The 223,798-nt window shown below is 67.7% G+C and carries 201 protein-coding genes and 2 pseudogenes (2 of these 203 running past the window's edge); 114 read left to right on the top strand and 89 right to left on the bottom strand.

Annotation, left to right across the window (positions count from 1 at the left end; all coding sequences use genetic code 11):
* The 5 genes from AC1RB9_RS15730 to pnuC all read right to left on the bottom strand — a co-directional run.
* A protein-coding gene (locus AC1RB9_RS15730) for a hypothetical protein (RefSeq protein WP_003113480.1) crosses the window boundary here: on the bottom strand, window positions 1-986 show its 5' portion. The gene continues 37 nt to the left of window position 1, outside the view; only the first 986 of its 1,023 coding nucleotides appear in the window; the start codon lies at window positions 984-986; the stop codon falls past the left edge of the window.
* A gap of 56 nt (window positions 987-1,042) precedes the next feature.
* Window positions 1,043-1,612: a hypothetical protein gene (locus AC1RB9_RS15725; RefSeq protein ID WP_003113479.1), complete on the bottom strand. Its 570-nt coding sequence runs from the start codon at window positions 1,610-1,612 to the stop codon at window positions 1,043-1,045.
* On the bottom strand, window positions 1,609-2,097 hold the full coding sequence (locus tag AC1RB9_RS15720; protein ID WP_003113478.1) for a hypothetical protein: 489 nt from the start codon (window positions 2,095-2,097) through the stop codon (window positions 1,609-1,611). Before AC1RB9_RS15720 ends, AC1RB9_RS15725 begins: the two co-directional genes overlap by 4 nt.
* 302 nt (window positions 2,098-2,399) lie before the next feature.
* Entirely contained in the window at window positions 2,400-2,927 is a 528-nt protein-coding gene (locus tag AC1RB9_RS15715) for an AAA family ATPase (protein WP_003450281.1), read from the bottom strand.
* Window positions 2,924-3,499: a nicotinamide riboside transporter PnuC gene (gene pnuC / locus AC1RB9_RS15710; protein WP_003088324.1), complete on the bottom strand. Its 576-nt coding sequence runs from the start codon at window positions 3,497-3,499 to the stop codon at window positions 2,924-2,926. The genes AC1RB9_RS15715 and pnuC overlap by 4 nt, the downstream gene beginning before the upstream one ends.
* A gap of 283 nt (window positions 3,500-3,782) precedes the next feature.
* Between pnuC and AC1RB9_RS15705 the strand changes: the two genes are divergently transcribed.
* Together AC1RB9_RS15705 and AC1RB9_RS15700 are read left to right on the top strand one after the other, a co-directional pair.
* A complete protein-coding gene (locus AC1RB9_RS15705; RefSeq protein ID WP_003113476.1) occupies window positions 3,783-4,616 on the top strand; it encodes an undecaprenyl-diphosphate phosphatase in 834 nt (277 codons plus the stop codon).
* 70 nt (window positions 4,617-4,686) lie between these two features.
* On the top strand, window positions 4,687-5,409 hold the full coding sequence (locus AC1RB9_RS15700) for a DUF1294 domain-containing protein (protein ID WP_023082774.1): 723 nt from the start codon (window positions 4,687-4,689) through the stop codon (window positions 5,407-5,409).
* A gap of 10 nt (window positions 5,410-5,419) precedes the next feature.
* Here the strand turns inward: AC1RB9_RS15700 and AC1RB9_RS15695 are convergent, their stop codons facing one another.
* Window positions 5,420-6,355, bottom strand: a complete 936-nt coding sequence (locus tag AC1RB9_RS15695) for a LysR substrate-binding domain-containing protein (protein WP_003119152.1) — start codon at window positions 6,353-6,355, stop codon at window positions 5,420-5,422.
* Between the two features lie 148 nt (window positions 6,356-6,503).
* Here AC1RB9_RS15695 and azoR2 point away from each other — a divergent pair, with 148 nt between their 5' ends.
* Window positions 6,504-7,112: an FMN-dependent NADH-azoreductase AzoR2 gene (azoR2, locus tag AC1RB9_RS15690; RefSeq protein ID WP_003088332.1), complete on the top strand. Its 609-nt coding sequence runs from the start codon at window positions 6,504-6,506 to the stop codon at window positions 7,110-7,112.
* A 106-nt stretch (window positions 7,113-7,218) separates the two neighbouring features.
* On the top strand, window positions 7,219-7,485 hold the full coding sequence (locus tag AC1RB9_RS15685) for a hypothetical protein (RefSeq protein ID WP_003450285.1): 267 nt from the start codon (window positions 7,219-7,221) through the stop codon (window positions 7,483-7,485).
* 85 nt (window positions 7,486-7,570) lie between these two features.
* On the opposite strand, the gene AC1RB9_RS15680 is transcribed toward AC1RB9_RS15685, so the two are convergent.
* Window positions 7,571-9,160, bottom strand: a complete 1,590-nt coding sequence (locus tag AC1RB9_RS15680) for an ABC-F family ATPase (RefSeq protein ID WP_003111315.1) — start codon at window positions 9,158-9,160, stop codon at window positions 7,571-7,573.
* A 303-nt stretch (window positions 9,161-9,463) separates the two neighbouring features.
* Between AC1RB9_RS15680 and AC1RB9_RS15675 the strand changes: the two genes are divergently transcribed.
* Both AC1RB9_RS15675 and AC1RB9_RS15670 read left to right on the top strand, forming a co-directional pair.
* Window positions 9,464-9,799 carry a hypothetical protein gene (locus AC1RB9_RS15675; RefSeq protein ID WP_003119150.1) on the top strand — a complete coding sequence of 112 codons (336 nt, stop codon included), beginning with the start codon at window positions 9,464-9,466 and terminating at the stop codon, window positions 9,797-9,799.
* 129 nt (window positions 9,800-9,928) lie between these two features.
* Window positions 9,929-10,300 (top strand): 5-carboxymethyl-2-hydroxymuconate Delta-isomerase, encoded by a 372-nt coding sequence (locus AC1RB9_RS15670; protein ID WP_003139776.1) that lies wholly within the window; start codon window positions 9,929-9,931, stop codon window positions 10,298-10,300.
* Between the two features lie 20 nt (window positions 10,301-10,320).
* Here AC1RB9_RS15670 and AC1RB9_RS15665 read toward each other — a convergent pair whose 3' ends face one another.
* Window positions 10,321-10,821, bottom strand: coding sequence for a hypothetical protein (locus tag AC1RB9_RS15665; protein ID WP_003139775.1), 501 nt, complete (start codon window positions 10,819-10,821; stop codon window positions 10,321-10,323).
* A 184-nt stretch (window positions 10,822-11,005) separates the two neighbouring features.
* Between AC1RB9_RS15665 and AC1RB9_RS15660 the strand changes: the two genes are divergently transcribed.
* Window positions 11,006-11,239: a hypothetical protein gene (locus AC1RB9_RS15660; protein WP_003450286.1), complete on the top strand. Its 234-nt coding sequence runs from the start codon at window positions 11,006-11,008 to the stop codon at window positions 11,237-11,239.
* 91 nt (window positions 11,240-11,330) lie between these two features.
* Complete coding sequence (locus tag AC1RB9_RS15655) at window positions 11,331-11,678, top strand: I78 family peptidase inhibitor (RefSeq protein WP_003088494.1); 348 nt, start codon at window positions 11,331-11,333, stop codon at window positions 11,676-11,678.
* Between the two features lie 66 nt (window positions 11,679-11,744).
* On the opposite strand, the gene AC1RB9_RS15650 is transcribed toward AC1RB9_RS15655, so the two are convergent.
* Both AC1RB9_RS15650 and brnQ read right to left on the bottom strand, forming a co-directional pair.
* Window positions 11,745-11,984, bottom strand: a complete 240-nt coding sequence (locus AC1RB9_RS15650; protein WP_003088496.1) for a hypothetical protein — start codon at window positions 11,982-11,984, stop codon at window positions 11,745-11,747.
* Window positions 11,985-12,219: 235 nt separating this feature from the next.
* Entirely contained in the window at window positions 12,220-13,533 is a 1,314-nt protein-coding gene (brnQ, locus tag AC1RB9_RS15645) for a branched-chain amino acid transport system II carrier protein (RefSeq protein WP_003113469.1), read from the bottom strand.
* Between the two features lie 526 nt (window positions 13,534-14,059).
* On the opposite strand from brnQ, the gene AC1RB9_RS15640 reads away from it, so the two are divergent.
* The 5 genes from AC1RB9_RS15640 (at window position 14,060) to nahK (ending at window position 23,474) form a co-directional block, all read left to right on the top strand.
* Window positions 14,060-15,763, top strand: a complete 1,704-nt coding sequence (locus AC1RB9_RS15640; RefSeq protein ID WP_003450289.1) for a phosphoethanolamine transferase — start codon at window positions 14,060-14,062, stop codon at window positions 15,761-15,763.
* Window positions 15,764-15,839: 76 nt separating this feature from the next.
* Entirely contained in the window at window positions 15,840-18,167 is a 2,328-nt protein-coding gene (gene pqqF / locus AC1RB9_RS15635; RefSeq protein ID WP_003450291.1) for a pyrroloquinoline quinone biosynthesis protein PqqF, read from the top strand.
* Window positions 18,168-18,433: 266 nt separating this feature from the next.
* Window positions 18,434-19,633, top strand: a complete 1,200-nt coding sequence (locus tag AC1RB9_RS15630) for a porin (protein WP_003117407.1) — start codon at window positions 18,434-18,436, stop codon at window positions 19,631-19,633.
* Between the two features lie 102 nt (window positions 19,634-19,735).
* Entirely contained in the window at window positions 19,736-20,899 is a 1,164-nt protein-coding gene (gene nosP / locus AC1RB9_RS15625) for a nitric oxide-sensing protein NosP (RefSeq protein ID WP_003106998.1), read from the top strand.
* On the top strand, window positions 20,829-23,474 hold the full coding sequence (nahK, locus tag AC1RB9_RS15620) for a hybrid sensor histidine kinase/response regulator NahK/ErcS' (RefSeq protein ID WP_003119141.1): 2,646 nt from the start codon (window positions 20,829-20,831) through the stop codon (window positions 23,472-23,474). Before nosP ends, nahK begins: the two co-directional genes overlap by 71 nt.
* Before the next feature lies 1 nt (window position 23,475).
* Here nahK and AC1RB9_RS15615 read toward each other — a convergent pair whose 3' ends face one another.
* Together AC1RB9_RS15615 and agmR are read right to left on the bottom strand one after the other, a co-directional pair.
* The gene (locus tag AC1RB9_RS15615; RefSeq protein WP_003113465.1) at window positions 23,476-24,339 is read right to left on the bottom strand and encodes a DMT family transporter; all 864 of its coding nucleotides are present in this window, start codon (window positions 24,337-24,339) and stop codon (window positions 23,476-23,478) included.
* A gap of 9 nt (window positions 24,340-24,348) precedes the next feature.
* The gene (agmR, locus tag AC1RB9_RS15610) at window positions 24,349-25,014 is read right to left on the bottom strand and encodes a response regulator AgmR (RefSeq protein WP_003117409.1); all 666 of its coding nucleotides are present in this window, start codon (window positions 25,012-25,014) and stop codon (window positions 24,349-24,351) included.
* 515 nt (window positions 25,015-25,529) lie between these two features.
* On the opposite strand from agmR, the gene AC1RB9_RS15605 reads away from it, so the two are divergent.
* The 3 genes from AC1RB9_RS15605 to AC1RB9_RS15595 are packed head-to-tail and all read left to right on the top strand — an operon-like array spanning window position 25,530 to window position 27,019.
* A complete protein-coding gene (locus AC1RB9_RS15605; protein ID WP_003088510.1) occupies window positions 25,530-25,670 on the top strand; it encodes a hypothetical protein in 141 nt (46 codons plus the stop codon).
* Window positions 25,671-25,678: 8 nt separating this feature from the next.
* Complete coding sequence (locus tag AC1RB9_RS15600) at window positions 25,679-26,329, top strand: sensor histidine kinase (protein ID WP_003450294.1); 651 nt, start codon at window positions 25,679-25,681, stop codon at window positions 26,327-26,329.
* 12 nt (window positions 26,330-26,341) lie between these two features.
* Entirely contained in the window at window positions 26,342-27,019 is a 678-nt protein-coding gene (locus tag AC1RB9_RS15595) for a response regulator transcription factor (RefSeq protein ID WP_003160135.1), read from the top strand.
* A gap of 26 nt (window positions 27,020-27,045) precedes the next feature.
* On the opposite strand, the gene AC1RB9_RS15590 is transcribed toward AC1RB9_RS15595, so the two are convergent.
* Complete coding sequence (locus AC1RB9_RS15590) at window positions 27,046-27,693, bottom strand: pentapeptide repeat-containing protein (protein WP_003088520.1); 648 nt, start codon at window positions 27,691-27,693, stop codon at window positions 27,046-27,048.
* Window positions 27,694-27,746: 53 nt separating this feature from the next.
* A complete protein-coding gene (exaA, locus tag AC1RB9_RS15585; RefSeq protein ID WP_003088524.1) occupies window positions 27,747-29,618 on the bottom strand; it encodes a quinoprotein ethanol dehydrogenase in 1,872 nt (623 codons plus the stop codon).
* Between the two features lie 312 nt (window positions 29,619-29,930).
* On the opposite strand from exaA, the gene pedF reads away from it, so the two are divergent.
* From pedF to AC1RB9_RS15535, 10 genes are all read left to right on the top strand, one after another.
* Complete coding sequence (gene pedF, locus AC1RB9_RS15580) at window positions 29,931-30,368, top strand: cytochrome c-550 PedF (protein ID WP_003107652.1); 438 nt, start codon at window positions 29,931-29,933, stop codon at window positions 30,366-30,368.
* Window positions 30,369-30,454: 86 nt separating this feature from the next.
* Window positions 30,455-31,975, top strand: a complete 1,521-nt coding sequence (gene exaC, locus AC1RB9_RS15575; RefSeq protein ID WP_003117412.1) for an acetaldehyde dehydrogenase ExaC — start codon at window positions 30,455-30,457, stop codon at window positions 31,973-31,975.
* A gap of 356 nt (window positions 31,976-32,331) precedes the next feature.
* The gene (gene pqqA, locus AC1RB9_RS15570) at window positions 32,332-32,403 is read left to right on the top strand and encodes a pyrroloquinoline quinone precursor peptide PqqA (protein ID WP_003106462.1); all 72 of its coding nucleotides are present in this window, start codon (window positions 32,332-32,334) and stop codon (window positions 32,401-32,403) included.
* A 52-nt stretch (window positions 32,404-32,455) separates the two neighbouring features.
* Entirely contained in the window at window positions 32,456-33,370 is a 915-nt protein-coding gene (pqqB, locus tag AC1RB9_RS15565) for a pyrroloquinoline quinone biosynthesis protein PqqB (RefSeq protein WP_003113495.1), read from the top strand.
* Window positions 33,371-33,379: 9 nt separating this feature from the next.
* Complete coding sequence (gene pqqC / locus AC1RB9_RS15560) at window positions 33,380-34,132, top strand: pyrroloquinoline-quinone synthase PqqC (RefSeq protein WP_003111679.1); 753 nt, start codon at window positions 33,380-33,382, stop codon at window positions 34,130-34,132.
* Window positions 34,129-34,407 (top strand): pyrroloquinoline quinone biosynthesis peptide chaperone PqqD, encoded by a 279-nt coding sequence (pqqD, locus tag AC1RB9_RS15555; RefSeq protein ID WP_003088542.1) that lies wholly within the window; start codon window positions 34,129-34,131, stop codon window positions 34,405-34,407. Before pqqC ends, pqqD begins: the two co-directional genes overlap by 4 nt.
* Window positions 34,379-35,524: a pyrroloquinoline quinone biosynthesis protein PqqE gene (gene pqqE / locus AC1RB9_RS15550; RefSeq protein WP_003119136.1), complete on the top strand. Its 1,146-nt coding sequence runs from the start codon at window positions 34,379-34,381 to the stop codon at window positions 35,522-35,524. The genes pqqD and pqqE overlap by 29 nt, the downstream gene beginning before the upstream one ends.
* Window positions 35,525-35,528: 4 nt before the next feature.
* Complete coding sequence (locus AC1RB9_RS15545; RefSeq protein WP_003121719.1) at window positions 35,529-37,355, top strand: alpha/beta hydrolase family protein; 1,827 nt, start codon at window positions 35,529-35,531, stop codon at window positions 37,353-37,355.
* Window positions 37,356-37,440: 85 nt separating this feature from the next.
* Window positions 37,441-38,604, top strand: coding sequence for an alcohol dehydrogenase-like regulatory protein ErcA (ercA, locus tag AC1RB9_RS15540; RefSeq protein WP_003088548.1), 1,164 nt, complete (start codon window positions 37,441-37,443; stop codon window positions 38,602-38,604).
* Complete coding sequence (locus tag AC1RB9_RS15535; protein ID WP_003106469.1) at window positions 38,588-40,282, top strand: hybrid sensor histidine kinase/response regulator; 1,695 nt, start codon at window positions 38,588-38,590, stop codon at window positions 40,280-40,282. Before ercA ends, AC1RB9_RS15535 begins: the two co-directional genes overlap by 17 nt.
* 32 nt (window positions 40,283-40,314) lie before the next feature.
* Here the strand turns inward: AC1RB9_RS15535 and AC1RB9_RS15530 are convergent, their stop codons facing one another.
* The 6 genes from AC1RB9_RS15530 to AC1RB9_RS15505 form a co-directional block, all read right to left on the bottom strand.
* Window positions 40,315-41,523 (bottom strand): MFS transporter, encoded by a 1,209-nt coding sequence (locus AC1RB9_RS15530; RefSeq protein WP_003450410.1) that lies wholly within the window; start codon window positions 41,521-41,523, stop codon window positions 40,315-40,317.
* A 124-nt stretch (window positions 41,524-41,647) separates the two neighbouring features.
* On the bottom strand, window positions 41,648-42,211 hold the full coding sequence (locus AC1RB9_RS15525; protein ID WP_003088555.1) for a putative glycolipid-binding domain-containing protein: 564 nt from the start codon (window positions 42,209-42,211) through the stop codon (window positions 41,648-41,650).
* Window positions 42,208-42,564, bottom strand: coding sequence for an MmcQ/YjbR family DNA-binding protein (locus AC1RB9_RS15520; RefSeq protein WP_003450413.1), 357 nt, complete (start codon window positions 42,562-42,564; stop codon window positions 42,208-42,210). The genes AC1RB9_RS15525 and AC1RB9_RS15520 overlap by 4 nt, the downstream gene beginning before the upstream one ends.
* A gap of 18 nt (window positions 42,565-42,582) precedes the next feature.
* Window positions 42,583-42,861, bottom strand: coding sequence for a peptidylprolyl isomerase (locus tag AC1RB9_RS15515; protein ID WP_003088559.1), 279 nt, complete (start codon window positions 42,859-42,861; stop codon window positions 42,583-42,585).
* Window positions 42,862-42,918: 57 nt separating this feature from the next.
* Entirely contained in the window at window positions 42,919-44,874 is a 1,956-nt protein-coding gene (locus AC1RB9_RS15510) for an acetoacetate--CoA ligase (protein WP_003450416.1), read from the bottom strand.
* A gap of 67 nt (window positions 44,875-44,941) precedes the next feature.
* Window positions 44,942-45,862, bottom strand: a complete 921-nt coding sequence (locus AC1RB9_RS15505; RefSeq protein ID WP_003450419.1) for a LysR family transcriptional regulator — start codon at window positions 45,860-45,862, stop codon at window positions 44,942-44,944.
* Between the two features lie 131 nt (window positions 45,863-45,993).
* Between AC1RB9_RS15505 and AC1RB9_RS15500 the strand changes: the two genes are divergently transcribed.
* From AC1RB9_RS15500 to AC1RB9_RS15485, 4 genes are all read left to right on the top strand, one after another.
* Entirely contained in the window at window positions 45,994-46,692 is a 699-nt protein-coding gene (locus AC1RB9_RS15500; RefSeq protein ID WP_003088566.1) for a CoA transferase subunit A, read from the top strand.
* Between the two features lie 34 nt (window positions 46,693-46,726).
* Window positions 46,727-47,383 carry a CoA transferase subunit B gene (locus tag AC1RB9_RS15495; protein ID WP_003088567.1) on the top strand — a complete coding sequence of 219 codons (657 nt, stop codon included), beginning with the start codon at window positions 46,727-46,729 and terminating at the stop codon, window positions 47,381-47,383.
* Between the two features lie 149 nt (window positions 47,384-47,532).
* Window positions 47,533-48,714, top strand: a complete 1,182-nt coding sequence (locus tag AC1RB9_RS15490) for an acetyl-CoA C-acetyltransferase (RefSeq protein WP_003121716.1) — start codon at window positions 47,533-47,535, stop codon at window positions 48,712-48,714.
* 212 nt (window positions 48,715-48,926) lie between these two features.
* Window positions 48,927-50,351: a short-chain fatty acid transporter gene (locus AC1RB9_RS15485; RefSeq protein ID WP_003088572.1), complete on the top strand. Its 1,425-nt coding sequence runs from the start codon at window positions 48,927-48,929 to the stop codon at window positions 50,349-50,351.
* Between the two features lie 190 nt (window positions 50,352-50,541).
* On the opposite strand, the gene bdhA is transcribed toward AC1RB9_RS15485, so the two are convergent.
* From bdhA to hmgA, 7 genes are all read right to left on the bottom strand, one after another.
* Complete coding sequence (gene bdhA / locus AC1RB9_RS15480) at window positions 50,542-51,312, bottom strand: 3-hydroxybutyrate dehydrogenase (RefSeq protein ID WP_003100413.1); 771 nt, start codon at window positions 51,310-51,312, stop codon at window positions 50,542-50,544.
* A 33-nt stretch (window positions 51,313-51,345) separates the two neighbouring features.
* On the bottom strand, window positions 51,346-52,737 hold the full coding sequence (locus AC1RB9_RS15475; protein WP_003088575.1) for a GntP family permease: 1,392 nt from the start codon (window positions 52,735-52,737) through the stop codon (window positions 51,346-51,348).
* Between the two features lie 261 nt (window positions 52,738-52,998).
* Complete coding sequence (gene hbcR / locus AC1RB9_RS15470) at window positions 52,999-54,444, bottom strand: sigma-54-dependent transcriptional regulator HbcR (protein WP_003100411.1); 1,446 nt, start codon at window positions 54,442-54,444, stop codon at window positions 52,999-53,001.
* 68 nt (window positions 54,445-54,512) lie between these two features.
* On the bottom strand, window positions 54,513-55,865 hold the full coding sequence (locus AC1RB9_RS15465; protein ID WP_003088580.1) for an MFS transporter: 1,353 nt from the start codon (window positions 55,863-55,865) through the stop codon (window positions 54,513-54,515).
* Between the two features lie 84 nt (window positions 55,866-55,949).
* Window positions 55,950-56,588: a maleylacetoacetate isomerase gene (gene maiA, locus AC1RB9_RS15460; protein WP_003100402.1), complete on the bottom strand. Its 639-nt coding sequence runs from the start codon at window positions 56,586-56,588 to the stop codon at window positions 55,950-55,952.
* On the bottom strand, window positions 56,585-57,883 hold the full coding sequence (fahA, locus tag AC1RB9_RS15455) for a fumarylacetoacetase (RefSeq protein WP_003100400.1): 1,299 nt from the start codon (window positions 57,881-57,883) through the stop codon (window positions 56,585-56,587). The genes maiA and fahA overlap by 4 nt, the downstream gene beginning before the upstream one ends.
* A 4-nt stretch (window positions 57,884-57,887) precedes the next feature.
* Window positions 57,888-59,186: a homogentisate 1,2-dioxygenase gene (hmgA, locus tag AC1RB9_RS15450; protein WP_003100397.1), complete on the bottom strand. Its 1,299-nt coding sequence runs from the start codon at window positions 59,184-59,186 to the stop codon at window positions 57,888-57,890.
* 160 nt (window positions 59,187-59,346) lie between these two features.
* On the opposite strand from hmgA, the gene AC1RB9_RS15445 reads away from it, so the two are divergent.
* Complete coding sequence (locus AC1RB9_RS15445; RefSeq protein ID WP_003111362.1) at window positions 59,347-60,150, top strand: IclR family transcriptional regulator; 804 nt, start codon at window positions 59,347-59,349, stop codon at window positions 60,148-60,150.
* A 67-nt stretch (window positions 60,151-60,217) separates the two neighbouring features.
* Here the strand turns inward: AC1RB9_RS15445 and liuE are convergent, their stop codons facing one another.
* From liuE to liuR, 6 genes are all read right to left on the bottom strand, one after another.
* On the bottom strand, window positions 60,218-61,120 hold the full coding sequence (liuE, locus tag AC1RB9_RS15440) for a bifunctional 3-hydroxy-3-isohexenylglutaryl-CoA lyase/hydroxymethylglutaryl-CoA lyase (protein WP_003100393.1): 903 nt from the start codon (window positions 61,118-61,120) through the stop codon (window positions 60,218-60,220).
* Between the two features lie 20 nt (window positions 61,121-61,140).
* Window positions 61,141-63,108 (bottom strand): methylcrotonyl-CoA carboxylase subunit alpha, encoded by a 1,968-nt coding sequence (gene liuD / locus AC1RB9_RS15435; protein WP_003450447.1) that lies wholly within the window; start codon window positions 63,106-63,108, stop codon window positions 61,141-61,143.
* Complete coding sequence (locus tag AC1RB9_RS15430; protein ID WP_003450449.1) at window positions 63,105-63,902, bottom strand: gamma-carboxygeranoyl-CoA hydratase; 798 nt, start codon at window positions 63,900-63,902, stop codon at window positions 63,105-63,107. Before AC1RB9_RS15430 ends, liuD begins: the two co-directional genes overlap by 4 nt.
* A 13-nt stretch (window positions 63,903-63,915) precedes the next feature.
* On the bottom strand, window positions 63,916-65,523 hold the full coding sequence (gene liuB / locus AC1RB9_RS15425) for a methylcrotonyl-CoA carboxylase subunit beta (RefSeq protein WP_003100387.1): 1,608 nt from the start codon (window positions 65,521-65,523) through the stop codon (window positions 63,916-63,918).
* A gap of 122 nt (window positions 65,524-65,645) precedes the next feature.
* Complete coding sequence (gene liuA / locus AC1RB9_RS15420; RefSeq protein WP_003088600.1) at window positions 65,646-66,809, bottom strand: isovaleryl-CoA dehydrogenase; 1,164 nt, start codon at window positions 66,807-66,809, stop codon at window positions 65,646-65,648.
* Window positions 66,810-66,857: 48 nt separating this feature from the next.
* Window positions 66,858-67,262 (bottom strand): liu genes transcriptional regulator LiuR, encoded by a 405-nt coding sequence (gene liuR, locus AC1RB9_RS15415; RefSeq protein WP_003088601.1) that lies wholly within the window; start codon window positions 67,260-67,262, stop codon window positions 66,858-66,860.
* Between the two features lie 192 nt (window positions 67,263-67,454).
* Between liuR and AC1RB9_RS15410 the strand changes: the two genes are divergently transcribed.
* On the top strand, window positions 67,455-68,384 hold the full coding sequence (locus AC1RB9_RS15410) for an SdiA-regulated domain-containing protein (protein ID WP_003088602.1): 930 nt from the start codon (window positions 67,455-67,457) through the stop codon (window positions 68,382-68,384).
* Between the two features lie 22 nt (window positions 68,385-68,406).
* Here the strand turns inward: AC1RB9_RS15410 and AC1RB9_RS15405 are convergent, their stop codons facing one another.
* From AC1RB9_RS15405 to mexX, 3 genes are read right to left on the bottom strand one after another with little or no spacing between them, the layout of a single operon-like run.
* On the bottom strand, window positions 68,407-68,625 hold the full coding sequence (locus AC1RB9_RS15405) for a hypothetical protein (protein ID WP_003100379.1): 219 nt from the start codon (window positions 68,623-68,625) through the stop codon (window positions 68,407-68,409).
* A complete protein-coding gene (mexY, locus tag AC1RB9_RS15400; RefSeq protein ID WP_003450452.1) occupies window positions 68,625-71,762 on the bottom strand; it encodes a multidrug efflux RND transporter permease subunit MexY in 3,138 nt (1,045 codons plus the stop codon). Before mexY ends, AC1RB9_RS15405 begins: the two co-directional genes overlap by 1 nt.
* 15 nt (window positions 71,763-71,777) lie before the next feature.
* The gene (mexX, locus tag AC1RB9_RS15395; protein ID WP_003450454.1) at window positions 71,778-72,968 is read right to left on the bottom strand and encodes a multidrug efflux RND transporter periplasmic adaptor subunit MexX; all 1,191 of its coding nucleotides are present in this window, start codon (window positions 72,966-72,968) and stop codon (window positions 71,778-71,780) included.
* A gap of 164 nt (window positions 72,969-73,132) precedes the next feature.
* Between mexX and mexZ the strand changes: the two genes are divergently transcribed.
* On the top strand, window positions 73,133-73,765 hold the full coding sequence (gene mexZ / locus AC1RB9_RS15390; protein ID WP_003088626.1) for an efflux pump transcriptional repressor MexZ: 633 nt from the start codon (window positions 73,133-73,135) through the stop codon (window positions 73,763-73,765).
* A gap of 5 nt (window positions 73,766-73,770) precedes the next feature.
* Here mexZ and AC1RB9_RS15385 read toward each other — a convergent pair whose 3' ends face one another.
* Window positions 73,771-73,995 (bottom strand): DUF3203 family protein, encoded by a 225-nt coding sequence (locus AC1RB9_RS15385; protein WP_003100372.1) that lies wholly within the window; start codon window positions 73,993-73,995, stop codon window positions 73,771-73,773.
* A 153-nt stretch (window positions 73,996-74,148) separates the two neighbouring features.
* Here AC1RB9_RS15385 and AC1RB9_RS15380 point away from each other — a divergent pair, with 153 nt between their 5' ends.
* The gene (locus tag AC1RB9_RS15380; protein ID WP_003118550.1) at window positions 74,149-75,510 is read left to right on the top strand and encodes a UDP-glucose 6-dehydrogenase; all 1,362 of its coding nucleotides are present in this window, start codon (window positions 74,149-74,151) and stop codon (window positions 75,508-75,510) included.
* Between the two features lie 47 nt (window positions 75,511-75,557).
* Window positions 75,558-76,397, top strand: coding sequence for a UTP--glucose-1-phosphate uridylyltransferase GalU (galU, locus tag AC1RB9_RS15375; protein WP_003088639.1), 840 nt, complete (start codon window positions 75,558-75,560; stop codon window positions 76,395-76,397).
* Between the two features lie 180 nt (window positions 76,398-76,577).
* On the opposite strand, the gene AC1RB9_RS15370 is transcribed toward galU, so the two are convergent.
* Window positions 76,578-77,000, bottom strand: a complete 423-nt coding sequence (locus tag AC1RB9_RS15370) for a VOC family protein (protein ID WP_003100368.1) — start codon at window positions 76,998-77,000, stop codon at window positions 76,578-76,580.
* Between the two features lie 144 nt (window positions 77,001-77,144).
* On the opposite strand from AC1RB9_RS15370, the gene gorA reads away from it, so the two are divergent.
* Window positions 77,145-78,500, top strand: a complete 1,356-nt coding sequence (gorA, locus tag AC1RB9_RS15365; RefSeq protein WP_003100366.1) for a glutathione-disulfide reductase — start codon at window positions 77,145-77,147, stop codon at window positions 78,498-78,500.
* A 54-nt stretch (window positions 78,501-78,554) separates the two neighbouring features.
* Here gorA and AC1RB9_RS15360 read toward each other — a convergent pair whose 3' ends face one another.
* Entirely contained in the window at window positions 78,555-79,556 is a 1,002-nt protein-coding gene (locus AC1RB9_RS15360; protein WP_003100363.1) for a bile acid:sodium symporter family protein, read from the bottom strand.
* 153 nt (window positions 79,557-79,709) lie between these two features.
* Window positions 79,710-80,102: a hypothetical protein gene (locus AC1RB9_RS15355; protein WP_003088646.1), complete on the bottom strand. Its 393-nt coding sequence runs from the start codon at window positions 80,100-80,102 to the stop codon at window positions 79,710-79,712.
* 132 nt (window positions 80,103-80,234) lie between these two features.
* Here AC1RB9_RS15355 and AC1RB9_RS15350 point away from each other — a divergent pair, with 132 nt between their 5' ends.
* The 3 genes from AC1RB9_RS15350 to AC1RB9_RS15340 all read left to right on the top strand — a co-directional run bounded on the left by AC1RB9_RS15350 (window position 80,235) and on the right by AC1RB9_RS15340 (window position 81,790).
* Window positions 80,235-80,708, top strand: coding sequence for an Lrp/AsnC family transcriptional regulator (locus tag AC1RB9_RS15350; RefSeq protein ID WP_003100361.1), 474 nt, complete (start codon window positions 80,235-80,237; stop codon window positions 80,706-80,708).
* Between the two features lie 23 nt (window positions 80,709-80,731).
* Window positions 80,732-81,049, top strand: coding sequence for a winged helix-turn-helix domain-containing protein (locus AC1RB9_RS15345; protein ID WP_003450460.1), 318 nt, complete (start codon window positions 80,732-80,734; stop codon window positions 81,047-81,049).
* Window positions 81,050-81,118: 69 nt separating this feature from the next.
* Window positions 81,119-81,790: a hypothetical protein gene (locus tag AC1RB9_RS15340; RefSeq protein ID WP_003450462.1), complete on the top strand. Its 672-nt coding sequence runs from the start codon at window positions 81,119-81,121 to the stop codon at window positions 81,788-81,790.
* Window positions 81,791-81,866: 76 nt separating this feature from the next.
* Here the strand turns inward: AC1RB9_RS15340 and AC1RB9_RS15335 are convergent, their stop codons facing one another.
* Together AC1RB9_RS15335 and AC1RB9_RS15330 are read right to left on the bottom strand one after the other, a co-directional pair.
* Entirely contained in the window at window positions 81,867-82,124 is a 258-nt protein-coding gene (locus AC1RB9_RS15335; RefSeq protein WP_003100357.1) for a hypothetical protein, read from the bottom strand.
* Window positions 82,121-82,375, bottom strand: a complete 255-nt coding sequence (locus tag AC1RB9_RS15330) for a DUF1127 domain-containing protein (protein ID WP_003100355.1) — start codon at window positions 82,373-82,375, stop codon at window positions 82,121-82,123. Before AC1RB9_RS15330 ends, AC1RB9_RS15335 begins: the two co-directional genes overlap by 4 nt.
* A gap of 179 nt (window positions 82,376-82,554) precedes the next feature.
* On the opposite strand from AC1RB9_RS15330, the gene AC1RB9_RS15325 reads away from it, so the two are divergent.
* The 3 genes from AC1RB9_RS15325 to AC1RB9_RS15315 all read left to right on the top strand — a co-directional run bounded on the left by AC1RB9_RS15325 (window position 82,555) and on the right by AC1RB9_RS15315 (window position 85,696).
* Window positions 82,555-83,979, top strand: coding sequence for an aminotransferase-like domain-containing protein (locus tag AC1RB9_RS15325; protein ID WP_003100354.1), 1,425 nt, complete (start codon window positions 82,555-82,557; stop codon window positions 83,977-83,979).
* A gap of 134 nt (window positions 83,980-84,113) precedes the next feature.
* Window positions 84,114-85,022: a siderophore-interacting protein gene (locus AC1RB9_RS15320; RefSeq protein WP_003100352.1), complete on the top strand. Its 909-nt coding sequence runs from the start codon at window positions 84,114-84,116 to the stop codon at window positions 85,020-85,022.
* Window positions 85,022-85,696 carry a class I SAM-dependent methyltransferase gene (locus AC1RB9_RS15315; protein WP_003100350.1) on the top strand — a complete coding sequence of 225 codons (675 nt, stop codon included), beginning with the start codon at window positions 85,022-85,024 and terminating at the stop codon, window positions 85,694-85,696. Before AC1RB9_RS15320 ends, AC1RB9_RS15315 begins: the two co-directional genes overlap by 1 nt.
* Before the next feature lie 7 nt (window positions 85,697-85,703).
* Here the strand turns inward: AC1RB9_RS15315 and AC1RB9_RS15310 are convergent, their stop codons facing one another.
* Window positions 85,704-87,362: a thiamine pyrophosphate-binding protein gene (locus AC1RB9_RS15310; RefSeq protein ID WP_003120199.1), complete on the bottom strand. Its 1,659-nt coding sequence runs from the start codon at window positions 87,360-87,362 to the stop codon at window positions 85,704-85,706.
* A 735-nt stretch (window positions 87,363-88,097) separates the two neighbouring features.
* Here AC1RB9_RS15310 and AC1RB9_RS15305 point away from each other — a divergent pair.
* Window positions 88,098-88,619, top strand: a complete 522-nt coding sequence (locus AC1RB9_RS15305) for a class I SAM-dependent methyltransferase (protein ID WP_003120198.1) — start codon at window positions 88,098-88,100, stop codon at window positions 88,617-88,619.
* Window positions 88,620-88,759: 140 nt separating this feature from the next.
* A complete protein-coding gene (locus AC1RB9_RS15300) occupies window positions 88,760-90,220 on the top strand; it encodes a hypothetical protein (protein ID WP_481864872.1) in 1,461 nt (486 codons plus the stop codon).
* A gap of 124 nt (window positions 90,221-90,344) precedes the next feature.
* Here AC1RB9_RS15300 and AC1RB9_RS15295 read toward each other — a convergent pair whose 3' ends face one another.
* Together AC1RB9_RS15295 and AC1RB9_RS15290 are read right to left on the bottom strand one after the other, a co-directional pair.
* Window positions 90,345-90,659, bottom strand: a complete 315-nt coding sequence (locus tag AC1RB9_RS15295; protein ID WP_003088669.1) for an AzlD domain-containing protein — start codon at window positions 90,657-90,659, stop codon at window positions 90,345-90,347.
* Window positions 90,644-91,354 (bottom strand): AzlC family ABC transporter permease, encoded by a 711-nt coding sequence (locus AC1RB9_RS15290; RefSeq protein WP_003162262.1) that lies wholly within the window; start codon window positions 91,352-91,354, stop codon window positions 90,644-90,646. Before AC1RB9_RS15290 ends, AC1RB9_RS15295 begins: the two co-directional genes overlap by 16 nt.
* Window positions 91,355-91,907: 553 nt before the next feature.
* Here AC1RB9_RS15290 and AC1RB9_RS15285 point away from each other — a divergent pair.
* From AC1RB9_RS15285 to AC1RB9_RS15270, 4 genes are all read left to right on the top strand, one after another.
* Window positions 91,908-93,284 (top strand): glutamine synthetase family protein, encoded by a 1,377-nt coding sequence (locus AC1RB9_RS15285; protein ID WP_003118546.1) that lies wholly within the window; start codon window positions 91,908-91,910, stop codon window positions 93,282-93,284.
* 156 nt (window positions 93,285-93,440) lie between these two features.
* Window positions 93,441-94,811, top strand: coding sequence for an APC family permease (locus AC1RB9_RS15280; protein WP_003106497.1), 1,371 nt, complete (start codon window positions 93,441-93,443; stop codon window positions 94,809-94,811).
* 487 nt (window positions 94,812-95,298) lie between these two features.
* A complete protein-coding gene (gene sstT, locus AC1RB9_RS15275; protein WP_003106499.1) occupies window positions 95,299-96,528 on the top strand; it encodes a serine/threonine transporter SstT in 1,230 nt (409 codons plus the stop codon).
* 120 nt (window positions 96,529-96,648) lie between these two features.
* Window positions 96,649-97,551 (top strand): RluA family pseudouridine synthase, encoded by a 903-nt coding sequence (locus AC1RB9_RS15270; protein WP_003162261.1) that lies wholly within the window; start codon window positions 96,649-96,651, stop codon window positions 97,549-97,551.
* Between the two features lie 158 nt (window positions 97,552-97,709).
* Here AC1RB9_RS15270 and AC1RB9_RS15265 read toward each other — a convergent pair whose 3' ends face one another.
* The 4 genes from AC1RB9_RS15265 to cmrA form a co-directional block, all read right to left on the bottom strand.
* Window positions 97,710-99,584, bottom strand: a complete 1,875-nt coding sequence (locus AC1RB9_RS15265) for a DUF3857 domain-containing transglutaminase family protein (protein ID WP_003088690.1) — start codon at window positions 99,582-99,584, stop codon at window positions 97,710-97,712.
* A gap of 174 nt (window positions 99,585-99,758) precedes the next feature.
* Window positions 99,759-100,019 (bottom strand): membrane protein insertion efficiency factor YidD, encoded by a 261-nt coding sequence (gene yidD, locus AC1RB9_RS15260; protein WP_003088692.1) that lies wholly within the window; start codon window positions 100,017-100,019, stop codon window positions 99,759-99,761.
* 58 nt (window positions 100,020-100,077) lie between these two features.
* A complete protein-coding gene (locus tag AC1RB9_RS15255; protein WP_003162260.1) occupies window positions 100,078-101,430 on the bottom strand; it encodes a hypothetical protein in 1,353 nt (450 codons plus the stop codon).
* Window positions 101,431-101,517: 87 nt separating this feature from the next.
* Window positions 101,518-102,450 (bottom strand): AraC family transcriptional regulator CmrA, encoded by a 933-nt coding sequence (gene cmrA, locus AC1RB9_RS15250; RefSeq protein WP_003106506.1) that lies wholly within the window; start codon window positions 102,448-102,450, stop codon window positions 101,518-101,520.
* 587 nt (window positions 102,451-103,037) lie between these two features.
* Here cmrA and AC1RB9_RS15245 point away from each other — a divergent pair.
* Window positions 103,038-103,334, top strand: coding sequence for an antibiotic biosynthesis monooxygenase family protein (locus AC1RB9_RS15245; RefSeq protein WP_003118540.1), 297 nt, complete (start codon window positions 103,038-103,040; stop codon window positions 103,332-103,334).
* 57 nt (window positions 103,335-103,391) lie between these two features.
* Here the strand turns inward: AC1RB9_RS15245 and AC1RB9_RS15240 are convergent, their stop codons facing one another.
* Window positions 103,392-105,386 (bottom strand): alkaline phosphatase D family protein, encoded by a 1,995-nt coding sequence (locus AC1RB9_RS15240; RefSeq protein WP_003162258.1) that lies wholly within the window; start codon window positions 105,384-105,386, stop codon window positions 103,392-103,394.
* 327 nt (window positions 105,387-105,713) lie between these two features.
* Between AC1RB9_RS15240 and AC1RB9_RS15235 the strand changes: the two genes are divergently transcribed.
* The gene (locus AC1RB9_RS15235; RefSeq protein WP_003088700.1) at window positions 105,714-106,220 is read left to right on the top strand and encodes a sigma-70 family RNA polymerase sigma factor; all 507 of its coding nucleotides are present in this window, start codon (window positions 105,714-105,716) and stop codon (window positions 106,218-106,220) included.
* Window positions 106,217-107,170 carry a FecR family protein gene (locus AC1RB9_RS15230; RefSeq protein ID WP_003107078.1) on the top strand — a complete coding sequence of 318 codons (954 nt, stop codon included), beginning with the start codon at window positions 106,217-106,219 and terminating at the stop codon, window positions 107,168-107,170. The genes AC1RB9_RS15235 and AC1RB9_RS15230 overlap by 4 nt, the downstream gene beginning before the upstream one ends.
* 37 nt (window positions 107,171-107,207) lie before the next feature.
* On the opposite strand, the gene cynS is transcribed toward AC1RB9_RS15230, so the two are convergent.
* Complete coding sequence (gene cynS, locus AC1RB9_RS15225; RefSeq protein WP_003088707.1) at window positions 107,208-107,678, bottom strand: cyanase; 471 nt, start codon at window positions 107,676-107,678, stop codon at window positions 107,208-107,210.
* 39 nt (window positions 107,679-107,717) lie between these two features.
* A complete protein-coding gene (gene cynT / locus AC1RB9_RS15220; protein WP_003107081.1) occupies window positions 107,718-108,380 on the bottom strand; it encodes a carbonic anhydrase CynT in 663 nt (220 codons plus the stop codon).
* Between the two features lie 114 nt (window positions 108,381-108,494).
* Here cynT and cynR point away from each other — a divergent pair, with 114 nt between their 5' ends.
* Complete coding sequence (gene cynR, locus AC1RB9_RS15215) at window positions 108,495-109,382, top strand: transcriptional regulator CynR (protein ID WP_003114874.1); 888 nt, start codon at window positions 108,495-108,497, stop codon at window positions 109,380-109,382.
* 6 nt (window positions 109,383-109,388) lie between these two features.
* Here cynR and AC1RB9_RS15210 read toward each other — a convergent pair whose 3' ends face one another.
* On the bottom strand, window positions 109,389-110,774 hold the full coding sequence (locus AC1RB9_RS15210; protein ID WP_050585144.1) for an MFS transporter: 1,386 nt from the start codon (window positions 110,772-110,774) through the stop codon (window positions 109,389-109,391).
* A 140-nt stretch (window positions 110,775-110,914) separates the two neighbouring features.
* On the opposite strand from AC1RB9_RS15210, the gene AC1RB9_RS15205 reads away from it, so the two are divergent.
* The 8 genes from AC1RB9_RS15205 (at window position 110,915) to AC1RB9_RS15170 (ending at window position 123,431) form a co-directional block, all read left to right on the top strand.
* Complete coding sequence (locus tag AC1RB9_RS15205) at window positions 110,915-111,817, top strand: LysR family transcriptional regulator (protein WP_003450478.1); 903 nt, start codon at window positions 110,915-110,917, stop codon at window positions 111,815-111,817.
* A 386-nt stretch (window positions 111,818-112,203) separates the two neighbouring features.
* Window positions 112,204-115,161, top strand: coding sequence for a TonB-dependent receptor (locus AC1RB9_RS15200; protein WP_003450480.1), 2,958 nt, complete (start codon window positions 112,204-112,206; stop codon window positions 115,159-115,161).
* A gap of 3 nt (window positions 115,162-115,164) precedes the next feature.
* Window positions 115,165-116,973 (top strand): extracellular solute-binding protein, encoded by a 1,809-nt coding sequence (locus AC1RB9_RS15195; protein WP_003118735.1) that lies wholly within the window; start codon window positions 115,165-115,167, stop codon window positions 116,971-116,973.
* 1 nt (window position 116,974) lies between these two features.
* Entirely contained in the window at window positions 116,975-118,048 is a 1,074-nt protein-coding gene (locus tag AC1RB9_RS15190) for a microcin C ABC transporter permease YejB (protein ID WP_003160166.1), read from the top strand.
* A 1-nt stretch (window position 118,049) separates the two neighbouring features.
* Window positions 118,050-119,066 (top strand): ABC transporter permease, encoded by a 1,017-nt coding sequence (locus tag AC1RB9_RS15185; RefSeq protein WP_003162651.1) that lies wholly within the window; start codon window positions 118,050-118,052, stop codon window positions 119,064-119,066.
* Window position 119,067: 1 nt separating this feature from the next.
* Window positions 119,068-120,678, top strand: a complete 1,611-nt coding sequence (locus AC1RB9_RS15180) for an ABC transporter ATP-binding protein (protein WP_003162652.1) — start codon at window positions 119,068-119,070, stop codon at window positions 120,676-120,678.
* 145 nt (window positions 120,679-120,823) lie between these two features.
* Window positions 120,824-122,005 (top strand): aminotransferase class V-fold PLP-dependent enzyme, encoded by a 1,182-nt coding sequence (locus AC1RB9_RS15175; RefSeq protein ID WP_003120247.1) that lies wholly within the window; start codon window positions 120,824-120,826, stop codon window positions 122,003-122,005.
* A 202-nt stretch (window positions 122,006-122,207) separates the two neighbouring features.
* Window positions 122,208-123,431, top strand: a complete 1,224-nt coding sequence (locus AC1RB9_RS15170; protein WP_003088736.1) for a DUF2235 domain-containing protein — start codon at window positions 122,208-122,210, stop codon at window positions 123,429-123,431.
* Window positions 123,432-123,450: 19 nt separating this feature from the next.
* On the opposite strand, the gene AC1RB9_RS15165 is transcribed toward AC1RB9_RS15170, so the two are convergent.
* The 7 genes from AC1RB9_RS15165 to AC1RB9_RS15135 form a co-directional block, all read right to left on the bottom strand.
* Window positions 123,451-124,506 (bottom strand): copper resistance protein B, encoded by a 1,056-nt coding sequence (locus tag AC1RB9_RS15165; RefSeq protein ID WP_003088738.1) that lies wholly within the window; start codon window positions 124,504-124,506, stop codon window positions 123,451-123,453.
* Window positions 124,503-126,347: a copper resistance system multicopper oxidase gene (locus AC1RB9_RS15160; RefSeq protein WP_003103645.1), complete on the bottom strand. Its 1,845-nt coding sequence runs from the start codon at window positions 126,345-126,347 to the stop codon at window positions 124,503-124,505. Before AC1RB9_RS15160 ends, AC1RB9_RS15165 begins: the two co-directional genes overlap by 4 nt.
* Window positions 126,348-126,495: 148 nt before the next feature.
* A complete protein-coding gene (locus AC1RB9_RS15155) occupies window positions 126,496-127,134 on the bottom strand; it encodes a YdcF family protein (RefSeq protein ID WP_003088740.1) in 639 nt (212 codons plus the stop codon).
* Window positions 127,131-127,799 carry an HAD family hydrolase gene (locus AC1RB9_RS15150; RefSeq protein WP_003103648.1) on the bottom strand — a complete coding sequence of 223 codons (669 nt, stop codon included), beginning with the start codon at window positions 127,797-127,799 and terminating at the stop codon, window positions 127,131-127,133. Before AC1RB9_RS15150 ends, AC1RB9_RS15155 begins: the two co-directional genes overlap by 4 nt.
* 1 nt (window position 127,800) lies before the next feature.
* A complete protein-coding gene (locus AC1RB9_RS15145) occupies window positions 127,801-128,964 on the bottom strand; it encodes an MFS transporter (protein WP_003109654.1) in 1,164 nt (387 codons plus the stop codon).
* A 43-nt stretch (window positions 128,965-129,007) separates the two neighbouring features.
* Window positions 129,008-130,732, bottom strand: a complete 1,725-nt coding sequence (locus AC1RB9_RS15140; protein WP_003162654.1) for a carbamoyltransferase family protein — start codon at window positions 130,730-130,732, stop codon at window positions 129,008-129,010.
* A 179-nt stretch (window positions 130,733-130,911) separates the two neighbouring features.
* Window positions 130,912-133,554 carry a TonB-dependent receptor gene (locus AC1RB9_RS15135; protein ID WP_003450484.1) on the bottom strand — a complete coding sequence of 881 codons (2,643 nt, stop codon included), beginning with the start codon at window positions 133,552-133,554 and terminating at the stop codon, window positions 130,912-130,914.
* 275 nt (window positions 133,555-133,829) lie between these two features.
* Here AC1RB9_RS15135 and fusA point away from each other — a divergent pair, with 275 nt between their 5' ends.
* The 3 genes and pseudogenes from fusA to AC1RB9_RS15120 all read left to right on the top strand — a co-directional run.
* On the top strand, window positions 133,830-135,938 hold the full coding sequence (gene fusA, locus AC1RB9_RS15130) for an elongation factor G (RefSeq protein WP_003118529.1): 2,109 nt from the start codon (window positions 133,830-133,832) through the stop codon (window positions 135,936-135,938).
* A 171-nt stretch (window positions 135,939-136,109) separates the two neighbouring features.
* Entirely contained in the window at window positions 136,110-138,704 is a 2,595-nt protein-coding gene (locus AC1RB9_RS15125; protein ID WP_003162656.1) for a bifunctional diguanylate cyclase/phosphodiesterase, read from the top strand.
* Window positions 138,705-138,863: 159 nt separating this feature from the next.
* Window positions 138,864-139,067, top strand: a pseudogene (locus AC1RB9_RS15120) (nitrilase-related carbon-nitrogen hydrolase); the annotation flags it as partial.
* 28 nt (window positions 139,068-139,095) lie between these two features.
* Here the strand turns inward: AC1RB9_RS15120 and AC1RB9_RS15115 are convergent.
* Both AC1RB9_RS15115 and AC1RB9_RS15110 read right to left on the bottom strand, forming a co-directional pair.
* Complete coding sequence (locus tag AC1RB9_RS15115) at window positions 139,096-140,757, bottom strand: hypothetical protein (protein WP_003162657.1); 1,662 nt, start codon at window positions 140,755-140,757, stop codon at window positions 139,096-139,098.
* A 176-nt stretch (window positions 140,758-140,933) separates the two neighbouring features.
* On the bottom strand, window positions 140,934-141,143 hold the full coding sequence (locus AC1RB9_RS15110; RefSeq protein ID WP_003088759.1) for a hypothetical protein: 210 nt from the start codon (window positions 141,141-141,143) through the stop codon (window positions 140,934-140,936).
* Window positions 141,144-141,656: 513 nt separating this feature from the next.
* Between AC1RB9_RS15110 and AC1RB9_RS15105 the strand changes: the two genes are divergently transcribed.
* Window positions 141,657-142,559, top strand: coding sequence for a LysR family transcriptional regulator (locus AC1RB9_RS15105; RefSeq protein WP_003128663.1), 903 nt, complete (start codon window positions 141,657-141,659; stop codon window positions 142,557-142,559).
* Window positions 142,560-142,595: 36 nt separating this feature from the next.
* Here the strand turns inward: AC1RB9_RS15105 and AC1RB9_RS15100 are convergent, their stop codons facing one another.
* The 5 genes from AC1RB9_RS15100 to kynB all read right to left on the bottom strand — a co-directional run bounded on the left by AC1RB9_RS15100 (window position 142,596) and on the right by kynB (window position 150,156).
* Window positions 142,596-144,500: a 10S-dioxygenase gene (locus AC1RB9_RS15100; protein WP_003162659.1), complete on the bottom strand. Its 1,905-nt coding sequence runs from the start codon at window positions 144,498-144,500 to the stop codon at window positions 142,596-142,598.
* A gap of 39 nt (window positions 144,501-144,539) precedes the next feature.
* Complete coding sequence (locus AC1RB9_RS15095) at window positions 144,540-146,414, bottom strand: (7S,10S)-hydroperoxide diol synthase (protein ID WP_003162660.1); 1,875 nt, start codon at window positions 146,412-146,414, stop codon at window positions 144,540-144,542.
* A gap of 284 nt (window positions 146,415-146,698) precedes the next feature.
* A complete protein-coding gene (locus tag AC1RB9_RS15090) occupies window positions 146,699-148,105 on the bottom strand; it encodes an amino acid permease (RefSeq protein WP_003088769.1) in 1,407 nt (468 codons plus the stop codon).
* A 155-nt stretch (window positions 148,106-148,260) separates the two neighbouring features.
* Entirely contained in the window at window positions 148,261-149,511 is a 1,251-nt protein-coding gene (kynU, locus tag AC1RB9_RS15085) for a kynureninase (protein WP_003160184.1), read from the bottom strand.
* Between the two features lie 3 nt (window positions 149,512-149,514).
* A complete protein-coding gene (gene kynB / locus AC1RB9_RS15080) occupies window positions 149,515-150,156 on the bottom strand; it encodes a kynurenine formamidase KynB (protein WP_003162661.1) in 642 nt (213 codons plus the stop codon).
* A gap of 132 nt (window positions 150,157-150,288) precedes the next feature.
* Between kynB and kynR the strand changes: the two genes are divergently transcribed.
* The 13 genes from kynR to AC1RB9_RS15015 all read left to right on the top strand — a co-directional run bounded on the left by kynR (window position 150,289) and on the right by AC1RB9_RS15015 (window position 164,965).
* Complete coding sequence (gene kynR / locus AC1RB9_RS15075; RefSeq protein ID WP_003088777.1) at window positions 150,289-150,765, top strand: kynurenine pathway transcriptional regulator KynR; 477 nt, start codon at window positions 150,289-150,291, stop codon at window positions 150,763-150,765.
* Between the two features lie 201 nt (window positions 150,766-150,966).
* Entirely contained in the window at window positions 150,967-152,241 is a 1,275-nt protein-coding gene (locus AC1RB9_RS15070) for an aromatic ring-hydroxylating oxygenase subunit alpha (RefSeq protein WP_003118521.1), read from the top strand.
* 87 nt (window positions 152,242-152,328) lie between these two features.
* Complete coding sequence (gene asnB / locus AC1RB9_RS15065; protein WP_003105325.1) at window positions 152,329-154,161, top strand: asparagine synthase (glutamine-hydrolyzing); 1,833 nt, start codon at window positions 152,329-152,331, stop codon at window positions 154,159-154,161.
* 27 nt (window positions 154,162-154,188) lie between these two features.
* Window positions 154,189-154,698 (top strand): aromatic-ring-hydroxylating dioxygenase subunit beta, encoded by a 510-nt coding sequence (locus AC1RB9_RS15060; RefSeq protein WP_003105327.1) that lies wholly within the window; start codon window positions 154,189-154,191, stop codon window positions 154,696-154,698.
* 10 nt (window positions 154,699-154,708) lie between these two features.
* Window positions 154,709-155,611 carry an alpha/beta fold hydrolase gene (locus AC1RB9_RS15055; RefSeq protein ID WP_003105331.1) on the top strand — a complete coding sequence of 301 codons (903 nt, stop codon included), beginning with the start codon at window positions 154,709-154,711 and terminating at the stop codon, window positions 155,609-155,611.
* Window positions 155,608-156,264, top strand: coding sequence for a hypothetical protein (locus tag AC1RB9_RS15050; protein WP_003118518.1), 657 nt, complete (start codon window positions 155,608-155,610; stop codon window positions 156,262-156,264). Before AC1RB9_RS15055 ends, AC1RB9_RS15050 begins: the two co-directional genes overlap by 4 nt.
* Window positions 156,248-157,096, top strand: a complete 849-nt coding sequence (locus tag AC1RB9_RS15045; protein WP_003105335.1) for a class I SAM-dependent methyltransferase — start codon at window positions 156,248-156,250, stop codon at window positions 157,094-157,096. The genes AC1RB9_RS15050 and AC1RB9_RS15045 overlap by 17 nt, the downstream gene beginning before the upstream one ends.
* A 91-nt stretch (window positions 157,097-157,187) precedes the next feature.
* On the top strand, window positions 157,188-159,839 hold the full coding sequence (locus AC1RB9_RS15040; protein ID WP_003450492.1) for a TonB-dependent receptor: 2,652 nt from the start codon (window positions 157,188-157,190) through the stop codon (window positions 159,837-159,839).
* Between the two features lie 12 nt (window positions 159,840-159,851).
* Window positions 159,852-160,931 carry an LLM class flavin-dependent oxidoreductase gene (locus AC1RB9_RS15035; protein ID WP_003450494.1) on the top strand — a complete coding sequence of 360 codons (1,080 nt, stop codon included), beginning with the start codon at window positions 159,852-159,854 and terminating at the stop codon, window positions 160,929-160,931.
* Window positions 160,928-162,220, top strand: coding sequence for an MFS transporter (locus AC1RB9_RS15030; protein ID WP_003450496.1), 1,293 nt, complete (start codon window positions 160,928-160,930; stop codon window positions 162,218-162,220). Before AC1RB9_RS15035 ends, AC1RB9_RS15030 begins: the two co-directional genes overlap by 4 nt.
* The gene (locus tag AC1RB9_RS15025; protein WP_003158692.1) at window positions 162,207-163,400 is read left to right on the top strand and encodes an MFS transporter; all 1,194 of its coding nucleotides are present in this window, start codon (window positions 162,207-162,209) and stop codon (window positions 163,398-163,400) included. Before AC1RB9_RS15030 ends, AC1RB9_RS15025 begins: the two co-directional genes overlap by 14 nt.
* A gap of 102 nt (window positions 163,401-163,502) precedes the next feature.
* Window positions 163,503-164,012, top strand: a complete 510-nt coding sequence (locus AC1RB9_RS15020; protein ID WP_003107976.1) for a sigma-70 family RNA polymerase sigma factor — start codon at window positions 163,503-163,505, stop codon at window positions 164,010-164,012.
* A complete protein-coding gene (locus AC1RB9_RS15015) occupies window positions 164,009-164,965 on the top strand; it encodes a FecR family protein (protein WP_003118512.1) in 957 nt (318 codons plus the stop codon). Before AC1RB9_RS15020 ends, AC1RB9_RS15015 begins: the two co-directional genes overlap by 4 nt.
* A gap of 1 nt (window position 164,966) precedes the next feature.
* Here AC1RB9_RS15015 and AC1RB9_RS15010 read toward each other — a convergent pair whose 3' ends face one another.
* Together AC1RB9_RS15010 and AC1RB9_RS15005 are read right to left on the bottom strand one after the other, a co-directional pair.
* Complete coding sequence (locus AC1RB9_RS15010; RefSeq protein ID WP_003450499.1) at window positions 164,967-165,812, bottom strand: CmcJ/NvfI family oxidoreductase; 846 nt, start codon at window positions 165,810-165,812, stop codon at window positions 164,967-164,969.
* Window positions 165,813-165,960: 148 nt separating this feature from the next.
* Entirely contained in the window at window positions 165,961-166,995 is a 1,035-nt protein-coding gene (locus tag AC1RB9_RS15005) for an AraC family transcriptional regulator (RefSeq protein ID WP_003118509.1), read from the bottom strand.
* A gap of 146 nt (window positions 166,996-167,141) precedes the next feature.
* Here AC1RB9_RS15005 and AC1RB9_RS15000 point away from each other — a divergent pair, with 146 nt between their 5' ends.
* Genes AC1RB9_RS15000 through AC1RB9_RS14990 form a run of 3 tightly spaced genes read left to right on the top strand, consistent with a single transcriptional unit; the run spans window position 167,142 to window position 170,297 of the window.
* Window positions 167,142-168,617: a flavin-containing monooxygenase gene (locus AC1RB9_RS15000; RefSeq protein ID WP_003161548.1), complete on the top strand. Its 1,476-nt coding sequence runs from the start codon at window positions 167,142-167,144 to the stop codon at window positions 168,615-168,617.
* 10 nt (window positions 168,618-168,627) lie between these two features.
* Window positions 168,628-169,557 carry an alpha/beta hydrolase gene (locus AC1RB9_RS14995; protein WP_003142502.1) on the top strand — a complete coding sequence of 310 codons (930 nt, stop codon included), beginning with the start codon at window positions 168,628-168,630 and terminating at the stop codon, window positions 169,555-169,557.
* On the top strand, window positions 169,542-170,297 hold the full coding sequence (locus tag AC1RB9_RS14990; RefSeq protein WP_003162942.1) for an SDR family oxidoreductase: 756 nt from the start codon (window positions 169,542-169,544) through the stop codon (window positions 170,295-170,297). Before AC1RB9_RS14995 ends, AC1RB9_RS14990 begins: the two co-directional genes overlap by 16 nt.
* 220 nt (window positions 170,298-170,517) lie before the next feature.
* Here AC1RB9_RS14990 and mdrR2 read toward each other — a convergent pair whose 3' ends face one another.
* Entirely contained in the window at window positions 170,518-171,951 is a 1,434-nt protein-coding gene (gene mdrR2 / locus AC1RB9_RS14985; RefSeq protein ID WP_003162943.1) for an efflux pump transcriptional regulator MdrR2, read from the bottom strand.
* Window positions 171,952-172,083: 132 nt separating this feature from the next.
* Here mdrR2 and AC1RB9_RS14980 point away from each other — a divergent pair, with 132 nt between their 5' ends.
* The 6 genes from AC1RB9_RS14980 to AC1RB9_RS14955 all read left to right on the top strand — a co-directional run bounded on the left by AC1RB9_RS14980 (window position 172,084) and on the right by AC1RB9_RS14955 (window position 177,319).
* Window positions 172,084-172,974, top strand: coding sequence for a DMT family transporter (locus tag AC1RB9_RS14980; RefSeq protein ID WP_003120268.1), 891 nt, complete (start codon window positions 172,084-172,086; stop codon window positions 172,972-172,974).
* A 1-nt stretch (window position 172,975) separates the two neighbouring features.
* Window positions 172,976-173,434, top strand: a complete 459-nt coding sequence (locus AC1RB9_RS14975) for a M67 family metallopeptidase (RefSeq protein ID WP_003106151.1) — start codon at window positions 172,976-172,978, stop codon at window positions 173,432-173,434.
* 22 nt (window positions 173,435-173,456) lie between these two features.
* Window positions 173,457-174,875: a molybdopterin-synthase adenylyltransferase MoeB gene (moeB, locus tag AC1RB9_RS14970; RefSeq protein WP_003106152.1), complete on the top strand. Its 1,419-nt coding sequence runs from the start codon at window positions 173,457-173,459 to the stop codon at window positions 174,873-174,875.
* Between the two features lie 18 nt (window positions 174,876-174,893).
* On the top strand, window positions 174,894-175,811 hold the full coding sequence (locus AC1RB9_RS14965) for a PLP-dependent cysteine synthase family protein (protein WP_003162945.1): 918 nt from the start codon (window positions 174,894-174,896) through the stop codon (window positions 175,809-175,811).
* Between the two features lie 81 nt (window positions 175,812-175,892).
* Complete coding sequence (locus tag AC1RB9_RS14960; protein WP_003120270.1) at window positions 175,893-176,588, top strand: serine O-acetyltransferase; 696 nt, start codon at window positions 175,893-175,895, stop codon at window positions 176,586-176,588.
* Window positions 176,585-177,319, top strand: a complete 735-nt coding sequence (locus AC1RB9_RS14955) for an alanyl-tRNA editing protein (protein ID WP_003450502.1) — start codon at window positions 176,585-176,587, stop codon at window positions 177,317-177,319. The genes AC1RB9_RS14960 and AC1RB9_RS14955 overlap by 4 nt, the downstream gene beginning before the upstream one ends.
* 91 nt (window positions 177,320-177,410) lie before the next feature.
* Here the strand turns inward: AC1RB9_RS14955 and AC1RB9_RS14950 are convergent, their stop codons facing one another.
* Entirely contained in the window at window positions 177,411-177,809 is a 399-nt protein-coding gene (locus AC1RB9_RS14950; RefSeq protein ID WP_003106156.1) for a four-helix bundle copper-binding protein, read from the bottom strand.
* 170 nt (window positions 177,810-177,979) lie between these two features.
* Here AC1RB9_RS14950 and AC1RB9_RS14945 point away from each other — a divergent pair, with 170 nt between their 5' ends.
* Complete coding sequence (locus tag AC1RB9_RS14945; protein WP_003088823.1) at window positions 177,980-179,752, top strand: thiamine pyrophosphate-requiring protein; 1,773 nt, start codon at window positions 177,980-177,982, stop codon at window positions 179,750-179,752.
* Window positions 179,753-179,770: 18 nt separating this feature from the next.
* Here AC1RB9_RS14945 and AC1RB9_RS14940 read toward each other — a convergent pair whose 3' ends face one another.
* The 6 genes from AC1RB9_RS14940 to AC1RB9_RS14915 form a co-directional block, all read right to left on the bottom strand.
* Complete coding sequence (locus AC1RB9_RS14940; RefSeq protein ID WP_003106158.1) at window positions 179,771-180,247, bottom strand: DUF4142 domain-containing protein; 477 nt, start codon at window positions 180,245-180,247, stop codon at window positions 179,771-179,773.
* 67 nt (window positions 180,248-180,314) lie between these two features.
* Window positions 180,315-181,256 (bottom strand): 5-oxoprolinase subunit C family protein, encoded by a 942-nt coding sequence (locus tag AC1RB9_RS14935; RefSeq protein ID WP_003118506.1) that lies wholly within the window; start codon window positions 181,254-181,256, stop codon window positions 180,315-180,317.
* Window positions 181,253-181,966 (bottom strand): 5-oxoprolinase subunit B family protein, encoded by a 714-nt coding sequence (locus AC1RB9_RS14930; protein ID WP_003113622.1) that lies wholly within the window; start codon window positions 181,964-181,966, stop codon window positions 181,253-181,255. Before AC1RB9_RS14930 ends, AC1RB9_RS14935 begins: the two co-directional genes overlap by 4 nt.
* On the bottom strand, window positions 181,963-182,706 hold the full coding sequence (locus AC1RB9_RS14925; RefSeq protein ID WP_003450555.1) for a 5-oxoprolinase subunit PxpA: 744 nt from the start codon (window positions 182,704-182,706) through the stop codon (window positions 181,963-181,965). Before AC1RB9_RS14925 ends, AC1RB9_RS14930 begins: the two co-directional genes overlap by 4 nt.
* 32 nt (window positions 182,707-182,738) lie before the next feature.
* On the bottom strand, window positions 182,739-183,968 hold the full coding sequence (locus AC1RB9_RS14920) for an OprD family porin (RefSeq protein ID WP_003139590.1): 1,230 nt from the start codon (window positions 183,966-183,968) through the stop codon (window positions 182,739-182,741).
* Between the two features lie 24 nt (window positions 183,969-183,992).
* Window positions 183,993-185,264, bottom strand: a complete 1,272-nt coding sequence (locus AC1RB9_RS14915) for an MFS transporter (RefSeq protein WP_003161851.1) — start codon at window positions 185,262-185,264, stop codon at window positions 183,993-183,995.
* 254 nt (window positions 185,265-185,518) lie between these two features.
* On the opposite strand from AC1RB9_RS14915, the gene AC1RB9_RS14910 reads away from it, so the two are divergent.
* Both AC1RB9_RS14910 and AC1RB9_RS14905 read left to right on the top strand, forming a co-directional pair.
* Window positions 185,519-186,472, top strand: coding sequence for a LysR family transcriptional regulator (locus tag AC1RB9_RS14910; RefSeq protein ID WP_003102114.1), 954 nt, complete (start codon window positions 185,519-185,521; stop codon window positions 186,470-186,472).
* Window positions 186,473-186,578: 106 nt separating this feature from the next.
* Window positions 186,579-187,376: a putative hydro-lyase gene (locus AC1RB9_RS14905; RefSeq protein ID WP_003450556.1), complete on the top strand. Its 798-nt coding sequence runs from the start codon at window positions 186,579-186,581 to the stop codon at window positions 187,374-187,376.
* On the opposite strand, the gene AC1RB9_RS14900 is transcribed toward AC1RB9_RS14905, so the two are convergent.
* Window positions 187,361-188,341, bottom strand: a complete 981-nt coding sequence (locus AC1RB9_RS14900; RefSeq protein ID WP_003450557.1) for a hypothetical protein — start codon at window positions 188,339-188,341, stop codon at window positions 187,361-187,363. The two genes, AC1RB9_RS14905 and AC1RB9_RS14900, sit on opposite strands and share 16 nt — an antisense overlap.
* Before the next feature lie 191 nt (window positions 188,342-188,532).
* On the opposite strand from AC1RB9_RS14900, the gene ada reads away from it, so the two are divergent.
* A complete protein-coding gene (ada, locus tag AC1RB9_RS14895; RefSeq protein ID WP_003161846.1) occupies window positions 188,533-189,609 on the top strand; it encodes a bifunctional DNA-binding transcriptional regulator/O6-methylguanine-DNA methyltransferase Ada in 1,077 nt (358 codons plus the stop codon).
* Window positions 189,610-189,776: 167 nt separating this feature from the next.
* On the opposite strand, the gene AC1RB9_RS14890 is transcribed toward ada, so the two are convergent.
* The 4 genes from AC1RB9_RS14890 to bsrA all read right to left on the bottom strand — a co-directional run bounded on the left by AC1RB9_RS14890 (window position 189,777) and on the right by bsrA (window position 193,054).
* Window positions 189,777-190,016 (bottom strand): DUF2790 domain-containing protein, encoded by a 240-nt coding sequence (locus AC1RB9_RS14890; protein WP_003102137.1) that lies wholly within the window; start codon window positions 190,014-190,016, stop codon window positions 189,777-189,779.
* Window positions 190,017-190,141: 125 nt separating this feature from the next.
* Entirely contained in the window at window positions 190,142-191,242 is a 1,101-nt protein-coding gene (locus AC1RB9_RS14885) for an NAD(P)-dependent alcohol dehydrogenase (RefSeq protein ID WP_003113628.1), read from the bottom strand.
* A gap of 330 nt (window positions 191,243-191,572) precedes the next feature.
* Window positions 191,573-192,001, bottom strand: a complete 429-nt coding sequence (locus AC1RB9_RS14880) for a nuclear transport factor 2 family protein (RefSeq protein WP_003102139.1) — start codon at window positions 191,999-192,001, stop codon at window positions 191,573-191,575.
* A 147-nt stretch (window positions 192,002-192,148) separates the two neighbouring features.
* Window positions 192,149-193,054, bottom strand: a complete 906-nt coding sequence (gene bsrA / locus AC1RB9_RS14875) for a LysR family transcriptional regulator BsrA (protein WP_003142490.1) — start codon at window positions 193,052-193,054, stop codon at window positions 192,149-192,151.
* 125 nt (window positions 193,055-193,179) lie between these two features.
* On the opposite strand from bsrA, the gene AC1RB9_RS14870 reads away from it, so the two are divergent.
* The 4 genes from AC1RB9_RS14870 (at window position 193,180) to AC1RB9_RS14855 (ending at window position 198,497) form a co-directional block, all read left to right on the top strand.
* Window positions 193,180-194,316: an SRPBCC family protein gene (locus tag AC1RB9_RS14870; RefSeq protein ID WP_079275383.1), complete on the top strand. Its 1,137-nt coding sequence runs from the start codon at window positions 193,180-193,182 to the stop codon at window positions 194,314-194,316.
* Window positions 194,317-194,352: 36 nt separating this feature from the next.
* Window positions 194,353-195,285, top strand: coding sequence for a LysR family transcriptional regulator (locus tag AC1RB9_RS14865; RefSeq protein ID WP_003102145.1), 933 nt, complete (start codon window positions 194,353-194,355; stop codon window positions 195,283-195,285).
* A 104-nt stretch (window positions 195,286-195,389) separates the two neighbouring features.
* On the top strand, window positions 195,390-197,027 hold the full coding sequence (locus tag AC1RB9_RS14860; RefSeq protein WP_003450559.1) for a GMC family oxidoreductase: 1,638 nt from the start codon (window positions 195,390-195,392) through the stop codon (window positions 197,025-197,027).
* A 21-nt stretch (window positions 197,028-197,048) separates the two neighbouring features.
* Window positions 197,049-198,497, top strand: coding sequence for an aldehyde dehydrogenase family protein (locus AC1RB9_RS14855; RefSeq protein ID WP_003450560.1), 1,449 nt, complete (start codon window positions 197,049-197,051; stop codon window positions 198,495-198,497).
* A gap of 35 nt (window positions 198,498-198,532) precedes the next feature.
* Here the strand turns inward: AC1RB9_RS14855 and AC1RB9_RS14850 are convergent, their stop codons facing one another.
* The 3 genes from AC1RB9_RS14850 to AC1RB9_RS14840 are packed head-to-tail and all read right to left on the bottom strand — an operon-like array spanning window position 198,533 to window position 200,821.
* Window positions 198,533-199,168 (bottom strand): IbrB-like domain-containing protein, encoded by a 636-nt coding sequence (locus tag AC1RB9_RS14850; RefSeq protein ID WP_020750770.1) that lies wholly within the window; start codon window positions 199,166-199,168, stop codon window positions 198,533-198,535.
* Window positions 199,086-199,598 (bottom strand): GNAT family N-acetyltransferase, encoded by a 513-nt coding sequence (locus AC1RB9_RS14845; protein ID WP_003088854.1) that lies wholly within the window; start codon window positions 199,596-199,598, stop codon window positions 199,086-199,088. Before AC1RB9_RS14845 ends, AC1RB9_RS14850 begins: the two co-directional genes overlap by 83 nt.
* Window positions 199,595-200,821, bottom strand: a complete 1,227-nt coding sequence (locus AC1RB9_RS14840) for a phosphoadenosine phosphosulfate reductase (protein ID WP_003450561.1) — start codon at window positions 200,819-200,821, stop codon at window positions 199,595-199,597. The genes AC1RB9_RS14845 and AC1RB9_RS14840 overlap by 4 nt, the downstream gene beginning before the upstream one ends.
* 853 nt (window positions 200,822-201,674) lie before the next feature.
* On the opposite strand from AC1RB9_RS14840, the gene AC1RB9_RS14835 reads away from it, so the two are divergent.
* The 8 genes from AC1RB9_RS14835 (at window position 201,675) to AC1RB9_RS14800 (ending at window position 210,635) form a co-directional block, all read left to right on the top strand.
* Window positions 201,675-202,226, top strand: a complete 552-nt coding sequence (locus AC1RB9_RS14835; protein WP_003120281.1) for a fimbrial protein — start codon at window positions 201,675-201,677, stop codon at window positions 202,224-202,226.
* An 87-nt stretch (window positions 202,227-202,313) separates the two neighbouring features.
* A complete protein-coding gene (locus AC1RB9_RS14830; RefSeq protein ID WP_003088863.1) occupies window positions 202,314-203,060 on the top strand; it encodes a fimbrial biogenesis chaperone in 747 nt (248 codons plus the stop codon).
* The gene (locus AC1RB9_RS14825; protein ID WP_003450563.1) at window positions 203,044-205,662 is read left to right on the top strand and encodes a fimbria/pilus outer membrane usher protein; all 2,619 of its coding nucleotides are present in this window, start codon (window positions 203,044-203,046) and stop codon (window positions 205,660-205,662) included. Before AC1RB9_RS14830 ends, AC1RB9_RS14825 begins: the two co-directional genes overlap by 17 nt.
* Window positions 205,659-207,020 carry a fimbrial protein gene (locus AC1RB9_RS14820; RefSeq protein ID WP_003113634.1) on the top strand — a complete coding sequence of 454 codons (1,362 nt, stop codon included), beginning with the start codon at window positions 205,659-205,661 and terminating at the stop codon, window positions 207,018-207,020. The genes AC1RB9_RS14825 and AC1RB9_RS14820 overlap by 4 nt, the downstream gene beginning before the upstream one ends.
* On the top strand, window positions 207,010-207,723 hold the full coding sequence (locus tag AC1RB9_RS14815) for a fimbrial biogenesis chaperone (RefSeq protein WP_003450565.1): 714 nt from the start codon (window positions 207,010-207,012) through the stop codon (window positions 207,721-207,723). Before AC1RB9_RS14820 ends, AC1RB9_RS14815 begins: the two co-directional genes overlap by 11 nt.
* A complete protein-coding gene (locus tag AC1RB9_RS14810) occupies window positions 207,720-208,577 on the top strand; it encodes an EAL domain-containing protein (protein ID WP_003109869.1) in 858 nt (285 codons plus the stop codon). The genes AC1RB9_RS14815 and AC1RB9_RS14810 overlap by 4 nt, the downstream gene beginning before the upstream one ends.
* Window positions 208,578-208,717: 140 nt before the next feature.
* The gene (locus tag AC1RB9_RS14805; RefSeq protein WP_003088871.1) at window positions 208,718-209,242 is read left to right on the top strand and encodes a DUF4142 domain-containing protein; all 525 of its coding nucleotides are present in this window, start codon (window positions 208,718-208,720) and stop codon (window positions 209,240-209,242) included.
* A gap of 28 nt (window positions 209,243-209,270) precedes the next feature.
* Window positions 209,271-210,635 carry a cation:proton antiporter gene (locus AC1RB9_RS14800; protein WP_003450571.1) on the top strand — a complete coding sequence of 455 codons (1,365 nt, stop codon included), beginning with the start codon at window positions 209,271-209,273 and terminating at the stop codon, window positions 210,633-210,635.
* Here the strand turns inward: AC1RB9_RS14800 and AC1RB9_RS14795 are convergent.
* Together AC1RB9_RS14795 and AC1RB9_RS14790 are read right to left on the bottom strand one after the other, a co-directional pair.
* Window positions 210,613-211,062, bottom strand: coding sequence for a DUF421 domain-containing protein (locus AC1RB9_RS14795; protein ID WP_003450577.1), 450 nt, complete (start codon window positions 211,060-211,062; stop codon window positions 210,613-210,615). The genes AC1RB9_RS14800 and AC1RB9_RS14795 overlap by 23 nt on opposite strands.
* A gap of 25 nt (window positions 211,063-211,087) precedes the next feature.
* On the bottom strand, window positions 211,088-211,612 hold the full coding sequence (locus AC1RB9_RS14790; RefSeq protein ID WP_003088874.1) for a hypothetical protein: 525 nt from the start codon (window positions 211,610-211,612) through the stop codon (window positions 211,088-211,090).
* 248 nt (window positions 211,613-211,860) lie between these two features.
* Here AC1RB9_RS14790 and AC1RB9_RS14785 point away from each other — a divergent pair, with 248 nt between their 5' ends.
* The 6 genes and pseudogenes from AC1RB9_RS14785 (at window position 211,861) to AC1RB9_RS14760 (ending at window position 216,755) form a co-directional block, all read left to right on the top strand.
* Window positions 211,861-212,250 carry a response regulator gene (locus tag AC1RB9_RS14785; protein WP_003161880.1) on the top strand — a complete coding sequence of 130 codons (390 nt, stop codon included), beginning with the start codon at window positions 211,861-211,863 and terminating at the stop codon, window positions 212,248-212,250.
* A gap of 17 nt (window positions 212,251-212,267) precedes the next feature.
* The gene (gene ligD, locus AC1RB9_RS14780; RefSeq protein WP_023110068.1) at window positions 212,268-214,790 is read left to right on the top strand and encodes a DNA ligase D; all 2,523 of its coding nucleotides are present in this window, start codon (window positions 212,268-212,270) and stop codon (window positions 214,788-214,790) included.
* A 75-nt stretch (window positions 214,791-214,865) separates the two neighbouring features.
* On the top strand, window positions 214,866-215,081 hold the full coding sequence (locus AC1RB9_RS14775; protein WP_003088893.1) for a PLDc N-terminal domain-containing protein: 216 nt from the start codon (window positions 214,866-214,868) through the stop codon (window positions 215,079-215,081).
* Window positions 215,082-215,100: 19 nt separating this feature from the next.
* Window positions 215,101-215,340: a metallothionein gene (locus AC1RB9_RS14770; RefSeq protein WP_003100805.1), complete on the top strand. Its 240-nt coding sequence runs from the start codon at window positions 215,101-215,103 to the stop codon at window positions 215,338-215,340.
* Window positions 215,341-215,350: 10 nt separating this feature from the next.
* Window positions 215,351-215,898: pseudogene (locus tag AC1RB9_RS14765) on the top strand (CinA family protein).
* The gene (locus tag AC1RB9_RS14760; RefSeq protein WP_003450621.1) at window positions 215,895-216,755 is read left to right on the top strand and encodes an SDR family oxidoreductase; all 861 of its coding nucleotides are present in this window, start codon (window positions 215,895-215,897) and stop codon (window positions 216,753-216,755) included. Before AC1RB9_RS14765 ends, AC1RB9_RS14760 begins: the two are co-directional and overlap by 4 nt.
* A gap of 19 nt (window positions 216,756-216,774) precedes the next feature.
* Here AC1RB9_RS14760 and AC1RB9_RS14755 read toward each other — a convergent pair whose 3' ends face one another.
* Entirely contained in the window at window positions 216,775-216,951 is a 177-nt protein-coding gene (locus tag AC1RB9_RS14755; RefSeq protein ID WP_169057975.1) for a hypothetical protein, read from the bottom strand.
* A gap of 254 nt (window positions 216,952-217,205) precedes the next feature.
* Between AC1RB9_RS14755 and AC1RB9_RS14750 the strand changes: the two genes are divergently transcribed.
* Together AC1RB9_RS14750 and AC1RB9_RS14745 are read left to right on the top strand one after the other, a co-directional pair.
* Window positions 217,206-217,493: a DUF2513 domain-containing protein gene (locus tag AC1RB9_RS14750; RefSeq protein WP_003100808.1), complete on the top strand. Its 288-nt coding sequence runs from the start codon at window positions 217,206-217,208 to the stop codon at window positions 217,491-217,493.
* Window positions 217,494-217,545: 52 nt separating this feature from the next.
* Window positions 217,546-219,984 carry a glycogen/starch/alpha-glucan phosphorylase gene (locus AC1RB9_RS14745; RefSeq protein ID WP_003088906.1) on the top strand — a complete coding sequence of 813 codons (2,439 nt, stop codon included), beginning with the start codon at window positions 217,546-217,548 and terminating at the stop codon, window positions 219,982-219,984.
* Window positions 219,985-219,990: 6 nt separating this feature from the next.
* Here the strand turns inward: AC1RB9_RS14745 and AC1RB9_RS14740 are convergent, their stop codons facing one another.
* Window positions 219,991-220,389, bottom strand: a complete 399-nt coding sequence (locus AC1RB9_RS14740; protein WP_003162297.1) for a hypothetical protein — start codon at window positions 220,387-220,389, stop codon at window positions 219,991-219,993.
* A gap of 498 nt (window positions 220,390-220,887) precedes the next feature.
* On the opposite strand from AC1RB9_RS14740, the gene AC1RB9_RS14735 reads away from it, so the two are divergent.
* The 4 genes from AC1RB9_RS14735 to AC1RB9_RS14720 form a co-directional block, all read left to right on the top strand.
* Complete coding sequence (locus AC1RB9_RS14735) at window positions 220,888-221,055, top strand: con-10 family general stress protein (protein ID WP_003088912.1); 168 nt, start codon at window positions 220,888-220,890, stop codon at window positions 221,053-221,055.
* Window positions 221,056-221,135: 80 nt separating this feature from the next.
* Entirely contained in the window at window positions 221,136-223,265 is a 2,130-nt protein-coding gene (gene katE / locus AC1RB9_RS14730) for a catalase HPII (RefSeq protein WP_003450622.1), read from the top strand.
* A 96-nt stretch (window positions 223,266-223,361) separates the two neighbouring features.
* Window positions 223,362-223,496, top strand: a complete 135-nt coding sequence (locus AC1RB9_RS14725) for a PSPA7_2676 family Cys-rich small protein (RefSeq protein WP_003088917.1) — start codon at window positions 223,362-223,364, stop codon at window positions 223,494-223,496.
* Window positions 223,493-223,798, top strand: partial view of an MgtC/SapB family protein gene (locus AC1RB9_RS14720; protein WP_003088919.1) — the 5' portion only. The gene runs 186 nt beyond the window's last position; the window shows 306 of its 492 coding nt (coding positions 1-306); it begins with the start codon at window positions 223,493-223,495; its stop codon lies off the right edge, out of view. The genes AC1RB9_RS14725 and AC1RB9_RS14720 overlap by 4 nt, the downstream gene beginning before the upstream one ends.

The raw sequence follows: 223,798 nt of genomic DNA, 5'->3' as shown, positions 1-223,798 counted from the left end.
CTGCAACCGGCGGCGATGGACAGGGAGTTGCTCTGCTGGTTGCCGCCACCGGCGGCGATGTTCACCCCGACGTTGCCCGAGACGTTCTGCAACGAGTTGCTCAGGCTGGCGTTGTTGGTGACCGGGGTCTTGAAGCCGACGATCGCCGGGATGAAGCCGGACACCGTGCCTTTCAGGTCGACGTCGCCCTTTTCCTTGAAGGCGAACGCGCCGCCGTCGTGGTTCAGGTCCTTGGCGCCCTGGGCCTGGCTGTCCACGTCGATGTGGCCGGTATTGCTGCCGCCCGGATGGGTCTGGCCTTCCCAGGTGTCGAGGTAGACGTCGCCGATCTGGTCGGAGGTGCCCTTGTAGCTGCCGTCGGCGTTCAGCTTCAGCGACACGTAGGTGCCGCCATAGGCGTAGTTGGCGCTGTTGACGGTGGTGTTGCCGGTGGAGGTCTGCGACGCGGCGCTACCGGCAGTGCTGTACTGGCCGTTGGAGACGGCGGCGGCCAGGTCGTTCTTCTGCTGGTTGAAGTTGCCGGCGGCGACGTTCACGCCCAGGTTGCCCGAGACGTTGTTGGCCGAGTTGCTCAGCGATGCGGTGTTGGGGTTGGAGTAGTTGTTCAGCGTATTGCCGTAGCCGCTCTGCAGCACGCTGGTGCTGGCGGTCGCGGTGCCGAACACGAAGCTGGCGTCGGCGCTGGCCAGCGCGGCGGCGTTGGCCTGCTGGTTGTTGTCGCCGGCGGCGACGTTGACCCCGACGTTGCCCGAGGCATCCTTGATCGAGCCGCTCACCGAGGCATTGTTCAGCGTGCCGAAGTTGCTGACCTTGTTGTTGTAGTTCTGCTGCGTATCCACCACCAGGGCCGTGGCTCCGCCCTTGTTGTTCGACTGCGGGTTGGGTTTCGGCGGGTGCCAGCCACCTTCGTTTCCGGCGTAGGCCGATACCGACAGCACTGCAGCCATTGCCAGGGCCAGCGGGGTCAGGACCATAGTCGCTTTCATGGCGTTTCTCCTTGCATTTCTGTGCTTAGTGTTGGGCTTGTGTTGGCTTGGCAGAGTCATTCCATGACCCTGACGCTGAGGGTGTTCATCGACTGATTGCCCACCCCAGCGCTCTGGTTCACCTGCACCACGCCGCTGCTCCCGGCGAAGGCGCGATCGTCCGTCGAGACGCTGCGTCCCCCCGGGACCGGAGTGGCCGAACCGGAGACTTTGGTCAGCGCCACGCTTTGCGCGAGAACGCTGTCATCCAGGCTTTCCGGGCCGTTGCTGAGACTCAGCCGGAAGGCGTTGATCTGTTGGTTGCCGAGGCCGGCGCCCTGGTTGACGCCGAGGATGCCGCTGCCGCGCAGCGCCGCCCCCGAGATGCTGGCGCTGGCTGCGATCGGCTGGCTGGCGTCGAGTTGCAGATGCTGGCGCTGGTCGCTGCCGACGAGGGCCGCGGAGCCTACCGCGACGACACGAACGTTGCTCTGTTGCTGGGCGTCGCCGGCGGCCTGGTTGAGGGCGAAGTTGCCGCGGTAGGTGCCGCTGTCATCGATGCTGGCGCGATTGCGTGAGGCCAGCGGGTCGGCCTGGAGCGACGCGATACAGGCGAAGGCGAGGAGGAGGGCGGACAGGCGCTTCATTGACCACCCCCGAGCATCTGCAGCGGTGCCAGGCCCTGCTTGAGGCTGCCGTTGATCTGCCCGGCGAGGCCTGCGCCGGCGCCGCCTCCCGCGCCGTGGGTGGTGCCGAGGTTGCCGACGGCCTGGACCGTCGCCGGGTTCGCCGGCTGGCTGGCGAAACCCGGCAGGGCGCTTCCGGTGAGAATCATGCTGCGAATCCCGGAACCGCTGGTCACGATGGCGAAGTCGGCATCGCCCAGTTCGCGGCTCACGGTATTGCCGCTGGCCGCCCCGTTGGCGAGGGCGTTGACCTCGGCGGAGACGTTGGTGTCGACGACGGTGGGATGTGGGTCGGGCACCATGCTCGGACGGTAGGCGACCCGTGGCTGGACCTGGCGCTGGACGACGATCGTACCATCCGCCGCATGCGCGGGGAGGCTCACCGGCACGGAGCCGACGATGACCAGCAGCGCTGGAACGACGATGCGTAGCGAACTCCCCGACATGATGGCGCTTCCTTCGTTGGCGCTGAGCCCTAATCAGCGTTGGCAGGGAGCGAGCATGGGGCGTGCCGGTTTTGCGTTTTCCTTGTCCATCAAGGGCTTGGAGGTGAGCGCCGGGGGACCCTGGCGGACAGTGTTGCATCCGTGCAACAGCAGGCCCGCCGACCATGGGGTCAAGCCTGCCGGGGAAGCGCCCGGAGCTGTTTCAGCGCCGAGACAGCTTTCCGCGGCGCCGTCGCGAAACGCTCTGCGCCAAGGGCCGGACTGTGCTGGCGGTGTATCGCTGGCGTGACAGGGCCGGCCCTTCAGCCGTCCTGGAGCAGTCCTTGCACTGCGGCGAAAGCCTGGCGCCGGCGCTCGGCCCAGTCGCCGGCGATGGCGCGGTAGGGCTGCCGATGCCGCTCCAGCCAGGCTTGGCATTCGCGGTGGAAGGCCTGGCGCTGCGCCAGTTCCGGCTGGCAGCGCTGGCCGTCGGCGCTCCAGGCCACGCCTTCCGGCGAGAGCAGCAGGTGCAGGTCGTAGCGCCGCCGCAGCAGGGCGGGTTCGAGCCAGTCCGGACAGTCGCCGAAGAGAATCCGGCTCCAGAGGATGTTGCTCAGCAGGTGGGTATCGAGGATCAGCAGCGCCGGCCGTTCCGCGCGAGCGGCCTCCTCCCAGGCCAGTTGCCCGCGGGCGATGGCGGGGATGTCGGCGTAGCAGGTGTCGCGGCGCTGTTCGTCGATGAAGTGGCGGACGTACTCGCCGACCACCCGGCCGCCGAAGCGGGCCTGGAGCTGCTCCGCAAGCCAGCTCTTGCCGCTGGATTCGGGCCCGGTGAGTACCAGCACCTTCATGCGGCGACGCCCTCGCGCAATGCCGGGTCGCGGCGCCAGGTCCGCCAGCCGTGGATCGCCAGCAGGGTGAAGAGGGCGTAGAGGGCGGCGGTCAGGTACAGCGCCTTGCTGGCGAAGAGCGCCACGAACAGCACGTCTACGGCGATCCACAGGGCCCAGCATTCCAGGCGCTTCTGCGCCATCCAGCATTGCGCCACCAGGCTGAAGGCGGTCAATCCGGCGTCCCACCAGGGACTGGCGGCATCGGTGTGGTTGGCCATCAGGTAACCGAGCGCGACGCTGCCGACCAGGCCCGCACCGAGCCCGTAGAGGCGCTGCGCGGCGTTCAGGCGGCTCACCGAGCGGCCGTCGTGGTCCTGCCCGCCGCGGGTCCACTGCCACCAGCCATAGAGCTGTAGCGCCGCGTAGACCATTTGCAGGAGCATGTCCGAATAAAGCTTCACCTCGAAGAATATCCAGGCGTAGAGCGCCACCATCACCAGGCCGATAGGCCAGCACCAGGGATTCTGGCGGACGGTCAGGTAGACGGCGATGGCGCCGAGCGAAGCGGCGAAGAGTTCAAGGGGTGACACGGAAGGCCCTCATGCGACGAGGACGCATTGTAGCGAATGTATCCGGCGCTTCGCGAAGACCAGGGCGGAGGGGACGGGCGCGGACAGATTTGTTCAGACGCCGGCTGGCAAGAATTCCAAGATTCCTGGCCGGCCGCTCTGGTAGCATGCCCGCCGGTTTCGACTTCGGCAGTGGGGGAACTGGTCGGGTTCTTCGGAGTCGTAAGGCCTTCATAAAAGACGGCGAGTGTATCGCCGAGAACAACGAAAGCTCGTTCGGGACAGTAGTAGAAGGGGGAGAAACATGGAGTGGTGGACTGCTTTCCAGGCGTTCATCCTGGGCGTCGTGGAGGGGCTGACCGAGTTCCTGCCGATTTCCAGCACCGGGCACCAGATCATCGTCGCCGACCTCATCGGCTTCGGCGGCGAACGCGCCAAGGCGTTCAACATCATCATCCAGCTGGCGGCGATCCTCGCTGTCGTCTGGGAATTTCGGGGAAAGATCTTTCAAGTCGTCCGTGACCTGCCGAGCCAGCGCCAGGCCCAGCGTTTCACCGCCAACCTGCTGATCGCGTTCTTCCCGGCGGTAGTCCTCGGCGTCCTGTTCGCCGACCTGATCCACGAGTGGCTGTTCAATCCGATCACCGTCGCCCTGGCGCTGGTGGTGGGCGGGGTGGTCATGCTCTGGGCCGAGCGCCGGAAGCATGTGATCCGCGCCGAACACGTCGACGACATGACCTGGAAGGACGCCCTGAAGATCGGCTGTGCCCAGTGCCTGGCGATGATCCCCGGCACCTCGCGGTCCGGCGCGACCATCATCGGCGGCCTGCTGTTCGGCCTTTCGCGCAAGGCGGCCACCGAGTTCTCGTTCTTCCTGGCGATGCCGACCATGGTCGGCGCGGCGGTCTATTCCGGATACGTGTACCGCGACCTGTTCCGCCCCGAGGACCTGCCGGTGTTCGCCGTCGGCTTCGTCACCTCGTTCGTCTTCGCCATGCTGGCGGTGCGCGCCTTGCTGAAGTTCATCGGCAACCACAGCTACGCGGCTTTCGCCTGGTATCGGATCGCCTTCGGCCTGCTGATCCTGGCGACCTGGCAATTCCACCTGATCGACTGGAGCACCGCCGGCGAGGTGTGAGGCCCGGGAACAGGCAAGAGGCGCGGCGCGAGCCGCGCCTTTTTTCGTCTGGCCGCCGCGGGTGGCTAGAATGCAGCGCGAAACGGGTAGCGAGCGAGTGGATGTGGATATGGAAAAGCCGGGCATGATCAGCCGCTGGTATGACGACAAGGGCTTCGGCTTCATCCTGCCGAAGACCGGCGGGGAAGAAGTCTTCCTGCATATCTCCGCGTTCCGCGGCGACCGCCGTCCCCGCCAGGGCGACCAGGTGTGGTTTCTCGCCAGCCAGGATGCCCAGGGCCGCCTGCGCGCCGAGAGGGCGCGGCTGGACGCGCTGACCATCGATCCGCCAACTGTCCGCCGTGGCGCCCAGGCGCCGGTGACGCGGGCCCAGGCGCGGCCGGCGCCGACTCCGCCGAGCGCGTTGCAGCGCCCGTTGGCGAAGCTGCTGGTCCTGCTGATCCTCTGCGTGCTGCCGGCCGCTGGTGCCTGGCGGATGTACCTGGACGGACAGGCCCTCTGGCCGCTGCTGGCCTATCCGCTGGCCAGCCTGCTCGCATTCGCCCTCTACTGGCAGGACAAGCGCAGCGCCGCACGCGGCGACTGGCGTACCCCGGAGGTCCGCCTGCACCTGTTCGAGCTGCTCGGCGGCTGGCCTGGCGCGCTGGTCGCGCAGCAGGTATTCCGCCACAAGACCCGCAAGCTCTCGTTCCAACTGGTGTTCTGGGGCATCGTCCTGCTGCACCAGTCGTTCTGGCTCGACAGCCTGCTCGGCGGGCGCCTGTCCGCCGCGCTGTTGCAGCGGATCGGCTGAACGGCGCGGCTCACTCGCGGGCGCGGCGGTAGGCTGGGCCGGTCTCGCCCGAGGGGCGTTGCAGGGCTTCCACGAGAAAGTCGATCAAAGCACGGATAGCCGGAATCTGGCTGCTGCGCGGCAGGTAGGCGGCCTGCATGGTGCTTTTCGGCAAGGTCCACTGCGGCAGGATGCGCACCAGGCTGCCATCGGCCAGTTCCCTGTCGCAGTAGCCTTCGGGCAGCAGGGTGACGCCGAGGCCGGCCACGGCGGCTTTCTTGCGCAGGACGAAGTCGTCGACGCCCAGGCGCGGTTCGCGTTCCAACTGGTAGCGGCTGCCATCCGGCCCGATCAGGGTCGCGTGGACCTTGCGGTCGTTATGAATAGCGCCGAGGAAGGGCAGGTCTTCGAGGTCTTCCGGATGTTCCAGGCGACGCCCGGCGATCAGCGACGGGGCGGCGAGGATCTGCGTGGTCGCCGGAGCCAGGCGCCGGCAGACCAGCGCAGGGTCCTCGTCGCCGAGTTCGCGCACGCGCAGTGCCACGTCCACCCCCTCGTTGAGCAGGTCGACCCGGCGGTTGGTCAGGAGGATTTCCAGCTGGACCTGCGGGTGTCGTTCGAGAAACCGCGGCAACAGGTCGGCCAGGTTGCTCGAAGCCATGGCCACCGGTGCGGAAAGGCGCAGCCGGCCACGCGGCTCGACGCTCAGCTCGGCGATCACCTGTTCGGCCATCTCCGCTTCCAGCAGCAGGTTGCGGCAGTGCTGCAGGTAGCGTTCGCCGACCTCCGTGAGCGCCAGCTTGCGTGTCGTGCGGTGCAGCAGGCGCACCTGAAGGCGCTCCTCCAGCTCGGCGATGCGCCGCGACAGGCGCGACTTGGGAATCCCCGTCTCGCGTCCGGCCGCGGCGAAGCCGCCGCATTCCACCACCTTGGCGAAGTAGTAGAGGTCGTTGAGGTCGTGGGGCATGCAGGCGCTCCGCTGGGGGGAAAAACAGATTGTCCTATGTGTGGGACGAATAGTCATGTTTCTACCGACTAATCGTCGATTGGCCTTGCCGGTAGGATGCAAACCACTCGATCGCCACACTGCGATCCCCCACTTTCAGGAGCGAGACATGAAACTTTTGCATATCGATTCCAGCATCCTCGGCGACGCCTCCGCTTCCCGCCAACTGAGCGCCGAGCTGGTCCAGGCCTGGCGGCAGAACGAAGACGGGCTTGACGTCACTTACCGCGACCTGGCCGCCGACGCGGTGGCGCATTTCTCCGCCCTGACCCTGGCCGCCGGCAGCACCCCGGCGGAGCTGCGCGATGCCGCGCTGAAGCATGAAGTCGCGGTGGGTGAAGAAGTGCTGGAAGAGTTCCTCGCCGCCGACGTCGTGGTAATCGGCGCGCCGATGTACAACTTCACCATCTCCAGCCAGCTCAAGGCCTGGATCGATCGCATCGCGGTCGCCGGCAAGACCTTCCGCTACACCGAGAACGGCCCGGTTGGCCTGGCCGGCGACAAGAAAGTGGTGATCGTCTCCACCGCCGGTGGCGTGCATGCCGGCCAGCCGACCGGCGCGGCCCACGAAGGCTACCTGCGCACCGTGCTGGGTTTCTTCGGCATCACCGATATCGAAGTGGTTCGCGCCGAAGGCCTGGCCTATGGCGAGGAGCCCCGCGCCCAGGCCATCGCCGCCGCCCGCCGGCAGATCGCCGGGCAGTTCGCCGCGGCCTGATCCCCGCGTCATCGGAAAACCCCGCTTCGGCGGGGTTTTCGCGTTGTGCGCAGCGGCGCGCTGCGTGTAGATTGGCCGGACAATTACAAGCACAAGGAACCGGCCTGTGAGCGCGTGTTACTGCCGCAACTGCGGCGCCCGAGCGACCCGTCTCGTCGAGAGCGGCATCTGCGAAGCCTGCAAGCGGCGCTCGGACATCAATCCGAAGAACGTCCTGATCGCCGCCGCCCTGATCGTCTACATCGGGGTGAACGTGGCTGCCTACATCAAGGACCACCCGCCCCGCGAGCTGACCGCCGAACAGCGCGAGAAGATCGCCGAGGGCCAGCGCCTGGCGACCCGCGCGGCGATGATGGCCGGCTACGTCGACTGAGTCGCGCTCCCCATAGGCCCTGCGCGTTCATGCCGGAATGAAAAAGCCCCGCGGATGCGGGGCTTTCGCGTTGCGCGACGGGGACTCAGACGATCACGCCCTGGCTGCGCAGGTAGTCGTCATAGCTGCCGCTGAAGTCGGTCACGCCGTTCTCGCCCAGCTCGATGATGCGGGTAGCCAGCGAGGAAACGAATTCGCGGTCGTGGCTGACGAAGATCAGCGTGCCCGGATAGTTGTCCAGCGCCAGGTTCAGCGCCTCGATGGACTCCATGTCCAGGTGGTTGGTCGGCTCGTCCATCACCAGCACGTTGGGGCGCTTGAGGATCAGCCGGCCGAACAGCATGCGGCCCTGCTCGCCGCCGGAGATCACTTTCACCGACTTCTTGATCTCGTCGTTGGAGAACAGCATGCGGCCGAGGGTGCCGCGCACCAGTTGTTCGCCGCCCTGGGTCCACTGGGCCATCCAGTCGAACAGGCTCATGTCGTCGGCAAAGTCGTCGGCATGGTCCTGGGCGAAATAGCCGACGTCGGCGCTGTCGGTCCATTTCACCTCGCCGCCGTCCACCGGCAGGTCGCCGACCAGGCAGCGCAACAGGGTGGTCTTGCCGATGCCGTTGGGGCCGATGATGGCGACGCGCTCGCCGGCCTCGACCTGCAGGCTCAGGCCCTTGAACAGCGGCTTGCCGTCATAGCCCTTGCTGATGTTTTCCACGGTCACCGCCTGGCGGTGCAGCTTCTTGTATTGCTCGAAGCGGATGAACGGGCTGACCCGGCTGGACGGCTTGACCTCTTCCAACTGGATCTTGTCGATCTGCCGGGCGCGGCTGGTGGCCTGCTTGGCCTTGGAGGCGTTGGCCGAGAAGCGGCTGACGAAGGATTGCAGCTCGGCGATCTGCGCCTTCTTCTTGGCGTTGTCCGACAGCAGGCGCTCGCGGGCCTGTTCGGCGGCGGTCATGTACTCGTCGTAGTTGCCCGGGAACAGGCGCAGCTCGCCGTAGTCCAGGTCGGCCATGTGGGTGCAGACGCTGTTCAGGAAGTGGCGATCGTGGGAAATGATGATCATGGTGCTGTTGCGCGCGGTGAGCACGCCTTCCAGCCAGCGGATGGTGTTGATGTCCAGGTGGTTGGTCGGTTCGTCGAGCAGCAGCACGTCCGGGTCCGAGAACAGCGCCTGGGCCAGCAGTACGCGCAGCTTCCAGCCGGGAGCGACGGCGCTCATCGGGCCGAAGTGCTGCTCCAGCGGGATGCCCAGGCCGAGCAGCAGCTCGCCGGCGCGGGACTCGGCGGTGTAGCCGTCGAACTCGGCGAACTGGACTTCCAGCTCGGCCACCGCCATGCCATCTGCCTCGCTCATTTCCGGCAGGGAGTAGATGCGGTCGCGTTCGGCCTTCACCGCCCAGAGTTCCTCGTGGCCCATGATCACCGTATCGATGACGCTGAAGTCCTCGTAGGCGAACTGGTCCTGGCGCAGCTTGCCCAGGCGCACGTTGGGTTCCAGCATGACCTGGCCGGCGCTCGGCTCCAGGTCGTTGCCGAGGATCTTCATGAAGGTCGACTTGCCGCAACCGTTGGCGCCGATCAGGCCGTAGCGGTTGCCGTTGCCGAACTTGACGGAAACGTTCTCGAACAGCGGCTTGGCGCCGAACTGCATGGTGATATTCGCGGTGGAGATCAACTTCTTTACCTATAGAGGACTTACGCACGCCTGGACCATGGCGATACCGGTCTGCTGCCGGTCTCGGCTTTCCGCTGCGCTCCATCTGGAGCATGGGGCGATCCTGCGGGCATTCGTGGAGTGCCGCAGCCAGCGTCATGACGTGGCTGTAGCGCGATGAAGGCGGGGTGTGATGCCTGGCATTCGGCGAATTGTCTCACAGGTGCGCCTGCCGTTGCATGACAGCGTACGCCGAAGCGGTTTTTCCCGCTGCCCGGCAGGTGGTAGAGTCCCGTCTTCCGCTCATCCGCAAAGGACTCCCCGATGAAGCCCGCTGTTCTCCCCGCGTTGTTGGTTCTGTCGCTGCTGGGTGGTTGCGGGGATTCATCGTCGGACGGAAAGGCCGCTTCCGGGCCGCTGGCGTTGCACTGCGGAGACTTCGGCAAACTCGAGGTGATCGACGGTTTCGCCAGTCTCAAGCTGCCCGACGGCAGCAGCGTCCAGTCGCTGGGCGGCGATGTCCGCAGCCTCGCCGATGGCCAGGCGCTGAGCGCGATTTCCTATAGCGACGGTTCGGTCCTGTACCGCCAGGCGGGCGACACGCCCGGCTACCTGTACACGCCGGCCAAGGGCCAGCGGCAGGCCTGCGAGACGCGCTGATCCGCGCCATCTACGCGCGGGTTTTCGCGGCCGCCGGGTTGATCTGAGCCACGCAGGCGCAGGCCGGCTGTCGCATCGCTCGTCGAGCCGCTAGAATCCCGCTCCCCATTCCCCGCAAGGCCCGCCAGCATGCCGCATCTCGTCATCGAAGCCACTGCCAACCTCCGCCTCGAAACGTCCCCCGGCGAACTGCTGGAGCAGGCCAATGCCGCGCTGTTCGCTTCCGGGCAATTCGGCGAGGCGGACATCAAGTCGCGCTTCGTCACCCTGGAGGCCTACCGGCAGGGAACCGCAGCGGTCGAGCGCGCCTACCTGCATGCCTGCCTGTCGATCCTCGACGGGCGCGACGCGGCGACCCGCCAGGCGCTGGGCGAGGTGCTCGGCGAGGTGCTCGCCGGAGCGGTGGCGGGCGGCGGCGAGGAGGGCGTGCAGGTCAGCGTCGAAGTGCGCGAGATGGAGCGCGCCAGCTACGCCAAGCGCGTCGTCGCCCGGCAGCGCTGAGAGACTGGCGCGCGCCTGGCTCAGATCCAGGCGTTCAGCGTCGCGCCGGCCTGCGTCGGGTCCTCTTGCCGTCCCGGCGCCTGGCCGTTCTGCATGGCGATCATCTCGCGCATGCGTTCGCCGATGCCTTTCTCCACCTGTTCGCGTTTCTCCGGCGGCATCGCGTCCAGTTCCTCCTCGGTCAGGCCGAGGCTCTTCAGGACCTGCTCGCGCATCCGCTCGGCGGGCGATTTCTGCATGTACTCCTTGAACTCGTCATAGGCCGACTTGCCTTCGCTGGCGCCGGCAGTGGCATTCGCCTGGTTCTGCTTCAGCGTCAGGTTCAGCTTCGCGAAACCCTCGTCCAGGGCCTGGCGGGCGGACTCCGTGGCGGGATCGGCGGCCTCGTTGCGCAATGGCGTGCCGAGGGCGGGGCGCGGTTTCAGCAGATCGCCGTTGCCGATCTCGGTGCTGGCTTGCCGCTGGTTGTTCGGGTAACGCGCAGACCAGCCGGAAAGGCTGGCGGGACCGATGCTGTTCATGACCTGCCTCCATGGAAATGAATGACCGCCGCTCCGTCGCAAGGGCCGTGCCAGGTCGCCGAACCCCGCGCCAGAGGGCTCGGTGCATGGCGCAGGGCGGGGCGGAGGCAAGCGCTTGCCGCGAACGGCAACGGCGTTCCTCGGTTAGAATGTCCGACTTGTGCAGCAGGTTGCGAAGAGAGCCATGACCGACACTTCCGACGATCGAACCGGAGATGCCTCCGGCCTGTCGAAGCGCCAGGCATTCCATCGGCAGCACCGGCAACGGGCGGAGGAAGAGGCGCGGCGCCTGCTCGACGCCCGCGCCGAACAGGGCGGCCGCTGGCTGGACTGGGTCGCGGGCCAGCTCTACCTCCTGCGTCCGCCGGAATACGCGGCCATGGTGCGTCGCGAACTGCAGCGCCTGAGCGGCGACTGAAGCTGGCGAATTTGTCAGCGCGGATTGCAGTTTCGCCAGGAAACCCATGCCACTGGTAAGGTGGCGATCCCAGAAGATCAGAGGAGGCGGTATGCCTTTGAAGCAGTTTTCCAGTGCACTCGTTCTCGCGGCCCTGCTCGCCGGTTGCAGCAGCAACGGCGACAGCCCGTCCACCGAAGGCGCCAGCGTAGCCACCGGCAGCGCCAGCGCGCCCGCGGCCACCCCGGCAGCGGACGGCCGTTGCGATGCCAATGCGGTGCAGGCCTATGTCGGCAAGCAGGCTTCCGCGGCCATCGTCGAGGAGGCCCGCCGCGCCGCCGGAGCGGAAGTCGCCCGGGCGCTGCGCCCGCACGATGCGGTGACCATGGACTACAACCCGCGCCGGCTGAACATCGATGTCGACGACACGCTGGTGATCAAGCGCCTGTCCTGCGGCTGACCGCCCAGCCCCGAATACGAAGAAGCCCCGCATCGCGGGGCTTTCTCTTGGCCGTTCGAAAAGGCCTCAGATGGCGGTACTGCGTAGGGCGGCGTTGGACTGGCTGACGGCGGTTTGCGGTTTTTCCTCGAGAATTGCCTGACGCTTGGCCTGGTATTCCTCGAACGACAGGCTGCGCCGGGCCAGGTCTTCCAGCGCCAGTTGCCTGACCTCGTCGCTGCTGTACGGGCGAGAGGGGTTGTAGTCGCTGGCGCAGCCGGCGAGGGCGAGGGAGAACAACAGTACGCTGATGAGTGCCTTGGCCATGACCGGCTCCTGGATTCGCTTTCCTGGGGGAATGGTCGAAAGGCTAACAACCGCGCCGCTGCGCTAGAAATCATCCCGCTCGATAGTGCTTATTCGTTCGGCTGAACGCGGGAAGAAGCGCTGCCGGCGGCGGCAGGCGCCAGCCGGGCCGTGGGGCGGACGCCGCGATTGGCGCCGCCCGCCGGCATGTCCCGCGCTCGGCCGGGAGAACAAGCGGCAGGCCGCTGGGGCCTGCTCAGGCGGCGACTTGCGCAGGCTTGCCCAGCAGGCGGTCGACCAGGCTGCAGGCGGCGAGAGTGGCGACCGAGGGGATCAACCAGGCCAGGCCCTGTTCGGCCAGCGGCAGGTGCAGCAGCCATTGCGGGAAGTCCTGGCCCAGGCCCGCCGCCTTCAGGGCATCGAGCACGCCGAACGCCAGGGAAACCAGCATCACCGGGGCGAGGATGCGCGTCGCCGAATGCCAGAGACCGATGCAGAAGCTCAGCGCCACCAGCACGATGCACGGCGGATAGATCGCGGTGAGCACCGGGATCGAGACCTGGATCAGCTTGGTCAGGCCGAGGTTGGAAACGATGAAGGAGAACCCTGCCAGGATGATCACCAGGCTGCGGTAGGACAGCGGCAGGCGCTGGCAGAAGTACTCGGCGCAGGCGCAGGTCAGGCCGACCGCGGTGACCAGGCAGGCCAGCGCGATAAGTCCCGCCAGGAACGAGCTGCCGAGGCTGCCGAAGGTATGTTGCACGTAGGCATGCAGGACCGCCGCGCCGTTGCTGGCGTCGGCGGCGATGGCATGGCTGCCGGCGCCGAGCCGGAACAGGCTGACGTAGACCAGCACCAGGCCGACACCGGCGATCAGCCCGGCGACGATGGCATAGCGGGTGATCAGACGCGGCGACTGCACGCCGCGGGAACGGATGGCGTTGACGATGACGATGCCGAAGACCAGCGCGGCGAGGGTGTCCATGGTCAGGTAGCCGTTGACGAAACCCTGGGAGAACGCGGCCTGGGTGTACTCCGGCTGGGCCGTGCCGATCGGGCCGGCGGGCCAGAGGAAGGCGGCGACGCCGAGAATCGCCAGGGCGAGGATCTTCAGCGGGGCGAGGAAGCGTCCGACGGTGTCCAGCAGGCGACCGGGGTAGAGGGAGATGGCCAGGGCCAGAAGGAAGTACGCCAGGCTGTAGACGAACAGCGCCGTGCCGCTCTCGCCGAGCAGCGGCACCACGCCGACCTCGAAGGACACCGTGGCGGTGCGCGGAATGGCGAACAGCGGGCCGACCGCCAGGTAGCAGACCGCCGCCAGCAGGCCGCCGGCATACCTGCCGATCGGATGGCTGAGGGCGTCGACCGAACCGCCGACCTTGGCCAGGGCGATCACGGTGATCACCGGCAGCCCCACCGCGGTGATCAGGAAGCCCAGCGCCGCCAGCCACACATGGGGGCCGGACTGCAAGCCGACGATGGGCGGGAAGATGATGTTGCCGGCCCCGACGAACAGGGCAAAGGTCATAAAACCAAGCGCCAGGATGTCCCGGCCTTTCAAAGCGTTCATGCTGGAGAGGTACCGCGCTGCTCGAGGAAATTCACAGAAGGGTTTCCCGGGGGGTAGGGGAAACGGCACTCATCTGGATGGGACGAGCAGGGGAGGCGGCCGCCGTCCTTGTGGGACCCGGGCCGTAAGCTTGGCATGCTAACGAAAATGCCGGGGTCGCGGGATAGACATTGGTCTGGCTGTCCTTTTGTTGAAAAACGACGTCGCAATCAGAACAGTCCGTAGGCACCGGCGCCGGAGCGCTCCGCATTCCTTGCCGCTTGCTGTCTTCCGCCTGCGTCGGCGGCGCCATACGGGGGGTATGACGGCGAACCCGGAAAACGCCCGGAAAGCTTCCCGCGAACTTTTTGAAATCCGGCTGAAAGCCCCGGAATACAAGGGCTGCGGCGCTTCCGAAGGGTTACGTTTTCTGTAGGTATTCTTCACGAAAGATTGACGGATCGCCGAGCAGACTGCCGCCGTCGTCGAGTGCTGCCAGGGGCAACGCTGCGCACGGCAACCCGTAAGTCAGTGAAGATCCGTGCCCATGTCGAAAGCCCGCGCCGTCCGTCCCGAACTGCTGACCCTGCTGGTCAGCCTCGCCTTCCTGCTGTTCTACAACCTGCCGCTGTGGCAACGCCTGCTGGCGATCACCCCGGGGGGCTGGCAGGGCCTCGGCATGATGCTGGCGGTCGGCCTGATGATCGCCGCGATCTTCAACCTGGCGCTGACCCTGCTGGCGTTCCGCTGGCTGCTCAAGCCGGCGCTGACCCTGCTGATCCTGGCGGCCGCCGGTACCACCTACTTCATGACCCAGTACGGCGTGCTGATGGACGTCGGCATGCTGCGCAACGTCATGCAGACCAACCCGGCCGAGGTCGCCGACCTGCTTTCGCCGAAGCTCGCCGTCTACCTGGCGTTGCTTGGCGCGCTGCCGGTCTGGCTGCTGTGGCGCACGCCGGTGCGCTACCGGCCGTGGCCACGCGAGCTGCTGAGCAAGCTGCTGGTGGCGCTCGCCTGCCTGGCCCTGCTTGCCGGGGTGGCGCTGGCCAATTACCAGGGGCTGTCCTCGCTGTTCCGCAACAACAAGGAACTGCGCCTGCAGGTCACCCCGAGCAACCTGGTCGGCGCCGCCATCGGCTACGCCAAGGGCCAGGCCCAGGCCGCCAGCCAGCCGCTGCGGCCGATCGCCGTCGATGCCCGGCGCGCCGACCTGTGGCAGGGCCATGCGCGCAAGTCGCTGACCGTGCTGGTGGTGGGTGAGAGCGCGCGGGCACAGAACTTCGGCCTCAACGGCTACGCTCGCGAGACCAACCCGCGGCTGAAGGCCGAGGAGGGCCTGATCAACTTCTCCAACGTGCACTCCTGCGGTACCGAGACCGCGGTGTCGGTGCCCTGCATGTTCTCCAACCTGGGCCGCGCGGACTACAGCGACGCTCGCGCGCGCACCCAGGAAGGCCTTCTCGATGTGTTGCAGCGCGCAGGCCTGCGGGTCCTGTGGCGGGACAACCAGTCCGGCTGCAAGGGCACCTGCGACCGCGTCGCCTTCCAGGACCTGAGCGAGAGCAAGGATCCGGCCCTGTGCGCCGGCGGCGAGTGCCATGACGAGATCCTCCTGCGCGACTTGCAGGCCTTCATCGACGGGCTGCAACAGGACACCGTGCTGGTCCTGCACCAGATGGGCAGCCACGGCCCGGCCTACTTCAAGCGCTATCCCAGGGAGTACGAGAAGTTCACCCCGGTCTGCGCCAGCAACGACTTCAGCGCCTGCTCGCGGGACAGCATCATCAACGGCTACGACAACACCCTGCTGTACACCGACCACGTGCTGGCCAGCCTGATCGACCTGCTGCGCAAGAACGAAGAGCGCATCGATACCGGCATGCTCTACCTCTCCGACCATGGCGAGTCGCTCGGCGAGTACAACCTCTACCTGCATGGCACGCCTTACCTGCTGGCGCCGGACCAGCAGAAGCACGTCGGCATGCTGGCCTGGTTCTCGCCCGGCTACCAGAGCGCCTTCGGCCTCGACAGTAGCTGCCTGCGCCAGCGCAGCAACGAGGAGCTGTCCCAGGACAACCTGTTCCACTCGATGCTCGGCCTGCTGGAAGTGCGCACCGGCGCCTACGATCCCGGCCTCGACCTGTTCGCCCCGTGCCGTGCGCCGGAGGTCCTGCAGGCGCTCAAGGCCGACGGCGGACGGGCGCTGTACTCCGAGGAAGCGTCTGGCCAGGAGCCGCCGGCTTCCTGATACGACCCGGCGAAAGGACTATTTCCTTCGCCTCGCGGAAGGGTAAGGTTCAGCCTCGGAACCCGCGAGGACGCCCATGGATCGCCACGCCCAACACCACCCCTGGAGCCGCGCCTGCGTGCTGCCCAACGGCCTGCGCCTGCACCTGGCGCATGATCCGGCGGCATCGCGCGCCGCTGCCTGGCTGCGGGTGGCGGCGGGCAGCCACGACGAGCCGAGCGCGCATCCCGGCCTGGCCCACTTCCTCGAGCACCTGTCGTTTCTCGGTGGCGCGGCGTTTCCCGGCGACGAGCGCCTGATGCCGTGGTTGCAGGTGCGCGGCGGCCAGGTCAACGCCAGCACCCGGGGCAGGACCACCGACTATTTCTTCGAGGTGACGGCGGAGCACCTTGGCGCCGGTCTGGCACGGCTGATCGACATGCTCGCCCGCCCCTTGCTGGACATCGATGCGCAACGGCGCGAGCGCGAAGTACTCGAGGCCGAATACCTGGCGCGCTCGGCCGACGAGCAGACCCTGATCGACGCAGCGCTGGCCCTCGGCCTGCCCGCCGGACACCCCCTGCGGCGTTTCGCTGCCGGGCGCCGCGACAGCCTGGCCCTGGAGAACGATGCGTTCCAGCGGGCCCTGCGCGAATTCCATGCCGCCCACTATCACGCCGGCAATTGCCAGCTATGGCTGCAAGGGCCGCAGGCACTGGACGAGCTGGAGAGGCTGGCGCAGCGTGCCTGCGCCGACCTGCCGGGGCGCGCGCCAGGCGCGAGTCCGCCGCCGCCGCCGTTGCTGCCCTTCGCCGGCGAAGCGCTGGCGCTGCGCCTGCCGGGACCGCCGCGGCTGGTGCTGGGCTTTGCCCTCGACGCTTTGCGGGAGGCCGACGAACAGACCCTGCAGGCGTTCGCCGAATTGCTCGGCGATCGCTCGCCGGGCGGGTTGCTGGCGGCACTCGGCGAACAGGGCCTGGGCGAATCGGCGGCGCTGCGGGTGGTTCACCGGGATGCGCGGCAGGCGCTCCTGGCGTTGACCTTCGAACTGTTCGACGGCAGCGCGGCGGCGGCGCTGGAGGCGGCCTTTTTCGACTGGCTGGGCGCCCTGCGCGACGATGCCGCCAGCCTGCTGGCGGCGCGCCGGCCGTTGCTGGCGGAGCCCACTGCACCGCTGGAGCGACTACGCCAGCGCGTTCTTGGCCTGCCAGCGGAGATTCGCCCGGCCTGCCTGGACGCGCTGCGCGCCGACCGTTGCCTGCGGCTGCACCTGGACAGCGAACTCGACGGCGCCGAAGCGCGCTGGTCGGCGGGCTTCCGCCTGAGTGTGGCGCCGGTTGCCGCAGCGCCGCCGCTGACCGCGCAGCGGCATGCCTGGCGCTTCGAACTGCCGTTGCCGCCCAGTGCCGCCACCGAGGGCGCGCTGTTCCTGCGCTGGCGCTTTCCCGGCGTGCCCGTACGGTCACGCTTTCTGGCGCTGCGCCAGGCGTTGCGTCCGCTGTGCGGCCAGGCACGCCTGGGGGGTGTGGAGATGGGCCTGGAGGCGCTCGGCGAGGACTGGTCGCTGAGCCTGCTCGGTCCGCGCGATCGCCTCGAGGCCGCCGTGCGCCCGGCCCTGGCCCGGCTCCTCGCGGCGCCGCCCGACTGGCGCGCGAGCGGCGAGCGTCTGTCCTCCGCCGAGCGGCGCCGCAGCGCCACTGCCCTGCCGATCCGGCAATTGCTGGACGCCTTGCCCGGCGTATTCGGCGAGCCGCTGGCGGAGGTCGACGACTGGCGGCGGACGCGCTGGGACGCCTTGGTCATGCAGGCCGCGATGCCAGATCCCCGATGGATGCCCGGCCAGGCTGCCGGCGAGCGCCTGGAGCCTCTGCCGCCGAGGCCCGGACGGCATCGCCGCGAACTGGCCATGGACGGCGAGTCGGCGTTGCTGCTGTTCTGTCCGCTGCCCACGCAGGAGGTGCCGATGGAGGCGGCCTGGCGCTTGCTGGCGCGCCTGCACGAACCGGCCTTCCAGCGGCGCCTGCGCGACGAGCTGCAACTGGGCTACGCGTTGTTCTGCGGCTTCCGCGAGGTCGGCGCCCGGCGCGGCCTGCTGTTCGCCGCGCAATCTCCGCGTGCCTGCCCGGAACGCTTGCTGGAGCATATGGAGACCTTCCTCCAGCGCTCCGTCGAGGCGCTCGCGCAACTGCCGGCGCGACGCCTGGCCGGCCTGCGCGAAGCCCTCGCCGACGACCTGCGCCGAGCGCCGGGTAGCTTCGCCGAGCGAGCACGGCGCGCCTGGGCGGAGCACCTTGGCGGTGGCGCCGGTCGCTCCCGGCTGCTCGCCGAGGCCGCCCTCGGCCTGAGCGGCGACGACCTGCTCGCGGCCCAGGCCCGGTTGCTGGAGGCGCGCGGCGGCTGGTGGGTGCTTTCCAGCCGGCGCTGAAGCGAGCCACGCGGTAACTCGACGACAGCCTTGCCGGCGTCACTGCGGCGTTAGGTCGAAAGCCGCGCTGCTTCGGTGGCGCTCCCGCCGCGACCAAGGTTGCGCTACCGCCGGAGGAGCGCTGCCCGCGCCTTGCGCAGCGGCACCCACGCCCACCATGAAGAAGCGTCGAAGCAGGCCCAAGGAAGCGTATGGCAGGGCTTTCCCGGTTTCGATAATCGGCTCCGCCACGACCGGCCCGGTCGTTTCACCTCGCGGAGTGCGCCATGAACAAGAACAACACCGCCGTTCGCCGAATCCTGCCGCTGACCCTGGCCTCGCTGGGTGCCCTGGGCGGCCTGCAACCGGCCGCCGCCGATATCCTGCTGTACGACAAGGACGAGACCACATTTTCCACCGACGGCTACTTCAATGCCTTCTACGTCAACAGCGACGTCGACCGCCAGGGCGAGACCTACGATCGCCGCCAGTCGCGGGTGAAGATGGGATTCCTGCCGAACTACATCGGCTTCAACTTCGGCAGGAAGGTCGACGAGCTGAGCCTCGGTGGTCGCGCTTCCTTCTGGGTGACCATCAACGACAGCGAGACCGACGGCACCGATACCGCCATCGACGTCCGTCAGTTCTATGGCACGGTCGCCGGCGACTGGGGCGAGGTGCTGATCGGCAAGGACTTCGGCCTGTTCTCGCGCTCGAACATCTTCCTCGACGAACTGCTGGCCGGTTTCGGCAACCCCAGCGACACCCTCGGCCTGGTGGACGGCAAGGGCGTCTCCTTCGGCAACATCGGCACCGGCTATCCGTATCCGTTCCCCACCTCGCAGATCACCTACCGCAACAACAACCTGCTGCCCGGCCTGCGCATCGCCGTGGGCATCCTCGACCCGATCGACTCCAACCAGATCGACAAAGATGCCAGCGACGGCCTCGACGACAAGGCCTACCAGGACAACCCGCGCTACGAGAGCGAGGTCAGCTACCAGTTCGACCTGGCCGGGGCGCAGGTCTACAGCTGGATCAACGGCGGCTACCAGACTTCGAAGAACACCAGCGACAGCGTCGACAGCGTGACTTCCAAGGGGGTCGGCTATGGCTTGCAGGTGAAGATGGGCGGCTTCTCCGTGACCGGTTCGGGGTTCACCGCCAAGGGCATCAATCCCTTCTTCACCAACAACGCCGGCGAAGCCGCGCTGCGCGAGGTGGACAGCCGCGGCGCATTGCTGCAGGGCTCGTATTCATGGGGCAAGAACCGCCTGGCGCTGTCCTACGGCAAGACCGTCGACGACGGCAACGGCCTGGGTTCCGCGGCCGACTACGAGAGTCGCGGCATCGCCTATTTCCGCACGATCAACGACAACCTCAAGCTGGTCGCCGAGCTGAACCGCTACCGGATCGACGGGCGCGACGGTACCGCGCTCGACGAGGACACCGACACCGTGGCCCTCGGCGCCGTACTGAACTGGTGATACCGCTACTTTCGAAGGACCCCGCCGCGACCCAAGTAGGATAGGGGCCGCGGCGGCGCCCTTCGTAGAATGCTGGCGAGGCGGAACGACGGGGGAGCGGGCATGTACGAAGGGCAGGGGGAAGGGGTCTGCAGGGGCATGTCCAGCGCGCGCGACGTCGAAGTGGTGGCCCAGGACCTGGCGCGCCAGCTTATCCATCCGCACCTGGGCTTCGTGCTGTTCTTCTGTTCCGCGGAATACGACCTGCCGGCCCTTGCCGAGATGCTCGAACGCTACTTCGGCGGCATCGACCTGGTCGGCTGCACCACAGCCGGCGAGATCACTCCGGCGGGCTACGGGCGCGGCTGCGTCAGCGCGGTGGGCTTCGACGTGCGCAGCTTCGCCATCAGCAGCGCGCTGATCGACGAAATGGAGCGCTTCAGCCTGCTGGACGCGCAGCAGATGGTCGAGACCCTGGTGGCCGGCTGTCGCCGCGGCGGCCTGGCGCCGATCAAGGACCACAGCTTCGCCCTGACCTTGCTCGACGGCCTGTCCAGCCGCGAAGAGGTGGTGCTCGCCGCGCTTGGCGCGGCGCTCGGCGCGATCCCGCATTTCGGTGGCTCGGCCGGCGACGACCGGCACCTGACCCACACCCATGTCTACCACCAGGGCCAGTTCCATACCGGGGCGGCAGTGGTGGTGCTGGTCAACACCTGGCTGGACTTCGAGGTCTTCACCACCCATCACGTGGTGCCGCGCGCCGAAAAGTTGGTGGTGACCCGCGCCGACAGCGGCAGCCGGCGGGTCCACGAACTCAACGCCGAGCCGGCGGCGCTGGAATACGCCCGGCTGGTCGGGGTGGCACCGCAGGCGCTGGATTTCGCCCTGTTCTCTGCGCATCCGCTGGCGGTGCGGGTCGACGAACGCTATTACGTGCGCTCGATCCAGCAGGCCAACGAGGACCTGAGCCTGACGTTCTACTGTGCGGTGGAGAACGGCATCGTTCTCACCGCGATGAGCACCGGCCCGCTGTTGCCCAACCTGGAGGCGCAGTTCCGCCGCCTCCACGAGCGCCTCGGACCGCCGTTGCTGACCATCGGTTGCGACTGCTTCCTGCGGCGCCTGGAGCTGGAGGTCGGCGGTGACACGCAAGCTACCGCCGCGTTTCTCCGCAGCCAGCAGGTGATCGGCTTCAACACCTACGGAGAGCAATTCAATGGCATGCATATCAACCAGACCTTCACCGGGGTCGCCATTGGCCGACCCCGCGGAGGTGTCCGTCGCTGAGCTGCAGGCGCGGGTCGTCGCCCTCGAAGAAGAGCGGCACAAGTTGCAGCGGATCAACCAGGCGCTGATCGGACGCATCGAGTCGAGCGCCGCGCAGAGCGACGAGGCCTACGGCGCCTTCCAGTATTCCGTGGTGCTGGCCGAGCAGGTCCGCGAGCGCACCGACGCGCTGAGCCAGACGATGCTCGAACTGAAGGCCAGCAACCAGTTGCTCAGCGACGCTCGCCTGCGTGCCGAGACCGCCCACCAGCATCTGCTCGACGCCATCGAAAGCATCTCCGACGCCTTCGTCCTGTTCGATCCGCAGCAACGCATCGTGTTGTTCAACGAGCGCTTCCGCGCGCTGTGGATCGACAGCCGGGCGCGGATCGGTCCTGGCATGCGTCGCGCCGAACTGCACCGGCTGGCGCGTAGCGGCGGGCTGATCGTCGAGGAGCAGCGTGGCGGCGACCAGCAGACCCTGTACCGCCTGCGCGACGAGCGCTGGCTGCGGATGAGCGAGCGACCGACCCGCGACGGCGGGCTGGCGGTGCTCTACAGCGACGTCACCGAGATCAAGCTCAGCGAGACCGCGCGCCGCGAGCAGGCGCTGGCGCAGAAGTCGCACCTGTTGCAGCGGGCGGTGGACAATCTCTCCCAGGGCGTGGCGATGGTCGGTGCCGACGGCGTGCTGGAGTTGTGGAACCGGCGCTTCCTGGAGCTCTGCGGGCTGGCCCCGATCGCCGGGCACCGGGCCTTCGCCGAAGTCATGGCGGAGAGCGAATTGCCGTTGCTCACGCCGCGCAGCCAGGACTCCCAGGGGAGTCCGCTGAGCGCCCGCGAGCAGCGCCTGTTCGATGGCCGGGTGCTGGAGATCCGTACCCATGCGCTGCCCACCGGCGGCTTCGTCAACACCTTCACCGACATCACCGAACGCTATCGCCACGCCGAGGCGTTGCGCGCCAGCGAGCGCTGGATCCGCCTGATCACCGACCAGGTGCCGGCGCTGATCGCCTATCTCAGCGACGAACTGGTCTACGAATTCACCAACAAGGTCTACGAGGAGTGGTACCGCTGGCCCAGCGGCTCGATGCTCGGCCGCTGCCTGCGCGACGTGCATGGCGCCGAGCACTGCCGGCGCCTGGAGCCGTACTTCGAGCGGGCCCTGGCCGGCGAAAGCGTGACCTTCGAGATCGCCGAGACCGCGTTGTCCGGCGAGGAGCGCTACATGCAGCGCTCCTACGTGCCGAACCGCCAGGCCGACGGCCGGGTCGCCGGGCTGTTCGTGCTGATTCGGGATATCACCGAGCGCCGGCGGACCGCCGAGGCGCTGCACCAGGCCTACCAGAACCTCGAACAGCGGGTGCGCGAGCGGACCGCCGAGCTGACCACCCTCAACGACCAGTTCAAGCGCGAGATCCACGAGCGCAGCCAGGTCGAGGCGCGCCTGCGCGAGGCCAAGCGCGAGGCGGAACAGGCCAACCTGTCGAAGACCAAGTTCCTCGCGGCGGTCAGCCACGACCTGCTGCAACCGCTGAACGCCGCGCGGCTGTTCACCAGCGCCTTGCAGGAGCGCGGCAGCGCGGCGCGGGACAACGAGGCGCTGGTGAACAACATCAGCCATTCGCTGGAGGACGTGGAGAACCTGCTCGGCACCCTGGTGGACATTTCCAAGCTGGACGCCGGCGTGATCACCCCGGACATCGCCCCGTTCGAGCTTGGCGAACTGCTCGGCAACCTGGCCGCGGAGTACCGCCAGGTAGCCGCCAGCGAAGGGCTACGCCTGGACTTCGTGGCCTGCGGGGCGCTGGTCCGCAGCGACCAGCAACTGCTCGCGCGAATCCTCCGCAACCTGCTTTCCAACGCCATCCGCTACACCCCGCGAGGGCGCGTGCTGCTGGGTTGCCGCCGGCATCGGCAGCGCCTGTCGATCGAGGTCTGGGACACCGGGGTGGGCATCGCCGCCGACAAGCTCGGCGAGATTTTCCAGGAATTCAAGCGCGGCGAGTCACAGCGCTGTCACCAGGACCGCGGTCTCGGCCTGGGATTGGCGATCGTCGACAAGATCGCCCGCATGCTCGGCCACCGGGTCCGGGTCGGCTCGCTGCCGGGCAAGGGCTCATGCTTCGCCATCGAGGTACCGCTGGCCCGCCATGCCCCGCGCAGTCGCGCCGAGCCGCTGGCCAGCGCGGACGACCTGCGCGAGCGCCTGCGTGGTTCGCGGGTGTGGGTGCTGGACAACGATGCGGCGATCTGCGCCGGCATGCGCACGTTGCTCGAAGCCTGGGGCTGCCGGGTAGTGACGGCGCTGTCGGAGGAAGACCTGGCGCGACAGGTCGACAACTACCATGCCGAGGCCGACCTGCTGATCGTCGACTATCACCTCGACGACCAGCGCAACGGCGTCGACGCGGTCGCCGCGATCAACGCCCGGCGCGGCTCGCCGCTGCCGGCGCTGATGATCACCGCCAACTACAGCAACGAGCTCAAGCAGCAGGTCCGCGAGCTTGGCCATACCCTGATGCACAAGCCGGTGCGGCCGATGAAGCTGAAGACCGCGCTCTGCCACTTGCTGGAGCGCGAAGCCTCGGTCTGATTCAGGCGCCTTCGCGCGCCGCGCGGCCCAGGCGCGGGGCGAGGATCAGGGCGATCCCGCCGAGCACCGCCAGGGTCGCCGGCGGCAATCGCGGGGCGAGCGGCTCGCCGAGCAGCAGGGCGCCGCAGAGGGCGGCGAGCACCGGCACGCTGAGCTGCACCGAGGCGCCCTGGATCGCCGTCAGCCCCGGCAGTGCGCTGTACCAGACGGCGTAGCCGAGGCCGGAGGCGAGGGCGCCGGAAAGCAGGGCATAGGCCAGCCCGGCGCCGTCCAGCCGCAACTGCCCGTGGAATGCCAGGAGCAGCAGGGCGGCGAAGGCAAGGGCACGCAGGAAGTTGCCCGCGCTGACCGCCAGCGGATCGCCGCCGCCGCGGCCGAGCAGGGTATAGAGGCCCCAGGCGAGGCCGGACAGGAGCATCAGCAGGGCACCGCCCAGCGGCGGCGCGCTGGCTCCGGGGAGCAACAGGAACAGCAGGCCGCCCAGGGCCAGCAGGAAACCGAGCAGCGCCTGTCCGCCCAGCCGTTCGCCGCGCAGCAGGCCGGCCAGCAGCAGGGTGACCTGCACCGCGCCGAACAGCAGCAGCGCGCCGGTGCCGGCGTCCAGCTGCACGTAGGCGTAGGAGAACGCGGCCGCGTAGACGAACAGCGCCGCCGCCCCGCGCCAGCCGCCGCGCGCGGGCGTGGCCGGGCGCCGGCGCAGATGCAGCAGGACGGCGAGCATGAGGGCGCCGGAGAAGAGACGCAGGGCGGTGAAACTGACCGCGTCGATGGCGGTGTCCTTCAGCGCCGCGCGGCAGAGCAGCGAATTGCCGGCGAAGGCCAGCATCGCCAGGACAGTGAGCAGCAGGGTACGGCGGTCGGGCATCGGCGGGTCTCAGCGGCGCAGGTAGGCGGCGAAGTCGATGTCGCCGGCGCTGAGGATCGCCTGGACCCGGTTGTGTACCTTGAGCTTGCGCAGGATCGCCGAGACGTGCGCCTTCACCGTGGTTTCGGCGATCTCCAGGTTGTAGGCGATCTGCTTGTTCGACTCGCCCTTGGTCATCCGCTCCAGCACCAGCAGCTGCTTGCGGGTCAGGGCCTGGAGCAGTTCCGGGGAGATGCCGTGTTCTTCGTGGCCGCTGCGTCGCGGCGAACTCTTCTGGGTGCGGATCACGTCCGAGGGCAGGTAGACGTTGCCGTTGAGGATCTGCTCGATGGCTTCGGTCATCTGCGCGCGTGGCGAGGACTTGGTGATGAAGCCCACCGCGCCGTAGGTGATGGCCTGTAGCACCACCTGCTTGTCCTGCTCGGCGGAGACGATAACCACGGGAATGGTCGGGGCCTCGTTGCGCAGGTTCATCAGGCCGTTGAGGCCGTGCATGCCGGGCATGTTCAGGTCGAGCAGGATCAGGTCGAGGTCGTCGTGTTCCTGGGTCAGGCCCAGGGCGCTGTCGAGGTCGGCGGTTTCCATCACTTCGCTGCCGGGGAATCCGTCGGCGATGACATTGTGGATGGCCTCGCGGAACAGCGGGTGGTCGTCGGCGATCAGGATCTTGTACATGGCCTGCACCTCGTTATTGTCGTTATGGGCGGCTGGTGGCGGCTCGGGGCACGCGGGCGGACGCGAATGCGCTCACGGTAGCAGTCGTGGGCGCGATAGCCCAGCGGGTGGGCGTTCCGCCGCGCGCTGCCGGGGACGCGTCGCGGAGCGTCGGCGGCCGGGTAGGCGGAGAAGGCGAACTCGGTACTGCGGCGGGACCACCGCAGGGTAGTCGGGCGCTACGCGGGGCAAGGCAAGGCGGGGCATGGCGGCTTCTCGTCGTTTCTTCTTGTATGCGTCATTACAGGGCAGGCGCGCTGCTTTGGAAATTCGACGTCCGGAGGGGTGAACCAGTACCAAAGTAGCAGGACCAGGCGCTTGCGCAGCGCTCCTGCTGCATCGGCGGCGCCCGCAAGGGCGGCTGGAGGCGGGTGGCCGCGCAAAAGTAGCGGCCCGGCAGTACCAAGGTAGTAGCACGCCGTGGCTCCGCGCGTCCTAGCATGTCTCGACAACGACAATGGACAGGAGTCGCCGCCATGCGCATCGCCGTCACCCTGGTGTTGCCCATCCTGCTGATCCTCAGCCTGCTCGGGTTCGATTTCCTCTATTCCCGCCACCTCGGCCAGGAAAGACCTGCCGCCTGCGCCGTCGGACAGGCCTGTCGGATCGCCCCCTGAGCCACGCCATGGATGACCTGCGACCCGCCGGCCCGGCGGAGTACCGCTGGCTGCTCGCCGTGCAGGAGCGCGAGCGGCGCTTGCTGGCCCAGGCGATGCATGACGATATCGGCCAGTACCTGACGGGCATCCGCACCCAACTGTTGTTGCTGCGCTGCACGGCAGGCGACGGGCAGCCGGCGCTGGCACGCCTGGAGCGCTACTGCCAGGGGCTGGACGACAGCTTCCGCGCGCTGCTGCGCGGTCTACCGCCGCCGGCCCTGCAACGCCAGTCGCTGGACGAGGCGCTGCGCGCCTGCGTGGCGGACTGGCAGGAAGGCCAGGGCATCGCCTGCGAGCTGCGCCTGTGCGGTCCGCTGCCGCCCCTGGATGCGGCGGCCGGGACCCATCTCTACCGCCTGTTGCAGGAGGCGCTGAACAACGTCGCCCGGCATGCCGGCGCCAGCCGCGTGCGGATCCGCCTGCAACGCCGTGGCGGCTTTCTCTACCTGAGCGTACGCGACGACGGTCGCGGCTGCGCGGCGGACCCGGCACCCGGCTTCGGCCTGGACTCGATGCGCCAGCGCGCGCGCTGCCTGGGCGCTGAACTGAGCCTGCGCAGCCGTCCCGGACAGGGCCTGGCGTTGCGCCTGCGGATGCCGCTGGAACGCGGCGACTGAGAGGAGAGGACGATGAAGATCCTGCTGGTGGACGATCATTTCGTGGTCCGCGAAGGGCTGGCCGCGCTGTTGCGCGGGCTGCTCCCCGACGTGGAGGTGAGCGAGGCCGGCGATGGCGAAGAAGCCTTGCAGGCGGTGCAGCGGGAAATTCCTTCGCTGGTCATCGTCGATCTCGGCCTGCCGGGCATCAGCGGCCTGGAACTGACTCGCCGGCTGCGCCAGCGCCTGCCGCAGTTGCGTGTGCTGTTCTTCAGCCTCCACGACGAACTGGCCCTGGTGCGCCAGGCGCTGGATGCCGGTGCCCGCGGCTACGTGACCAAGCGCGCGGCGCCGACGGTGCTGCTGGAGGCGATACGGCGAGTGCTCGCCGGCCAGCTCTATCTGGAGCAGCCGCTGGCCACGCGCCTGGCCTGCCAGTCGTGGGAAGAGCAGGGCGGGGCAGCGTTGCGCGGGCTGACCCGTCGCGAGTTCGAGATCTTCCGCCTGCTCGCGCGTGGCCTGGCCCTGCGCGAGGTGGCCGAGCACCTGGGGGTAAGCGCCAAGACCGTGTCCAACCATGTCAGCCTGCTCAAGCAGAAGTTGCAGGTGAGTACCCAGGCGGAACTGGTGCACCGGGCCATCGACAGCGGCGTGCTGCGGCTGGGCCTGCCGCTGCCGCTCGCCGAGGAGGCTCGCGGCAGCCTCGGCTAGGGGCGCCGTCGCTGCTGTCCGGCGCTTCACTGCCAGCCCGCGGGGCAATCCTTGCAACCCTGCATGTTGCTGCCCTGGAAGTTGCCGAAGCGCACCTTGCTGCCGCGCAGGTCGGCATCTTCCAGGTTGGCCTCGGCCAGCTTGACTTCCTGCAGGTTGGCGTCGCGCAGGTCGGCGCCCTTGAGATCGGCGCGGGACAGCCAGGTCATCTCCAGGTCGGCGGCGCGCAGCGTGGCCTGGTGCAGGCGGCCGCCGCTGAGACGGGCGAACTCCAGGTAGGCGGCGGTGAGGTCGGCGCCTTGCCACTGGGCGCCCTGGGCGAACAGGCCCCAGGCCTGGATCGCCACCGCCCTGGCGCCGGAGAGGTCGGCGCCGCGCAGGTTGGCTTGCTGCAGGCTGGCGCGGGTGAGGTCGGCGCCACGCAGGTTGGCTTTTTCCAGGTTGGCCAGGTCGAGCCTGGCGTGACGCAGGTCGGCGCCGGAGAGATCGGCGCCGGCCAGGTCGATGCGGCCGAGGTCGAGGTTGCGCAGGTCGGCGCCGCGCAAGTCGGCCTTGGCGCAGCGCGCGCCGGGCTCCAGGCGGCAGCCGGCGATGACGCGGACGTCGTCGATGTCGTCGGCGGCCTGGGCCAGGCCGGCGCCGAGCAAGGCGGCGCAGAGGAGGAAGGTCTTCATCGGGATACTCCGCAGGCGGGGAAAGCCGCGCCTCGCAGGGCGCGGCGCGGGGATCAGCGGCTGGCGGTGCGGTTGTCCCAGCTGGGCAGCTTGAATACCCAGAAGGAACCGCCCTGGGCCACCGGCCGGGTCAGGTCGGCCATGTCGCCGCCCCACAGCGGCACGGCGCCGCCGTAGCCGACGGTCACGCCGAGGTACTGCTCGCCGTCCTGTTCCCAGGTGATCGGTGGCGAGACGATGCCGCTGCCGGTCTGGAATTTCCACAGCTCCTTGCCGCTCTTCGCGTCGAAGGCCTTGAAGTAGCCGTCGCCGGTGCCGGTGAACACCAGGTTGCCGGCGGTGGCCAGCACCCCGGCCCAGAGCGGCAGGTGTTCCTTGTGTTCCCAGACCACCTTGCCGCTGACCGGGTCCATGGCGCGCAGGCTGCCGACGTGGTCGTCGTACATGCGCTTGATCCGGAAGCCCATGCCAAGGTAGGCGCTGCCCTTCGTATAGCTGACCTCCTCGGTCCAGTAGTCTTCCTTCCAGTGGTTGGCCGGCACGTAGAACAGGCCGGTGTCCTGGCTGTAGGCCATCGGGTTCCAGTTCTTGCCGCCGAGGAACGGCGGCGATACTTCCACCGCCTTGCCATGCTTCTGCCCCGGTTCCGGCAGCGGCGGGCGCTGGCCCTCGCGCTCCACCGGGCGGCCGGTCTTCAGGTCGATGTGGCTGGCCCAGGTGATGTTGTCGACGAAGGGGAAGGCGTTCTGCAACTTGCCGTTGCTGCGGTCGACCACATAGAAGAAGCCGTTGCGGTCGGCGTGGGCGGTGGCCTTGACGATCTTGCCGTCCTTGGCCTTGTAGTCGAACAGCACCAGTTCGTTGTTGCCGGAGAAGTCCCAGGCGTCGTTGGGGGTGTGCTGGTAGAACCACTTCACCTCGCCGCTGCTCGGGTCCACCCCGACCTGGCCGGAGGTGTAGAGGCTGTCGTAGTCATGCGGGTTGCCGCCCTTGGCGGTGCGCGCCCAGGTGTTCCACGGGCCGGGGTTGCCGGCGCCGACGATGATGGTGTTGGTCTCGGCGTCGAAGCTGGCGCTCTGCCAGGGAGCGCCGCCGCCGTGGCTCCACGACTCGACCTTGCCGGTCGGCGAGTTGCGATCGTCCGGCCAGGAGGGCGCCTTGACGTCGCCGGTCACCGTGCTGTCCTTGCCGTTCAGGCGGCCCATGTGGCCTTCGACGAAGGGACGCATCCAGATTTCCTCGCCGGTATCCGGATCGCGGGCGAACAGGCGGCCGACCACGCCGAACTCGTCGCCCGAACTGCCGTGGATCAGCAGGACCTTGCCGGTCTTGCCGTCCTTCACGATGGTCGGCGCGCCAGTCATGGTGTAGCCGGCGCCGTGATCGGCGAACTTCTTCTTCCACACCACCTTGCCGGTGTTCTTGTTCAGCGCCACCACCGAGGCGTCGAGGGTGCCGAAGAACACCTTGTCGCCATAGATCGCGGCGCCGCGGTTGACCACGTCGCAGCACGGGCGGATGTCGTCGGGCAGGCGGTGGTTGTAGGTCCACAGGCGCTTGCCGGTCTTCGCATCGAGGGCGAACAGCCGCGAGTAGGAGGCGGTCACGTAGATCACGCCGTCGCTGACGATGGCCTGGGACTCCTGGCCGCGCTGTTTCTCGTCGCCGAAGGAGTACGACCAGGCCGGGGTCAGCTTGAACACGTTGTCGGCGTTGACCTGCTTGAGCGGGCTCCAGCGCTGGGCGTGGGTGCCCATGCCGTATTGCAGCACGTCGCCGGTGGTCTTGTCGTCGTTGGCGATGTCCTCCCAGGTCACATCCTTGGCCAGCGCGGCGCCAGCGCTGCCCAGGGCGACGGCGAAGGCGAGGCAGTGCAGGCTCGGGCGCAGGAGGCCGGCAGGGGCGGGTGAGGTTCTTGTTGTCATGATCGGGTTCCCGTTTGGAGTGAGGGTCGAGAAACGGCAGGCCGCTGCTCGGGCCGCGGCGGCTTCATGGTGGAAGCGGGGCGCGCCGACGGGAACGGAAGATCGCCCGATTCGTCCGGGAAGACTTCCCGGACGGGGCATGACTTGGACTTGCTGCCAAAGCCCCGCGTAAGGCCTTCCGAGGCTCTACTCCGAAGGGAGTAGGCGAGGACGCCCAAAGCAGGATTCGGGCGCGCGGCGGAGCTTCCTAGGATGGCGATGAGCGCCGTTTGGCGCCCGTGCCTTGTCCTGTCTCCCCGGAGGAATGAAGTGATGAACAAGAACAACGCCTTGCGCGGCCTGCTGGTGCTGGCCGGTCTCAGCCTCTCGAGCCTGGCGCTGGCCCACGGCGATGTGACCCCCCAGGCAGTGGACACCAAGGGACTCGAGCCGCTGGGCAAGGAATGGCGCGACACCAACCCCTACCGCAAGCCCTACGCCAAGCACGACCTCGCCGTCGAGATCGGCGCCTCCGCCTACAACCAGAACTGCGCGCGCTGCCACGGCCTGGAAGCCAAGTCCGGCGGCATCGCCCCGGACCTGCGCCTGCTGGAGACCGGCGCCGAGGGCGACGAATGGTTCAAGGAGCGGGTCATCAACGGCGCGGTGCGCGATGGCGCGGTGTACATGCCGAAGATGGCCGACTTCATCAGCCAGGAAGGCCTCTGGGCGATCCGCAGCTATCTGGAAAGCGTGCACGTCGACGAGTGACGCGCCCGACCCTTCGCCGCCGACCGCGGCGCCCTTGCACGAGTCCGCCGCGCCACGGCGGAACGACCACACAGGAGAGCTTCGCCATGATCTACGCAGCGCCCGGAACCCCCGGTGCCGTCGTCACCTTCAAGCCTCGCTACGGCAACTACATCGGCGGCGAGTTCGTGCCTCCGGTCAAGGGCCAGTACTTCACCAACACCTCGCCGGTGAACGGCCAGCCGATCGCCGAGTTCCCCCGTTCCACCGCCGAGGACATCGACAAGGCCCTCGATGCCGCCCACGCCGCCGCCGACGCCTGGGGCCGTACCTCGGTGCAGGAGCGTTCGAACATCCTGCTGAAGATCGCCGACCGCATCGAGCAGAACCTGGAACTGCTCGCCGTCACCGAGACCTGGGACAACGGCAAGGCCGTGCGCGAGACCCTCAACGCCGACATCCCCCTGGCCGCCGACCACTTCCGCTACTTCGCCGGCTGCATCCGCGCCCAGGAAGGCTCCGCCGCCGAGATCAACGACAGCACCGTGGCCTACCACATCCACGAGCCCTTGGGCGTAGTCGGGCAGATCATCCCGTGGAACTTCCCGCTGCTGATGGCCGCCTGGAAGCTGGCCCCGGCGCTGGCCGCCGGCAACTGCGTGGTGCTCAAGCCGGCCGAGCAGACCCCGCTGGGCATCTGCGTGCTGCTGGAACTCATCGGCGACCTGCTGCCGCCGGGCGTGCTCAACGTCGTCCAGGGCTTCGGCAGGGAGGCCGGCGAGGCCCTGGCCACCAGCAAGCGCATCGCCAAGATCGCCTTCACCGGTTCCACCCCGGTCGGCTCGCACATCCTCAAGTGCGCGGCGGAGAACATCATTCCCTCCACCGTCGAGCTGGGCGGCAAGAGCCCGAACATCTATTTCGAAGACATCATGCAGGCCGAGCCGGCGTTCATCGAGAAGGCCGCCGAGGGCCTGGTGCTGGCCTTCTTCAACCAGGGCGAGGTGTGCACCTGCCCGTCCCGCGCGCTGGTCCAGGAGTCGATCTACCCGGCATTCATGGAAGAGGTGCTGAAAAAGGTCAGGGCGATCAAGCGCGGCGACCCGCTGGACACCGAGACCATGGTCGGCGCCCAGGCTTCCCAGCAGCAGTACGAGAAGATCCTCTCCTACCTCGACATCGCCCAGCAGGAAGGCGCCGAGCTGCTCGCCGGCGGCAGCGTCGAGAAGCTCGAAGGCAACCTGGCCAGCGGCTACTACATCCAGCCGACCCTGCTCAAGGGGCACAACGGCATGCGCGTGTTCCAGGAGGAAATCTTCGGCCCGGTGGTCGGCGTCACCACCTTCAAGGACGAAGCCGAGGCCCTGGCCATCGCCAACGACACCGAGTACGGCCTCGGCGCCGGCCTCTGGACCCGCGACATCAACCGCGCCTACCGCATGGGCCGCGGGATCAAGGCCGGTCGCGTGTGGACCAACTGCTACCACCTGTACCCGGCCCACGCCGCGTTCGGCGGCTACAAGAAGTCCGGCGTCGGTCGCGAGACGCACAAGATGATGCTCGACCACTACCAGCAGACCAAGAACCTGCTGGTGAGCTACGACATCAACCCGCTGGGCTTCTTCTGAGCGGTCCTCAGCCGCCGCGGATCGCTCCGACCCGCGGCCTTTCCGCCAAGGCACCTGCGGGTGCGCTCGTCCCGCGTCCCGACGCGGCTTTCCCCATGGCGGGTTCTGGCGCGACGCGGCCCTGGCCGCGTCTTTTTTTTCGCCTCGCCGCCGCCCCTGCATGGACTAGGCTTCTGCCCTGCACCAGGGCGAACCAGGGGGCGCAACGGCGTTCTCCCGGCGAACCTTGGGCGGGACAGGCAGTCCCTACCAAATCAGGGGGAAAACTCCTTCGAAAGTCTCATTCGGAGCGAGCCCCGCTGATGTTTAACTCGACCTGCCGGAATCGCCCGGCCCCACCAGAGAGGATCGACCCCATGTGGACCAAGCCCAGCTTCACCGACCTGCGTCTCGGTTTCGAAGTGACCCTCTACTTCGCCAACCGCTGATCCGTTCGGCCCCGGTCTTCCGGGGCCTCCCTCCAGCCCGCGGGGCAGACCCATGCACATCCGTATTCTCGGTTCGGCCGCCGGCGGCGGCTTCCCCCAGTGGAACTGCAACTGCCGCAACTGTCGCGGGGTCCGCGACGGCAGCGTAGCGGCCCAGCCACGCACGCAATCCTCCATCGCCCTGTCCGACGACGGCGAGCGCTGGATCCTCTGCAACGCCTCGCCCGACATCCGTGCCCAGATCGCCGCCTTCCCGGCCCTCCAGCCGGCGCGTCGGCCGCGCGATACGGCGATCGGCGCGATCGTCCTGCTCGACAGCCAGATCGACCACACCACCGGCCTGCTCAGCCTGCGCGAAGGCTGCCCGCACGAAGTCTGGTGCACGCAGATGGTCCACCAGGACCTCAGCGAAGGCTTCCCGCTGTTCCCCATGCTTTCCCACTGGAACGGCGGCCTGCGCCACCGGCCGATCGCCCTCGATGGCGAGCCTTTCGCCATTCCGGCCTGTCCGCGCCTGCGCTTCACCGCGATCCCCCTGCGCAGTAGCGCGCCGCCGTATTCCCCGCATCGCGGCGATCCGCATCCGGGCGACAACATCGGCCTGTTCGTCGAGGACCTCGATAGCGCCGGTGCGCTGTTCTATGCACCGGGCCTCGGCGAGGTGGACGAGGCGCTGCTCGAATGGATGCGCCGCGCCGACTGCCTGCTGGTGGACGGTACGCTCTGGCGCGACGACGAGATGCTGGTCTGCGAGGTCGGCGACAAGCTCGGCCGGCAGATGGGGCACCTGGCGCAGAGCGGGCCGGGCGGCATGCTCGAGGTGCTGGCGAAGGTGCCGGCCGCGCGCAAGGTGCTCATCCACATCAACAACACCAATCCCATCCTCGACACCGCTTCGGCCGAACGCGCCGAGCTGGATGCCAGTGGCATCGAAGTGGCCTGGGATGGCATGCACATCCAGCTGTAGGGGGCCAACATGAGCCGTGCCGCCATGGATCGCGCCGAATTCGAACGGGCGCTGCGCGACAAGGGACGCTACTACCATATCCACCATCCGTTCCATGTCGCGATGTACGAGGGCCGTGCCAGTCGCGAACAGATCCAGGGCTGGGTGGCGAACCGTTTCTACTACCAGGTCAACATCCCGCTGAAGGACGCGGCGATCCTGGCCAACTGTCCCGACCGCGAGGTCCGCCGCGAGTGGATCCAGCGTATCCTCGACCACGACGGCGCCCCCGGCGAGGCGGGCGGCATCGAGGCCTGGCTGCGTCTGGCGGAAGCGGTGGGCCTGGAGCGCGAGCAGGTGCTGTCCGAGGAGCGGGTGCTGCCCGGCGTGCGCTTCGCCGTCGACGCCTACGTCAACTTCGCCCGTCGCGCCAGTTGGCAGGAGGCGGCGAGCAGTTCGCTGACCGAACTCTTCGCCCCGCAGATCCACCAGTCGCGGCTGGACAGCTGGCCGCGCCACTATCCGTGGATCGAGGCGGCCGGCTACGAGTATTTCCGCAGTCGCCTGGCCCAGGCCCGGCGCGACGTCGAGCACGGCCTGCGGATCACCCTGGAGCACTATCGGACCCGCGAGGCACAGGAACGCATGCTGGATATCCTGCAATTCAAGCTGGACGTGTTGTGGAGCATGCTCGACGCGATGAGCATGGCCTACGAACTCGAACGCCCGCCGTACCACACGGTGACCCGCGAGCGGGTCTGGCATCGGGGGCTGGCATCATGAGCCTGCCGTCGCTCGACAGCGTGCCGATGCTGCGCCGGGGCTTCCGCTTCCAGTTCGAACCGGCCCAGGACTGCCATGTGCTGCTCTACCCCGAAGGCATGGTCAAGCTCAACGACAGCGCCGGGGAAATCCTCAAGCTGGTCGATGGCCGCCGCGACGTGGCGGCCATCGTCGCGGCGCTGCGCGAGCGTTTCCCCGAAGTCCCCGGCATAGACGAAGACATCCTGGCGTTCCTCGAGGTGGCCCATGCGCAATTCTGGATCGAGCTGCAGTGAAAGCGTGGGGCCGCCGCTCTGGCTGCTGGCCGAGCTGACCTATCGCTGTCCGTTGCAGTGCCCGTACTGCTCGAACCCGCTGGAATTCGCCCGCGAGGGCGCCGAGCTGAGTACCGCGGAATGGATCGAGGTGTTCCGCCAGGCCCGCGAGCTGGGCGCCGCACAGCTCGGTTTCTCCGGCGGCGAGCCGCTGCTGCGCCAGGACCTCGCCGAACTGATCGAGGCAGGGCGCGGCCTGGGCTTCTACACCAACCTGATCACCTCCGGCATCGGCCTCGACGAGGCACGCCTGGCGCGCTTCGCCGAGGCCGGGCTGGACCACGTGCAGATCAGCTTCCAGGCCGCCGACGAAGAAGTGAACAACCTGCTCGCCGGCTCACGCAAGGCCTTCGCCCAGAAACTGGCGATGGCCCGCGCGGTGAAGGCGCACGGCTATCCGATGGTGCTCAACTTCGTCACCCACCGGCACAACATCGACAACATCGAGCGGATCATCCAGCTGTGCATCGAGCTGGAAGCCGATTACGTCGAACTCGCCACTTGCCAGTTCTACGGCTGGGCCGCGCTGAACCGTGCCGGGCTGCTGCCGACCCGCGCCCAACTGGAGCGCGCCGAGCGGATCACCGCCGAATACCGCCAGCGGCTGGCCGCCGAAGGCAACCCGTGCAAGCTGATCTTCGTCACCCCCGACTACTACGAGGAACGGCCGAAGGCCTGCATGGGCGGCTGGGCCAGCGTATTCCTCGACATCACCCCCGACGGCACCGCGCTGCCGTGTCACAGCGCGCGGCAATTGCCGGTGCAGTTTCCCAACGTGCGCGAGCACAGCCTGCGCCACATCTGGTACGAATCGTTCGGCTTCAACCGTTACCGCGGCGACGCCTGGATGCCCGAACCCTGCCGTTCCTGCGAGGAGAAGGAGAGGGACCACGGCGGCTGCCGCTGCCAGGCGTTCCTCCTCACCGGCGATGCCGACGCCACCGACCCGGTCTGCGCCAAGTCGGCACGGCACGACCTGATCCTCGCGGCCCGTCGCCAGGCCGAGGAGGCGCCGCTTGGCCTGGACGCGCTGACCTGGCGCAACCAGCGCGCGTCACGCCTGATCTGCAAGGCCTGAGGCAATGGTCGACTACGGCGACTGGCCGAGCGACTGGAGCGCCGAGCGCGCGGTGGCCGCCGGGCGCGATTTCAGCGAGCTGAAGGCGGCCCATGGCGGGCTGGCCTGGGTGGAATTCGATCCGGCCAGTGCGCGCTCGCGCCTGTACCTGTGGCGCGACGGCGTGCTGGAGGAGCCCACCGCGCCGGACGGCTCGGTGCGCAGCCGGGTCTACGAGTACGGCGGCGGCGCCTGCTGCGTGACGCTCGACGGGCTGGCCTGGGTCGACGAAACCGACCAGCAGGTACGCCGCTGGCGAGCGGGCCGCGCAGCCCAAGTGCTGGGCGGCGGGGCGCAGTGTCGCTACGGCGACCTGGCCTACGTCGATGCCTGGGATGCCCTGCTGGCGGTGGAAGAGAGCCATGGGCCGACCGGGGTCGTGCATCGCATCGTGCGCCTGGACGCCGATGGCGCGCGCCGGGTGCTGGTCGAGGGTGCCGATTTCTACGCCGCGCCGCGTGCCGCCGGCCAGGGGCGGCGGCTGGCCTGGATCGAATGGGACCGTCCGCACCAGCCCTGGACCGAGACCCGCCTGGGCCTGGCGGAGAATGGGCGTACGCGCTGCCTGGCCGGAGCCGGAGGCGGCGAGTCGATCCAGCAACCACGCTTCGATCCCGCCGGCCGCCTTCACTGGCTGAGCGACCGCGACGGCTGGTGGCGTCCCTGCGCCGAGGTAGCGTTGGCCGGCCGCTTCGCCGATGCCGACCACGCTGGCGCGCCCTGGCAATTGGGCGCTTGCAGCTACCTGCCGCTGGGAGAGGGAAGGCTGCTGCTCAGTCGCGTCGAGGCCGGCGGCGGGCAACTGTTCCTGCGCGAAGCGGACGGCAGCGAGCGGCGCCTGGCCGCGGACTGGAACCGGTTCGCCGGACTGGCCGCGGATGCCCGGGCGTTCTACTGCATCGCGGCGGCGGCCGGGCGCCTGCCGGCGCTGCTGGCGATCCATCGCGACGAGCTGCGTGTCGAGGTGCTGCGTGGCGGCGAGCGACCGCTGGCGGAGGACGACCTGTCGCATCCGCAGGCCTTCGTCTATGGGCTGGGCAACGGCGAAAACGGCCACGGTTTCTTCTATCCGCCGCGCAATGCCCGCCGCCGCGTCGATCCCCGACGACCACCGCCGCTGCTGGTGTGGCTGCATGGCGGACCGACCTCGATGCATTCGCCGGCGTTCGATGCCGGCCTGCAGTTCTGGACCCAGCGCGGTTTCGCCGTGGCCGCGCTGAACTACCGGGGCAGCAGCGGCTACGGCCGCGCCTATCGGCAGCGCTTGCGCGGCCAGTGGGGGCGCCTGGAGTTGCGCGATATCGAGGCCGCGCTGGCGCAGCTGGACGCGGAGGGACGGATCGACCGCGCCCGGGTCTTCGTCCGTGGCGCCAGCGCCGGAGGCTACAGCGCGTTGCGCGCCCTGGCTTGCCTCGATGGCCTGCGCGGCGGCGCCAGTCTCTATGGGGTCAGCGATCCGTTGGCACTGGCGCGTTGCACCCACAAGTTCGAGGGTGACTACCTCGACTGGCTGATTGGCGACCCGCTGCGCCAGCGCCGTCGCTACCTGGTGCGCAGCCCGGTGCTTCAGGTCGGGCGTATCCGCGCGCCGGTAGTGTTCTTCCAGGGCGGGCTCGACGCGGTGGTGGTGCCGGAGCAGACCGAGGCGATGGTCGCCGGCCTGCGGCGCAGCGGCGTGCGCGTGGAGTGCCACCGCTATCCGCAGGAGCGCCACGGTTTCCGCCAGCCGGCCAATCGCGCCCATGCGCTGCTGGCGGAATGGCGCTTCTACCTGGGCCTGCTGGAGGATTGAAAGGGCCGCCAAGGTCGCATTGCAATAACCGACGAATGCAGTAGGCTGCCGGCAATGTCCGATAACAATAAGAATGGTCTGTCAGATGAGCCACGACCTCAGCCAACTGCGTAAATTCGTCTCGCCCGAGATCATCTTCGGCGCCGGCTGCCGGCACAGCGTCGCCAACTACGTGAAGACCTTCGGTGCGCGCAAGGTCCTGCTGGTCTCCGACCCCGGCGTGCTCGCCGCCGGCTGGGTCGCCGACATCCAGGCAAGCCTGGAGGGGCAGGGCATCGACTACTGCCTGTATACCGACGTTTCGCCCAACCCCCGGGTCGACGAGGTGATGCTCGGCGCCGAGTTCTATCGCAGCGAGGGCTGCAATGTGATCGTCGCGGTGGGCGGCGGCAGCCCGATGGATTGCGCCAAGGGCATCGGCATCGTCGCCGCCCATGGCCGCAGCATCCTCGAGTTCGAAGGCGTCGACCGGCTGCGGGTGCCGAGTCCGCCGCTGATCCTGATCCCGACCACCGCCGGGACTTCGGCGGACGTCTCGCAGTTCGTGATCATTTCCAACCAGGACGAGCGCATGAAGTTCTCCGTGGTGAGCAAGGCGGTTGTGCCTGACGTCTCGCTGATCGACCCGGAAACCACGTTGACCATGGATCCCTTCCTTTCGGCCTGTACCGGCATCGATGCACTGGTACACGCCATCGAGGCGTTCGTCTCCACCGGCCACGGGCCGCTGACCGATCCCCACGCGCTGGAAGCGATGCGCCTGATCGATGGCAATCTGGTACAGATGATCGCCAATCCCGGCGACATCGCCCTGCGCGAGAAGATCATGCTCGGGAGCATGCAGGCCGGGCTGGCCTTCTCCAACGCCATCCTCGGCGCGGTGCATGCCATGTCGCACAGCCTCGGCGGCTATCTCGACCTGCCCCACGGCCTGTGCAACGCGGCGCTGGTCGAACACGTGGTGGCGTTCAACTACAGCGCCGCGCCGGAACGCTTCAAGGTGATCGCCGAGACCTTCGGCATCGATTGCCGCGGTCTGACCCAGGGGCAGGTCCGCCAGCGCCTGGTGGACCACCTGATCGCCTTCAAGCACGCCGTGGGTTTCCACGAGAGCCTCGCCCTGCACGGGGTCGGCAGCTCCGACATTCCTTTCCTCTCGCGCCACGCGATGCAGGACCCGTGCATCCTTACCAACCCGCGCGAGTCGAGCCAGCGCGATGTCGAGGTGGTCTATGGCGAGGCCCTCTGAGCAGCAGCAGGAGGCCCTGGCCGGGTTACTCGGCCTGGGCAGCCACTCCGCGCGCAAGAGCCACTACCCGGAGCTGCTGGCGCGCCTGGAGGAGCTGGAGGCCGAGCGCAACCGCTACAAATGGCTGTTCGAGCACGCGGTGCACGGCATCTTCCAGGCCAGCCTCGGCCAGGGGCTGCGCGCCGCCAATCCGGCGCTGGCGCAGATGCTCGGCTACGACGATCCGCAACAGGTGCTCTGGTCGCTGGAGGACATGGCCGGGCAACTGTTCGTCGGCGGCGAGGCCGAGATGCGACGGATCCGCGCGCTGCTGCGCGAGCGCGGCGGCCTGTTCGGCTACGAGACGCGCCTCTGGCGCAGGGACGGCAGTCACATCGAGGTATTGATGAACCTGCTGCTCAGGCACGACGAGGAAGAATTGGTCGAAGGTTTCGTCGCCGACATCACCGAGCGGGTCCAGGCCCAGCAGCGCCTGCAGACCATGAACGAGGAGCTGGAGCGGCGGGTAGCCGAGCGCACCCACGAGCTGGAAGAGCTCAACCGCCAGTTGCGCCAGGCGCGCGACGCCGCCGAAGCCGCCAACCACAGCAAGGACAAGTACCTCGCCGCCGCCAGCCACGACCTGCTGCAACCGCTCAACGCGGCGCGGCTGCTGGTCGACACCCTGCGCGAACGGGGCCTGCCGGCCGCCGAACTGCAACTGGTGGAGCGCACCCACCTGGCCCTGGAAGGCGCCGAGACCTTGCTCACCGACCTGCTGGAAATCGCCCGGCTCGACCAGAGCGCGATCCGTCCGGACCTGGACGACTATTCCCTCGACGAACTGCTCGCTCCGCTGGCCTCGGAGTTCGAGGAAGTCGCGCGTGCCGCCGGCCTGGCCCTGCGTGCGCGGATCCCGCGACTAGCAGTGCGCACCGACGCGCGCCTGCTGTCGCGGATCCTGCGCAACTTGCTCAGCAACGCCTGCCGCTACACCGAGCGCGGCAGCGTGCTGCTGGGGGCGCGCCGGCGTGGCGGCAAGGTACGCCTGGAGGTGTGGGACACTGGCCGGGGCATCCCCGCCGACCAGTTGCAGGCGATCTTCCTCGAGTTCAACCAACTGGACGCCGGGCGCGCTTCCGAGCGCCGTGGCGTCGGACTCGGGCTGGCCATCGTCGACCGTATCGCCGGCATCCTCGGCTACCGCATCGAGGTGCATTCGACTCCAGGCCGAGGCTCGCTGTTCGCCATCGAGGTGCCGCTGGTCCGCAAGCCGGCGCGGCCAGCACCCGGCGAGGCGATTGCGCGGGTTTCGGCTGGTGATCCGCTGCCGGGACGGCGGCTGCTGGTGGTGGACAACGAGACCGAGATTCTCTTCAGCATGTCCGCGCTGCTCGGCCAGTGGGGCTGCGAGGTGCTTACCGCCACCGACCTGGAAGGCGCGCGCAAGGCGCTCGATGGCCGCGCGCCGGATGCGATCCTGGTCGACTACCACCTGGACCACGGCGCTACCGGTTGCCAGTTGCTGGGCGCCTTGCGCGAGGACTACGGCGCGGAGATCGCCGCGGTGATGATCACCGCCGACCGCAGCGACGATTGCCGCCGCGCGCTGGCCCGCCTGGGCGTGCCGCTGCTCAACAAGCCGCTGAAGCCCGGCAAGCTGCGCGCGGCCCTGAGCGCCTTGCTCGGGGAGCTCTAGAACGCGTACCGCCGCCTGGGACGGTGCACGCCCTAGCCGGGCCGGCGGCTGCGCCGGTGCAGTGCGACGGCCAGGGCCAGCCCGCCGAGCGAGGCCAGGCAGGCGAAGAGGAACATCGAGCGGAAGCCGAACAGGTTGGCTACGAAGCCCACCAGGGGCCCGGTGATGCCCAGCGACAGGTCGACGAACAGCGAGTAGGCGCCCAGCGCCGCGCCACGGTTGGAAGCCGGTACCAGGTTCACCGCTTCCACGCCGAACGCCGGGAACACCAGGGAGAAGCCGAAGCCGGTGAGGGCCGCGCCGGCCAGGCCGACCCAGGGATTCGGCGCGCTCCACAGCAGCAGCAGGCCGAGGCTTTCGACGCCGAGGCAGATGATCGCCACGCGGAAGCCGCCGAGCCGGTTGATGCTATTGGCGAACAACAGCCGGGCGCCGATGAAGCAACCGCCGAAGGCACTCAGGCAGAGCACTGCGTTGGCCCAGCCACGGCTGGCGTAGTAAAGGGTGATGAAGGTGGCGATGGTGCCGAAGCCGATCGCCCCCAGCGCCAGGCCCATACCGTGCGGGGTGACCCGGCCGAGCACATGGTGGAACGGCAGTCGCTCGCCGTGCACCAGCGGCGCCGGCAACTTCGGCCAGGCCAGGGCGAAGCCGAGCGCCCCGAGCAGGACGATGGACGCGCCCATGCTCCACAGCCCCAGCCAGTGCACCAGCAGCACCCCTAGCGGCGCCCCGAGGGCGATGGCGCCATAGCTGGCGATGCCGTTCCAGGAAATCACCTTGGCGGTGTGCGGCGCGCCGACCCGGCCGATGCCCCAGCCGATCGCCGCCGAGCCGACCAGGCTTTCCGCCGCGCCGAGTACCAGGCGGCCGACCAGCAGGCTGGCCAGGCTCAGCGCCGGCCAGCCCTGGATCGCCACCGAGAGCAGCATGAACAGCCCGCTCGCGGCGCTGCCGGCCATGCCGTAGAGCACTGCGCGCTTCGGCCCGAGGCCGTCGATGACGCGCCCGGCGTAGGGTCGGGCGAGCAGGGTGGCGAGGTACTGCAGGCTGATCACCAGGCCGGCCAGCACCGAGCCGTAGCCGAGGTCGTCGTGCACGTAGCCGGGCAGCACCGCCAGCGGGATGCCGATGGTCAGGTAGCCGATGAAGGTGAACATCACCACCGAGACGATCTGCAGGGTGACGTTTTGCCGGGCGCTGTCCTGCGCCGGCGGGGTGGGGCGGATATCGACGGACATGTGGGAAACGCGGTCGCAGTGGGTTGTCGCGGTCCGCCATGATGACCGTTGCGGATGACGAATGAAAGCAGGCTAACGGATTCGCCGGGCTATCGGCGACGCGCGGTGCCCGGCGCTAGCGCGTTCAGAGACGCTGGAAGAGACCCGGGTAATCGATCACCAGGCCCTGTTCGTCCACCAGCAGTACCGCTTTGAACGCGCTGCCTTCGAGGTTCTCGTAGAGGTAGTGGCTGGCGTCCAGGCGGGTGTAGGCCTGGCGCATGCTACGCGGCTCCAGGGCCGGGGCCTCGATGTAGAGCGCGCGGATTTCCGCGCGCTGGCCATCGGCCAGGCCCAGGCGGCGGATCGGGAAAGTGTTGGTGAAGGGGCTTGGCCAAATATCGATGTCCAGGCAACCGTCGAATGCCGGTAGCGCTTCGCCGTCGCCGTCCTGCCAGTGGCCGCGGCCATCGGCGAGCAGGTGCAGCTTGCGCACCCCGGTTTCGCTTTCGACGTGGAACACTGCCTCACGCAGATGCCAGTCGGCGTCCCAGCGCAGCCGGTAGTCCAATTGGTAGGGCAGGCCGCTGCGTTCGTCCGGCGCGCGCAACTGGCTTTCCGCCTGGTCGTCCTCCAGGCGCAGGGCCTCCCAGCTGGACGACGGCGAGCGCCACAGGCCGGCCCAGGTGTACAGACGGTCGCGACTCATGCGTCGAGTACCAGGCCGAGGCGCTGGCGCCTGGGCAGGCGCGCCACCACCAACTGATGGGAACGGACCAGGGCCTCGCGCAACTCCGCCGCCTTCATCGGGTAGGGGCGGGCCATGACGATCCAGTGCGCGCGCGCCAGGTAGGGCGCCGGACGGATGCCGGGGCGGTCGACATAGCCGAGGAACAGCTCGCTGCCGACCTTGAAGGCCAGGCCGCCGTCCTTGTCGACGAAGTCGAGGATGGCGAACATCTTGTTGTCGGCCACCGAGAACACCCGGTTCGAACCCCACTTGAGGTCTTCCCGGGCGCCGGGCAGTTGCAGGCAGAAGGCGGCGATCTGGTCGGCGGTCATGGACGCTCCGGTGGCGGTTCAGTCGCGGAAATACACTTCCAGGAGATGGTAGCCGAACTGGCTCTTCAGCGGACCCTGGAGCACGCCCACGGGTTTCCTGAAGATGGCATTGTCGATGGACCTGACCATCTGCCCCGGGCGCACCTCGCCGAGGTCGCCGCCGCGCTTGCCGGACGGGCAGGTCGAATGCTTCTTCGCCAGCGTGGCGAAGTCCTCGCCCTTGGCCAGGCGCTGCTTCAGTTGCGCGGCCTCGGCTTCGGTCTTGACCAGGATGTGGCGGGCCATGGCGACGGGCATGGAATTACCTTTTGCGGTAGGACGGAACGCGCATTCTAGCCCAGGCTCGCCGCGGCTTCAGTCGCGCAGTTCGGCGAGGTCGCGATAAAGCTCCAGCGCCTGCGGGTTGGCCAGGGCGTCGGTGTTCTTCACCGGGCGGCCGTGGATCACGTTGCGCACCGCAAGCTCGACGATCTTGCCGCTCAGGGTGCGCGGGATATCGGCGACCTGGATGATCTTCGCCGGTACGTGGCGCGGCGTGGCGTTGGCGCGGATGGTCTGGCGGATGCGTTCGCGCAGCGGCTCGTCGAGTCGCACGCCGTCGCGCAGGCGGACGAACAGCAGCACACGCACATCGCCCTGCCAGTCCTGGCCGATGGCGATGGACTCGAGGACTTCCTCGACCTTTTCCACCTGGCGGTAGATTTCCGCGGTGCCGATGCGCACGCCGCCGGGATTGAGCACCGCGTCGGAGCGGCCGTGGATGACCAGCCCGCCGTGGACGGTTTCCTCGGCGTAGTCGCCATGGGCCCAGACGCCGGGAAAGCTGGCGAAGTAGGCGTCGTGGAACCTGGTGCCATCCGGGTCGTTCCAGAAGCCCAGCGGGATCGACGGGAAATGCCGGGTGCAGACCAGCTCGCCCTTGCCGCTGGCGAGGCGGCGGCCGTCGTCGTCCCAGATTTCCACGGCCATGCCCAGCGCCTTGCATTGCAGTTCGCCGCGCCACACCGGCAGCACCGGGTTGCCGATGGCGAAGCAGGAAACGATGTCGGTGCCGCCGGAGATCGACGACAGGCAGAGGTCGCTCTTCAGCTCGCGGTAGACGTAGTCGAAGCTTTCGTGGGCCAGCGGCGAACCGGTGGAGAGCAGTGTCCTCAGGCTGTCCAGGCGGTGGCTGTGGCGCGGGCGCACGCCGGCCTTCTCGAGCGCCGCCAGGTACTTGGCGCTGGCGCCGAACACGGCGATGTCCTCGGCGTCGATGAGGTCCAGCAGGCGCTCGGGGCCGGGGTGGAACGGCGAGCCGTCGTAGAGCACCAGGCTGGCGCCCACCGCCAGACCGGAGGCCAGCCAGTTCCACATCATCCAGCCGCAGGTGGTGTAGTAGAACAGCCGGTCGCCGTCGCCCAGGTCGGTGTGCAGGCCGTGCTCCTTGAGATGTTGCAGGAGCACGCCGCCGGTGGCATGGACGATGCATTTGGGGACTCCGGTGGTGCCCGACGAATAGAGGATGTACAGCGGCTGCTCGAAGGGCACCGGGGTGAAGACCGGCTCGCCCTCGGCCTGGTAGAACCCGTCCCACAGCGCGACCTGCGCCTGGCAGCGGTAGTCCTGCGGCTGCGCCTGCGGACGGTCGTAGGGCACCACCAGCAGTTGCTCCAGGCCGGGCAGGCCGGCGAGCACCTCGTTGAGCTTGGCGGTCAGGTCCAGCGACTTGCCGGCGTAGCGGTAGCCGGCGCAGGCGATCAGCACGCGCGGTTCGATCTGGCCGAAGCGGTCGATTACGCCCTGGGTACCGAAGTCCGGCGAGCAGCTCGACCAGGTCGCGCCGAGGCTGGCGGTGGCGAGCATGCCGACCACGGTCTGCCAGGTGTTCGGCATCAGCGCGGCGACCCGGTCGCCGGGGCCTATGCCCAGGGCGGCGAGGCGCTTCTGCAGGCCCGCCACGTGACGGGCCAGTTCGGCGTGGCTGAGCACCTCGCGGCGACCGTCTTCGCTCACCGCGATCAGCGCCGGGGCATCATCGCGGCGGCGCAGCAGGTGTTCGGCGAAATTCAGCGTGGCGCCGGGGAACCAGCGCGCCGAGGGCATCTGCGCGCCTTCCTCGAGGACCGCACGCGGCGGTTGCTGGAAGCGCACCTCGAAGAAGTCGACGATGGCCTGCCAGAACGCCTCGCGCCGCTGCACGCTCCAGGCATGCAGCGCCGGGTAGTCGACCAGGCCGAGGGCGTGCCGCTGGTTGACGAAGCGTCGGAAGGCCTCCATGCGACTGGCGGCGATGCGTTCGGCGGAAGGGCTCCAGAGCGGTGCGGGCATGGCGTGTCCGTCCTTGTTGTTGTTCCGGGACATGCAGGAAGCATAACCGGACCCGCCGCTGCCTGCCTCACTCCGTGGACTGGTCCTGCGGCAGCGCCAGCGAGCGCCAGTCGGTGCCATGCAGCAGCACGTCGCTGAGAGCCTGGGCGGCGGTGGACAGCTTGTGCTCGCTCAGCCGCAGCAGGCCGACCCGTCGCTGCACCTGCGGCGCGTAGAGCGGCAGGCAGCGCGCGCCGAGTTCCTGCATCTGCTGGATGCACAGGGTCGGCACGGCGCTGACACCCAGTCCCTGGGCGACCATCCGCCCGACCGTGACCAGTTGGTGGCTCTCGAACGCCACCGGCAAGCGGCCGTGCTCGGCGGCCACGCTTTCTTCCAGGAGCAGGCGCACCGCCGAGGGGCGTTGCAGGGTAATGAAGGGCTCGCTGAGCAGTTCGCGCCAACTGACCCGCTCCTGCCCGGACAGCGGCGAGCCGGCCGGCACCACGGCGACGAAGCGGTCGCTGTAGAACGGGGTGAACTCGAGGTTTTCCAGGGACTCCGGCTCGAAGGCGATGCCCAGCTCGACGCGTCGGTTGCGGACCATCTCCAGCACCTGCTCGTTGATCACGTCGTGCACCGCCACGTTGACCCGCGGGTGGCGTTCGCGAAAGGTCTTCAAGACCAGCGGCAGCAGGTTGCCGGCGAAGGAGGGCATGGCGGCGATGGAGACCTTGCCCAGTTGCAGGGTGAAGTGCTGGCGCAGCAATTCCTCGGTATTGTCCCAGTCGGCCAGCAGGCGCAGCGCCAGCGGCAGCAGGGTCTCGCCCTCGGGGGTGAGGCTGACGCTGCGGGTGGTACGTTCCAGCAGCGGACCGCCGAGGCTTTCCTCCAGGCTCTTGATCGCCAGGCTCAGGGCCGGCTGGGAGAGGTGCAGGCGTTCGCCGGCCTGGGCGAAGCTGAGGCTCTGCGCCACGGCGAGGAAGGCGCGCAACTGCTTGACGGTCATTTATTTGTTTTTCTCATCAATGGATTGGAAAAACAAACTTAACAAATCAGTCCGCAGCGGAGAAGCTCTGTGCGACCCGGCAGTCAGACTGCCGCACGCACAATCACAAGAGCCGGAAGAGGCACAGCAGCATGAGCGGACTCGACAAGCGAGTAGGCAGTTACGAAGAGGCCCTCGAAGGCCTGACCGACGGCATGACCGTCCTCGCCGGGGGCTTCGGCCTCTGCGGGATTCCCGAGAACCTGATCGCGGAAATCCGCCGGCGCGGGGTCAGAGACCTCACGGTGGTCTCGAACAACTGCGGCGTCGACGGTTTCGGCCTCGGCGTGCTGCTGGAAGACCGGCAGATCCGCAAGATGATCGCCTCCTATGTCGGCGAGAACGCCCTGTTCGAGCAACAACTGCTCAGTGGCGAGCTGGAAGTCGAACTGACCCCGCAAGGCTCGCTGGCCGAGAAGATCCGCGCCGGCGGCGCCGGCATCCCGGCCTTCTTCACCGCCACCGGCTACGGCACCCCGGTCGCCGAGGGCAAGGAGGCGCGCGAGTTCAATGGCCGCCACTACATCCTCGAACCGGCCATCACCGGCGACTTCGCCATCGTCAAGGGCTGGAAGGCCGACCATTTCGGCAACGTCGTCTATCGCCACACCGCGCAGAACTTCAACCCGCTGGTCGCCACCGCCGGGCGCATCACGGTGGTCGAGGTGGAGGAGATCGTCGAGCCCGGCGAACTGGACCCGACGCAGATCCACACCCCCGGCATCTACGTCGACCGGATCATCCAGGGTCGCTTCGAGAAACGCATCGAGAAACGCACGCTGCGCGCCTGACGGCGGCCGCTACAACGACAAGAGGTTTCCCCAGATGGCACTTACCCGCGAACAGATGGCGCAGCGCGTGGCGCGCGAATTGAAGGACGGCTACTACGTCAACCTCGGCATCGGCATCCCGACCCTGGTGGCCAACTACGTGCCGGAAGGCATCGACGTCATGCTCCAGTCGGAGAACGGCCTGCTCGGCATGGGCGCGTTCCCCAGCGAGGCGGAAGTCGACGCCGACATGATCAACGCCGGCAAGCAGACCGTGACCGCCCGCGTCGGCGCGTCGATCTTCGACTCGGCGCAGTCCTTCGCCATGATCCGTGGCGGCCACGTCGACCTCACCGTGCTCGGTGCCTTCGAGGTGGACGTGCGCGGCAACATCGCCTCCTGGATGATCCCCGGCAAGCTGGTCAAGGGCATGGGCGGCGCCATGGACCTGGTGGCCGGCGCCGAGAACATCATCGTCACCATGACCCACGCCTCCAAGGACGGCGAGTCCAAGCTGCTGCCGTACTGCACCCTGCCGCTGACCGGTTGCGGCTGCATTCGCAAGGTGCTCACCGACCTGGCCTACCTGGAGATCGAGGACGGCGCCTTCATCCTCCGCGAGCGCGCCCCCGGGGTCAGCGTCGAGGAGATCGTGGCGAAGACCGCCGGCAAGCTGATCGTCCCCGAGCACGTGCCGGAAATGAGTTTCTGAATCGCGGCCCGCGCGGCCGGCGCCTCCACGCAAGGCGCCGGCCGCGCGGACCGTCCTTTCCAGAGGGCGTAGGATAGGAGCCTGTCGCACCGCCTACGTCCACCCGCAGCGATTCGGCCCGGCCACGGGCGAATCCAGGAGAACCATCCATGCAAGACGTCGTCATCGTCGCCGCTACCCGTACCGCCGTCGGCAGCTTCCAGGGCTCGCTGGCCGGCATTCCCGCCCCCGAGCTGGGCGCCGCGGTGATCCGCCGCCTGCTCGAACAGACCGGTCTCGATGCCGGCCAGGTCGACGAAGTGATCCTCGGCCAGGTGCTCACCGCCGGGTCCGGGCAGAACCCGGCGCGCCAGGCGGCGATCAAGGCCGGCCTGCCGGTCGGCGTGCCGGCCATGACCCTGAACAAGGTCTGCGGCTCCGGCCTCAAGGCCCTGCATCTGGGCGCCCAGGCGATCCGCTGCGGCGACGCCGAGGTGATCGTCGCCGGCGGCCAGGAGAACATGAGCCTGGCGCCCTACGTCATGCCCGGCGCCCGCACCGGCCTGCGCATGGGCCATGCGAAGCTGGTCGACAGCATGATCGAGGACGGCCTGTGGGACGCCTTCAACGACTACCACATGGGCATCACCGCCGAGAACCTGGCGGAGAAGTACGGCCTGACCCGCGAGGAGCAGGACGCCTTCGCCGCCGCTTCGCAGCAGAAGGCCATCGCCGCCATCGAGGGCGGGCGCTTCCGCGACGAGATCACGCCGATCCAGGTCCCGCAGCGCAAGGGCGAGCCGCTGAGCTTCGATACCGACGAGCAGCCGCGCGCCGGCACCACCGTCGAGGCCCTGGCCAAGCTCAAGCCGGCCTTCAGGAAGGACGGCAGCGTCACCGCCGGCAACGCCTCCAGCCTCAACGACGGCGCCGCCGCGGTATTGCTGATGAGCGCGGCCAAGGCCAAGGCCCTGGGCCTGCCGGTGCTGGCGCGGATCGCCAGCTACGCCAGCGCCGGGGTCGACCCGGCGATCATGGGCATCGGCCCGGTCTCCGCCACCCGTCGCGCGCTCGACAAGGCCGGCTGGAGCCTGGAGCAACTGGACCTGATCGAGGCCAACGAGGCCTTCGCCGCGCAGTCCCTGGCGGTGGGCCGGGAACTGGGCTGGGATGCCGCCAGGGTCAACGTCAACGGCGGCGCCATCGCCCTTGGCCACCCGATCGGCGCGTCCGGCTGCCGGGTGCTGGTGACCCTGCTGCACGAGATGATCCGTCGCGACGCGAAGAAGGGCCTCGCCACCCTGTGCATCGGCGGCGGGCAGGGCGTCGCCCTGACCCTGGCCCGCGACTGATCCATCGACCTGCCGCTCGCGGCGTGATCGCGCCATGTCCTTTCGCGGGGGCATGGCGCGCTCGTGTCCAGGGAACGAGCGGCGGACGGCCTTGACCGTCCGACCGGCCCCGTACCGTTCCGCCCCTCGGGACGACCGGGTGCCCAGGGAGCCGTAGCACACACAGGCGGCCCCGTAGTCGCCGAATAACAATAAAACCGAGAGAATCCGCGATGACCGCTATCCTTCCCATCCAAGAAAGCCGCTCCGCGCGCTTTGCCATGCGTTGCTCGAACTGGGCCGAGCGCTGGTTTCCCGACTCCTGGGTGTTCGCCGCCCTGGCCATCCTCATCGTCAGCCTGGCCGCGCTGGCCATGGGCGCCGGACCGACCGCCACGGCGAAAGCCTTCGGCGACGGTTTCTGGAGCCTGATCCCGTTCACCATGCAGATGGCCTTCGTGGTCATCGGCGGCTATGTGGTGGCCAGTTCAGGCCCCGCCTCGCGTCTCATCGACCTGCTCGCGCGGGTGCCGAAGAATGGCCGCTCGGCGGTCTGCTGGGTGGCGCTGGTGTCGATGCTCGCCTCGCTGCTCAACTGGGGCCTCAGCCTGGTCTTCGGCGGCCTGCTGGTACGCGCCCTGGCGCGCCGCAGCGACCTGCGCATGGACTATCGCGCCGCCGGCGCCGCGGCCTACCTCGGGCTGGGCGCGGTGTGGGCGCTGGGCCTGTCGTCGTCGGCCGCGCAGTTGCAGGCCAACCCGGCCAGCCTGCCACCGTCGATCCTGGCGATCACCGGGGTGATCCCGTTCACCGAGACCATCTTCCTCTGGCAGTCCGGGGTCATGCTGCTGGCGCTGATCCTGGTCTCGCTGGTGATCGCCTACATGACCGCGCCGAGCGCCGCCAGCGCCCGCGACGCCAAGGATTGCGGGGTCGACGTGAGCTTCACCGCTCCGGCCAGGCTGGCGCCGACCCGGCCCGGCGAGTGGCTGGAGCACAGCCCGTTGCTGATCATCCTGCTGGTACTGCTGGCCGGCGGCTGGCTGGTCCACGAGTTCTCGACCAAGCCGGCGATCCTGGCGATCTCCGGGTTGAACACCTATAACCTGCTGTTCCTGATGCTCGGCGCGTTGCTGCACTGGCGCCCGCGCAGCTTCCTCGACGCGGTGGCGCGCGCGGTGCCGACCACCACCGGGGTGCTGATCCAGTTCCCGCTGTACGGCTCGATCGCGGCGATCATGACCACGGTCAACGGCAGCGACGGCGAGACCCTGGCCCACCATATCTCGACCTTCTTCGTACAGATCGCCTCCCACGACACCTACGCGCTGCTGATGGGCGTGTACTCGGCGGTGCTGGGCTTCTTCATTCCCTCCGGCGGCGGCAAGTGGATCATCGAGGCGCCGTACGTGATGCAGGTGGCCAACGAGCTGCAATACCACCTCGGCTGGGCGGTGCAGATCTACAACGCCGCCGAGGCGCTGCCGAACCTGATCAACCCGTTCTACATGCTGCCGTTACTCGGCGTGCTGGGGCTGAAGGCGCGCGACCTGATCGGCTTCTCGTTCGTCCAGTTGCTGGTGCACATCCCGCTGGTGCTGGTGCTGCTCTGGGCCCTGGGCAGCACCCTGGCGTACATCCCGCCGGTGATGCCGTAGCGCATCGCACCCCCCGATAACTTCCTCTCCCTTCAGGGAGGAGGTTGAGGACCGGGCAGCCGTGCCGGGAAACGAGGTATCGGCGGATAACGCCTGTGGCGTTATCCGCCCTACGCAATGGGGCGGGCGAACTCCGGATGGTTCCCTCTCCCTTCAGGGAGAGGGTCTGGGGAGAGGCTGGCCGCCCCGGCTACTGCGCCACCCAGCCGCCATCCATGTTCCAGGCCGCGCCGCGCACCTGGTCGGCGGCTTCGCTGCAAAGGAACAGCGTCAGTCCGCCGAGTTGCTCGGGGGTGACGAAGGCCAGCGAGGGTTGCTTTTCCGCCAGCAGGTCGTGTTCCGCCTGTTCGGGCGAGACGCCCTCGGCGATGCGCGCGTCGATCTGCTTCTGCACCAGCGGGGTCAGCACCCAGCCGGGGCAGATGGCGTTGCAGGTCACCGGCGTGCGCGCCGTTTCCAGCGCCACACTCTTGGTCAGGCCGAGCACGCCATGCTTGGCGGCGACGTAGGCGCTCTTCCCGGCCGAGGCGACCAGGCCGTGGGTCGAGGCGATGTTGACGATCCGCCCCCAGCCGCGCGCGAGCATGCCCGGCAGGGCCAGGCGGGTGGTATGGAACACCGAGGACAGGTTGATCGCGATGATCGCGTCCCAGCGTTCCGTGGGGAATTCCTGCACCGGCGCCACGTACTGGATGCCGGCGTTGTTGACGAGGATGTCGACGCCGCCGAAGGTCCGCTCGGCGAAGGCCATCAGTTCGCCGATCTGCTCCGGGCTGGAGAGGTCGGCCGGGTGGTGCTCTGCGCGCACGCCGCGGGCGCGGACCTGCGCCAGTGCCGCGTCGACCTCGCCGAAGCCGTTGAGGAGCAGGTCGGCGCCGGCCTCGGCCAGGCTCAGGGCGATGCCCAGGCCGATGCCGCTGGTGGAACCGGTGACCAGGGCGGTCTTGCCTTTCAGGGTCATGCTGTTTCTCCCGCTGGATGAAAAAAGGGCGGATCAGACCAGGCCGGTGGCGTAGAACAGCCCGATGACGAAGAACACCGCCAGGGTCTTGATCAGGGTAATACCGAAAATGTCCTTGTACGCCTCCCGATGGGTCAGGCCGGTGACCGCCAGAAGGGTGATCACCGCGCCGTTGTGCGGCAGGGTATCCATCCCGCCGCTGGCCATGGCGGCGACCCGGTGGAGGACTTCCAGGGGGATCTGCGCGGCGTTGGCGGCGGCGATGAAGGTATCGGACATCGCCGCCAGGGCGATGCTCATGCCGCCCGACGCGGAACCGGTGATGCCGGCCAGCAGGGTGACGGTGATCGCTTCGTTGACCAGCGGATTGGGAATGCTCTTGAGCGCGTCGGCCAGCACCAGGAAGCCCGGCAGCGAGGCGATCACCGCACCGAAGCCGTATTCCGAGGCGGTGTTCATCGCCGCCAGCAGCGAGCCGGCCACCGCGCTGCGGGTGCCTTCGGCGAGGCGGCTGCGGATCGCCGCGAAGCCGCTCGCCAGCACCAGCAGGATGCCCAGCAGCAGGGCCGCCTGCACTGCCCAGATCGCGGTGAGCTTGCCGACCTCGGTTTGCAACGGCGTGGCCATGCCGGCCAGTTGCAGGGTATGGACCTGGCCGTACCATTGCGGGATCCAGTGGGTGAACAGCAGGTTGGCGACCCCGACCAGCACCAGCGGCGAGAGCGCCAGCCAGGGATTCGGCAGGCGCAGGTCATCGGCGGTCTCCGGCTCGTTGCGCAGGTCGCTGCCGTAGCCTTCGCCGTTGCGCCGCGCCTTGTTCGCCTGGCGTCGCAGGTAGAGCATGCCCACGGCGAAGACGAACAGCGCGCCGAGGGTGCCGAGCCAGGGCGCGGCCCAGGCGTGGGTGCCGAAGAAGGTCGAGGGGATGATGTTCTGGATCTGCGGGGTGCCGGGCAGCGCGTCCATGGTGAAGGAAAACGCGCCGAGGGCGATGGTCGCCGGAATCAACCGCTTGGGGATGTCGCTCTGGCGGAACATCTCCGCGGCGAACGGGTAGACCGCGAACACCACCACGAACAGCGAGACGCCGCCGTAGGTGAGCAGCGCGCAGACCAGTACGATCACCAGCATCGCCTGGCGGGTGCCGAGCAGGCGGATCGCCGCCGCGACGATGGAGCGGGAGAAGCCGGCCAGCTCGATCAGCTTGCCGAACACCGCGCCAAGCAGGAATACCGGGAAGTAAAGCTTGATGAAACCGACCATCTTCTCCATGAACACCCCGGTGAAGGTCGGCGCGACCGCGCTGGGATCGGTGAGCAGGACGGCGCCGAGGGCGGCGAGGGGGGCGAACAGGATGACGCTGTAGCCCCGGTAGGCGGCCAGCATCAGCAGGCCCAGGGCGGCAAGGGCGATGATCACGCTCATCGGGCATATCTCCACGGCGCTGCGGGGCGCGCTTCGCATGGGGAAGGCGCTCCGGGCCTGTTTCTTGTTGTCGAACGATGCGGGCACCGGCGTGACGGCCTGGAACGGGGCAGGGCCGTCGGAAAGGCACGTTGCGATAACCGTGCCAGGCCCCAGAATCGCGGTTTTCGCGGGCTGCGGCGAGACGAAGGGGAGCGTGGGGAATAGCGTTGTCTCAAAATGGAGACGTAATCGAGCGAAAGTTCCGTGGCTATGCAGGTCTCAGTTCGTCTCTATTTCGAGACGAGTCCCGCTATCGAGACGCATGCCCAGCGCCACGATCTTCTTGTACAGGGTCGAGCGACCCAGGCCCAGGCGTTTCGCCGCTTCCACCACATTGCCGGCACTCTGCGCCAGGGCCCGTCCGATCAGGTCGCGCTCGAAGGCTTCGCGGGCCTGTTGGAAATCCCCGACCGGCCTGTCGTCCGCCGCTCGAGGCAGCTCCGGCAGCGGTTGCAGGGGCCCCAGCGCCGCGCCGAGGGCGGCGGCGTCCAGCAACCGTTGGTCGGCCAGCAGCAGCGCGCGTTCCAGCACGTTGCGCAGTTCGCGGACGTTGCCCGGCCAGGCATGCCGGGCGAGCAGCGCCAGGGCGTCGCCGCCGAGTTCGTGGAGACGGCCGTGGTCGAGGCTGTCGAGGATCGACTCGCAGAGCGCCGGGAGGTCGTCCAGGCGCTGGCGCAACGGCGGGATCTCGATCGGCAGGACGTTCAGCCGGTAGTAGAGGTCAGCGCGGAAACGGCCTTCGCGCATCGCCTGCTGCAGGTCGATGGAAGTGGCGGCGACCAGGCGGATGTCGCTGCGGATCACTTCGTTGGAACCCACCGCTTCGAACTCTTTCTCCTGTAGCACGCGCAACAGCTTGCCTTGCAAGGCCAGCGGCATGTCGCCGATCTCGTCGAGGAACAACGTGCCGCCCTGGGCCACCTGCAACTTGCCTGGCCGGCCCTTGCGCTCGGCACCGGTGAAGGCCCCCGGGGCGGTACCGAAGAATTCGGCCTCCAGCAGGCTTTCCGGGATCGCCGCGGCGTTCACGCTGACGAAGGCCTTGTGCGCCCGCGGCGAGGCGCTGTGGATGGCGTGGGCGAGCAGTTCCTTGCCGGTGCCGGTCTCGCCGAGCAACAGCACCGGCGCTTCGCTGGCCGCGCCACGACGGGCGCGGCGCTTGACTTCCAGGCTGGCCGGACTGGTGCCGACGAAGTGGCTGAAGCTGTACTTGGCCTGGCGCGCCTGCAATTGCGAGCGGGTCGAGGCCAGTTCGCGCTGCATGCTCAGGTAGCGGGTCACCAGCGGCGACAGCGAACGCAGTTCGTCGAGCAGGGCGAAGCCGATGGCGCCGATCACTTCGCCGGCGTCGTCGTGGATCGGCAGGCGCATCACCACCAGCGGGTCCTTCGCGCTGTCCATCATGTCCAGCAGGATCGGCTTGCCGCTGCCTACCACTTCGCGCAGCAGGCTACCGGGGATCACGCTTTCGCAGGGCCGGCCGATGGCCTGCGCCGGGTCGGCGAGGCCGAAACGCTGGGCGTAGCGCTGGTTGATCCAGACGATGCGGGCCTCGCGGTCGACGATCACCGTGCCTTCGCTGGAGCCTTCGACGATCTCGAACAGCGAACGGATCGCCTGCTGGCGCACGCGTTGGTAATCCTGGAGGCTGTCGGCGTCGTTCATCGGCGGCTCCTGCGGCGGACGGCGAAACGGCCCGCCACTGTAGCCGGGAAGCCGCTCGCGGTGAAGGCTCAGGATTCCTCGACGGCCAGCGCGGCGGCGCTTTCCCGCTGCGCCTGGGCGGCGGGCGAGCGGACCTGGAGGATCAGTAGCGCGGCGAGCCCGGCGGGAATCGCCGCAAGCATGAAGATGTTCTCCACGGATATGTGCATGCCCAGCAGCAGGCTGCCGAACAGTGGGCCGAGGATCGAACCGAAGCGGCCCACGCCCAGCGCCCAGCCGGTGCCGGTGGCGCGTACCTGGGCCGGGTAGAAGTTGCTGGCGAAGGCGTTCAGGGTCAACTGCCCGCCGATGATGCAGAAGCCGGCGGCGAAGACGAACGCCAGCAGCCAGCGCGGCTGGTCGTGGTTGAGGCCGAGGAGCAGGGTGAACAGCGCGGCGCCGGCGAGAATCGCCGCCAGCAGGCGGACCTTGCTGCGCAGGCGGTCGGCGAGCCAGGCCAGGAGCATCGCGCCGAGGGTGCCGGCGAAGAGGAACATCGAGGTCGCCAGGTTCGCCGCATTGCGTGTCAGGCCGCTTTCCTGGAGCAGCGAGGGCAGCCAACTGACCATGAAGTAGAGCAGGATCAGGCTGACGAAGAAGGTCGCCCAGAGCAGCAGGGTCGGCCGCGCGTAACCGTGGCGGAACAGCTCCAGCACGGTCAGGCTCGCCGCCGGCTCGGCGTCGGCCTGTGCCGGCGGCGGCTGCCAGCCCGGCGCCATACGCTCGCTGAGCTGGCGCAGGCGGGCATAGGGCGGTGCGTCGCGGAGCAGGCGCGGCAGCGACTCCGGGAGGAACAGGAGGAGGAAGGGGAACAGCAGCAACGGGGTGACGCCGCCGGCGAGGAACACCGCCTGCCAGCCGAAGCCGTCCATGAAGGCGGCGGCGACGAAACCGCCGGCGGCGCCGCCGAAGGAGAAACCGCAGGCCGCCAGGGTGACCATCAGGGTACGCAGGCGCGGTGGCGAATACTCGGCCATCAGCGCCATGGCACTGGGCATCGCCCCGCCCATTCCGATGCCGCAGACGAAGCGCGCCAGCATCAGGCTTTCCAGGGAACCGGCGAAGACCATCAGGACGGTCAGGCTGGCGTAGATCAGCACGCAGCAGAGCAGCACCCGGCGGATGCCGAAGCGGTCCGCCAGCGGCGTCACCAGCAGCGAACCGACGGTCAGGCCGAACAGGTTGGCGCTGAACACCGGGCCGAACGCGGCCTTGTCCAGGCCCCATTCCTGGGCCAGGGTCGGCACCACGTAGCCGAGCACCTGGGCATCGTAGCCATCGGTGACCAGCAACAGGGCGAGGAGCAGCAGCAACAGCCACTGGTAGCGGGACACGGGGCGCGCGTCGAGCGCCGCGCGAAAGCTGGCGATCTGGTTGTGCATCGCAAGGTACCTGAGGTTCTTATTGGTGATGGGGCGTCCGGCGGACGCCCCCCTTTATCTTCAGGAGCGGGACTCTGCGGTCCCTCAGGCGGCCGGGGTGTCCGGCTGGTTGGCCGGATGGGCCTGGCGGAACGCCGGATGGGCGGCGGCCAGGTCGGCGACCCGGCGGATCCGTGGCCAGGCGTCCAGCGCCACGCCGAAGCGCTCGGCGGCGTAGAGCTGCGGGACCAGGTAGACGTCGGCCAGGCCCGGCCGGTCGCCGAAGCACCAGCCCTGGTCGCCGATCAGTTGCTCGACGGCGGCGAGACCCTGGCCGACCCAGTGGCCGATCCACTGCCGGACCTGCTCTTCGTCGTGGCCCCACTGACGCAGCAGGTTGAGCACGCTGGCGTTGTGCAACGGGTGGATGTCGCAGCCGACCAGCGCCGCGACTCCGCGCTCGCGGGCGCGGCGCAGCGGATCGCTGGAGAGCAGGGCGGGTTGCGGGTAGCGCTCCTCGAGGTACTCGATGATCGCCGGCGACTGGATCAGCAGCTCGCCCTCGTCGACCTGCAGGGCCGGTACGCGGCCCTGCGGGTTGAGCGCCAGGTAGGCGGGTTGGCGGTGTTCGCCGCCGTCGCGGACCAGGTTGACCGGCAGCGACTGGTAGTCCAGCCCCTTCAGCGCCAGGGCGATGCGCACCCGGTAGGAGGAGGTGGAACGGTAGTAGGTATAGAGCTTCATCCGCGCGCCCCCGGAAGGGCCGCGAGCACCTTGCCGCGACATTCGCCGAAACCGATCGAGACATGTCCCTCGCGCTTGCAGCGAGCGCGGAGGATGACCTCGTCGCCGTCCTCGAGGAAGCGCCGGGTCTCGCCGGAGGCCAGTTGCACCGGCTGCTTGCCGCCAGCGGTGATCTCCAGCAGCGAGCCGAACTGGCCGGGCTCGGCGCCGGACAGGGTGCCGGAGCCGAACAGGTCGCCGGGCTGCAACTGGCAGCCATTGACGCTGTGGTGGGCGACCATCTGCGCCACCGTCCAGTACATGCTCAGGCTGTTGCTCAGGGTCAGGCGCTGCGGCGGCAGGCCTTTCTCGCGCAGGCCCTCGGTGAGCAGCAGGACCTCCAGCTCGATGTCGAAGGCGCCGTGGGCCTGGTCGTTGTCGTCGTAGAGATACGGCAGCGGCCGCGGGTCGCCTTCGGGGCGCGCTGGCTGGGCACGGCGGAACGGCTCCAGGGCTTCGGCGGTGACCACCCAGGGCGAGACGCTGGTGATGAAGCTCTTCGACAGGAACGGGCCGAGCGGTTGGTATTCCCAGGCCTGGATGTCGCGCGCCGACCAGTCGTTGAGCAGGCAGAAGCCGGCGATGTGCTCGGCGGCGCGGGAAACCGGGATGGCTTCGCCGAGGGCGTTGCCCTGGCCGATCCAGATGCCCAGCTCCAGTTCGTAGTCCAGGCGCGCGCAGGGGCCGAACACCGGCTCGCTGGCGCCGGCCGGCAGGGTCTGGCCGTTGGGCCGGCGCACTTCGCTGCCGGAGACGCGCACGGTCGAGGCGCGGCCGTGGTAGCCGATGGGCACGTGCTTGTAGTTGGGCAGCAGTGGGTTGTCCGGGCGGAACAGCTTGCCGACGTTCTCGGCATGGCGGATGCCGACGTAGAAGTCGGTGTAGTCGCCGATCCTGGCCGGTAGGTGCATTTGGCACTCGGCGGCCGGATGGAGCAGTTCCGGGCGCTCCGCGGCGCCTTCGCCGAGCAGCTCCAGCAGGCGCTGGCGCAGCGCCACGCGGGCCGGCTTGCCGAGGGCGAAGAAGGCGTTCAGCGCGCCGCCGCGGGTGGCTTCGGCGGCTTCGCCGGCGGCACCCTCGAACAGCCCGGCGGCCAGCGCCGCGTCCAGGTCGAGGATCGAGTCGCCGATGGCCACGCCGCAACGCGGGCTCAGGCCGGCACGGCTGAAGATGCCCAGCGGCAGGTTCTGCAGGGGAAAGTCGGCATGCCCATTGGCGGAGGCGACCCAGCTACGAGTGGGGGTTGGCTGGTTCATGGGGTTATCTCCGTTGCGGGTTGAAGGTGGATACGAGCGACGCCCAGCAGGCATCGTAGTCATTCTGCAGGGCCGGCGTCTCGAGGGCGGCACGGCTCGGCCGGAGGACCTGGCTGGTCTCGAACATGAAGGCCATGGTCTGGTCGATCCTGTGCGGCTTGAGGTCGGCGGCGATGGCCTTGTCGCAGCTTTCCGCGTCCGGGCCGTGGGCGCTCATGCAACTGTGCAGCGAGGCGCCGCCGGGCACGAAGCCGCCGGCCTTGGCGTCATAGGCGCCCTGGATCAGGCCCATGAATTCGTTCATCAGATTGCGGTGGAACCATGGCGGACGGAAGGTGTTCTCGGCCACCATCCAGCGCGGCGGGAAGATCACGAAGTCGATGTTGGCCAGGCCGGGGACGCTGGTGGGGGAGGTCAGCACGGTGAAGATCGACGGGTCCGGGTGGTCGAAGCTGACCGTGCCGATGGTGTTGAAGCGGCGCAGGTCGTACTTGTAGGGCACGTTGTTGCCGTGCCAGGCGACCACGTCCAGCGGCGAGTGGTCAAGCTCGCAGGCCCACAGCTCGCCGAGGTATTTCTGCACCAGTTGCAGCGGCTGGCGGCTGTCCTCGTAGCGCGCCACCGGGGTCAGGAAGTCGCGCGGATTGGCCAGGCCATTGCTGCCGATCGGGCCGAGGTCGGGCAGGCGCAGCGGCGCGCCGTGGTTCTCGGCGATATAGCCGCGTGCCTCGCCGTCGAGCAGCTCGACGCGGAACTTCATCCCGCGCGGGATCACCGCGATCTCCAGCGGTTCGACTTGCAGCGCGCCGAGTTCGGTGCACAGGCGCAGACGGCCCAATTGCGGGACCAGCAGCAGTTCGCCATCGGCGTCGTAGAAGCAACGCTCCATCGAGCGGTTGGCCAGGTACTGGTAGATGCTCACGCCGGCGGGCTTGTCGCCGGGCGCGTTGGCGGCCATGCGCAGCAGGCCGTCGAGGAAGTCGGTGGGCTGCTCGGGCAGTGCCAGCGGGTCCCAGCGCAGGCGGTTGGGAGTCGGCGCATCCAGTTCGGCACCGGCGATCTGTCGTTCCAGGCGGCGGAACGGCGGATGCTTGGCCGACGGCGTGATGCGGTACAGCCAGGTGCGCCGGGCCTCGCTGCGAGCCATGGTGAAGGCGGTGCCGGAGAGCAGTTCGGCGTACAGGCCGTAGGGCGCTTTCTGCGGGGAGTTCTGGCCGACCGGCAGGGCGCCGGGGAGCGCTTCGCTGCTGAATTCGTTGCCGAAGCCCGATTGATAGGCGAGGGCAGTGGAGTCGAGGTTCATCTGAGGCCTCCGGGGAGTGGGGGCAGCTTGCCGCCGATCCGCCGGGGACCTGGCACGCTGGCTGCGTTATTTTTATCGTAATTCAATTACGCATAACGTAATTTGAGTGGAAAGCAGCGTCAAGCTATAACGTCGGCCCCGCCCGCAGGAACCCGCGTCCATGGAAAAGAACAGCAGTCCCGCCGAAACCTCCGGCAAGCAGAAGGTCCGCTCCGCCGAAGTCGGTACCGATATCCTCAAGGCCCTCGCCGAACTCTCCCCGGCGACCTCGCTGTCGCGCCTGGCGGAGCATGTGGGGATGCCGGCGAGCAAGGTCCATCGCTATCTGCAGGCATTGATCGCCAGCGGCTTCGCGGTCCAGGACGCCTCCACCAATCATTACTCGCTGGGGCGCGAGGCCCTGCGCGTGGGCCTGGCGGCGCTGGACAGCATGGACGTGCTGAAGAGCGCCGCCGCGCCGCTGGCCGAGCTGCGCGACGTGCTCAACGAGACCTGCTTCCTCGCCGTCTGGGGCAACCGTGGCGCCACCGTGGTACAGGTGGAACAGGCGGTGCGCGCGGTGACGGTGGTCACCCAGGTCGGCTCGGTGCTGCCGCTGCTCGGTTCGTCCACCGGCCTGGTGTTCGCCGCGTTCCTGCCGGAACGCGAGGTGGCCGAGCTGCGCGAGGAAGAGTTGGCCGGGCGCGCCGACCATCCGCTGGCCGACCCGGCGGCCTACGCGGTGCTGCTGGAGGGCATCCGCGCGCGCGGCCTGCATGCGATCCATGGGCTGCTGATGCCTGGGGTGGAGGCGCTCTCGGCACCGGTGTTCGACGCCCGCGGGCGGGTGGCGGCGGTGCTCACGGTGGTCGGCCCGGCGAGCATCTTCCAGGCCGAGGAGCAGGGGCCGGCGGCGGAACGGCTGCTTGCGACGACTCGGGCTATCAGTTGGCGGATGGGGTATGACGGCACCCAGGGTGGATGATGCAGTCTCCGAGCCTGAGGGTGATGTCAGGTAGGGCGGATAACCGCCCGCGGTTATCCGCCGCTTCTCAGGCCTTGGCCAGCAACGCCTTCGCCGCTCGCGATCCGTTGCTCTTGCCGAGCACCGCGCAGATGCGCTGGCCGGCGTCGACCAGGGCGTGCATGTCGACCCCGGTATGGATCTCCAGGCCGTTCAGCAGGTAGAGGACGTCTTCGCTGGCGACGTTGCCGGTGGCGCCCTTGGCGTAGGGACAACCGCCGAGGCCGGCCACCGAGCTGTCGAATACCGCGACGCCTTCCAGCAGGCTGGCGTAGATGTTCGCCAGGGCCTGCCCGTAGGTGTCGTGGAAGTGCCCGGCGAGGCGCTCGCGGGGAACCTCGCTGGCCACCGCCTCGATCAGCCGGCGGGTGGCACCGGCGGTGCCGACGCCGATGGTGTCGCCCAGGGACACTTCGTAGCAGCCCATCTGCTGGAGTTCGCGGGCGACCCAGGCGACCTGGCGCGGATCGACATCGCCGTCGTAGGGACAGCCGAGCACGCAGGAAATGTAGCCGCGCACCCGCACCTGGTGCTGGCGCGCCGCCTCCAGCACCGGTACGAAGCGCTCCAGGCTGTCCTTGATCGAGCAGTTGATGTTGCGCTGGGAGAAGGCTTCCGACGCGGCGGCGAACACCGCCACTTCCTTCACCCCCGACTCCAGCGCCGCCTCGAAGCCTTTCAGGTTCGGCGCCAGCGCCGCGTAGGTCACGCCGGGACGCTGGCGGATGCCGGCGAACACCTCGGCCGAGCCGGCCATCTGCGGCACCCACTTGGGCGAGACGAAGCTGCCCACTTCGATGTAGTCCAGGCCGGCGGCGCTCAGGTCATCGACCAGGCGGATCTTGTCGGCCACCTCGATCGGCTGTTTCTCGTTCTGCAGTCCGTCGCGCGGACCGACTTCCACCAGGCGGACCTTCTTCGGCAGGTTCATGCTGTTCCTCGTCTTGGCTGTCAGGCCTGGTTCTCGTCCAGCTCCACCAGCGGCGTGCCTTCCTCTACCAGTTCGCCCTCGCTGCAATACAGCGCCTTCACTACCCCGGCGTGGGGCGCGCGGATGCTGTGTTCCATCTTCATCGCCTCCAGCACCACCAGGGCGGTGCCGGCTTCGACCGTCTGGCCGGGCTCGACCAGGACCCGCACGATACTGCCGTTCATCGGCGCGCTCAAACCACCCTGCTGGGCATGGGCGGCCTCGGCCTCGGCGATCGGGTCGACGGCTTCGATGGCCAGCAGTTCGCCCTCCCATTCGAGGAACAACTGGCGTCCGCGGCGCAACGCCGCCGAGCGACGGGTGACACCGTCCACCCGGCTGACCAGGTCGTCGCCGTCCAGGCGATACTGGCTGGGGCTGGCGTGGCGCAGGCGGACGCAGCGGCGTTCGTCGCGGCAGCGCAGCATCAGGTCGGCCTCCCGCGCCAGGGCGCTGCGCCAGCCGTCGTTGCGGCTCCACGGCGAATGCGGGTCGTCGTCGCGACGGTGGCCCGGTTCGCTCTGCAGCCAGGCTTCGGCGGCGGCTTGCCAGAAATGCTCCGGCAGCGCTTGCGGCGCCGGCAGCAGGTCGTCTTGGTGGCGCGCGATGAAACCGGTGTCCAGTTCGGCGGCGGCGAACGCCGGATGGCCGAGGATGCGGCGGAGGAACGCCAGGTTGGTGCGCAGGCCGCCGACCGAGGTTTCCGCCAGCATCGCCAGCAGGCGCTGGCGGGCTTCCTCGCGGGTTTCGCCCCAGGCGATCAGCTTGGCCAGCATCGGGTCGTAGAACGGCGAGACCTCGTCGCCTTCGCGTACCCCGCTGTCGACCCGCCGGCCGGGGCCGGCGGGCGCTTCGCGGTACAGCGCCAGGCGGCCGCTGGCGGGGAGGAAGCCGCCCTCGGGGTCTTCCGCGTAGAGCCGCACTTCGATGGCGTGGCCGTTCAGCGGCACCTGTTCCTGTGTCAGCGGCAGCGCCTCGCCGCGAGCGACGCGGATCTGCCAGGCGACCAGGTCGAGGCCGGTGATGGCCTCGGTGACCGGGTGTTCCACCTGCAGGCGGGTGTTCATTTCCATGAAGAAGAACTGGCCGCGTTCGTCGAGGAGGAATTCGACGGTACCGGCGCCGACGTAGCCGATCGCCTGCGCCGCGCGTACCGCGGCCTCGCCCATGGCCCGGCGCAGTTCCGCACCGAGACCGGGGGCGGGGGCTTCCTCGACGACCTTCTGGTGGCGGCGCTGGATCGAACAGTCGCGTTCGTTGAGGTACAGGCAGTGGCCATGGCGATCGGCGAATACCTGGATCTCCACGTGGCGCGGCTTCAGCAGGTATTTCTCCACCAGCATCCGCGCGTCGCCGAAGGCGGCCTTGGCCTCGCGCTGGGCGGAGGAAAGGGCCTCGGCCAGCTCGGCTTCGTGCTCCACCACCTTCATGCCCTTGCCGCCGCCGCCAGCGGCGGCCTTGAGCAGGACCGGGTAGCCGATCCTTCCGGCTTCCCGGCGGAAGGTCTCGGCGTCCTGGGCTTCGCCGTGGTAGCCGGGCACCAGCGGCACGCCGGCTTCTTCCATCAGCGCCTTGGCGGCCGACTTGCTGCCCATGGCGTCGATGGCCGCCGCCGGCGGTCCGAGGAAGAGCAGGCCGGTTTCCTCGCAGGCGCGGGCGAAGTCGGCGTTCTCCGAGAGGAAGCCGTAGCCGGGGTGGATCGCCTGGGCGCCGCTGGCGAGGGCGGCGGCGATGATCCTGTCGCCGCGCAGGTAGCTGTCGGCGGGCTTGGCGCCGCCCAGGTCGACGGCGATGTCGGCTTCGGCGACGTGGCGGGCGTGGCGGTCGATGTCGCTGTGCACGGCGACGCTGCCGATGCCGAGGGCGCGCGCGCTGCGCATCACCCGGCAGGCGATCTCGCCGCGGTTGGCGACCAGGAGGCGCTGGATGCTGCGGTAGTCCGGGTTCATGCGTCGTTTCTCCAGGCGGGCGTGCGTTTCTCCAGGAAGGCGCGCAGGCCTTCCTGGCCTTCCGGGCTGATGCGGATGCGGGCGATGGCCGCCTCGGTGTAGCGGCGCAGCGCCGGGCTCAGCTCGGCGGCCTCGACCTCATGGTAGAGCGCCTTGCAGGCGACCAGGGCGCGCGGGCTGTTTTGCAGCAGGTTGGCGATCCAGGCCTCGGCCTGGCTTTCCAGTTCGGCGGCGGGACAGCTTTCGCTGAGCAGGCCCAGTTCGCTGGCGCGGCGTCCGTCGAAGCGCTCGGCGGTCAGCGAATAGCGCCGCGCGGCGCGCTGGCCGATGGCCTTGACCACGAACGGGGCGATGGTCGCCGGGATCAGGCCGATGCGTACCTCGGACAGGCAGAAGGTCGCGTCGTCGCTGCCGATGGCCATATCGCAGCAACTGACCAGGCCGACCCCGCCGCCGAACACCGCGCCCTGGACCACCGCCAGGGTCGGCTTGGGCAGGTTGTAGAGATGGGTCATGAGTTCGGCGATGCGCTGGGCGTCGGCCAGGTTGCCCTGGTAGTCGAGGTCCACCGACTGCTGCATCCAGGCCAGGTCGGCACCGCCGCAGAAGTGCCGGCCACGGCCGCGCAGCACCAGCAGGCGGACCTGCGGGTCGCTGCCGACGCGATCGATGGCCTGCAACAGTTCGCCGATCACGACGGCATTGAAGGCGTTGTTCTTTTCCGCCCGGTCCAGCCACAGGGTGGCTACGCCGCGCGGGTCGATCTCAAGCTGGATGGTCTGGAATTCGCTCATGCTGGTCTGCTCGTCACATGCGGAACACGCCGAAGGCGGTCGGCTCGATGGGGGCGTTGAGGGCGGCGGAAAGCGCCAGGGCGAGCACCTCGCGGGTCTGCGCCGGATCGATCACGCCGTCGTCCCACAGTCGCGCGCTGGAGTAGTAGGGATGGCCCTGGTGCTCGTACTGCTCGAGGATCGGTGCCTTGATCTTCGCCTCCTCTTCGACGCCGAGCTGCTGGCCGGCGCGCTCGGCCTGCTCGCGCTTGACCTGGGCGAGCACCCCGGCGGCCTGTTCGCCGCCCATCACGCCGATCCTCGCGTTCGGCCACATCCACAGGAAGCGCGGGTCGTAGGCGCGCCCGCACATGCCGTAGTTGCCGGCGCCGAAGCTGCCGCCGATCAGCACGGTGAACTTCGGCACCCGCGCGCAGGCCACCGCGGTCACCAGCTTGGCGCCGTGCTTGGCGATGCCACCGGCCTCGTACTTCTGGCCGACCATGAAACCGGTGATGTTCTGCAGGAACAGCAGCGGGATGCCGCGCTGGCAGGCCAGTTCGATGAAGTGCGCGCCTTTCTGCGCGGCCTCGGCGAAGAGGATCCCGTTGTTGGCCAGGATGGCGATCGGATAGCCGTGCAGGTGGGCGAAGCCGCAGACCAGGGTGGTGCCGAACAGCGCCTTGAACTCGTCGAACTCGGAGCCGTCCACCAGTCGTGCGATCACTTCGCGCACGTCGTAGGGCTGCTTGCTGTCGGCGGGAATCACCCCGTACAGCTCCTCGGCGGGGTACAGCGGTGCGCGCGGCGCACGGCATTGCAGCTGGCCCTGCTTGCGCCAGTTGAGGTTGGCGACGCAGCGGCGGGCGATGGCTAGGGCATGGTCATCGTCCTCGGCATAGTGGTCGGCGACCCCGGAGACCTTGCAGTGCACGTCGGCGCCGCCAAGTTCCTCGGCGCTGACCACCTCGCCGGTAGCGGCCTTCACCAGCGGCGGCCCGGCGAGGAAGATGGTGGCCTGTTCGCGCACCATCACGGTTTCGTCGGACATCGCCGGCACGTAGGCCCCGCCGGCGGTGCAGGAGCCCATCACCACGGCGATCTGCGGGATGCCGCGGGCACTCATGTTGGCCTGGTTGAAGAAGATCCGGCCGAAGTGCTCGCGGTCGGGGAACACCTCGTCCTGGCGCGGCAGGTTGGCGCCGCCGGAGTCCACCAGGTAGATGCATGGCAGGCGGTTTTCCAGGGCGATGGCCTGGGCCCGCAGGTGCTTCTTCACAGTCAGCGGATAGTAGGTGCCGCCCTTCACCGTGGCATCATTGCCGACGATCATGCATTCCACCCCTTCGACCCGGCCGATCCCGGCGACGATGCCGGCGGCGGCGACCTCTTCGCCGTAGACTTCGTGGGCGGCGAGGGCGGAAAGCTCGAGGAACGGCGAGCCGGGGTCGAGCAGGCGGTTGATGCGTTCGCGCACCAGCAGCTTGCCGCGCGCGCTGTGCCGGGCCTGGGCGGCGCTACCGCCGCCTTCGTGGATGCGGCCGAGGAGGGTGCGCAGGGCGTTGACCTGTTCCAGCATGGTCGCGGCGTTGGCCGCGAACTCGGCGGAGCGTGGATTGATCTGGGTGTGCAGGATGGCCATGGCGGTGGCTCCGTGTCGAGGTGGGCGGAAGCGGTTGGCGCCCGCTCCCGACCTGGCGATGCGCCTGTCGATGCAATGGAATGCCCTCTCCCTGGCGGAAAAGAGCCGGGAAGAGCGAGGCTTCAGCGGGTTTCGTTGAACAGCTCGCGGCCGATCAGCATGCGGCGGATCTCGCTGGTGCCGGCGCCGATCTCGTAGAGCTTGGCGTCGCGCAACAGGCGGCCGGTGGGAAACTCGTTGATGTAGCCGTTGCCGCCGAGGATCTGGATCGCGTCCAGGGCCATCTGGGTGGCGCGCTCGGCGCTGTAGAGGATCACCCCGGCGGCGTCCTTGCGGGTCGTCTCGCCGCGGTCGCAGGCGGCGGCCACGGCGTACAGGTAGGCGCGGCTGGCGTTGAGGGCGGTGTACATGTCGGCCACCTTGCCCTGGACCAGCTGGAATTCGCCGATGCTCTGGCCGAACTGGCGGCGGTCATGGATGTACGGCACCACCACGTCCATGCACGCCTGCATGATTCCCACCGGGCCGCCGGAAAGCACCACGCGCTCGTAGTCGAGGCCGCTCATCAGTACCTTGACCCCGCCGTTGACCGCGCCGAGGACGTTCTCCTCGGGCACCTCGACGTCCTGGAAGATCAGTTCGCAGGTGTTCGAGCCGCGCATGCCCAGTTTGTCCAGCTTCGGCCCGCGGCTGAAGCCTTTCCAGTCGCGTTCGACGATGAACGCGGTGATCCCGTGCGCGCCCTTGTCCGCGTCGGTCTTGGCGTAGATCACATAGGTATGGGCGTCGGGACCGTTGGTGATCCACATCTTGCTGCCGTTGAGAACGAAGCGGTCGCCGACCCGGTCCGCGCGCAGCTTCATCGAGACCACGTCGGAACCGGCGTTGGGTTCGCTCATCGCCAGCGCACCGATGTGTTCGCCGGACACCAGGGCCGGCAGGTAGCGGGCCTTCTGTTCGGCGTTGCCGTTGCGCTTGATCTGGTTGACGCAGAGGTTGGAATGCGCGCCATAGGAGAGCGCCACCGAGGCCGAGGCCCGGCTGATCTCTTCCATGACCACGGCGTGGGCCAGGTAGCCCAGCGCCGAACCGCCGTACTCCTCGTCGACGGTGATGCCGAGCAGGCCCATCTCGCCGAACTTGCGCCACATGTCCATGGGGAACTGGTTGTCCTGGTCGATCTGCGCGGCGCGCGGCTGCAGTTCGGCGGTGACGAAGCCGCGGACCTGGTCGCGGAGCATGTCGATGGTTTCGCCGAGGGCGAAGTTGAGGCTGGGATAGGTCATGCTTTCACCTGTAATTGTGCTTGTCCGGTTTAAAGCTTCGAATTAGGTTTATGTTGCAACTGTTTGTTTGTTATAGCTTTTGATCAGCGCCGCTCGACAGCGCTCCTCGGCAGTATCCAGTTCCAGCTGCATCTGTTCGATGTCCAGCAACTGTTGTTCCAGCTGGGCGCGGCGCTCGGCGATCTTCTCCAGCATGGTGTTCAACTGCTTCTGGTTGCCGCTGCTCGGGTCCGGGTCGTAGAGCTCGATCAGCTCGCGGCATTCGGCGAGGGAAAAACCGATGCGCTTGCCGCGCAGGATCAGCTTCAGGCTGACCTTGTCGCGCGGCGAATAGATGCGTTCCTGGCCGCGTCGCTCGGGGGAGAGCAGGCCTTGCTCCTCGTAGAAGCGGATGGCGCGGGTGGTGATGTCCAGTTCGCGGGCGAGATCGGAGATGGTGTAGGTGGTGGACATGCGCAGGCACCTGCTTGTTTACCTTTACGTTAACGTAAAGCTGCGCCGAAATCCTGTCAACGCCTGGAACGGGGGAAAAATGACAGCCGTGAAAGATACTTGTCAGAAATATTTAATCGGCGCCTCATGAAAGGGCACGGATGGCTCTGTTCTGCTTCGCCGAACACTGTGTTTCTCGGAGGAGTCGTAACGATGAGTCGGCTGATGACCTACAGGACGCTGCTGGCTTGCCTGCTCGCCGCGTTGCTTGCGCTGCTGGTGGCGGGTCAGCAGCAGCGCGCGTTCGAGCGCATCTGGTTCAAGCTGGAGCAGCGCTACGGCGGCGATGTTGCGCGCGAGAACGCCCTGCGCCTGGCCGACTATCGGGTCGATATCGAAGCCCGCGTGCTGGGCGCGGAGTCCAACGTCTCGGCGCTGTCCTTCGACCCCAGCCGGCGCAGCCTGGTCAGCGTGACCAACCAGGACCCGCATTTCCTCGAGCTGTCGCTGGACGGCGAATTGCTGCGACGCATCCCCCTGCGCGGTTTCCAGGATCCGGAGGCTATCGAGTACATCCGGCCCGGCGTCTACGTGGTCGCCGAGGAGCGTCGCCAACGCCTGGTGGAGATCCATGTCGACGCCGACACCCGGGTGATCGACATCGACGATCCGCGCAACGCCCGGAAGTTCTCCCTGGGCAGTGCAAACAAGCGCAACAAGGGCTTCGAGGGGTTGGCCTACGACCCGCTGCGCGAGCGCCTGTTCGTGGCCCGGGAAAAGGCGCCGGTGGGCATCATCGAGGTAAACGGCTTCTTCAACGACCGCGGCGAGGCGCTCGACCTGAGCGTCGGCGGCGACCCGCAGCGCGATCGCGGGTTGTTCCTCACCGATCTGTCGAGCCTCTACTACGACAAGGCCAGCGATCACCTGCTGGTGCTTTCCGACGAGTCGCGGGTGGTCATCGAACTGGATCGCGCCGGGGATCCGCTCGGCAGCCTGACCCTGCGTGGCGGCAACCATGGCCTGACGGACGACGTGCCGCAGGCCGAAGGGTTGGCGATGGACGACCGGGGCAGCCTGTACGTGGTCAGCGAGCCGAACCTGTTCTACCGCTTCAGCCGAGCGCTGCCAGCGGCCGACTAGGGTGGGAAAAGGACGGCGGAATTCAGGCTTGCGCGCCGGATAGCGCCGGCGCGTAGCCGATCATCTGTCGCAGCAGCGGGTCGGTGAACTGCTGTTGCCAGTCGTCCAGCTTGCCCCGAAGGTCGGGGCCGTTGGCCGGAACGATGGGGGCCGCGCGCGGCTGGCGAGGCGTCGGCGAGCAGGCGCCGAGCAGCCCGACGCACAGTGCCAGGGTGGGGAGCGAGAGTTTCGCTAGGGGCATCAGGCTTGCTCCGTGGGGATCTGGGGCGAGTTGCCGGTGCGCGGCGCCTTGCGCAACCGGAACAGGCGCCCGACCACCAGGAAGAACAGCGGTACCAGGAACACCGCGAGTACCGTGGCGGTGACGATCCCGCCGAGCACCCCGGTGCCGATGGCGACCTGGGCGCCGGAACCGGCGCCGCTGGAGAGCGCCAGCGGGACCACGCCGAAACCGAACGCCAGCGAGGTCATGACGATCGGTCGCAGGCGCAGGCGCGCGGCCTCCAGGGTCGCCTGCAGCAGGCTCATGCCTTCCTGGTAATGGTCCTTGGCCACCTCGATGATGAGGATGGCGTTCTTCGCCGAGAGGCCGATGATGGTGATCAGGCCGACCTTGAAGTAGATGTCGTTGGGCAGACCGCGCAGGCTCACCCCGAGCAGTGCGCCGAGTACGCCCAGCGGCACCACCAGGATCACCGCCAGCGGGATCGACCAGCTTTCGTAGAGGGCGGCCAGGGCGAGGAACACGATCAACACCGAGAGGGCGAACAGCGCCGGCGCCTGGGCGCCGGACAGGCGTTCTTCGAAGGACTGGCCGGACCACTCGTGGGCGATGCCCTCGGGCAGGCCCTGCATCAATTCCTCCATCGCCTGCATGGCTTCGCCGCTGCTGTAGCCCGGCGCGGCCTGGCCCTCGAGGTTGAACGAGGGATAGCCGTTGTAGCGGGTCAGTTGCGGCGGGCCGAGGGTCCAGGCGGCCTTGGCGAACGTCGCCAGCGGCACCATCTCGCCCTGCTCGTTGCGCACGTGAAGCCGGCCGATGTCGTCGATGCCCAGGCGCTTGGCGCCGTCGGCCTGGACCACCACCTTGCGCACCTGGCTGCCGTGCATGAAGTCGCCGATGTAGTCCGAGCCGAACATCACCGCCAGGGTGGTGTTGATCTCGTCCATGCTCACGCCGAGGGTCTCCGCCTTGCGCCGGTCGATGTCCAGGCGGATCTGCGGCGCCTCGCCCTGGCCGGCGAACATCACGTTGGCCAGGCGCGGGTCCTCGGCGGCGCGCGCCAGCAACTGGTCGCGGGCCTTGACCAGGGCCTCGTAGCCAACCCCGCCACGGTCCTGCAGGCGGAAGTCGAAGCCGCTGGTGGAACCCAGGTCCGGCAGCGGCGGCGAGTTCATCGCATACACCGTACGGTTGGGCAGGCCGGCGAAGCGCTGGTTGATGCGCTCGACGATGGCGCCGACGTGCTGGCTGGCCTCCCGGCGTTCCGACCAGTCCTTCAGGGTGGCGAAGATCATCGCCGAGCTGGTGCCGTCGCCGTACAGGCTGAAGCCGCCGACCGCATAGGCGTAGGCCACCGGTTCGTGCTCCGCCAGGTAGCGCTCGACGTCGCCGACGTTGGCCATGGTCTCCGCCATCGGCGTGCCTTCGGGCTGCATCACCATGATCATGAAGTCGCCCTGGTCCTCTTCCGGCAGGAACGCCTGCGGCAGGCGCACGAAGAGCAGGGCGACCACGCCGATGACCAGGGCGTAGACCAGCATCCAGCGGATCGGCCGGGCGAGGATGCCGGCCACCGCGTTGCGGTAGCGTCCGGTCAGGCGCAGGAAGGCGCGGTTGAACCAGCCGAAGAAGCCGCGCTTCTCATGGTGGTCGGCGTCGATCGGGCGCAGCAGGGTGGCGCACAGGGCCGGGGTCAGCGACAGCGCGAGGAACGCCGAGAAGCCGATGGAGACCGCCAGGGTCACCGCGAACTGGCGGTAGATGTTGCCCACCGCGCCGCTGAAGAACGCCATCGGCACGAACACCGAGACCAGCACCACGGTGATGCCGACGATGGCCCCGCTGATCTGGCGCATCGCCTTGACCGTGGCGTCGTGCGGCGACAGGCCTTCCTCGGCCATCAGCCGCTCGACGTTCTCCACCACGATGATCGCGTCGTCCACCAGGATGCCGATCGCCAGGACCATGCCGAACATGGTCAGCACGTTGATCGAGAAGCCCAGGCCGAGCATCACCGTGAAGGTGCCCAGCAGGGCCACCGGCACCACCAGTGTCGGGATCAGGGTGGCGCGGAAGTTCTGCATGAACAGGTACATCACGGCGAACACCAGCAGCATCGCCTCGAGCAGGGTGCTGACCACCTTCCTGATCGAGATCTCGACGAACGCCGAGGTGTCATAGGGGATGTTGTAGCTCACGCCCTCCGGGAAGTAGCGCGACAGCTCGTCGAGGGTGGCGCGGATGCGCTTGGCGGTGGCCACCGCGTTGGAGCCGGGCGCCATCTTCACCGCCAGGCCGGTGGCGGTCATTCGGTTGACCCGCGAGACGAAGCCGTACTCGCTCTGGCCGAACTCGACGCGGGCCACGTCGCGCAGGCGGATCGCGCCGCCGTCGGCGCGGATGCGCAGCGGAATTTCGCCGAACTGCTCGGGCGTCACCAGGGTGTCGTCGACCTTCACCGTGGCGCTGATCGGCGCCGAGTCGGGGACCCCGAGGTTGCCGATGTCGCCCACGGTGAGGCGGGCGTTGTGCCGGCGCACGGCGTTGACCAGGTCGCTGGCGCTGAGGTTCATCGAGGTCAGCTTGGCCGGGTCGGGCCAGATGCGCATGGCGTACTCGGCGCCCCAGGTCTCGACCTTGCCCACGCCCTCCACCCGGCGCAGCGCCTGCAACACGTTGGACGAGGCGATCTCGCCCAGCTCCATGGCGTCGTAGCGGCCGCTGGAGGAGGTAAGGGTAACGATCAGCTGGATGCTGTCCGCCGCCTTCTCCACGTAGATGCCGTCGCGCCGCACCGATTCGGGCAGGCGCGACTCGACGATCTTCAGGCGGTTCTGCACTTCCACCGCGGCGAGGTCGGCGTTCACGCCCTGGCGGAAGGTCAGGGTCAGCGAGGCCTGGCCGGTGCTGCTGGTGGCCTTGGTGTAGAGCAGGCCGGGCGCGCCGTTCATCTCGCGCTCGATGATCGCGGTCACCGCTTCCTCGACCACCTTGGCCGAGGCGCCGGGATAGCTGGCGCTGACGTTGACCACCGGCGGCGCGATGTCCGGGTACTGGGCGACCGGCAGGAAGCGGATCGCCAGGACCCCGGCGAGCACGATCAGCAGGGAGATCACCCAGGCGAAGACCGGCCGGTCAATGAAGAAACGAGCCATTCGTAGCGTTCTCCGTCACTGGCCCGCCGGCGAGGCGGCCAGCGGTGAGGGGGCGTCGGCGCTGGCCGGCTGGCGGACCACCGCCTGGACGCTGGAGCCGGCGGCATGCTGGGCGGCGTTCTCGACGATCACACGCTCGCCGCCCTTGAGCCCGCGGCTGATGATCCAGTCGCGGCCCTGCAGGGTGTCGGCGCGGACCTCCACGTCTTCCACCACGCCCTGTGGGTTGACCACCTTGACCACGGCGGACTGGGCGGTACGGATCAGCGCGTCGCGCGGGACGGTGATCGCCTGCGGGTTCACCGCGCGCTGCAGGCGCACCTGCACGTAGCCGCCGGGCAGCAATTCGCGATGCGGATTGCGGAACAGGGCACGCATGGCCATGGTGTCGGTGCCGGGGTCGACCGCCAGGTCGGAGAACAGCAGCTCGCCGGCCAGCGGGTACTCGCTGCCGTCGGCCAGGACCAGGCGCACGGCGATGTCCTTGTCGGCGACACCCTTCACCTGGCCTTCGCGGATCGCCCGCTGCATGGCGGCGACTTCGCCGGCCGGCTGGGAGAAGTTCACGTAGATCGGATCGATCTGCTCGACGCGGGTCAGCGGTGTCGGCGAGTCCTCGCCGACCAGCGCGCCTTCGGTGACCAGCGCGCGCCGCGCGCGGCCGTCGATCGGCGCGGTGACCGTGGCGTAGCCCAGGCGCAGGCGGGCCTGCTCCAGTTCGGCCTTGGCCGAGGCGATCTGCGCCAGGGCCTGGCGCGCGTCGGTCTGCGCTTCGGTGTACTCGCGTTCGCTGATGGCGCGGTCCTTGATCAGGTCGGCGTAGCGCTTGAGCTTGTCGGCCGCCGCCGCGTGGCTGGCCTCGGCCCGGGCCAGGGCGCCGCGGCTGATGTCCAGGGCCGCCTTCAAGGGCGCAGGGTCGATCTGGAACAGCACGGTGCCGGCGCGGACGTCCTGGCCTTCCTCGTACAGGCGACGGGTGACGATGCCGGCGACGCGCGCCCGCACTTCAGCCTGGCGGTACGCTTCCAGGCGTCCGGGCAGCTCGCTGGTGATGCCGATAGGCGCCGGCCTGGCGACGATCACGCCGACCTCGGCGGGGGCCTCCGCAGTCTTCCCGGCGTCCGCTGCTTCTTCGCAGCCCAGCAGGAATAGGGCGACCAGGGCCGCCAGCAGCCCGCGCAGCGAGCCGGTCCATTGGATGTGCATGGGTGTCCCTCGATTCGTGAACTCGCGAGCTTGCCCGGGAAAGGGCACCGCAACTCACGAGCGGCGCGACAGTAGCATATAATCAATCATGAGTGATTAATTAATTGGCGTTTCTGTAACATATCCTTATGATCTGCGGCGCCTTTCCCTTGTGAGGACGTTCAGTGGCCAGGAAAACCAAAGAGGAATCCCAGAAAACCCGCGACGGCATACTCGATGCCGCCGAGCGGGTTTTCCTGGAAAAGGGCGTGGGCACTACTGCCATGGCCGACCTGGCGGACGCCGCCGGGGTTTCTCGCGGTGCGGTCTACGGCCACTACAAGAACAAGATCGAGGTCTGCCTGGCGATGTGCGACCGCGCCTTCGGCCAGATCGAGGTACCCGACGAAAACGCCAGGGTGCCGGCGCTGGATATCCTCCTGCGCGCCGGCATGGGCTTTCTCCGCCAGTGCTGCGAGCCCGGTTCGGTGCAGCGGGTGCTGGAGATCCTCTACCTCAAGTGCGAACGCAGCGACGAGAACGAGCCGCTATTGCGCCGCCGCGAGCTGCTCGAGAAGCAGGGGCAACGCTTCGGCCTCCGGCAGATCCGCCGGGCGGTGGAGCGCGGCGAACTGCCGGCGCGGCTGGACGTCGAGCTGGCCAGCATCTATCTGCAATCGCTCTGGGACGGCATCTGCGGCACCCTGGCCTGGACCGAGCGCCTGCGCGACGATCCCTGGAACCGCGCCGAACGCATGTTCCGCGCCGGCCTCGACAGCCTGCGCAGTTCTCCCTACCTGTTGCTGGCGGACGCCTGAGGGCGTCAATCGTCCGCCATCAGGTGCCTGCGCTGGTCCTCGGCGCCGGCGACCACCAGCCGCTGGGCGTCTTCCTCGCTGATGTGCAGGCGCTTGCCGTCGATGTAGAGCACCGACAGGCGCGCCTCGGCGTCGGTACCGATGCGCAGGCTGTCGACCGGCGCGCGATGCCGGCTGCCTTCGATCTCCACGCTGCAGACGCCTTGTTCCGAATCGATTTCGATGGACATGGGAGCCTCCTGTTTTTTCCGCCTACCTTGGGTGGACCCCGGGCATCCGCGCGGGTTCTGTCACGGTAGCTTCACGCCAGCGTCACGCGCCTGCCACCGCGCTTGGCTGCAATCGTCCGCAGAGAGAGGGCGAGGCCAGCGGAGGACGACGCCATGCGGCTATGCGTGATTGGTGCGGGCTATGTGGGACTGGTGACGGCGGCCTGTTTCGCCGAGATGGGCAACCAGGTGCGTTGCGTGGAGCGTGACCGCGAGCGGGTCGCGCGGCTGAGACGCGGCGAGATGCCGATCTACGAACCGGGCCTGGAAAGCATCCTGCGCGATCAGCTGGACGCCGCCCGCCTGACCTTCACCGCCAGCCTGGCGGAAGGCCTGGCCGACGCCGAAGTGGTGTTCATCGCCGTCGGCACGCCGTGCGGCGAGGACGGCTCGGCCGACCTCAGCCACGTGATGGCGGTCGCCGAGCAACTTGGCGCGCAACTGCGCCAGGCCTGCATCGTGGTCAACAAGTCGACCGTGCCGGTGGGCACCGCCGAACGGGTCGAAGAGATCATCCGCCTGGGCCTGGCGCGCCGGCGCAAGCGCTTCCGGGTGGCGGTGGCGAGCAATCCGGAGTTCCTCAAGGAAGGCTCGGCGGTGGACGACTTCAGGCGCCCGGACCGGGTCATCATCGGCAGCGCCGAGACGCAGGCCGGGGAAACCCTGCGCCAGCTCTACGCGCCGTTCCTGCGCAATCACGAACGGGTTCTGCTGATGGGGCGCCGCGAGGCCGAGTTCAGCAAGTACGCGGCCAATGCCTTCCTCGCCACCAAGATTTCCTTCATGAACGAGATGGCCGGGCTGTGCGCCCTCACCGGCGTCGACATCGAGGACGTGCGCCGCGGCATGGGCAGCGACAAGCGCATCGGTACCCATTTCATCTACGCCGGCTGCGGCTACGGCGGCTCGTGCTTTCCCAAGGACGTCCGCGCGCTGATCCGCAGCGCCGAGCAACAGGGCTTCGACAGCCAGATACTGCGTGCGGTGGAAGCGCGCAACGCGCGGCAGAAGGAACTGCTCTTCGAGACCCTCGGCGAACTGTTCCAGGGACGCTGGCAAGGGCGCACGGTGGCGCTCTGGGGGCTGGCCTTCAAGCCGGGTACCGACGACCTGCGCGAGGCGCCGAGCCTGGTCCTGCTGGAGGCGCTGCTGCGCCACGGGGTGCGGGTCAGGGCCCATGACCCGGTGGCCAACGCCGGGGTCGCGGCACGCTATCCGGACGCGCTGGCGTGCGCCCAGTTGACGCTCCACGACTCGCCCTACGCGGCCGTCGAGGGCGCCGATGCCCTGGTGCTGGTGACCGAGTGGAAACAGTTCCGCCAGCCGGACTTCCAGAAAATCCGTGGATCCATGCGAACTCCCCTGTTGGTCGACGGTCGGAATCTCTACGCACCGGCGCGGATGGCGGAACTGGGCTTCATCTATCAGGGCATAGGACGTCCAAGGGCCGGGCATTGTAAGGCGAGCGCAGCCTGATTAGACTGCGCGCCATCCGCATACTTCGTCCATGTCGAAGGATTCTCATGATCAAGAAATGTCTTTTCCCGGCCGCCGGTTACGGCACTCGTTTCCTCCCGGCCACCAAGGCCATGCCCAAGGAAATGCTGCCGGTGGTGAACAAGCCGCTGATCCAGTACGCGGTGGAGGAGGCGCTGGAAGCCGGCCTTTCCGAGATCGGCATCGTCACCGGCCGCGGCAAGCGTTCGCTGGAAGACCACTTCGACATCAGCTACGAGCTGGAACACCAGATCCGCAACACCGACAAGGAAAAGTACCTGGTCGGCATCCGTCGGCTGATCGACGAGTGCACCTTCGCCTACACCCGCCAGGTGGAGATGAAGGGCCTCGGCCACGCCATCCTCACCGGTCGTCCGCTGATCGGCGACGAGCCGTTCGCCGTGGTCCTGGCCGACGACCTGTGCCTGAACCTCGAAGGCGACAGCGTGCTGAAGCAGATGGTCAAGCTGTACAACCAGTTCCGCTGCTCCATCGTGGCGATCCAGGAAGTGCCGCCGGAAGAGACCAACAAGTACGGCGTGATCGCCGGCGAGATGATCCGCGACGATATCTTCCGGGTGAACACCATGGTCGAGAAGCCGAAGCCGGAAGAGGCGCCGTCGAACCTGGCGATCATCGGCCGCTACATCCTGACCCCGGACATCTTCGACCTGATCGAGCAGACTGAACCGGGCAAGGGCGGCGAGATCCAGATCACCGATGCCCTGATGAAGCAGGCCCAGGACGGCTGCGTGCTGGCCTACAAGTTCAAGGGCAAACGTTTCGACTGCGGCAGCGCCGAGGGTTACATCGAGGCGACCAACTTCTGCTACGAAAACCTCTACAAGACCGGCAAGGCTCACTGAGCCTCGCCGTTCCCGATGAAGAACGCCGCGTCCCCGATGGGGGCGCGGCGTTTTTCGTATGAGGCGAACGGCCATGGGGGGTATCCGCCCTACCTGAGCTGTCGGCGGGCGTGGCGTTGTTGGCGTCGGGCGAATAACCCCGCCAGCCTGGCCTGGGCCACGCGGCGCCTCCGCGCCCGGTCAGGGAATCGGCAGCGCCTCGGAACCCGGGCCCAGCGGCTGGCCGTAGCTGAACTCCACATAGTTGCCCGCGGGATCGCGCAGGCCGCAGTAGTAGCCGACCGGATAGGGCTCGTCGCGCGGCGCCCAGACCAGGCAGCCGGCGGCCTCGGCGCGGCGCGCCAGATCGTCTACCGCGGCGCGGCTGGAGAGGGCGAAGCCGAAATGACTGTAATCGTCGCTGGCCAGGTTGCGCGGCTGGCCGCCGGGCATGATGACGAAGATGAAGCGTTGTTCCTGGCCGGGTTCGGCCATCCAGACGATTTGCGAGCCTTTGCCGGGGCGCCGGTGGATCACCCGCATGCCGCAGAAGGTTTCGTAGAAGGCGATGCAGGCGTCGAGGTCGGGGACGTGCAGCGCCAGGTGGGTGAGGGTGGGGGACATCGCGCTTACCTCCACGGACAAGCATAGCCCATCGCCTGCCAGGCCCTGCGCTGAGCCGTTTCGACAGGTTTCTGCGTCGATCCGGCGGGAGCCGACGCTGGTGAATGGGTTATGCTGGAACGCATCTGATCCAGGAGTAGGAACATGTCTTTCGATTTCGATCTGTTCGTCATCGGCGCCGGCTCAGGGGGCGTACGCGCCGCCCGCTTCGCCGCCGGCTTCGGTGCCCGTGTCGCGGTGGCGGAGAGTCGCTACCTGGGTGGCACCTGCGTCAACGTCGGCTGCGTGCCGAAGAAGCTGCTGGTCTATGGCGCGCATTTCAGCGAGGACTTCGAGCAGGCCCGGGCCTATGGCTGGAGCGCCGGCGAGGCGCAGTTCGACTGGGCGACCCTGATCGGCAACAAGAACCGCGAGATCCAGCGGCTCAACGGGATCTACCGCAACCTGCTGGTGAACAGCGGGGTGACCTTGCTCGAAGGTCACGCCCGTCTGCTCGATGCGCACAGCGTCGAGGTGGACGGCCAGCGCTTCAGCGCCAAGCACATTCTCGTTGCCACCGGTGGCTGGCCGCAGGTGCCGGACATTCCCGGCAAGGAACACGCGATCACCTCCAACGAAGCGTTCTTCCTCGAGCGCCTGCCGCGCCGCGTGCTGGTGGTCGGCGGCGGCTACATCGCCGTCGAGTTCGCCTCGATCTTCAACGGGCTCGGCGCCGAGACCACCTTGCTCTACCGTCGCGACCTGTTCCTGCGCGGCTTCGACCGCAGCGTCCGCGAGCATCTGCGCGACGAATTGGGCAAGAAGGGCCTGGACCTGCAGTTCAACAGCGACATCGCCCGTATCGACAAACAGGCCGATGGCAGCCTGGCCGCGACCCTCAAGGACGGCCGGGTGCTGGAGGCGGACTGCGTGTTCTACGCCACCGGGCGGCGGCCGATGCTGGACGACCTGGGCCTGGAAAACACAGCTGTGAAGCTGACCGACAAGGGCTTCATCGCGGTCGACGAGCACTACCAGACCAGCGAGCCGTCGATCCTCGCCCTCGGTGACGTGATCGGTCGCGTCCAGTTGACCCCCGTGGCGCTGGCCGAGGGCATGGCGGTGGCACGGCGATTGTTCAAGCCGGAGGAGTATCGCCCGGTGGACTACAAGTTGATTCCCACCGCGGTGTTCAGCCTGCCCAACATCGGCACCGTCGGCCTGACCGAGGAGGAGGCGCTGAGCGCCGGGCACAAGGTGAAGATCTTCGAGAGCCGCTTCCGGCCGATGAAGCTGACCCTTACCGACGACCAGGAAAAGACCCTGATGAAGCTGGTCGTGGATGCCCACGACGACAGGGTGCTGGGTTGCCACATGGTCGGCGCCGAGGCCGGCGAGATCCTCCAGGGTATTGCGGTGGCGATGAAGGCCGGGGCGACCAAGCAGGCGTTCGACGAGACCATCGGCATCCACCCGACCGCGGCGGAAGAGTTCGTCACCCTGCGCACGCCGACGCGCTGAGCCGCGTCTGAACGAAGAAGCCGGCCCCTGGGCCGGCTTCTTTCATTTTCGCGCTCAGCGCGAGGGGGCCTCGGCCAGCGCCGCCGCTGCGTCGTCGCGGCGCCTGGCGTAGCGTTGCGCGAGTACCGCGCAGACCATCAGCTGGATCTGGTGGAACAGCATCAGCGGCAACACCATCGGTCCCACCGCACTGGTGGCGAACAGCACCTTGGCCATGGGCACGCCGGTGGCCAGGCTCTTCTTCGAACCGCAGAAGACGATGGTGATCTCGTCTTCCTTGCTGAAGCCCAGGCGTCGCGCCAGCACCGTTGTCAGCACCAGGGCCAGGGCGAGGATCACGCAGCAGGCGACGGTCAGGCCGAGCAGCGCCAGCCAGGGTACTTCGTGCCACAGGCCCTGGATCACCGCGGCGCTGAAGGCGGTGTAGACCACCAGCAGGATCGAGCCCTGGTCGACATAGCGCAGCACCGGCTTGTTGCGCTCCACCCAGGCGCCGATCCAGCGCCGCAGGACCTGGCCGGCGATGAAGGGTACCAGCAGTTGCAGGGTGATCTTGCCGATGGCGTCCAGCGCGTTGCCGGTCTCGCCTTCGGCGCCGAGCAGCAGCTTGACCAGCAGCGGGGTAAGGAATACGCCGAGCAGGCTCGACACGGAAGCGCTGCATACCGCTGCCGGCACGTTGCCGCGCGCCAGCGAGGTGAAGGCGATGGAGGATTGCACCGTGGCCGGCAGGGCGCAGAGGAACAGGATGCCGAGGTACAGCTCCGGGGTGACCATCGGCGACAGTGCCGGTTTCAGCGCCAGGCCGAGCAGCGGGAACATCACGAAGGTGCAGGCGAACACCAGCAGGTGCAGGCGCCAGTGGGTCATGCCGGCGATGATCGCCTGGCGCGACAGCTTGGCGCCGTGGAGGAAGAACAGCAGGCCGATGCCGATGTTGGTCACCCATTCGAAGACCACGGCGGTCTGGCCGCTGCAGGGCAGGAAAGTGGCGAGAAGGACGGTGGCGATCAGCGCCAGGGTGAAGTTATCCGGAAGGAAACGCGGTCGGGACATGGGCACGCTCTGCAGGATCGGGGGAACACATGGCAGTCTTCTGGCTGCCCGGCGAACCTGCACTGTAGCCATGGGCTGGGCGACCGGCTAACGCCAGAAGGCCAGCCGATGACGCCGAATGGACAGGGCGGCCGCCGCGCCGCCCCGAGGGGCTCAGACGACGCTGGCCAGCAGCGGCTCGCTGACGCTGGGACGGACCTTGCCGGCATGGGGAGAGAACTCCAGGCGGACGGCGAGCACGGTGACCAGCGAGCGCAGCTTCTCCGCGATCACGCTGGCGCGGTGCTGGCTGAGGCCGGGGAAGGTCAGCAGCAGGCGGATCTTGTGGTCCTCGCGGTCGGCGCGAACCCGCTCCGGGGTGAAGGATTGCACGGCGAACAGGTTGAGCACCCGGCACAGCAGGTCCGGATCGGCCATGCCCTCGATATGGAAGATCGACAGGGTCTCGGTATCTGCGCAGGAGGTTTCCCAGACGTTCGGGCGGATCACCTGGCGTTCTTCGCCGTCAGGGTGTTTGGCCAGGAAAAGGGGGGCGAGGGTTGACATGTGACGCTCCAGGCAGTGTTTCGACGAGAGAAATTCTCCCAGAGGCGTGCCGGATTTTTTCTCCTGTTTTTGCGTGATTTTGCGCTATATGTGCATACTTGATTCCTATATTTTTCTTTGTAGGGAATATTTATGTCCATTCCATTGGATATCTACGATCAGCGTATTCTTGCGTTGCTGCAGGAGGAATCCTCGCTTTCCACCGCCGAGATCGCCGAGCGCATCGGACTTTCCCAGTCGCCCTGCTGGCGGCGCATCCAGCGCCTGAAGGAGGAGGGGGTGATCCGCAAGCAGGTGACCCTGCTCGACCGCAAGAAGATCGGCCTGAATACCCAGGTATTCGCCCAGATCAAGCTCAACGCCCATGGGCGCAAGAACCTCACCGATTTCGCCGAGGCGATGCACCAGTTTCCCGAGGTGCTGGAGTGCCACGTACTGATGGGCGCGGTGGACTTCATGCTGCGTATCGTCACCCGCGATATCGAATCCTACGAACGCTTTTTCTTCGAGAAACTGTCGGCGGTGCCGGGCATCCAGGAAGTGAACTCCATCGTCGCCTTGTCGGAAATCAAATCCACCACTACCTTGCCCCTGCTCGCTCCCTGAGCCTTCCCGGAGAACGCCTGCCCATGACCATCAGCAAGACCAAGTCCAGCTTCTACCGCCGCCTCTACGTCGCCTACCTGATCGACAGCGGCACCGCCAGCGTGCCGGAGATCATGGCCGCCACCGGCATGCCCCGGCGTACCGCACAGGACACCATCGCCGCGCTGGAGGAACTGGACATCGTCTGCGAGTTCGAGCAGCGGGAGGGTGCGCGCAACCACCAGGGCGGCTATGTCATCCGCGACTGGGGGGCGGTACGGCGGGAGTGGGTGGCAGAACAGCATGAACGGATCGCCGCTGCCCTGGAGTATCCTACCGGCGGCAACCTGGCTGGCCGGTGAGGGAGAAGCTTGCCCGGTGAAACCGTCTTTGGCTTACCCGATGGAAAACAAGGAAAAAGGAGATCTCGTATGGACGCACAGGAATTGCTGGACGCACTGCGAAAGAAGCTCGGCACGAGATACCAGGGAGAGTTGGCCGAGGCACTCGGCGTTTCGCTGCAGACGCTGACGAACTGGAAGAACAGCGACAAGAAACTGAGTGTCGAGCAGATCGCCGGGGCTATCGCGAAATCTCGCCAGGCCGCGGTGAAAACCTCCCAGTACGAAACCATCCGACCTGTCGTGGAGTTCTACGGGATAGAACGCTACCGTTCGCGCGATGACAGGAAATGGCAACTCTTCCAGGCGAACACCCTTTATGCGCAGGGACTCAAGGACAAGCTGCTGGATGCCCACGGCATCTACATCTTCTACGATTCCCGCGGGCATTCCATATACGTGGGCAAAGCCCGCGAGCAAAGCCTCTGGAAGGAAATGAACCTCGCCTTCAACCGTCCAAGGGCCATCCAGAAGATCGTCCTGGTTCCTCACCCGAAGAGAAACCAAACATTCAGTCCAGGCCACGAGAAGTTGCGACAGCCGAAGGATACTCAGCTGGAACTCTGCGATCTGGCGTACTTCTTCAGCGCCTATCAGGTCGTTGACGGAATGATCAACGATCTCGAGGCTCTCATGGTCCGGGGGTTCGCCAACGACCTGCTGAACGTGAAGATGGAAACCTTCGCCCATAGCCGGAGATGAGTGTTCGCGTGCGGCAGGGAGGGTGGGTTAAAAGAAGGAGGGGCTCAAACTGCCTCCCCTCCCGAGCATGCGTTCTTCAGATGCCGCGCTGTTCCAGGGTGGCCTGGCGGGCGCGCTGGGCCAGCTCCTCGGCGGGCTGGACGCTGCTGCCGGCGGTAGGCGGCGGTGCCGGCATATGCGGCTTGAGGTAGGCCGCCAGGCTGACGCCGCAGTAGACCAGCAGGGCCATGGCGATCAGCGCCTTGTATGGGTCGATGTCGGATCGGCGCTTGCAGACCATACAGATATGCCCTTCGCTGGCTGGGCGTTCGCCACAGTTGCGACAGCGGATCATGCCTTCCTCCCGCCGGATTTTCCCGCCTGCCAGAACGCCAGCGAGGCTTCCTCGCGGGCCTGCTCGGCGCTCAGGCCGATATCCTTCAGTTCCGCCGCTTCCAGGTCCAGCAGCGCGCGCCGGGTCAGCTGGCGTTGCCGGGCCAGGCGATAGCCGCGACGCAGGGCCTGCGCCAGGTTGTCCATCGCGGCGAGTGGGAAGGGGCCATCGAGGCGTTGGCGGCGCTCGGATTTCGCACTGAGTCGCGTCATGCTGCGTACTCCATATTGATCGGCTGGACGACGGAGATAGAATGGCCATCGCGCGCTGTTCCGTACAGGTCCAGAAAAGGTGGGTTGACTGCATACAGATCAAGCGCTCCCCGGCCTGAATGGTGGATTTCGCCACCATCTGTACCGGTCCCGCTTTCGCTCACCCTGGAGTCCCGCTCATGACCCTTTATCTGCAACTCGCCGAGACCCTCGGTTCGCGCATCGAACAGGGCCTCTACCGTCCGGGCGACCGGCTGCCCTCGGTGCGGGCCATGAGCATCGAGCACGGCGTCAGCCTGAGCACCGTGCAACAGGCATACAGGCTGCTGGAAGATCGCGGGCTGGCCGAGCCGCGGCCGAAGTCCGGCTATTTCGTACCGGTCGCGCGACAGATGCCGCCGCTGCCGGCGATCGCCCGCCTGGCCCAGCGGCCGGTGGAAATCTCGCAATGGGAGCAGGTGCTGGCCCTGGTCAGCACGGTACCGCGGCCGGACGTGGTCCAGCTCGGCCGCGGCATGCCGGACATCTCCAGCCCTTCGCTGAAACCGCTGACCCGCAGCCTGGCCCGGCTCAACCGCCACGCCGACGCCCGTGCGCTGGCCTACGACGGGATCCACGGCTCGCCGTTGCTGCGCGAGGAAGTCGCCCGCCTGTTGGTGGACTCCGGCTGTCGGGCCACCGCCAGCGACGTGGTGATCACCACCGGCTGCCACGAGGCCCTGTCGGTGAGCATCCGCGCGGTGTGCGAACCGGGCGACATCGTCGCGGTGGAGTCGCCGAGCTTCCATGGCGCCATGCAATCGCTGAAAGGCCTCGGCATGAAGGCCCTGGAGATCCCCACCGATCCGGTCAACGGCATCAGCCTGGAAGCCCTCGAACTGGCGCTGGAACAGTGGCCGATCAAGGCCATCCAGGTGACCCCGAACTGCAACAACCCGCTCGGCTACATCATGCCCGAGTCGCGCAAGCGGGCGCTGCTGGCCCTGGCCCAGCGCTACGACGTGGCGATCATCGAGGACGATGTCTATGGCGACCTGGCCTACACCTATCCGCGCCCGCGCACCATCAAGTCGTACGACGACGATGGCCGGGTGCTGCTCTGCGGGTCGTTCTCCAAGGTCCTGGCGCCGGGCCTGCGGATCGGCTGGATGGTACCCGGGCGCTACGCCGACCGCGTGCTGCACATGAAGTACATCAGTACCGGCGCCAGCGCCCTGCAACCGCAACTGGCGATCGCCGAATTCATCGGCAACGGCCACTACGAGCCGCACTTGCGGCGCATGCGCGCCCAGTACCAGCGCGGACGCGACCTGATGATCGACTGGGTGGCGCGCTATTTCCCGGAGGGCACCCGCGCCAGCCGGCCCCAGGGCGGTTTCCTGCTCTGGGTCGAACTGGACGAGGCGTTCGACACCCTGCGCCTGGACAAGGCCTTGCGCAACCGCGGCGTACAAGTCGCGGTGGGCTGCATCTTTTCCGCTTCCGGCAAGTATCGGAACTGCCTGCGGATGAACTACGCGGCGTTGCCGACCCCGGCCATCGAGCAGGCGGTCAGGCGAGTAGGGGAGAGCGCTTGCGAGCTGCTGGAGCCTTGCGAGGCCTGAGCGACAGTCGTGCTTTCGACGCAGTCGACGATTGCGCAAATAGCAAATGCTAATCATTCGCATTGTTTGCTAGAGTTGTCTGACGCATGCATCCGCCGGCTCCACTGGGCGCCGGTCACCAGGAGACCATCGTCATGTCGCAACCCGCCTATCGTCTGTTCAATGTCGAACTCAAGCGCCGTGAGCAACTCAGCCCGGCGCTGACCCGCTTCGTCTTCGGCGGTCCGGAGGTCGCCGAGATGAAGACCCTTGCCGCCGACCAGCGGATCAAGATCTTCTTCCCCGATGCCAGCGGCCAGCCGCCCAGCCTGCCCGGCGGCAGCGAGTGGTACCAGGCCTATCGCAGCGTCGAGCCGGCCCGCCGGCCGCCGATGCGTACCTACACCATCCGTGCGCTGCGCGCCGAGCAGGAAGAGGTCGACGTGGAGTTCGTCCTCCACGGCGAGAACGGCCCGGCCTCGGCCTGGGCGACCCACGCGCGGATCGGCGACCGCCTGCAACTGGCCGCGCCCAACCGGCAATACGGCGATGACCCCGGCGGCTACGAATGGAAACCGCCGGCTGGCGTCCGCCATATCCTGCTGATCGCCGACGAAACCGCCTTGCCCGCGGTGGCGGGAATTCTCGAGGAGCTGGCCGGCGAAACCGAGCCGCCGGTGGTCGAGGCCTTTCTCGAAGTGCCGGGAGAAGCCGACATCCTCGACCTGCCGGCGATTCCCGCTGCGCGCCTGCACTGGCTGCCGCGCCACCAGGCCGGTATCCATTCGCGCAACGGCGAGCGGATGATCGAGGCGGCGCGCCAGGCGCGGCTGCCGGAACGCGAGGTGGCGGGTGGTGCGGCCCAGGAACTGGAGGACATCGATATCGACGAGGAGATCCTCTGGGAACTGGCGAGCCCCGAGAGCGGCAGTTTCTACGCCTGGGTCGCCGGCGAGTCGGCGGCGGTGATGGCGATCCGGCGCTACCTGGTGCAGGAGCGCGGTATCGACAAGCGTCATCTGACCCTGATGGGCTATTGGCGCCTGGGCAAGGTGTTCGACTGATGGGCCGCTTCGTCGGGAAACAGGCGGACGGCTACGAGACGCGGATCGGCCGCCTGTTGCCGGGCTACGAGTTGCTGCACCTGCTCAGTCGCGCGCAGTTGCTGGCCCGTCTGCCGGAACGGGCGCGCCTGCTCAGCGTCGGCTGCGGCGCCGGCGGCGAACTGGCGGAGCTGGCCGGGTTGCGTCCAGGCTGGCGTTTCGTCGCGGCGGACCTGTCGGCCGACATGCTCGCCCTGGCCCGCCAGCGCTGCGCCAGGCTCGGCCTGCTGGAGCGGATCGAGCTGCACTGCGGCGACGTCGCCGGGCTACCGCCTGCGCCGCCTTGCGATGCGGCGCTGGTCCTGCTGGTGCTGCATTTCCTGCGCGGCGACCAGGCCAAGCGGCGCTTTCTCGAGGCGGTCGCCGAGCGTCTGGCGCCAGCGGCGCCGTTGCTGCTGGCCAACCTGATGGAAGCCCGGGACGCCTTCGAACGTCCGGTGCAGGCCGAGGCCTGCCGCTTGGCCGGGCTTTCCCCGGAGGACAGCGACGGCATGCTGCAACGCTTGCGCGAGGATTTCGATCCGTTGTCCGAGCAGCGCCTCGGCGAACTGCTGGAAGACACCGGCTTCGTCCTGCCCAGCCGCTATTTCCAGGCCGTGGGCTACCAGGCCTGGATCGCCTTCCGCGCCGGCTGAGGATGCCTCAGGCGAGGCGCGCCTGCGGCGTGATCTGGCGTGGGTCGGTCAGCAGCTCCAGCAGCGCCGGGCGTCCGCTTTCGCGGGCGCGGCGGAATGCGGCGGGGAAGTCGGCGCTGCATTCCACTCGTTCGGCGTGGGCGCCGAAGGCTCGCGCCAGGGCGACGAAGTCGGGGTTGTCCAGGCGGGTGGCGGATACCCGCCCGGGATATTCGCGCTCCTGATGCATGCGGATGGTGCCGAGCATGCCGTTGTTGACCACGATCACCACCGGCGTCGCGCCGAACTGCGCGGCGGTCGCCAGCTCCTGCGGATACATCATGAAACAGCCGTCGCCGGCGAAGCACACCACGCTGCGCTGCGGATCGCGCAGGCTGGCGGCGATCGCGGCGGGCAGGCCGTAGCCCATGGCGCCGTTGGTCGGCGCCAACTGCGTGCGGGCCTGGCGATAGCGGTAGAAGCGATGCACCCAGACGGCATAGTTGCCGGCACCGTTGGCGATCACCGCGTCGTCCGGCAGGTTTTCGCTGAGGTACGCGACCACGGACGCCAGGTCGACGCCCTGGACGGCGGGGTCGCTCGCGGCCGGGGTCGAGTAGGCCAGGTAATCGGCATGGGCGGCTTCGCGCCAGTCCTGCCAGGTGCTCGAGGGCAACGGCGCGAGGTCGGCCAGGGCCTCGGCGAAGGCACACGGGGTGGCCTGGATCGGCAATCGCGCCAGGTAGACGCGGTTCAGTTCCGCGCTGTCCGGATGCACGTGGATCAGCGTCTGCGCGGGGGCCGGACTACGCACCAGGCTGTAGCCAGCGCTCGGCGTTTCGCCCAGGCGCGCCCCGACCACCAGCAGCAGGTCGGCCTGGCGCAGCCGCTCCAATAGCGCCGGCGCCGCGCCGAAGCCCAGTTGTCCGGCGTAGTGCGGGTCACGGTTGTCGAACAGGTCCTGGCGACGGAACGAGGTGGCCACCGGCAGGCCATTGGCCTCGACGAAGGCGCCTAGCCGTTTCCTGGCGGCACTGTCCCAGCCGCTGCCGCCAAGTACCAGCAGGGGGCGCCTGGCGTTCGCCAGCAGTTCGCGCAGTTCCGCCATCGCCGTGGCGCCCGGCCGCCCCGGAAGCACCCTTGGCTCCGGCGCATCGGCGACCTGCGCGAAACCGAAGAGGATTTCCTCGGGCAGGGCGACCACGACCGGGCCCGGTCGGCCCGAGGTGGCGACGCTGAAGGCGCGGCCGACGATCTCCGGGATGCGTTCGATACGGTCGATTTCCACGGCCCACTTGGCCAGGCCCGAGAACATCTGCACGTAGTCGACTTCCTGGAACGCCTCGCGGCCCTTGAAGGCGCTTTCCACCTGGCCGACGAACAGGATCATCGGCGTCGAGTCCTGCTGCGCCGTGTGCACGCCATTCGCCGCATGGGTGGCACCGGGGCCGCGGGTGACGAAGCAGATGCCTGGTCGGCCGGTCAGCTTGCCGTAGGCATCGGCCATGTTCGAGGCGGCACCCTCGTGGCGGGTGACGATGGTGCGGATGCCGTTGGCGTCGTGCAGCGCATCGAGCACCGGCAGGTAGCTTTCCCCGGGGATGCAGTAGACGGTATCGACGGCATTGCGCCGCAATGCCTCTACCAGGATCTGCCCGCCGTTGCGCTGGGGAAGGGAGTCGGACATGAGGGCCTCGCTGCGCACGTTGTGGTTGCCCCGATCTTCGGCCCAAAGCGCGCCAGCGCCAAGCGACCTTTCTTCGCGAGTTCATTCCCGTGGCGCATGAACCCTCGTTCTTCGTTGCGGAGGAGGCCCCTTTCAGCGCTTCATCTGGACGAGAAGGGGACTGGAGCGTCATCGCAACGGGTCTCCTCTAGGCGGATCGGAGAGCGCGGTTTTCCGCTCGTTTCTCCATCTTCTCCTCAATTATGTCTATGTAACTATTTCCTCTAGCAAAAAGGATTGTTCTTACATTATTTATAAATTTTCTTTGTTAGTTTTTCCTCGGGCAGTGCTGTTTGGCGGCTTCCTGAGGGGAAGATTTTTGCTGGGGCGCTGAGATAGAGGACGAGTTGTTGTTTGGTCGTCGGTAAGTTTCGGCTTTTTTGTCTTTTAGTCCGATGGGCAAGGGTACCAATGAGCAGGGAGGTTTTTAGGGTGAAATTTTTATCCGGTTTCTGGGAGCGCCGTCGTGCGAATGGCACTCCTCTAGTGTGTATCGAAGAGCGTGGCAGTGGTGCAGGCGAATTCTCGTCGGTGTCCCGTAGGGTTGAAACTGCTCCTGACGTACGTACCGTTGCGTCTGCAGATCCAGAGCAGTGGATACATTCCCAGGATTACGAGCTTTCTTTCTGGAAGGATAAATGGCCCTATCGCCATCTGTCTGTCGAGGAACTACAAGAGGCCCGGCATAAGGATGCAATGTGGTTTCTTGGGAAGATGGGGTTCACGTACGGCTCCTCGCATTATCGTTACGAAGGTTTTGAAGGTAAGGTTTTGGAAGTAGGTAGTGGGCCGATCGGCTTTTTCGAGAAGGTCGAAGGCGTGACAGTGACTGCCCAGGACTCATTGATGGGGCTGTATGCAGAGAATCTTCCATTCTCGATTCTCGGGGAAAGAGGTTCTTCTTGTTATATAAGGGATGGTGTTGCCGATATAGAGAGTGCGTTCGATTTCGTCGTTTGCTCAAATGTGCTTGACCATACGGCCGACTGGATCCAATTCCTGATTGACTGTGTGGGCAGGTTGAGGACGGGCGGTGAGTTACTGTTGGTGACTGACTCTCGCGGAGTTCCAGCAATCGGGCATACACAGATATTCAGCCATGATCAACTGGTTCGTGTCTTGGAGTTGCTGGGAGCAAAGCAGTTCAAGGTGAAAGCCGTCGAGCGGGAGGATGGCGTTCACTGTGACTATCGTCATTATTTTCGGGTGGTTTTCTGAATTTCACCGTGTCAATTACTCTGCCTGGACGGGCGCTAGATTGGTATCGGAATTTCGGGGCTGGAGCCGGAAATATTGTGTTGGTGGCCAGTGGTTGGATGGTTTTGATTGAAAAATAAAATATTATGAAAGGGATTTTCATGAAGAAGTCTATGCTTTCTTGTTTGTGTTTTGTGCTTCTTCTGCACTTTTTATTGGTTTTGAAAGTTGCGGCGGAAGTCTTTTGTGAGTCTTGTCTACAGGTGCGGGTGGAGCGCCCGCTAGTAGTTAGGGTTGGGTCTCACGAGCCTGGCCTGGATACTAAGTTTTATGTAATAAAGCTCTCTGAAAATTTATTCAGAGGCTACAGTTCCGGAGGTGGTGATGCTTACGCAATAACCGGGCCGGAGGCCTGGTCTATGGGCTGGCCTGCCAATAAGGTGTTAAGTAAAGGTGCCGCAGGGTCCTACAGCGAGTGTGGAGTATGGATAAATTCTCCGGTTAAGATCGGAGATGTCTATGTTGCAGCCGTGCATCAGGAGCAAAAGTGCGACTACATCAATGGTGGGCAGACGCACAAGTCAATGGGAGTATCGTTTTCTTATGACGGTCTATCTTGGGTTAATCCAATTACTGTGTTGACCAGCCCTGAGGCACCGAAGATGGGGACCCAATCTGGGGAGGGTGACTGTTCACTGATTCGGGCCCCCGATGAAGGCTACCTCTATATGTATTGTTTCAGGCCGGGGCGATGGGATAATATCGTGGCGCGTGCTCCGGAGGCATCTTATATGTTCCCGTCAAGCTGGAGGAAATTATATAAAGGAAATTGGAGTGAGCCTGCGATTGGTGGTATGGCAGATAGTTTGGGTACTATAGGGAGTAGTGTTGGGTATTGGCGGGCTGGACGTAAAGTTATTGCGCTTGATCTCGATCCATGGTTTGGCGGAATAAAGCTGTCATTGTCCTCGGATTATAAGAATTTTTTTACTCTTAAGGATCCTCTTGTTCCGTTTGTTAAAAATGATTGGGATCGAAATTTAATCGGGAAGTCAACTGACTTAATCGCATATGTGGGGGTCGTGAATCTACTTGGTGGCGGGAATCGAGTTGATAATTCCGGCTGGGGTATCACCTATACTTATATACCGCATGGAGGAACGCTAAAGGAAAAGTATCTCGTCTTTCAAGGGGTTAACATGAAGGTGGTTAGTGAACCTCAACAGGCTTCCGTAGGTTTGGCTCTTACCCGCTGGGAGCACAGGAGTGGGAAATACAGAGTTACTACTCTGCCTGTGGTGAGACAATCCGAGTACACCGAGCGTAATCGTATCGCATATCTCCTGACTCGTCCTGTCGTTGGTATTGAAACGCTTGAGGTGGAGGAGTGTGTGAATAGACAGGATCCCGATGATTATCTCGTGACTGATGCAGGAGGATGTGACGGGAGCGGACATGATCGAATCGCCACTATCGGTTGGGTGTATAAATACCCACAAAAAAATACGGTCCCTATTTATCGCTGTTACTCTCCGCTTGGCGAAAATCATTTTCTATCATCGAATGCAGGGTGTGATGATTTGGGAAGCTTGGAATGGAAGCTTGGTTATGGTTTGAAGTAAGGCAAAAATTTTCGATTGCCGCTTCAGTTGTTTCCACGTGTTCTTACGGGCTATTGGTTTGTAGCCCCCTGCAAGAGGCTGTCTGCCGAAATCATGCCGTCCGACGTGCAGCGACTGACATCGATCAAATCAGCCACCACTTGAACAGGAAGAAGAACGCCATGCCCAGCAGCATGCTCGCCAGGGTATTGCGGGTATAGAGCACCAGCGCCACGGTGACTGCGCCGCTGACCAGGTAGGGATTGTCGTAGCCGAGGTCGATGCGCCCCTCGGGCATGAACACGATGGGGCCGCAGATCGCCGTGAGCATTCCCGGCACGGCGAAACCGAGGAACTGCCGCAGGTTGCTGCCGAGGCGGATCGGCAGGCGCGGTTCGAGGAACAGGTAGCGGTTGAGGAAGACGATCGCGCCCATCCCGAAGATCACTGCCCAGACCATGGCGCCTCCCGATACAGCTTGTTGCAGATGAAACCGGCGGCCATCCCGGCGAGACCGGCGAGGACCAGCGCCGAACTCCATTGCCAGTGGCTGAACAGCACCGAGCAGAACAGCGAGGTGGCCACGCAGACCAGCGTCGGTACGTTGCGCACCAGCGGCGCGACCAGCGCGATGAAGGTGGCGGCGATGGAGAAATCCAGGCCCAGGTGTTCGAGACCGGGAATGCTGCGGCCAAGCAGGATGCCGGCGAGGGTGAACAGGTTCCAGGCGATATAGAAGGTCAGGCCGACGCCGAGGGCGTACCAGCGGTTGAAGTTGCGCCGGTCGTGCTGGCTGGCGAGGGCGAAGAACTCGTCGGTGAGCAGGAAGCCCAGGCCGATCCGCCAGCGTCCCGGCAGAGGCGACAGGACCGGCCGCAAGCTCATGCCGTAGAGCAGGTGCTGCGAGGTCAGGAGGAGGGTGGTGAAGATGATCGAAAAGAACCCGGCACCGCCCTTGAGCATGCCGATCGCCACCAACTGGGCGGCGCCGGCGAAGACGATGGCGGACAGGCCCTGGCCCTCGGCCGGGGTGAGGTTGGCTTCGATGGCCATCGATCCCGCCAGCAGCCCCCAGGGCGCGACGGCCAGGGACAATGGGAGGATGGCGACGGCGCCGCGGAGAAAGGCTTGGCGGGGCAGGTCGTGGGCAGTCATGGGGGCATGGCGGTGGTGAACGTCGGTCCAGCATGCCAGCAGGCGCATCGGGCTGGCTTGAACGATCTTGCTCTTCGTATCCGTTATCCACGCAGGCGAAAGCGGCCGGTGTCCTTCCTTATATAAGGAGGACGGGCAGGGCAGGCGGCGGACGAGCGAGGGCCGCTCGAGGGCGCTGCGAAGAATCGAGGGAGAGAAGAACCGGAGCGGAGCTAACGCGGATGCTGACCGATCTTGTGGCCGCGGAACTTGGCGCCGAGGGACGGCTGGTAGGACATGGAACACCCGGTTTATTGCTGTTGTAGGGTTGGCACAGCTTAGCCTTGTTCAATTTTTCGTACAACGGAGCCTGTAAAATATCTGCTGCACCAGGTTGAGCACCTTGCCTGGCCTGGCTTTGGCCGCTTACGCGATGCGCTGGAAGGCCCTGTCTACGGCTATTTCGCCGTCCGCGAGGGCGACGAGAGGGCTATTGACAACAAATTGGCTTTCCGATTGACTCTGGCTCCAGCCCCCGCATGATTGAAATTTTTAACAAAAAAGGTGTTGCATCATGTCGGTACCCCTGCGTGCCGTTCAGCTCACTGAGCCGAGCCTGTTCCTTCAGGAACATCCCGAGGTCCAGTTCGTCGACCTTCTGATTTCAGACATGAATGGCGTGGTTCGCGGCAAGCGAATCGAACGCAACAGTCTGCCCAAAGTCTTCGAAAAAGGTATCAACCTTCCCGCTTCCCTGTTCGCCCTCGATATCACCGGCTCCACCGTAGAGAGTACCGGCCTGGGTCTCGACATCGGCGACGCCGACCGGATCTGCTACCCGATCCCCGGCACCCTCTCCATGGAACCCTGGCAGAAGCGGCCGACCGCGCAACTGCTGATGACCATGCATGAGCTGGAAGGTGATCCCTTCTTCGCCGACCCCCGCGAAGTCCTGCGCCAGGTGGTGGCCAGGTTCACCGAGATGGAACTGACCATCGTCGCCGCCTTCGAGCTGGAGTTCTACCTGATCGACCAGGAGAACGTGAACGGCCGGCCGCAGCCGCCGCGCTCGCCGATCTCCGGCAAGCGTCCGCAGTCGGTGCAGGTGTACTCCATCGACGACCTCGACGAATACGTCGAGTGCCTCCAGGACATCATCGACGGCGCCCGCGCCCAGGGCATCCCGGCCGACGCCATCGTCGCCGAATCCGCACCGGCGCAGTTCGAGGTCAACCTGCATCACGTCGCCGACCCGATGAAGGCCTGCGACTATGCGGTGCTGCTCAAGCGCCTGATCAAGAACATCGCCTACGACCATGAGATGGACACCACCTTCATGGCCAAGCCCTATCCGGGCCAGGCCGGGAACGGACTGCACGTACACATCTCGCTGCTCGACAAGCACGGCAACAACATCTTCACCAGCGAGGATCCCGAGCAGAACGCCGCATTGCGCCATGCGATCGGCGGCGTGCTCGAGACCCTGCCGGCCTCCATGGCCTTCCTCTGCCCGAACGTCAACTCCTACCGCCGCTTCGGTTCGCAGTTCTACGTGCCGAACGCGCCGAGCTGGGGCCTGGACAACCGCACCGTGGCCCTGCGCGTGCCCACCGGCAGCCCGGACGCGGTACGCCTGGAACATCGCGTCGCCGGCGCCGACGCCAACCCCTACCTGCTGCTGGCCTCGGTGCTTGCCGGGGTGCACCACGGGCTGACCAACAAGGTCGAGCCGGGTGCCCCGATCGAAGGCAACTCCTACGAGCAGTTGGAGCCGAGCCTGCCGAACAACCTGCGCGACGCCCTGCGCGAACTGGACGACAGCGAGATCCTGGCGAAGTACATCGATCCGAAGTACATCGACATCTTCGTCGCCTGCAAGGAAAGCGAGCTGGAGGAGTTCGAGTACTCGATCTCCGACCTCGAGTACAACTGGTACCTGCACACCGTGTGAGCATGGGCGGGCGGCTCCGGTCCGGCGCCGCCCGCCCGTTCTTCCGTCGAGGTTCCCACCCTTGCTGAAGGTAGACGGCGGCAAGCCTGCGGTTTCCGCCCGTCCGCCTTCCTTTGCTGTGCATTAGAAAAAGAAGAAATCGAGGCAAGCATACCCATGTCGAATCCTCCCCCCACCGCAGAACGAACCCAGCTTCGCAAGTCCCTCAAGCTGTGGCAGATCGTCATGATCGGGTTGGCCTACCTGACCCCGATGACCGTCTTCGACACCTTCGGCATCGTATCCGGGATTTCCCAGGGACACGTGCCCACCGCCTACCTGCTGGCCCTCGCCGGCGTGCTGTTCACCGCGATCAGCTACGGCAAGCTGGTCCGTCAGTTCCCCACCGCAGGCTCGGCCTATACCTACGCGCAACGAGCGATCAATCCCCATGTCGGCTTCATGGTCGGCTGGTCGTCGCTGCTGGACTACCTGTTCCTGCCGATGATCAACGCACTGCTGGCGAAGATCTACCTGACCGCATTGTTCCCCGAGGTCGCCCCGTGGATCTGGGTGGTGATGTTCGTGCTGATCATGACCCTCATCAACATCAAGAGCGTGAACCTGGTCGCCAATTTCAACACCGTCTTCGTGCTGGTCCAGCTGGCGATCATCGTGGTCTTCATCGGCCTGGTGATTCACGGCCTGAACAACGGGGAGGGGACCGCCACGGTGCTCAGTACCCAGCCGTTCTTCTCCGAGCACGCGCATCTCTCGGCGATGGTGGCGGGGGCGACGATCCTCTGCTTTTCCTTCCTCGGTTTCGACGCGGTGACTACGCTGTCCGAGGAAACCCGCGACGCCGGCAGGGTGATCCCGCGGGCGATCTTCCTCACCGCGCTGTACGGCGGGGTGATCTTCATCACCGTGTCGTATTTCCTGCAGTCCTATTTCCCGACCAACGTACGCTTCAAGGAACCCGACGCGGCGCTGCCGGAAATCGCCCTGTACGTCGGCGGCAAGCTGTTCCAGTCGATCTTCCTCTGCGCCACCTTCATCAATACCCTGGCGTCGGGCCTGGCCTCTCAGGCCAGCGTGTCGCGCCTGCTGTACGTGATGGGGCGGGACAACGTGCTGCCGGAGCGGATCTTCGGCTTCGTCCATCCGAAATGGCGTACGCCGTCGATCAACGTGCTCATCGTGGGCATGGTGGCGCTCTCGGCGATCTCCTTCGACCTGGTGACGGCGACCGCGCTGATCAATTTCGGCGCCCTGGTGGCCTTCACCTTCGTCAATCTCTCGGTGATCGTGCATTTCTATGTGCGCGGCGGGCGCAACCGCAGCCTCAAGGAGCATTTCCACTACCTGGTCCTGCCATTGCTCGGCGCGGCCATCGTCGCGGTGCTCTGGCTCAACCTGGAAAGCACCTCGCTGGTGATGGGGCTGATCTGGGCCGGACTGGGCTTCGGCTACCTGTTCTACCTGACTCGCAGCTTCAGCCGTCCGCCGCCGCGCTTCCAGGAGAGCGAGCTGAGCCCGACCCAGTGAGGCGAGCGGTGAATGGATTCAGCGGAAATGTGAAGGAAAAAGATTGGTAATCTTCACGAAATTTTCACGGTGACGGGTCAATCATGGACCCATGGCTAACGGACTAGCCCCCCATCTGAAGCCCGCCTCATGGCGGGCTTTGGCTATCTGCAGACAGCGAATTTCGCGTTTTCCCTCCTTTTCACAGGGATTTCCGGCCTCCCGGCTGGCAATGCGCCTGCGACGACATGTCCGAATCCAGACAGAATTGGACGCCCCCAAAAAGCGCAGACACGGCTAGAATCCACGCCGTCCCGATCCGGTTCGATGGCCGTGGCGGGGGAGCCCGGTATCCGCTGGTCGGTGTTTCCTGTGGTGCTGCGCGTCCTTCCCTAGACTACCCGGCTCGCTCGAACCATCCCTTCGCGGGGGCGGAACGGCACAGGGTCGTTCGGCATGGAAGCTGCCTGGGCCGGCCTTCGACACACCTATAAGAGTAGAAATCTGCATGACATACCCTGAACGTCCCCTGCTTCATCTGCTGACGCGTACCAGCCTGGTGGGCCAGATCATCGTCGGCCTGATCGCCGGCCTGCTGCTCGCCAGCTTCTTCCCGGCCGCCGCGCTCAAGGTCGGCTTCATCGGCAAGGTCTTCGTTTCCGCGCTGAAGGCCGTCGCGCCGGTACTGGTGTTCGTCCTGGTGATGGCATCCATCGCCAACCACAGGCAAGGCCAGCAGACCCATATCCGGCCGATCCTGCTGCTGTACCTGGTCGGCACCTTCAGCGCCGCGGTGGTGGCGGTGATCGCCAGCTTCGCCTTCCCCTCGAGCCTGGTGCTGGCCAGCCATCCGGGCGAGATGTCGCCTCCGGGCGGCATCGCCGAGGTGCTCCAGTCCCTGCTGCTGAGCGTGGTGGACAACCCGGTCAACGCCCTGATCTCGGCCAACTTCATCGGCATCCTGGCCTGGGCCATCGGCCTCGGCATCGCTTTCCGACACGCCAGCGATACCACCCGCAACCTGCTCTCCGAGCTGTCCAACGGCGTCTCGCTGATCGTCAAGGTGGTGATTCGCTTCGCCCCGCTGGGCATCTTCGGCCTGGTCGCCTCGACCTTCGCCGAGTCCGGCGTCGAGGCCCTGAAAGGCTATGCCCACCTGCTGGTGGTGTTGCTCGGCTGCATGCTGTTCGTGGCCTTCGTGGTCAACCCGCTGATCGTGTTCCTGAAGATCCGCCGCAATCCCTATCCGCTGGTGCTGACCTGCCTGCGCGAAAGCGGCATGACCGCGTTCTTCACCCGCAGCTCGGCAGCCAATATCCCGGTCAACCTGCAGCTCTGCGAGCGCCTGGGCCTGCACGAAGACACCTATTCGGTATCGATCCCGCTGGGCGCGACCATCAACATGGCTGGCGCGGCGATCACCATCACCGTGCTGACCCTGGCAGCGGTGCATACCCTGGGCATCGCCGTGGACGTACCGACCGCGATCCTGCTCAGCGTGGTGGCGTCGATCTGCGCCTGCGGCGCGTCCGGCGTGGCCGGCGGTTCGCTGCTGCTGATCCCGCTGGCCTGCAGCCTGTTCGGGATTCCCAGCGAGGTGGCGATGCAGGTGGTGGCGGTAGGCTTCATCATCGCGATCCTCCAGGACTCCGCGGAGACCGCGCTGAACTCCTCGACCGACGTGCTGTTCACCGCAGCCGCCTGCGAGGCGGAAGAGCGCAAGGCGAGCGCCGCCTGATTCGATCCCTGGGTCACGGAAGAAACCGCCTTCGGGCGGTTTCTTCGTTTCGCCCCGGCGTGCTTTGACCTGTGCGCCGCGCTGCGGCCTAATGGTCGCCCGTCCTTCCCGAGTTGCCGCATGTCGTCTCCTTCCTTGCCCGATGCCAGTCTCCGCGCCAGCACCCTGCATCTGCCGGCCGGTCCCTGGAGCACCGTGCTCGACTGTCTCTGCGCGCGTTTCCCGGCCATCGACCGTGACACCTGGCTGGCGCGCATGCAGCGGGGCCGGGTGCTGGACGCCGAGGGGCGTGCGCTGGGCCCGCAGGCGGCATATCGCGAAGGCCTGCGTGTGCACTACTTCCGCGAGTTGCCGGTGGAGGCACCGATTCCTTTCGAGGCGCGCATCCTGTACCGCGACGAGCATCTGCTGGTGGCGGACAAGCCGCACTTCCTGCCGGTGATGCCGGCCGGCGGCTACGTCGAGCAGACGCTCCTGGCGCGGCTGGCCCGCAGCACCGGCAATCGCGACCTGGTGCCGCTGCACCGGATCGACCGGCATACCGCCGGGCTGGTGCTGTTCTCGACCAATCCCGGCAGCCGCGGGCGCTACCAGGCGCTGTTCCGCGAGCGGCGCATCGACAAGTGCTACGAAGCGATCGCTCCGGCCTTGCCGCAACTGGACTTCCCGTTGCTGCGCAGGACCCGCCTGGTGCCCGGCGAGCCGTTCTTCCGCATGCGCGAAGGCGAGGGCGAGCCGAACAGCGAGACGCGCATCGAGGTCGTCGAGCGCAACGGCGGCTGGTGGCGCTACCGGCTGTATCCGGTGACCGGCAAGAAGCACCAGCTGCGCGTGCACCTCGCGGCACTCGGCGCGGGTATCCAGAACGATGGGTTCTATCCCGAGCTGCTGGACGCCGAGGGCAGCCCCGACGACTACCTGCGGCCGCTCAAGCTGCTGGCCAGGGGGCTGCGCTTCGACGACCCGCTGAGCGGGGAGAGGCGTACGTTCGAATCCGGGCTGCGGCTCGATTGGCAGGTGTAGGCGACAGGCTCGCCAGCGGAATGCTGGCGTACGTCGCCGACCCGGAGCGCATGGCGCGTTTCTATGAACAGGCGCTCGGCCTGGAGGGCTGCGCGGGCGAGTAGAAGGATCGCCCGCTGGTGCGGCTGGACGCGCCCGCCGGAGCGGGCGCGGGTCGCTCAGGGACGCTTGTCCAGCTTGACCACCAGGCGCAGTTGCTCGACGCAACCGCGGCTCTGCTCGATCAGCTTGCCGAACTCGGCGCTGTTGATCTCGTCGTGGTTGAGCCAACTGGTCTTCTGCACTTCCCGATAACGATAGTGGTAGCCGCCATCCTTGGCCGGTTCGGCCTGCAGGTCGATGTCGAACCAGGGGCTGCGGATCTCGCAACTGTGCGCCGGCTCGTCGGTCTTGCCGCCGGACAGGCTGATGTCGTAGGAGGTGATCTGCGGTTCGCCCAGGTACAGCTCGGCCAACTGGCCTTCGCTACGGTACTTGGCGAACGCGTCCCACTGGCTGGCCAGGTCCTGGCGGTTGTAGAAATACTCTCCGCCGAGCCGGTCGAGGGCGCGGCGGTCGGTAAGCCTGGCACTGATCGTATAGCTGGGCGGCAGCACGAACTGGCTGTCGTCGCGCTCCAGCACGCAGTCGCTGCCTTCCTTGGCGAAGTTGCGGCACAGGTCCTGGTCGGTGCTGGTGCGGCCGCGCTGGCGATCGGCGACGCTGAGCTGCATCAGCGGCGCATTGGAAAGCTCCACGCGCGACTCGACCCGGGCTTCGCCGTCATGGGTGTAATGCTCGCTGCGGGTCACGCGCAGGGTGTCGCCGGGCGCTTCCAGGGGAATCTCGTCGCGCCGCACCTTGCCGTCGGCGCCCAGCACCAGCGCCCAGCGCTGCTGGATGTCGGGCATGGTGCGGCCGGGAGCGAACACCGGGTTGGTCGGGTCCAGCCACCAGGTCTTGCCGTCCACCTCGGCGCGGACGATGGCATGGTTCGGCGCGTACATGCCGGGCACCAGCAGGTCCCAGACCACGTCGCCGCGGCTGACCAGGGTCGGTTCGGCCTTGATCCCGGCGGCCTTGAGCATGGCGGCGAGGAGGATCGCCAGGTCCTTGCAGTCGCCGTAGCCATTGCGCTCGATCTCCGCCAGGGAGAAGGGCACGTAGCCGCGCTCGCTGGCGCGCCAGTCGCCCAGGTAGCGGTAGGTGTCGTTGATGTACTGCATCAGGCCGGCGACCTGCTCGCGGGCCGGCTTGCCCTTCACCGCAGCGACGGCCGCCGCGGCGCCCTTGGGCAGCTCCGCGGCGAGGATCTCGTTGTAGCGCGCGGCGAACGGGCCGAAGTTGTCCTGCAGGTCCAGCGAACTGCCCAGCTCCAGGCGCGGGGTATGGCGCAGGTAGGCGTTGCCGGCTTCGTTGATGTAGTTGGTGTATTGCGGCTTTTTCAGGCTGACCTTGAGGGTCTTCTTGTCGGCGCTCTGTTCGATGCGATAGGCGTCCATCAGCTCGCTGCGCACGAAGATCGGCCGCTCGGCCTTGAACTCGGCGACGAAGCGGTCGTCGCGCACCGGCATCGGCGGGCGGCTGAGAATGTAGTGGAACTGGGTGCTCAGCGGCTTGGCGGTGAAGTGCTCGCGCAGGGTGTAGCTGATGCGGGTGCCGACGCGCAGGTTGGGGAACGCCAGGGAGGTCTGGCGTTCGCGCAGGAAGCCCTGGTCCGGGTTCGGCGCGGTGCGCGTATCGATCTGCGACTGGTCCAGCGGCACCGGCTTGCCGCCGGGCTGGGTCAGCTCGGCCTTCTCCACGATCAGGCTGTCGGTCTCCGCGTAGCTGCGATCGATGCGCGAGAGCATCTCGCGGCCGCTCGGCTTGAGGATGGTGAAGCTGTAGGTGCTCACGCAATCGGTGCTGTTGTCGGCGTTGAACTGGCAGCGGAACTCGGTTTCGCCGGCCAGCGGCGCCTCGGCGATCGGTTGCAGCGCGGCGAGGGCCGGGGTGGCGGCGCAGAAGACGCTGGCGGCGAGGAAGGAAGGGGAGAAGGGATGACGGGGCATCGGAGCCTCAGGATGAAACGTTTGAGCGGAACTCCCCGGCGTAGTCGGGCGCAAGGGGGCGCCGGGCGATAGCCGGGGAGATGGACCCTGAATGATAGGTTTTATCAATTCCGCATGTCGACCGGCGGGTCCGGTTATGTGCGGGATGTCGCCGTTGCGATCTTTTCGCCGGCTTCATTCGCCGGGCTTCGCCGTTCTGTGGCAGGCGCACGCCTGTTCCTGGCGCTCCGGAACCGGGTCGTAGCCGCCCGGGTGCCAGGGGTGGCAGCGCAGCAGCCGGCGCGCGCCGAGGTAGCCGCCTCGCAGCGCGCCATGTACGCGGATGGCTTCCAGGGTGTAGTGCGAGCAACTGGGGTAGAAGCGGCAGCGGGGACCGATCAGCGGGCTGATTGCGTACTGGTAGAAGCGGATCAGCCCGATCAGCAGGAACTTCATGGCGAGCCCTCGGCGGGGTTGCGGCGGCGAGCGGGCATTGTAGCGCCGTTGTCGGTCCTCAAGGAGCATTCTCCGCCGCGCAATAGAGGGTCCGCCCGTCGACGAGGCTGCGAGCAGTCGCCAGGCGGCCGCGCAGGCCGGGTTCTTCCGGCGCCAGCGTGCCCTCGCGCCAAGCGCCTCCGCGCAATGGAATCAGTGCCGAACGGCCGTAGCCCGGGCAGTACGCCTCGGCGTCGCCCTCCAGGTAGTCGACGCCGTCCAGGGTCAGCTCGCCGACATTCCAGCGCGCGCCGAGGTAGGCCTGGCGAAACGGCCCGTCGGCAAGGACGTAGAAGCCCCCGCGCACCTCGCTGGCCGCCGTGGCGAAGCCGATGGTGCGGCGCGGTTGCGGGATCACCAGCAGCGGTCGCCGTGGGTCGGCGAAGGCCTCCTGCAACTCGACCAGGCGCTGGCGGGTGGCGCCCATCTCGCGCCGGTAGCGCTCGCCGCGCGCCCGCGCGTCGTCGGGGAGTTCGCTCCAGGCCGGAGGCTGGTCGCGCAGCAGGTAGTCCAGCGGCCAGGTGCCGGCCGTCGCGGCTTCCTTCCAGTCCCCGTCGTCGCGCAGGTCCAGCAGCACTCCGGCCAGCGCGCCGATCTCGTAGGCTTCGCTGTCGACGCCGACGCCGATCTCGTTGGCATCGTAGAAGGCCAGGGCGTACTCCCGCAGCGCCTGCCGATAGCGTTGCGGATCCTCGGCGAAATCGGTGCGGTAGCGCGCGGCGGCGGCCATCTCGATGTAGCGCGCGGTGCCTTCGCTGAGATCGACCTGCGCCGCCAGCCGGCTTTCCTCGGGAGCCGCTTCGCGCCAGCGGCGCAGCCAGCCCTGGGCGTCGCTCAGGTAGCTGTCGCGCTGCCCGGGCGTGCGCAGGGCCTGGAGCAGCGACTGGAACAGGGCATAGCGGTATTCCCGCGGGCGCGGGTCGAGCGTGGCCAGGTCGCCGCGATAGCCACCGGGCTTGCGCAGGCCCGGCCAGTCTTCCTGGGCGTAGCGATGGAAGGCTTCGTGCGGGCCGATGGCGGCCAGCGTCTCGCTATTGCCGGTATTGCTCCGCAGGTGCGCGGCGCTGATCTGCAGCAGCACCGCCGGACGGCCCCGGTAACGCGGAAAGGCATAGCTCAGGTCGAGATCCGGGTCGCTGTCGCCCGCCACCGTGGTGCGCTGCGCGCGGCCTTCGGCATCGGCGACCCAGGTACTGCGGCCATCGCTGTAGAGGGAGGCCTTGTCGGCCATCCGCCAGCCGGGCCAGAGTCGTTCGCTGTGCTGGCCGACGGCATGGACATAGGCCAGGTAGCGGCGGGCGAACGACTCGCTGTCCGTCGCCGCGGCGGGAAGGGACAGGGCAAGCAGGAGCAGGGGCAGGGCTCGGGTCATGGCGGGTACGGTTGCGCAAGGTCGGTCGGGGCGACGAAGGTATCCCGCCGCTTCCCGATTGACCGTCGCGGCGGCTGCCGCGTTCCCCTAGGCGGTGTTGCGCGCCCGCGCCAGGTCGCGCAGCGGCGGGGCGCCGAACAGCCGGCTGTACTCGCGGCTGAACTGCGACGGGCTTTCGTAGCCGACCCGGTAGCCGGCGGCGGCCACTTCCAGGCCCTCGCTGAAGATCAGCCGGCGTGCTTCCTGCAAGCGCAGCTGCTTCTGGTACTGCAACGGGCTCATCGCGGTCACGGCCTTGAAGCGGTGGTGCAGGGTCGAGGGGCTGAGGTTGACCACCTGGGCCAGTTGCTCGATGCGCAGCGGCTTGCCGTAGTTCTGGTTGATCCAGTCGATGGCGCGGGTGATGCGGTGGGCCTGGCTGTCGGCGATGGCGATCTCGTGCAGGCGCTGGCCCTGGCCGCTGCGCAGCAGGCGGTAGAAAATCTCGCGGAGGATCAGCGGCGCCAGCATCGGGATGTCGCGCGGGCTGTCCAGCAGATGGATCAGGCGCAGCACCGCATCCAGCAGGCTGGCGTCGATACGGTCGACGTAGAGGCCGCGGTCGCCGCGCCGGCTGGCCACTTCCATGGGCCCGGCGTCGGAGATCAACTGGGTGATTTCCGCCGGGTCGATATCCAGCCGGACGCAGAGGTAGGGCGCGTCCGGCGAGGCGTCGATCACCTGGCCGGCCAGCGGCAGGGTGACCGAGACCACCAGGTAGTGCAGCGGATCGTAGATATAGCGTTCCTCGGCCAACTGCACCTCCTTGCGGCCCTGGGCGATGATGCACAGGGCAGGTTTGTGCATGCCGCGCGCCGGCAGGGTGGGGCCGTCGGCGCGAATCAGGGCGAGGGGGTCGACGGCGGTGCCGTAGACACCGTCGCTGGGACAGTGCTCGAGCAGCAACTGCGCCAGTTCGCTCTGGCGCTGGCGCAGTTCGGCGGGGAGATCGACGGAAAGAAGCGGGGTGTTTTCGCTCATGCGGGGACTCGCGGGGGAAACCTTCCCAAGACTAGCGCGCGCCGCGGCTGCAGGCACTCATCGCGATGCGCGTTGGCAGGATCAGGCAAGCATTCGCCAGGAACAGGCAAGCCAGCTCGTCGCACGGGGCGCAAGCGGATGAGAAAAAACCGGAACGCGGCAGTTTCAGGCAAGAACCCGACAGTATCCGTCTACCGATTCCCCGCGCCATCCCCCTAATCTGGCTGGCATGGCGGAATCTCCGTCATGCCGATGGGAAACACATGCAGGGGGACACACCTATGTCAAATCAACAGGCCAGACTGTCATCGGGCGGCATGTCGCCGGAGCGCGCGCCGGGTGCCTTCCGTTCGCGGCCGGTGCGCGACGGCGCGCTGGTCCCCGAGGCGCCTTCCCGTTCGCCTTCCGGCCCCGCCGCGGGCGGCACGCTGGCGCGGCGGACCCATCCCGGCAACTGGTAATCGGAGGCAGGGCACATGCGTCACCCTTACACCCCACAGCGGCCGGCCGGCGTCTTGGCGCCGCCGGCCCTTCCACTCCTGGTGCCGCTTGCGCAGCGGCGAATCCATGTCGAGGAGGCAGAGAGCATGCCAGCGTTCAATCGGGCCAGTCACCTGGTCAGCATTCGCGCCCGCAGCGGCCAGTCGCACCGCCTCGGCCTGCGCCTGCAAGAGCTGGCGCAGGCGGGCCAGGCCGCGCCCGGTTGCCTGCGCTACGAACTGCGCCAGGCGGACGGGGACTCCGACCTGTGGTTGTTGCACAGCGAGTGGAGCGATGACGCGGCCATGCAGGCGTACCTGGCCGGCGACGCCCAGCGGGTCTTCGCCGAGGTGCTCTGGCAAGCGCTGGCGGCGACCCTGGACGTGCAGGAGCGGCCGTTCTGAAACCGGGCGGGCGGATGATGCGGCGCGGCGTCCGCCCGTCCCCCTTGTTCTGGCCTCTCAGCGACCCGGCGTGACCGGCGACTGGTCCGCTCGTTCGTCTTCGACGTCGCGATGTCGCTCGAAGGCGGTCGCCGGCGAGCCATCGGCATTGACCTGCAACACCGCGCGCGGACGGCCGTCCTCGCCAATGAATACCTGGCCGATCCCGGCGCTGTTCCACAGGCGCTCGCCGGCCTGGCTGTGCTGCGGAACGCGCGGGCGGATTTCCAGACTGCGCCGCTGGGTCAGCCAGTTCAGCGGCGACCAGGGCGCATAGAGCCAGCGATTGAGGCGGTCGAACCAGTCCAGCAGGCGTCGCGGGAATTCGTTCTTGATCCCGCTGCTGGTGATCTGCCAGAGCCGGGGCCCGCGCTCGCGATGGCGAATCCGGATGTCGTAGACGAAGGAGTAATGCACGTCGCCGGAAAGGATCAGGTAGTTACCCGGCGTACGCGAGTGGCGGAAGATGTTCATCATCACCGAGGCCGCGCCGCGATGGGCCATCCAGTTTTCCGCATCGACCAGCAGCGGCTGGCCGATCCAGCTGAAAAGCTTCTGTACGCCCTCGATCAGCTTGACCCCGAACATCGGCGCCGGCGACACGATGATCGCCGCCTTTTCGCCGAGCAGGTCCTGCTGGAATTCACTCAGTGCCTCCCAGTCCATCAGCCCGGAGGGCCGGCCCAGGTTGCGCTCGCTACGCCAGCGGCGGGTGCGCGTGTCGAGGACGATCAGGGTCGGGCTGCCAGGCAACCGGTAGTGCCAGTGCTGGAAGTCGAGCAGGGTATCGAGCAGGCGGTCCTGCTCGGCGCAGGGCAGCCGGCCGTCTGCCGCGGCACCCTCCATCAGGGCCGCGACCGGCGCCAGCCATTCGCCGCAATGCTGCGGGTCGTTGCCCCAGCCCTGGCAGAGCAGGTAGGCGAGCAGGGCGTTGCCGATGATCCGCCGGGAGAACGGATGGCCGTAGGCGGTCAGCTCCCAGCGTGCTGAAAGGTTCCAGTCGTCGGTGATGTCGTGGTCGTCGAAGATCATCAGCGACGAGATATGCGCCAGCGCCCGCGCCACGCGGGGCAGGCCATCGCGGAAGGCTTCGATGTGCCGGCGCTCGCCGGCGAAGCGCTGCGCGTGCCGCGCATCCAGCCCCGGCGGCGGTTCCAGCCTGACCAGGCGCCAGGGCGCCGGCGACCAGACCAGCAGGTACATCGCCAGCACCTCGGCCAGGCCGACCAGATGGTTGTGGGCGTTGGCCGAGGTGAAGATCGGCTTCTTCACCCCGCCGAAGAAGCGCTCGCGCAGGGCTTCGTTGGACTCGAAGGCGGGCAGCAGGTCCTCGCGCCGGTAGTAGGTGGCCGGGTGCGCGTAGAGTGCCTCGCTGTCGTTCACCAGTGCGCCTTCCAGGTGTTCGCCGTACAGGCCGAGGCGGTGGATCAACCCATGGATGGCCACCAGCATCGGCCCGGCGACGTCGTCGGCGTAGACCTGGTCGCCGCTCATCATCAGCAACGCCGGGCGGCTTTCGGCCTGCAGCAGGTTTTCCTCCAGCAGCCGGTCGACCTGCAGCAGGCCATCGGCCGCTGGGTGATGCGGCTTGCGGCAGGAGCCGTGGAGCAACTGGTCGAGACGTGGCTTGAGCACCAGGCTGGCGCGCTGGCGACCGGGGTAGAGCAGATGCGGCGCCCATTCGGCGATTCCCGCAGGCTCCCGGCCGTCGGCGGCGAGGCGCAGGTCGTAGTCGACCAGGCGGGCGCAGGGCAACGGCGGGTCGAGCGCGACATCCAGCAGGTGCAGCCAGGCATGGGTGCCGATGCGGATGGCCGAGTGGGTTCCTTCCGCGAGGCGGACCCGACGCTCCGCCTCGCCTTCGCTGGCGAGGATCAGTTCGATGGTCGTCGGGCATGACGTGGCCAGCCAGAACACCAGGCGTCCGGGCTCTGCGCGGCGCAGCAGGGGACCGGCCAGGACCAGGGGCAGGGCTTCGTCAGGCGGGGTGTCGTTGGGGAGCGAGGCGGACATTGGTACGGGCGTTGTCGACGCGGCGAAACAAGCTGACGAGTATGCCGCTTTCGGCGGATCGCGGCGTTGCCATTTCGTAAGGAATGACGACAGTCGTCGCGGGATGGCGATCTTCTAATGCCAAAAAGTTAAGTACACCTTAATTAATATTCTTTTTTGCGTTCGGGCTTCTGCGGCATATTGCCTTCCGCGCAGGCCCGGCGGCCTGCCATCGCTGTTTGCGGGAGGGACACGTGCAATCCGACGTCGGCGCCGCCTCCCGCCGATCAAGGTTTCGCCTGCCACCCCGACGCCCGGTGGCGCAGGCCCGTAGCACGAGAGTGCGGAATGGGCATGGATCAGACACGCAATCGCCTCGTCGGCCTGATGTTCCAGAACGACTATTCCTGGCTGAGCGGGCGCCTGCGGCGCTACCTCGGCTGCCCCCACAGCGCCGAGGACATCGCCTCGGAAACCTTCCTCAAGGTCCTTGCCCTGCCGGACCCGGCAAGCATCCGCGAGCCGCGCGCGCTGCTCACCACCATCGCCCGCCGGCTGATGTACGACGGCTGGCGGCGCCAGGACCTGGAACGCGCCTACCTGGAAAGCCTGGCCGGGCTTCCGGAGGCCCTCGCGCCGTCCGCCGAGGAGCAGGCCCAGGTGGTGGAAACCCTGCTGCGCCTGGAGCGCATGCTCGCCGGGCTGTCGCCGAAGGCCCGCGCCGCCTTCATCCATAGCCAGATCGGCGGACTGACCTACGTGGAGATCGCCGGCTTGCTGGAGGTTTCCGTCAGCCGCATCCACCAGTACATGGTCGAGGGCTTCAAGCAGTGCTACCAGGTGCTTGCCGAATGAGCCAGGGAAGGCGAGAACGCATCCTCGACGAAGCGGCGCAGTGGATGGCGCTGCTGCAATCCGGCCATGCCGGCGCCGAGGAGCGCCTGGCGTTCCAGCAGTGGCGCCAGGCCGATGCCGAGCACGGTGCGGTGTTCGACCGGCTCAGCCTGGGCTTGCAGTCGTTTCGCGACGAGCCCCTGCACGGCTTGCGCGCCGAGCAATTGATCGGAGCCCTCGAGGCGCCGTCCGCCCGTCGCCGGTTTCTCCAGCGCAGCCTCGCCCTGGCGGCGTTCGGCGTGGCGACGCTGGCGCTGGGGCGGATCGGCATCGTCGGCTTCCCCTGGCCCGGCGACCTGTACACCGGCACCGGACAACGCCAGAGCTTCCGCCTGGAGGATGGCAGCCAACTGGTGCTGGACGCGCGCAGCCGGGTACGCCCCGAATTCGATGGCTACCGGCGTCGCCTGCGCTTACGCGAGGGCCGCCTGCTGGTTGACGTGGCACGGGATCCGGCGCGGCCTTTCGTCGTCGACACCGGGCGTGGCCAGGTCGAGGCGCAGGGAACCCGCTTCCAGGTCAGCGATGACGGCGCCAGCTCGCGAGTGGTGGTGCTCGAGTCGCGGGTGCGGATCACCACTGCCGACGGACGGCAATGCCTGTTGGAGCGCGGCCAGAGCGCCCGTTTCGACGCCTCGGCGATTCTCGCCCGAGGTCCTGCCGAAGGCGGCGAGAGCGCCTGGCTGGATGGCCGGCTGGAGGTCCGCGACCGCCCTCTGGGGGAGGTGCTGGAAGCGTTGCGCGCCTATCGCCGCGGCATCATCAGCGTCGCCGACGACGCGGCGGCGCTGCGCGTCAGTGGCATCTACCCGCTGGACGACAGCGGCGCGGCGCTGGCATTGCTGGAGCAGAGCCTGCCGATCCGGCTCGACTACCACGGGCCCTACTGGGTCAGCATCGCCAGCCGCTGAGGCGCGCGCCCGGCGGCGAGCCGGGCGGCGCGACGCTTCAGAACGGCTTGGTCGGCAGGTACTTGCCGTCGAGGGTGATCACCGCCCGCGAGCCGCCTTCCGGGTCCTCGACCTTCTTGATGTCCAGCTTGAAGTTGATCGCGCTGATGATGCCGTCGCCGAACTGTTCGTGGACCAGCGCCTTCAGGGTGCTGCCGTAGACTTGCAGCATCTCGTAGAAGCGATAGATGGTCGGGTCGCTGGGAATGCCGCCGGGAATGCTGCCGCGCAGCGGGATGCTTTGCAGCAGGAGCACCGCGTCGTCGTCCAGGCCGAGTTGGGCGGCGACCTTGCGCGCCGCCGCCTCTGGCAGGGCATGCTGGCCGAGCAGGGCGGCGGTGACGAAGGTCAGGGCGAGACCGGTGCCGTCGGCCAGGTCCTGCCAGGACAGGCCCAGGCGGGCCTTGTTCAGGACCACGGTCTCGGCCAGTTGCTGGCGCGCGTTGGGGGACACTTGGCTGTGTTGCATGAGATGACTCTCCTTGCGGGTGGTTGTGAGGGAAGGGATTCAGGCGACCGCCTGCCCGGGTTCGCCGCCTACCGCGCGCACTTCGGGATGCTCGGCGAGGGAGACGAAGCGCCGGCTGGCGCCGTCGAGGGCGTCGATGCGGCCGCTTTCGATGTCGTAGACCCAGCCGTGCAGGTTCAGCCGACCCTGCTCCAGGGCGCGGGCGACGCAGGGGTGGGTGCGCAGGTTGGCCAGTTGGGCGATCACGTTGTGCCGCACCAGGGCGTCCAGCCGCGCCGCCTCGGAGGCGTGTTCGTGGGCGCTGTTCATCGCCCGTGCGGCCTCGGCGTGGTGCAACCAGCCGGCCACCGCCGGCAGCTGGTCGAGACAGGCGCAGGACGCGATGGCGCCCATCGCGCCGCAGTCCGAGTGGCCGCAGACCACGATGTCGCCGACCCCGAGCACCGCCACCGCGTATTCCACCGAGGCGCTGACCCCGCCGGGCTGCGGCCCGTAGCCGGGGACGATGTTGCCGGCATTACGGATCACGAAGAGTTCGCCGGGCTCGCGCTGGGTCAGCAGTTCGGGGACCACCCGGCTGTCCGAGCAGGCGATGAACAGTGCCTTGGGGGCTTGCCGGGTGGCCAGGGACTTGAACAGTTGCGAGCGCGCCGGGTAGGCGTCGCGCTGGAAGCGGAGAAAGCCGTCGATGATGTCACGCATGGCGCTGGGCTCCTGGCCGTCGAATGGTGGGGCCAGGATGCGCGGATTGAGCCATAGGGTCCAAGACCGGTTTATTATTCCAGTCATTGGTCTGGTCTATAGTTGGATGTTTCCATGCTGCTTCGCCACCTGCGCTACCTGCTCGCTGTCGCCGAGCATCGCAACTTCACCCGCGCCGCCGAGGCGCTGCACGTTTCGCAGCCGACCCTGTCGCAGCAGGTGCGGCAACTGGAAGAGCAACTGCGCGTGCAATTGCTCGACCGCTCCGGCAGGAGCGTGCGTCCCACCGATGCCGGCGAGCTGTACCTGCTTCATGCGCGGCGTGCCTTGCGCGAGCTGGAAGCGGCGCAGCGGGCGATCCACGAGGTGCGCGACCTCAGTCGCGGCCGCCTGCGCCTGGGCATGACGCCGACCTTCACCTGCTATCTGGTGGGCGCCCTGGTGGATCCGTTCAATCAGCGCTATCCGGGCATCGAGTTGAGCCTCGAGGAGTTGCCCCAGGACGCCCTGGAGGCGGCGCTGATCGACGATCGCCTGGACCTTGGTGTGGCCTTCAGCGAGCCGGGTTCAGTGGAGATCGACAGCCAGCCGCTCTACCTGGAGCGCCTGGGCCTGGTGCTGGGGGCGGAACACCCGGCGGCGGACGCGCCGCTGGCCGCCGCAGCGCTGGCGGAGTTGCCGTTGGCGTTGTTGCGCGACGACTTCGCCACGCGCCGGCACATCGACGCTTACCTGCGCCAGCAAGGGGTGACGGCGCGGGTGGCGCTGGAGGCGAACTCGATCAGCGCCATCGTCGACGTGGTTCGCCGCGGACGGCTGGCCAGCATCCTGCCGGAGGCGGTGGCGCGCCAGCAGGCCGGGTTGCGCTGTGTGGCGCTGCGGCCGGCGCTGCCGACCCGCCAGGTAGCGCTGTTCTGGCGCCAGGGCAGCCACCCCGGTGCCGCGCGCCTGGCCTTCCAGGCCCTGGCGCTGGAGCTCGGCGCCGAGCTGGGCGACGCCTGAGCGGGATCAGCCGCGACTCGGCTGCAACGCCGCGGGCTCCTCGCGGCGCAGGCGCAGGGCCAGGGCGGCGCCGAACAGGGCGAGCAGGGCGCTGAGCGCGGTCACCCATTCGATGCCGCGCGCCTGGCTGGCCAGCAGGCTGGCGGCATCGGCGCCGCGCACCTGGGTGTTGGCCAGCGCCACCAGCAGGGCCAGGCCGAGCGCGCCGCCGATCTGCTGGGTCATCGAGGCCATCCCCGAGGCGACGCCCTGTTCGGCGGGATCGACGCCGCTGGCGGCGCTGACCCACATGGCGGTCCAGGTCATGCCCTGGCCGACGCTGAGGATCACGATGGCCGGCAGCAGCGCCAGGAAGCCGCGCCCCAGCGGCAGGCACGCTGCCAGCAGGCCGAGCCCGAGTGCGCCCAGCAGCAGGCCGGCGACCAGCGTCGCGCGTGCCCCGTGGCGGGCCAGCAGGCGCTCGGCGACGCGGATACCGAGGGTGCAGAGCAGAGTCGCCGGGAGGAACGCCAGGCCGGTCTGCAACACGCTGTAGCCGTACACCGACTGGAAGTAGATGGCCAGGAAGTAGTACTGCACGCCGTAGCTGCTCATGAAGATCGCGGTCAGCAGCATCGCCACCTGCAGGTTGCGGTTGCCCAGCAGGCGCAGCGGCATCAGCGGGTCGCGGCTGTAGTGTTCGATGGCGAGGAACGCCAGTAGCAGCGGGACGGAAAGGTAAAGTCCGAAACGTACCGAGGGCGCATCCCAGCCCGACTCGGGGCCCTGGACCAGGGTGAAGACCAGCAGGGTGGCGCCGGCGGTGACCGTCAGCGCGCCGGCCAGGTCGAAGCGCCGACCGCGCTGGCGCCGGGCGTCGGCCGGGATCAGGCGCAGGGCGAGCAGCGCCGCGGCGCCGGCCAGCGGCACGTTGACCAGGAAGATCGAGGCCCAGCCGAACAGCTCGGTGAGCGCGCCGCCGAGCGCCGAGCCGAGGGCCAGGCCGAACGCCGAGGCGATGCTCCAGATCGCCAGGGCACGATTGCGCGCCGGGCCCTCGGCGAAGTGATTGCCGATCAGCGCCAGGGTCGCCGGGAACAGCAGCGCGCCACCCAGGCCCTGCACGGCGCGGGCGAGGATCAACGGCAACTCGCTCTGGGCCAGCCCGCCCGCGAGGGAGGCGAGGGCGTACAGGCTTTGCCCGAGGACGTACATGCGGCGCCGGCCGAGCAGGTCGGTGGCACGCCCGCCGAGCAGGAGGAAGCCGCCGAAGGCCACCGTATAGGCGCTCACCACCCATTGCAGGCGTTGCGCCGAAAAATCCAGCGCCCGGCTGATTTCCGGCAGGGCGACGAACACGATGGTGGCGTCGAGGGCGATGATCAGTTGCGCGCAGGCGAGCAGGGCGAGCATCCAGTTGGAAGGGGCAGCACGGTCCGTCACGGCGGGACTCCTGGTCTGGGTTGGGCGCGGCCAGTGTTTCTCATGCTGGAATCGTGATAAATAGCCTCTCCGTCCTTTCACTGATGAAAATAATCATCGATGAGATCGCCATGGACCTGAATGCCGTCAAGTTGCTCGCCCGCGTGGCCGAGACCCGAAGCTTCACCCAGGCCGCCGTTTCCCTCGGTCTGACCCAGTCCGGCCTGTCGCGCGCCATCGGCCGGCTGGAAGCCGAACTCGGCGTGCGTCTGCTGCACCGCACCACCCGCAGCGTCAGCCTGACCCCGGACGGCCAGCTGTTCTACGAGCGCTGCGCACCCTTGCTGGCGGAACTGGAGGAAGTCGAGAAGTTGCTGGTGGACCGCCAGTGCGCGCCGAGCGGTCCGCTGAAGATCACCACCCCGCAGGCGCTCGGGCGGATCGTGATCATGCCGGTGCTGCGCGAACTGACGCGGCGCTACCCGCAATTGCAGATCGAGGCGGCGATGACCGATCGCCTGGTCGACCTCACCGAGGAAGGCTTCGACGCCGCCGTGCGTCTCGGTCGGGTCGGCGACGTGCGCCTGATCGCCCGGCCATTGGCGGCGTTGCGCTGGGTCACGGTGGCGTCGCCGGAATACCTGCGTGGCCACGGCACGCCGGAGCGCCTGGAGCAACTCGCCGGGCACAACTGCCCGACGGTGCGCGACCTGCATACCGGCAAGCTGCTGGAATGGCAGTTCCAGCGCGACGGCCAGCCGCTGAGCCTGGCGGTGCGCGGCGACCTGGTGCTGGACGTGGCCGACGCGCTGGTCGACGCGGCGCTGGTCGGCCAGGGCATCGTCCAGGTGATGGGCTTCATGGCCGAGGAGGCGATCCGCCGGCGTCGACTGGTACGCATCCTCCAGCCGTTCGAACCGCCGCTGTGCCCGGTGTCGCTGATCTACCCGCCGTCGCGGCAGTGCTCGCTGAAGATCGGCGCGCTCTACGAGGAACTGAAGAGCGCGCACTGGTGCGGGGCGCTGACGTACTGACCCGAGGGCGGCAGGGCGGATAACGCCGTGTTCGGACCGGCGGATAGCCGCAGGCGGCTATTCGCCCTACACGGGGCAAGGCCGGTAGCCGAGCTTGGGGGTGATTTTGGGGTAGGGCGAATAACGCCGGAGGCGTTATCCGCCGATACGCCGTGCCTGAACCGGCGGATAGCCGCAGGCGGCTATTCGCCCTACGCGGGGCAAGGCCGGTAGCGGAGCTGGGGAAGATTGTCGGGTGGGGCGAATGACGCCGGAGGCGTTATCCGCCGCCATGCCTATTCGCCCGCGCTTATAAGCTCAGAACAAAGCGTTCCAAGCCTGCCCTGCAAATCTCCCGCGCTCATCGCTCATCCCCTGGAAACCATGTTTTCGGGGGGAACCGAACGATGCCGCACCATGCTCCATCCACACGCCTGCCTTCCAGCCTGGCCCTGGCCGCGCTGCTCGCGGCGGCCTACGCCGCGCCGCCGGAGGCACGTGCGGAGACGCCCGCGCCCGCCGCCAAGGCGCTCACCTTCGACGTCGCCGCCGGCCCGCTGGACCAGGTGCTGCTGGGCATCTCGCGACAGAGCGGCTTGCTGATCTCCTTCGAGCAGTCGCTGGTGCGCGGCCGGCAGGCGCCGGCGGTGCGCGGTCCGCTGAGTGTCGACCAGGCCCTGGAACAGGCCCTGCGCGGTAGCGGCCTGCAGTTCCGCCGTTCCGAGCGCGGCGCGGTGATTTCCGCCGCGCCGCTGCGCGCGGCCGTACCGGCGGCGAAGGTGCAGCCGCTGGCGGCGAAAGCGGAGCAGACCCTGGAGCGGGTGGTGGTGACCGGCTCGCGGATTCCCCGCGCCCAGCAGGAAGGGCCGTCGCCGGTCACGGTGATCAGCAGCGAGGAAATCCAGAACCGTGGCTACCGCAACGTCTTCGAGGCCTTGCAGACGCAGACCCAGAACACCGGCATGACCCAGGGCGAGGACTACGGCAACACCTGGCAACCGGCGGCCAACGCCCTCAACCTGCGCGATCTCGGCCCCAACCACACGCTGGTGCTGATCAACGGCCGGCGCGTCGCCGACTACCCGACCGCCTATGGCGGCTCGGTGAACTTCACCAACCTGGCGAACATCCCGGCGGTCATGATCGACCGCATCGAGATCCTCAGCGGCGGCGCCTCGGCGATCTACGGCTCGGATGCCATCGCCGGGGTGGTCAATATCGTCCTGAAGAAGAAATTCGATGGCGTCGACGTCAACCTGCGCGCCGGCACCACCGAGCGCGGCGGCGGCGACAACCAGCGCCTGCAACTGGTCGGCGGCGGCGCGACGGGCGAATTCGAAGGCCTGTTCGGCCTGCAGGTCGAGCAGCGCCAGCCGGTCTGGGCCAACCAGCGCGGTTTCATGGACAGCTACCCGGACGGCAACAACGTCGGCTACCGGCTGAACCCGCAGAGCGGACGCTACCTCGGCGACGCCTCTTGCGCCGGCCTCGGCGGCCTGTTCGGCGGCAACGTGGCGCCGGTGCCGGGCGCCAGGGGTGGCTATCGCTGCATGACCGACCAGTACTACAACAACTACTGGACCCTGCAGACCAAGAAGGAAAACTACGACGGCTACGCCGGCGGCACCTGGCACCTGAGCGACAGCGGCAAGCTGTTCGCCGACCTGCTGTTCGGCTTCGACCACCTGCAGAACAATACCCGTGGGCCGTCCTTCACCTCGCCGGACTTCATCAATGCCTCCAGCGGCGACCTGGAGCGCTGGTACCGGCTGTTCTCGCCCGAGGAGATCGGCGGCAAGAGCAGCAACAACAGCAAGTGGCGCGAGGTGTCCTGGACCGGCACCCTCGGCTACAGCGACCGCGTCGCCAATACTTCCTGGGAATACGAACTGGCCGCGACCCGCTCCGAGTACCGCAGCGACCGCACTACCCGCTACACCCCGGCGGCCGGGATCCTCGACCTGTACCTGGGCCGCAAGCTCGGCGAACGCGACGGCTACCCGGTCTACGATCCCGATCCGGCGCGCCTCGGACGTCCGCTGAGCGAGGAAGAGTGGCGCAGCCTGCGGCGCAACGTGACCCAGCACAGCGAGTCCTACTCGCAGACCTACAGCTTCACCGGCAACGGCGAGCTGTTCGACCTGCCGGCCGGCCCGGTGGCCTTCGCCGGCGTGCTGGAGGTGGGCAAGCAGGGCTACAGGATCCGTCCCGACTCGCAATACAACGACGGCTCTCTCTACAACGTCTCCAAGGCCAGCAGCTCCGGCGGCTCGCGCGACCGTTACGCCGCCGGCGGCGAATTCAGCATCCCGCTGCACGACACGCTGCTGGCGTCCGCCGCCGGCCGCTGGGACCAGTACAGGTTCAGCGGTCGCACCGAGGAGCAGACCACCTACAACCTGGGGCTGGAGTGGCGCCCGCTGACCAGCCTGCTGCTACGCGGCAGCTACGGCACCAGCTTCCGCGCGCCGGACCTGAACTACATCTACCAGGCCGACGCCAACGGCTACTACCCGGCGCAGAAGGACTACTACGGTTGCGAGAAAGGCGTCGACGGCGCCTGCAAGAACGGCCGGGTCGACTACGTGCAGAGCGGCACGCCCGACCTGAAGTCCGAGCGCGGGCGCTACTGGAGCTACGGCTTCGTCTGGTCGCCGTCGAGCAGGTTCGACTTTTCCGCCGACTACTACCACATCCAGATCGATGACCTGCTGACCACCCTCGATCCGGACAAACTGCTGCGCGACGAGGCGGCCTGCCGTAGCGGCGGGCTCGATCCGGACTCGGCGCAGTGCCGCGACACCCTGGCGCGGGTCGAGCGCAACGCCGGCGACGCCAGCGTCGATCCGAATCGCCTGAACAAGGTCTACGTCAATGCCATCAACGCGGCCAAGGAGCGCACCAGCGGCATCGACCTGCGCAGCAACATCCGCTGGGGCGCCGGTGACTACGGCGCCTTCTCCTCGACCCTCGGCTACACCCTGGTGTTGTCCCACGACTACAAGCAGTCCGACGACTACCCCAGCGAGAACCAGCGCGACAGCCTCGACTCCCACGACTGGCGCAGCAAACTCAACGCCAGCCTGACCTGGGACTACGCACAGTTCACCTCGACGCTCTTCGCGGTGCGCTACGGCAGCGTTACCAACGCCGCTGGCAGCGGGCGCCTGAGCCCGTGGACGGTGTTCAACGCCAGCGCCCGCTACCGGCTCAACGAACGCGCCAGCGTCGGCCTGACGGTGAACAACCTGCTCGACCAGATCAAGGAGGACGACTCCGATGGCTGGCCGTACTATCCCACCGGCAACTACGACGCCATGGGCCGCCAATGGTGGCTGGACTTCAGCTATCACTTCGGTGGTTGAGCCATGCCCGGACGCATCCTGGTCTTCGCTTGCTGCCTGCTCGCCAGCCTGGCCCGCAGCGAGCCGCGCCATGCCATCACGCTCTACGACGAGCCGGCGAAATATCCGCCGGGTTTCCAGCACTTCGACTTCGTCGACCCGCAGGCGCCCAAGGGCGGCAGCCTGCGGCGGATGGAAAGCGGCAGCTTCGACACGCTGAACCCCTTCGCCAACCGCGGCACGCCGATCAGCATGACCCAGGCCGCGCTGATCTACGAAACCCTCGGCTTCCAGTCACTGGACGAGCCGTTCACCGAATACGGCTACCTGGCGCGCTACATCGAGAAAGCCCCGGACAACAGCTGGGTGCGTTTCCATATCGATCCGCGGGCGCGCTTCAGCGACGGCGTGGCGGTCACCGCCGAGGACGTGAAGTTTTCCTTCGATAGCCTGGTCGAGCAGGGCAGCCCGTTCTGGCGCGCCTACTACAAGGAGGTCCGCGAGCCGGTGGTGGAGGATCGCCTGCGCATCCGCTTCGATTTCCGTCATGCCGGCAACCGCGAACTGCCGCTGGTGCTGGCCCAGCTCTACGTGCTGCCCAGGCATTGGTGGCAGGGACGCGACTTCAACCGCAGCAGCATGCAGCCGCCGCTGGGCAGCGGACCTTACCGGCTGGAGAAGGCCGAGGCGGGGCGTTCGGTGAGCTACCGGCGCAACCCCGACTGGTGGGCTCGCGACCTGCCGGTCGGGCGTGGCCTGTACAACTTCGAGCGGATCCGTTTCGACTACTACCGCGACAGCGGCGTGGCCTTGCAGGCGTTCAAGGCCGGGCAGGCCGACATCAATGTCGAGACCAGCGTCAAGGCCTGGAGCAGCGGCTACGACTCGCCGGCCCTGCGCGATGGCCGGTTGCGCCAGGAGAGCTTTCCCTACCCGTACCCGGCCAGCCTCCAGGGCCTGGTGTTCAACCTGCGCCGGCCGCTGTTCGAGGACCGCCGGGTACGCCAGGCGCTGAGCCTGTTGTTCGACTTCGAATGGACCAACCGACAGCTCTTCGGCGGTCGCTACAAGCGCCTGCGCAGCTATTTCGACAACTCGGAGATGGCCGCCCGCGGCCTGCCCGGCGCCGACGAACTGGCCTTGCTGGAGCCGCTGCGCGGGCAAATCCCCGAGGAGGTCTTCGGCCAGGCCTACGCTCCGCCGGTGAACGACGGCAGCGGCGATATCCACGAGCGCCTGGTGCAGGCCTACCGCCTGCTCGGCGAGGCCGGCTGGCATGCCGTCGACGGGCGCCTGCTGGACACCGCCGGACGGCCGCTGCGCTTCGACCTCCTGCTCCAGGGCAAGGGCCTGGAGCGCGCGCTGCTGCCGTTCCAGCGCAACCTGGCGCGGATCGGCATCGATATGCGCCTGCGCCAGGTGGACGCTTCGCAATACATCGAGCGCATACGTGCGCGGGACTACGACATGATCGTTTCGAGCTTCTCCCAGTCCAATTCGCCGGGCAACGAGCAGTACAGCTTCTGGCATTCCTCCAGCTACGCCGATCCCGGCGGCTACAACCGCATCGGCCTGAAGGACCCGGCCATCGACCGGCTGGTCCAGGCGGTGGTCGAGGCCGACTCGCGGGCCGCCCTGGAAACCGCCGTGCGCGCCCTCGACCGGGTGCTGCAATGGGGCTACTACCTGATCCCGACCTGGTATTCCGACGAGGTCTGGATCGCCAGCTGGAATCGCTTCGGCCGACCGCCGCAGGCGCCGCGCTACAGCCTGGGGCTGAACACCTGGTGGGAAGTCCGCGAGCGGGCCGCGCCGAGCCGGGAGGCGCAGTGACATGGGCGGCTACCTGTTGCGCCGCCTGGCGCTGATCCTGCCGACCCTGCTGGGCATCCTGCTGATCAACTTCGCCATCGTCCAGGCCGCACCCGGCGGGCCGGTGGATCAGGCCATCGCGCGCCTGCAGGGCGTCGACGGCGGCGGCCCGCTGGGGCGTGGCGGGGAGGGTGGGCATGGCGCTCTGGAACCGCAGCGCCACGGCGAGACCGGCATCGATCCGCAGCTGGTGGCCGCCCTGGAGCGCCAGTACGGCTTCGACAAGCCGCCGCTGCAACGGCTCTGGCTGATGCTGTCGAGCTACGCCCGGCTGGATTTCGGCGAGAGCTTCTACCGCGACGCGCGGGTCATCGACCTGATCGCCGAGAAGCTGCCGGTCTCGCTGTCCCTGGGCTTGTGGGCGACACTGATCACCTACCTGGTGTCGATTCCCCTGGGGGTGGCCAAGGCGGTGCGCCACGGCAGCGCCTTCGACCTGTGGAGCAGCGCGCTGGTGGTGGTCGGCTATGCGGTGCCCGGCTTCCTCTTCGCCATCGTCCTGATCGTGCTGTTCGCCGGCGGCAGCTACCTGGACTGGTTCCCCCTGCGCGGCCTGGCTTCCGAGGGCGCCGAGCGCCTCGGCCCGCTGGCGCGCTTCGCCGATTACCTCTGGCACCTGGCGCTGCCGGTGGGTTCGCTGGTGGTCGGCGGTTTCGCCAGCCTGACCCTGCTGACCAAGAACAGCTTCCTCGACGAGATATCCAGGCAGTACGTCGCCACCGCTCGCGCCAAAGGGCTCAGCGAGCGCCGGGTGCTCTACGGCCATGTGTTCCGCAACGCCATGTTGCTGGTGGTGGCCGGGCTGCCGGCGGCGCTGGTCTCGGTGTTCTTCACCGGGTCGCTGCTGATCGAGGTGCTGTTCTCCCTCGACGGCCTCGGCCTGATGGGCTACGAAGCGGCGCTCGGCCGCGACTACCCGGTGGTGTTCGGCAGCCTGTTCATCTTCACCCTGCTCGGGTTGCTGGTGAAGCTGGCCGGCGACCTGGCCTACAGCCTGGTCGACCCGCGCATCGACTTCGCCGCGAGGAGACAGTGAGATGGCCATCGTCCTTTCCCCGCTGCACCGCCGCCGCCTCGCCGCGTTCCGCGCCAACCGCCGCGGGCGCCTGGCCCTGCTGCTGTTCCTCGCGCTGTTCGTCACCTGCCTGTTCGCCGAGCTGATCGCCAACGACCGCCCGCTGCTGCTGGAATACCGTGGCCAGTGGTTCCTGCCGGTGCTGCGGGACTATCCGGAAACCGCCTTCGGCGGCGAGCTGCCGTTCCCGCCGGACTACCGCGGCCGCTTCATGAGCGAACGCATCGCCCGCGACGGCTGGGCGCTGTGGCCGCCGATCCGCTTCGACGCCCGCAGCATCAACTACGCGCGCCCGGCGCCGGCGCCGCCCTCGGCGGAGAACTGGCTGGGTACCGACGACCAGGGCCGCGATGTGCTCGCGCGGGTGATCTACGGCCTGCGCCTGTCGATTCTCTTCGCCCTCGGCCTGACCCTGGCCTCGTCGTTGCTGGGAATCTGCGCAGGCGCGGTGCAGGGCTACTACGGCGGCTGGATCGACCTGTTCGGCCAGCGCTTCATCGAGGTCTGGTCGGGTCTGCCGATGCTTTACCTGCTGATCATCCTCGCCAGCCTGGTGCAGCCCGGGGTCGGCTGGCTGCTGGCGATCATGCTGCTGTTCTCCTGGACCAGCCTGGTCGACGTGGTTCGCGCCGAGTTCCTGCGCGGTCGTCACCTGGAGTACGTCAAGGCGGCGCGGACCCTCGGCCTCGGCGACGCCGGGGTGATGTTCCGGCACATCCTGCCCAACGCCATGGTCGCGACCCTGACCTTCCTGCCGTTCCTGCTCTGTGGCGCGGTGACCACCCTGACCGCCCTGGACTTCCTCGGTTTCGGCCTGCCGCCCGGCTCGCCGAGCCTTGGCGAACTGGTCGGGCAGGGCCGTGACAACCTCCAGGCGCCCTGGCTCGGGCTGACCGTGTTCGTGGTCCTGGCGACCTTGCTCAGCCTGCTGGTGTTCATCGGCGAAGCGGTGCGCGACGCCTTCGATCCGAGGACATGAGATGAACCGGGAACTGTTGCGAGTGGAAAACCTGAGCGTCGCCTATGGCGACACGCAGGTCGTGAAGGGGATCGACTTCAGCCTGCGCGCCGGCGAGACCCTGGCCCTGGTTGGCGAGTCCGGCTCCGGCAAGTCGCAGACCGCCCACGCCCTGCTGCGCCTGCTGCCGGGCGCGGCGCGCCTGGGCGGCAGCGTGCGCCTGGACGGCGAGGAACTGCTCGCCCTGTCGCCGCAGGCATTGCTGGCGATTCGTGGGCAGCGCATCGGCATGGTGTTCCAGGAGCCGATGACCTCGCTCAATCCATTGCAGCGCATCGGCCGCCAGGTCGGCGAGGGTCTGCGCCTGCATCGCCGCCTGCGTGGCGCCGCGCTGCGCGGGCGGGTACTGGAACTGCTCGAACTGGCCGGCCTCGAGCAGCCGCGACGCCTGCTCGAGGCCTATCCGCACCAGCTCTCCGGCGGCCAGCGACAGCGAGTGATGCTGGCCATGGCGCTGGCTTGCGAGCCGCAACTGCTGATCGCCGACGAACCGACCACGGCTCTCGACGTCACCGTGCAGAAACGCCTCCTGGAGCTGCTGCAAAGCTTGCAGCGACGGCTGGGCATGGCGATCCTGCTGATCAGCCACGACCTCAACCTGGTGCGCCGGGTCGCCGACCGGGTCTGCGTGATGCGCGATGGCCAGATCGTCGAGGAGAACGCCTGCGAGACGCTGTTCCGCTCGCCCCGGCATCCCTACACGCGCCTGCTGATCGAGGCCGAGCCGGGTGGGCTGGCGGAGCCGGTGGCGTGCCGCGAGACCTGCCTGGAGGTGCGCGCGCTGAGCCTCGACTACCCCGCGCCCGGCGGCTGGCTGCGCCGGCGCGCGGGACTGCGCGCGGTGCACGAGGTCAGCCTGCGGCTGCGCCGTGGCAGCACCCTGGGGATCGTCGGCGAAAGCGGTTCGGGCAAGTCCTCCCTCGGCCAGGCGCTGCTGCGCCTGTTGCCGGTCGAAGGGCAGATCCTGTTCCAGGGCGAGCGCCTCGACCGGCTGCACGGCAAGCGCCTGTTGCCATTGCGCCGGCAGTTCCAGGCGGTGTTCCAGGACCCCTACGGCAGCCTCAACCCGCGCCTTAGCGTGGAACAGATCGTCGGCGAAGGCCTGCGTATCCATGGCATCGGCGATGCCGGCGAACGCCGCGCGCGGGTGCTGGAGGCACTGCGCGAGGTCGGTCTCGACGAGCCTTGCCTGGAACGCTATCCCCACGAGTTTTCCGGCGGCCAGCGCCAGCGCATCGCCATCGCCCGCGCGCTGGTGCTGAAGCCGGCGCTGATCCTGCTCGACGAACCGACCTCGGCGCTCGACCGTAGCGTGCAGTGCCAGGTGGTCGAGCTGCTGCGTCGGTTGCAGCGTCGCCACGGGCTGAGCTACCTGTTCATCAGCCACGACCTGGCCGTGGTACGCGCCCTGGCCCACGACATCCTGGTGCTCAAGGACGGCCGGGTGGTGGAGCAGGGCAGCGCCGCTGCGCTGTTCAGCCAGCCGCGCCACCCCTATACCCGCGAGTTGCTCGGAGCGATACCCGCGCTGCGCCTGGAAGAGCATCTGCGGGTGGCCGGGCTGGGAATCTGAGGCGGGAAACCATGCTGACTCTAAGGATGTTCCGAAAGGTTCTTTCCAGACGCCCCGGCGCTTTTCTTAAGATCGGCCTGCGGGCCCGTCAGGGACAAGGAGCCATGTCGGCTTCCGGGTCCGTCCGATCGATTGGGGGAATGCGATGAGTTCGTTACCGTTGTACTTCGATTACGCCGCCACCACGCCCGTGGACGAGCGCGTGATCCGGGCCATGGTGGAGTGTCTCGGCTACCAGGCGTGTTTTGGCAATCCCGCGTCGAATTCCCATGCCTACGGCCGCCAGGCGCGGCGGGCAGTGGAGCGGGCCAGGGAGCAGGTGGCCGCGCTGGTCGGCGCCAGCGCCGGGCAGATCGTCTGGACTTCCGGCGCCACCGAATCCAACAACCTGGCCCTCAAGGGCGTGGCCCAGGCGCTGGACGCACCCGGCCACCTGATCACCAGTCGCCTGGAGCACAAGGCGGTGCTGGACACCGTGCAGCAACTCGCCGATGACGGCTGGAGCGTGACCTGGCTGGCGCCCGGCACCGATGGCCTGATCCGGCCGGAACAGGTGGAGGCGGCCTGGCGCGCCGATACCCGCCTGGTGTCGCTGATGCGGGTCAACAACGAACTCGGCACCCTGACCGACATCGCCGCCATCGGCGAACGGGTGCGCGAGCGCGGCGCGCTGTTCCACGTCGACGCGGCGCAGGCCAGCGGCAAGGTGGCGATCGACCTGGGCCGCCTGGCGGTGGACCTGATGTCGTTCTCCGCACACAAGACCTACGGGCCCAAGGGCATCGGCGCGTTGTACGTCGGGCCGCGCGCCGAGCGGCGGCTGAAGGCGCAGATCCACGGCGGCGGACACGAGCAGGGCCTGCGTTCCGGGACCCTGGCGACCCACCAGATCGTCGGTATGGGCGAGGCCTTCGCCCTCGCCGGCGAGCTTTTCGAGGAGGAGGGCAGGCGCATCGCCGGACTCCAGCGGCGTCTGCTGGAGGGGCTGGCGCAGATCGACGGCTGGCGCCTGAACGGCAGCGCCGACGCACGCATCGCGCATACCCTGAACCTGACCTTCGACAACCCGGCCTTTGTCCCCCAGGCACTGGAGTCCAGCCTGGCGGTGTCCAGCACCTCGGCCTGCAACTCGGCGCGGCCGGCGCCGTCCCACGTGCTTCTCGCCCTCGGCCACGATGCCGCCAGCGCTGGCCGCAGCGTGCGCCTGAGCCTCGGTCGCTACACCCGCGAGGCCGACGTCGACGCGGCGGTGGCCGCCCTCAAGGCCGCGGCGGATAGTGGCGCGCCGGCGTGGCAGCCGTTCCTCGGGGTATCCAGGGCAGGCTGAGCGGCCGGCTCGACCCGCCCTCGCCGAAGCCAGGGGCTGCGGATAACCGCGAAGCGGTTATTCGCCCTGCGGCTCCAGGGGCTTTTCGTCTTTGCCGCCATTTCCCGGCAATGTGCGCTTGGCGGATCATCCAGGTTGGGTATCATGCGTCGCCATTCCCATCCACCGCCGACGGAAGTCAGGCTTTGCCTGCGTGAGCCCAATGGACGATCTCTCCCCCGATTCCGCCTTGCCGCCTGCCGGCAGCGCCCAGGACAACGACGCGCCGCGCCAGTTGGTGGTCTGCATCGACGGAACCTCGAACCGCTTCGGCGACCAGCCGACCAACGTGGTGCGCCTGTACCGCTCGCTGTCGCGCGATCCGCGCAGGGTGCTGGCCTACTACGACCAGGGCGTCGGCACCTTCGGCCTGAAGGAAACCCTGTTCGAGTGGCAGAAGTTTCCCTCGCGGATCGCCGGCCTGGCCTTCGGCTGGGGGCTCAAGCGCAACGTCGAGGGCGCCTATCGCTTCCTTGCCGAGCACTACCGGCCCGGCGACCAGATATTCCTCTTCGGCTTTTCCCGCGGGGCCTACGCGGTGCGGGTGCTGGCCGCGATGCTGCGCGCGGTGGGCCTGATCGATGCGCACCAGCCGCACCTCTTCGACTACGCCTGGACCCTGCTCACCACCCGCATGCCGCCCCGCGACGAAGACAAGCGGGCCGGCACGCGTCGCCGCGGACCGGACTTCGGCCTGCTGGGACGCTTCCGCAAGGTCTTCGGCCGGCAGGTGAAGGTGCACTTCCTCGGCCTGTTCGACACCGTGACCTCGGTGGGCTGGGTCTACGACCCGCTGACCGTGCCGTATTCCTCGAACAACGAAATGGTCGACGTGGTCCGCCAGGCCCTGGCCATCGACGAATGCCGCTGCTTCTTCCGGCAGAACCTCTGGTTCGGCGAGAAGGACCGCAAGTCCGACGTGTTGCAGGTGTGGTTCCCCGGCATGCACTCCGATGTCGGCGGTGGCTATGCGCCGAAGGACTCGCGGCTGGCTCTGGTGGCCTTTACCTGGATGCTCGGCGAGGCGCTGGAGGCCGGCCTGCATGTCGACCCGGCGCGCAGCCGCGACCAGTTGCGCGCACGTTCGAAGCAGGGCCCGGACCCGACCGCGCCGATCCTGCCGGTGATGACCCGGCCCTGGCGCCTGGCCGAGTGGCTGCCGCTGCTGGTCTGGGACCGCCGCAGCGGCAACCGCGCCTGGCGCTGGTCGCGTGGCCGGCCGCGCTCGCGGCCGCTGGAACCGGTCGGGCAGGAAACCCGGGTCAAGCTGCACCGTTCGGTGCAGCGGCGGCTGGACGAATGCCCCGACTACCGGCCGTGCAACCTGCCAGCGCTGGAACGCTGCGACCTCATCGACGATTCGCCGTTGCTCGACGGCTACCGCTAGCGGCTGGCCGCGATCGCGTTCAGAACCACATGCGGATACCGGCGACGAAGCGCGCCTCGTCGTCGTCCTCGCCCTCGGCGCGGGCCAGGTCGGCGCTGTTGCCGTAGGAGCGGTTCCAGGTCACCCCGATGTAGGGCGCGAACTCGCGACGGATCTCATAGCGCAGGCGCAGGCCCAGCTCGCTATCGGCAAGGCCCGAACCGATGCCGCGGGCGGGATCGTTCCTGCCGTACAGGTTGACCTCGGCGCTGGGCTGGAGGATCAGCCGGTTGGTCAACAGGATGTCGTACTCGCCCTCCAGGCGCAGCGCGCTCTGGCCGTTCTCGCCGAGGAAGGCGGTGACTTCCGCCTCGAAGTCGTAGAGCGCCAGGCCCTGCACGCCGAACGCCGCCCAGGTCTGCGGCGAGCCGGGCTTGAAATCCTGGCGCACGCCGGCGACCAGGTCCCACCAGGGACCGATGGCGTGCCCGAACAGCGCCTGGACCTCGGCGTCCTCGGTCTTGCCGTCGAGCCGTTCGCCTTCGCTGCGCAGCCACAGGCGGTTGATGTCGCCGCCGATCCAGCCGCTGGCGTCCCAGGCCAGCGCGCTGCCGTCGTCGGCGTCCTGGTATTCCAACTGGTCGAGCAGGAAGAAGCTGTTCAGCGCGCTGTCGTGCACCTTGTGCCCCTCCAGCGGCGGAAAGGCGGCACGGCGGTCGGCCTCGGTCGGCACCGGGATCGGCGTACGGCTCTGGCTGGGCGCGGCCTGCGCCGGAGGTTGCCGCGCAGCGCGGCTCATCCCCGGCATCCGGCCATGGTCCATTCCCTGGTGCTCCATGGGCTGTGCCGGGGCGGGCGATGCGGTGCCGTGGTCCATCCCCGGCATCCGGCCATGCCCCATCCCCTGGTGGTCCATGGGTTTCGCCGGGGCGGAGGTCCTCTGGCCGTGGTCCATGCCAGGCATCGCGCCGTGGTCCATGGCCGAGTGGTCCATGCCATTGTCCTGCGCGGCCTCGACGGGATTCGGCAGGCCCAGCAGCAGACCCAGGGCGAGGGCACCGCCGGCCAGGCGGGCGGGTTTCGGCTGGCGGCTCATGCGTTGTCTCCTTCGTCTACCCGCACTTCGCGGAACATGCCCATCTCCATGTGGAACAGCAGGTGGCAGTGATAGGCCCAGCGTCCCAGGGCGTCGGCGGTGACCCGGTAGCTGCGGCGGGTGCCCGGCGGCATGTCGATGGTGTGCTTGCGCACCAGGAAATTGCCTTGCTCGTCCTCCAGGTCGCTCCACATGCCGTGCAGGTGGATCGGGTGGGTCATCATGGTGTCGTTGACCAGGACGATCCGCAGGCGCTCGCCGTAGGTCAGGCGTAGCGGCTCGGCGTCGGAGAACTTGATGCCGTCGAAGGACCAGGCGAACTTCTCCATGTGCCCGGTCAGGTGCAGCTCGATGGTGCGCCCCGGTTCGCGGCCGTCCGGGTCGGCGAAGCGGCTGCGCAGGTCGGCGTAGGTCAGCACCCGCCGCCCGTTGTCGCGCAGCCCGAGGCCGGGGTCGGCGAGCTTCGGTGTCGGCGTCATGGTCTGCATGTCGACCAGCGGGTTGCCGTCCTCCGAAGCCGGATGGGACTGCATCGGCATGGTGTCCATGCCCATCCTGGAGTGGTCCATGCCGGCCATCTTGGAGTGGTCCATGCCGTTCATGTCCATGCCGGCCATCTTCGAATGGTCCATGCCATTCATGTCCATGCCCGACATCTTCGAATGGTCCATCTCGCTGGCGGGCCTCGTCGCCGCGCCATGCCCCATGGCGCCGTGGTCCATGCCGCCCATGCCCATGTCGTCCATGCCGATCAGCGGGCGCGGATCGGGCGTCGGCACCGGCGCGCTAAGCCCTTCGGCCAGCGCCAGGGTGCCGCGGGCGTAGCCGCTGCGGTCCATGGACTGGGCGAAGAGGGTATAGGCGCGCTCGCCGCCCGGTTCGACGATCACGTCGTAGGTCTCGGCCACGGCGATGCGCAACTCGTCGACGCTGACCGGCTCGACGTGCTGTCCGTCGGCGGCCACCACGGTCATCTTCAGGCCGGGAATGCGGACGTCGAAATAGCTCATCGCCGAGGCGTTGACGAAGCGTAGGCGGAGCTTTTCGCCGGGGCGGAACAGGCCGGTCCAGTTGCCGTCCGGCGGCTGTCCGTTGAGCAGGTAGGTATAGGTGTAGCCGCTGACGTCGGCGAGATCGGTGGGACTCATCTTCATCTCGGCCCACATCTTGCGGTCGGCCAGGGTCGCGGCCCAGCCGTTGGCGCTGACGTCGTCGATGAAGTCGCCGACGGTGCGCTTGTGGAAGTTGTAGTAGTCGGACTGCTTCTTCAGCTTGGCGAGGATGCGCTGCGGCTTCTCGTCCGACCAGTCGCTGAGCAGCACCACGTAGTCGCGGTCGTAGCTGAACGGTTCCGGCTCGCGGGCGTCGATCACCAGGGCGCCGTAGACCCCGGCCTGCTCCTGTAGCCCCGAGTGGCTGTGGTACCAGTAGGTGCCGTTCTGCCGGACCTTGAAGCGGTATTCGTAGAGACCGCCGGGAGCGATGCCCTCGAAGCTGAGGCCCGGCACGCCATCCATGTTGGCCGGCAGGATGATGCCGTGCCAGTGGATCGAGGTGTCCTCGGCGAGGCGGTTGCGCACCCGCAGGGTCACGTTGTCGCCTTCGCGCCAGCGCAGGGTCGGGCCGGGCAGCGAACCGTTGATGGTCATGGCGGTGGCCGGCGAGCCGCTGAGGTTCACCGGGGTCTCGCCGATGAACAGGTCGAAACTGTCGCCGGCGAGCAGGTTCTGCTGGCCCGGCCCGGCCAGGGCCCAGGCCGGGGCGCGCCAGAGACCCAGTCCGCCGAGCAGACCGGTGGCGGCGAGGCCTTTGACGAAGGTGCGTCGCGAAGTTCTGTGCATCCGCTGGTTTCCACGCAGGTGGCAGGACGGACTGCGCGAGCCTGCGCAGCCGGGAAGTCGCGGCCCCGCCAGGGCGGTGCGGCGATGCGGACACCCTAGCGGCGCGCGCCTGTCGGCAAGCTGTGGGGAAGATTACAGTGCTGTCAGCTCAGCGCGGCGGGTTCACCAGGTGGCGGTCGAAACCGCGCGCCACCAGGCGTTCCCAGGCGTCCATGACCTGCGCCGGGATCGGGCAGGCGACCTGGAAGCCCAGCGCCGGGTAACGCATGATGCGGTCAAGGTCGCCGACCATCTCGTCGATCACCCCGAGTACGCCGACCAGGTTCGAGATGCCGTCGGGAAATGCGTAGTCGGGCGCATCCACGTGTCCCTCCAGACCCGGCCAGCGGACCGGCAGGGTCAGCGCCACGCGGCGGATCGAGTTGGGCTTGGTGACGAAGGTCGCGCGGCGCAGGTCGGGGAACAGCTCGCGGGCGAAGGCGATGTTCTCGGCGAAGTTGGTCGCCCGCGGCTCGATCACGATGAGGCTGTCGCTTACCCCGCGTGCCCTGGCGTGGCGGGCGAACAGCTCGGCTTCCGGCTCGACCCAGAGATGGCGCGTCCAGTGCCCGGTGTTGCCGGTGAACAGCAGGCGTTCGGCGAGGCCGCGTTCGAGCAGCTCGCAGGCGTGGTCGCAGACCCGCAGGTCGTAGGAGCCGCATACCACCAGCAGTTCGCAGGGCACATGGCAGCGGCCCTGGCCGAGGAAGTCCCAGAGCAGCCGGGCATCTTGCAGGGTCGGGCTCATGGGACGCCAACGCTCCTCTCGCTGCCGGTCGTGGCGGGGTGCCGATGCTGGCAGTACAGCCGGTCGTCTTCGCGGACGATCCGTAGCTCGCGGAAATCCCGGACCGACCAGCGCGCGCCGGCGGCGAGCAGGCCGCTCTCCTCGCCGATCGCCACGCAGGTCGCGCCGGCGGCACAGGCGGCCTGCACGCCGCTGAGGGAGTCTTCGAACACCAGGCAGCGCGACGGTGCCACGCCGAGCCTGGCCGCGGCCAGGCGATAGCCATCCGGAGCCGGCTTGCCGTGGACCACGTCGTCGCGGCTGACCAGGGTGCGGAACGCCGCCTGCAGGTCGTGCTGGCGCAGCACGTGGTCGATGCGTGCCGGCCAACTGCTGGTGACCAGCGCCAAGGGCACGTCCAGCCAACGCAGCTGGCGGATCACCGCGGCGACGCCGGGCAGCAGGGGACAGTCGGCGCCTTCCTCCAGCGCATCGACCCGTTGCTTGAGGATCCGCCGGCGCTCCATCGGCAGGTGGCCGAACAGATAGTCCAGGGTGTAGCCGCCCGGGCGACCGTGCACGTGGTCGCGCAGGCAGTCCGGGCCGAGCGCCACGCCCTGTTCGCCGGCGACCCGGCTCCAGGCCGCGGCGATGGCTTCGCGGGAGCTGATCAGGACGCCGTCCATGTCAAACAGAACGGCTGAAAACGCTAGTCGATGCATCTCGGGCACTCTGTAGGGCAAGCCAGACCAGGACCGCGCCGCCGAGGGCGAACAGCGCCATGATCAGATAGGACCACTGCGGCAGGCCTTCGTACAGCCAGCCGGCGGCCGGACTGGCGAGGCCCATGGGCAGCGCTACCGCCAGAGAGTAGTAGATTCCCTGGGTCAGTACCCGCGCGCTTTCCGGCGCGTGGTCGCGGATGTAGCGCATCACCGCGGCGTGGTAGGCGGCGAAGCTGAGGGCGTGCAGGCACTGGCCGAGGAGGATCGCGGCGAGATGTTCGCTGCCGGCCAGCAGGCCCCAGCGCAGCGCCGCGCAAAGGCTGGAGAAGAGCATCACCTGGAGCGCCGGGTGGCGGTCCAGGATGCGGTTGGAGACGGCGAAGAAGCTGATCTCGGCGATCACCGCCAGGCCCCAGAAGGCGCCGACCGAGAACGACGAGTAGCCCAGCGCCTGCCAGCCCAGCGAGGCGGTGGTGAAGTACAGCGAGTGGCTCAGTTGGATCATTCCCGCCGCGGCGATGGCCAGCAGCAGGGGGCGTTGCCGGAGGATCCCGCGCAGGTCGGGACGGCGCCTGGCGCCCGGCAGCGGCGAGTCCGGACGGCGCAGGCTGCGGCGACGGAGGAACAGGCAGGCCAGCGCGGTGAGCAGCATCGTCAGGCCGACCAGGGCGGGCACCAGTTGCTGGCCGAACCGACCGAGCAGCAGGCCGCCCAGGGTCGCGGTGAGGATGAAGGCCAGCGAACCGACTGCGCGTACCCGCCCGTAGTTCTGCAGGGCGGCCTTGTCGCGCTTGAGCAGGTAGGATTCGGTGAGCGGCAGCACGCTGGTCCAGAATGCGCCGTAGAGCACGCTCAGGGCGATGAACAGGGGCAGGCCCTCGGCCAGTTGGAACAGCAGGGCGCAGGCGCCGGCCAGGGCCGCCAGCAGGGTCGCCAGGCGCAACTGGTCGATGCGCCAGTCGGCCACGTAGGTCAGCGCCACCCCGGCGATCACCTGCGGCCAGTAGGCCGCGGCGATCAACAGGCCGATCTGGCTGGCGCCGAAGCCCAGGCTGGCCAGCCAGGTCGGCCAGAACGGATAGATCAGCCCCTCGGCGGCGAAGTAGCCGGAAAAGATCAGGTACATGCCGGTTCCCGCGTCGCCGTGCCGGTTCGCTGCGGTTTGCGCCTCACTCGAAGCGCGCCCTGGCGAAGGCGTTCTCGCCCTTGCGCCAGACCAGCAGGGACTCGCCCAGCACCACCAGGTCGACCATGCCGTCCTCCAGCGCGCCGAGGGCGTCCTGCGGGGCGCAGACGATCGGTTCCTCGTGGCGGTTGAAGGAGGTGTTGATCAGCGCCGGCTGGCCGCTGCGGGCATGCCAGGCATGCAGCAGGGCGTGCATGAACGGATCGGCCTGCGGCCGGATGATCTGCGGCCGCGCGGTGCCGTCGACATGCACCACCGCCGGGCAGCGCGCGCGGAAATCCGCATGGCAGTCGTAGGTCATGGTCATGTAGTCGGCCGCCACCTGGTCTTCACGCCAGCCAACGTAGCAAGCCTCGGCGTGTTCTACCGCGGTGACCGGGGCGAATGGCATGAACTCGGTGCGTTCCATGCGCTGATTGAGCCAGTCGTTGGCGCTGGCATCGCCGGGATGGTAGACGATGCTGCGGTTGCACAAGGCGCGCGGGCCGAACTCCATGCGGCCCTTGAACATGCCCAGCACCTGGTTTTCCCGCAGCGCTTCGACCAGCGTCTCGATCAGGTTGGCCGGCCGGCTGTAGGCCAGCTGCGAGTACTGGCTGGCGATCAGCTCGGCATTCTGCGCGGCGCTGCGCGCGTCCGGCCCGAGGGCCATGCTCGGCGCCGGGAAGCGCGTACCGTTCTCGCGATAGGCCACCGCCACCGCCGCGGCCAGGGCCAGGCCGCCGTCGCCCATGCAGGGCAGCACGTAGACATCGCGGACCCCGGGGATCTCGCGCAGGCGCTGGTTCAGCTTGACGTTGCCGAACACCCCGCCGGCCAGGCACAGGTTGGCGCAGCCGGTGCGCGCCACGTGCTCCCGGGCGATGGCCACCAGCAGGTCTTCGGAGTGCCGTTGCGCGGCGGCGGCGACATCCGCCGGGCGTTCCGCCGCGCAGCGTTGCAGCAGCGGATCGCTGTAGCCGTCGTAGGAGGGCAGGTACAGTTCGCCGCAGCGGGCGCGCAGGCGGCCGTTCTCCAGGCGGATCATGTCGTTCATCAGCGGCAGCAGCTTTTCCGCGTCGCCGAACGCCGCCAGGCCGGTGATCTTGCCTTCGTGGCGGTTCGGCTTGAAGCCGAGCAGGCGGGTGATGCGCCCGTAGAAGTAGCCCAGGCTGTCGACGCTGGTCTCGCGTTGCAGGACCGTCTCGCCGCCGTCGGCGCGGTAGTGGGTGACGGTGAGCGACTGGAAGTCGCCGCGGCCGTCGCAGGTGAGGGTCAGCGCCTCGTCGAACGGCGAGCAGACGAACGCGCCGAGGGCGTGGCATTCGTGATGGTCGATGTACTCGACCTTGCCGCGCAGGCCGTTGGCGCGGACGAAGGCATCGAATTCGCCGCGCTTGGCCTTGTCGTTGGCCATTTCGTCGGCGATCCGCTTGCGCAGGTGCGGCAGGCCCTCGGGACGCTCGCGGGCTTCCTCGAGGACCCGGTCCAGATAGAGGTCGAGGTGCCGCCCGGCGTCGAACCCGGCGTTCCAGCCGTAGGCGATGCGGTCGATGTCGGCCAGGTCGATGCCGGCCTCGCCGAGCACATAGTCGATGGAGCGGCTCGGCCAGGCCTTGTGGTCCTTCTGGCGGGTGAAGCGCTCCTCGCTGGCGGCGGCGACGATCCCGCCGTCGCGCACCAGGCAGGCGCCGGCCAGGTCGTTGTTGGTGATCCCGAGAATGATCATGCGGTGTCCTCTTGCGCGAACGGGTGGGGGGCGAGAGGCGTAATAGGTTGCATGGCACCGGGAGCCCAACAACCTGCCAGATCTGGTCGCCTGCGAAATCTGGCAGGGCTACCGGATCTGGTAGCTGGACAGCCGTCGACGGGCTTGCCGGCCATACCGGCCGGGCGCCCGCGCCGGCATCAGAAGCTGTAGCTGAGGCGGCCGAACAGGATGCGCCCGTAGGGATCGGTGTAGCGCGGGTCGTAGCCGCTCTGGAAGGTGTAGGTCTGGTTGCTGAACGGCGGTTCGCGGTCGAACAGGTTCTTCACCCCGAGGGTCAGCCCCAGCGCGTGGCTGAGGCGGTAGCTGCCGGCCAGGTCCCAGAGGTTCCACGAGCCGACCTTGCCGTGGCTGGCGCGGTCGTAGTCGTTGTAGCCGCTGGTGTAGCGGTTGCTCAGGGTGGCCTGCCAGGCGTCGCGGCTCCAGGTGGCGTTGGCGACGTGCTTCCAGCGGGCGATCACGCCGACGCCCTGGAAGTCGCCGACGTTGTCCAGGTACTGGCCGCCGATCTGCTGCTGGAAGTCGTAGCGGGACACGTAGGTGCCTTGCAGGTCGAGCCCGAACTGCCCGTAGCGGCTGGCCGGGAAACGATAATCGAGGCTCAGGTCGACGCCGCTGGTCTTTACCTTGCCGAGGTTGGCCAGTCCGGTGACGACGTGATCGATCGAGCCGTCGGCCTTGCGCACGATGCGTCCGGCGTAGGCCTGCGGGTCGGCGAAGATCGCCGCTTCGGGAAACTCGGCGATCTGGTTGGCGATCCTGATCCACCAGAAGTCCAGGCCGACGGAAAGGTCGCGCAGCGGCTGGTAGACCAGGCCCAGGGTAACGTTGCGCGCGGTTTCCGGTCGCAGGTCGGTATTGCCGCCGGTGGCGTTGTAGAACTGCTGGGCGCAGTCGCGGTTGGCGATGCCGCCCTGGCTCGGCTGGCCGCCGGCGCACAGGCGCGGGTCGTCGTAGTTGGCGCTGGTATAGGTGGTGAAGGTCGGGTTGTACAGTTCGTACAGCGACGGCGCACGGAAACCTTCGCTGTAGGCGCCGCGCAGGACCAACTGGCGGAACGGCTGGAAGCGGAACGAATATTTCGGGTTGCTGGTGCTGCCGAAGTCGCTGTACTTGTCGTGGCGGATCGCCGCGCTGAGTTCCAGGCTGTCCAGCACCGGCACGTTGAGTTCGGCGTACTGCGCCTTCAGGTTGCGCTCGCCGCTGACCGTGGCGGCGGGATCGACGCCGAGGCTCTGCACGTTGCCGGCGAAGTCCTGGATGTCCTGGTGGAACGCTTCCTTGCGGAACTCGCCGCCCAGCGCCAGGGCCGCCGGCCCGGCGCCGAACCAGTCGCCGATCTCCCGGCTGGCGCGGGCGTCCAGGCCCTTGACGCGGCCGACCGAGGTACGGAAGTCGCCGCTCAGGGCATGGCTGCCGAGGTAGGCGAGGCCGGCGTCGGTCTGCGGCCCGAACGGGTTCAGCGTCCCGTTGGCGATGCCGAGGGCGGCGGCGCGATCATCGACGTAGCCGCTGTGGATATGGTCGACCACCTTGTTCTGGTTGTACGAGGCGCCGATATCGTAGTCCCAGCCGGCGAACTGGCCGTCGAAGCCGAGCAGCAGGCGCTGGCCGGTGTTCTGCGAGGATTGCAGGCGCGGCCCGAGCACGCTCTGCCGCCAGTTGACCTCCACCGGCCGGCTCGGGTCGAGGACGAAGCCGCCGGGACCGGGAGTGATGCCGTTGCCGGGATAGAAGGCGGTGCCGGGATCGATCTGCAGGCCGGTGAGGGTCCCTGGGCCGACCTGAGTAGCGTTGTCGTTGCGCGACCAGAAGTACTCCAGGCTGACGTTGTGCTCGTCGGCCAGCTTGCCGGTGGCGCGGCTGAACACCGAGGTCTTCTCGGTTTCCGGCACCAGGTCGAGGTAGCGCCACAGGCTCTGCCGGCAGATGCCGTTGCGCGGAATCAGGTCGGCGCCCTTGCAACCGCCGGCGGCCAGCGGATTGCTGGCGTTGGCGCCCTGGCTCCAGTTGCCGGGGAAGGCGGTTCCGGAACTGTAGTCGAGGCCGCGTCCCGGCTGGTAGTTGTAGGTGTAGCCGCGGTCCTTGGCGCCGAGGCGCTCCTGCTTGTCGTAGTTGGCCACCGCGAAGACATTGAAGCGATCCTCCTCCAGCTCGCCGAAGCCCCAGCTAGCGCTGACGTTGCGCTGGTTGCCGCCGCCGTCGTGGGTGGGGGAGGCGTAGCCGCTGTCGAAGCGGCCTTCGTTCAGGCTCTTGCGGGTGATGAAGTTGATCACCCCGCCGATGGCATCGGTGCCGTACAGCGCGGAGGCGCCGTCGCGCAGCACCTCGACCCGGTCGATGGCGGCGAAGGGAATGGTGTTGAGATCCACCGCGGAGCCGTCGATGGCATTGTTCGCCAGGCGCCGGCCGTTGAGCAGCACCAGGGTCTTGTTCGCGCCGATTCCGCGCAGGTCGGCGAACGAGGCGCCGCCGGTGGCGCTGCCGACCGAGCGACTGGAGTTGTATACGCCCTGGTTGCCGGAAAGCCGGCCGATCAGTTCCTCGGTGCTGGTCACGCCCTGTTGGCGCAGCTCCTCGGCGCGCAGGACGCTGATCGGCACCGCGGTTTCCGCATCGACCCGGCGGATCGCGCTGCCGGTCACCTCGATTCGTTGCAACTGGACCGTGGGCGGGTCGACAGGCGCCTGTTCCTCCGCCGCGGCGGCGCTGCCGGGAGCGAGCTGCAGGGCCAGCAGCAGGGCGGCGCCCATCGGCGCGTCGGTGTGGAGCGATCGGTGCATGGTCGGGGCATCCCTTGTTCCGGTGTGTCCAGGGATGTCCGTCGAGCCGGGGGATTTTCCAGGGACGGCTTAGACCTTTGCGCCATGAGTTTATGTCCGCTGGGAACAAGCCCTGCCGTCGCGCCTTTCGTCGGCGGGCCGGAGCGGCAGAACCAGTCCCCTCTTCCGAGGTCGAAAAGCAGGCGTCGCGGCGGTGCTGCGGCGTCCTTTCTTCAGCTACATTTTTCTTTCAGCAGTCGTTCCCATCATCCAGGGCAGCACCCAAGGGGCAGATCATGGCTCGCACCACTCCCATCGAGCTTTATCGCAACATCGGCATCGTCGCCCACGTCGACGCCGGCAAGACCACGACGACCGAGCGGATCCTCTTCTACACCGGCGTCAACCACAAGATGGGCGAGGTCCATGACGGCGCGGCGACCATGGACTGGATGGTCCAGGAGCAGGAGCGCGGCATCACCATCACCTCGGCGGCGACCACGGCCTTCTGGCAGGGCTCGACCAAGCAGTTCCCGCACCGCTATCGCTTCAACATCATCGACACCCCCGGCCACGTCGACTTCACCATCGAGGTGGAGCGCTCGCTGCGCGTGCTCGATGGCGCGGTGGTGGTGTTCAGCGGCGCCGACGGGGTCGAGCCGCAGTCCGAGACGGTCTGGCGCCAGGCCAACAAGTACCATGTGCCGCGCCTGGCCTACGTCAACAAAATGGATCGCCAGGGCGCCGATTTCCTCCGCGTGGTCGCGCAGATCAAGCAACGCCTGGGCCATGTCCCGGTGCCGATCCAACTGGCGATCGGCGCGGAGGAAAACTTCAGCGGGCAGATCGACCTGGTGAAGATGAAGGCCATCTACTGGAACGATGCCGACCAGGGCACCAGCTACCGCGAGGAGGAGATCCCGGCGGAGCTGCGGGCGCTGGCCGAGGAGTGGCGGGCGCACATGGTCGAGGCCGCCGCCGAGGCCAACGACGAACTGATGAACAAGTATCTGGAAGGCGAGGAACTGAGCATCGAGGAGATCAAGGCCGGGCTGCGCCAGCGGACCCTGGCCAACCAGATCGTACCGGCGGTGCTCGGCTCCTCGTTCAAGAACAAGGGCGTGCCGCTGGTGCTCGACGCGGTGATCGACTATCTCCCGGCTCCGTCGGAAATCCCGGCGATCAGGGGCACCGACCCGGACGACGAAGAGAAGCACGACGAGCGCCATGCGGACGACGACGAGCCTTTCTCGGCGCTGGCGTTCAAGATCGCCACCGACCCCTTCGTCGGCACCCTGACCTTCGCCCGCGTGTATTCCGGGGTGCTGACTTCCGGCGACGCGGTGCTCAACTCGGTGAAAGGCAAGAAGGAGCGGGTCGGGCGGATGGTGCAGATGCACGCCAACCAGCGCGACGAGATCAAGGAAGTGCGCGCCGGCGACATCGCCGCGCTGATCGGCATGAAGGACGTGACCACCGGCGACACCCTGTGCGCCATCGACAAGCCGATCATCCTCGAACGCATGGACTTCCCCGATCCGGTGATCTCGGTGGCGGTGGAACCGAAGACCAAGGCCGACCAGGAGAAGATGGGCATCGCCCTGAGCAAGCTGGCCCAGGAAGACCCGTCGTTCCGCGTGAAGACCGACGAGGAGACCGCGCAAACCATCATTTCCGGGATGGGCGAGTTGCACCTGGACATCATCGTCGACCGCATGCGCCGCGAGTTCGGCGTCGAAGCCAATATCGGCAAGCCGCAGGTGGCCTATCGCGAGACCATCCGCAACACCTGCGAGATCGAGGGCAAGTTCGTCCGCCAGTCCGGCGGCCGCGGCCAGTTCGGCCATTGCTGGATCCGCTTCGCTCCGGCCGACGAGGGGCAGGAAGGCCTGGAGTTCCACAACGAGGTGGTCGGCGGGGTGATTCCCCGCGAATTCATCCCGGCGATCCAGAAGGGCATCGAGGACCAGATGCAGAACGGCGTGCTCGCCGGCTACCCGCTGATCGGCCTGAAGGCGACGGTGTACGACGGCTCCTACCATGACGTCGACTCCAGCGAGATGGCGTTCAAGATCGCCGCCTCGATGGCCACCAAGCAACTCTCGCAGAAGGGCGGAGCGGTGCTCCTGGAGCCGGTGATGAAGGTCGAGGTGGTGACCCCGGAGGACTACATGGGCGACGTGATGGGCGACCTCAACCGCCGGCGTGGCCTGATCCAGGGCATGGAGGATACCCCGGCGGGCAAGGTGATCCGTGCCGAGGTCCCGCTGGGCGAAATGTTCGGCTATGCCACCGACGTGCGCTCGATGTCCCAGGGGCGCGCGAGCTACTCGATGGAGTTCGTCCGCTATGCCGAGGTACCGGCCAGCGTGGCCGAGGCGATCGTCGCCAGGCAGGGCCGCTGAGAGCCGCCGCGCGCCGCCGAGGCCAGCGGCGGCGCGCGCCTTTGCGGGAGCGGCAGCCGCATCTTCGGCGCCGATGCGCTTGCCAAGCGGGGGTTTTGACGCCCCCTGGATGCTTAACTATAAGACAGTGACCAAGGCCCGCACCTATACGGTCACAAGGATGGCGAATCGATGCTTGCTTCAGCGATTGCCAGCGGTACCGCAGTCTCCCAGGTCTCCAAGCATCTCCTAATGTTCCTGGCCGCCCTTTTCCTCGCCCTCGGTGCATGCGGCTGGGCGATCCTGCACATCGCCAGGCACCAGGACGACATCGCCATCGAGCAGAGCCATTTCTACGTGGAAAAGGCGCTGCAGAATCGCCGGGAAAATTCCGAGCAGTTCTCCACCACCTATTCCTTCTGGACCGACGCCTACGTCTATCTGGGAAACCGGGTCGACGCGGACTGGGCCTTCACCAAGAACAACCTCGGCTCGGTGCTCTACACCACCAACGGCTACGACGGCGTCTTCGTCATCGACGACCGTGGCACTCGCTACGCCATGCTCGAGGGCGAGCTTTCCGAACGCTCGCTGGCCGACTCGCTGGGCGCCGACACCGGGGACATCCTCAGCGCCGCCCGCCGTGCCGCGGTGGACGAAGCGGCGATCAGCCGCTACGTCGACTTCGACGGCGCACCGGCGATCCTGGTCGCCTCGGCGATCAAGCCCACCAGCGATCATGCGCCCATCGACCTGGCCAAGGCCTCGGTGATGGTCTTCGTCGACCGGCTGACCCCGGCGAAGCTGGCCAAGCTCGGCGGCGACTACGGCATCGCCAACCTGCACCTGCTGGCCGGCGGCGCGGCGGGCGACAAGGAAAGCCTTGCCCTGGAGGGCACTCCCCATCGCCTGGCCTGGGTGTCGTCGCGTCCGGGTAGCGCCATGCTGCGGGAGACCGCGTTGCCGCTGCTGGGAATCTTCGTGCTCGCCGCCGGGCTGCTGTTCTGGCTGAGCCGCAGCGCCGTGCTCAACGCCCGCGCGGTGGATCGCCAGCAGAAGGTCCTGAAACGCAGCAACCAGGCCCTGCTGGCCAGCGAGGAACGTTTCAAGTCGATAGCCGAGGCGGCCTCGGACTGGATCTGGGAAGTCGACGGGCATTTCGTCTTCACCTATCTCTCCGTGCGCTTCCGCGACGTCACCGGCTACCAGCCGGAGGCCTGGATCGGGCGGCGGCTGGACGAGTTGCTGGATAGCGATACGGTGAACATCGTCAAGTGGCTGGAAGGGCTGCCCGATGCCGGTGCGCCGTCCAGCCTGGTCTGCGCTTTCCGCGACAGCCAGGGCCAGGCGCGGGTCGGCAAGCTGAGCGCCAGCGCGATCCGCAATGGTGTCGCCAGCGGCTATCGCGGCACGGCGGCCGACATCACCGACGAAGTCGAAGCCCATGCGAAGATCCAGCATCTGTCCCTGCACGATGCCCTGACCGGCCTGCCGAACCGCAACAAGCTGTTCCAGTTCCTCGAACGCCTGCTGGCGGAAAAGGCTGGCAAGTCGCCGGTAGCGGTACTGATGCTCGACCTCGACCGCTTCAAGCCGATCAACGACCAGTACGGCCATCCCGCCGGCGATGCGGTGCTCTACGCCATCGCCGAACGGCTGCGCGCCTCGACCCGCGACCAGGACATGGTTGCCCGGCTCGGCGGCGACGAGTTCGTGGTGGTCAGTACCCACGTGTCGTCGAAGCTGGAAATCGAGAAGTTCTGTAGCCGGCTGATCGACGTGATCAACCGCGAGATCGCCTACGAAGGGCACAGCTTCCATGTCGGCGCCAGCATCGGCGTGGCCCTGGCGCCGGAGCACGGCGGCGATCCGCGCGGCCTGCTGCGTTGCGCCGACGTGGCGATGTACGAGGCCAAGGCCGCGGGGCGCAATACCTGGCGTTTCTACTTGGAAGCGATGGACTCCCATCTCGCCGAGAAGAAGCTGCGCGAGACCGAGTTGCGCGCCGCCTTGCAGAACGGCGAGTTCGAGTTGTACTACCAGCCGCGCTTCCTGGCGCAGGAACAGACGATCGCCTCGGCGGAGGCGTTGATCCGCTGGAACCATCCGCACCGCGGGCTGATCGGCCCGGACGAGTTCATCGGCCTGGCGGAAGAAAGCGACCTGATCGTGCAGATCGGCAACTGGGTGCTGCGCGAGGCCTGCGCCACCGCCGCCTCCTGGCCGGGCGAGGTGATGGTCTCGGTGAACGTGTCGCCGGCGCAGTTCATGACCGGCGATATCGTCTGGCAGGTGCGCGAGGCGCTGCGCCTGGCCCACCTGGATGCCCGCCGGCTAGAGCTGGAGGTGACCGAGAACGTCATGCTCAACGATGTCGACGGCGCGCTGCGGACCATGACGGCCCTCAAGGAACTGGGCGTCCGCCTCAACATGGACGACTTCGGTACCGGCTATTCCTCGCTCGGCTACCTGCGCACCTATCCCTTCGACAGCATCAAGATCGACAAGCGCTTCGTCGCCAGCATGGAGAAGACCGGGCGCGACCGTTCGATCGTGCAGGCCATCATCAATCTCGGCAACGCCCTGAACCTGCGGGTCACCGCCGAGGGGGTGGAGACCGAAGGGCAGATGCATATCCTGCGCGACGAGCAATGCCACGAACTGCAAGGATTCCTGCTCAGCCGGCCGCTGGATGCGCAGGGCCTGCGCGACCTGCTGGCGCGCGAGGCGGGGCAGACCCAGGCGCCACAGGTTTCCGCCGAGGGCCATGCTGCGCGCCGCCCTTGAGCGGGGGCAGAAGAGACCACGCGGAGCCTCAGCGGCCCTCGGTTCAGCGATCGCCCTGCGTATGGTTCAGAGAATGCTCAACTGATTATTTGACCTGACTGACTCCCTTCCCGTCTTCGCTTGCCGACACTCCGTCCTTCCCATGGCCTTGTGCCAGGGCCAGCGCCGGTGGTCGCTACCCGCTTCGGGCGAATCGCGGTGATGGTCTGCTACGACCTGGAGTTTCCCGAATGGGTGCGCCTGCCGGCGCTGTCCGGCGCACAACTGCTCTGCGCACCGGTGAACTGGCCGGCGGCACCGCGTCCCGAGGGCGAGCGGCCAGGCGCAGCTGGGCGAATGAAAAAGGGCGCGGGCCAGTATCGGCGCCGCGCCCTTTTGCCGGAGGAGAACCTTATTCCAGTTCGGCTGCGCTCTCTTCCTGGCGCTTCAACCCGGTATGACTGATGGCGTGCAGAGCGGTATTGAACTGTACGGTCTCGTTGAAACCCTTGACGATCTGCGCCAGCTTCTCGCGGGCGCTTTCCAGCCTCTTGAAGCGCTCGCCGAGTTCCAGGCTGCGCTGCTGGACGCTGGCTTCGCGCTTTTCCAGTTCGGCCTGGCGCAGGTTCTGCTGGCTGCGCAACTCTTCGAGGCGTTCCTGCTCGATCTGCAGTACCTCGGCTCGCCGCGCGCTGCTGCGCTCGCGGGCTTCGACGCTTTCCGCGAGTTGTTGCAGGGCCGTGCTGCGCTCGGCGAGGAGACGGTTGCTCTGCTCGGTTTCCCGCTCCAGCGCCTGGCGGTCGTCCTGCAGGCGCTTGTGCCACTGCCGGAGCTGCTTTTCCTTTTCCTGCAATTGCCGCTCCTTCTCGTGCAATTGCGTCTGGAGCGACTCCAGCGACTCCTGCTGCTTGAGCGCTTCCTGCTTCTGCTGGCTCAGTTGCTGGGCCATGCCGGCGAGGTCGGCCAGGGTGCCCTGCACGTCCTGTAGCAGATGCTCGGTATCGTTGCCGATATCGAGCGCGGTATCCGTATCCACGTGGGCTTCATCCTCGGGTTGGCGAATGACGGCGGCGGCCTGGGTGGGCGCCTCTCTGGCGTTGGCCCCGCCCTCGGCGCCGGCCAGGCGTGCGGGCGGCACCCGGAGGCGCAGCGACAGGCTGGGGACCCTGGCCGATACCGGTTCCGGCGCGGGTGCGGCGAGGGGGGAGGGGCTCGGGGGCATGGAGGATTCCTCGGCGGCGTCTGGAGACGGAAGGTTGGCGCTGCCCGTGGCGTCGGCGGCGTGCAGCGCGGGGTGGAGCATCTGCGCCAGGTCGGCAAGCTCCTCGCGAAGATGACTGGCGTTGTCGACGAAGGCGCCGATGGCCTCGGCATCCGCTACCTTGGCGGACTGCTCCGCTTTCGCCGCGAACTCGGCTGGCGCCCCACCCTCGGGCGCTGCCGTTTCCGCCTCCGGCCGCGGCTCGGGCTCGACGCATCCGGCCTCGGTGACGGTTTCGTCTTCCGCCGCCTCGGGCTCGTCGATGGGCTCCGCCGGCCCGTCCGTGGTCTCGTCCGCATCGTCTTCGGCGAGGACATCGGGAGCGGCGTCTTCGAAAAGGGCCTCCTGGACGAGCGGCGGGACTTCCGCGCAGGGTTCCTCGCCATCCAGGGCGGGGCCGTAGCCATGGGGGGACTCGAAGGTGACGAGCTTCATCACCCATTCGCGTTCGAGCACCAGGGAGCGGTGTTCTTCCCGCCGCGAGGGGGCGATGGCCGCGTCCTGCAGGTCGATGAGGTGGTAGGCCAGATCGCTGGTCCGGCGGTTGCCGGTGGTGGCTTCGCGGACCAGTTGGCGGAACACCTGGATGGCCGCCTCGCAGGCCTCGTCGGTGTCGAGACGGCCCAGGCGGAAGCCGTCGTCGGTCTTGAACAGGGAGGCGATGTAGACGCGCGAGTCGTTTTCGTCGACCTGTTCGTTGAGGCTGTAGGCGATGAAGTTGCGGTCGCTGGCGGGAATGGCGAAACCACACAACAAGGCCGCATTCAGTTCCGTCTGCTCGGCAGTTTCCACACTGATGGTTCGAAGAAGCATAAGCCCTGGAGATCCCGTTGGTGCTTGAAAGGTGTAACGGGCGAGGGTACCGGGAGCTATGGGCGAGGTAACTTGGACGAGTCCTATTGCCTTGTAAGAAAAATCTTGAAGATTTTACTGCGTGCCGTGCCCAGCGCACCGCGCAGGCTCGTCCGCTCGTACGGGGCCGGCGCGCTTCAGCGATCCGCCATCAGGACGACGATGGCCTCGGCGACGAAGTCGGCGTTGCGCTCCAGGGTCTGCAGGTGGTTCATGACGACATCGTAGGTTTCGCCGCCTTCATGGCGCTTCGCCCAGATCGCCAGCTCCTCCAGGGCCATGCCGAGGGCACTCTGGTTCTGGTTGAGACGGCAGAGCAGGGCGACAGTCAGGTCGTGATCCAGCATGGCGGTACTCCTGATCCTGAAAAACTCAGCGTAGCCCCCCTGGCGCTCCGCCGACACGGAAGCGGTTCACGAAAAGACGAAGCGGTTCAGCCGCTGCCGACGGGGTGGCCTGCGTTCGTGGCCGGTGCCCACGGCGCAGCGCTTTCGATAGCCCCCGGCAGCTTCGGACCGACCTGGCAAGGGGACCTATCCGAACGGCGAGGGTGGCCCGCGGTGGTGGCGCGCCGCATGGCCAGTTCCCCATGCCGCCTGGCTATACTGGCGGCGCGGGAACAAGACGCCGCCCATGAAGAGCGTCCCGGCCCCGAACGTCGCGCTTCCTGTCATCTCCGCTACCTATCTTTCGTTCTTCTGCCGCGAAACGGCTTTCGGAAGCAGGCTGCCGGCGGTCGTTCGTCGCGCCGTCCCGGGGTTTCCCTGCCCGTGCCGATCCGACCCGTGTTGCCAGCGAGGGGTATGTACGCAATGTCCGTGACCGATGCCAGTTTCCCGATCATCAACTGGTCGAAGGCGATGCCTTCGTTGCGCCAGCTGATGTATTTCGCCTGTGTCGCCGAGTACGGCAGCATCGGCCAGGCCGCCGAGGTGCTGCACGTTTCGCAGCCGTCGCTGTCGCGGCAGATCCAGGCGCTCGAAGTGCACATCGGCGAGGCGCTGTTCGTCCGCGGTCCGGCCGGGGTGAGCCTGACCGAGGTGGGCAGGGTGGTGCATTGCCGCGCGGTGAAGATCATCGCCGAGGCCAAGGCGCTGACCCGCGACATCGGCGACGGCGACGACCGCCAGCTGCACATCGGTTTCAGCCGCTACCTCGATCCCGGCTGGTCCGGCGAGCTGGCCCGGCAACTGAAGGAAGCGCGGGTGTGCAGCGCCGTTTCGCCATCCTGGGCGCCATCGCTGGACCTGCTCAGCCTGGTCCGCGAGTCGTCCCTGGACGCGGCGATCATCGGCGCGCCGCCGAAGGTGGTGCGTGAATACGAGCTGATGGAGATCGGCAGCTACGAGCACGTCATCGCCCTGTCGGAAACCCTGCACCGGCGACTGGCGCCCGACTGGTCGCTGAACGACCTGATCGGCGAGCCGCTGCTGGTACCGAAGGACTCGCTGTTTCCCGCCTACAGCCAGTTCATGAACGATGCGATGGATGCCGCTGCCTTCGCGCCCCGGCGCAGCGTGCGGCCGAACGACCTGAGCATTCTCCTGGCCCAGGTCGCCAGCGGCGACGGCTTCGCCTTCCTGCCGTTGTCGCTGACCAAGTTCGCCTATCCGGGGGTGGCCTTCACCGCCTTGCCGGCGGCGGTCAACGAAGGTTTCCGCCTGCCGGTGGGGCTGGCGGTGTCGCCGACTTCGCGGCTTCGCGCCAGCGACGCCCAGTTCGAATGCTTCGTCGAGACCGCGCGGCGGGTCGCCGCCGGTTGAGGGAGGCGGCCGGGAGCGCCGGCCGCGCAAGGGGCTTCAGAGGGTCTTCATGTACTCGACCAGGGCGCGGCGCTGCTGCTCGTTGAACTGCGCGTTGCCGTAGTCGTGGCCGCCATTGGCGTTGCCCGGCTTGCCGCTGTCGAAGAGGAAGCGGTTGGCGCCGCCGGCATCGGTGATGTAGCCGACGTTGACCGGGTCGAACTCGACGCTGCCGGTATAGAAGGTCCGCGGCCGCAGGTCCGGTGGCAGCAGCAGGTCGTAGAGGGTCGCCACCGAGCCGTTGTGCAGGTAGGGCGGGCTGGCCCAGATACCGTTCAGCGGGCGCGCCTTATAGGCCATCAGGTCGCTGGTCATCGCCAGGCACTGCTCCAGGCGCTGGGCCTTGTCGCTGCCGGCCGCGACGTTTTCGGCCAGGAGCAGGGCGCCTGGCGCGTCCGCGGCGGTCGCTTCGGCGCTGTCGGCGTCGGGGCTGTCCGGCACCGGACTGATCAGCGGCGGCAACTGCCCGTCGAAGATGCCCAGGGCGGCGGTCTGGAAGGCACCCAGGGCGACGCTCAGGCCGCGCGCGGCCAGGGCCTGGACCACCACTTCCTGGAGCACGTCCACCGCATAGGCCTGCTTGCCGTAGAAACCGCGCTGGCCGGTGCCGACGAAGGACAGGTAGGGCTTGCCGCGCACGTAGCCGGTCTTCAGCTGGGCGATGCTGTTGCAGGCGGTCCACGGGTCGGTGCCGATCGGCGCGACCTCGCCGCGCGCCTGCAGGTGGGTGAGCACGGTCTTCACCGGGGTCCGCAGGTCGTTGCGGTCCAGCGGCGTGTGGCAGCTGGAGCAATGTTGCCGGTACAGCTCGCGGCCCTCGGCGACCCTGGCCGGCTCCGGGGCGCCGAACAGCTGGTTCGGCCAGGCCGGCGGTTTCAACTGGCCGAGCTGGTCTTCGATGCGGATCAGGTTGTCGACGTTGATGCTCGACGGGTAGCCGATGTGCAGCGCCGACTGGATCGGGCTGAGCACCTTGACGTCGGCGAATACCCCGACCGCCTCGCCGGCGTTGCGCGCCAGGGCGCCGACGTCGAACTTGCGGTTGTCGATGTCGACCACGTTGATGTGGTTCGGGTTGAAGCCGGTCCACTGCACGCGGTCCAGCTGCGGTACGTTCCACAGGAACGGATAGCTCACGGGGGCGTCCTCGGCGCCGTAGATCTGCTCGTCGGCGTGCAGTTCGTAGCCCACCGAGTTGAAGATCGAACCGATGGCATCCAGGCGCCCCGGGCCGAACTCGGGATCGTGCGGCAGGTTGAAGTGCGAGCCGTCGCGCAGGCGCACGATGGTGGCGTCCAGGGCTGCTTGCAGGCGCGCCTTGTTGGCGTCGTTGTAGCCGCTGACCAGGCCGTCGGCGCCGAGCACCTTGCGGGCGAAGCGCTCGAACTTGGCGGTGTCGGCGCGGGTGCTCTGCAGGGCGCCGAGGATCTCCAGCTGGAAGCCGGCGAGGTCGCCCATGGTCTGCCCGCCGTAGACGGTCAACTGGGTGCCCTGGTAGCTGATGTGCGAGGTGTGGCACATGCTGCAGGTCGGTCCGACCCAGGGTTCCCTGGAGCCCTGCAGGGCTTTCCAGCGCAGCTTGGTGAAGGTCAGGTCGCTGTCGTCGCTGCGGTCGACCGCGTAGCCCTGCACCACCTTCACGCTGGAACCGCCGAGGGTGTGCGGGACATAGCCGTACTGGCGGATCAGCGCGTCGGACATCAGCGGTTCTTCGCTGGCGCGCTGCTCCAGCGCCACCAGCCAGGCCAGCGGCAGCATCCGCGAGCCCTGGCCGGCTTCCAGCCAGGCGGTCTTCTGGGTCTGGTTCCAGCCCTGGTCGAGGTCGACGCCGCTGTCGTCGGCGAATGCCGGGGCACCGGCGAGGACGGAAAGGATGGCAAGGCTGAGTCGCGATAGGGTCATCGGGCGGTTCTCTCTATTGGGCATGTGGGCGGGGCCGGCTCACAGGGTCTTGAGGTATTCGAGCAGCGCCAGGCGCTGGCTTTCGTCGTACTCGCGGGCGAAGTCGTGGCCGGCGTTGGAGTTGCCTTCCAGGTGGGTGTCGAAGAGGAAGGCGTTGTCCGGGCCGGGCCCGGTGAGGTAGCCGACCCGGCTCGGATCGAACTCGTGGCTGCCGGTGTAGAAGGTGGTCGGCCGTTGCTCCTGGGGCAGCAGCAGGTCGTACAGCGACGGCACCGAACCGTTGTGCAGGTAGGGCGCGGTGGCCCAGATGCCGTTCAGCGGGCGAGCGATGTAGCCGAGGAACGGATGCTCGGTGTTCAGGCAGTAGTCCTTGCGCGCACTCTTGTCGGCGGGGACTTCGCCGGCGGCGAGGCTCGGCGCCTGGCTGCCGGCCGGGTTGCCGCCGGCCAGCAGCAGTTGCCCGGTGGGAAGCGCTTGCAGGCTGTCGGAGCCGGGCAGGGTCTGCTGCCCGGTGACGATGGCGTGGATGATCTCGGCGATGCCGTCGGCCAGCTGGCCTTTCTTGCCGAGCATGATCTGGAACACCTCGGGGACCTGCATGTCGGCGATCTTCGAAGTCCGCCCGACGATGCCGACGCCGCTGGGGGTGCCGAGGGACGGTCGGAACAGGCCGAAGTAGTTGCCGCTGGGGCTGCTGAAGGTGAAGGTGTTGCAGGCCATCCACGGGTCGGTGCCGATCGGCGCGTCGTCGCCATGGGCCTTCAGGCGCACCTGGCGGACCTTGATCGGGGTTTGCAGGTCGTCGCGGCCGATGCTCGCATGGCAGGCCGCGCAGTTCTCCTCGTAGAGGCGCTTGCCCTGGGCCAGCCTGGCGCTGTCCGGGGCGCCGAACAGCTGGCTCGGCCAGGCCGGCGCCTTGAGCTTGTGGATCAGGCCCTCGACACGGGTCAGGTTGTCCACGCGGATGCTCGATATATAGCCCTCCAGGCCGGACAGCGGATGGCTGACCACGTCGCCGTAGTCGCCCTGGACCACGCCGATGTCGCCGGCCAGGTAGCCGAGGTCGAAGACCTGGCCGTTGAGGTCGAGGACCTTGACGTTGGGCACGAATCCGCTGGATTGCAGCTTGTCCATCTGCAACGTGTGCCACAGTGCCGGGAAGCTGGTCGGCGCGTCGGTCGGGTTCGCTTGCAGATGGCGGGCGCCGGAGTTGATTGCCGCGCGGTTGAGTGACTGGCCGGTGGCGTCGAGGCGCCCCGGGCCGGGTTGCAGGTCGGTCGCGGACATGCTCAGCAGGGTGTCGATCAGCGCCGCGCGTTTGACCAGGGCGGCCTTCAGCAGCTCGCGGTTGGCCGGGCTGTCCTCGCTGCCGAGGACGTTGCCGGCGAAGCGCGCGAACTTGTCGCCGTCGTCGCTGGTGCGGCGCAGCGCGGCGAGCACTTCGTCGAAGATCGCCTGGACGTTGGCCAGGGTGGCGCCGGCGTCGACGGTCAGTTCGCTGCCGCGGTAACTGATGTCGGTGGAGTGGCAGCCGGCGCAATTCAGCCCGACCCAGGGTTCGCTGGAAGACTGGCGGGCTTTCCAGCGCAGGCGGGTGTCGGAGAACTGGCTGTCGTCCTGCTGGTCGAGGGCGAAGCCGCGCGGCAGGCGCAGTTCGCCGCCTTGCCAGTTGCGCAGGGGAAAGCCGAGGCGCCGGGCGTTGTCTTCGGAGAACAGGCGTTCCTCGCTGTTCGGACGTTCCAGCGCCTGGGCCCAGGCCAGCGGCAGCAGCCGCGAACCGAGCGAGGCGTCGTACCAGGAGGCGCGCTGCTCGGCGTTCCAACCTTGCTCGAGCTGGATTTCGGTGGCGACGGCAGGGTTGCCGGCGGCGGCCAGTGCGGCGGCCAGCAGGACCCGCGAAAAGGTCGGATGCATCGTGTTCCCCTCATGGCTGACGACGTCTGCGTCCCCACAGGGCAGAGCGATGCAGTGCGCTCGATGGCTGGGCGTGCCGCCACTTCGTCCCTGACGGGAGCGCGCCGGCCGCGGCGCGCCGCGGGCCGGAACGTCCGGTTGGGCATACGCTACGGAGTCGCGGCGGCCGGCGGGTAATGCTTTTTGTGCGACGGAAAAGGTATGGGAAACGGAACCGCCCGGTCCGGAAAGGGCGCGCCGGTCGGGCTTCGCCGTGCGCGCCAGGTTCGCAGGGCGGAGAGCGCCTAGGGCGTTGCCCGTTCTATCGGACAATCCCTGCCGGGCTTGCGGACGAAGACCAGGTAGAGTGCGCTGAGCAGCGCGAGGAACGGCACGCCGAAGACCAGGGTCATGCGGAACGCCTCGGTGAAGAAGGTGGTGACCAGGATCGCCGCCATCAGCGCCAGGCCGAGCAATGTCGACCAGGGCGCCAGGCGCATGCGGAAGGCCAGCGGCGCGCCGCCGTGGCGGGCGCGGTGGCGGCGGAAGCAGAGGTGGGTGAAGAAGATCATCAGCCAGGTGAAGAGGGCGCCGAACATCGACACCGCCATCATCAGGGTGAAGGACTGCTCGGGGTAGACCAGGTTGAGCAGGGTCGCCAGGGCGATACCGACGCTCGACAGCAGCAGCGCGTTCAGCGGCACGCCCTGGCGGCTCAGTTCGCCGAGGCCCTTCGGCGCGTGCCCCGCGCGCGACAGGCTGAACATCATCCGGGTGGTGATGTAGAGCTGGCTGTTCATCGCCGACAGCGCGGCCACCAGCACCACGAAGTTCATCACCCCGGTGGCGCCGGGCAGGCCGATCGCCTGCATCACCGTGACGAACGGGCTCTGGCTCTGCCCGGCCTGGTCCCAGGGGACGATGGCGAGCATCAGCGCCAGGGTCAGCAGGTAGAACACCACCAGGCGCACGATGGTCGAGCGGAACGCCGACTTCACCGCCTGTTCCGGATGCTCGGCCTCGGCGGCGGCGACCGCGATCATCTCCACGCTGAGATAACTGAAGATCGACACCACCACGGCGATCCACATGCCTTTCAGGCCGTGCGGGAAGAAGCCGCCGTGGGCGCTGTAGTTGTGCACGCCGTAGGCCGGGTTGGCGGAGCCGAACACCAGGTAGGCGCCGAGCAGGATGAAGGCGACGATGGCGGCGATCTTCAGTGTCGAGAAGCAGTATTCGAAGTTGCCGAAGGCTTTCACGCTGCTGGCGTTCAGGCCGATCAGCAGGGTCGAGAAGGAGATGATCCAGACCCATTCCGGGATACCGGCGAACCAGTACTTCATGTACATGGCCACCGCCGTGACCTCGGTGCCCACCGCCAGGACGATGGCCGCCCAGTAGGCGTAGCGCACCAGGAACCCGGCCAGCGGGCCGACGTAGTGCTCGGCGAAGGCGCCGAACGAGCCGGGGGTGGCATGGGCCACGGTCATTTCCGCCAGGCAGCCCATCAGCAGCAGGGTGATCAGCGCGCCGATGGCATAGCTGAGCAGGACGCTGGGGCCGGCGAAACCGATGGCGAAGGCGCTGCCCATGAACAGGCCGGTGCCGATGGCGCCGCCAATGGCGATCATGCTCATCTGCGCGGCCGAGAGCCGCCGTTGCAGGCCCTGTTCGCGGCGCGAGATGGCCTCGAAGCCCTGGGGGTCGTTCATCTGGATGTCCTCTGGAATCTTATTGGGGTTCTTATGAATTGCCGAGGGAACGTCGGTGGCGATGTGCGGGTGCCGGTCGCGGGCTCCTGTGCGCGAGAGCGGTGGGTGCTCGCGGGCCGCCCCGGGAATACCGGCGCGGTCCGCGCGGGCGGGACTCAGGTCACCTTGTGCCGGACCTGGTAGCGCGGCTCTTTCCAGGCTTCGCTCTGGAGGATTTCCAGCAACGCCTGCACCGCATCCCAGACCTCGACGAAGCGGGTGTACAGCGGGGTGAAGCCGAAGCGCAGGATGCCCGGCTCGCGGTAGTCGCCGATTACCCCCCGGTCGATCAGGGCCTGGACGATGGCGTAGCCCTGGGCATGCTCGAAGCTGACATGGCTGCCGCGCCGGGCATGCTCGCGCGGGGTCACCAGGGTCAGGCCGAAGCGTTCGCAACGGCTTTCCACCAATTCGATGAACAGATCGGCGAGGGCCAGCGACTTGTCGCGCAGGCGCTGCATGTCGGTCCGGGCGAAGATATCCAGGCCGCATTCGACCAGGGCCAGCGAGGTGATCGGCTGGGTGCCGCAGAGGAACCGGGTGATGCCTTCGCCGGGCTGGTAGCGCGGCTCCATGGCGAACTGGCGGGAATGGCCGAACCAGCCGGACAGCGGTTGCCAGACACGCTCGCGCAGGCGCGGCGCGACCCACACGTAGGCCGGCGAGCCGGGGCCGCCGTTGAGGTACTTGTAGGTGCAGCCGATGGCGTAGTCGGCGTCGGCCGCGTGCAGGTCCAGCGGCAGCGCGCCGGCCGAGTGGGCCAGGTCCCAGATCGCCAGGGCGCCGTTTTCGTGGACCAGGCGGGTGACCTCGCGCATGTCGTGCAGGTAGCCGGTCTTGTAGTTGACATGGCTGAGCATCACCACCGCGGTATCCGCGTCGATCGCCGCCGGCAATTGCTCCGGGTCATCCACCAGGCGCAGCCGGTAGCCGCGCTGGAGCATGTCGGTAAGGCCCTCGGCGATGTACAGATCAGTGGGGAAGTTGCTCGATTCGGAAACGATCACCTTGCGCCCTGGCGCTTCTTCCTCCTGGATCCGCAGGGCGGCGCTGAGCACCTTGAACAGGTTGATCGATGTGGTGTCGGTGATCACCACTTCGCCGGCGCGCGCGCCGATCAGGGGCGCCAGCTTGTCGCCGAGGCGCTCCGGCAGGCCGCGCCAGTCGGCGCTGTTCCAGCTGCGGATGAGCCCCTCGCCCCATTCCGCGGCGACCACTTCGGCGGCGCGCTCCACGGCGGCCCGGGGGCGGGCGCCGAGGGAGTTGCCGTCGAGGTAGATCACGCCGTCGGGCAGGGCGAACAGTTGGCGCAGGTCGGCCAGGGGATCGCCGGCGTCGAGCGCCAGGCAGTCGTCACGAGTGGTCATCGGTTACTCCGCGGTAGGCAGGGCGCGCAGCACGGCACGCACCGGGCTGGCATCGAGGTGGGTGAATTTCAGCGGCAGGGCGAGCAGTTCGTAGTCGCCGGCGGGCACGTCGTCGAGAACCACGCCTTCGAGGATCGCCATGCCGTGGCAGCCCACCGCGTGGTGGGCGTCGAGGGTCTTGGAGTGCTGGGGGTCGAGCGACGGGGTGTCGATGCCGACCAGCCTGACGCCGCGCTCGGCGAGGCACTCGATGGTGGCCGGAGCGATAGCGCAGAAGCCTTCCGGCCAGTTCGCCGGGACCCGTTCGAAGGTCCGCAGCAGCACCCGCGAGGGCAGGTCGTCGAGCTGGCCGGCGAGGTGTTCGGGGGTCACCAGCGGGTTAGCGCCGATACAGTGGATCACCCGGCACGGTCCCATGTAGACGTCCAGCGGCACCTGGCCGATGGGCAGGCCGTCGGCGCGGTAGTGCAGGGGGCCGTCGACGTGGGCGCCGGTATGCGGCGAAAGGGTGATCCGGCCGACGTTGACCGGGCACTGCTCGTCCAGCCGCGCCGCCCATTCCTGCTGGAACGGCGTGTCGCCGGGCCAGGTCGGCGTGTTCGGGTCGAGGGCGGGACTGATGTCCCAGTAGCGGAGCGAAGTCATTGTTTTTCTCCGGAAATCCAGCGAATGATAATGAACGAGATTTCGGAGAATTTTCGTGCGAAATGCAAGGTCGCATGGCAATCTGTTCGCACAAAATTCGAAGATAGCTATTCATTCTGATAGGAATTGCACATGTCCCTGGACGCCATCGATCTGCGCATTCTCCGTCACCTGCAGCAGGACGGGCGGATGAGCAACCAGGACCTGGCGGAGAAGGTCTCCCTCTCGCCATCCGCCTGCCTGCGCCGGCTGCGCCTGCTGGAAAGCGAGGGGATCATCCGCGGCTACTCGGTGGAACTGGATGCCGAGCGACTGGGCGTGGAGCTGGAAGCCATCGTCCATGTGTCGCTGCGCCAGGACGTCGAGGGTTGGCACGAGGCGTTCATCGCCAGGGTCCGGGACTGGCCGGAGGTGGTCACCGCCTATGTGGTGACCGGCGCCACCAACTATGTGCTACGGGTCCGGGCGCGCAACCTCAAGCACTATTCGGACTTCATCGTGAACAAACTGAACCGCGCCGCCGGCGTCACCGATATCCGCTCGGAAATCGTCCTGCAGGAGATCAAGGCCGGTGCCGACCTGCTCGACCTGGTGAACCTGAAGAGTTGAACGGGGCGACCCCTCATAAAAGCATGAGTGCAATGAGCGGGAGGAATTTTCAGTCGTCGAGGGAAATAATTATTTTGTCTTTTTTCATGGGGTTACGAGTTATTAGCTAATGAATAAATAGTCTGCCGGAATTGATTTTCCCCGTGCTAGGTTTCCTCCGTCCCCGTTGCCGGGTTGTCAACGTTACACGGAGGTTAGGCGGTGAGTGAATATATCGAGACCGACGACGCAAGTTACTTCCGGGTCAGGCGCCAGGCCTATGTTTCCGCGGAACTGCACCGGCGCGAACTGCACGAGATATTCGACGACAGCTGGCTGTATGCCGCCCACCTCAGCGAACTGCGCGAGCCCGGCGACTTCATCACCCGCGACGTCGGCGGGCGCAACCTGATCATCCAGCGTCGCGCCGATGGCGAGCCGGCGGTCTACCTGAACGCCTGCGCGCACCGTGGGGCCAAGGTCTGCGCCGAGCGCCAGGGCAACAGCCAGCGTTTCACCTGTCCCTACCATGGCTGGACCTACGACAGCCACGGCAGCCTGATCGGCCTGCCGGACAAGGCCGCCTACCAGCATGCCGGGCAATGCCATCCGGAGCTGTCCCTGACACAGGTGAAACACGCGGTCTACCGCAACTTCCTGTTCATCCACTACGCCGCCCGGCAACCGTCCCTGGAAACCTACCTGGGCCAGGCGAAGGACTATATCGACCTGATCTGCGACCAGTCCGAGGCGGAACTGGAGATCATCCCCGGCGGCTTCGAGCATTCGATCAAGGCCAACTGGAAGCTGCTCGCGGAAAACGGCGTGGACGCCTACCACCTGCCGTTCGCCCACAAGCGCTACCTGGAATACCTGAATACCCTCGGCACCGATCCGGAGTCGCACAAGCGCCACGGTCGCGGCGAGGCGCTGGGCAACGGCCACGCGCTGATCATCAGCGGCCCGCCGTCCACCGGACGGCCGATCGCCTACTGGAGCCCGTTGTTCCCGGAAGCGCTCAAGCCGTCCATCGCCGCCAAGTTCGAACGCCTGGTGGAACGCTTCGGGCAGGCGCGGGCAGAGGACATCGCCCACACCAACAAAAGCCTGTTCATCTTTCCCAACCTGGTGATCAACGACATCCTCGGCCTGAACATCCGCTCGTTCTTCCCGACCGCCGCCGATGAGGTCAGCGTCACCGTATGGGGCGCCGGCTTCGCCGATGAGACCCGCGAGGAGCGGGCGGCGCGGATCAATGGGTTGATCTCGTTCATCGGCCCGGGCGGTTTCGGCACCCCCGACGACGTCGAGATCCTCGAATCCTGTCAGCGCGCCTACGCCCACGCCGCCCTCGGCTACAGCGATTTTTCCCGCGGCATGGGACCGGCAACCCGCCGCCACGTCGACGAGGAGCAGAACCGCGGCTTCTGGCGCGAGTGGAGCCGCCGGCTCGGGCAGCAGCCCGCCGCCCTGCGGCTTCTCGCCGTGGCCGTCTGAGCCGTCTTCAACCATCGCTCCCTGCAGATCCCTGCGCGCCGCCCTGGCTACGCGGGGAATAAAGGGTCACTGCAAGGAACGTCATCCATGTGTGGAATCACCGGCTGGACCGACTGGAGCCGCGACCTCGGCGAGCAGCGCAGCATCCTCGAACGCATGACCCGTACCCTGGCCCCGCGCGGGCCGGACGCCGAAGGCCTGTGGCTGTCGCGGCACGCGCTGCTCGGCCATCGGCGCCTGGCGATCATCGACCTGGAGAACGGCGCTCAACCGATGCTTGCCGAGGCTGGTGGGCGGGTGGCGCTGACCTACAGCGGCGAGGTCTACAACTTCCGCGAGCTGCGCGCCGAGCTGGAGACGCTGGGCCAGGTCTTCCGCACCCGCTCGGACACCGAAGTGGTGCTGCGCGCCTATCTGCAATGGGGCGAGGCTTCCTTCGCCCGCCTCCGCGGCATCTACGGCTTCGCCCTGTGGGACGAGCGCGAGCAGAGCCTGTGGCTGGTGCGCGATCGCTTCGGGGTCAAGCCGCTGTACTACTACCCGACCGCCGGAGGCGTGCTGTTCGCCTCGGAACCCAAGGCGATCTTCGCCAACCCCGAGGCCAACCCGGTGCTCGACGCCAGCGGCATCGCCGAGCTGTTCGCCCTGACCACCGCGCCGACTCCCGGCCACGGCCTGTACAAGGGCCTGCGCCAGGTCCGGCCGGGCCAGGCGCTGCGCTTCGACCGCAATGGTGTGCGCGAGTTGGTCTACTGGGCGCTGCGCGCGGAACGTCACGAAGAGGGCGCCGAGGACAGCGCCGAACGCGCCGGCCAGTTGCTCCGCGAGGCGGTGGCCGAGCAACTGGTGGCCGACGTCCCGCTGGGCAGCCTGCTTTCCGGCGGGCTCGACTCCAGCGCCATCAGTGCCTTCGCGGTGGCCGCGCTGGATGGCGACGCGCGGCGCCTGCCGACCTTCTCCGTGGACTTCCCCGGCGAAGGCCGCGGCTTCGTCCCGACGCCCTGGCAAAGCAGCTGGGACGAACCCTATGCGCAGCTGGCGGCGAACTTCCTCGGTACGCCGCACCGTACCGTGCTGGTCGCCCCGGAAGAGGTGCTGGAACAGGACGAGGCGGTGCTCCAGGCCCGCGACCTGCCCGGCTGGGGCGAGCTGGACGCCTCGCTCTACCTGCTGTTCCGCCAGGTCCGCGAGCACACCACGGTGGCACTGTCGGGCGAGTCGGCCGACGAGGTGTTCGGCGGCTACCCGTTCTTCCACGACCCGAGCGCCCTCGCACACGACGGCTTCCCCTGGCTGGCCGGCAAGAGCGGGCCCTGGCAACTGCTGCGGCGGGAGGTCGCCGAACGGGTGGCGGCGCCGGAATACATCCGGGCGCGCTACCGCGAGGCCCTCGCCGAAGTGCCGCGGCTGGATGGCGAGGATGCCGCCCAGCGACGCCAGCGCGAGGTCGCCTACCTGGCGCTGAGCCGCTGGCTGCCGGCGATGCTCGAACGCAAGGACCGGATGAGCATGGCGGTCGGCCTGGAAGTGCGCGTGCCGTTCTGCGACCACCGCCTGGTGGAGTACGTATGGAACCTGCCCTGGGCGCTGAAGAGCGTCGCCGGGGAAAGCAAGAGCCTGCTGCGCCGGGCCCTGCGCGGGCACCTGCCGCAGGCGATCCTGGAGCGGCGCAAGAGCGGTTTCCCGGCCAACCCCGACCCACGTTACCTGGCGCTGCTGCGCGAGCGGGTCGGCCGCCTGCTCGACGACGGCCGCTCGCCGCTGTTCGAACTGGTGGACGCCGGGCGGGTCCGCCAGGCTCTCGAACAGGGCACGCCGCTGCCCAGCCCGCGTGCCTCGGCGAGCCCGACCGCCGGCCTGGCCTACCTGCTGAACCTGGACCGTTGGCTGACCCGCCATGGGGTCGACATCAGCCTCTGAGCGGCACTTTCTTAGCGGAGGATACTCATGAGCCTTGCCTTGTCCCGTCCCGACAGCGACCTGCTGGCGCGGGTCAGCGATTTCCTCGTCGCCGAAGCCGAGCTGCTCGACGACCGCCTGCTGGATACCTGGTTCGCGCTGTTCGAGCGCGCCGCACGCTACCGGGTGCTGCCCTTGCAGGAGCAACTGGCCGGCCAGGCGCCGGAGGACAGCCTGTACATCATCGACGACGACCACGTGCGCCTGCGCGAGCGGGTCGACAGCATCCTCGGCGGGCATACCTGGATGGAGCAGCCGCGCTCGCGCACCCGCCGCCTGGTGGGCAACGTGCGGCTGAAGCGGGTCGAGGGCGAACTGGTCAGCAGCCGCAGCAACTTCGTCGTCCATCAGTTCCGCAACCGCGAGGCCTGGAGCTTCGTCGGCGAAGCCAGTCATGTCCTGCGCGACGGCCCCGGGGGCTTGCGCATCGTCTCGCGGGAGATCCGCCTGGACCACGAGACCATCAGCGCCCAGCGGCGCATCAGCATCATCCTGTGAGGCGCCGCCCATGAATACCGATCCGTTGCTGCCCGGCTTCGACTACCTGACCCTGCACACCTCCGCCGCGCGCCTCCGCGTCGCCGTGAAGGGCAGCGGCCCGCCGCTGCTGCTGTTGCATGGCTATCCGCAGACCCACCTGGCCTGGCATCGCATCGCTCCGCGCCTGGCCGAGGACTACAGCGTGGTCCTCGCCGACCTGCGCGGCTATGGCGAATCGCGGGCGCTGGACGAGGAGGGCGCCGACTATTCCAAGGCCGCGCTGGCCCGCGACCAACTGGAAACGATGGGCCAGCTAGGCTTCGAACGCTTCGCGGTGATCGGCCACGACCGCGGCGCGCGGGTCGGCTATCGCCTGGCGCTGGACCATCCGCAAGCGGTCGCGGCCTTCGTCTCGCTGACCGTGGTGCCGATCCTCGACAACTGGGCCGCGGTGAACAAGGCCTTCGCCCTCAACGCCTACCACTGGTTCCTCCTCGCCCAGCCGTACGACCTGCCGGAGCGCCTGATCGGCGCCGATCCGGAGCACTTCCTCGACTACACCCTGCGACGCATGGCCCAGGGCCGCGACATCTACCACCCGCAGGCGCTGGAAAGTTACCGCCGGGCGTTCCGCGACCCCGCCGTGCGCCATGCGATGTGCGAGGACTACCGGGCCGCGGTGGGCGTCGATGCCGACGCCGACCAGGCCGATCGCGACGCCGGCCGGCGCCTGCAATGCCCGGTCCAGGTGCTCTGGCAGGAGCGCCCCTACGCCGCCGGGCAGCATCCGCTGGAAATCTGGAAGACCTGGGCCGGGCAGGTCGAGGGCGCCGCCATCGGCGCCAGCCACATGCTTCCCGAGGACGCGCCGGACGCCGTGCTGGAGCACCTGCTGGGGTTTCTCGCCAGCCACCGGGAGGCGCTCCGATGAGCGCCGTCGAACGCGATCCGGCGGCGCAGGCGACGCTCTGGCGACAGCGGGTGTTCGAGGTGCACGCGGCGATGTCCGCCTACGTCGCCGAGCGCCATCGGCGTGAAGACCTGGGGGACTGGGTGGCGACCAGCGCGCGGATATTCGCCGATCTGCCGGCGACCGACGACCTGCGCGCCGAAGCCTGGCAGGCGGTGTTCTTCCGCGCCCAGGCGCTGATCGAACAGTTCATCGTCGCGCGCCCGGCGGATTACCGGCTCGACGACTGGGCGCGCGCCACCGCGCGGATCTATCGCGCGCTGGAACCGGCGGGGCGGGGCGATCCGGCCAGCGCCGCCGACCGTCTGGCACGCCAGGCCGCGCTCTACGGTTCGCGTTTCGAGGTGCAGGCCGAGGCTGACGGGCGCGCGGTATTCCACAACCGTCACTGCGCGATCTGGGACTACCGCGAGCGCGCCCGCGCCCGAGGCGTGCCGATCACCCTGGAGTCGGCCTGCACCTATTGCACCAAGCTGCTGTCGGCGTTCGTCGCCGCCAGCGATTGCCGCGCCGACTGGCGGCTCTACGAAGAGCCGCAAGGCCACGGCTGCGTATGGACCATCACGGCGGACAGCCTCAACCAAGGAGCAGGCGTACATGAACGCGATCATTGAACAGGCGCGCAGCCTGGACGGCTACCAGGATTCCAGCGAACTGCTGCAACGTCGCGACCAGGACTGGGTGCTCGACCGCGCCGGCATCGAGCCGCGCAGCCTGCTCGATCTCGGCTGCGGCATCGGCTCGCTGCTGCTCGGCGGCGCCCGGCGCTGGCCCGGCCTGCAACGGTTGTGGGGCATCGAGCGTTCGCCGCTACGCCTGGAGCAGGCGCGCGCGCAGTTGCGCGGGGCTGGCGTCGAGGCGCGTCTGCTGGAGGGCGACCTGCTCGACCTGCCGCCGCTGGCGGAACGCTTCGAGCTGATCAGCATGACCGCCGTGCTGCACTGGCTGTATCCCGATGAAGAGCGGCTGTTCCGGTGGGTCGCGCGGCACCTCGAGGCGCAGGGGGTATTCCTGTTCACCTCGCACCATCCGTTCGCCGAGGATGGCCTCGGCGGCGAGGACGACCTGGTCGCCCAGGCCCTGGTCGAGATGGGCCTGGCTGCGCCGGAACGGGTGGCGGCGCTCTACGCGGAAGCCGGGCTGCTGCCGATGGGCACCCGCACCCGTGGCCGGGAGGCGTTGCGCGAACGCGTCGAACGACACTTCCGGGTCGACTCCATCGTCTCCCGCCCGGCGGTCCTGCGTGTCGCCGACTCCGCCGAATACCAGCGTTTCCACGCCGCCACCTTCGGCACCTATTTCGCACCGCTGGTGCCGGCGACGCGCCTGGAGGAATTCTTCGTCCGCCTCGGGCGGATCGCCGAGCGGCGCATGCAGGCCGACGGACAGGTCAGCGAAATCCCGGTCAGTGTCTGGCGCTGCCGGGCTCGGGAGGGCGAGGCATAACCTTATGCGCAATCGGTCTGCCGCGCGGCTGAAAATCGGTACGGGCAATTGCACTCGGTGGCATCCGCAACCGATCAAGGATGAACCGACCATGTCCAACCCGCGTTCGCCACGTCTTCGACTTGTCCCCGTGCTCTGCGCGGTCGGCCTGGCCTGCCTTGGCCAGCCCGGCGAGTCGGCGGCAGAGGAGGTCCGCGCCACCAGCAGCGCCGAGATCCAGCGCTTCGACATCCCGGCCGGCGAACTGGCCCAGGTACTGCTGAGCATCGTCCGCCAGAGTCGCACCCCGATCGCCTTCGACCAGCACCTGGTGGAGGGCCTGCCGGCACCGGCGATCCAGGGCTCCTACAGCGTCGAGCAGGCGCTGCAGCGGGCCTTGCAGGGCAGCGGCCTGGAATACAGCCGCAGCGCCGCCGGCGTGCTCAGCCTGCAACGCGCCACGGCGCCGGATGCCGCGCTGCCGGCGGCGAAGCCCGCCGGGACCCTGGCCACGGTGGTGGTCACCGGCACCCGCAAGGCCGATGTCAAGGCCGGCGAGAGCCTGGCACCGATCGATGTGGTCAGCGCCGAGCAATTGCGCGACAGTGGTAGCGGCGACCTGCGCGACGCCCTGGTGCGCCTGCTGCCCTCGCTGTCGCGCCAGGCCCAGGCCTACAACGCTTCGGCGCTGACCAACGCGCAGTCGCTGCGCGGCCTGAGTCCCAACCACGTGCTGGTGCTGGTGAACGGCAAGCGCCGTCACGAGACCGCCAACATCAATGTCAGCGGCGGGCTGCAGAGCGGCTCCACCGGGGTCGACCTGGATACCATCCCGCTCGCCGCCATCGAGCGCATCGAGGTGCTGCGCGACGGCGCCTCGGCGCAGTACGGCTCGGACGCCATCGCCGGGGTGATCAACGTCATCCTCAAGTCGGCCGACCACGGCGGCCGGCTCGCCTACGACAACGGTCGCTACGGCGATGGCGACGGCTTGACCCAAAACGGCGGGGTGAATGGCGGCCTGCGTTTCGGCGAGAGCGGGTTCCTCAACCTCAGCGCGCAGTTCCGCGAACAGGCGCGGACCATCCGCGCCGGCATCGACCAGCGTACCGGGCACTACGGCAACCCGTCCATCGGCGACCCTTCGCTGCACCGCCAGGCGCTGGCCTACAACGCCGGCGTGGCGCTGGACGACAACGTCGAGCTGTACAGCTTCGCCACCTATACCCATCGCTCGGTGTCCTCGGCGCAGATCTACCAGTTGCCGTCCCTGGCGCCGCGACTCTATCCGAACGGCTTCACCCCGCGCATCACCAGCGACGAGGACGACTATTCGCTGACCCTCGGCGCCCGTGGCGGCGAGCTGTTCGGCGCTTGGGACTGGGACCTCAGCTCGACCTACGGCGCCGACCGCCCGGAGATCGGCATGGACCATTCGATCAACCTCGCCCTCTACGGCGAGACCGGCGATTCGCCGCGCTCCTTCGACCTGGCGCGCTACAAGGCCACCCAGTGGACCAACAATCTCGACCTGCGCCGCGACTTCGACCTCGCCTGGCTGCCGGCGCCGCTGAATTTCTCCTGGGGCCTGGAGCAACGCCGCGAACTCTACGAGGTCGAGGCCGGCGATCCCTGGTCCTACTACAACGGCGGTTCCAAGGCGCTCCCCGGGCAGGCGCCGGCCAGCGCCGGACAGTGGAGCCGCGACGTGCTCGGCGCCTATCTCGACCTGTCCACCGCCCTCGGCGAGGGTTGGCAACTGGAGACGGCGGCGCGCTACGAGCACTACAGCGACTTCGGCAGCACCACCAACGGCAAGCTCGCCAGCCGCTACCGCTTCAGCCCCGAGGTATCGGCGCGGGCCAGTCTCAGCAGCGGCTTCCGCGCGCCGTCGCTGGCCCAGGAGAACTACACCAGCCTGGGCGTCTCGCCGACCATCGCCAGCGGCCTGCTGGCGGTCAACTCGCCGGCGGCCAGGCTGCTCGGCGCCGAAGACCTGGAGCCGGAAAAATCGATCAGCTACAACCTCGGCCTGGTGCTCGATCCCTTGCCGGACCTGAACCTGGCCATCGACGCCTATCGCATCGAGATCCGCGACCGCATCGTCGACGGTGCCACCTATTCCGGACAGCCGGCGATCGATGCGCTGCGCGCCGGCGGGATCAGCATCCCGGCCGGACTGACCCAGGTCAGCACCCACTACATGACCAACGGCGCCGACACCCGTACCCACGGCCTCGACCTCACCGCCAGCTACCTGACCCGGCTCGGCGAGTGGGGCCGGATCGACTGGCGCCTGGGCGCCAACGTCAATCGCACGAAGCTGGTCAGGAATCATCGCGGGCGCAACGGCCAGCCGCTGCTCAACGACCAGCAGCAGGCCTGGATCACCAGCTCCACGCCGCGCAGCCAGGTCAGCCTGCAGGCCGACTGGAGCTACCGGCGCTGGGGCCTGACCCTGCGCGAAACGCGCTACAGCAAGACGGTTTCCGAACTGGACTACTACACCGGCGAGCATGCCTATTCGACCACGGTCTTCAACCGCTTCGAGAACTCGCCCAAGTACATCACCGACGTTGCCCTGCGCTATGCGGCGAGCCGCAACCTGACCCTGAGCGCCGGGGCCAACAATCTGTTCGACGTGAAGCCCGACAAGCTGCCGGCCGAGAGCGCCTACCTCGGCTTCAACCAGTACGACACCTATGCCTCGCAGATCAGCTTCAACGGCGCCTTCTACTACCTCGGCGCGGCCTACACCTTCTAAGGAGGACGAACCATGAGCATCGAACTGCGCGGCGGCGTGCGCGCCTCCGCAGTCATCGGCGACAGTGCCTTCGCCCGCCAGGCCGCGCGTTTCCTGCCGGACACCCGCAGTCGCGCGGTGAGCGCCTTCGACATCCAGCAGAAGGCCCGCCTGGAAGAGGCGGACGGCCTCGACGGCGCGCTGTTCACCGTTTCCGCTGCCTGGCCCGACCCCTGGCTGGTCGCCGGCTGGGCTTTGGCCGCGGCGCCGCGCCTGCGCGCCACCGTCGCGCACCGACCGGGGAGCGCCCAGCCGACCGTTGCCGCGCGCGCCCTGGCCACTCTCGACGGCCTGTCCAACGGGCGCGCCGGCGTACACCTGGTGATCGGCTCCAGCGACGCCGACGTGCGCCGCGACGGCGACTTCGCCGACAAGGACGAACGCTACCGGCGCGCCGTGGAGTACCTGGAGGTCTTCACCCTCGCCCTGGAAAGCCGCGAACCCTTCGACTACCACGGCGAGTTCTACCGGCTGGAGGACGCCGGCAGCGGCTTCCTGCCGATCCAGCGGCCGCGCCCGCCGCTATCCGTTGGCGGCTCCTCGGCGCAGGCACAACGCCTGGCGGTGCGCTTCGCCGACGTCTACGCCGGCCACTTCGCCAGCCCCACGCAGACCGCGGAGCTCAAGCGCAGGCTGAACGAGGAGGCGGCGGAGCAGGGACGGCGGCTGAAGTTCTGGAAGCACTTCCAGGTGATCCTCGGCGACAGTCCGGCGGCGGCCCTGGACATCGCCGAGCACTACCGCCAGGCCGCTTTCGAACTGCTTCTGGCACGGCCCCTCGACGAACTGGCGGCATCGCCGCAGGTCGCCCGCGACGGCGAGCGCGACCGGCTCGCCCGGCTGGAGCCGGAGGCCTTGCGCGAATGGGTGGCGAATACCGTGCAGCGCAGCTTCGCCGGGGTGCTGGTGGGCAGCGTCGGCGAGGTGGCGGAACAGATCCTGGCCTTTCATCGCGCCGGCATCGAGATCGTCCAGCTCGAGGCCACCACCGAGAACGCCGAGGACATCCGCTTGCGCCGCCAACTGATCGAGCGCCTGAGGCGCGACGCATGAGCGGCGTCGCCCGCGAGGCCATGGAGGACGTCGCGCCGGCGCCTGGCGTCGGCGAGTTCGGCGTGGCCAGTTGTGGGGTGCTGCTGGCCTCGGTAGTGGGGGTGATCTTCGGCCCCACCGGGCTGGTGATCAGCAGCTTCTCGCTGTTCATCGAGCCGATCGCCGCCGACCTGGACTGGGACCGCGGCCAGTCGGCGCTGCCGGTGACCCTGCTGGGCCTGGCGGTAGCCCTGAGCAGCCCGCTGAAGGGCTGGCTGGTGGATCGCTGGGGCGCGCGCGCCCTGGTCCTGCCGCTGACCGCCGCGCTGGCCCTGTGCCTGGCCAGCCTGGCGCTGGCGCGCAGCGGCTGGCAGCTATACCTGCTGTTCGCGCTGCTCGGCCTGCTGACGCCGGGCAACATTCCCTATGCGCGGATTCTCGGCGGCTGGTTCGAGCGTCGTCGCGGCGCGGCCTACGGCATCCTCGGACTCGGCTTCGGCGTCGGCGGGCCGCTGGCGCTGTACCTGGGCAGCGCCTGCATCGACGCCTTCGGCTGGCGCGCCACCTTCCTCGTCTATGGCCTGCTCGAAGGCCTCCTGGCGCTGCCGCTGCTCTACGCGTTGTTCCGCGAGCGACCCGGCGACCTGCCGCAGGCGCTGCGCCCGCCAGCCGACGCGCTGCCCGGAGCGACGCCAGGCCAGGCCTGGCGCTCGGCGGACTTCTGGCTGATCGTCGGCAACCTGATCCTCGGCGTGTTCGCCGTCACTGGCGTGATGGTGCATGGCGTGCCGCTGTTGCAGGAGCGCGGCCTGTCGCGGGAAGTCGCCACCGACGTGCTGGCGGCGCTGTGGGTCGGCATGATCGTTTCGCAACCAGCGCTGGGCTACCTGCTGGACCGCTACGACACCCCGCGCATCGCCTTGCCGTTCGCCCTGCTGGCGGCGCTCGGGCTGCTGCTCCTGCTCCTTGGCGGACCGCCGGCGCTGCTCTGGGGCGCGGTGTTCCTGATCGGCCTGGGCGCCGGCGGCGAGACCGGCACCACCCAGTACTTCGTCAGCCGCTACTTCGGCCTGCGCCATTTCAGCGTGATCTATGGCTCGATCCAGCCCTTCACCTTCGCCATCGCCATCAGCCTGGGGTCCTGGCTGCTGGGTTACTTCTACGACCGCGCGGGCTCCTACGCGGGCTCCTACGCGGGCTCGACGCTGGTCCTGCTCGGCGCGTTCGGCGTGGCGGCAGGGCTGCTGGTCATGCTCGGGCGCTATCGCTACGCCATCGACGGGGAGGCACGCAGCCATGGGCGAGACTGAACGGAGCAGGGCGGAGGTCGGCGTCTGGCTGCTGGCCGGACTGGCCTTCGTGGTCGGCACGGTGGAACTGGTGGTGGCCGGGGTGCTCGACGAACTGGCCGCCAGTTTCGCCGTCAGCCAGGGCCGGGCCGGGTTGCTGATGAGCCTGTACGCGCTGGTCTATGCGCTGCTCGGCCCGCTGCTGGTCTACCTCAGCGCCGGTATCGAGCGCCGCCGCCTGCTGGCCGGCGCGCTGCTGGCGTTCATCGGCGCCAACCTGGCCAGCGCCGCCGCGCCGAGCTTCGCCCTGTTGCTGGCGAGCCGGCTGCTGGTGGCGGCCAGCGCCTCGGTCATCGTGGTGGTGGCGATCACCCTGGCGGTGGCCATTGTCGCGCCGGAACGGCGCGGCCGGGCGATCGGTCTGGTGTTCGCCGGCATCGTCGCCTCGCTGGTGCTGGGCGTACCGCTGGGCACCCTGATCGGCGAGTTCTGGGGCTGGCGTAGCCTGTTCCTGCTGCTCGCCGGGGTCGCGTTGCTCGGCCTGCCGCTGCTCCTGCGCCTGCTGCCGGCCATCCCCGGCGCGCCCGGCATCGCCCCGGCGGAGCAACTGCGGGCGCTGGCCCGGGGCCGGGTGCCGTTCGCCCACCTGGCATCGCTGTTGCAGATGACCGGCCAGTTCACCGTCTACACCTACATCGTGCCGTTCCTGGTCGGCAGCATGGCCCTCGACAAACCGACCATCAGCCTGGTCCTGCTGGTCTACGGGGGCGGCGGCATCCTCGGCGCGCTGCTCGGCGGACGCGCCGCCGACCGCTGGCCGGGGCCGGCCACCTTCGTCGCCTTCCTGCTCCTGCACGCACTGGCCCTGGTCCTGCTGCCGTTCGCCACCGGCGGCCTGCCGCTGCTGCTGGGCGCGGTGGTGTTCTGGTGCGTGTTCAACATGGCGCCGGGGCCGGCGATCCAGAAATACCTGGTGGAACTCAGCCCGGACACCGCGGCGATCCAGATCAGCCTCAACACCAGCGCGATCCAGCTCGGCGTGGCCCTGGGCGCCTTCATCGGCGCGATCCTGGTGGACCAGGTGGCGGTGCGCGCGCTCCCCTGGTGGGGTGCCGCGCTGATCCTCGGCGCCGCCGCCTGCGGCTGGCTGTCCGCGCAGCGGCCGGCGGGCACGGCGGACTGCCGGGAGCGCCTCGATTGATTCCCTACCGCGCGCCACGGGAACAGCCCCGGGCGCCGTTCCTCAACCTCCAGGCTCACTACCGCTATCCGTGGCGTGGCCTGCCAGCAGCGAACGCTTACCATGGATAGCCAAGGCTCCATCAAGAACACCCTGATCGCCCAGTTGTTCCAGCAGAACTACGACTGGCTGTGCAAGAAGCTGTCCTACCAGACCGGCTGTAGCCACAGCGCCGAAGACCTCGCCGCCGAGGCCTTCCTGCAGGTCTGGATGCTCCCCGACCCGGCGTCGATCCGCTCGCCGCGGGCGTTCCTCGCGACCATCGCGCAACGCCTGATGTACGAGAGCTGGCGGCGCAAGGACCTGGAGCGCGCCTACCTGCAGATCCTCGCCGAGGCTCCGGAGGCGGTGCAGCCGTCGCCTCACGAGCAGTGGATGCTGATCGAGAGCCTGCAAGCCATCGACCGCCTGCTCGACGGCCTGTCCGGGCAGGCCAGGGCAGTGTTCCTGATGAGCCAGCTGGAAGGCCTGACCTACGTGCAGATCGGCGAACGCCTCGGATTGTCCCTGGGGCGCATCCACCAGTTGATGAAGGATGCCTTGCACTGCTGCTACCGGGGATTCCAGGAATGAGCGAGAAGCCGGAACGGCAACGCATCGTCGAGGAGGCCATCGAATGGATGGTGCGCCTGCAATCCGGCGACTTCAGCGCCGCCGAGGGCGATGCCCTGGAACGCTGGAAGGCGCTGTCGAGCGAGCATGCCGAGGTGTTCCGGCAACTGCTTGGCAGCCTCGCGCCGCTACAGGACTCGCCCTGGCGCGGCCAGCCGAGCGCTACCGTGCTGCGCGCCCTGGAGCAGCCGTCGAGCCGCCGGCGCTTCGTCGGCGGCGCCCTCGGGCTGTTCGTCCTGCTCGCCGGCGGCGCCGGCCTGGAGCGCTGGGTCCAGGCCGGCATGGGTCTGCCCGGCGAACTGGCGACCGGCACCGGCGAGCGCCGCGACTGGTTGCTGGCCGACGGCAGCCGCCTGCGCCTGAACGCGCGGAGCAAGGCGCGACCGCTGCTCGACGGCGCCCAGCGACGCCTGGAGCTGCGGCGCGGCGCGATGCGCCTGGAAGTGAAGGAGGACCCGCGCGGCGCCTTCGCCCTCGACTGCGCCGCCGGACGGGTGGACTGCGCCAGCGGCAGCCTGCTGCTGGCCGAGGAGCGCGGGGCGATCCGCCTGGTGACCCTGCGCGGCAGCGCGCGGCTGACCACCGGTGAGGGACGCCAGCTGGCGGTGGCGGCACGACGTAGCCTGCTGTTCGATGCCGGCGGCCTGCTCGAACAGGGCCCGATGCAGGCCGGAGAGGATGCCTGGGCCAGCGGCTGGCTGGAGGTCCACGACCGCTCCCTGGCCTGGGTCGCGGAGGCCTTCCGGCCCTATCTGCCAGGCATCCTCCAGCTCGACGCGGAGATCGCCGGCAACCGCGTCAGCGGTCTGTTCCCGCTGGACGACATGCACACGTCCCTGGACATGCTCGGACGCAGCCTGCCGATCCGCGTGCTGCGCTACAGCGACTACTGGATCAGCCTGCGCCCCGCCTGACTCATTCGTCGAAGAACAGCAGGCAACGCAGTTCGATACTCTGCCGCGGCGGCGCATCGGCCGGGGTGCAGGGATCGTCGAAGGCGGTGTGCGCGCCGAGGCGGGCCTGCGCGTCCTCCCGCGAATCGTAGATCTTCAGCAGCAGCGCTTCCTCCGGCAGCAGGTGCGGGTAGTAGTACCAGCGGTGCTCCGGGTTGGGCTTGACCGAGTAGGTTTCGCCCACCTTGTCGCGGTACACCAGGTCACTGGCCACCAGGTCGTCGAACGCCAGGCTGCGGGCGTCCAGCAATGCCAGCGGCGCGCGCTGCGCCGGGTGGCCGAACGGACGCCACAGGTTGACGATCTGGAGGCGTCCGGCCAGGCGCCGTTCGGCGCGTTCCGCCGGCAGGTGGTCGCGGACCCGGCGCGGCGCCGAGCGCAGGGTCTGGTCGTTGTGCACGTAGCGCACCGGTTCGCGCAGGCCGCGTTCTTCGCGCCCGGCCTGGTCGACGCGCAGCGTGTGGTCGAAGATCACCGCCTCGGCGGCGCCGGTCAGGCGGCGGAGCAGGGCGATGCTTTCCGGGTAGTAGCGTTCACGAACCTGGGCTTCATCCTCGAAATCGCCCACCGCGCTCGCCTCGCGCACCAGTTGGAAACCCTCGCGCTCCAGGCTGGCCGGTTGCGCCAGCAGACGCGCATTGCGGATCGCCACCCGGGTCGGCTGCAACAGCGCGCTGCGCTGCGGCGTCCCGGCGGGGGCCGGATAGGTGTAGGCGACCGGCCGTTGGCCGTTGTCGCGGATATAGTTGACCTCGGCCTCGACCTGCTCCGGCGCGTGCGCCGGCCATGCGTGTTGCTGGCAACCCATGTGTCGTTCTCCCGTTGCCAGCGGAGATGCCTCCGCTGCCGCGCCGCCGGATGCCGCGCGTGAACGGCCAATCTAGCCGCTGGCAGGCGGCGGCGAAACGAACATCGAGCGCTGGTGTCTTGCCTTCGAGGAATAAGCCCGGAGCGGCTCAGGACATCGCGTCGAGTCGTCGCCGCTGGCGATACTGGCGCGGCGTCATGCCTTTCCAGCGCCTGAAGGCATGGATGAAGTTGGACACCTCGCCGTAGCCGAGGCGCTCGGCGATCTCCTCCAGGCGAATCGCGCCGGTGGCCAGCAGCTCTTCGGCGAGGGCCTGGCGCACCTCGTCGAGCAACAGGCGGTAGCTGCTGCCCTCGTCGTCCAGGCGGCGACGCAGGGTACGCACGGTGAGGTGCAGTTCCATGGCCAGGGTCTGCATGTCCGGCAAGTGGCCGGGCGTCCTCAGCAAGCGGTCGCGGATGCGTCCGGCCAGACCGCCGCGCACCTGGCGGCGGGCGAGCAGGGCGCGGCACTGCTCCTCGCAGGCGCGCGCCACCTCTGGATTGGCGCCGGGCAGCGGGAGGTCGAGGAAGCGCCGTTCGAAGACCACCCGGTTGTCCGCCTGGCCGAACGCCGGGCACAGGCCCAGCTCGCGCACGTAGGGCGCGGGATCGGCGGGCGGTGGGCGGCGGAAGCCGGCGCGGAGGATCGGCAGGCGCTGCCCGGTGAGGTCGCGCTGGATGCGCAGCACGCCACCGGCGTCGCGTTCGAGGAGGAAAATCCGCAGGTCCTCGGGAATGCCGGCGTCGTCGAGCACCAGGTGCGCTTCATCGTCGTGTACCTCCAGGCGGATGCCATGGAAGGCGAAGGTCAGGTCGAGGTAGCGCAGGCCCAGTTGCGCGGCGCTGAGGAAGGTCGGGCTGCTGAGCAGGGCGAAGCCCCAGATGCCGTAGGCGTTGAGGTGATAGCGCAGGCCTGCCGCCAGGCCCGGCGCGCAGGCGTCGCCCAGGTGCCGGACCAGGTTGCGCACTACGCTCAGTTCCTGGGCCGCGTCGATTTCCCCGGAGGGATCGCCGAGCAGGCGGATATCCAGGCCGCTACCTGCCAGGCACTGCTCCAGGCCGAGGCCGCGGTCGATGCCGAACTGGATCAGCAGGTGCGCGCTGATGGCGCTGCGGCGGGGAGACCAGGGCGGAGTGGGCATGGTGGCGTCCGAGGTTGACCGAAAATCACAACTTTATGTCCGGCCCGGCCATAACGCCAGTCGCCCCGGCGAACTAGGATGCTGCCATCCGCCGCTGGGCGGAATCGCGCCGGACGGCGTGGCAAGCAACAAACGGGAGCACAACAATGCACAACGAGTCCCGCCCTGAAGCCCCCTTGCGGGTGCTGGTGGTCGGCGCCGGCTTCGCCGGTCTCGGCTTGGCGATCCGCCTGCGACAGGCAGGCATCGACGATTATCTGGTCCTGGAAAAGGCCGCCGATGTCGGCGGTTGCTGGCGGGAAAACCGCTACCCGGGCGCCGCCTGCGACGTCCCCTCGCATCTCTATTCGTTTTCCTTCGAGCCGAAGGCCGACTGGTCGCGCAAGTTCGCCCCGCAGGCGGAAATCCTCGACTACCTGCGGCATTGCGCGGACAAGTACCGTCTGCGCGAGAAGATCCGTTTCCACTGCGAGGTGGAGGAGGCCCGTTTCGACGCCGGCAGCGGCGAATGGCAGGTGCGCTGCGCCGATGGCCAGACGCTGCGCGCACGGGCCCTGGTCTGCGCCACCGGCCAGTTGAGCCGGCCGCTGCTGCCGCGCCTGCCCGGCCTGGAGCGCTTCCAGGGTCCGGCGTTCCACTCGGCGAACTGGGACGCCGAGGTCGAGCTGGCCGGCAAGCGGGTCGCGGTGATCGGCACCGGAGCCAGCGCCATCCAGTTCGTCCCGCGGATCGCCCCGCAGGTGCAACGCCTGTCGCTGTTCCAGCGCAGCGCGCCTTACGTGATCGCCAAGCCGGACCGCACCTACGCCGACTGGGAACGCCGCCTGAAGGCGCGCTGGCCGTGGCTGCAACGCCTGGATCGGGGGCTCAAGTACCTGCACCACGAATCGCGGATGCTCGCCTTCGCGACCTTCCCGGCGCTGATGAAGGTGATGCGGCTGAGCTTCCATCGTCACCTGCACCGGCAGATCGCCGATCCGCAACTGCGCGCGCGGCTGGTTCCCGACTACCCGCTGGGTTGCAAGCGCATCCTGATCAGCAACGACTATTACCCGGCGCTGGCCAGGAGCAATGTCGAACTGGTCGACACGGGCATTCGCGAAGTCACCGAAGACGCCGTGGTCGGCCGTGACGGCCGCCGGCACGAGGTCGACGCGATCATCTTCGGTACCGGCTTCGCCGCCACCGAGTTCCTCGCCCCGATGCGCATCCTCGGCCTCGACGGACGCGACCTGCGGCAGGCCTGGGCGGATGGCGCGGAAGCCTACAAGGGCATCAGCGTCAGCGGCTTCCCCAACCTGTTCATCCTTTACGGGCCGAACACCAACCTCGGCCACAACTCCATCGTCTACATGCTGGAAAGCCAGTTCCCCTACGTGCTCGGCTGCCTGCGCCAGCTCCAGGCGCAGGGCTTGCGCTACCTCGACGTGAAGCCCGAGGTCCAGCGGCGCTTCAACCTGGAGGTGCAACAGGGGTTGCGCCATACCGTCTGGGAGCGTGGCTGCGACAGCTGGTACAAGACTGCCGCCGGCAAGAACACCAACAACTGGCCGGGCTACACCTTCGTCTATCGCTGGCGTACGCGCCGGCCGGAGCTTGCCGACTATGACCTGGCCCGCTGAAGCGCCCCTGATGTCGCCGCCGCAACGCCTGCGCGCCGGTCTCCTGCGCGGCTGCCTGCGCCTGTTGTTCCGCGGGCTGGTCCGTCCGCCCATGCCAGTGGCGCTGCAACGCGGCGTGTTGCGCGGGCTGAGCCTGGCGACGCTGGGCGCCGGCGGCGTCGTCCGCGAGCGCCGCAGCCTCGCCGGCGTGCCCTGCGAGTGGTTGCGGCCGCGCGGGGTGGAGGCGCGGCGCCGGGTGCTCTACCTGCACGGCGGCGCCTACCTGATCGGCTCGCCGGCGACCCACCGGGCGATCACCACGCACCTGGCCCGGCGTTGCGCCGCCGAGGTCTGCGCGGTGGACTACCGGCGCGCCCCGGAACATCCGTTCCCCGCCGCCCGCGACGACGCCCTGGCGGTCTACCTGGCATTGCTGGAGGCCGGCCATTCGCCGCGCCGGCTGCTGCTCGCCGGCGACTCCGCGGGCGGCCACCTGGCGCTGTCCCTGGCCCTGGAGCTGAAGGCGCGCGGCTTGCCGTTGCCGGCCGGGTTGCTGCTGTTCTCGCCCTGGACCGACCTCGGCTGCCAGCGCCTGCACACGCCGGCGGCCGGCGACCCGCTGCTGTCGCGGGCCTGGCTGGAAAGCGCGGTGCGCCTGCTGCTGCCGGCCGACGCGGAGCCAGGCTCGGCCGCCCTGTCGCCGCTGCATGCCGACCTGGCGGGGCTGCCGCCGCTGCTGGTACAGGTCGGCGAGGACGAACTGCTGCGCGACGACAGCCTGCGCCTGGCGCAACGGGCCGGTGAGCAGGGCGTCGCGGTGCGATTGCAGCGCTACGCCGGTTGCTGGCACGTGTTCCAGGCTCATGCCGGCGTGTTGGCCAGCGCCGACCGGGCGTTGGACGAGGCGGCCGCGTTCGTCGTCGAATGCAGCGCGGAGGGCGACAGGTGCAGAACATCCTGATCACTGGTGCCGCTTCCGGAATCGGCGCCGCCAGCGCGCGTCTGTTCCACCGCCGGGGCTGGCGGGTCGGTTTGCTGGACATCGATGCCGAGGCGTTGCGCGGCTTGGCCGTGCAACTGCCGGGCGCCTGGCACCGCGCCGTGGACGTCAGCGAGCCCGACGCGGTCGGCGAGGCGCTTGCGCAGTTCTGTGCCGATGGCCGCCTGCGCCTGCTATTCAACTGCGCCGGCGTCCTGCGTTTCGGCCGCTTCGAAGAGGTCGCCCTGGAGGACCACGCGCGGTTGCTGGCGATCAACCTGCATGGCGTCCTCAACTGCTGTCACGCGGCCTTTCCGTTCCTGCGCGCGACGCCGCAGGCGCAGGTGCTCAACATGGGCTCGGCATCGGGGCTGTATGGCGTACCGGAGATGGCCGTCTACTCGGCCTCGAAGTTCGCCGTGCGCGGGCTTACCGAGGCGCTGGAGCTGGAATGGCGCCGCCACGGTATTCGTGTGGCCGACCTGATGCCGCCGTTCGTTCGCACGCCGATGGTCGCCGGGCAGGCCTACCAGCCGCCGGTGTTGCGTCGCCTGGGGCTGAGACTGGACGCCGAGGATATCGCCGAGGCGGCCTGGCGGCACGCGCACAGCCGGCGGGTACACCGGCCGGTGGGCGGGTTGTTCACGGCGCTGTACTGGGCTGGGCAGTTGTCTCCGCCGTGGGTGAACCGAGCGGTGATGGCGTGGTTGTCGCGGGGTTAGGCTCTGCGCAGGATGGATAGAACGGATTAAAGCTTGGGTGGGTTTCACGCTGGATGGTCTAGCTGCTTTTCGTGGCTGCCTCGACTTCTTGTTTCGCCGTCCCAGGCGAGTGAAATCCATGGTAGATCTCGGACCATAGGTATGCCTTAGTCAGGCGCCGGTGCTTATCGCTACCGTTGAGCCCAAGAGTCCTCCTCGGGTGGGACCGTTGCCTCCCGTATCAAGCACGCATCGTCAGCATCTCTTGGGGGCCTTCGCGTAGGAGCGCTGCCAGGACTGCGAAGCCGTCAGATAACGTATTCCCCCCTCCTGGGGAATTGCTGACGCTGATTCGAATGGCCTGGGGAAGCGTACCGCGGCCCGTACTAAAGGCCTCTGCGGTGGTGACAAGATGCTGCTGTCCGCGCATGCCTTGCTCTATTTCGATGGCGCGCCAGGGGGCTGGCACTTCTACCCAGAAATGCGGACAGCATAGATGGCTGCGATAGGTCAGGCCCTGCAGCAGGTCCACAACCAGCGCTTGGCGACGCGCGATTTCCCCTCTCTGGTATTCGAGCAGTGCGCTTGCAGTACCGTCCTCGACCCATCGGCTCGCAATCTCGAGAACCAGTGGTGTCGCCATCCAGCACGAATTGCGAAGCGCTGCTGCCATGCGACTTACCATGGATGCAGGAGCATGAACGTATCCAACCCGCAATCCTGCAGCGACCGCCTTGCTCATGCCACCGATGAGGATGCCCCGCTCAGGCAGCAGATGGCAGAGAGGGGTGGGGCGTTCGGCCATCAATACAGCATGGGTTTCGTCCTCGATGACGATCAAGCCGTGCTCGCGGCAGATCTTCGCGATTTCCTTCCGCCTGGCGCCTGACATCACTGCAGTGGTCGGGTTCTGGATGGTGGGTGTGCAGTACAGGGCGGTGATCCTGTTCGTGCGGCAGGCCTCTTCGAGGGCGTCGGGCAGTAGCCCCTCTTCATCCATTTCCAAGCCGAGCACCTTGATGCCCAACAGTTGCGCGGCACTGATCAGCCCAGGATAGGAGAGCTGCTCCGTTACCAGGATGTCGCCGGCGCGCAGCATGGCCATAAGCACGACGAGCAGACCGTGTTGGCTGCCATTGACGCACAGAATCTGCTGGTGCTCCGCTTGAAACTCACCGTGAGACAGCCATGTTGCTCCCGCTTGCCGGTGTCGGAGCAGTCCTGTGTCGGGTGTGTAGAGCATTAACTCCTGCAGGAGCTCAGGGGCCGCACTCAATTGCTGAAGGCTGCGGGAAAGCAGTTCGGTCTCATTGCCCGGAATATGCATATTCCGGCTCATGTCGTTGCACATCTCGGTGCTGTCTACGAAATTGCGAAAGCCCGCCTCCCGAGCACGTTCTCGACCGCGGTTGCGGACGAACGTACCGTCGCCGACCCGAGCCTCAACCAGCCCCATGCGCTCCAGCTCACCATAGGCCCGGCTCACCGTGCCCGCGGTCACACCGAGCTTGTCCGCGAGGATGCGATGTGGCGGCAGCTTGACTCCCTGCCGGAGAACCCCATTGCGAATAGATTCTTCGATGCCCTGGGCCAGCCGTTTGTACTTCAGGCCGGGCCCTTCTGGTAGGAAGGATCTGAAAATTGAATCGGTGTCAATATTTGCTTTGACCGGCATATTTTCTCCGAATTAACCTCAAATAAAGAGGTTTGATAAGCAATAAAGGGCGTCAATCAAAGAATAACATGGGGGAAAGACGTGCAACTTATGTCAATTCAAGCTCTGACTATCAACAGGCGGCAGGTACGTGTGGCCAGCCTGGTGACCGCTGTTCTATTTCTAGTGGTGTGTATCAGCTGGGGGACTACCTGGCTCGGCATCAAGATCGCCGTGGAGAGCGTGCCGCCGCTAACTGCCGCCGGATTGCGCTTTCTGATCGCATTTCCGCTTTTCCTGCTCTTTGCGCGGCTGCGCCACGAGACGATCTTTTTCCCGCGGCGACTCCTGGCCTTCTTCGTCTTCGTGACGCTCGGCTACTTCAGCGTGCCCTACTACCTGCTGAACTATGGCGAGCAATACGTCGCTTCAGGTCTTACCGCGCTGCTGTTCAGCAGCATGCCCGTGTTCATCCTGATCTTCTCCGCGATCTTCCTGCGCGAGCGCATCTACCTGTCGCAGATCCTTGGTATTGCGATTGGCTTCGGCAGCCTGTTCATGATCATCAGGTCTCAAGGGCTGCATCTGGACTACACGGAGTTGTTAGGCGTACTTGCCATCCTGCTCGCGGCGATCATGCACGCACTCAGCTACGTCATCACCAAAAGGCAAGGTGCTGACATCGGCGTGATCACCTTCAATACGCTGCCCATTGGCATCGCCGGCTTGGGGCTGTTCATGGCCGGACTCGTGATGGAACACCCGAACCTGTCTGCCGTCACAAGCCGTTCTTGGGCTGCCCTGATCTATCTCGGTCTGGTGGCATCAGTCGGGGGATTCATCGTGTACTTCTTCCTGCTCAAGCGTTTGAGTCCCGTTGTGCTGTCGTTCGTCTTCATCATTTTCCCGGTGTTCGCCGTGATCATCGGCGCCTGGTACGAAGGGGTTGCCATCTCTCGCGAGTTGATTGGCTTCACCGTGCTCCTATTGGCTGGATTTGCCATCACCAAGCTTCCCATCGAGAAGCTGCTCGGCAGGAGGTGACATGAATACGAACGTGTTGACCGAGCATGCATTGAGCGTGATCTACAGACACGCCTGCAGGACCTATCCAAGGGAATGCTGCGGATTCGTTCTCGCCGATGCAAAAGTGAAAGAGGGTACGAACATCCAGGATGAACTGCACATGGCTGACCCCCGGAGGTACCCACGCACGGCCGCCAACGGGTACACGTTTTCCGTGACGGATACCGTATTCCTCAACAGCAGCTTCAAGACGTGCAGCCCGGTATCCGTCATCTACCACTCCCACCCGGACGTCGGTGCCTACTTCAGCCGGGAGGATATCGACAAGGCATTGTATGCCGGGGAGCCAATGCTGCCGGTCGACTACCTGGTTGTTGATGTGGCCGCCGGCAACGTTCGCGGCGCAAAACTGTTTGCCTGGCGCAACGGACGCTTTGAATGCACACGAGAGTTCGGGCCATCGAGCCAGGACGAGTAGACATCTGGCAAGGAGCTGAAAAGTGAAGACGGTAATTTTTCCGGAAGTACTGGTACGGGCCGCCCAACTGGAAGGCGGGCGCCTGGAGGGAGCGGGCTTGACGGTTGGCGAGCTGCTGGCAGGCCTTGCCAGGAAACATCCTTCATTACTCGGGCACCTGTATTACGAAAACGGTCAATTGAAAGAACACTTCCTGCTGACCCACAAAGGTTCGCTAGTCAATCTGGATGGCGAGCTTTCCGATGGAGATGAAGTCGAAGTCATGCTCGCGACATCTGGCGGTTCTGGCGTTGAAGCGTTGAGCGACGAAGAAGTTCAACGCTACGTTCGCCACATCACGTTGCCAGGCGTTGGCAGGGAAGGCCAGCAGCGCCTGAAGCAGGCCAGGGTGCTGATAATCGGAACGGGCGGCCTGGGTTCGCCCGCTTGCCTTTATCTGGCCGCAGCAGGAGTGGGCACCATCGGGCTGGTTGACTTTGACGTGGTGGAGTCGAGCAATCTCCAGCGCCAGGTCGTCCATGGCTATAGCACGCTCGGTATGCCGAAGGTTGAGTCCGCCCAGCGCCGGATGCAGGACCTGAACCCCTACATTGAAGTCGTAACCCACCGTTACGCCATCGACGCGGACAATGCGCAGTCACTGATTCAGAGCTATGACCTGGTATTGGATGGCACCGACAACTTCGCCACACGTTACTTGGTCAACGCGGTTTGCGCCAAGCTCGGAAAACCACTCGTCTTTGGCGCGATCTATCGGTTCGAAGGTCAGGTCAGCGTCTTCAATCTGGAGGGAGGCCCCTGCTACCAATGTCTCTTCCCGAACAATCCCCCGCCTGAGATGGCTCCAAGCTGTAACGCAGGGGGAGTTATTGGTGTGCTGCCTGGAGTGATTGGCCTGCTGCAGGCAACCGAGGCGGTGAAGGCCCTCGTCGGCCTGGGCAAGTCCCTATCAGGCAGACTTCTTCGATTCGACGCGCTGCTCATGCACTTCAATGAAGTGAAGTTCAATCGGCGCGACGATTGTCCGGCCTGCGGCAAAACCGCTGCAGAGAATCCCCGCCACTGGAGGGAGGGATTGCTCTGCCAGGCAAGCGCGGCACCGTCGCAACGACTCGACGACGATCGCTATATCGATCCCGGCTGCCTGTTGCAGTTGATGAAATCCAACAGCGAAAACTATGCCCTTCTGGATGTACGCGACGCGGGCGAGCTCGAAGTGTGCCAGTTGCCGGGGATCGTCCACGTTCCCTTGAACGAACTCGCCAGCCATTTCGCCAATCTCGACTTCAGTAAGCGCTACATCCTCGTGTGCTACGCCGGCACTCGTGCCGAACGCGCGGCCATACAGCTCATGGGGGCAGGGTTCTCCAACGTCCAAGTGCTCGATGGCGGCATGAAGCGATGGGCGAAAGAGATAGAGCAGCACATGCCGATGTACTGAACCATAGGCAGGGAAAGCATGATCTACGATTCGCTACTCGATTTAATTGGCGGGACGCCGGTGATACGGCTGAGCAAATTGTCTGCTCGCCTGGGGGTGAGCGTATTCACCAAGCTGGAATCCTTCAATCCAGGAGGAAGTCATAAGGCGCGTATCGCGCTCTGGATGATTCTGGATGCCGAACGCAAAGGAATCCTGGTGCGCGGGAAAGGGCAGACCATTCTCGAGCCGAGCGGGGGAAATACGGGGATTGGACTGGCAATGGCGGGGAACATCCTGGGGTACCGCGTGACCCTGGTGGTTCCCGACAACTACAGCCCTGACAAGAGACAATTGCTCGAGCTGTATGGCGCTCACGTCGTGCTGTCGGATAGCAGAAAAGGGAACAACTCGCATGGCGAGCTGGCAATCCAGATACTGCTGGAACATCCGGAGTTCGTCATGCTCAATCAGCAGCGCAATCCAGCCAACCCGCAAGCCCATCGCGAAGCTACAGCCCTGGAAATCCTGAGGGACTTTGCAGGCCAGCCACCCCCGGACTTCTTCTTCGCTGGCATTGGAACTGGTGGACATATCACGGGTGTTGGAGAGGTGCTGAGGAACCACTGGCCGGATATGGCCATCTATGGCGTGCAGCCAGAGCAGTGCGACTTGCTCGACGATAGGCACGCATCGCATGAGATTCAGGGACTTTCCATTGGTATCGTGCCGGAAGTCTGCAACCTCGGCATTGTTACTGGCATGGTCGGGGTGTCGAAATCTGCCTGCTTGTCGATGATCCGGGAAGTCCTGCAAAACGACTCTGTGAGCATGGGGTTGTCCTCCGCAGCCAACCTGGTCGCGGTGCTGAACATGGCATCTGCCATGCCGTCAGGCGCTCGTGTACTGACGATGATCTACGATGGCGTCGAGTCATACATGGACGCTTTTCGATGAAGTTGTAGAGCAGAGCACGGCGATAACGCTTGCATGGTCGAAATGAGGTCGCATGCGATGGACAAACTGGTAGGTAATCTGATGCGCGCGGCATTGATGGAGTGCTGCTCACCCCAACTGGTGGAGCGGATAGTCGCTCATTCGATGTTCGAAGAAGCCAGACGTTGGTGCGAGGAAGACCTGCAGGCATTCGCCAGCAAGGATCCAGCCGCACAGGGACGGACATCCGACATTGCGTTTGGATACAGCTCGTTCAAGGCAGTGCTGCACTACCGGCTTTCCCACATGCTGTGTCTGCGAAGCACATCTGAAGGCGATCCTGAGAGAGCGTTGGAGGCTACCGCGCTCCTGGTCTCCTCTCGTGGAAAGCTCCTGTCGGGCGCGGAAATCCACCCAAGATGCAAGATTGGCAGTCGATTCATCCTGGACCATGGGCATGGCACGGTCATTGGCGAGACAGCGGTAATCGGTGATGACTGTTACATCCTCGGAGGTGTGGTATTGGGGGCAACTGGCATATCGGCTAATCCCGCCGGTAAGCGTCACCCCACCATAGGGAGCCGCGTCCAAATCGGGGCCTTCACGCGTGTACTGGGTGACATCGCTATCGGCGACGATGTGTTTGTCGGTCCGCATTGTGTCATCAAGGACGACATCCCTGTCGGTTCAGTCGTAACCCTGCGTTCTGAACTACAGGTCATCCGAGGCCCCCACATTGTTCAGCAACTACAGCCGGCAGCCACGCAGACCCAAATTCAACCAATGGAGGCATCATGACGCAGACCGCCTCCCTTTTTCTCCAGGACTCCTACCGGGAAGAGTGTTTGGCGAGAATCACCGATCTCGTTGAAGATGGCCTGCTGCTCGACCAGACCGTTTTCTATCCCCAGGGGGGTGGCCAGGCTGGAGACAGTGGTTGGCTGACGCTGGCTGATGGCACGCGGCTCCGGATCGCCGATACACGCAAGGGGACAGAAGCAGGTGCTGGCAGGGATGCCATCCTGCATATCCCAGCTGAAGGCCAGGCAACCGTTCTCCGAGCAATGAAGCCTGGCGAGGTGGTTCTTGCGCAGATCGATTGGGTGCGTCGTTACCGGCACATGCGACTGCATACCGCAGCGCACATGCTCTGTGCTGTCCTGCCCTATCCGGTCAATGGGTGCAGCATCACTGATGAGCATGCGCGCCTGGACTTCGTGACGAGTGAACCGCTGTCCCGCGAGGCCATTGATAGCGCCTTGGCGGCAATGGTCGAGGCAGCACATCCGGTTTCGATCGACACCATGAGCGACGATGCACTGCGGGCTAGGCCAGATCTGGTGCGCACCATGAGTGTCCAACCTCCGATGGGCGCCGGGCAGGTTCGGTTGGTGAGTATTAAAGACACCGACCTGCAGCCTTGCGGTGGAACCCATGTGGCGAATACCGAAGAAGTTGGGGTGGTGCGCGTTTCCAAGATGGAGAAGAAATCAGCGCGCACCCGTAGGGTGGTACTGGTACTGGGTTGAGCGACTACCGTCGACATGGCCGTCGGTTTCCCATTCTACGCCACAGGTCACCCTCGCCACGCCCGGCAGCTCCATGCAATGCCAGAGGGCCTCAGGCCGGCAACAACGGCCGACAGGCTTCGACGAAGCGCCGGCAGGCACCCGCACATTCGCGCTCCAGCGGCTCGTCGCCATCGCAACGCTCCGCGCATGCCAGGGCATAGCGCGCCGCCAGCTCGCAGGCGGCCGGCGCCCATGGGCTGCGGCGCTCCAGCAGCAGGGCGGCGAGGCGGCAGAGGTCGGCGCAGTCGCCGGCGTGCTGGCGTTGTTCCCTGCTGGACTCGGTGCAGAGCGCCAGGTAGCGCTCGCACGCGCGGATGCAGTCCTGGGACGCGAGCCGGCAGCGCTCTTCCGGCGCCTGGACGGCGGCACCGCCGAGCAGGGCGTCGGCATCGGTTTCCAGCAGGGAGCCGGGGTCTTCGTTTCCGGGATCGTTGATGGCGCGGGTCATGGCGGCACCTCCTGGCGATTGCGCCCATGCGGGCCCTGTTCCTTGGGCCGGTCGACGATGCCGACAGTTCAGTCGATTTCGCCGTCGGCACCGCCGCTCGATTGCCTTGAACCCTCGCCCGCGGCGCCAGTCCTCACTGGTACGACCCCAGACACGACCAGGAGGCGAGAATGTCCAGCACGGTTGCCGATCAATTGCTCGAACGCTTGAGCCAGTGGGGGGTGAAGCGCGTCTTCGGCTACCCCGGCGATGGCATCAACGGGATCATGGGCGCCATGGGCCGGCGCGCCGAGGCATTCGACTATATCCGCGTGCGCCACGAGGAGATGGCGGCCTTCATGGCCGGCGCCCACGCCAAGTTCACCGGAGAGGTCGGGGTGTGCCTGGCCACCTCGGGGCCGGGCGCGATCCACCTGCTGAACGGGCTCTACGACGCGCGCATGGATCATCAGCCGGTGCTGGCCATCGTCGGCCAGCAGGCGGCTACCGCGTTGGGCAGCGACTACCAGCAGGAAGTCGATCTGCAGAGCTTGTTCAAGGACGTTTCCGCCTATGTCGAGACCGTGGTCAGCCCGGCACAACTGCTCCATGTGCTGGACCGAGCCCTGCGCGTGGCGGTCGGCGAGCGGCAGGTGGCGACGGTGATCGTGCCCAACGACGTGCAACAGATGGCGGCCCCGAAGCGCCAGCCCCACGAGCACGGCCACGTGATGTCGGCGGTGGGCTTCGTCCAGCCGCGACCCTACGCGCGCGACGCCGACCTGGAGGCCGCCGCGGCGATCCTCAATCGCGGCCGGCGCGTGGCGATCCTCGCCGGTGCCGGGGCCCTGGGCGCGCACCGGCAACTGGAAGCGGTCGCCGAGCGCCTGGCCGCCGGAGTGGCCAAGGCGCTCCTGGGCAAGGCGGCGGTTTCCGACGACCTGCCGTACGTGACCGGCTCCATCGGCCTGCTCGGCACCCGCGCCAGCAGCATGCTGATGGAGCATTGCGACACCCTGCTGATCGTCGGCAGCACTTTCCCCTACAGCGAGTTCCTACCCAAGGCCGGCCAGGCGCGGGCGGTGCAGATCGACCTGTATCCGCGCAACATCGGTATCCGCTATCCGATCGACCAGGCCTTGCTCGGCGATGCAGGGGAAACCCTGGAGCGCCTGCTGCCGCTGCTCGAGCAGAAAAAGCACGGTGCCTGGCGCCGCCGGGTCGAGCGGGCGGTGACGGCCAGTCGCGAGGAAGCCCGGCGCCAGGCCGAAGAGCCCGCCGACCCGATCAACCCGCAGCGGGTATTCCGTTCCTTGTCGGAGCAACTGCCGGACGATGCGATTCTCTGCGGCGACAGCGGCTCGCATACCAACTGGTACGCCCGCGACATCCGCATGCGCCCGGGCATGCTCGGCTCGCTGTCGGGCAAGCTGGCGACCATGGGCAGCGGCGTGCCCTACGCCATCGCCGCCAAGCTCGCCTATCCGCAGCGGCCGGTGGTGGCGATGGTCGGCGACGGCGCCATGCAGATGAACGGCAACGCCGAACTGGTCACCGTGCAGCAGTACTGGCAGCGCTGGGACTCGCCGACCTTCATCGTGCTGGTGCTGAACAACGGCGATCTCAACCAGGTGACCTGGGAGCAGCGTGCCCTGGCCGGCGACCCGGAGTTCAGCCCGGCGCAGGAAGTGATCGATTTCCCCTACGCGCGTTATGCGGACATGCTCGGCTTCAAGGGCATCCGCGTGGATCGCCCGGAGGACATCGACGCCGCCTGGGCCGAGGCCTTCGCCGCCGACCGCCCGGTGCTGCTGGAGGTGGTCACCGACCCGAACGTGCCGCCGCTGCCGCCGCACATCAGTTTCGAGCAGGCCAAGCACCTGCTTGGCGCCATGCTGCAGGACGATCCCAAGCGCTGGGGGGTGATTCGCCAGAGCGCCCGGCAGGTCCTCGCGCGGCACTGAGCAAGGCGGTCGCGGCGCTCAGTCGGCGCGGCCGCTACGCAACTGGTCGGCCAGTTCGCGGTGGTGGTAGAAGCGCGCCAGCCATTCGTCGGCGAAGCGGCGCAGGTCAGGATCGGCGGAGTCCCGGGCGATTCCCTCGAAGCGTGCAACCAGACGGTCCTGCTGGCGAATCTGCGCGTCGAGGAAACCGCGCTCGTCGAAGCCGCCGGGAGCGGCGGCCTGCCGTTCGGTCTGGCGCGGCGAGGGCAGCGCCAAGGCCTTTTCCCCGGCCAGGGCGCGTAACTGGTGGTCGAACTCCTGCTGTTCGGTGAGTACGCGCTTGGCATAGAGCTGCACCGCCTTGTTTTCGGATCGGCGCATGGCTTGCTCGGCTGCCTCCACCTGGGCCTGGCTGTCGGCCAGGCTGTCGGCGAGCAGGGCGCGGGTATCAGCGGGTTCGGCCTGGACGGCCAGGGGCAACAGCAGGGCGGCGATCAGTGACAGGCGACTGGGCATGGCGAACCTCCGGACGGGACGAGTGTGCGGTGGACGCTCGCCATACGGCGCCGTTCAAAAAAACCGCCTATGCGTCCCAGGCCGCCAGCAGGCGTCGATGCTCGCGGTGCGCCGCCTCCTGCACCGTCGGCAGCAGCCGCACCCGCTGGCCTGGCAGGCATTGCGCCAGGCGCGCCAGCGCCAGCGGGGCGAGGGCGCCGAGACGGGGGTAGCCGCCGATGGTCTGGCGGTCGTTGAGCAGGACGATCGGCTGACCGTCCGGCGGCACCTGCACCGCGCCGAGGGCGATGCCTTCGGAAATCATCGACTGCTGCCGGCATTCCAGGCGCGGGCCGAGCAGACGTACGCCCATGCGGTCGGCGCGTGTATCCACCTGCCAGTCGCCGTTGAACGCATCGAACAGGCTCATGGCCGGGAAGTCGCCGATCTGCGCGCCGAGGATCAGCTCCAGGCGCGCTTCGCCGGTGCAGTCCATGATCCGTTCGCTGGGCAGGGGCAGCGCGCGCGGTCGCGCGCCATCGGCCAGCCAGCCGAGGCTGTCGCCTGCGGCCAGGGCCTTGCCGTCGGCGCGGGGGCCGCCCAGGCCTTCGCGGGCCACCGTGGCCAGGCTGCCCAACTGGCGCTCGCCGGCGAAGCCGCCGGGCGCCGCCAGGTAGGCGCGGGCGCCCTGGCGCGGGTGGGCGAAGGCCAGGCGCTGGCCGCCGCGCACGGCGAACGCGCCCCAGGCCGGTAGCGGCTGGCCATCGAGGGTCGCGCCGAGATCGCCGCCGGCCAGGGCCAACCAGCCGTCGGCACGGCATTCGGCGACGAAACCGCCGAGGGCGATCTCGATCACCGCGGCGTCCAGGGGATTGCCCAGCAGCCAGTTGGCCCAGCCCATGGACAGCCAGTCGAGGGCGCCGCCCTGGGTCACGCCGAGATGGCGGCAGCCGAAGCGGCCGCGATCCTGCAACTGGACCAGCGGGGTGCTCTGGCACACCCGCAGGCCGCCGTGGATGGAGTCGTTCATGCCTGGACCTCCAGGGGCGTGTCGTCGCCGCCGAGACGGACGAATTCGGCGTGTCCGATGGGTTCGAAACGCACCCGGTCGCCGGCGCGCAGCAGGCTGTAGCCGTCCAGGGTGAGGTCGAACAGGCGCACCGGGCAGCGCCCGAGCAGGTTCCAGCCGCCTGGCGAGGCCTGCGGATAGACCGCCGTCTGGCGCTCGGCGATGCCGACGCTGCCGGCGGCGATGCGTTGCCGGGGAGTCGCCAGACGGGGTGCCGCCAGGGCTTCCTCGACCAGCCCCATGAAGGCGAAGCCGGGGCTGAAACCGAGGGCGAAGACCCGGTACTCGCGCTGGCTGTGGCGGCGGATCAGCTCGGCGACGCCGAGCTGCTTGCGCCGCGCCAGGGGGGCCAGGTCGGGGCCGACCCGCGGGTCGTACCAGGTCGGCAGGATGTGCAGACGGCCGCCGTCCTGGCGTTTCGGGCGCAAGTCGGACAGCGCCGCGGCGATCCGCGCGCGGGCCTCGCCAGGGTCGAGCTGGAGCAGGTCGTATTGCAGGAGCAGGGTGGTGTAGGACGGCACCAGGTCGAGCAGGGCGGCGCCGAACGCCGCCCGCAGGTTTTCCTCCGCCGCCAGCAGCCAGGGCATGTTGGCTTCGTCGATGCGCTCGAACAGGCGCAGGACGAAGCTGTCGATGGCGGCCACCTCGATGCGCGGTTGCGGTTGGCTCATGCCGCCTCCAGGGCGTCGCGGATGCGCCGCACCGCAGCCAGCGAGGCGGGATTGTCGCCGTGTACGCAGAGGGTCTGCGCCTCCAGCGCCAGGGCGCTGCCGTCGCTGGCTCGCAGCGCCCCGCCACGGGCCAGCAGGAGGGCCTGGGCGAGCACCGTCTCGGCGTCGTGGTGTACCGCGCCGGGCTGGCTGCGCGAGACCAGGTAGCCGGCGCCGTCGTAGGCGCGGTCGGCGAACGCCTCGAACCACAGCTCGATGCCGTGGGCCTCGCCCAGCGCGCGCGCCGCGGTGTTGTCGCGGGTGCTCATCAGCATCAGCGGCAGGGTGCGGTCGTAGGCCGCCAGTGCGCGCAGCACGGCGGTGAGGATCGCCGGGTCGCGCATCATGTCCTGGTACAGCGCGCCATGCGGCTTGACGTAGCGTACCCGCGTGCCCTGGGCGCGGCAGAGTCCGTCGAGGGCGCCGATCTGGTAGAGCAGCAGGTCTTCCACTTCCTGCGCCGAGCAGGCCAGCGAGCGCCGGCCGAAGCCGACCAGGTCGGGGTAGCCGGGGTGCGCGCCGATGCGCACGCCATGCTCCACCGCCAGGGCTACGGTGCGGCGCATGGTGCCGGGATCGCCGGCGTGGAAGCCGCAGGCGATGTTGGCGCAATCGATCAGCGGCATCACCTCGGCGTCCAGGCCCATGCGCCAGGCACCGAAGCTCTCGCCGATATCGCAGTTCAACAACAGGTTGTTCATGCAGGTTCCTTCAGGTCATTGCTCGCCGGACCTCACCACAGCGCCAGGCTGTAGCTGAGGATCAGGCGGTTTTCGTCGAGGTCGTTGGCGAAATTCGAACGCACCGTGGCGTTGCGCCATTTCACTCCGAGGTTCTTCAGCGGCCCGCTCTGCACCACGTAGCCGAGGTCGGTGTTGCGTTCCCATTCCTTGCCGTCGTTGGCCGCGCCGCGGGCGACGTTGTCGCCGGAGACGTAGCGGCTCATGAAGCTCAGGCCGGGCAGGCCGAGCGCGCCGAAATCGTAGTCGTAGCGCAGTTGCCAGGAGCGCTCGTCGACGTTGCCGAAGTCGCCGATCTGGATGAAGTTGACCAGGTACGGGTCGCTGCCGGCGATGTAGGGATAGGGATCGTCGCCGCTGATCCGCTGGTAGCCGGCGGCCACCGCGTGGGCGCCCAGGCGCAGGCTGAAGAGGGCGCCGAAGGCGCGGTTGTCCAGTTCGCGGAAGCCGCCGTCCTCGCTGGCCCGGGCGAAGCGCAGGTCGCTCTTGAGCGAGCGCTGTCCGCCGAGGTCGAGGGTGTGTACCAGGCCGGCGAAGGTCTGTCGGTAGATGTCCTTGAGCCGACCCTGGTGCAGGCTGGCGGTCAGCGCCGGGGTCAGGCGATAGTCGCCGCCGGCGAAGTCGAAGGCATCGCTGCGCCCGCCGATGCGGTTGGCGCTGAACACCTGGTAGTCGCTGGAGCTGTTCAGCTTGTTGCGGTCCAGGTGCGCGCCGCGCAGGGTCAGGCCGTCGATCTCCTGCACGTCGAGCAGCGCGCCGCGGAACAGTTCCGGCAGCAGGCGGGTGTCGTTGGCCGAGACCAGCGGGCTCTTGAAGTGCAGCGCGCCGACCTTGAGCAGGCTGTTGGAGACCCGCGCCTTGGCGGTGAGGCCGAGCTTGGCGTAGTCGTCCTGGGAACCCCCGGCGGAGCCGTCGGCCGGCAGCAGCCCGGTTCCGCCGCTGCCGCCGCCGGAGTCGAGCTTGAGGCCGAGCAGGCCGATGGCGTCGACGCCGAAGCCGACGGTGCCTTCGCTGAAGCCGGACTCCAGGCGCAGGAGGAAGCCCTGCGCCCATTCGTCGGCGTTGTCGCGCGCGCCGCTCTGGCGGAAGTCGCGGTTGAAGTAGAAGTTGCGCAGTTCGAGGCTGGCGTGGCTGTCCTCGACCAGGTCGGCCTGGGCGAGCAGCGGCCAGCCCAGCCCGCTGCCGGCGAGCAGCGCGGCAGCCAGGCGGGGAGTGGGATGCATGCTGGGGTTTCCTCGGTCGACGGCTCAGAGTTCCAGTTGTTTGCCGCGGGTTTCCGGCAGGCTGAGGGCGGCGAGGATCACCACGCCGTAGGAGACCGCGGCGAAGGCGCCGATCCCCAGGCCCAGCGAGAGCTTCTGGCCGAGCATGCCGATCAGCATCGGGAACAGCGCGGCGATGGCGCGCCCGGCGTTGTAGCAGAAGCCTTGGCCGGAGCCGCGGATGCGGGTCGGGAACAGCTCGGTGAGGAACGAGCCCATGCCGCTGAAGATGCCCGAGGCGAAGAAGCCGAGCGGGAAGCCGAGCCAGAGCATGGCGCCGTTGCTCACCGGCAACTGGGTGTAGAGCAGGACTACGGTGAAGGAGCCGACGGCGAACAGGACGAAGTTCTTCTTGCGCCCGATCAGGTCGGTGAGGAAGGCACTGACCACGTAGCCGACGTAGGAGCCGAGGATCACCATCGCCAGGTAGCCGCTGGTGCCGAGCACGGTCAGCCCGCGTTCGGTCTTGAGGAAGGTCGGCAGCCAGGCGGTGATGGCGTAGTAGCCGCCGAGGGCGCCGGTGGTCAGCAGCGAGGCGCGCAGGGTGATGCTGAGCATCCCGGGGGCGAAGATCTCGTAGAAGCTGACCTTGTCGGCGCCCTGGTTGCGTTGCCTGGCCTCGCGGTAGATCGCCGGTTCCTTGACCAGCCGGCGTACCACCAGGACGAACAGCGCCGGCAACAGGCCGAGCATGAACAGCGCGCGCCAGGCCTGCTCCGGTGGCAGCAGGCTGAACATCAGCGAGTAGAGGATGGCGGTGAGGCCCCAGCCGATGGCCCAGCCGGACTGCACCAGGCCGACCGCCTTGCCGCGGTCGCGGGCCTTGATCACTTCGCCGATGAGTACCGCGCCGGCGGTCCATTCGCCACCGAAGCCGAAGCCCATCAGGGTCCGCGCGACCAGCAACTGCTCGTAGTTCTGCGCGAGGCCGCAGAGGAAGGTGAAGAAGGCGAACCAGAGCACCGTCAGTTGCAGGGTCAGCACCCGGCCGATGCGGTCGGAGAGGATCCCGGCGATCCAGCCGCCGGCGGCGGAGGCGAGCAGGGTCATGGTGTGGATGAAGCCGGCTTCGCCGGTGCTGATCCCCCACAGGGCGATCAGGGTGGGGATCACGAAGCTGAGCATCTGGGTGTCCATGCCGTCCAGGCCGTAGCCGATCTTGCAGCTCCAGAAGGCCCGGCGTTCCTGCTTGTCGAGGGCGCGATACCAGCCGAAATGACCGTCCCGGGAAGCGTCCGGGCCGGCGTCGAGGGTCATGTGTTTTTCCATGGGGGCACCGATCGTCGTTATTGGTGTTATGAAGATTCGGTGGGCGCCGTCGCACCCGGTGGTCGCATTCTTCGAGGCTGGCCAGCGAGCGTCCAACTAATTTATGCGGCCGCCGGGGATAAGAAATTTCGATGGCGGAGCAGGCCGTCATGCGTCGATCATGTGCCGCCGGAAGGTGGGCGCTGGCATGGAAGCTGCTCGCTCCCGCCACCTTGTGTCCCTTGCCCGTCGGTACCCGCCATATGAACCTGAAATTCCTCGAGACCTTCGTCTGGGTCGCGCGCCTGAAGAGCTTCCGCCTCACCGCGGAGAAGCTGTTCAGCACCCAGGCTTCCATTTCCAGCCGGATCGCCGTGCTGGAGGACGAACTCGGCGTGAAGTTGTTCGTCCGCGACTCGCGCGGCGTGACCCTGACCCCGGAAGGCGACAAGGTACTGGCCTACGCCGAGCGGATGATGGACACCATGCACGCGCTGAAGCAGTCGCTCGACACCGGCGCCAGCACCCAGGGACGGATTCGTATCGGCGCCATGGACACGGTCATCCACACCTGGCTGAGCCCGTTGGTGGCCAGGGTCACGGAAACCTTCCCGGCGGTGGAGATCGAGCTGATGGCGGACACCGCGCGCAACCTCTCCGAGCAGTTGCAGAAGGGCTACCTGGACCTGATCTTCCAGACCGACTCGCTGCGCCACGAGTCGGTGCTGAACCTCGAACTGGGCAGCTATCCGCTGCGCTGGATCGTTTCCACCGGCTCGATCTACCACCGCGACTACGCCTCGCTGGCGGACCTGGCGCGGGAGCGGGTGGTGACCTTCTCCAAGCACTCGCGGCCGCACCAGGACGTGCTCGGCCTGCTGCACGCCAACGGCGTCGCGGCGCCGCGCCTGAACTGCGTGAACTCGGTGGCGGCGATGACCCGCCTGCTGCGCGACGGCTTCGGCGTCGGCGCTTTGCCGCCGGCGCTGGTCAGCCAGGAACTGGAACGCGGCGAACTGACCCTGCTGCGCCTCGGCCCGCCGCCGCCGAACCTGCCGGTGGTGGTGTCCTGGCGCGGCGGCACCGGCCTGGAACTGGTGGACGAAGTGGTGGAGCTGAGCAAGGCGGTGCTGGCCGACTACGCGGCCAACGTCGGCCCGGAGTGCATGCTCCTGGCGCCGCTGAAGAAAGGAGTGGGGCGGCTGCGTTCGCGCTGATTCGGATTTTCCGATCGCCCCTGGCGGAAAAATCTCGTTGGACGCTGACCGCCGTCCGCTTCTACAAACCTGCCAACAACGACGTCCGCCAGCGCACGGAGCCGCCATGCCCGAACCGACCTTCCACGAACTCGCGCAACTGCCGCCGCCGGTCCTGCGCCAACTGATCCGCCGCGGCGACTACACCGACCATACCAGCGGCCTCGGCCAGCGCCACCTGCAGGCCAACCTGGTGATCCTGCAGAAATCCTGGGCCGACGAGTTCCTTCGCTTCTGTGCCCTGAACCCCCGGGCCTGCCCGCTGCTCGACGTCAGCGAACCCGGCTCGCCGCACTTCGCCAGGCTCGGCGCGGATATCGACGTGCGCAGCGACCTGCCGCGCTACAGGGTGCATCGACGCGGCCAGGAGCCCGTCGAGGTGAGCGACATCGGCACCTTCTGGGAGGCGGATTTCGTCGCCTTCGCCATCGGCTGCTCGTTCTCCTTCGAACAGGCGTTGCTCGACGCCGGCATCGGCCTGCGCCACCTCGAGCTGGGGCGCAACGTGGCGATGTACCGCAGCTCCATCGCTACCCGGCCGAGCGGTCGCCTGGCCGGGCCCACGGTGGTATCGATGCGGCCGTTGAAGGCCGCCGAGGCGATCCGGGCGATCCAGGTCACCAGCCGCTTCCCTATGACCCATGGCGCACCGCTGCACCTGGGCGATCCGGCGCTGATCGGCATCTGCGACCTGGCGCGGCCCGACTACGGCGACCCGGTGCCGCTCGCGGCGGACGAGATCCCGCTGTTCTGGGCCTGCGGGGTCACGCCCCAGGCGGTGCTCGCCGAGGTTCAGCCGGAGCTGTACATCAGTCACGCGCCGGGGCACATGCTGGTCAGCGACCGACTCTACGACGAGCTCTGAGGGGCGTCGTCCTTCGCCGGACCGGGGATGATCGCCAGGTGGCGCAGGGCATCCGGCTCCAGGCTGTAGCTCTTGCCGCTCGGCGCTTCGATGAGCCGGCCGAGGGCGTAGAGGGTGAAGTAGCGCACCGTTTCGGCGCAACCGAGGATGTCTTCGAGGTAGCGCCGATGCGGATAGCCCTGCAAGGTTTCCGGGGCGACGTAGAGGAATACCGGCTTGCCGTCGATGCGGTCGCGGAACTTGAAGCGGAAGCCTTGCGGCCGGCTCGGCGCACCGTAGCGCCGGACCAGGTCGGCGCCGCCGTAGAATACCTTGCCGGCGCTGCCCGGGGTGGCATAGCCGATGTGCTGGAAATAGGCGCGCAGCGGTATCCGGCCGAGGCCGCTGATGCGGATGTCCAGTTGCTTGAACTCTTCCGCCGGCAGCTCGGCGCGGGCCTGGCGGAAGGTGTCGACGAGCAGTTCGAAATCGCGGGTGCGCCGTGGCCGTTGCGTTCTCTGCCGAGGCGCGGCGGGAGCGTCGGCGCGCACTGCGGCGGAGGCCGGCGGCTGTTCCTCGGCGTCCGGGTCCGCTGGTGGCGGCGCGGCTTCCTCGGCGATGGCCGGATCGAATTCCTCGACGTAGGCGTCCAGCTTGTCGCGGATGCGCCGCTGGCCGGCCTCCTCGGCGGATTCGCCCGGGCGCAGAGCGTCCTCGTCGTCCTCGACGAACCACTCGCAGTTCGGCAGGTGGGTGGAGTGCGGGAACTTGCTGAAGTGCGCGGCCTTGCGGGTGTCCTGCGGCAGCTTGTCGTAGTTGCTCGCCGATACCTTGATCCCCTGTGCCCGGCACCCTTCGCTGGAGCAGAGGAAGTCGAAGCGTTTGCGCGGCTCGGCCTGGGAGAAGTATTCGCGGCGGGCACTGGCGATGGAGATCACCCGATCCAGTTGCACGCAGTAGGCCAGTGCTATCCGTTTGAACGCCATGTTCCCAGTCCTTCCGCCGGTTCGAGCGGGCCATTATGGCGCCTGGCGATGGGTAGGCAAGCCGGCGGCCTCCCGCGCCTGCCGAAGCCGGACGCACGGCCTCGCTCGAATTCAAGCGCAAGAACCGGAGTTCTTGCGCTTGAACGGCGAATTAGTCTGCGGGCATCATCCGCTCCCACAGGGGAAACGCCATGAGCCAGCAGCCCGATCCTTGCAACGCCTACCACACCGACGAACAGCGCTGGGCCGCCGTGCTGGCGCGCGACGCGGCGGCGGACGGGGCGTTCGTCTATGCGGTGAAGACCACCGGGGTCTATTGCCGCCCGAGTTCCTCGGCGCGTCGGCCCAGGCGCGAGAACGTCGAGTTCTTCGCCACTGCCGAGGCCGCCGAGGCCGCCGGCTATCGGCCCAGCCGGCGCGCCGCCGGCGACCGCAGCCTGGCGGCGGAGCAGCGCGCCGAGCGGGTGGCGCAGGCCTGCCGGATGATCGAGACGGCGGAGACGCCGCCGGCACTGGAGGCGCTGGCCGCCCGACTGGGCATGAGTCCGTTCCACTTCCATCGTCTGTTCAAGGCCGAAACCGGCCTGACGCCCAAGGCCTACGCCTCGGCCTATCGTGCCCGGCGCCTGCGCGAGCGCCTGGGCCAGGCGTCCGCCTCGGTGACCGAGGCGATCTACGACTCCGGTTTCAACTCCAACAGCCGCTTCTACGAGTCCTCGTCGCAACGCCTCGGCATGCGCCCGCGCGATTACCGCGATGGCGGCGCCGGCGCGGCGATCCGTTTCGCCATCGGCCAATGCTCGCTGGGCGCGATCCTGGTGGCGCAGAGCCAGCGCGGCATCTGCGCGATCCTCCTCGGCGAGGAGCCGGAGCCATTGCTGCGCGAGTTGCAGGACCAGTTCCCGCGCGCCCAGCTACTCGGCGGCGACGCCGACTTCGAACGGCTGGTGGCGCAGGTGGTGGGCTTCGTCGAGTCGCCTCAACTGGGACTGGACCTGCCGCTGGACGTACGCGGTACGGCGTTCCAGGAACGGGTCTGGCAGGCACTGCGGGAAATACCGCCGGGCAGCACGGCGAGCTACGCGCAGATCGCCGAACGGATCGGCGCGCCGCGAGCGGTGCGCGCGGTGGCGCAGGCCTGCGCGGCGAACCGGATCGCGGTGGCGATTCCCTGCCACCGGGTGGTACGTCGCGACGGCGACATTTCCGGCTACCGCTGGGGCGTGGAGCGCAAGCGCGAACTGCTGCGCAGGGAAGAGCGGGATTGAACCCAAGGCCAGGCGATACGCGGCCCGGAATGCAAAAAGCCCACTCGATGGTGGGCTCTATGCAATGGGGCGCTGGTCCTTCAGCTGGTTCCAGTATCCATGTCAGGGGTGAAAATTTCGTGAAATGAAACGACAACCCTGACCGTTCGTCCTTTCCTATCGTGGTTTCATTCGTTGCTGCACGTACGCGCCTGCTTCAGGTAGTGCAACACCTGGCGCTCGCCGTGGGAGTCCAGGTATACCAGGGTGGCGCGCACCACCTGGCAGGTATCGCTGGGCGCCTCGTCGACGCTCAGCACCCTGGCCACGTCCAGCGGCATGCCGTAGACGTAGTCGGCAGTCGCCGCGCCGGCGATGACCGGCGCCAGCAGCGTGACGCAGCAGAGGTAGAGCCTGGCTCGGTTCATGGACGGTTTCTCTCCATTCCCCCGCGAAGCGACGGCGCAAGGGCGCCGCCGACGCCATGGGTGGAACCCGCTTCGTCGTTCGCGACGGGTTCGCCACCTCCGTCCAGCAGTATAGGATGACGGACTCAGTGCGGCTTGATCGCCACCTTCAGTACGTTGTCACGCTGGTTGGCGAACAGGTCGTAAGCGGCGACGATGTCGTCGAGGCGGTATTCGTGGCTGACCAAAGGCCCGAGGTTGACCCGGCCCGAAGCCACGATATTGAGCAGTCGGCGCATGCGCTCCTTGCCGCCGGGGCACAGCGCGGTATTGATCCGGTGGTCGCCGAGGCCGGCGGCGAAGGCCGACAACGGAATCGTCAGGTCTTCCGAATAGACCCCGAGGCTGGAAAGGGTGCCGCCGGGCTTGAGCACCCTCAGGGCGGTCTCGAAGGTCGATTGCGTACCGAGTGCCTCGATCGAAGCATCCACGCCGCGCCCGCCGGTGAGTTTGAGAATTTCCTCGATCACGTCGCACTCCCTGAAGTTCAGCGTGACGTCGGCGCCCATTCCACGGGCGATATCGAGGCGATGGGCGTTGCCGTCGATGGCGATGATCGTGCTGGCGCCCAGCAGCCGGGCGCCGGCGGTGGCGCACAGGCCTATGGGACCCTGGGCGAAGATCGCCACGCTATCGCCGATGCGGATGTTGGCGTTCTCCGCGCCCTTGAAGCCCGTGGACATGATGTCCGGACACATCAGCACCTGTTCGTCGCTGAGACCATCGGGTATGGGGGCAAGGTTGGCCTGAGCGTCGGGAACCAGCACATACTCGGCCTGGGTGCCGTCGATCAGGTTGCCGAAGCGCCAACCGGCGGTCGCCTTGTAGCCATGGCAGGCGCAACGGCCGGATTCCACCAGGTAGCTGCCGTCCTGCGACGGTACGCCGTCCTGGGCGGCATAGGAGTTGAAGTTGGGGCAGATGGCACCGGCGATCACGCGTTGGCCTTCGCGGTAGCCGACCACCGCGCTGCCGAGCTTTTCGATGATCCCGACCGGCTCGTGGCCCACCGTCAGGCCGGGCGCGACCGGATACTCGCCCTTGAGGATGTGCACGTCGGTGCCGCAGAGCGTGGTGGTGGTGATGCGCACCAATGCATCGTTCGGCCCCACGTCGGGAATCGGCTTGTCGACCAGCTCGATACGGCCGGGCTGGATGAATACGGCGGCTTTCATCATCTTGCTCATGGAGCATCCTCACGGTGGAGGCCCTGGGGCGGCACGGGGCAGGAAAGAACGGACGGATGCCAGGACAGTGGCGGAATTGCCGTCCGATGTCCTTGATATGGGTCATGGCCGCGATGGACGCGGGTTCGCGAAGTACCGACCTGGCGTTTTTGCTGGGAAATGTCCTCGCCCGGTTCGCTGCGGAACTACCCAAGCCCCTTCGCTGTGGCTTGGGTCGACGCTGAACGCGGGAGGGCGGGGCGTTGCACCCATGTCGGGAGTTCGCCGCGGCGGGCCGACGCTGCGCTCTTGGCAAAGGCAGCGTCGGGCCTTGGCCCAAAGGCTATCGCCTCAGGCCTTGCTCGCGGCCAGATAGGAGGCCAGGCGCCGGCCCATCTCCTCGCCGAGGGCCTGGAGGCCGCTCATGGGACGGACCATCACTTCGAAGTCGACGATCCGGCCGTCGTCGTCGAAGCGGATCATGTCGATGCCTTTCAGTTCGCGTTCGCCGACCCGTGCGCTGAATTCCAGCACCACGCTGCGGCCGTCGGCGCTGGCCAACTGGCGGTGATAGGCGAAATCCTCGAAGACCGTGAGCACGGTATTCAGGATCATCGAGACCACCGGTGCGCCGGCATACGGCTTGTGCGCCATCGGCGAGCGGAACACGGCATCGGGGTGCAGCAGGCGCGGCAACCCGGAGAGGTCGCGGCGGGCGATCAGCCCGTGCCATTCGGCGAGGGTGGCGGCGGCGTTGGCTTCGAGCGGCAGGCTGGTCATACGGTGGCTCCTCTGGCGGGTGCTGGACTGTATCCCCGGGGCGGCCTGGGGCCGGTTGCGGGGCGGAGCCTCACCATAGGTTGCGGGAAAGGCCTCGCTCAATGATCGAAAGTGACGGAAGACTGATCCTCGCGCGCAACCTATGACTCAGCCCTGTTCGATCTGCACGATCTGCTCGCGCAGCCATTGCAGGCCGGGCGTCGCTTCCTGCTGGCGATGCCAGATCAGGTTGACCTGCACTGGGGCCATCTCGAAGGGGACGTCCGCCAGTTGCAGACCATGGCTGCCGGCGAAACGCTCGGCCAGGCGGCGCGGCACGGTGCCGAGCAGCTCGGTGCTGGCGACGATGGCCGGGATGGTCAGGTAGTGAGGCACCAGCAATTGCACCTGGCGCTGTACCCTGGCCGAGCCGAGGACGATCTCCAGCGGACTGCCGCGCCCGACCCGCGGCAGGATCGAGACGTGCTGCGCGGCCTCGTAGGCCGCGCGGTCGAGGCCGCCGCGGAAGGCCGGATGGCCCTGCCGGCCGATCACCACCAGGCGTTCCTCGCCGACCGGCCGGTAGGCCAGCTCGGGCTCGTCGAAGTACAGGTAGTCGATCGCCAGGTCGAGTTCGCCGCTGGCCAGTTGCGCCGGGATCGAGGCGCCTTCGTCGGGACGTACCTCCAGCGTCACCCGCGGGGCCAGGGTCTTCAAGCGGGTCACCAGGCCCGGCAGCAGGCGCAACTGGGCATAGTCGTTCATCGTCAGGCGAAAGGTCCGCGCAGTGTGCGGATCGAAGGTTTCCTGGGAGCCAAGGCCGGCCTGCAGCAGATGCAGGGCCTGGCGCACCGGCACGTACAGGGCGAGGGCGGCGGCGGTGGGTTCCAGGCCCTTGGCGGTGCGCCGGAACAGCGGCTGGTCGAGCTGTTCGCGCAGGCGGGCGAGGGCGTTGCTCACCGCCGGCTGGCTGCGATGCAGGCGGATCGCCGCGCGCGACAGGTTGCGTTCGCGCATCAGGGCATCGAAGACCAGAAGCAGGTTGAGGTCGAGCTGCTGCAAGTTCAGCTTCATGAATAATCCTCATTCTATTTATCCATTACCCTGATAAGACTGGCATCGCTACACTCGAATGCAAGCCCTTCCGCCCCGGCGGATCGGCCCGGTTCGCGGCCCAGCCAATAACAATCACACGCGAGATGCCGACCATGTCCTTCGATCCCCAACCCTTTCGCCAGCAGTACCGCGCGGCCATCCGGCCCGGCTACAACCCCTGGCTGCACGCCGGCTTCGTCCTCGCCTACGGCGGCGCCTGGATCGTCTTCTTCCTCTCCCGACTCGAGCAGCCGAGCCTGCTGGAATGGCTGACGGTGCCGGCCGCGCTGGTGTTCTTCAACTGGGGCGAGTACCGCATCCACAAGTCCCTCGGCCACCACAAGCACCCGCTGGGGCGGATGTTCTACAAGCGCCATACCGGCGACCACCACAGCTTCTTCGTCGCCGGCCAGATGCGCTACGAACAGGCCCGCGACTGGCGGGTGATCCTGTTCCCGGCCTGGCTGGTGGTGGTCTTCAGCCTCGGCGCGCTGCTCGCCTGGAGCCTGCTCGGCCTGCTGAACGACAACCTCGCCGCGCTGTTCGCCGCGACCCTGCTGCTGGGCTACCTCAGCTACGAGATCTTCCACGCCTGCGAACACCTGCCGCCGGAGCATCCGCTCAGCCGTCTGCCGTGGATCCGCCACATGCGCCGCCTGCACGAACTGCATCACCGTCGCGAGCTGATGCAGACGCACAACTTCAACCTGGTCTTCCCGTTGATGGACTGGTGCTACGGTACCCTCCACTGGGAAGCGGAAACCGCCGAGGAGCACGCCATGACCCGCATGCAGCACCGAATCGAGATCGCCCGCGGGCCCGAGGCGACCCTCGCCTACGCCGCCAGCCCGGGGCTCTGGCCGGAATGGCATCCCTCGTCGTTGCGGGTCGACGGCGCCGCTGGCCCGCTGCCGGCCGGCGCGCGCTTCGAGGAGGACATCCACGCCGGCGGCCGCGCCGGGCACTTGTCCTGGACGGTGGTCGAGTACCAGCCGGGCCGCCTCTGGCGCGCCAACGCCCGTGGCGACCACGGCCTGCACCTGCGCCTGAGCTACGAATGCCAGCCGAGCGCGGCCGGCACCCGCTTCGTGCGCACCCTGGAATACCGCTTCGACGGCTGGTCGATGCGCCTGGCCAACCTGTTCCTGCTGCGCCGTCGCATCGAACGCGAGTCGGAGGAGTCCATGCACCGCCTGCGTCGGGTCGCCGAGGCGCGGATAGCGGCGGCGGAAAGCGTATGATCGGGGTCCGCGGGGGCGGATCGCAGAAGGACACCGATGAACAAGTTTGCCGAAATGACCACCTTCGTCAGCGTAGTCGACGCCCATAGCTTCTCCGAGGCCGCCCGCCGCCTGGGCACCACCAAGTCGCAAGTCAGCCAGCGTATCCAGCAACTGGAGAGGCGCCTGGGCCGGGTGCTGCTGAACCGCACCCGGCCGCTGAGTCTCACCGACCCCGGTCGCACCTACTACGAACATGCCTGCCGCCTGCTACAGGAGCTGGAGCAGGCGGAAGCCTCGGTGCTCGACGCCGACGACGACCTGCGCGGCCAGTTGCGCCTCTCCGCGCCGCTGGCCTTCACTCCGCGCTACCTGGCGCCGCTGCTGGCGCGCTTCGCCGAGCGCCATCCGCAATTGCGGGTGGACGTGCAGGCCGACGATCGTTTCGTCAACCTCCAGGAACCGCGCTTCGACATGGCCCTGCGCATGGGCCGGCTGGACGACTCCTGCCTGGTGGCGCGGCCGATCACCGCCAACCGCCACCTGCTCTGCGCCAGTCCCGACTACCTGGCGCGGCATGGCGTGCCGCAGCATCCCGAGGAATTACAGGCGCACGACGGGCTGGTCTACTACAACCGCGAGCCCGGCGGCATGCTCTGTCTGCCGGTGGACGGCGAACCGGCCTCGTTCCGCATCCGGGTGAGGATGCGCACCGACTCCGGGCACCAGTTGCTCGAAGGTGCGCGCGCCGGGCTCGGCCTGGCGATCCTGCCGAGCTTCCTGGCCGCCGATGCCTTGCTGGCCGGCGAGCTGCTGCCGGTCCTGCCTGGCTACTCGCCGGACGGCGGGCAGGTTTCCGTGGTCTACCGCAAGACCCAACGGACGCCCCGGAAGATCCTCGTCCTCGGCCAGTTCCTCGAAGAGGAAATCGGCGATCCGGCACCCTGGGACCGCGCGCTCATCGAGCGTGGCCTGTTGCCGCCGGGCTGAGTTCGGAAAAACCGAACCAGCGGTTCGCCTTCCGCTGTCTGTCGCCGAGGGCGCGCCGGGCATAGCGTTGTTCCCGTCAATCGATCTGGATACGGGAGAACCCCATGCACCAACCCGAAAACCCGGCGCGCCGCACCTTGCTGGCGCAGACCGTCGCCGGCTCCGCCGCGCTCGCCCTGGGCTCGCTGCTCGGCGGCGCGCCCGGCGTGGCCAGCGCCACGGCGGAAACGCCCCGCAAGGCCTTCGATGGCGGCAGGATCGATGTGCTGATCGTCGGCGGCGGCTCCGCCGGCGCGGTCCTCGCCCGGCGCCTGAGCGAGCGCGGCGACCGCCGGGTACTGTTGCTGGAAGCCGGCCAGGCCTATCCGGCCTGGGACTACCCCAGGATCATCGCCAGCAGCGACAGCGTCGGCGGCGACCCCTCCAGCGACTGGGGCTACCAGTCCCAACCGGGGGCGATCGGGCACCCGATCCATGCGATCCGCGGCAAGGTCCTCGGCGGCAGCTCGGCGATCAATGGCGCGGTGGCGATCCGCGCGCGGCGCGAAGACTTCACCCGCTGGAACCTGCCGGGCTGGTCCTACGACGACCTGCTGCCGGCGTTCCGCCGCCTGGAGACCCGCCAGGGCGGTGACCCGGCCCTGCACGGCGGGGACGGACCGCTGCCGGTGCGGCAACTGAGCCGCGCCGATCTCTCGCCGATGCAGAGGGCCTTCGTCGACGCCACCCTGGCCAACGGTTTCAAGGCCATCGCCGATTTCGACGGCGCCGACGCCAACGGCGTCGGGCCGTACCCGATGAATGTCGTCAACGGTGTGCGCGTCAACACCGGCATGGCCTATCTCGACAACGCCGTGCGCGGCCGCGCCAACCTGTCGATCCGCGGCGACGCGCTGGTCGACCGGGTGCTCTTCGAAGGCAAGCGCGCGGTGGGCGTGCGCCTGGCCTCCGGCGAGGAAATCCACGCCGGCGAAGTGATCCTCAGCGCCGGCGCCTACGGCAGCCCGGCGATCCTGCTGCGCTCCGGTGTCGGCCCGGCCGACGAGCTGAAGGCGCTGTCGATCCCGTTGCTTGCCGACTTGCCGGTGGGCCGCCGGCTCAAGGACCATCCGTTCTACTACAACGCCTATGCCGCCCGGCCGGAGCGCATCGGCGCGCAGTCGCCGGTGATCGGCGCCAAGCTCTGGACCCATAGCTCGCGGGCGCAGAACGGCGAGCTGGACCTGCACATCACCGCCACCCACCTGTTCCCCGCCGAGATGAGCCCGACCGGGGTCGGCTTCGTCCTCGCCGTGGCCCTGACCCGGCCGCAATCGCTGGGCAGTGTGCGCCTGGCCAGCCGCGACCCGGCCGTCGCGCCGCTGATCGACCTGAACTTCCTCTCCGAGGCCGAAGACCGCGCGCGGTTGCTGGAAGGGGTCAAGCTGGCGCGCCGGATAGGCCGCAGCGAACCGCTCGCCGGGCTGATCCACGCCGAACTCGGACCAGGGCCCGAGGCACGCAGCGATGCGCAGATCGAAGCGGCGATCCGCGCCACCCTCGATACCTACCACCACCCGACCTCCAGCGCGCCGATGGGCCGCGCCGGCGAGCGCTGGGCGGTGGTCGACCTGGAGGGCAGGGTGCATGGCCTGCAAGGATTGCGGGTGATCGACGCCTCGATCTTCCCCGATGCCATTTCGGTGGCCACCAACATCACCACCATCGCCGTTGCCGAGCACCTCGCGCAGCGCATCGCCTGACCGACCCAGGAGAACTTGCAGATGAACGGACACGCCAGACACTGGATCGACGGCGCATGGCTCGATTCCGCGCAGCGGGGACAATCCTTCGACCCGGCCAGCGGCCAGCCGATCGGCACCTACGCCGACGGCGGGCGGGCCGAGGCCGATGCGGCGATCGCCGCCGCTGTGCGCGCCTTCGAAGATGGTCCCTGGAAGGACGACCACGCGCTGCGCGCGACAGCCCTGGAGGAAATCGCCGCGGCCTTCGAGCGGCATGCCGATGCGCTCATCGACCTGCTTGCCCTGGAGAACGGCAAGATCAAGCCCGAGGCTGCCTTCGAGGTCGGCATGGTGCCGGGCAAGCTGCGCTACTACGCCGGCCTGGCGCGCAGCGAACGGGGCGCCAGCGGCACGCCGCGCCCCGACGTGGTGTCGCTGGTGCTGCGCGAGCCGATGGGCGTCGCCGGTATCATCGTGCCGTGGAATTCACCGGTGGTGCTGATGATCCGCTCCCTGGCGCCGGCGCTGGCCGCCGGTACCACCACGGTGGTGAAGATGCCGGGGCAGACCGCGCAGACCAACGCCCTGGTCGCGCGGATCATCGCCGAAGCGCCGTCGCTGCCTGCCGGGGCGGTGAACATCTTCAGCGAATCGGGTTCCGAAGGCGCCCGGCGATTGATCGACGCGGCCGAGGTGCCGGTGATCAGCTTCACCGGCTCGAGCGCCACCGGCCGAGCGATTTCCGCCGCCGGCGCGCGGCACCTGAAGCGCTTCGGCCTGGAACTGGGCGGCAAGACACCGCACCTGGTGTTCGACGACGCCGACCTGGACGCCGCCTTGCCCGTGCTGGAGAAGTCGCTGACGGTGTTCGCCGGGCAGTTCTGCATGACCGGTTCGCGCCTGCTGGTGCAGCGCGGCGTTGCCGAACGGCTACGCGAACGCCTGGCGCAGCGCCTGGAAAACCTGCGCGTGGGGCCGGCGGCGGACCCGCGCAGCGACATGGGGCCGCTGATCGACAAGGCCAACGTCGAGCGCGTCGAGCGAGCCGTACGCCAGGCCATCGCCGCCGGCGCGCGGGTGGTGGTCCGCGGCGGCCCGGTAACCGAGGGCGAGCTGGCGACCGGCGCCTTCTACCGTCCGACCCTGCTGGAGGTCGATGATCCGGACCTGGACATCGTGCAACAGGAAACCTTCGGACCGGTGCCGACCCTGCAGGTATTCGAGCACGAGGAGGAGGGCGTCGCCCTGGCCAACCGCAGCGAGTACGGGCTGGCGGCCGGGGTCTGGACCCGCGAGGTCGCGCGTGCCTTCCGGGTGGCGCGGAAGATTCGCGCCGGCACGGTGTGGATCAACGACTGGGCCAAGGTCTACGACGAATTCGAGGAGGGCGGCTACCGCCAGTCCGGCCTCGGCCGGCTGAACGGGGTCGCCGCCCTGGACGACTTCGTCGAGTACAAGCACATCAGCCTGACCACCGGCGCGGCCTGAGCCTGGGCGAGCGGTGCGGCCGACGGCGCCGCCCGCTACTCCCAGGAGCGGGAATACACGTGTTCGCGGAACAGCTCGGGCAATCCGGAAACCTGCTTGAAACGCAGCACCTCGTCATTGTCCATGCCCAGTTCGCGGGCCACGTCGGCCTCGCTCCAGCCGGCCTTGAGCAGGGTCACCACGATCGCCGTCATCGGCAATACGCCGTGCACGCCGCGTGCGCGGTTGTGGCGGATGGTGGCGGCGATGCGCTCGCTGTCGCCTTCACGCCCGGCGCGTATCGCGGCGACCGGCAGGTAGCCGTGCAAACGCTGGCGCAGCGCGCCCTTGGCGCTGCCCACGCGCAGGCGGTGAAAGCCGTCGACCACCTCGTAGCGCCCGTCGGCCTGCGGATAGGCGACGATGGGCTGGGTGAATCCGTCGGACTCGATGGACAGCCTCAGCAGTCGCATCTCCGGCGGCGCGACGGTATTGGGGTTGTAGTCGTTGCCGGCGACGCGCTCGGCACGCACCCACTGCACGCAATCGACCGGCTCTTCGGCGAACGGACTGTGCGCGTGGAGCAGCCGGCGGATCCGGTTGATGGCTTCAATCCGCTCGGCAAGCGGCAACCCGTGCAGTTCGCCGAACAGCGCCTCGGCCCGCTCCGTCAGTGTCTTTGTCTGTGCCATGGGCTTTCCTCATGAGCGTCACCCAGCTACCCCGGGTGGAATGCACGGCGAAGCCGTGCGGTTCGAGAAGGCGCGCGCAGGCCTGGGGCGCGCGGGTGGTACAGGCCAGCCCGAGTTGGTCGACATGCCCGAGGACCCGCTCGCGCAGGGTGCGGAACAGCCCGCGACCGCGCGCTTCCGCACGCAGGTAGGCATCGCGCAGGCGAACCACGTCGGGATGTTGCTCCAGGCTGACGAACCCCAGTATCCGCGTGTCCCCCTGGCGGCGGAGCACGAACCAGCGGTGGTAGGGACCGTCGCTCAGCGGGTAGCCGCCGCATTCGCGGCGCACCCGGGCGCTGGCGAAGAAGCGGCCCATGCTGGCGAAGAAGGCGGCCTCGTCGTCGAACGAGCGCCACTGCAGGATCTCGCAGTCTTGCGGGCGGATCACGAGCGCTTCTCCCGACCGGGGACCAGTCTGTCGATATCGGCCTGGGAGAAGCCGAAGGACAGCGAGCGGGCCATGTCCTGCTTCAGCAGGGATAGCGCGATACGCCGCCAGGACGGCTGCTTGCGACGATTCTCCAGGGCCGGGATCCCCGCGTCCGGCCAGATGGCAAGGGGATAGTCGTGCTGCTTCCACCAGAGGATGAAACGCTCGATGCGCCGCTGGTAGATGCCGCGCAGAGGCGGCGGCATGCTGCGCAGGAGGAACTGGCTGTACTCGCGCCAGGTGCCGAAGGAGGGCGGCAGGCCAAGGCCGCCACGGTAGCCGAGGAAGCGCTGGCGACAATAGCGCGCCCCGTAGTTGGCGCCGGCGACGCGCCGGACCACGCGGAACCAGGTGCGCGGCTCGATCCGGTGGAACAGGTCGAGGCCCTTGCGCTGGTCGTCGCCATAGGGCTGGCAGATGCGCATCTGCGAGAACGGCACGCCGGCGCGGTACATCTGGTCGTAGAGGCGGTTGTAGGCGTAGCCATGGTCGGCGACGCAGCGCCAGAGGTCCTCGAAACGCCAGTCGTAGATCGGGAAGAAGCTCACCGCCTGCGGGTTGGCCCGGTCGCGCGCGCTCCAGGCCAGCGGCGCGGAGCCGCCCGGCGGCGTCCAGGCGCATTGTTTCGCCCGGCTCCTGCGCTTGACCGCCAGGTAGCGATTGAGCGATTCGTCCGAACGGATGCCGACCAGGAACGCGGTAGGCTCTTCCCTGGACAGCCAGGCGTTGAAGCCGGCGACGAACTCCTCGAACTCCATGCGGTAGCGGTAGAAGGGGAAGAACCCCGGGTCGCTGATCACCCCCGGCTGCTTCGGCAGCGGGCGCACCCAGTCGGCCTCGGCGCCGGGTTCCCAGCAGCACCAGTAGGGTTCCTCCAGGCTGGAGGCGTTGCGCAGGTTGAGTGGCAGGCAGACCCACCAGGGGCGTACGTCGGGACGCCCGAGCATCTCGCTGACGTGATCGATGGTGGCCTGGTACTGCCCCTCCAGGTCGATGAACAGTACGTCCACCGGGCTGCGTCCCAACTCGCGTGCCACGTCCAGCGCCAATTGCAGGGTGACCGAGCTGTCCTTGCCGCCGGAGAAGGCGACACAGACGCGCTCGAAGTTCCGGAATACCAGTCGGAGGCGGGATAGGGTTGCGGCATGCACATCGGCATCCTGGTAATGCTTGCCTGCCATGGGTGCGAACCTCTTCTTTTAATAACTATTGAGGGAGACCGTTGCGACGACGGTCCATGTGCAATGTTTGTTTCGGAGTTTCTCCAGGCTATTTTTTCGAGAGTCGCGGCAGCCGGCACGTTCGGCGACGTTGGACTCCGAATCAGTGGATAACGGAAATATGTCCAGGCACTTGGCAGAGCGACGACCAACAGGCCCGACAACTGTCGTGCAGGAACTTTTTCAATGCTAGGCGAAGCCGTGGTTCGAGTTGTTGACTTGTCGCAAGACGGATTCTCCGAACAGCATCGGCGCAGCGCCCACTTGCAACGAGAGTGCGCACGCCGCCGTTGGCACTCGTCTGCGCACCGGACTTCTGAGCGGCGGCGGAAAAAGCTTGCTGCGCAAGGAGAAGCGCCTGCGGGTGAACATGAAAATTGCCCGGGAAAAGTCGAAGGTAATTATTCGTTGAATAACAGGGAAGTGCATACTTCCAACTTGGAAGTTAACTGCATGGCACCATCCATGCATTACACGGATGACGGTTTTTATTATAAGTCCAAACTGGCGAAGACAAGCAAGAGAGGCCGGGATGCCAGAGTTCCATAGTCGGAAATACAAGCGTTGCAATGTCGACGGATAGCACGAAGAGGCGGCGGTACCCTGCGAAACGAGGCAATTCCCCGAATGGCGGGCACTCGAACGGATTTATAAGTCCGCCGTTCGGCGTTCACCTCGACGCCTGTGCACGGGATACTTATATCGGTGGTTCGCACCACTGATTATCGATTTGAACTCGTTCGAGTCTTTACCGCGTTCCCGGCCGAAATAAAAGGCGGGTGGACGATTATTGCCTCACACAAGGAACATAGGCATGACCAGAACTTCGAACCCATGCGCAGTGGTATTGGCCTTTGCGGCAATTGCCGCTTCGGGAACCGCGATGGCGGCAAACACTATCACATTCAGCGGCGAAGTGACCGACCAGACCTGCCAGGTCGCGGTCAACGGCTTCACCGACCCCACGGTGATCCTCGACAGCGTACCGGTGAGCGCCCTCGATGGCGCAGTGGGCCGCAGCGCCGGCGAAACCGCCTTCACCCTGCAACTCACCGATTGCGTCGCGCCGACGGCCGACGAGCATTTCACCACCCTGTTCCAGGCCACCAACCCCAGCGCCGCCGGGAACCTGGTGAACACCGCCGCCAGCGGCGCGACGGGCGTGGCGCTGCAATTGCTCGATAGCGTCGGCGGCAACCCGGTCGACCTGGCCGGCGGCGCGGCGGTGCCCGCCGGCGACATCGTGCTCGCCAACGGAGCCACCAGCACCAGCTACGACTACGCGGTGCAGTACGTCTCCGAAGCGGCGACCGTGACGCCCGGTCCGGTACTCGGCGCCGTGACCTACACGCTGCGTTACGAGTGAATGCCGGCGGCGCATGCGCCGCCCCTTCCTTTTCCCAGCACTAAAGCCGGGCCCGGTCGCTGGACCGTGCCCGGCCAGGTAAGCCGCATGCCCAGACATTCGTACCGATCCGGCAGGACATCGGCGCTTCTGCTCGTCCTGCTGGCGAGCATCGCCCAGGCGCGGGCAAGCGTGGTGGTGACCGGGACCCGGGTGATCTATCCCGGCGAGGCACGGGAGAAGACCGTGCAACTGAGCAATCGCGATGCGTTTCCCAACGTCGTCCAGGCCTGGGTCGACATCGACGCCCCGGACGCGCCGCCGGACCAGGCGGACGCGCCGTTCCTGGTCAACCCGGCGGTATTCCGCATGGCCCCGGACAGCGGCCAGACGCTGCGCATCGTCTACACCGGGCAGGGCCTGCCGGGCGATCGCGAATCGCTGTTCCATCTCAACGTCCTGCAGATCCCGCCACGCAACAGCAGCCATGCGGATCGGAACCAGATGCTGCTGATGCTGCGCAATCGCCTGAAGCTGTTCTACCGCCCGGCGGGCATCCAGGGCCGTCCCGAGGACCTGCCCGGGCAACTGCGTTTCGCACTGGTCCGGCGCAGCGCCGGCTGGGCGGTGCGGGTGGACAACCCGAGCGGCTACTACGCCTCGTTCGCCAGCGCCACGCTCAGCGTCGGCCAGCGCCGCTGGCGCTTGCGCAGCGGCATGCTGGAGCCGCGCAGCCATGCCGAATGGCAGGCCGAAACCCGAGAAGCCCTGCCGCCGGGACGCGTGCGCCTGCACGCGCTGCTGATCAACGACTACGGCGCCCATATGGATATCCGTCATGACCTATCGCCATGAACGCCGCTGCCGCACCGGCACGGCCCTGATGGCGGGCGGCATGGCGCTGGCGGCGAGCGCCTTCGGTCATGCCCAGCCCGGCTACGAATTCGATGATCGCCTGTTGCTCGGCTCTTCCCTGGGCGGCGGCGACCTGTCGCGCTTCAACCAGGACGGTCGGATCGATCCGGGTCGCTATCACGTCGATGTCTACCTCAACGAGCGCTTCGCCAGCCGCAGCGAAGTGAGTTTCCGCGCCAACCCCGCCAGCGGCGCGGTGGAGCCCTGCCTCGACGAAGACTTCCTGCGCCAGCGCCTCGGCGCCAAGCCTGGTGACGATCCGCGCAAGAGCGGCGACGGGCGCCACTGCGCCTTTCTCGGTGCACGCCTGCCCGGCTCGCGGTTCAGCCTGGACATCGCCCGCCTGCGCCTGGATCTCTCGGTGCCGCAAGCCTTGCTCGACCTCAAGCCGCGCGGCTACGTCAGCCCCGAGGAGTGGGACGCCGGCGACAGCATGGGCTTCGTCAACTACGACACCAACCTCTATCGCTCCGACTACCGCGGCGGCGAATCGGGACGATCGGACTACGCCTATGTCGGCCTGAACAGCGGCATCAACCTCGGCCTGTGGCGTTTGCGCCACCAGTCCAACTACACCTATTCCCGCTACAACGGGCAGGCCAGGCGCAAGTGGAACAGCATCCGCACCTATGCCCAGCGCGCCTTGCCGGCCTGGCGCAGCGAACTGACGGCGGGGGAGAGCTACACCGCCGGCAACCTGCTCGGCAGCATCGGCTACCGCGGCCTGAGCCTGGCCACCGACGACCGCATGCTGCCCGAGTCCCTGCGCCGCTATGCGCCGCAGGTGCGCGGCACCGCGGCCACCGCGGCGCGGGTGGTGATCAGCCAGAACGGCAGGAAGATCCGCGAGGTGAATGTCGCCCCCGGTCCGTTCGTCATCGACGATCTCTACGACAGCGCCTATGCCGGCGATCTGGATGTCCAGGTGTTCGAAGCCGATGGCAGCGTATCGAGCTTCAGCGTGCCGTTCGCCTCGGTCCCGGAGTCCATGCGTCCCGGCCTGTCGCGCTACAGCTTCACCCTGGGCCAGGCGCGCCAGTACGGCGACGGCGACGACCTGTTCGCCGACTTCACCTACCAGCGCGGCATGAGCAACGCCCTGACCGCCAACCTGGGACTGCGTGTCGCCGACGACTACCTGGCCATGCTGGGCGGCGGCGTCCTCGCCACCCGCTTCGGCGCCTTCGGCCTGAACAGCACCTATTCCAGCGCACGCGTCGAGGATGGCGCGCGCAAGCAGGGCTGGCGCATCGGGCTCGACTACAGCCGGACCTTCCAGCCCACCGGCACTACCCTGACCCTGGCCGGCTACCGCTATTCCACCGAAGGCTATCGCGAACTCGGCGACGTGCTCGGCTCGCGCGACGCACTGCGCCACGGGGACACCTGGGATTCCGGCAGCTACAAGCAGCGCAACCAGTTCAACCTGCTGGTGAGCCAGGCCCTCGGCGGTTACGGCAACCTCTATCTTTCCGGCTCCTCCAGCGATTTCTACGACGGCAAGAGCCGCGACACCCAATTGCAGTTCGGCTACTCCAATACCTGGGGGCAGTTGAGCTACAACCTCGCCTGGTCGCGGCAGACCACCACCTACTACCAGGAGCAGGGCGACCAGGACCCTGGCGTCGAGCTGCTCCGGCGCGACCGGCGCAGCGGCCAGCGCAACGACACCCTGACCCTCAGCGTCTCCATGCCGCTGGGTTCTTCCAGTCGGGCGCCGACGCTCAGCGCCATGGCTACCCGGCGCTCCGGCGACAGCCGTGGCGGCAGCCTGCAAACCGGGCTGAACGGTACGCTGGGCGACGAGCGTACCTGGAGCTACGCGCTGTCCGCCAACCGCGACAGCGAGGTCGCCGACACCACCTGGAACGGCACGTTGCAGAAGCAGGCGGCGCTGGCCACCGTGAATGCCGGCTATGCCCAGGGCGATCGCTACCGGCAATACAGTGGCGGCATCCGTGGCGCGCTGGTCGCCCACCGCGACGGGCTGACCCTTGGCCCCAGCGTCGGCGATACCTTCGCCCTGGTCGAGGCCAAGGGCGCCAGCGGTGCCGCGATACGCGGCGGGCAGGGCGCGCGCATCGACGGCAACGGCTATGCGCTGGCCCCCTCGCTGTCGCCCTATCGCTACAACCCGATCTCCCTCGATCCCGTTGGCATCGATCCCGACGCCGAACTGCTGGAAACCGAGCGCAAGGTCGCGCCCTACGCCGGTGCCAGCGTGCGCGTGACGTTCAGGACGCTGACCGGCCATCCGCTGCTGATCCAGGCACGGCGCGAGGACGGCAGTGTGCTGCCGCTCGGCGCCGTGGTGGTCGACGACGGCGGGGCGGCCATCGGCATGGTCGGGCAGGGCGGCCAGGTCTATGCGCGCGCGGAAAACCAGCGGGGCAGGTTGCTGGTGCAATGGGGAACGGCTCGCAAGGAGCGTTGCGAGTTGCCCTACGACCTGGCCGGTGTGTCTCGCGACCAGGCGCTGATCCGCCTGCGCGGCACCTGCCGGGCAGCCACCACCGACTCCAACCTGGAGAACGCCAGATGAACCGCACGCTTCCCCTGCTGCCCGCGCTGGCCCTCGGCGTGTTGCTGGGGCTTCCCGCCAGTGGCCAGGCGACTTGCTACCGGGTCACCTCGGTAGGCAGCGAGACGACCACCTCGAACACCCAGATCCGCCCAGGCGAAGGTACCGCCGGCAGCTGGACCGGCGCCTGCGACACCTGCAATGGCTCGCTCGGCCTGCCCAGCGTGGTCAACGTCAGCGACGAGAGTTTCCAGCCCTATCCGACGCTCATCGCCAGCGCGGTGGCGCCGCTGACCCAGTACGGCGCCACCGGCGGCTACGACCCCGAACGGGTGTTCTTCCGCTGTAGCGCCGGGGACGCCGTCTACGAGATGTTTTCTACCAACGGCGACGATCTCTATAGCGGCTACTACACCGGCGCCGACACGGTGGGCAACGACATCGGCCTGCAGGATGCCTACCGGACCGCCTGGCCCAACGTGCTGCTGCGCCTGACCAACGTCGAGACGGGGGAAACCATCACGCCGATCTGGAAGGAGCGCCAGCTCTCCGGGCTGGACATCGACTCGCGCGGCTTCCAGCTGGTCAAGGCGAAGAACCTCGCAGCGGTACGCGCCGAGCTGTACAGCGCGCCGCTGGAGGCGATCCGCTACTACTCGCCGACGATCCTCTCGCAGCCCTATTCCTACACCCAGCCGGCGGCCTACATCGCCATCAAGGGGCCGGGCCTGACCGCGCCGACCGTCGGCCAGGCGCACGTGGGCGGCAACTGGGGCGGCTGGTACAGCAACTGGCCGGGTGCCATCGGGCTGTACCGCTACGTGACCCTGAAACGCTATCCCACCTGCGCGGTGATGACGGTCACCCCGCACGTGCAGTTCCCGTCCATCACCCTGGCCGAGATCGATAGCGGCGGCGTGCGCGAGGCGCCCTTCGAACTCACCTTCAAGTGCCAGAGCGGCATGACCAACGGCACCGGGGCCGGCGCCACGGCGCTGGGCATCCGCGTGTCCAGCGGGGCCCTGGCGGCCAGCCCGGCGCTGGGCCTGGTCAACGCCAGTGGCGGACTGTCCTACCTGCTCTCCGACCGTTACGGGGAGCCGGGCATTGCCCGTGGGGTCGGCATCCGCATCTACCGCGACGGCACGCCGATGACGCTCCTGGCCAACGAGAACTCCGCCGGCGGCAGCAACGCCGAGGCCACCGGCTGGTACCCCGCCATCGGTGGCGCGACCCAGGCCAACGGCGGTAGCGGCGGCATCGACCTGTACCGCGAAACCTTCCGCGCGCGCCTGGAGAAACTCGCGCTCGGCAGCCAGCCCGGCGTCACGGCGGGGCGAGTCGAGGCCACGGCGCAGGTGGTTATCCGTGTCCAGTAGGCGCGCGCTCGCGCTGCTGGCCATGCTTTGCCTCGCGCCGACGAGCGAGGCCGGAGTGACCGCGGAGCGCACCCGCCTGGTGTTCGTGGAGGGCCAGCGCGAGGCCTCGTTGCTGCTGGTCAACCAGAATCCCTACCCGGTGCTGGTGCAGGCGTGGGTCGATGACGGTGCCCTCGACGGCGAACCGGATACCGCGCTGGCTCCGTTCCTGCCGCTGCCGCCCGTATTCCGCCTGGAGCCGGGACGCCAGCGCAGCCTGCGCCTGCTGGCTACCGGCCAGGCCCAGGCACGGGATCGCGAATCGCTGTACTGGCTGAACATCTACGAGATCCCCCCGCAAGCCACCGCCGAGGCCGCTGGCCGGCCCCGGCTCACGGTCACCCTGCGAACCCAGATGAAGGTGCTGTACCGCCCGCACGGCCTGCATCCGCACGCCGAGGACGCGGCCGCCGAACTGGGCTTCGCGCTGCGCGACGAGACCCTGCGGGTGGACAACCCGACGCCGTACTTCGTGTCCCTGGCGGGGCTGGCGCTGGAGATAGGGGAGACGCGCCTGGATCTGCCCGGAACGCTGCTGGCTCCGCGCTCGCAACGACGCCTCGGCCTGCCGCGGCGGGTGGCCGGCGGGACGCGCGGCGAGGTGGCGTTCGACTGGATCGACGACAACGGCGTCAGCCGCCAGGAAAGGAAAGCTCTACAGTGAACAGTTCCCCACAGGCTCGCCAGCACGAGCACCCACCGGCCGTTGCCGCCTCCCTGGCCGGCGACCTGCGCCTCGCCCGGCGTTTCCAGGCCGCCCTGGCGCGCGGTCGGGTGCGCCTGGACTGGCAGGCCGTACGGCATGCCGGGCATCCGGAATGGGAGCCGCTCTACCGGGAAACCCTGCTCAGGGTCACGGCCGCCAGCGGCGAGCCGCCGTTGCCGACCCAGGAACTGATCCTGGCGCTGGAGCGGCTCGGCCTGATACGCCTGCTCGATCGCTGCGTGCTGGGCACGGTCCTCGACCGGCTGAACGCCGAGCCTACCTTGCGCCTGGCCTGCAACCTGTCGCGCCAGAGCGCGGCGATGGATGCCTGGTGGGAAGCGGTCTGCCGATGGCTGGCCGCCCGTCCGCAGGTGGCACGGAGGCTGACGCTGGAGCTGACCGAGACCGCCGTGGGCGAGAGAGTCGCGACCCGGGAGTTCATCCGACGCCTGCGCGAACATGGCGTGCGCATCGCGATAGACGACTTCGGCGCGGCGCACAACAACCTGGACTTCGTTCTCGATGCCCGTCCCGATGTGATCAAGATCGATTGCCGGTATACCCGCGAAGCACGTCGCTCGGCGAAGGGCGCCGAAGTGCTGCGCCATCTGCTGGCCCTGTGCCGCGAACTGGCGCCCTGCGTGGTCCTGGAAGGTCTCGAGGAGGACGATGCGTTCGCCCGGCTGCCGACCGGGGACGTCTATCTCCAGGGCAACGCGATCGCGCCGCCGATGCGGGTCGAACCGCCGCTGTCCGTACGCCGGCCGAAGAGCCGGGCGCGGATCGAGGCGCTGGCGAGCCGCCAGGGGTGACCGGGGAGGGCGCCCGGCCTGGCACGGTCGGCGAAAAATCTGAACGGTCGGCCGGCGGCGCCGTCACAGCAGCGACGATGCCGAGGTGCGTTGTGCCGAAGTCCCGGCATTTTTTCCCTGTCACGCCAACGGAGTCGACCATGAACAGAGCAATCAGCCTTCCCCTCAAGGGAGCCGCCTGGCTCCTGCTGGTCCTGGCCCTGCCTTTCGCCAACGCCCAGGACATGAACAAGACCGCGCCACAGACCTTCGTCAGCGAGGCCTCGGCGGCCGGCGTAGCGGAAATCGAAGCCGGCAAGATGGCGCTGGAAAAGAGCACCGCCGCCGATGTGAAGGTATTCGCCAAGCAGATGATCGACGACCACGGCAAGGTCAACGCCGAACTGCGCAGCCTGGCCGAGCGCAAGAAACTGGAGGTCGAAGACGACGCCAGCCTGACCGACAAGGCCAAGGCGACCCTGCTCGACCTGCGCGACGCCTCCTTCGACCCGGCCTACGCCAATAACCAGGTGGCGGCTCACGAAAAAGCCGTGGAACTGTTCACCCAGGCCGCGGACAACCTGACCGACCCGGAACTGCAGGCATTCGCCAAGACCCATCTGCCGGCCCTGAAGCATCACCTGGAGATGGCCCGCGCGCTGGCCAAGGCGCACCCATCCAAGTAACGCCCCCGCGGGCGGAGCCTGGCCAGGCATGAGTTTCAGCCTGTGGTTGCTGGTACTGGGCTGCATCCTGCTGACGCTCGGCCTGGCTTCGGCCTACCTGCGCCTGCTGCCGGTCAGCACGTCGCTCATCTACCTGCTGTTCGGCCTGGCCATCGGTCCGGCCGGGCTGCACGCCTGGCGCAGCGGCCTGGCGGACATCAGCGGCTGGTTCGAACACCTCAGCGAGGCGGCGTTGCTGATCTCGCTGTTCATCGGCGGCCTCAAGCTGCGCCTGCCGTTGCGCTCGCCGGCCTGGACCGCTGCCTGGCTGCTGGCCGGACCAGTCCTGCTCGGCTGTATCCTCGGCCTTACCCTGGGCGCGCATTTCCTGTTCGGCCTGGACTGGGGGCTGGCCTTGCTGGTCGCGGCGATCCTCGCGCCTACCGACCCGGTGCTGGCCAGCGACATCCAGGTCAACCACGCCGGCGACGACGATCGCCTGCGCTACGCCGTATCCGGCGAGGCGGGACTCAACGACGGCATCGCCTTTCCCTTCGTCATCGCCGCCCTGCTGCTGATCGGTCAGGGCGGCGGCCTGCCTGGCGAGTTCGACCGCAGCGGCCTGGACTGGCTGCTGCGCGACGTCCTCTGGGCCATCCCCGCCGGATTGCTGGTGGGCTATTGCCTGGGCCATGGCCTCGGCCGCCTGGCCATCCACCTGCGGGCGCGGCACACCGACACCTCGGTGTCGGCCAACGACTTCCTCGCCCTGGCGCTGATCGCGCTGTCCTATGTCGGCGCCGACGCGCTGGGCGGCTGGGGCTTCCTCGCCAGCTTCGCCGCCGGGATCGGCCTGCGCCACGCCGAGGTGGCGACGCTGGGACACGCCTCGGCACCGGCCGAGGCGCAGGCGGCCGCCGCCGACGTGCGCGAGGCCGGGCAGGCCAGCGGCGCCATCGAGTATGGCGCCGACCGCAGCGAACACCCGAAGGTGGCGGCCGGCGCGGTGATGCTCGACGTGCTCTCCTTCGGCAACCTGCTGGAGCGCTCGCTGGAAGTGCTGCTGGTGACCCTGCTCGGTGCCATGCTCTACCAGCACTGGGACTGGCGCGCGCTGCCGCTGGCGCTGCTGCTGTTCTGCGTGTGTCGGCCGGCGATGGTCTGGCTGCTGGTCGGCCGGCGGCTGATGCACCCGGCGCAGCGGCGCCTGCTCGGCTGGTTCGGCATCCGCGGCATCGGCAGCCTGTACTACCTCAGCTACGCGCTGAACCAGGGGCTGCCTACGGCGCTCGCGCATACCGCCAGCGACCTGGTGCTGAGCCTCGTCGCCCTGAGCATCTGCGTGCACGGCCTGAGCATCCAGCCGCTGCTGATGCGCCACGCGCGCAGCGTCAGTCGCCGCGATCGGGAATGATCGAGATCTTGCCGTTCTTCTCGAGGATGGCGAAGCGGATCTGCTCCATGCGTTCCAGGCCCTGGGTCTCGCGGGCGGCCAGGAGAATGTCTTCCTCGCGCAGGCGGGCCTCGGCCAGGCGTGCGTGCAATGGCCTGCCGTACTCGACGATGAGCGTCGGCGAGCCCTCGATCAGGGTGTCGAGCTTCGGATGGCGCAGCTTGAGCAGGGACAGACCGACGTCGATGACGATCAGGGTGATGATCACCAGTACCGCGTTGACCAGCGAGAAGTCGTCGCCCAGCAGCGCCTGCTGGGTGGCTTCGCCGATGATCATCAGCAGCAGCAGGTCGAAGGTGGTGATGTCGGTCAGTGAACGCCGCCCGGCGATGCGGAAGAGTACCAGCAGGACCAGGTAGAGCGCGGCGACTCGCAGTACGGAATCCATCGTGCGCCTCCTCGGAACGGATGACTCAGGGGTAGATGAACTGGTCGAAGGCCAGGCTTTCGCCGGCGAACTCCAGTCGACTGGCGACTTCGCCGAGCTGGTTCGGCAACAACGTCAGGAACAGGCTCAGGCGACCGTCTTCGTCGAGCCTTCCCTCCAGTTCCAGGCCACCCCGCCAGCTGTGACTGCGCAGCGGTTGCGGTTGCAGGCTCTGGATGCTGTGCGCCTGTAGCAGTCCGCCGCCCAGGCGCACGCCAACCTCGGTGCCCGGCGCGCCGCGCAGATCGATGCGCAGGCGGCTGGCGGCGCCGCTGCGTTCGAAACGCTCGTAGGCCAGGGTCAGCCTGCCGCTGTCGCTGACCAGCGTCCGCGAACTCAGAGGCCCGCCGGCGAACACCCCGGTCAACGCCAGGAGGATCACCCCGAGCAGGACCCACAGGCCCGCCCGTTCGAAACGCCAGGCGCGGCGCTGGCTTTCCAGGCGCTCCGGGATCGGATACTCGCGCTGGTCGAACGCATCGTCTGCGGCGTCTTCTGGGGCAGGGCGCATGGCTGGCTCCTTCGCTCGCGGTCTCTCAGGCTGGACCCCGGTCGACGCGGTTGGTGCCGGCGGGCTTACCAGCGGTCGGCGCGGGTCGGGCAATCTGCACGATGAACAGGCGCCTTCCGGGCACTCTGCTGATCGCACTTTGCGATCAGCCCGCGCCCAATCGCCGTGGTCACGCTGCTCCGGCGCAAGCGGGGCGGACGGCGCGAACCTTGCAGCGAAGCCTTCCTGACAATCCGACAGGGAGAACCATGGTGAACGGAGAAAACAAGATCGTCCTGGTCCTCGAAGAACACGCCGAGCAGCTCTGGCGGATCGAGGAATTCCTCCTCGATCGAGGCTACGCGGTGCTCAGCGCGGCGAGTCGCGACGAAGCCCTCGACCACCTGGCCTCGGACGCGGTGATCGACCTGTTCCTGCTCAGCGAGCAGCTCGAAGGTCCTCTGAGCGGCAGCATGCTCATCGAAACCAGCCTGCCGGTGCGCCCGCGGATGCGGGTGATCCTGCTCAGCGACAGCGCTCGCGTCGGCATCGACCCGGCGGCACCCTATCCGGTGCTGCTCAAACCGGTGACCCTGGAGGAACTGGGGAAAGCCATCGACCTGGTCCTGCACAGCGCGCCGGTCTGCCCCGGCGTCTGACCACCGAGGAGCCCACCATGCCCAGCAGCAAGCCGCTCGCCGAGTACGCCCGCAAGCGCGATTTCCGCCAGACCCCGGAGCCCAGCGGCCGCAAGCCTCGCAAGGACAGCACCGGGCTGCTCCGCTATTGCGTCCAGAAGCACGACGCCAGCCGCCTGCACTACGACTTCCGCCTGGAGCTGGATGGCACCCTGAAGAGCTGGGCGGTGCCCAAGGGGCCGTGCCTCGACCCGGCGGTGAAGCGGCTCGCGGTGCAGGTTGAGGACCATCCGCTGGACTATGCCGATTTCGAAGGCAGCATCCCCCAGGGGCACTACGGCGCCGGCGATGTCATCGTCTGGGACCGAGGCGCCTGGACGCCTCTGGACGATCCGCGCGAGGGCCTGGAAAAGGGCCATCTCAGCTTCGCCCTGGATGGCGAGAAACTCTCCGGGCGTTGGCACCTGATCCGCACCAACCTGCGCGGCAAGCAGCCCCAGTGGTTCCTGGTCAAGGCCAAGGACGGCGAGGCGCGCAGCCTGGATTGCTTCGACGTGCTGAAGGAGCGTCCCGACAGCGTGCTCAGCGAGCGTACGCTGCTGCCCCGCCATGGCGAAGCCGCCACGCCCGCGGCCAGGCCGGCGCGACGCGGCAAGAGCGGGGGGAAGACGCCGATGCCCGAATGGATCGCCCCCGAGCTGGCCAGCCTGGTCGAGCAGCCTCCGCGAGGGGAGTGGGCCTACGAACTCAAGCTGGACGGCTATCGGCTGATGAGCCGCATCGAAGACGGCCGCGTGCGCCTGCTGACCCGCAACGGCCATGACTGGACCGAACGCCTGCCGCACCTGGAGAAGGCCTTGGCCGGGCTCGGTCTGCAGCGCAGTTGGCTGGACGGCGAACTGGTGGTCCTCGACGAGGAGGGTCGACCGGACTTCCAGGCCCTGCAGAACGCCTTCGAGGAAGGTCGCGGCGAGAACATCCTGTACGTCCTCTTCGACCTGCCGTACCACGAAGGCGAGGATCTGCGCGATGTCGCCCTGGAGGAGCGCCGCGCGCGCCTGGAGGCGCTGCTGGAAGGGCGCGACGAAGACCCGCTGCGGTTCTCCGCGACGCTCGCGGAAGACCCCCGCGACCTGCTGGCCAGCGCCTGCAAGCTCGGTCTCGAAGGCGTGATCGGCAAGCGTCTGGGCAGCGCCTACCGTTCGCGCCGCAGCAACGACTGGATCAAGCTGAAGTGCCAGTTGCGCCAGGAGTTCGTGATCGTCGGCTATACCGAGCCGAAGGGCTCTCGCCGGCATATCGGCGCCTTGCTGCTCGGCCTCTACAGCCCTGACGAGGAGCGCCGGCTGCGCTATGCCGGCAAGGTCGGCAGCGGCTTCACCGCGGCCAGCCTGAAGAAGGTCCGTGAGCGCCTGGAACCCCTCGCGGTCCGCTCCAGCCCATTGGCGAAGGTGCCGCCGGCGCGCGAGACCGGGTCGGTGCAGTGGGTGCGCCCGCAACAGCTGTGCGAGGTTTCCTATGCGCAGATGACCCGTGGCGGGATCATCCGCCAGGCAGTGTTCCACGGCTTGCGCGAAGACAAGCCGGCGCGCGAGGTGACCGGCGAGCGTCCCGCCGGCCCGCCGTCGCTGCGCGGCGCGCGCAAGGCCGGCGCCGGTGCGTCGCGGGCGGCCACCGCCGGCGTGCGCATCAGCCATCCGCAGCGGCTGATCGACCCGTCGATCCAGGCCAGCAAGCTGGAACTCGCCGAGTTCCATGCGCGCTACGCCGACCTGCTCCTGCGCGACCTGCGCGAGCGCCCGGTGTCGCTGGTGCGCGGCCCCGACGGAATCGGCGGCGAACTGTTCTTCCAGAAGCACGCGGCGCGCCTGAAGATCCCCGGCATCGTCCAGCTCGACCCGGCGCTCGATCCCGGTCATCCGCCGCTGTTGCAGATCCGCAGCGCCGAGGCGCTGGTCGGCGCGGTGCAGATGGGCAGCATCGAATTCCATACCTGGAACGCCAGCCTGGCCAACCTGGAGAGGCCCGACCGTTTCGTCCTCGACCTCGACCCGGACCCGGCGCTGCCGTGGAAGCGCATGCTCGAAGCGACCCAGCTGAGCCTGACGTTGCTCGACGAGCTGGGCCTGCGCGCCTTCCTCAAGACCAGCGGCGGCAAGGGCATGCATCTGCTGGTGCCGCTGGAGCGCCGGCATGGCTGGGACGAGGTCAAGGATTTCGCCCAGGCCATCTCCCAGCACTTGGCGCGCCTGATGCCGGAGCGTTTCTCGGCGGTTTCCGGGCCGCGCAACCGGGTCGGCAAGATCTTCGTCGACTACCTGCGCAACAGCCGCGGCGCCAGCACCGTGGCCGCCTACTCGGTGCGCGCCCGCGAAGGGTTGCCGGTGTCGGTACCGGTGTTCCGCGAGGAACTCGACTCGCTGCAGGGCGCCAACCAATGGAACCTGCGCAGTCTGCCGCAGCGCCTCGACGAACTCGCCGGCGACGATCCCTGGGCCGACTACGCCGGCACCCGCCAGCGCATCAGCGCGGCCATGCGGCGCCAGCTCGGGCGCGGCTGACCGTCCGCGAAAAAGGCGGAACTCCCCCGGCGCACAGGGCCTCCACCGTGCAACGAGATGCCGAGGAGGCCCCCGATGGATACCGCCTACCTGATCCTCGCGCTGCTGGTCCTGTTGCTCCTGGTGGATGCCTGGGCCATCAACAGCGTGCTCCGCAGCGACAGCTCCGCCAGTCGCAAGCTCGGCTGGTCGCTGCTGATCCTGCTCCTGCCCGTGCTCGGCCTGGTCCTCTGGGGCTGGACCGGCCCCCGTGGCTTGCGCCCGGTGACCTCGCCGGAACACAGCAAGTGAACCCCACTGGAGACTGCCCATGAACAGCGAAACCTGTGCCTGTCCTAAATGCACCTGCCAGCCCGGCGCCGATGCCGTCGAACGCGACGGCCAGCACTATTGCTGCGCGGCCTGCGCCAGCGGCCACCCCCAGGGCGAGCCGTGTCGCGACGCCGATTGCCCCTGTGGCGGCACCACCCGGCCCCAGGTGGCGGAGGATCGCCAGCTGGACGATGCGTTGAAGGAGACCTTTCCCGCCAGCGACCCGATCTCGCCCTGAGGAGCGTGCCATGCCCGACCTGCAACTCGCGGACGAGGCCTCTCGCCTGGTGACCTACCTGCGTAGCGCCGACCTCAGCCTGATCACCGCGGAATCCTGTACTGCCGGGCAGATCAGCGCCGAACTGTCGGCGGTGGCCGGCAGCGGCAAGGTGATGGAAGGCGGCTTCGTCGTCTATTCGCCGGCGGCCAAGCTTGCCCTGCTGGGGCTCGACCCGAACTGGCTGGAGCGTTTCAACCTGACCAGCGTGGAGGTCGCCGAGGCCATGGCCAGGGCGGCCCTGCAACGCAGTCCGGCGAGCGCCGCGCTGGCGGTCACGGGGTTGCTCGGCAGTGAAGCGAAGGACGGCATCCCTCCCGGTACCGTGTGCTTCGCCTGGGCCTTCCGGTTGCCCGCCGGCCTCGCCCTGTTCTCGCGCCGCGAGCGCTTCCACGGCGACCCCGCGCGGATGCGCCGGGAAGCCACCCGCTGGGCGCTGCGGCGCCTGCCCGAATTCCATCAACGCGCCTTGCGCGGCGAACGCGCCTGAGGCGTCCGACAGAGAGGAAACCACCATGAGCGAACAGCGACAGACCCTGCCGGCGCAGCACCAGGACCAACGTCCCGGCCACGAAAGCGAGATGCAGCCGAAGCCGGAGTTCGTTTCCGCCGATTACCGTCCGGCGGCCAAGCTGGAGGGTAAGGTGGCCCTGGTCACCGGCGGCGACAGTGGTATCGGCCGCGCGGTGGCGGTGGCTTTCGCCCGCGAGAAGGCGGATGTGCTGCTGGTCTACCTGGATGAGAACGAAGACGCGGCGAAGACCCGCGAGATCATCGAGTCGCTCGGCCGCCAGTGCCTGGCGTTCGCCGGCGACGTCGCCGATGCCGGCTTCTGCCGCCAGTTGGTGGACACGCTAAGGCAGAAATGGGGACGCCTCGACGTGCTGGTCAACAACGCCGGCGAGCAGCATCCGCAGGCGCGCCTGGAGGACATCAGCGAAGAGCAGTGGGAGAAGACCTTCCGCACCAACATCTTCGGCATGTTCCAGTTGACCAAGGCGGCCCTGCCGCTGATGGGCAAGGGCGGGGCGATCATCAACACCACCTCGATCACCGCCTACAAGGGCAACCCCCAGCTGATCGACTATTCCTCGACCAAGGGCGCGATCACCTCGTTCACCCGGTCGCTGTCGATGAACCTGGTCAACCGCGGCATCCGCGTCAACGCCGTGGCCCCGGGCCCGATCTGGACGCCGCTGATCCCGTCCACCTTCAGCGCCGAGAAGGTCGCCCACTTCGGCGCGGATACGCCGATGGGCCGGCCCGGCCAGCCGGAAGAGCTGGCCGCCAGCTACGTCTACCTGGCCTGTAACGACTCGTCCTACGTCAGCGGCCAGGTGCTGCACGTCAACGGCGGTACGGTAGTCAACGGCTGAGGCGCCCCGGCGGCCGCGTTCACTCGCGTGCCGCCGCCGGCAGCAGGGGGTAGACCCGCACCGCGCTCAGGCGTTGCGGGAACAGCAGGGGATAGCAGAGTTGCAGGCGAACGTGCGCCTCGCTGGTGCTGAGGGTTGGCGCGAAAGTGGTGAGCACGGTCCGGCCGGGTTGTCCGGCGTCTGAGAAATGAACCATGAAAGCCTGCATCGGAGCGCTCCTACCGGAATACGGGAAAGGTCACTGCTCAGTGAAGCTGCGCTCCAGCTCTCGCGCCAGTTCGCGCACCGACCGTTGGCAACGGCATTCCTCCCGACTGACGCCGGCGCCCGGCGGTTCCGTCGTGCGGACAGGCGGGCCGCCGGCGAAAAAGAATGAACCATCGCGGCCGCCGCGACTCCGCTTCTAGGTAGCCGGAACGGCCGGCCGCGACGCAGACAAGGAGCACGGCGATGAAACGCGACTGGGGGTTGATCAGGGATCTGCTGGAGCATCTGGAAAGCCTTGGCTTCGGCCAGCACTGGGAAGCACGCGAGCTACCCGGTCATTGCCGCGAGGCGGTGGCCTACCACTTGCAGTTGCTCAACCAGGCGCAACTGCTCTGCGGCAGCGTCCAGCATTCCTGGACCGGCCAGGAGCAATGGGTGGTCCACCACCTGACCCTGGCCGGCCACGACCTGCTCGACCGCCTGCGCCAGGAAAGCGCGGCGGCCGCCGTGCCGGTACGCAAGAGCGCCTGAGAAAACCCCGCAAGCACCGGCCTGCAGCGGCGGGCCGGAAGGAAGCCCGGCGATGCCCGACAGCCAAGACCAGACCCCGAGCACGGTCCAGACCCTGAAAGCCAGCATCCTCGCCAAGCTGCGCTACAGCGTCGGCCGCGACCCATCCACCGCCTGCCCGCACGACTGGTTCGAAGCGGTGGCCCTGGCGGTGCGCGACCACATCATCGACCACTGGGAGGAGGCCACCCCGCAAGGCGAAGCGCCCGCGCGCAAGCGGGTCTACTACCTGTCCCTGGAGTTCCTCATCGGTCGCCTGTTGCTGGACAACCTCGGCAACCTCGGGCTGCTCGAGGAAACCCGCCAGGCCCTTGCCGAGCTGGGCGTCGACCTGCAGCGGATCGTTGCCCTGGAGCCGGACGCGGCGCTCGGCAACGGCGGCCTCGGACGCCTGGCGGCATGCTTCATGGAAAGCATGGCCAGCCTCGACATTCCCGCGCATGGCTATGGCATCCGCTACGAGCATGGCCTGTTCCGCCAGGTGCTGACCGACGGCTGGCAGCAGGAGCAGACCGAGACCTGGCTGGATTTCGGCAATCCCTGGGAGTTCGAACGACCCGAGGTCAGCTACTACATCGACTTCGGCGGCAGCGTGCAGGTCGACAGCGAGCACAGTGGCCGAGCCATCTGGCGGCCGGACGAGCGGATCCGAGCGATCGCCTACGACACGCCGATCGTCGGCTGGCGGCGTGCCAGCGTCAATACCCTGCGCCTGTGGCGCGCTCGCGCCGAGGAAGACCTGCAACTGGACCGTTTCAACGCCGGCGACCATATCGGCGCGGTGGTCGACGTGGTCAAGGCGGAGAGCATCTCGCGGGTGCTGTATCCGGCCGACAGCACCGAGGCCGGTCAGGAACTGCGCCTGCGCCAGGAGTACTTCTTCGTCTCAGCCTCGCTGCAGGACCTGCTCGACCGCCACCTGCGCCATCATCACGACCTGCGTAGCCTGCCGGAACAGGTGGCGATCCAGCTCAACGACACCCACCCGGCGATCGCCGTCGCCGAGCTGATGCGGCAACTGGTGGACGTGCACCAACTGGCCTGGCCGGACGCCTGGGCGCTGAGCGTGGCGACCTTGTCCTACACCAACCACACGCTGCTCCCGGAAGCCCTGGAATCCTGGCCGGTGGCGCTGATGGAGCGCCTGTTGCCGCGCCACATGCAGATCATCTACCTGATCAATGCCTTCCATATAGACGCGCTGCGTGCCCAGGACATCCACGACTTCGACCTGTTGCGTTCGGTCAGCCTGATCGAGGAGGGCCACGGCCGACGGGTGCGCATGGGCAACCTGGCGTTCCTCGGTTCGCACCAGATCAACGGGGTATCGGCATTGCACACCGAGCTGATGCGCGAAACCGTGTTCCATGACCTGCATCGCCTCTATCCGCAGCGCATCAGCAACAAGACCAACGGCGTGTCGTTCCGCCGCTGGCTGTTCCAGGCCAACCCGGGGTTGACCGAGCTGCTGGTGGAGACCCTCGGCGCCGACCTGCTGGACACCCCGGAACGGCGCCTGCCGGACCTCGAGGAACACGTCGAGGACGCCAGGCTGCGGGCACGCTTCGCCGAGCAGCGTCGGCAGAACAAGACCGCCCTGGCGCGCCTGGTGCTGGACAGCCTCGGCGTGGCGATCGAACCGGAAGCGCTGTTCGATGTGCATATCAAGCGTATCCACGAATACAAGCGGCAGTTGCTCAACCTGCTGCACACCGTGGCGCTGTACCAGGAGATCCGCAACGACCCGACCGCCGACCGCGTGCCGCGGGTGAAGATCTTCGCCGGCAAGGCTGCCGCCAGCTACCACCAGGCCAAGCTGATCATCAAGCTGGCCAACGACATCGCCCGCACCATCAACGACGACCCCACCGTGCGCGGCCTGCTCAAGCTGGTGTTCCTGCCCAACTACAACGTCAGCCTGGCCGAGGCGATCATTCCCGCGGCGGACCTCTCCGAGCAGATTTCCACCGCCGGGCTCGAGGCCTCCGGGACCAGCAACATGAAGTTCGCCCTCAACGGCGCGCTGACCATCGGCACCCTGGACGGCGCCAACGTCGAGATGAGCCAGCGGATCGGCCTGGAACACATGTTCATCTTCGGCCTCAGCGCCCAGCAGGTGGAGCAGCGCCGGCAGGCCGGGGAGCTGGAGATGGGCGGGGTGATCGCGGCCTCGCCGCGGCTGGAGGAAGCCCTGGAGGCGATCCGCAGCGGGCTGTTCTCGGCCGACGACCGCAGCCGCTACGAAGGGCTGGTGGACGGCCTGGTGCACGACGACCGCTTCATGCTCTGCGCCGACTTCGAGGCCTACTGGCATGCGCAGTGCCGGGTCGAGGAAGTCTGGCGCGAGCCCGATCGCTGGTGGCGCTCGGCGTTGCTCAACGTGGCGCGGATCGGCTGGTTCAGCGCCGACCGGACGATCAGCGAATACGCCCGGGATATCTGGAAGCTATGAAGGGCCTTACCAGAAGCCGGCCGGGTGACGGCGTTCGGGGCCCTCCAGGCGAAGGTCGAAGGCGCGGCGGAAGAATACCGCCAGCTCGCTGTCCAGCACCATCGGGTTGATCGACGCCAGCTCGGCCGGCAGGCTGTGCCATTCCTGGGCCCCGGCCAGGTACTGGCGATGGATGACCCGCTCGCCGGGAATCGCCAGCAGGCTGTAGTGGCTTTTCTCGCCTCCCGGATCGCCGACTTCCAGGCGCAGGCGAGGATGGCCGTCCTCGTCGAGGTCGAGGTCCACGTTGCAGTCCAGGCCGTAGCTGCGCGCCTCTTCGCAGGAGTCGATGAAAAGCGGTTTCGCCACCTGTTCGACGAGAGAAATGAAATAGTGCTGGAATCGCACTTCGTCACTGTTTTCCATGGCGAGTTCCATTTGTTTTAAAGTTCGACGATTAATTATTGAATGGGTCTATCGGAATGTCAGGGGTTGCAATAGAAAAGAATAATTAAGTGCCTCCGCCTGGGCATTCTTCGGTATTCGCTCCATGATATTCGGGGTAGGGTTCCTGATCACTGTCTCCCGGTTCGAAATTCCATTCATGGCAATCGCGATCGGGTTCTTCGTTGCTTACCACGGGATCGCTGTAGGCCTGATGCTCGTAGGGTTTCATGGTGCTCCTCCGAGATGTGCGGGCTTTCATCTGACGCAATTCGGGGATTCCTGTCAATGCTGGCAATGGAATAAGGCAAGGATCTTTGAACCCTATGGATTGCGCTCGAAACATGCTGGCAAAGCGCTTCGCTTTCATTCGCTGAAAATAATCTGAACCACTGGCGAAACACCCTCTCAGAGTTAGGGCATGCGCAACGCATGCGTCCATGAAATCTGTTCTGAAGAGATTATTCGGAGGAAATAGAAATGGCACAGCATCAAGGTGGTAAAGGCAACTTCGCGGAAGACCCGAAACGTGCTTCGGAGGCCGGCAAGAAGGGCGGCCAGGCCAGCGGCGGCAACTTCAAGAACGATCCGCAGCGGGCCTCCGAGGCTGGCAAGAAAGGTGGCCAGCGCAGCCACGGCGGGAACTGATAACCGCGCAGTGAAGTGAATGGGGCGGAGCAGGGAGGCATCCGCCCCATTTTCATGCCCAGGATGAGGAGAGGAAACCGATGAGCGAGCAGAACAACGAGCAGCGCAGCCAGGCGGCCGGCACCGACACCGTCGACCGTGCCAACAGCAACGCCAAGCTGGAACAGCTGGAGGCCTATCGCGAGGACGCCACCGGAGAGGCCCTGAGCACCAATACCGGCACCCGCATCGCCGATAACCAGAACACCCTGAAGGCCGGCGAGCGCGGACCGTCGTTGCTCGAAGACTTCATCATGCGCGAGAAGATCACCCACTTCGACCACGAGCGCATTCCCGAGCGCGTGGTCCACGCTCGTGGCTCGGCGGCGCATGGCTACTTCGAGGCCTACGAGGACCTCAGCGACCTGACCAAGGTCGGCTTCCTCGCCGAGGCGGGCAAGCGTACCCCGGTCTTCGTGCGTTTCTCCACCGTGCAGGGGCCGCGCGGGTCCGCGGATACGGTGCGTGACGTACGCGGCTTCGCCGTGAAGTTCTATACCGACGAAGGCAACTTCGACCTGGTCGGCAACAACATGCCGGTGTTCTTCATCCAGGATGCGATCAAGTTCCCCGACTTCGTCCATGCGGTGAAACCCGAACCGCACAACGAGATTCCCACCGGAGCGTCTGCCCACGACACCTTCTGGGACTTCGTTTCGCTGACCCCGGAGTCGGCGCACATGGTCATGTGGCTGATGTCCGATCGCGCCATTCCGATCGCCTACCGCAACATGCAGGGCTTCGGCGTGCACACCTTCCGCCTGGTCAACGCGGCCGGCGAGAGCGTGCTGGTCAAGTTCCACTGGCGACCGAAGTCCGGGACCTGCTCGCTGGTCTGGGACGAGGCGCAGAAGCTCGCCGGCAAGGACCCCGACTTCAACCGGCGGACCCTCTGGGAGGACATCGAGAAGGGCGACTATCCCGAATGGGAGCTGGGCCTGCAGGTGATCCCGGAGAACCAGCAGGACAGCTTCGACTTCGACCTGCTCGACCCCACCAAGCTGGTGCCCGAGGAGTTGGTGCCGGTAAGGGTGGTGGGGCGGATGGTACTCAACCGCAACCCCGACAATTTCTTCGCCGAGACCGAACAGGTGGCGTTCCACGTCGGCCACGTGGTCCCCGGAATCGACTTCACCAACGACCCGCTGTTGCAGGGTCGGCTGTTCTCCTATACCGACACCCAACTGCTGCGCCTGAGCGGGCCGAACTTCAACGAAATCCCGATCAACCGCCCGCTGTGTCCGTTCCACAACAACCAGCGCGACGCGCCGCACCGGCAGACCATCAACCGCGGCCGGGCTTCCTATGAACCGAACTCGATCGACGGCGGCTGGCCGAAGGAAACCCCGCCGGCGGCGCGCAACGGCGGCTTCTCCACCTACCACGAGCCGGTCAGCGGCAGCAAGCTGCGCAAGCGTGCCGACTCCTTCGCCGATCATTTCAGCCAGGCCGCATTGTTCTGGCACAGCATGAGCGAGGCCGAGCAGGCGCATATCGTCGCCGCCTACAGCTTCGAACTGTCCAAGGTCGAGCGGCAATCGATCCGTGAGCGCGAAGTCAACCAGATACTCCTCAACATCGATCCGCAACTGGCCGCCAGGGTCGCGGCGAACGTCGGTGTGCAGCTCGCCGCGCCGGCCAACCCGGCACCGCAGCCGAAGCCGTCGCCGGCGCTGAGCCAGATGAACCTGCTGTCCGGCGACATCCGTTCGCGCAAGGTGGCGATCCTGATCGCCGACGGCGTCGCCGAGAGCGACGTCAGCGACCTGCGCGACGCGCTCCGCCAGGAGGGCGCGGACGCCAAGCTGATCGCGCCCAGCGCTTCGCCGGTGCAGGCTGAAAACGGCGCCGAACTGAGCCCTGAGGGAACCTGGGACGGCCTGCCGTCGGTAGCCTTCGACGCGGTCTTCGTGCCTGGCGGCGCGGCCAGCAGCCAGGCCATCGGCGCTGACGGACGCGGCCTGCACTACCTGCTGGAAGCCTACAAGCACCTGAAGCCAGTGGCCTTCGCCGGCGATGCCCAGGCGCTGGCCAGCCAGCTTTCGTTGCCTGGCGACCCCGGCGTGGTGCTCGGCGCCACGGCCACCGATGTCTTCCCCGGCCTGCGCCAGGCATTGATGCAGCACCGGATCTGGCAGCGCGAGGCGGCGACCAAGGCGATCCCCGCCTGAGGAGCGCCGCTGGCGAATCCGATCGCACCTTCCCGTCGTCTCGTCGGTCACAGCTGGAAAGGGCGGCTGGCCGAGCGATTCGGCGGGAGGACCCGGATGACCTTGCGTTGCCTGATAGGCGGTTGCGACTGGTGCCGGCAACCGGCGTTGCGACTGGGTGAGGAAACCTTCGACTGCGAGCGCTGCCTGCGTTGCGGTGCCCTGCGCTACAGCGGGATACAACGCCGATGAGCGCCTGGGAGACGTTGTGGAAGATCCTCGGCGAGGAGTTCGCCGATCTCGCCGACTTCGAGCAGACCGCCCGCGCCGCGTTGCGCCTGCTGCTGGCGGCGGCGCTCGGCGCGGTACTCGGCTACGAGCGCGAGCAGAGCGGCAAGGCCGCCGGCCTGCGCACGCACATGCTGGTAACCCTCGGCGCGGCGCTGTTCGTCATGCCGCTGCAATTGCAGGGTGGCGGGGCGGACGCGCTGAGCCGGGTGATCCAGGGCACCGTCGCCGGCATCGGCTTCCTCTGCGCCGGCACCATCCTCAAG

The organism is Pseudomonas sp. 20-5, assembly GCF_056782835.1.
The sequence above is the reverse complement of the archived record's forward strand: the minus strand, read 5'-3'. Positions and strand labels throughout refer to the sequence as shown.

Excerpts from the sequence above, each read along its gene's own strand:
- AC1RB9_RS15725 (WP_003113479.1), bottom strand. The coding sequence starts at position 1,612 with ATGAAGCGCCTGTCCGCCCTCCTCCTCGCCTTCGCCTGTATCGCGTCG.
- AC1RB9_RS15720 (WP_003113478.1), bottom strand. The coding sequence starts at position 2,097 with ATGTCGGGGAGTTCGCTACGCATCGTCGTTCCAGCGCTGCTGGTCATC.
- AC1RB9_RS15715 (WP_003450281.1), bottom strand. The coding sequence starts at position 2,927 with ATGAAGGTGCTGGTACTCACCGGGCCCGAATCCAGCGGCAAGAGCTGG.
- AC1RB9_RS15705 (WP_003113476.1), top strand. The coding sequence starts at position 3,783 with ATGGAGTGGTGGACTGCTTTCCAGGCGTTCATCCTGGGCGTCGTGGAG.
- AC1RB9_RS15700 (WP_023082774.1), top strand. The coding sequence starts at position 4,687 with ATGCAGCGCGAAACGGGTAGCGAGCGAGTGGATGTGGATATGGAAAAG.
- AC1RB9_RS15695 (WP_003119152.1), bottom strand. The coding sequence starts at position 6,355 with ATGCCCCACGACCTCAACGACCTCTACTACTTCGCCAAGGTGGTGGAA.
- azoR2 (WP_003088332.1), top strand. The coding sequence starts at position 6,504 with ATGAAACTTTTGCATATCGATTCCAGCATCCTCGGCGACGCCTCCGCT.
- AC1RB9_RS15675 (WP_003119150.1), top strand. The coding sequence starts at position 9,464 with ATGAAGCCCGCTGTTCTCCCCGCGTTGTTGGTTCTGTCGCTGCTGGGT.
- AC1RB9_RS15670 (WP_003139776.1), top strand. The coding sequence starts at position 9,929 with ATGCCGCATCTCGTCATCGAAGCCACTGCCAACCTCCGCCTCGAAACG.
- AC1RB9_RS15665 (WP_003139775.1), bottom strand. The coding sequence starts at position 10,821 with ATGAACAGCATCGGTCCCGCCAGCCTTTCCGGCTGGTCTGCGCGTTAC.
- AC1RB9_RS15660 (WP_003450286.1), top strand. The coding sequence starts at position 11,006 with ATGACCGACACTTCCGACGATCGAACCGGAGATGCCTCCGGCCTGTCG.
- AC1RB9_RS15655 (WP_003088494.1), top strand. The coding sequence starts at position 11,331 with ATGCCTTTGAAGCAGTTTTCCAGTGCACTCGTTCTCGCGGCCCTGCTC.
- AC1RB9_RS15650 (WP_003088496.1), bottom strand. The coding sequence starts at position 11,984 with ATGGCCAAGGCACTCATCAGCGTACTGTTGTTCTCCCTCGCCCTCGCC.
- brnQ (WP_003113469.1), bottom strand. The coding sequence starts at position 13,533 with ATGAACGCTTTGAAAGGCCGGGACATCCTGGCGCTTGGTTTTATGACC.
- AC1RB9_RS15640 (WP_003450289.1), top strand. The coding sequence starts at position 14,060 with ATGTCGAAAGCCCGCGCCGTCCGTCCCGAACTGCTGACCCTGCTGGTC.
- pqqF (WP_003450291.1), top strand. The coding sequence starts at position 15,840 with ATGGATCGCCACGCCCAACACCACCCCTGGAGCCGCGCCTGCGTGCTG.
- AC1RB9_RS15630 (WP_003117407.1), top strand. The coding sequence starts at position 18,434 with ATGAACAAGAACAACACCGCCGTTCGCCGAATCCTGCCGCTGACCCTG.
- nosP (WP_003106998.1), top strand. The coding sequence starts at position 19,736 with ATGTACGAAGGGCAGGGGGAAGGGGTCTGCAGGGGCATGTCCAGCGCG.
- nahK (WP_003119141.1), top strand. The coding sequence starts at position 20,829 with ATGGCATGCATATCAACCAGACCTTCACCGGGGTCGCCATTGGCCGAC.
- AC1RB9_RS15615 (WP_003113465.1), bottom strand. The coding sequence starts at position 24,339 with ATGCCCGACCGCCGTACCCTGCTGCTCACTGTCCTGGCGATGCTGGCC.
- agmR (WP_003117409.1), bottom strand. The coding sequence starts at position 25,014 with ATGTACAAGATCCTGATCGCCGACGACCACCCGCTGTTCCGCGAGGCC.
- AC1RB9_RS15605 (WP_003088510.1), top strand. The coding sequence starts at position 25,530 with ATGCGCATCGCCGTCACCCTGGTGTTGCCCATCCTGCTGATCCTCAGC.
- AC1RB9_RS15600 (WP_003450294.1), top strand. The coding sequence starts at position 25,679 with ATGGATGACCTGCGACCCGCCGGCCCGGCGGAGTACCGCTGGCTGCTC.
- AC1RB9_RS15595 (WP_003160135.1), top strand. The coding sequence starts at position 26,342 with ATGAAGATCCTGCTGGTGGACGATCATTTCGTGGTCCGCGAAGGGCTG.
- AC1RB9_RS15590 (WP_003088520.1), bottom strand. The coding sequence starts at position 27,693 with ATGAAGACCTTCCTCCTCTGCGCCGCCTTGCTCGGCGCCGGCCTGGCC.
- exaA (WP_003088524.1), bottom strand. The coding sequence starts at position 29,618 with ATGACAACAAGAACCTCACCCGCCCCTGCCGGCCTCCTGCGCCCGAGC.
- pedF (WP_003107652.1), top strand. The coding sequence starts at position 29,931 with ATGAACAAGAACAACGCCTTGCGCGGCCTGCTGGTGCTGGCCGGTCTC.
- exaC (WP_003117412.1), top strand. The coding sequence starts at position 30,455 with ATGATCTACGCAGCGCCCGGAACCCCCGGTGCCGTCGTCACCTTCAAG.
- pqqB (WP_003113495.1), top strand. The coding sequence starts at position 32,456 with ATGCACATCCGTATTCTCGGTTCGGCCGCCGGCGGCGGCTTCCCCCAG.
- pqqC (WP_003111679.1), top strand. The coding sequence starts at position 33,380 with ATGAGCCGTGCCGCCATGGATCGCGCCGAATTCGAACGGGCGCTGCGC.
- pqqD (WP_003088542.1), top strand. The coding sequence starts at position 34,129 with ATGAGCCTGCCGTCGCTCGACAGCGTGCCGATGCTGCGCCGGGGCTTC.
- pqqE (WP_003119136.1), top strand. The coding sequence starts at position 34,379 with ATGCGCAATTCTGGATCGAGCTGCAGTGAAAGCGTGGGGCCGCCGCTC.
- AC1RB9_RS15545 (WP_003121719.1), top strand. The coding sequence starts at position 35,529 with ATGGTCGACTACGGCGACTGGCCGAGCGACTGGAGCGCCGAGCGCGCG.
- ercA (WP_003088548.1), top strand. The coding sequence starts at position 37,441 with ATGAGCCACGACCTCAGCCAACTGCGTAAATTCGTCTCGCCCGAGATC.
- AC1RB9_RS15535 (WP_003106469.1), top strand. The coding sequence starts at position 38,588 with ATGGCGAGGCCCTCTGAGCAGCAGCAGGAGGCCCTGGCCGGGTTACTC.
- AC1RB9_RS15530 (WP_003450410.1), bottom strand. The coding sequence starts at position 41,523 with ATGTCCGTCGATATCCGCCCCACCCCGCCGGCGCAGGACAGCGCCCGG.
- AC1RB9_RS15525 (WP_003088555.1), bottom strand. The coding sequence starts at position 42,211 with ATGAGTCGCGACCGTCTGTACACCTGGGCCGGCCTGTGGCGCTCGCCG.
- AC1RB9_RS15520 (WP_003450413.1), bottom strand. The coding sequence starts at position 42,564 with ATGACCGCCGACCAGATCGCCGCCTTCTGCCTGCAACTGCCCGGCGCC.
- AC1RB9_RS15515 (WP_003088559.1), bottom strand. The coding sequence starts at position 42,861 with ATGCCCGTCGCCATGGCCCGCCACATCCTGGTCAAGACCGAAGCCGAG.
- AC1RB9_RS15510 (WP_003450416.1), bottom strand. The coding sequence starts at position 44,874 with ATGCCCGCACCGCTCTGGAGCCCTTCCGCCGAACGCATCGCCGCCAGT.
- AC1RB9_RS15505 (WP_003450419.1), bottom strand. The coding sequence starts at position 45,862 with ATGACCGTCAAGCAGTTGCGCGCCTTCCTCGCCGTGGCGCAGAGCCTC.
- AC1RB9_RS15500 (WP_003088566.1), top strand. The coding sequence starts at position 45,994 with ATGAGCGGACTCGACAAGCGAGTAGGCAGTTACGAAGAGGCCCTCGAA.
- AC1RB9_RS15495 (WP_003088567.1), top strand. The coding sequence starts at position 46,727 with ATGGCACTTACCCGCGAACAGATGGCGCAGCGCGTGGCGCGCGAATTG.
- AC1RB9_RS15490 (WP_003121716.1), top strand. The coding sequence starts at position 47,533 with ATGCAAGACGTCGTCATCGTCGCCGCTACCCGTACCGCCGTCGGCAGC.
- AC1RB9_RS15485 (WP_003088572.1), top strand. The coding sequence starts at position 48,927 with ATGACCGCTATCCTTCCCATCCAAGAAAGCCGCTCCGCGCGCTTTGCC.
- bdhA (WP_003100413.1), bottom strand. The coding sequence starts at position 51,312 with ATGACCCTGAAAGGCAAGACCGCCCTGGTCACCGGTTCCACCAGCGGC.
- AC1RB9_RS15475 (WP_003088575.1), bottom strand. The coding sequence starts at position 52,737 with ATGAGCGTGATCATCGCCCTTGCCGCCCTGGGCCTGCTGATGCTGGCC.
- hbcR (WP_003100411.1), bottom strand. The coding sequence starts at position 54,444 with ATGAACGACGCCGACAGCCTCCAGGATTACCAACGCGTGCGCCAGCAG.
- AC1RB9_RS15465 (WP_003088580.1), bottom strand. The coding sequence starts at position 55,865 with ATGCACAACCAGATCGCCAGCTTTCGCGCGGCGCTCGACGCGCGCCCC.
- maiA (WP_003100402.1), bottom strand. The coding sequence starts at position 56,588 with ATGAAGCTCTATACCTACTACCGTTCCACCTCCTCCTACCGGGTGCGC.
- fahA (WP_003100400.1), bottom strand. The coding sequence starts at position 57,883 with ATGAACCAGCCAACCCCCACTCGTAGCTGGGTCGCCTCCGCCAATGGG.
- hmgA (WP_003100397.1), bottom strand. The coding sequence starts at position 59,186 with ATGAACCTCGACTCCACTGCCCTCGCCTATCAATCGGGCTTCGGCAAC.
- AC1RB9_RS15445 (WP_003111362.1), top strand. The coding sequence starts at position 59,347 with ATGGAAAAGAACAGCAGTCCCGCCGAAACCTCCGGCAAGCAGAAGGTC.
- liuE (WP_003100393.1), bottom strand. The coding sequence starts at position 61,120 with ATGAACCTGCCGAAGAAGGTCCGCCTGGTGGAAGTCGGTCCGCGCGAC.
- liuD (WP_003450447.1), bottom strand. The coding sequence starts at position 63,108 with ATGAACCCGGACTACCGCAGCATCCAGCGCCTCCTGGTCGCCAACCGC.
- AC1RB9_RS15430 (WP_003450449.1), bottom strand. The coding sequence starts at position 63,902 with ATGAGCGAATTCCAGACCATCCAGCTTGAGATCGACCCGCGCGGCGTA.
- liuB (WP_003100387.1), bottom strand. The coding sequence starts at position 65,523 with ATGGCCATCCTGCACACCCAGATCAATCCACGCTCCGCCGAGTTCGCG.
- liuA (WP_003088600.1), bottom strand. The coding sequence starts at position 66,809 with ATGACCTATCCCAGCCTCAACTTCGCCCTCGGCGAAACCATCGACATG.
- liuR (WP_003088601.1), bottom strand. The coding sequence starts at position 67,262 with ATGTCCACCACCTACACCATCTCCGATCTCGCCCGCGAACTGGACATC.
- AC1RB9_RS15410 (WP_003088602.1), top strand. The coding sequence starts at position 67,455 with ATGAGTCGGCTGATGACCTACAGGACGCTGCTGGCTTGCCTGCTCGCC.
- AC1RB9_RS15405 (WP_003100379.1), bottom strand. The coding sequence starts at position 68,625 with ATGCCCCTAGCGAAACTCTCGCTCCCCACCCTGGCACTGTGCGTCGGG.
- mexY (WP_003450452.1), bottom strand. The coding sequence starts at position 71,762 with ATGGCTCGTTTCTTCATTGACCGGCCGGTCTTCGCCTGGGTGATCTCC.
- mexX (WP_003450454.1), bottom strand. The coding sequence starts at position 72,968 with ATGCACATCCAATGGACCGGCTCGCTGCGCGGGCTGCTGGCGGCCCTG.
- AC1RB9_RS15385 (WP_003100372.1), bottom strand. The coding sequence starts at position 73,995 with ATGTCCATCGAAATCGATTCGGAACAAGGCGTCTGCAGCGTGGAGATC.
- AC1RB9_RS15380 (WP_003118550.1), top strand. The coding sequence starts at position 74,149 with ATGCGGCTATGCGTGATTGGTGCGGGCTATGTGGGACTGGTGACGGCG.
- galU (WP_003088639.1), top strand. The coding sequence starts at position 75,558 with ATGATCAAGAAATGTCTTTTCCCGGCCGCCGGTTACGGCACTCGTTTC.
- AC1RB9_RS15370 (WP_003100368.1), bottom strand. The coding sequence starts at position 77,000 with ATGTCCCCCACCCTCACCCACCTGGCGCTGCACGTCCCCGACCTCGAC.
- gorA (WP_003100366.1), top strand. The coding sequence starts at position 77,145 with ATGTCTTTCGATTTCGATCTGTTCGTCATCGGCGCCGGCTCAGGGGGC.
- AC1RB9_RS15360 (WP_003100363.1), bottom strand. The coding sequence starts at position 79,556 with ATGTCCCGACCGCGTTTCCTTCCGGATAACTTCACCCTGGCGCTGATC.
- AC1RB9_RS15355 (WP_003088646.1), bottom strand. The coding sequence starts at position 80,102 with ATGTCAACCCTCGCCCCCCTTTTCCTGGCCAAACACCCTGACGGCGAA.
- AC1RB9_RS15350 (WP_003100361.1), top strand. The coding sequence starts at position 80,235 with ATGTCCATTCCATTGGATATCTACGATCAGCGTATTCTTGCGTTGCTG.
- AC1RB9_RS15345 (WP_003450460.1), top strand. The coding sequence starts at position 80,732 with ATGACCATCAGCAAGACCAAGTCCAGCTTCTACCGCCGCCTCTACGTC.
- AC1RB9_RS15340 (WP_003450462.1), top strand. The coding sequence starts at position 81,119 with ATGGACGCACAGGAATTGCTGGACGCACTGCGAAAGAAGCTCGGCACG.
- AC1RB9_RS15335 (WP_003100357.1), bottom strand. The coding sequence starts at position 82,124 with ATGATCCGCTGTCGCAACTGTGGCGAACGCCCAGCCAGCGAAGGGCAT.
- AC1RB9_RS15330 (WP_003100355.1), bottom strand. The coding sequence starts at position 82,375 with ATGACGCGACTCAGTGCGAAATCCGAGCGCCGCCAACGCCTCGATGGC.
- AC1RB9_RS15325 (WP_003100354.1), top strand. The coding sequence starts at position 82,555 with ATGACCCTTTATCTGCAACTCGCCGAGACCCTCGGTTCGCGCATCGAA.
- AC1RB9_RS15320 (WP_003100352.1), top strand. The coding sequence starts at position 84,114 with ATGTCGCAACCCGCCTATCGTCTGTTCAATGTCGAACTCAAGCGCCGT.
- AC1RB9_RS15315 (WP_003100350.1), top strand. The coding sequence starts at position 85,022 with ATGGGCCGCTTCGTCGGGAAACAGGCGGACGGCTACGAGACGCGGATC.
- AC1RB9_RS15310 (WP_003120199.1), bottom strand. The coding sequence starts at position 87,362 with ATGTCCGACTCCCTTCCCCAGCGCAACGGCGGGCAGATCCTGGTAGAG.
- AC1RB9_RS15305 (WP_003120198.1), top strand. The coding sequence starts at position 88,098 with ATGTGGTTTCTTGGGAAGATGGGGTTCACGTACGGCTCCTCGCATTAT.
- AC1RB9_RS15300 (WP_481864872.1), top strand. The coding sequence starts at position 88,760 with ATGAAGAAGTCTATGCTTTCTTGTTTGTGTTTTGTGCTTCTTCTGCAC.
- AC1RB9_RS15295 (WP_003088669.1), bottom strand. The coding sequence starts at position 90,659 with ATGGTCTGGGCAGTGATCTTCGGGATGGGCGCGATCGTCTTCCTCAAC.
- AC1RB9_RS15290 (WP_003162262.1), bottom strand. The coding sequence starts at position 91,354 with ATGACTGCCCACGACCTGCCCCGCCAAGCCTTTCTCCGCGGCGCCGTC.
- AC1RB9_RS15285 (WP_003118546.1), top strand. The coding sequence starts at position 91,908 with ATGTCGGTACCCCTGCGTGCCGTTCAGCTCACTGAGCCGAGCCTGTTC.
- AC1RB9_RS15280 (WP_003106497.1), top strand. The coding sequence starts at position 93,441 with ATGTCGAATCCTCCCCCCACCGCAGAACGAACCCAGCTTCGCAAGTCC.
- sstT (WP_003106499.1), top strand. The coding sequence starts at position 95,299 with ATGACATACCCTGAACGTCCCCTGCTTCATCTGCTGACGCGTACCAGC.
- AC1RB9_RS15270 (WP_003162261.1), top strand. The coding sequence starts at position 96,649 with ATGTCGTCTCCTTCCTTGCCCGATGCCAGTCTCCGCGCCAGCACCCTG.
- AC1RB9_RS15265 (WP_003088690.1), bottom strand. The coding sequence starts at position 99,584 with ATGCCCCGTCATCCCTTCTCCCCTTCCTTCCTCGCCGCCAGCGTCTTC.
- yidD (WP_003088692.1), bottom strand. The coding sequence starts at position 100,019 with ATGAAGTTCCTGCTGATCGGGCTGATCCGCTTCTACCAGTACGCAATC.
- AC1RB9_RS15255 (WP_003162260.1), bottom strand. The coding sequence starts at position 101,430 with ATGACCCGAGCCCTGCCCCTGCTCCTGCTTGCCCTGTCCCTTCCCGCC.
- cmrA (WP_003106506.1), bottom strand. The coding sequence starts at position 102,450 with ATGAGCGAAAACACCCCGCTTCTTTCCGTCGATCTCCCCGCCGAACTG.
- AC1RB9_RS15245 (WP_003118540.1), top strand. The coding sequence starts at position 103,038 with ATGCCAGCGTTCAATCGGGCCAGTCACCTGGTCAGCATTCGCGCCCGC.
- AC1RB9_RS15240 (WP_003162258.1), bottom strand. The coding sequence starts at position 105,386 with ATGTCCGCCTCGCTCCCCAACGACACCCCGCCTGACGAAGCCCTGCCC.
- AC1RB9_RS15235 (WP_003088700.1), top strand. The coding sequence starts at position 105,714 with ATGGGCATGGATCAGACACGCAATCGCCTCGTCGGCCTGATGTTCCAG.
- AC1RB9_RS15230 (WP_003107078.1), top strand. The coding sequence starts at position 106,217 with ATGAGCCAGGGAAGGCGAGAACGCATCCTCGACGAAGCGGCGCAGTGG.
- cynS (WP_003088707.1), bottom strand. The coding sequence starts at position 107,678 with ATGCAACACAGCCAAGTGTCCCCCAACGCGCGCCAGCAACTGGCCGAG.
- cynT (WP_003107081.1), bottom strand. The coding sequence starts at position 108,380 with ATGCGTGACATCATCGACGGCTTTCTCCGCTTCCAGCGCGACGCCTAC.
- cynR (WP_003114874.1), top strand. The coding sequence starts at position 108,495 with ATGCTGCTTCGCCACCTGCGCTACCTGCTCGCTGTCGCCGAGCATCGC.
- AC1RB9_RS15210 (WP_050585144.1), bottom strand. The coding sequence starts at position 110,774 with ATGCTCGCCCTGCTCGCCTGCGCGCAACTGATCATCGCCCTCGACGCC.
- AC1RB9_RS15205 (WP_003450478.1), top strand. The coding sequence starts at position 110,915 with ATGGACCTGAATGCCGTCAAGTTGCTCGCCCGCGTGGCCGAGACCCGA.
- AC1RB9_RS15200 (WP_003450480.1), top strand. The coding sequence starts at position 112,204 with ATGCCGCACCATGCTCCATCCACACGCCTGCCTTCCAGCCTGGCCCTG.
- AC1RB9_RS15195 (WP_003118735.1), top strand. The coding sequence starts at position 115,165 with ATGCCCGGACGCATCCTGGTCTTCGCTTGCTGCCTGCTCGCCAGCCTG.
- AC1RB9_RS15190 (WP_003160166.1), top strand. The coding sequence starts at position 116,975 with ATGGGCGGCTACCTGTTGCGCCGCCTGGCGCTGATCCTGCCGACCCTG.
- AC1RB9_RS15185 (WP_003162651.1), top strand. The coding sequence starts at position 118,050 with ATGGCCATCGTCCTTTCCCCGCTGCACCGCCGCCGCCTCGCCGCGTTC.
- AC1RB9_RS15180 (WP_003162652.1), top strand. The coding sequence starts at position 119,068 with ATGAACCGGGAACTGTTGCGAGTGGAAAACCTGAGCGTCGCCTATGGC.
- AC1RB9_RS15175 (WP_003120247.1), top strand. The coding sequence starts at position 120,824 with ATGAGTTCGTTACCGTTGTACTTCGATTACGCCGCCACCACGCCCGTG.
- AC1RB9_RS15170 (WP_003088736.1), top strand. The coding sequence starts at position 122,208 with ATGGACGATCTCTCCCCCGATTCCGCCTTGCCGCCTGCCGGCAGCGCC.
- AC1RB9_RS15165 (WP_003088738.1), bottom strand. The coding sequence starts at position 124,506 with ATGAGCCGCCAGCCGAAACCCGCCCGCCTGGCCGGCGGTGCCCTCGCC.
- AC1RB9_RS15160 (WP_003103645.1), bottom strand. The coding sequence starts at position 126,347 with ATGCACAGAACTTCGCGACGCACCTTCGTCAAAGGCCTCGCCGCCACC.
- AC1RB9_RS15155 (WP_003088740.1), bottom strand. The coding sequence starts at position 127,134 with ATGAGCCCGACCCTGCAAGATGCCCGGCTGCTCTGGGACTTCCTCGGC.
- AC1RB9_RS15150 (WP_003103648.1), bottom strand. The coding sequence starts at position 127,799 with ATGGACGGCGTCCTGATCAGCTCCCGCGAAGCCATCGCCGCGGCCTGG.
- AC1RB9_RS15145 (WP_003109654.1), bottom strand. The coding sequence starts at position 128,964 with ATGTACCTGATCTTTTCCGGCTACTTCGCCGCCGAGGGGCTGATCTAT.
- AC1RB9_RS15140 (WP_003162654.1), bottom strand. The coding sequence starts at position 130,732 with ATGATCATTCTCGGGATCACCAACAACGACCTGGCCGGCGCCTGCCTG.
- AC1RB9_RS15135 (WP_003450484.1), bottom strand. The coding sequence starts at position 133,554 with ATGCACCGATCGCTCCACACCGACGCGCCGATGGGCGCCGCCCTGCTG.
- fusA (WP_003118529.1), top strand. The coding sequence starts at position 133,830 with ATGGCTCGCACCACTCCCATCGAGCTTTATCGCAACATCGGCATCGTC.
- AC1RB9_RS15125 (WP_003162656.1), top strand. The coding sequence starts at position 136,110 with ATGCTTGCTTCAGCGATTGCCAGCGGTACCGCAGTCTCCCAGGTCTCC.
- AC1RB9_RS15115 (WP_003162657.1), bottom strand. The coding sequence starts at position 140,757 with ATGCTTCTTCGAACCATCAGTGTGGAAACTGCCGAGCAGACGGAACTG.
- AC1RB9_RS15110 (WP_003088759.1), bottom strand. The coding sequence starts at position 141,143 with ATGCTGGATCACGACCTGACTGTCGCCCTGCTCTGCCGTCTCAACCAG.
- AC1RB9_RS15105 (WP_003128663.1), top strand. The coding sequence starts at position 141,657 with ATGCCTTCGTTGCGCCAGCTGATGTATTTCGCCTGTGTCGCCGAGTAC.
- AC1RB9_RS15100 (WP_003162659.1), bottom strand. The coding sequence starts at position 144,500 with ATGACCCTATCGCGACTCAGCCTTGCCATCCTTTCCGTCCTCGCCGGT.
- AC1RB9_RS15095 (WP_003162660.1), bottom strand. The coding sequence starts at position 146,414 with ATGCATCCGACCTTTTCGCGGGTCCTGCTGGCCGCCGCACTGGCCGCC.
- AC1RB9_RS15090 (WP_003088769.1), bottom strand. The coding sequence starts at position 148,105 with ATGAACGACCCCCAGGGCTTCGAGGCCATCTCGCGCCGCGAACAGGGC.
- kynU (WP_003160184.1), bottom strand. The coding sequence starts at position 149,511 with ATGACCACTCGTGACGACTGCCTGGCGCTCGACGCCGGCGATCCCCTG.
- kynB (WP_003162661.1), bottom strand. The coding sequence starts at position 150,156 with ATGACTTCGCTCCGCTACTGGGACATCAGTCCCGCCCTCGACCCGAAC.
- kynR (WP_003088777.1), top strand. The coding sequence starts at position 150,289 with ATGTCCCTGGACGCCATCGATCTGCGCATTCTCCGTCACCTGCAGCAG.
- asnB (WP_003105325.1), top strand. The coding sequence starts at position 152,329 with ATGTGTGGAATCACCGGCTGGACCGACTGGAGCCGCGACCTCGGCGAG.
- AC1RB9_RS15060 (WP_003105327.1), top strand. The coding sequence starts at position 154,189 with ATGAGCCTTGCCTTGTCCCGTCCCGACAGCGACCTGCTGGCGCGGGTC.
- AC1RB9_RS15055 (WP_003105331.1), top strand. The coding sequence starts at position 154,709 with ATGAATACCGATCCGTTGCTGCCCGGCTTCGACTACCTGACCCTGCAC.
- AC1RB9_RS15050 (WP_003118518.1), top strand. The coding sequence starts at position 155,608 with ATGAGCGCCGTCGAACGCGATCCGGCGGCGCAGGCGACGCTCTGGCGA.
- AC1RB9_RS15045 (WP_003105335.1), top strand. The coding sequence starts at position 156,248 with ATGAACGCGATCATTGAACAGGCGCGCAGCCTGGACGGCTACCAGGAT.
- AC1RB9_RS15040 (WP_003450492.1), top strand. The coding sequence starts at position 157,188 with ATGTCCAACCCGCGTTCGCCACGTCTTCGACTTGTCCCCGTGCTCTGC.
- AC1RB9_RS15035 (WP_003450494.1), top strand. The coding sequence starts at position 159,852 with ATGAGCATCGAACTGCGCGGCGGCGTGCGCGCCTCCGCAGTCATCGGC.
- AC1RB9_RS15030 (WP_003450496.1), top strand. The coding sequence starts at position 160,928 with ATGAGCGGCGTCGCCCGCGAGGCCATGGAGGACGTCGCGCCGGCGCCT.
- AC1RB9_RS15025 (WP_003158692.1), top strand. The coding sequence starts at position 162,207 with ATGGGCGAGACTGAACGGAGCAGGGCGGAGGTCGGCGTCTGGCTGCTG.
- AC1RB9_RS15020 (WP_003107976.1), top strand. The coding sequence starts at position 163,503 with ATGGATAGCCAAGGCTCCATCAAGAACACCCTGATCGCCCAGTTGTTC.
- AC1RB9_RS15015 (WP_003118512.1), top strand. The coding sequence starts at position 164,009 with ATGAGCGAGAAGCCGGAACGGCAACGCATCGTCGAGGAGGCCATCGAA.
- AC1RB9_RS15010 (WP_003450499.1), bottom strand. The coding sequence starts at position 165,812 with ATGGGTTGCCAGCAACACGCATGGCCGGCGCACGCGCCGGAGCAGGTC.
- AC1RB9_RS15005 (WP_003118509.1), bottom strand. The coding sequence starts at position 166,995 with ATGCCCACTCCGCCCTGGTCTCCCCGCCGCAGCGCCATCAGCGCGCAC.
- AC1RB9_RS15000 (WP_003161548.1), top strand. The coding sequence starts at position 167,142 with ATGCACAACGAGTCCCGCCCTGAAGCCCCCTTGCGGGTGCTGGTGGTC.
- AC1RB9_RS14995 (WP_003142502.1), top strand. The coding sequence starts at position 168,628 with ATGTCGCCGCCGCAACGCCTGCGCGCCGGTCTCCTGCGCGGCTGCCTG.
- mdrR2 (WP_003162943.1), bottom strand. The coding sequence starts at position 171,951 with ATGCCGGTCAAAGCAAATATTGACACCGATTCAATTTTCAGATCCTTC.
- AC1RB9_RS14975 (WP_003106151.1), top strand. The coding sequence starts at position 172,976 with ATGAATACGAACGTGTTGACCGAGCATGCATTGAGCGTGATCTACAGA.
- AC1RB9_RS14965 (WP_003162945.1), top strand. The coding sequence starts at position 174,894 with ATGATCTACGATTCGCTACTCGATTTAATTGGCGGGACGCCGGTGATA.
- AC1RB9_RS14960 (WP_003120270.1), top strand. The coding sequence starts at position 175,893 with ATGCGCGCGGCATTGATGGAGTGCTGCTCACCCCAACTGGTGGAGCGG.
- AC1RB9_RS14955 (WP_003450502.1), top strand. The coding sequence starts at position 176,585 with ATGACGCAGACCGCCTCCCTTTTTCTCCAGGACTCCTACCGGGAAGAG.
- AC1RB9_RS14950 (WP_003106156.1), bottom strand. The coding sequence starts at position 177,809 with ATGACCCGCGCCATCAACGATCCCGGAAACGAAGACCCCGGCTCCCTG.
- AC1RB9_RS14945 (WP_003088823.1), top strand. The coding sequence starts at position 177,980 with ATGTCCAGCACGGTTGCCGATCAATTGCTCGAACGCTTGAGCCAGTGG.
- AC1RB9_RS14940 (WP_003106158.1), bottom strand. The coding sequence starts at position 180,247 with ATGCCCAGTCGCCTGTCACTGATCGCCGCCCTGCTGTTGCCCCTGGCC.
- AC1RB9_RS14935 (WP_003118506.1), bottom strand. The coding sequence starts at position 181,256 with ATGAACGACTCCATCCACGGCGGCCTGCGGGTGTGCCAGAGCACCCCG.
- AC1RB9_RS14930 (WP_003113622.1), bottom strand. The coding sequence starts at position 181,966 with ATGAGCCAACCGCAACCGCGCATCGAGGTGGCCGCCATCGACAGCTTC.
- AC1RB9_RS14925 (WP_003450555.1), bottom strand. The coding sequence starts at position 182,706 with ATGAACAACCTGTTGTTGAACTGCGATATCGGCGAGAGCTTCGGTGCC.
- AC1RB9_RS14920 (WP_003139590.1), bottom strand. The coding sequence starts at position 183,968 with ATGCATCCCACTCCCCGCCTGGCTGCCGCGCTGCTCGCCGGCAGCGGG.
- AC1RB9_RS14915 (WP_003161851.1), bottom strand. The coding sequence starts at position 185,264 with ATGACCCTCGACGCCGGCCCGGACGCTTCCCGGGACGGTCATTTCGGC.
- AC1RB9_RS14910 (WP_003102114.1), top strand. The coding sequence starts at position 185,519 with ATGAACCTGAAATTCCTCGAGACCTTCGTCTGGGTCGCGCGCCTGAAG.
- AC1RB9_RS14905 (WP_003450556.1), top strand. The coding sequence starts at position 186,579 with ATGCCCGAACCGACCTTCCACGAACTCGCGCAACTGCCGCCGCCGGTC.
- AC1RB9_RS14900 (WP_003450557.1), bottom strand. The coding sequence starts at position 188,341 with ATGGCGTTCAAACGGATAGCACTGGCCTACTGCGTGCAACTGGATCGG.
- ada (WP_003161846.1), top strand. The coding sequence starts at position 188,533 with ATGAGCCAGCAGCCCGATCCTTGCAACGCCTACCACACCGACGAACAG.
- AC1RB9_RS14890 (WP_003102137.1), bottom strand. The coding sequence starts at position 190,016 with ATGAACCGAGCCAGGCTCTACCTCTGCTGCGTCACGCTGCTGGCGCCG.
- AC1RB9_RS14885 (WP_003113628.1), bottom strand. The coding sequence starts at position 191,242 with ATGAGCAAGATGATGAAAGCCGCCGTATTCATCCAGCCCGGCCGTATC.
- AC1RB9_RS14880 (WP_003102139.1), bottom strand. The coding sequence starts at position 192,001 with ATGACCAGCCTGCCGCTCGAAGCCAACGCCGCCGCCACCCTCGCCGAA.
- bsrA (WP_003142490.1), bottom strand. The coding sequence starts at position 193,054 with ATGAAGCTGAACTTGCAGCAGCTCGACCTCAACCTGCTTCTGGTCTTC.
- AC1RB9_RS14870 (WP_079275383.1), top strand. The coding sequence starts at position 193,180 with ATGCCGACCATGTCCTTCGATCCCCAACCCTTTCGCCAGCAGTACCGC.
- AC1RB9_RS14865 (WP_003102145.1), top strand. The coding sequence starts at position 194,353 with ATGAACAAGTTTGCCGAAATGACCACCTTCGTCAGCGTAGTCGACGCC.
- AC1RB9_RS14860 (WP_003450559.1), top strand. The coding sequence starts at position 195,390 with ATGCACCAACCCGAAAACCCGGCGCGCCGCACCTTGCTGGCGCAGACC.
- AC1RB9_RS14855 (WP_003450560.1), top strand. The coding sequence starts at position 197,049 with ATGAACGGACACGCCAGACACTGGATCGACGGCGCATGGCTCGATTCC.
- AC1RB9_RS14850 (WP_020750770.1), bottom strand. The coding sequence starts at position 199,168 with ATGGCACAGACAAAGACACTGACGGAGCGGGCCGAGGCGCTGTTCGGC.
- AC1RB9_RS14840 (WP_003450561.1), bottom strand. The coding sequence starts at position 200,821 with ATGGCAGGCAAGCATTACCAGGATGCCGATGTGCATGCCGCAACCCTA.
- AC1RB9_RS14835 (WP_003120281.1), top strand. The coding sequence starts at position 201,675 with ATGACCAGAACTTCGAACCCATGCGCAGTGGTATTGGCCTTTGCGGCA.
- AC1RB9_RS14830 (WP_003088863.1), top strand. The coding sequence starts at position 202,314 with ATGCCCAGACATTCGTACCGATCCGGCAGGACATCGGCGCTTCTGCTC.
- AC1RB9_RS14825 (WP_003450563.1), top strand. The coding sequence starts at position 203,044 with ATGACCTATCGCCATGAACGCCGCTGCCGCACCGGCACGGCCCTGATG.
- AC1RB9_RS14820 (WP_003113634.1), top strand. The coding sequence starts at position 205,659 with ATGAACCGCACGCTTCCCCTGCTGCCCGCGCTGGCCCTCGGCGTGTTG.
- AC1RB9_RS14805 (WP_003088871.1), top strand. The coding sequence starts at position 208,718 with ATGAACAGAGCAATCAGCCTTCCCCTCAAGGGAGCCGCCTGGCTCCTG.
- AC1RB9_RS14800 (WP_003450571.1), top strand. The coding sequence starts at position 209,271 with ATGAGTTTCAGCCTGTGGTTGCTGGTACTGGGCTGCATCCTGCTGACG.
- AC1RB9_RS14795 (WP_003450577.1), bottom strand. The coding sequence starts at position 211,062 with ATGGATTCCGTACTGCGAGTCGCCGCGCTCTACCTGGTCCTGCTGGTA.
- AC1RB9_RS14790 (WP_003088874.1), bottom strand. The coding sequence starts at position 211,612 with ATGCGCCCTGCCCCAGAAGACGCCGCAGACGATGCGTTCGACCAGCGC.
- AC1RB9_RS14785 (WP_003161880.1), top strand. The coding sequence starts at position 211,861 with ATGGTGAACGGAGAAAACAAGATCGTCCTGGTCCTCGAAGAACACGCC.
- ligD (WP_023110068.1), top strand. The coding sequence starts at position 212,268 with ATGCCCAGCAGCAAGCCGCTCGCCGAGTACGCCCGCAAGCGCGATTTC.
- AC1RB9_RS14775 (WP_003088893.1), top strand. The coding sequence starts at position 214,866 with ATGGATACCGCCTACCTGATCCTCGCGCTGCTGGTCCTGTTGCTCCTG.
- AC1RB9_RS14770 (WP_003100805.1), top strand. The coding sequence starts at position 215,101 with ATGAACAGCGAAACCTGTGCCTGTCCTAAATGCACCTGCCAGCCCGGC.
- AC1RB9_RS14760 (WP_003450621.1), top strand. The coding sequence starts at position 215,895 with ATGAGCGAACAGCGACAGACCCTGCCGGCGCAGCACCAGGACCAACGT.
- AC1RB9_RS14755 (WP_169057975.1), bottom strand. The coding sequence starts at position 216,951 with ATGGTTCATTTCTCAGACGCCGGACAACCCGGCCGGACCGTGCTCACC.
- AC1RB9_RS14750 (WP_003100808.1), top strand. The coding sequence starts at position 217,206 with ATGAAACGCGACTGGGGGTTGATCAGGGATCTGCTGGAGCATCTGGAA.
- AC1RB9_RS14745 (WP_003088906.1), top strand. The coding sequence starts at position 217,546 with ATGCCCGACAGCCAAGACCAGACCCCGAGCACGGTCCAGACCCTGAAA.
- AC1RB9_RS14740 (WP_003162297.1), bottom strand. The coding sequence starts at position 220,389 with ATGGAAAACAGTGACGAAGTGCGATTCCAGCACTATTTCATTTCTCTC.
- AC1RB9_RS14735 (WP_003088912.1), top strand. The coding sequence starts at position 220,888 with ATGGCACAGCATCAAGGTGGTAAAGGCAACTTCGCGGAAGACCCGAAA.
- katE (WP_003450622.1), top strand. The coding sequence starts at position 221,136 with ATGAGCGAGCAGAACAACGAGCAGCGCAGCCAGGCGGCCGGCACCGAC.
- AC1RB9_RS14725 (WP_003088917.1), top strand. The coding sequence starts at position 223,362 with ATGACCTTGCGTTGCCTGATAGGCGGTTGCGACTGGTGCCGGCAACCG.